We start from the raw sequence: 213,605 nt of genomic DNA on the forward strand, positions 1-213,605 counted from the left end.
GAAGACGTCGAACGGCGGCGGGTTCTCGCGTTCCAGTACGACCTTGCGCCGCATCCGGAACTCGGTGCGCGTCTCGACCTCTTCCGGCGGCAGCTCCGTGACGTTGCCGCGGAAGAGGGCACGCGCGTAGTCCTCGATCTGAAGGAGGCCGGGTACGGTCACGGTCTGCATGATCTGCATGCCGACGAGGTGGTGCTCCAGCTCGGCGACGTTCAACGGGCCCGGGGCAACCATGCCACGATACTCGTCCCACCAGAACTGTCCGCGATGCTCACGGGCGATCTCGCAGAGGGCATCGAGAAGGGCGTGGTCCGCACACGAGTAAAAGGTCGCCAGCTTTCTGATGCGCTCCTCGCTGACGCCGATGCGGCCGGACTCTATGTGGCTGATCTTGCCCTGGTCGGTGCCGAGCATGCCCGCGGCTTCCCGGGCCGTCCGGCCCGCCCGCTCGCGCAGCTTCCTCAACTCCGCACCCAGGCGCGCCTGTCGGGCGGTCGGATTCTCCCTCGGCGGCATCGTGTCTTCGGTCCTTCCTTCGGCTGGCTGCTGAGTCTGCCGCCCCCTCACCCCCCGAGTCCACTCGCCTACACACTCACCCGAACGCACGATTGCCACGGTGCAATGTTGCCCCTGAAGGGCTTCCCGTCGTCGCGCGGTCGTCGCGAGGTCGTCGCGAGTCGTGGTGAGGAGTTCAGCGCGCCGTACCGCGGCGTCCCGTGCGCGGCACACACTCCTGCCGCTACCGTTGGTCGGATGACCGCCACCAGCCCCCGCACCCTCGCCGACGAGCTGCGATCCCGCTCCGACGCGGAGCTGGCCGGGCTGCTGCGCGCCAGGGCCGACCTGCTGTCCCCGCTGCCCGGCGACCTGTCCCAGCTGGCCACCCGCGCGGGCACCCGCGCCTCCGTGCTGCGCGCCCTCGAACGGCTCGACACGTTCACCCTCCAGACCGCGGAGGCGCTGGCCGCTGCCCCGCAGCCCTGCCAGTACCCCGTTCTCGCCGCCCTGCTGCCCGGCGGTGAGGAGCAACTGCCCGGCGCACTCGCCACCTTGCGCGCCCGGGCGCTGCTCTGGGGCAGACCGGAGGGCCTGCGCCTGGTCCGCACCGCGCAGGAGCTGCTCGCCCCGAGTGCCGCCCGGCCCAGCGGCACGGGCCTGGGCCCGACGCTCGCCGAGACCGCCTCGGGGATCTCGCCCAGCCGCATGCAGGACCTGCTCGCCCGCACCGGACTGCCGCCCACGCACGACCCGGTCAGCGCCCTGACCGCGCTGGCCGCGCTGTTCACCGACCCGGCGCGGCTGGGCGACCTGCTCGCCGGGGCGCCGGAGCAGTCCCTCTCCGTCCTCGACCGGCTGGCCTGGGGCCCGCCCTACGGCGAGATCACCGCCCGGCCGGGGCCGCACCTGCGCTGGCTCCTCGACCGCGCCCTGCTGATGCCCACCTCGCCCGGCACCGTCGTCCTGCCGCGCGAGGTCGCGCTGCACCTGCGCGGCGGCCGGGCGCACCGCGAGCTGCACCCGATGCCGCCGGAGCCGACGGCCCGCGCCGCCTACGAGCCGGCCGCCGTGGACATCGCCGCGGCGGGCGCCGCCGGCGCGGCGCTCGCGGTGGTGGAGGAGCTGCTCGGCGCGTGGGAACGGGAGACCCCCGCCGTGCTGCGCTCGGGCGGGCTCGGGGTGCGGGACCTCAAGCGCCTCGCGGTCACCCTGGACGTATCGGAGCCGGACGCCGCGTTCTGGCTCGAACTCGCTTACAGCGCAGGGCTGGTGGCCGCGGACGGCGAGGCCGACGAACGGTTCGCGCCGACGCCCGACTACGACGTCTGGCGCGAGCAGCCGCCCGAGCGGCGCTGGGTGCGCCTGGCGACCGCCTGGCTGGCCGCGACCCGCGTGCCGGGCCTGGTGGGCTCGCGCGACGCGAAGGGGCGGCTGCTCGCCGCGCTCGGCCCTGGCCTCGACCGCGGCCCGGCCGCGGAGCTGCGCCTGGCGACGCTGCGGCTGCTGGCCGGCACCGAGCCGGGGCACGCGCCCGATCCCGAAGCGGTTGCGCGGCGCATCCGCTGGGAGCTGCCGCGCCGCCTCCCCGAGGAGCCGCGGGCCCGGATGTGTGCGGCGACGCTGGCCGAGGCGGAGCTGCTGGGGTTCACCGGCCGCGGGGCGCTGGCCTCCTTCGTCCGCCCGCTGCTCGACGGCGGGGCGCAGGACAGGGACACGGACAGAGACAGGGACAGGGACAGGGATGGGGAGGCCGCGGAGGCCGCGGAGGCCGCGGCGCGGCTCGCGCCCCTGCTCCCCCGGCCGGTGGATCACGTACTCGTGCAGGCCGATCTGACGGCCGTCGCGCCGGGGCCGCTGCTGCCGGAGCTGCGGCAGGCGATGGCGCTGGCCGCGGAGGTCGAGTCCAAGGGCGCGGCCACCGTCTACCGGTTCACGCCCGCCTCGGTCCGCCGCGCGCTGGACGCCGGGTGGACGGCGGCCGAACTGCACGCCTTCCTCGCCGCCCGCTCCCGCACGCCCGTGCCGCAGCCGCTGACGTACCTCGTCGACGACGTGGCCAGACGGTACGGCCGGCTGCGCGTCGGCGCCGCGGGCAGCTATCTGCGCTGCGAGGACGAGGCGCTGCTCGACGAGGTGCTCGCCGACCGCCGCACCGACGGGCTGCGCCTGCGCCGCATCGCGCCGACCATCGTGGTCTCCGCCTCCCCGCCCGACACGCTGCTGGCGCGGCTGCGCGAGTTCGGCCTCGCGCCCGCGGCCGAGTCCACCGAGGGCGCGGTACTCACCCTGCACGCGGAGCCGCACCGCACGCCCCCGCGCACGGCTCCCGAGCCGGCGCCCGACGCCCCGCCCGGCGCGGACGAGACGCTGCTGAGCGCCGCCGTACGCGCGATTCGCGCCGGCGACCACGCGGCGCTGGACACGCCCCGCGCGCCCGGCGGGCGCACACCCGGCGGGCGCGTGCCCGACGCGGCCGGCCCGCCGCCGCGCACGCCGGCCGCCACGACGTTGCGGACGCTCCAGGCGGCGGCCCGTTCCGGCGCCCTCGTGCGGATCGGCTACGTGGGGGCCGACGGCCTCGCGGCCCACCGGGTCGTGTCCCCGGTGCGCGTCGAGGGCGGCTTCGTGACCGCGTTCGACCACACCGCGGACGAGGTGCGGACGTACCCACTGCACCGGATCACCGGCAGCGCCGACGCCGGCCAGTGAACCAGGACCTCTCCCCTGGGGGACAGCGACAGATGATCACCGTTCCGGACGGACTCGCCGGGTACCACGCCAAGTCCAACGGCGACGCCGGCCGGGCCTGGACGGCCGCGCTGCCCGGCCTCGCCGCCCGCATGCTCGACCACTGGCGGCTGCGCCCCACCGGGCCCGCCCGGCACGGCATGCTCGCGCTCGTCCTGCCCGTCGAGCGGGCCGACGGCTCCCCCGCCGCCCTCAAGATCCGCCCGCGAACGCCGGAGAACGCGGGCGAGGCCCCCGCCCTGCGGGCCTGGGACGGCAACGGCGCGGTGCGGCTGCTCGCGCACGACGAGGACACCGGATCGCTGCTGCTGGAAGCGCTCGACCCGGCCCGTTCCCTGAACGAGGTACCAGGCAGCCGCACCGCCTGCCGCCTGCTGACCGGGCTCCTCGGCCGCCTCACCGCCGTCCCGCCGCCGCCCGGCACCCGCCACCTGCGCGACATCGCCGGCGCCATGGCCGCCGAGGCCCCCGCGGCGCTCCCCCGCCTCACCCGCGACGACGACCGGCGCCTGCTGGCCGACTGCGCCGCGGCCACGCGCGAGCTCCTCGACGAGCCGGGCGGCGCGCTGCTGCACTGGGACCTGCACTACGAGAACGTCCTCGCCCCCCGCCCGGACGCGGACCGCGGCGAGCCCTGGCTCGCGATCGACCCGGAGCCGCTGGTCGGCGACGTCGGCTTCGACCTGCTGCCCGCCCTCGACAACCGCTTCGACCCGGACGAGATCCTGCCGCGCTTCGACCTCATGACCGAGGCCCTGTCGCTGGACCGCGACCGCGCGAAGGGCTGGACACTGGCCCGCGTCCTCCAGAACGGCCTGTGGTCGATCGAGGACGGCGACCCCACCCTGCCCCCCGACCAGACCACCATCGCCACCACCCTCCTGACCCACCGCTGAGCTGGGCTCCGCTGTGGCGGCTCAGTCGAGCTGGAGCACGTCACGGACCCGCAGCTCGACAGCGCGCAGCTCGGCCTGAGCCAGCAGGCCCAGCGGACGGCGCAGCCTCGGCTTGCCCACCGTGTGCAGCTCGGTGCAGTCGACGTACGACTCGGCGTACTTCTTCAGTCCGCTCTCCGGTCCCACCGGCACGTGGGTCCCCCGCGGCCCCGGTGTCCCCCTGATCAGGACGACGGTGACTCCCGCGAGCCGCCGCGAGATCGCGTTCGCGGTGAGGATCACGGCAGGGTGCGGACCGATCTGCGCGGGGAACGCACAGACCCACACCTGGCCCCGCAGCGGTGGCAGGCTGATGGGCGGCCTCACCACTCGGCCCGGTCGGCTGCCGCCAGGTCGGCCTCCGTCACCAGCGCGTCCGTCACCGGGAGCGGCGGCTCGGCGTCCGCGTAGAACTCCGCGATGCTCTGCGCGGCCTGGACCTGACGGGCCTCCCGGTGCAGGAGCCGGATCGCCTCGCGCAACGCCTCCGAGGTGGTGCCGAGGCCGAGTATCCGCATGGTCTCCCGCAGATCAGCCCAGTCCTGAGCGGACAACCTGACCTGTGCCGGTGCGCTGGTGGCCGTCTCCGCCGGATCTCCCATGGCTTGCCTCCCGCGACGCCGTCTTACATCTGCAATACAGCATAGCCCGGCCGGGAAGGCGAGCGAGCCACCCAAGCTGGCGGCAAGTGCCACACTGGAGGCTTGGCCGCGACCCGACGCCGCGGAGCCGAGACCTTGAGGAGGGCAGATGGAGGCAGCAGGGCCACTCATCGTGCAGAGCGACAAGACGCTGCTGCTCGAAGTCGACCACGAGAGGGCCGATGACTGCCGGCGGGCCATCGCGCCGTTCGCCGAGCTGGAGCGGGCGCCCGAGCACATCCACACCTACCGGGTGACCCCGCTCGGCCTGTGGAACGCGCGGGCCGCGGGCCACGACGCCGAGCAGGTCGTCGACGCGCTCGTGACGTTCTCGCGCTACCCGGTGCCGCAGGCGCTGCTCGTCGACGTCGCCGAGACGATGGCCAGGTACGGGCGGCTCAGCCTGCTCAAGCACCCCGCGCACGGCCTGGTCCTCCAGACCACCGACCGGCCGGTGCTTGAGGAGGTGCTGCGCTCCAAGCGCATCCAGCCGCTGGTCGGCGCCCGCATCGACCCGGACAACGTGATCGTCCACCCCTCCGAGCGCGGCCAGATCAAGCAGGCGCTGCTCAAGCTCGGCTGGCCCGCGGAAGACCTCGCCGGGTACGTCGACGGCGAGGCCCACCCCATCGAGCTGCACCAGGAGGGCTGGCACCTGCGCCCCTATCAGGAGCACGCCATCGACGGCTTCTGGCACGGCGGCTCCGGCGTCGTCGTGCTGCCCTGCGGCGCGGGCAAGACACTGGTCGGCGCCGGCGCCATGGCCAAGGCGCGGTCGACCACGCTGATCCTCGTCACGAACACCGTCTCGGCCCGCCAGTGGAAGGCCGAGCTGATGCGCCGCACCTCGCTGTCCGAGCACGAGATCGGCGAGTACAGCGGCACCCGCAAGGAGATCAGGCCGGTCACCATCGCCACGTACCAGGTGCTGACCACGCGGCGGAAGGGCGTGTACCCGCACCTGGAGCTGTTCGACTCCCGCGACTGGGGCCTGATCGTCTACGACGAGGTGCACCTGCTGCCCGCGCCGGTCTTCAAGTTCACCGCCGACCTCCAGGCCCGCCGCCGGCTCGGCCTGACGGCGACGCTGGTCAGGGAGGACGGCCGCGAGTCCGACGTGTTCTCGCTGATCGGGCCCAAGCGGTTCGACGCGCCGTGGAAGGAGATCGAGGCCCAGGGCTACATCGCGCCCGCCGACTGCGTGGAGGTACGCGTCGACCTCACCGATTCCGAACGGCTCGCGTACGCCATGGCCGAGCCGGAGGAGCGCTACCGCTTCTGCGCGACCACCGACTCCAAGCGCCGCATCACCGAATCCCTGGTGCACCGGCACGCGGGCGAACAGACGCTGATCATCGGCCAGTACATCGACCAGCTGGACGAGCTGGGCGAGCAGCTCGGCGCGCCCGTCATCAAGGGCGAGACCAGCAACGCGCAGCGGGAGAGGCTGTTCGAAGCGTTCCGCGCCGGGGAGCTGTCCGTTCTGGTGGTGTCCAAGGTGGCCAACTTCTCGATCGACCTCCCCGAGGCGACCGTCGCCATCCAGGTGTCCGGCACGTTCGGCTCCCGGCAGGAGGAGGCGCAGCGGCTCGGCCGGGTGCTGCGCCCCAAGGCGGACGGGCACGAGGCGCGCTTCTACTCCGTCGTCGCGCGGGACACCATCGACCAGGAGTTCGCCGCGCACCGGCAGCGCTTCCTGGCCGAACAGGGCTACGCCTACCGGATCATGGACGCGGGCGATGTGCTCGCCGCGGGCGGCGAGGAGGAGCTGGGCGGCGTGTAACGCAGCGCCTCCTCCGCCACCCGCCCGAGGACGACCACCTCGAACGCGGCACCCGCCACCACGCCGACGGCGCGCAGCGCGGTGCCCAGCAGGCGCGGGGCACGGACCAGAGGGGTGGCGGCGGCGGGCCGCACAGTCGCGGTACTCATGCCCTCCACCCTGCCGCCGACCGCCCCCGCCCCGCATCGCCCCCCGGTCGGAACGCCTCCCCCGCTCCCCTCCCCCTCGCGGGCGAGCGCCCCCTAGGGACCCGGGCACCACCCCTCAGGGTCGGCGGCCGGGGGCCCGGAACTGGAAGGTGCTGTAGATCAGCACCGGGCACCCGAGGCCGAAGAGCCACGCGCCCGGGCCCAGTCGGTCGACCTCCCCGTCCACGACGTGCCAGTACAGGAAGTACGCGAACAGGCCGGTGGTGAAAACGCTCATGAGCGTGTGCGGGATGCGGGCCCAGAGCGGAACGGGAGCGGCGGGGGCGCGGTACAGCACGGCGAGCACCAGGCCGCAGGTCGCCGCGTTGAGCGCGGCGACGAGGACGAACGGCCACGGCCCGGTGCCCTCAGTGATGCCGGTCAGGGCGGCGTGCCCGTTGCGGGATGGCAGGACCACGGCGAGCACGAGCACCGCGATGGCACACCAGTAGGCGAACGTCCGGCGCAACACCAGGCCGCCCGGTGCGGCGGACGCGCCCGGCGGGGTCGCGGAACGGGCAGGTGCTGGGGTCGCGGAACGGGCAGGCGCGGGGGGCGCGGCCACCGGGGCAGGCGCGGGGGGCGCGGCGGGCGCGGCCACCGGGGCAGGCGCGGTAATGGTGCCGGGCAGCGCCTGGGCGACCGGCCCCGGCAGCCAATCCGCAGTCGCCGTCACAGCCGCCGGAACGATCTCGGTCGGCGGGTGGTCGCCGGCCGGAACGACGGCGAGTTCCTCGACGAGCGCGGGCACCGCCGGGCGCCGGGCGGGGTCCTTGGCCAGGCAGTCGGCGACGATCTCCAGGCCCGACGGGGGCAGGCCGCCGAGGTCCGGTTCCTCGTACGCGATACGGAAGTTGAGCGCCTGCGCCGAGCCCGTGCCGAACGGTCCCGTGCCCGTGGCCGCGTACGTCAGCACCGCGCCCAGCGCGAACACGTCGGTGGCCGGGGTGACGGGCGCCCCGGTGAGCTGCTCGGGGGCCATGAACCCCGGCGTTCCCACGACCATGCCGGTGCGGGTCAGCGCGGTGGCCTCGGCCGCCACGGAGATCCCGAAGTCGACGACGCGCGGGCCGTCCGGGGCGATCAGCACGTTCGAGGGCTTCAGGTCGCGGTGGACGAGACCGGCCTCGTGGATCGCCTCCAGCGCCTCGGCCAGGCCCGCGCCCAGCGCCCGCACCGAACGCACCGGCCAGGGCCCGTGGGCGGCGACGGCCTCGTCCAGGGGCAGGCCGGGTACGTAGGCGGTGGCCAGCCACGGGGACGGGCCGTCGGGGTCGGCGTCGACCACGGCGGCGGTGAAGAAACCGGTGACCCGCCGGGCCGCCGCCACCTCCCGCGCGAACCGGACCCTGAAGCCCGGGTCCCCGGCCAGCTCCGGCCGTACCAGCTTCACCGCCACCAGCCGCCCGCTGGGTGAACGCCCCAGATACACCCGGCCCATTCCGCCGGCCCCAAGTCGCCCGGCGAGTCGATACCGCCCCACCTGCCGCGGATCGGTCGGATGCAGTCCGTCCACCAAGGTTCTCCCCCTCGCGCTCGCCCCCCACGGGATTACACACCACGGCATCCGCCCTGCCCAGCCGTTCACCCAACCTCAGGCGCGGCGCCGGGGGATGATCCGGCGGCTGGCCCACAGCACCGTGTGGGCGCGCAGTGTCAACGTCTCGCCCGAGACGAACTCCAGCCGCTTGCCGCCCGGCACCGTCACCATGTCGCTGACCGTGAACGCCTGGCCCCCGACCATGACCTGATCCCCGCGCAGCACCGAACGCGCGTCGATCTCCACGGCCACCAGCACCCCGACCACCATCACCTCACCGCCCTTCCAGGTGCAGCCGCACCCGCTCGGACAGTTCGGCCAGCCGCACCCGCAGCGCCTCCGTCGTGTCGTCGAACGGCACCGCCTCCTCCGGCTCCCGTTCCGCCGCCTCCTGCGGCTCCTTCTCCTCCTTCTCCTCCTTCACCGCCCGCACCTCCGCAGCGCGGCAGCCAGCCGCAGCGCGGTCTCCGCGTTGCAACGCCCCAGCTCCACCAGCGGGTACAGCGGGTCGATGCCGAGCGAGGGCAACGTGATCCCGCTGCCCGCCAGCGCCTCCCGCAGTTCGTGCGCGGCGCTCTCGGCGTCCGTGCGTCCATGGAGGATCGACACTGCCTCACACCCCTCTTCCGTGCCTATCTGTGATGACTTGCTCACAGCGTGGCGCGGGAGGCGCTACCGTGGACAGCCTTTGAACAGCGCACCTGCGCTGGCGCACGACCGAAAGCACCAGGCCCCACCAGCAAGGACGTACCGCTTCGAGCCGGGGGGTGCAAAAATCACACACATGGATGCCGCGCGGAGCTGGGCGAGCGAATCGCCGAAGCACGTCTCGCCGCCGGCTTGAGCCAGGGCTACCTGGCAGCACAGGTTGACTTGGAGCGCACCGTCGTCGTGCGCATAGAGGCCGGCGAGCGGCGCATTACGGCGCTCGAACTGTTCCGGCTGGCCGAGGCACTCGGTGTCCCCTTGGGGCATCTCGTCACCCGCCCGCCGGAAGCACTGGTCTCACGCCGCAGCGGACTGGCGGAGGAGGACGCGGACACGGCGTCTCGCGCGCGGTACCGCTTGGACGCCCGACTCGAAGAGCATGCCCGCCATGCCCAGTGGCTGACCGGTCACGGCTTTCTGATCCCGCCACACCCCGACGGATCGCCTCCAGCGGGCTACGGGCACGCAATGGCGTCGGGCCGCGCTTGCCGCATGGTCGCAGGGGGCCATCACCGCTCCCCGGGCGGTAGAGCTGCTCTATGGAGCCATCACGGAGAAGGACCTTCCCGGTCGGAACCTGGAGGACTGCCTGCCGTGAGACCGGCGACCCCATCGGGTCCATCGACACAGATTTTCGTCTGGGACGCCTCGCCGCTTCATACGGCGCGCAGGTCATTGAGAGCGTGGCCGGCAATGGCCTGACATGCTCCCAGGGTTGCTGAGCCGCTACGCGTTGTGCCACGGTGCCCGCATGGACCCCGCACAGTTCGATGCCTGCCAGGGGCCGGTACCCGCCCTGCCCATCGGGGACGCAGCCCGGCGACTGGATGCCATCGCCCGCTACGTGGCCCGGACGCGTGAGGAACTCGACCAGCGCGAACAGGACGGCGACCCCCCGGCCCTCGACGCGGAAAAAGCGCTGGCCTTCGCCCACGAGGCCAAGACGCTGTCGCTGACCGACGCCACCGGCGAGACCGTCGCGGTCGTCGTCTCGCCGGCCGTCCTCGAAGTCCTCGAAGACGCCCTCGGGCTGCTCCAGGGAGAACTGGACCGGCAGCGCGGCACCGCCGCACCCGTGACCACGCAGGAGTTGGAGGACCAGCTCCAGGGCCGGATGACGTCCTGAGCCAGGTCGTATGGGAGCGGGCCGCCAGGAACGCGCTGACCCGGTACCGCAAGGACGACCGGGACGGTGTCGACCAAGTACTCGACAGTGTCAACACGCTGCCGCGTAACCCCCGTCCCGATGGTGCGCTGGACTGCGGCGGCGGCAAGTACCGCATCCACGTCGGGCGCTACCGGGTCTGGTACACGATCAAGCAGCGCCAACCGGTCGTGATCGCCGTCGACCTGGTCGGCCGTGTCCGCTGAGGCGGCTGCCTCGCACACCGGCTCACATCCCTCTTTCGTGCCCTTGTGTGACTACTTGCTTACAGTGTGACGCGGGAGGCGCTACCGTGGACAGCCTTTGAACAGCGCACCTGCGCTGGCGCACGGAGGGGCAGTGAGGCCGTGGTCAACAAAAAGCCACTGAATCCCGGCGAGTCACCGGCCGCGTTCTGCGGCGCGCACATGCGCGCCAAGCGCGAGGAAGCCGGGCTGAGCCTTGAGCAGTTGGGGACACGGGTGTTCACGGGCGCCGGGTACCTGGCGCAGATCGAACGGGCGGAGCGGAAACTCCAGCCGGACCTGGCGCAGTTGCTCGACCGCGAGTTCGGCACGGACAGCTTCTTCAAGGACCTGGCCACGGCCATCAAGAAGGCGTCGCGGCTTGCCGAATACTTCGCCGACACGGCGGAGTTGGAGCAGATCGCCACCGCCATCCTCGAATACGCGCCGACACTCATCCCGGGGCTGCTGCAGACCGAGGCCTACGCACGGGCACTTATGGAGGCGGCCGACCCGCTCCGCCCACCTGAGAAGGTGGAGGAGATGGTCGCCGCCCGGCTGGAGCGTTCCCGGCGGTTCTTCGAGAAGGACCAGCCGCGCTTCTGGGTCGTGCTGCACGAGACGCTGATTCGCGCGGGCACCGGAGGGCCCGCGGCAGCGCACGCACAACTGTTGCACCTCGCCACCGCGGTGCGGGAGAAGAAGGTGGTCATCCAGATCTTCCCGCTGGCCTCCGCCATGCCGCCCCCGCTGAACCACATGATCACGTTTTTGACCTTCGAGGACGCCCCACCGATGGTGTACATCGAGAACGAATTCTCGGGTCGCCTGATCGACGATCCGGAGGTGCACGCCCGTTACCGCCGGTCCTACGATTGGCTCCGGGCGGCCGCCCTCTCCCCCGAGGCGTCCCTCACCCTGATCGAATCGCTAATCAAGGAGTACGAGGACCGATGAGCAAGCCCGAACTGCGGACCGCCGGTTGGCGCACCTCCAGCTACAGCAACGGTGACGGCGGCTCCTGCGTCGAGGTCGCGGACGGCATCCTCGACAGCGTCCCGGTCCGGGACACGAAGGACCGCACCGGCCCGGCGCTCTTCGTGCCCGCCACCGCCTGGCAGCCGTTCATCGACAGCCTGAAGGAGACCAACCCATCATGAACTGGCGTACCTCCAGCTACAGCAACGGTGACGGCGGCAACTGCGTCGAGGTCGCGGACGGCGTCCCCCACACCATCCCCGTCCGCGACACCAAGAACGCAAGCGGCCCGGCGCTGTTCATCCCCGCCACCGCCTGGCACCCCTTCATCAAGGCCGCCAAGTCCGGTCGGCTGAACGCCCGCTGACCTTCGGAACGTTTGCGAACGACCGCGCGCCGTTCACTGAGGTTGCACATGCCCGAGGATGACAAGAAGGGCTCCTCCGCCGCCCCACCGCAAGCCGGGCTCGTGAACTGGGAAGCGGCGGCGTTCACTCCGGAGGGCATCGCTCCGGAGTGGGTCGAGGCGGTCCGGGCCGTACCGCGTGCACGGTTCCTGCCGTCGCGGATATGGCCGTTCGACACAGCCTCCGGGCGGCACGTGTTCGTCGACCGTGATGTCGACCCGGTGCGCTGGCAGCGGGCGGCGGAGGCGAATGTGCCGGTCACGGTGCAGTGGGACGACGGCCGGCACGACGGCGAGGACGGCGGCGTGGTGCCGTCCTCCTCCGCCTCCATGCCGAGCCTGGTGCTGGAGATGCTGGCCGACCTCGGCGTCCGGCCGGGCATGACCGCGCTGGAGATCGGCACCGGGACCGGGTGGAACGCCGGGCTGCTGGCCCACCGGCTCGGCAGTGTCGCCGTCACGACCGTGGAGGTTGACGCGGGCGTCGCCGAACGGGCGCGGCGGGCGCTGAAAGACACCGGCCTCACCCCGCGCGTCGTCACGGGGGATGGTTCGGCGGGCTGGCGGTGGTGGGACCGGCGGGGCAGGCCGGGAGTCGGGCGTTTCGGGCTGACCGTCACCCGCGAACGCACCACGCCCTGGCTGGATTCCCCCGACCGGCCCGTTCCCGTCACGGCCGTGTAGTTCGGGCATGCGGCGAACTCCACGCTGCGGCACCGGAGTCCGGCCCACCCCATCCGGGTCACCTCAGCCGGAGGTGACCCCGCCGGGCCAGAGGTACTCGTCCGCGGGCACCGTTCCGTCGCGGAACCACGCCTGGAAGAAGCCGGTGAGGTCCTGTCCGGTGACCGTCTCGGCGAACGCCTCGAACTCGGGCCAGTCGGCGTAGTCGCCGCGCCGTTCCTGCGGCCACTGCCTGATCAGCTGGTGGAACGCCTCGTCGCCGACCTGCGCGCGGAGCGCGTGCAGGGCGAGCGGGCCCTTGGTGTACATGCCCATGCCCGGCGTTTCGCCGGGGCGGTAAAGCTCCGCCCAGAAGCCGGCGTTGTCCTGGTTGGCGATGACCTGCTCGCGGTAGCGGGCGTCGAGGTCGGCGCCGTCCTTGGTCTCGTCCCACAGCCAGGTGGCGTAGGAGGCGAAGCACTCGGCCAGACAGTTGTCCGCGGACCCGCGAGCCGCGACCGCGTTCCCGTACCACTGGTGGGCCTGCTCGTGGACGACGGTGCCGAGGTTCATGAACTGCTCGTTCCCGGCGCCGAGATACACCGGCCGGGTCTGCGGCGCGGTCGCCGGCGCGTCGTCGTTCACGTGCACGAAGACGTTGCCTGCCGCCTGCTGCGGATACGGGCCGAACGTGCCGGAGAGGAAGTCGAGGATCTCCGGCAGCCGGTCCGCCAGCGGTTTGGTGGTCTCCATCAGCTCCGGCGCGTACGCGTTGACGACCGGGGTCCCGTCGGCGAGCGCCGCACGTTCGATGGTGAACCGGTCGATCGACACGGCGATGCGGGCGGGGTCGACCGCGGGCTCCGTCCACTGGAACGTGGCCGTGCCGGACTCGCGGCGCACCGGTCCCTCCCGGCCGATCGAAACGACGCTCCAGCCGTCCGGCACGGTTGCCGTCAGGTGGAAGGCGGCCTTGTCGTGGGCGTCCTCGTGGGCCGTGAACCACGCGCTGGAACTTCCCAGGAACGCGGTGGCCCCGCCCGACGTGGTGGGGTGCCACCCGGCCCCTGGCGTCCCGTCGTACTCGACCCGCACCTGGAACTCGGCGCCGCGCCCGATCGCCGTCGCCGGCACGATGACGAGATCCTTCGCGCCGTCCTGGGCGAAGGACGTCACCGCCTCCCCGTCGACCGTGACCGAACGGACCGTCAACTCGCTGAGGTGCAGCGTGAAACGGTCCAGCTCCGCGGTCGCCGTGGCGGTGACCACCGTGACGCCCCGGAGCAGTTGGGTGTCCGGCTGATAGTCCACCGTGACGTCGTAGTCGGTGACATCGAGGCTCCCACTGCTTGCCGCCGCCCCGGAAACACCGACACCGGTACCGGCGCTCGTGCCGACCAGCACGGCCGCGAGCAGCAGGCACCGGCGGAATCGTCTGCCTTGAATGAGATCCATGCCCGGAATTCTCGACGGAGAAGGCCCAACCGAATGTGCGCATCGCATGACAGACCCCGCAGCCGCGCGCTCTGCCACGCGCCCCCGCACCACCATTACCGTGATGGCCCGGCTCGCACGGAGAGAACGGAGAGAGGGCACATGGCTGGTCAGCATGGTGGCGGCGACGACGAGAAGAAGAAGTAGCGGGGTGGGTCCGGTGGGGCCGGGCTGGACCGCGGCGGTGCGACGCGACAGCGTCGGCCCGGACGTCGTCGTGCGGCGGGCCGGGCGGCGGCGGTTGTGGGACGAGTTGGTCGCCGCCCACGCCTGGTGGCGCGCGGAAGGTGAGCCGGGCATCGAGGACTTCGGCCTGACGGTCACGGCCCGGGGGCGGACGACGGCGTGGCCGCGCTCGCCGGACCGGCCGGTGCCCGTGCGGTGGAGCCCTGAAAGGAGGGCAGCGGGAACGTTGAGCCGAAAAGCGGACATAGACCAGCGGACATAGCCAAGCGGACATAGCCAAACGGACATAGACCAGCGGGCATAACCCTGCCCAAGAAACTCCGTTGTCGGGTCGTGAGGCGGGCTGATACGAAGGTGCAGTGACGTCACTGGATGCACTCGTCAGGCCTGATAAGTACCCGCGTGCGGCGACGTACGACCCGCAGTGGATGGTCGACAACTGTATGGGGCCAAACCCACTATGGCTGCTCGAAGACCTCAGCCGGGACTGCACCTTCCGGCCCGGAATGAAGGTTCTCGATCTCGGGTGCGGACTGGGTATGACCTCGGTCTTCCTGGCGCGCGAGTACGGTGTCGAAGTGTGGGCCTCGGAGTTGTGGGTCCCGGCCGAGGAAAACGCCGCGCGATTCGATCAGGCAGGCGTCGGCGACCAGGTCCACGCCGTGCGTGCCGAAGCGCATGACTTGCCGTTCGAATCGGAACAATTCGATGCGATCCTGGCGGTGGGCAGCTATCACTACTTCGGTACTGACGATCTCTACGTCGGCTACATCGGCAAGTTCCTCAAGACAGGCGGTCAGCTGTCGATCGCCGTGCCGTCACTGCACCGCGAATTGCGCGAGCTCGGTGGTGCCCCGGCGCATCTGCGATCCGGGGCGGGGTGGGAGGTCCTGTCCTTTCACACGCCCGAGTGGTGGCGCTTCCAGTGGGAACAGACCGGACTGTTCCAGGTCACCGCAAGCCGGGCGCAACCCGATGGTTGGCTCGACTGGAAGCTGTGGTGCGAGGCCTGCGCCGAACATTCCCCCAACGAGGTCGTCAGACAAGGATCTCGTGCCACGATCCCCATGCTCGACACCGACGGTGGCGAACTTCTGACTTTCGCGCTCGTCACTGGTCAGAAAAACGGACCTTCGGCGTGATTCCTCGCGTCAGTGACCGGTGTCCTTGCCGTCCGGGACGGACGCCGGCTGATGGACGACCTGCGCGGCAACAAGCCGGCGCTCGGTGACAAGCCGCGGGCCATCCCGGACGGGCGGCCTTCGAGACCTACGAAGCACTACCGTCACGTCACCCGGATGTGCACGGTCGAGCACCTGCCCAGCGGCTACGGCCCAACCGCGCACCGATCCCAGGAGCGCGTCAGCGGCACGACCGGCGCGGACACGACCTCGCAGGCCAGGGGTCAGCCGGGCTCCGACTCCGGCACCGCGGCGCCCGCGGACAGCCGCCCGGCGACGAACCCGGCCGCGGTGAGCCCGGCGATGGCCAGCAGGCTGCTGACGAGGAACGGGTCGACGCCGCCCCAACCGGGCGTGAACCCGATGCCGACGTAGATCGTGACTCCGGTGGCACCGCCCAGCTGGTCGGCGGCTCGCTGGACGCCGGAGGCGATGCCGGCGTCGTCTTCCGTCACGCCGGACACGGCGGCGTACTGGAGCCCGACGATCCCGAAGCCCATCCCCGCGGCGGTGAGAATCATCGCGGGGATCATCGCAGGACCGGCCGCGCCGAGGGCGGCGACCAGCGCGATGGCGGCCATCGCCAGCACGGTGAAGCCGATGCCGATCAGGACACAGACCCGCGCTCCCCACCGGCCGAGCAGCCGGGGCACCAGCACGGAGGCCGCCACCAGGGACACCGCCAGCGGCAGCATCGTCAGGCCCGCTTCGAGCGGGCCTGCGCCCCGCCGGTCCTGGAGGTAGTAGGTGAACAGCAGGAACGAGGTGGACAGTGCCGCGCTCAGCAGAGCGGTGGCAAGGTTGGCCAGGACGCGCGGCCGGTTGCGGAAGAACCGCAGCGGCACGAGCGGGTTCCGCGAACGGCGCTCGGCCCCGATGAACAGGGCCGCGGCCGCTATCGCGCCGACCAGCGCCACCGGCGGGAGCCACGGCAGCGTGCTGTCCTTCTCCCCCGCCTCGACGACCCCGAGGGTGAACAGCAGCGGAGCCGCGGTCAGCAGGAACGAACCGGGCAGATCAAGCGGCGTTCGCTCGGCGGGCCGAACGCTCGGCACGAGGAAGACCACCGCCGCCAGCACGGCCAGGATGAAAGGCACGGACACCAGGAAGATCCACCGCCATCCGAACAGCTCGGTGATGATCCCGGAGAACACGAACCCGAGAACGAGGCCGCAACTCGCGACGGCCGCCCACACGCTGAGCGCCCGCGACCTGCGCGGCCCCTCGGGGAACATGAGCACGATCACCGCCATCGCCGCCGGCAGCGCGATCGCCTCACCGGCACCTTGCAGCAGCCGCGCCGCCACCAGCAGGGGGAACGACGGCGCCAGCCCGGCCAGCAGCGACGCGGCGCCGAAGAGGGCCGTGCCGAGCAGCAGGATGCGGCGCCTGCCGAGCACGTCGCCCAGCCGGCCGCCGAGCATCAGCAGCCCGCCACCGGTGATCGTGTAGCCGACCACGACCCAGGTCAGCGCGTGACCGCCGACGCCGAAGTCGGCGCCGATCGAGGGCAGCGCGATATTGACCACGGTCACGTCGACCGCGATGAAAAATTGCAGCATGGCCATGCTGCACAGCACCAGCCACGCACGCACCGGGGACGATTCCTCCCGGCGCGCAGAAACAATGCCTGAAAACACCAAGTGCTCCGTTGCTCAGAACGAGTTCCGAGCAGCACGAACGTGCCGCTCCGGTTCAACCGGGAAGCGACGAAACGTTCAACAAAGGTGAGACGAACGCCCCGCCGCTAGCGGAGCGTCCTCGTCACCGCGGCAGCAGCGGCCGCGCACGAAGCAGCAGACATGCCACCGATGCTATCGGAGCAGGAACAGGCCGCCGTCCGGGTCCCCCGGGGTGCTACGGGCGCGACAGCAGAGTGCCGGGGTCGACCTCGACCGCGGCCACACCAGAGGAGAACCGCACCATGAACGACCCCATCACCGCATCGGCCGCCGGTACCTGGCGGCTCGGTGAGCTGACCGTGAACCGGATCGGGCTCGGGGCGATGCGCCTCACCGGCAGCGCCGCGTTCGACCTGGGCGCGCCGAGCGACCGGGACGTGTCCCGCCGGGTGCTGCGCCGCGCGCTCGAACTCGGCGTCAACCACATCGACACCGCGTCGTTCTACTTCTCCCGGCTGCGCTCGGCCAACGAGCTGATCAACTCGGCGCTGTCCCCGTACCCGGCGGATCTGGTGATCGTCACCAAGGTCGGGCCCGGCAGGGACCCGTCGGGGCAGTGGTACACGGCCCGGCCGGAGCAGCTGCGCGGCCAGGTGGAGGAGAACCTGCGCCAGCTCGGCCGTGACCACCTCGACGTCGTCAACCTGCGCAGGATGCCGTCCCAGTCGTCGATCGCCGAACACTTCGGTGCCCTCGCCGAGCTGCGCGACGCCGGGCTGATCCGGCACCTGGGGGTTTCCAACGTCACGGCCGCGCAGCTGGCGGAGGCACGGGCCGTCGCCCCCGTGGTGTGCGTGCAGAACCAGTTCCACGTCGACGCCGACGCCGGGGCCGGGTCCGGCGACGACGTGCTGGAGCGCTGCCGCGAACACGGCATCGCGTTCGTGCCCTACTTCGCCATCGCCGGCACGGGCCGTGAGCAGGGCGCCGCCGCCAGGACGGCGGAGAACGCCCAGGTACTGGCCGTCGCCGCCGCGCACGGCGCGTCCGCGGCCCAGGTGCGACTGGCGTGGACGCTGCGACTGGGCCCGCACGTGCTGGCGATCCCGGGCACGGGCGACCCCGCCCACCTTGAGGACAACGTCGCCGCCGGTGCCCTGCGCCTGACCGGCGCGGACATGGACCTGCTCACCGCGCGGGCCTGACCGGCGTCAGGCGGCGCGGCGCGGGCGTGGGCGGCGGCGGCGCGGGGCGCCGCCGCCCGGCGAGCGGTGGGCCGCGCGCCCGGTGGCGCGCGGCTGCGCCGCGGCGGGCCGCGGCGCTTCGGGGGTGACCGGCACGCCGGACGGGGCGCGGGCCCCGGTGATGCGGGCCAGCTCGGCGTCCTCGGGCCCGCGCACCTTGCTGCTGTGCGGGGTGACGCCCGCGTCCCGCATCAGCCGTGCCGTGTCGCCGCGCTGGCTGGGCACGACGAGGGTGACGACGCGCCCCGAGGCCCCGGCGCGCGCGGTCCGGCCGCCGCGGTGCAGGTAGTCCTTGGGGTCGGTGGGCGGGTCGACGTTGACGACGAGGTCGACGTCGTCGACGTGGATGCCGCGGGCGGCGACGTTGGTGGCCACCAGCACGGTGAGGTCACCCGCCTTGAACGCGTCCAGCGAACGGGTGCGCTGCGCCTGCGACTTGCCGCCGTGCAGGGCCGCCGCGCGGACCCCGCCCGCGAGCAGGTTCTTGGCGAGGCGGTTGGCGGCGTGCTTGGTGCGGAGGAACATGATGACCCGGCCGCGGCGTGCGGCGATCCGCAGCACGAGGGCGGCCTTGTCGCCCTCCGCGATGTGCAGCAGGTGGTGTTCCAGCGTGGTGACGGCCGCCGCGGGCGGGTCGACGGAGTGCAGGACCGGATCGTCGAGGAACTGGCGCGTCAGCCGTTCCACGTTGCGGTCGAGGGTCGCGGAGAACAGCATGCGCTGACCGTCGCCGGGCACCTGCCGCAGCAGCCGGGTGACCTGCGGCAGGAAGCCCATGTCGGACATCTGGTCCGCCTCGTCGAGCACGGTGATGCGCACCCGGTCGAGCGCGCAGTCCCCGCGTTCGATCAGGTCGTTGAGCCGCCCCGGGGTGGCGACGAGCACGTCGGCGCCGTCGCGCAGCGCCTTGGCCTGCCGGCCGATCGCCAGACCGCCGACGACGGTGGCCATCCGCAGGTGCACGGCGCGGGCGTAGGGCCGCAGCGCCTCGGTGACCTGCTGGGCCAGCTCCCGGGTGGGAACGAGGACGAGGGCGAGCGGCCGGCGGGCCTCCGCCTTGCTGCCTGCCGTGTTGGCCAGGAGGGGAAGGCCGAAGGCGAGGGTCTTGCCGGAGCCGGTCCTGCCGCGGCCGAGTATGTCGCGCCCGGCCAGCGCGTCGGGAACGGCGGCGGCCTGGACGGGGAACGGAACGGTGATGCGCTGGTGCGCCAGCTCGGCGCACAGGACCGCCGGAAGGCCGATGGCCTCGAACGACGGCGCGGCGGCGGGGGGCTGGGCTGCGGCTGCGGCTGCGGTTGTGGGGGCGGGAGCGCTGCGGTGTGCGGCGGTGGGCCGACGGCGCGAGCGCGCTTGTGCGTGAGCGACCACGGGGGGTGCCTTCCTCGGGGGTACCGGCGGACATTCCGCCGGCCGGTGGTGAGGAACGGTGCACGGTCCCGCGGGCTCCGAGCTGTGCTGTCGTTCCCTGCCGGGGCGGCGCGGGCCCGGCTCCGCACCGGGCGGGTGCGGGGCCGGGCCGAGCGCTGCCCGGTGATCAGGCGGGAACGATGTTCTCGGCCTGGGGGCCCTTCTGACCCTGGGTGACGTCGAAGGTCACCCGCTGGCCTTCCTGAAGCTCACGGAAGCCCTGCGTGGCAATGTTCGAGTAGTGGGCGAAGACGTCGGCGCCGCCACCATCCTGCTGGATGAAGCCGAAGCCCTTCTCCGCGTTGAACCACTTCACGGTGCCACTGGCCATGTCGATCTCCTTCGATGGGACGAGAGAAACGGAATCCACACGGTGCGGACTCCGTGGTTACGGAAATGAGCCCATCCGGAAAAGACCGGTAAAAAATACAAAAGCGCCCGTCGGTCACTACCGCCAGGCGCACATAAGAATTTCATGGGTACCAAAACTGCAACTGCACCCAGCCTAACACACCCCGGGACGCGGAAGCCGCGGGGTGTGTCGCGGGGTGTGTCGCGGGCGGCGGCGGGCCGGTCAGCGGGCGTGGGCCCGCAGGTGGAGACCGTTCGGCGCCATCACGATGCGCGGCCGGGGCCGCGCCCCGCTGCCCGGCACCGGCCGCAGGTCCCAGCGGCCGGCGAGCGCGGAGACGGCGATGACGGCCTCCTGCACGGCGAAGCGCGCGCCGATACAGATGCGGGCCCCGGCGCCGAACGGCACGTAGCCGGGGTAGGGCACGAGAGCCGAGCGCTCGCTCCAGCGGTCGGGGTCGAACCGTTCCGGCTCGGGGAAGACCGCCGGATCGTGGTGGAGCTGGTAGGGGCTGACGTAGAACTCCGTCCCCGCCGGGAAGCGGTGGCCGCCGAGGTCCACCTCCCGGGTGGCGCTCCTGGCGATGATCCAGGTCGGCGAGTGGTGACGCAGCGTCTCGGCGAACATCGCCTGGGTGAACGGGAGCCGCGGCACATCCTGGGCGGTGGCGGTCCTGCCGCCCAGGACGGCGTCCAGCTCCTCGTGCAGACGTCTTCGCAGCGCGGGCTCCTCGGCCACGCGGTGGAAGAACCACGCCAGCACGCTGGCCGTGGTCTCCGTGCCGGCGGCGAGGAAGGTGACCACCTGGTGGCGGAGCTCCTCGTCGGTGAACGGCGCCTCCCCGCTGTCGCCGCCCGCCATCAGCGCGTTCAGCAGCCCGCCGCCGCCGGGGTCGGCGCGGGCCGCCGCCACGGCGTGCGCGCAGGTGGCGTCCGCCGCCGCCACCGCGGCGGCGAAGCGGCGGGCCGAGGGGAGCGGGAGGTTACGCGCCCACTCGGGCAGCACCATGTGCCGGAACACCTCGCCGTCCAGCAGGCCGTTGAACACGCTGATCATCTCGTCGACGCTGGCGAGGTCGAAGCTGGTCAGCAGGGAGCGGATGGTCACGCGCTGGGTCAGCTCGTTCATCGCGGGGACGAAGTCCACCGTCTCGCCGTCGTGCCAGGACCGCGTCAGCCGTTCGGCCTCCTCGGCCATCACCCGGTCGGCCTCGCCGATCCGCTCCCGCGTGAACGCGGACTGCATCAGCCGGCGCTGCCTGCGGTGCTCGGAGACGGGGCAGGTGAGCAGCCCGTTCCCCAGCACCGCGCGGGCCTGCTCGGCCACCTGGCCGCCCTTGTCGAAGTCCTGGACGTTGGTCAGGACGGAGTGCGCCAGCTTCGGATCGGCGACCAGATAGCCGCGGCGGCCCCGCAGCTTGAGTTCCAGCACGCCCGCGCGCTCGGTGCACTGCCGCAGGAAGCCGAGCGGGTCCCGCCAGAGTGCGGCGGTGTGGCCCAGCACGGGTACGGCGCCGGGCGCCACGGGTACGGTCGAAGGCTCGGACACAGGCATGGTTCCCCCGTACGGTTGGCCGGGCGTACGCGGGGCGCCGGCGGCGCTCCGCGGCTCACGGGTCGGTCGGGCATCGCTCGGGTCGGTCGGGCATCGCTCAGGAACCCCGCGGTCACCGGGGCTCGCACACCTGAGCGATGAGGCGTCATGCTATGCGGGCACCGTTCGGTCAACCAGGGACGCGTTCAAGGGCGTTGGGCTCCGCCGCGGTCGGCGGCCAGGGCCGGGCGGCCCGGCCGCGCCCGTTCGCGGTGCGGGGTGCGCACGGGCCGGTGACGGCGGCGCACTGCTGGTCGGGGGCCCCTTTCCGCGCCGGAGGCGCACACCGGAACGCACGCCGGAACGCGCGGTGCGGCGGGGGCGCGAGCGGCGTCGCACGCACCGGCCGCGGGGGCGCGGCGAACGCGGCGGAAGCGGCAGCAGTTGAACGGGGCGCCGTTCCGTGAGGTCCGTTAATGATTTGCCCCGGCCGCCGGGACCGGCCTAGGCTCCCGTGCTTCCCCTCCCACCGAGCCAGGGCCCGGTGGGAGCCGGCCGGACGGCAACCGGCCGGCGAGACCTCTCCGCCGACTCGCACCACCACCGGAGGCTTCGCCGTGCCCGCCCGTTCCCCGCTGGATACCGAACGTGATCACCTCGCCGCCTCGCGTGCCGCGCTGAGCGCCATGCGGGCCGACGCCGAGTCGCTCGACCTGACCGGCGTCGCCCCGAACTGGGTCAGCGCCGAAGTGCTGCGCGGCGACATCGCGGTGCGCATCAAGTCCCTGGCCGACCTGGCGCACACGCCGCTGTTCTTCGGTCGGCTCGACTACCTGCACGCGCTCGACGAGGACGACGAGAGCGGCAACCGCTTCTACATCGGGCGCCGCCACGTGCACGACGCGGACGGCGACCCCATGGTCATCGACTGGCGGGCACCGGTGTCGCAGCCGTTCTACCGCGCGACGAAACGGGACCCGCAGGACATCGCGCTGCGGCGCCGGTTCGGCTACGACGGCGGGGAGCTGACCGCCTACGAGGACGAGCACCTGTCCGACCTGGAGGAGGCCGAGAAGAGCAGCGCACTGCTCCAGCGCGAGATCGAACGGCCGCGCGTCGGACCGATGCGGGACATCGTCGCGACCATCCAGCCGGAGCAGGACGAGATCGTCCGCGCCCCGCTGTCCGGGTCCGTCTGCGTGCAGGGCGCGCCCGGCACCGGGAAGACGGCCGTCGGGCTGCACCGGGTGGCGTACCTCCTGTACAGCCACCGGGAACGGCTCGCGCGCAGCGGCACGCTCGTGGTCGGTCCGAACCGGTCGTTCCTGCGCTACATCGAGCAGGTGCTGCCCGCGCTCGGCGAGATGGAGGTGAAGCAGGCCACCGTGGACGAGCTGGTCGCGCACGTGGAGGTGCGCGGCACCGACCCGGCGACGGCGGCGGGCATCAAGGGCGACGCGCGGATGGCCGAGGTGCTGCGGCGGGCCGTTCGGTCCGGGCTGCGGATGCCGTCCGAGCCGGTCGTCGTGGTGCGCGGCTCGCGGCGCTGGCGCGTTCCGGTGTACGAACTGGAGGAGATCGTCCGCGAGTTGCAGTCCCGCGACATGCGGTACGGCTCGGCCCGCGAGGCGCTGCCGCAGCGCATCGCGCACGCGGTGCTGGTGCAGATGGAACGGGCGGGCGAGGCGCCGGACGACCGGGTGCAGAACGCGGTGGCCCGCACCCCCGCGGTCAAGGCGGCCGTGAAGGAGTGCTGGCCGCAGGTCGACCCGGCCAAGCTGGTGCTGCGGCTCCTCTCGGACGCGGACTTCCTCGCCGAGCAGGCCGACGGAATCCTCGACCCGGAGGAGCAGAAGGCCGTGCTGTGGGCGAAGCCGCCGCGCGGCGTTAAGTCGGCGCGCTGGTCCCCGGCCGACGCCGTGCTGATCGACGAGGCGCGGGACCTGGTGGAGCGCACCGGCTCGCTCGGGCACGTCGTACTCGACGAGGCGCAGGACCTCTCGCCGATGCAGTACCGGGCGGTCGGCCGCCGGTGCAGCACCGGTTCCGTGACGATCCTGGGCGACATCGCGCAGGGCACCACCCCGTGGGCCACGCCGAGCTGGGCGGCGGCGCTCGCGCACCTCGGCAAGCCGGAGGCGGCGGTGGAGGAGCTGACGCAGGGCTTCCGCGTGCCGCGGAAGGTCATCGCGTACGCCTCGCGGCTGCTGCCCGCCATCGCGCCGGAACTGTCCGAGGCCACCTCGATCCGCGACTCCCCCGGCTCGCTCGACGTGCGGACCGTTCCGGCCGGGGAGCTGGCCGGCGCGGTGGCCGCGGCCTGCGCGCGGGCCCTGGAGCACGAGGGCTCGGTCGGCCTGATCGCGGCCGACGCCCGCGTTCCCGTGCTGGCGCGGGCCCTGGCCGACGCCGGCCTCGCCCACCTGACGCCCGGCGAGGAGACCTCCGCCGAGGCCCGGCTGACGCTGGTGCCCGCCTCGCTCGCCAAGGGCCTCGAATACGACTACGTGGTGCTGGACGAACCGGCGGCCGTGGTGGACGGCGAGCCGGACGAACGCACCGGCCTGCGCCGCCTGTACGTGGCCCTGACCAGGGCGGTCTCCGGCCTGGCGATCGTGCACGCGACCGAGCTGCCCGAGCCGCTGCGCGCACCGCCGCGCTCCTGGTGACAATGCTGGTGACAATGGCGGCATGGCATCGGAACCGACCGGGCGCGAGCCGCTGCTCGCGCCGCGGGTGCAGGAGGAACTGCTGGCGCGCTGGGACGAGCCGCACCGGCACTACCACACGACGGCACACCTGCGGGACGTGCTGGAACGGCTGACGCCGCTGCGGGAGTACGCGGACGATCCGGCGGCCGTGGTGCTCGCGGCCTGGTTCCACGACGCGGTGTACGACCCGCGGGCGGCGGACAACGAGGAGCAGTCGGCACGCCTCGCGGAACGGCTGCTGGCCGGCGACCCGCGCGGCGGCGAGGTGGCCAGGCTGGTGCGGCTGACCGCGGACCACGATCCGGCGGACGGCGACGCGAACGGCGCCGCGCTGTGCGACGCCGACCTCGGCGTCCTGGCCGGCGCGCCGGCCGCGTACGCGGCGTACGCCGCGGCCGTGCGGCAGGAGTACGGCTTCGTGGCCGACGACGCGTTCCGCGCGGGCCGCGCCGACGTGCTGCGCCGCCTGCTGGCGCTGCCCCGCCTGTTCCGCACCCCGCACGGCCGGGCGCACTGGGAGGCCACGGCCAGATTCAACCTGCACACCGAACTCGACCTGCTGACCGCCTACGGTGTGTAGGCGGTGCTCGGTGCCGCGGCGCGCCGTTCGCCGGTCGCGATCACGCGGGCGGGGCGCGTGCCGCGCGACTGGAGCCAGGCGCCGGCCAGCGCCCCGAGCACGAGCAGCGCGCCGAGCCACGCGGTCCAGGCGTAGCCGAGCCCGCCGCTGATGACCAGGCCGCCAGCCCAAGGACCCACGGTGTTCCCGGTGTTGAACGAGGAGGTGGCGGTGGCCCCGGCCAGGGTCGGGGCGCCGGACGCGACGTCGAAGATGCGGGCGTTCAGGCCGGGCGCGCACAGGAACGCGGCCACGCCGAGCAGCGCCGACAGCAGGACGACGGCGACCGCGTGCTGCGCGGTCATGGCGACCAGCGCGAGCACCACGACCGCCGCGGTGAGCCCGCTGTAGAGCGTGCCGAACATGTGCGCGTCGGCGAGCCGGCCGCCGAGTGCCGTTCCGATGAGCGCGCCGACGCCGTAGAGCACCAGCACCACGGGCACCCAGCCCTCGCCGAGGCCGGTGACGTCGGTCAGGAGCGGCGCGAGGTAGGAGAAGAAGCAGAACGTGCCGGCCGCGAACAGCGCGGTCGTGGCCATCGCGAGCCACACCTGCGGATTGCGGTAGACGCGCAGCTCGGTGCGCAGGGCGGGCCGTTCGGCGGCGTCGTCCCTGGGCGAGGTGCGGGGCACGAAGAGCAGGACGCCGACCAGGCCGACGACGGTCATCAGCGCCACCGCCCAGAACGCGGACCGCCAGCCGAGGCTCTGCCCCAGCGCCGCGCCGCCGGGCACGCCCGCGATGTTCGCGATGCTCAGCCCGCCGATCATCACCGCCATGGTGCGCGCGCGGGCGTGCGCAGGCACCAGGGAGATCGCGACGGCAGCGCCCACGGCCCAGAATCCGGCGCACGCCAGCGCGCTCACCACCCGGCAGACGAAGAGCACCGCGTATCCGGGCGCGAGCGCCCCCACCACGTGCCCCACGGCGAAGACGGCGAGCAGCCCGACGAGCGTCGTGCGCCGCGGCAGCCGCTGCGTCGCCGCGGCCAGCACCGGGGCGCCGACGACCATGCCGATGGCGAAGGCCGATATCAGTAGCCCCGCGCTGGGTATGGAGACGTCCAGATCGTCGGCGACCTCGGGCAGCAGCCCGGACAGCATGAATTCCGAGGTGCCAAGTGCGAAAATCGCCGCGCCGATGACGTACACGGCGAGGGGCAGGCGGGCGGGCGGTGCGGTCGACCCGGTCGGGGTCGTGGGATGAGCGGACACGCGTCGGACAACGGACACGGCGCCCGGCCTCATTCCCCGGTGCTCCTGCCGGCCCGTGCCCACATCCGTTCCTCGAAGGCGCGGACGGCCACGGACGACCACCGACGGCCACGGTGCGGGACGCGGTGCGGGACGCGGGCGAAGGCGTGGCCGGTCAGGGGAGGAGCTGGACGTACCCGTCGGTTCCGTGCACGCGGATTCGCTGTCCGTCCCGGATCAGCCGGGTGGCCTGATCCACGCCCACGACGGCGGGCAGGCCGTACTCCCGGGCGATCACCGCGCCATGGGTCATCAGGCCGCCCACCTCCGTCACCAGGCCGGCGACTCCGACGAAAAGCGGCGACCAGCCCGGGTCGGTGAAGGCTGTGACCAGGATGTCGCCCGCTTCGAGGTCGGCGTCCGCCATATCGAGGACGACCCGGGCCCTGCCCTCCACGGTCCCGGCGGAAACCGGCAGGCCGATCAGGGCGCCGGCCGGCACGTCGTCACGCCGGTACGCCCCCGTGATGGCCTCGCCATCCGATGTGAGCACCCGGGGCGGCGTGAGCGCGTGGTACGACCGGAACGCTTCCTTGCGCTGCCGGATGAGCTGGGCGTCCGCCTGGTTCGAGCGGGCGACGTCGTGGAGTTCGTGGAAGGTGAGGTAGAAGATGTCCTCCTTCTCGTGAAGCACGCCCGCCCGCACCAGGCGCCCGGCCTCATCGAGCAGGGCCCGCTTGTAGACGGAATAACGGCTGACGATGCCGTACTTCGGGTACTCCCGGTAGCCGATGAACGCTCTGACCTGGTCGATCATCCGCTTGGCCGCGTCGGCCTTCCAGTCTCCGTCCGGCAGGGCACGCAAGCGGGAGCGCACGTCCCGTTCCTTCTCCCGCGCCTTCTGCCGCCCTTGTTCGAAACGCCGCTCGGCGGCGCCCGGCTCGGAGTTCCTGACATGGTCGAGAATCACGGGCACGAGGGTGGTGGGGCGCTCGTGCCAGCGCGGCCTCGTGATGTCGATCTCGCCGACGCAGCGCATGCCGTACCGGTCGAGGTAGTCCTCGATGGCGTCGCGCGCTTCGGTCCCACCGGGGAGCTTCGCCAGCTCGTCCAGGAAGTCGTCGTTCCCGACGCCCGCCAGGAACGCCACCACCTCCGGCTTCGAGCGGATCACGTCCGCGACGTCGAGCAGCGCGAGACCCATCTCCGACGTGACGTTGCCCGGGGCGGACAGGGTGAGGGTGTCGGCCGCGTTCTTCTCGCCCAGCCACTCGTACAGCTTGTCGTTGAGCCACCACGTGGCCTCCATCCCCGCCATGATCGCCCGAAAGCTCAGCGGATCACCGAGGACCCGCTTGTGCTCCTCGAAGGCCCCCAGCAGGAAGTCGAAAAGCGCCGGTCCGCTCTTCGTCCGGATGTCGCGCTCCAGGGCCGCGACGGAAGCCCGGCTGCGCTCGATCAGCTCGGCGACGATGGCCGGATCGGGCTCGCCCGGGGCGGACGCACCGCCGGCCCGCGGCCCACCGGGACCCGGGTCGGGTTCCGGGAGCAGCGGAACGAAATCCTCGCGGTCGAGAACGGTTTCCAGCGCGTCCCTGATCCGCGGGTCTTCTCGTCCCGTGATGCCGAGAAGGGCGGCGCGGCCCGCGGGCGAGGCCAGGTTCGAGGTGGCGTCGACGAACAGCCTCCCGCCGGCCTCGTGCATCGGCACCATGGCCGTCAGCTGCCACATGGAGAACCCCAGGGGCTTCATGGGGTCGGTCATCATCTGCTGATGGCCGACGGAGACGAAGACGTGATTCTCCCGGTCGCCGGTCGCCGGAATGGGGAACAGCGTCGTGATCGGCCGGCTCTGGACGATCCGGAAGTCGTCGTCGGCCAGGCACCATTCGATGTCCTGCGGGCAGCCGAAGTGCGCTTCGATCCGCCGCCCGAGCCGCACGAGACGAACGGCCTGCGCGTCCGTCAGCGCCGGCTCTTCCTGCCGCCGCGGGGGGATCGCCACTTCCCGCGTACCGCCACCGGGCCCGGAGGGCTGAACGGCACGCTGTTTCGCGGCGATGGTCCTGGCGACGACTTCGCCGTGCCGCACCTTGAAGCTGTCCGGGTTCACCAGTCCCGACACCAGTGCCTCCCCGAGGCCGAAGCCGGCGTCCACGACCGCGACCTTCCGGTTGCCCGTGACGGGGTCGGCCGTGAACAGGACACCGGCCGCATGCGGGAAGACCATCTGCTGCACGACCACGGCCATGTGGACCGCACGGTGGTCGATGCCCTGCTGCCGGCGGTAGGTCACGGCCCGCTCGGTGAACAGCGAGGCCCAGCACCGGCTGACGTGCCGGAGGACGGCCGCGGGGCCAACGACGTTCAGGTACGTGTCCTGCTGTCCGGCGAAGGAGGCCGTGGGCAGGTCCTCCGCCGTCGCGCTGGATCGGACGGCGCAGGCGGCTTGCTCGCCGAGCGGGGCGAGTGCGCGGGTGATCGCCGCCGCGAGATCGCCCGGGATGGCAATCTCTTCGATGGTCAGGCGAAGCTGCGCGCTGAGCGTGCGGATCGCCTCCCGGTCGTCCGGGTCCACGCGAGACAGCTGGTCGAGCCGGTCGTCGACCGACGGCGCTCCGGCCATGATCCGGCGGAAGGCGTCCGTCGTCACGCAGAAGCCACCGGGCACGCGGATGCCTTCGATCCGCGACAGCCCGCCCAGGTGCGCGCCCTTGCCCCCGACGAGCGCGACCTGCTTCTCGTCGACCTCTTGGAGATCCAGCACGTACTGCTCACTCATGGCGATACCTCCGGGGCAGCCGTGCCGCCGAACAACGACACACGCACGTCATGCCCTCTGTTTCCGCAGGTTGTGGCTTTGGGCGACGATTCTGCGCGGTAACGGGGGCCTTGCGGCAAGTCCCCCGGTGCGCTATACGTTGAGAGAGGCAAGGAGAGAGACGTTCTCCTTGCCTTTGTCTTTTGGCGTTGTTCCGACGCGCCCGGTGCTCTCGTTACTCCCGGTCCCCCGTCGTCCGCGGCCGGAACAGGTGCCGGTGGGCCAGCGTCCAGGCGACCCGGTCGTCCAGTTCCCGCAGGTGCCCCTCCGCCGCCCACGTGGCCTGCGGCTCGTGGCCGGCCGCCGCGAGGCGCCGCACCACCTCGGTCGTCTCCCGCTGGGCACGCGCGACCGCGTCCACCATGCCGTCGGCCGAGGGCAGGCCGTAGGCGGCGCAGAAGTGCGCGATGCGGCGCGGCCGGTCGGGCGGGCCCGGGTGGGCGAGCCACCGCACGGCCTCGGCGTCGTCGCGGAACGGGGCGGCGTACTCCAGGGCGTACGCCACGTCGTGGCGCGCCGGCGCGGGGCGGGCGTGGTCCCAGTCGATGAGCCCGACGGGACGCCCTTCGCGCCAGACCACGTTCCAGGGACCGAAGTCGCCGTGGCAGACGATGTCACCGGCACCGGGCTCGAAGGGCCGCGGCCCCGCGGACCACACCGCGCCGGGCGGCGGTGTGAAATCCGCCACCGCCTCGTGGTAGTCGCGCAGCAGCCGGGCGAACGCGGCCAGGCCCGCGTCGTCGACGATCCTCGCCCACCCGGCCGGCCCCGCCTCGCCCTCGATATGGGTGAGGACCTCGCGGCCCCGCTCGTCGAAACCGAGCGGCCGCGGGGCGTACGGGAAGCCGGCCGCGGCCAGGTGGGCCAGCAGCGCGTGCACGGTCGGCGTCCACGGCGCGGCGGGCCTGCGGACGGTGTCCCCGATCCGCACGACCCGCCGGTGCGGGCCGTTCTGCAGTACCTCGCCCCCGCCGTCGCCCCCGCTGTCGTCCGTCGTCCCGGTCATCCGCGCATGCTGGCAGCCGCCGTCTCCGGCCGCCAACCGGTTATCGGCTCGCCGGAACGACGCGGTAGTCGAGGCGGAAGACGAGGTTGTGCAGGTCGGCCGCGAGGATGGCGCGCAGGGTCGGGAGTTCGGCGGCGGCCTGCTCCGCGGTGAACACGTTGAGCGGCCACTCGCCGACCGTGACGCCCCGCAGGTGCGGGTGGTGGAACGCGGTGCCGTAGTGCGCGAGCAGCGCGAGCGGCGGCACGTCGGCCTCGCGCTGCTCGGGCCAGGTGAGCGTCCAGCGCGCCTCGACACCGTCCGGGGTGTGCCGCACACCGGTCGCGACGAGGTCGCCGGTGCCGAGCAGCAGGTGGGCGTCGATCTCGCCGAGTGCCTGCCGCGCGGGCGGATCGAGCAGCGCCGCGGCCTCGGCGAACAGTTCCTCCTTCGCCTCCCGCGTCGTCGCCGCGCCGCCGTGCGTTCCCTCCCGGAGGTCGGCGAAGTGGCGCAGCAGGGCGGCGGCATGGTGCGGGGGCAGCGGCGAGGCGGGCGGCGGTGCAGTCATGCCCCCAGCATGCCGCGCGCGCCCCGGCGAACGCGGCAACCGGTACCGGACGGGCGCGGGCGTCAGCCGTGTTTGCGGCGGCGGAGACCGGCTTCGTGGAGGCGGCGGACCAGCTCCTTGCTGCCGACTTCCACCGCGCCGAGCGCCACCGCCGCGCGGTACCGCTCCGCCGGTACGTCGTAGTGGTCACGTTCGAACGCACGGGGCGGCGAGCCGAGCCGTGCGGCGAAGGCGTGCAGCTCGGCGAAGGACTCGTCGCTGACCAGGTGCGACCACATCCGGCCGTGTCCCGGCCAGCTCGGCGGATCGATGAGAACGGTCATTGCCGCGCCCCCGCGAGGGAGCCCACCGCCGCCACCGGCCGGCCGGTCACCCCGCACACCCAGTGCGGGTGCTCGCCCAGCTCAGGCTCCACGTCCAGCGCGTGCGGCTCCAGCTCCACGCACAGCGGGCACAGCGGCCACCGGCCGTGCCGCTCAAGCAACTCGTCCTGAATGTCCTGTGCCAGCAGCCCGGTGACGAAAACTGCCCCCGCCGGCCACTGGTCGCACCACCAGCGGCGGTGGGAAACTGCCTTCTCCAGCATGGAAACTTCCGCCGGCCCGGCTACCCCGTCCGCCGCCAGATCGGCCAGCACCAGGGCCCTGCCCCGGTGCAGGGCCTCCTCCGAAGTCGGCTGTTCCATACCGACCATTGCACCAGAGTCCCGGCCATTTTCCGACCCGTCCCGTGACCCGGAGGGCTTGACGGACCGTCTCTGCCGAAAATACGTTTCACCTGTGAGGAACGCGATGAAGGAAAATTTCGCCCGCCGGGCCGGAAGACCCCGTCCCGTCGCCGTCGCTCCCCGCCCCGCACCCCCGGAGCCGGGGGCGCTCGCCGCCAAGGTGCGGACCATGGCACCCTCCATGACCCGTTCCATGCAGCGCGTCGCCGAAACCGTCGCCGGGGACCCGGCCGGCTGCGCCGCGCTCACCGTGACCGGCCTCGCCGAGCGCACCGGCACCAGCGAGGCCACCGTCGTCCGCACCGCGCGCCTCCTCGGCTACCCCGGGTACCGCGACCTGCGGCTCGCCCTGGCCGGGCTCGCCGCGCAGCAGGCGTCGGGCGCCGCGCCCGCCGTCACGGCGGACATCTCCGTGGACGACCCGATGAGCGAGGTGGTCGCCAAGCTCACGGCGGACGAGCGGCAGACCCTCACCGACACCGCGGGGGCCCTCGACCTGGCCCAGCTGGAGGCGTCCGTCGGCGCCCTGGCCTCGGCCCGCCGCATCGACGTGTACGGCATCGGCGCGTCCTCGCTCGTCGCGCAGGACCTGGCCCAGAAACTGCTGCGCATCGGCCTGGTCGCGCACGCCCACGCCGACCCGCACCTCGCGGTCACCAACGCCGTGCAGCTGCGCACCGGCGACGTCGCCATCGCCATCACCCACTCCGGCAGAACCGTGGACGTGATCGAGCCGCTCCAGGCCGCGTTCGACCACGGCGCGACGACGATAGCCGTCACGGGCCGCCCGGACGGGGAGGTCACCCAGTACGCGGACCACGTGCTGACCACCTCCACCGCGCGGGAGAGCGAGCTGCGCCCGGCCGCCATGTCCAGCAGGACCAGCCAGCTGCTCGTCGTCGACTGCCTGTTCATCGGGGTGGCGCAGCGCACCTACGAGTCGGCGGCGCCCGCGCTGCACGCCAGTTACGAGGCGCTGGCCCACCGCCATTCGCCACGCGATCGCTGATACCACCAGACCGGAGAGAGCCGCTCCCGATGGCCACCGAGTTCGACGCGCTGACGACCGAGGCGTACCGCCCCGAGCTTGCCGAGATCGACCAACGCCCCACGCTGGAGATCGCCCGCCTCATGAACGCCGAGGACGCGGGCGTTCCCGGCGCCGTGGCCGCCGAGCTGCCGCGCATCGCCGCCGCCATCGACGCGGCGGCGGCGCGCATGGCGCGCGGCGGGCGGCTGCTGTACCTGGGTGCCGGGACCGCGGGGCGGCTCGGCGTGCTGGACGCGAGCGAGTGCCCGCCCACGTTCAACACCGGGCCGAACGAGGTGATCGGCCTCATCGCCGGCGGCCCCGACGCGCTGGTGTCGGCCGTGGAGGGCGCCGAGGACAGCAGACAGCTGGCCGCGGCCGACCTCGACGGGCGGCACGTCACCGCCGACGACGTGGTCGTCGGCATCTCGGCCTCCGGCCGCACCCCGTACGCGGTCGGCGCCGTCGAGCACGCCCGCGCCAGGGGGGCGCTCACCATCGGGGTGTCCTGCAACGCGGGCTCGCCGCTCGCGGCGGCGGCCGAGCACGGCATCGAGGTGGTCGTGGGCCCGGAGCTGATCACGGGCTCCACGCGGCTGAAGGCGGGCACGGCGCAGAAGCTGGTGCTCAACATGATCTCGACCATCAGCATGATCCGGCTCGGCAAGACCTACGGAAACCTGATGGTCGACGTCCGGGCCTCCAACGACAAGCTCCGCGCCAGGTCGCGGCGCATCGTCCACCTCGCCACCGGCGCGCCCGCCGAGGTCATCGAGAGCGCGCTGACGGCGACCGGCGGCGAGGTGAAGCACGCGATCCTCACGATCCTCGGCGGCGTGGACGCGCCCACGGCCGGCCGGCTGCTGAGCCAGTCGCACGGCCACCTGCGCGCGGCCCTGACCGCGGCCCGCGGATGACGGCCGCGGCCACGGTCACGCCGTTCCTCGAAGCGGCCGGGATACCGGCCGCCGAGCTGGCCGGGTGCGAGCCGCTGACCGGCGGCACGTACAACACGCTGCTGCGCGTCCGGCTGCGGGCGGGCACCCGCCTGGTGCTCAAGCTGCCGCCGCCCCGCGAGGTGCCCGCCCTCGCCTACGAACGGGACCTGCTGCGCGGCGAGGTGATGTTCTACCGCGCGGCGGCGGGCGTCGGCGTGCCGGTGCCCGAGGTGGTGGCCGCGGGCGACGGCTTCGTGCTGATGACGGAGTGCGCGGGCACCGGTTGGCATCAGGCACCGCCGCCCGCGGCGGACCGCGACCGGCTGCGCCGGGCACTGGGCGAGCTGGCCGGGCGCCTGCACACGGTCACGGGCCCGCGCTTCGGCTACCCGAGCGGGGCGATCCCGGCCGCGGACGGGTGGCGCGGCACGTTCCTGGCGATGCTGTCGGCCCTGCTGGACGACGCCGAACGGTACGCCGTCCGCCTGCCCGTGCCGGCCGAACGGATACGCGCGCTGGCTTCGGCCGCGGCACCCGCCCTTGATGAGGTCACGGTCCCCGTGCTGGTGCACTTCGACCTGTGGGACGGCAACGTGCTGATCGACGGCGGGGAGATCAGCGCGCTGATCGACGGCGAACGCATGATGTGGGGCGACCCCCTGGCCGAGCTGACCTCGCTGAACCTGCTGGGCGGGCCCGAGGACGACGCGGCCCTGCTCGCCGGCTACGCGGTGGGCGGCGGCAGGACCGCGTTCGACGAGGCGGCGCACCTGCGTATGGCGCTCTACCGCTGCTACCTGTACCTGATCATGCTGATCGAGGCGGCCCCCCGCGGCTACGGCGCCGACCGGCACGCGATGCTCGACGCCCGGGTGAAACCGGCCCTGCGCGCCGCCCTGGACCGCCTCGCGCCCTGACTCCGCGCCCTGACTCCGCGCCCTGACTCCCGCGGGCCCGGGGCCCGGGGTCAGGCCCGCCGCAGGGCGCGGTGGACCGTTGCCGTCGTGGCGCCGTAGACCAGGTGCGGAATCACGTCGGAGACCCAGTCCCCCGCACGCCACGTGCCCGGCTTCGTCACGCCGAGCGCGGTGGCGGGCACGTCGCTGCCCGCCATGGCCGCCGCGCCGAGCGCCGGTCCCGACAGCCAGCCGGGAAACCGGCCGCCGGCCGAGCGGAACAGCGCGTAGGCCGCGCCCACACCGAGGCCCGTCACATACCCCAGCAGGGCGCCCGCAGCCTGCTCGCGCGCCGGTGCATGCTCCTCGTCGCCCGGGTTCACCCCGGTCCGCACGGCCAGTTCATCGGCGACCTGATCCGGCGTGCTGCTCGCGGGCCGCCCGCGGATCAGCATGTCGCCGTACGTCGCGACGTTCAGCGCGGCCGTGCCGGCCGTCCCGGCCAGCAGCCCCTTGGTGAGTGCGTGCATCGGTGCTCCTCCCGCGTCCATCCGCCCGCGTTCCGCTTCCGCTCCCCGGAGTACCCGCGACGGACCGTGCCACGCGCACGCACGGCGAAGGGCGGCACCCCGGGGGGTGCCGCCCTGTGCGCCGTGCGTGGTGCGCCCGGCAGTGGCTTCGGAGCGCTCGGCTCAGAAGTCCATGCCACCGCCCATGCCACCGGCCGCGTCGCCGGCGCCGGCGGCGGCCTTCTCCGGCTTGTCGGCGATGACGGCCTCGGTGGTGAGGAACAGCGCCGCGATGGACGCCGCGTTCTGCAGGGCGGAGCGGGTGACCTTGGTCGGGTCGGGGATGCCCGCGGCCAGCAGGTCGACGTACTCGCCGGTCGCCGCGTTCAGCCCGTGGCCCTGGGGAAGGTTGCGCACCTTCTCCACCACGACGCCGCCCTCAAGGCCGGCGTTCACCGCGATCTGCTTCAGCGGGGCCTCAAGGGCGAGACGGACCGCGGCCGCGCCGGTGGCCTCGTCACCCTCCAGGTCCAGCTTCTCCAGCGCCGAGCCGGCCTGGAGCAGGGCCACGCCACCACCGGCGACGATGCCCTCCTCGACGGCGGCCTTGGCGTTGCGCACCGCGTCCTCGATGCGGTGCTTGCGCTCCTTCAGCTCCACCTCGGTGGCGGCACCGGCCTTGATGACGGCCACGCCGCCGGCCAGCTTCGCCAGGCGCTCCTGGAGCTTCTCGCGGTCGTAGTCCGAGTCCGAGGCGTCGATCTCGGCACGGATCTGGTTGACCCGGCCCTGGACCTGGTCGCTGTCGCCCGCACCGTCGACGATGGTCGTCTCGTCCTTGGTGATGACGACCTTGCGGGCGCGGCCCAGCAGGTCGAGGGTCGCGTTCTCCAGCTTGAGGCCGACCTCCTCGGAGATGACCTGGCCGCCGGTGAGGATCGCGATGTCGCCCAGCATGGCCTTGCGGCGGTCACCGAAGCCCGGGGCCTTGACGGCGACGGACTTGAAGGTGCCGCGGATCTTGTTGACGACGAGGGTGGACAGCGCCTCGCCCTCCACGTCCTCGGCGATGATCAGCAGCGGCTTGCCGGACTGCATGACCTTCTCCAGCAGCGGAAGGAGGTCCTTCACGTTGCTGATCTTGGAGTTGACGATGAGGATGTAGGGGTCCTCGAGCTCCGCCTCCATGCGCTCCATGTCGGTGGCGAAGTAGGCGGAGATGTAGCCCTTGTCGAAGCGCATGCCCTCGGTCAGCTCAAGCTCGAGCCCGAAGGTCTGCGACTCCTCGACGGTGATGACGCCTTCCTTGCCGACCTTGTCCATGGCCTCGGCGATCAGCTCGCCGATCTGGGTGTCCCCGGCCGAGATGGAGGCGGTGGAGGCGATCTGCTCCTTGGTCTCGACCTCCTTGGCCTGGTTCAGCAGGGCCTCGGAGACCTTCTCGACGGCCGCCTCGATGCCCCGCTTCAGGGCCATCGGGTTGGCGCCGGCGGCCACGTTGCGCAGCCCCTCGCGCACGAGCGCCTGGGCCAGCACGGTCGCCGTGGTCGTGCCGTCACCGGCCACGTCGTCCGTCTTCTTGGCTACTTCCTTGACGAGCTCGGCGCCGATCTTCTCGTAGGAGTCCTCGAGCTCGATCTCCTTGGCGATCGACACACCGTCGTTGGTGATCGTGGGGGCGCCCCACTTCTTCTCCAGCACGACGTTCCGGCCCTTGGGGCCGAGCGTGACCTTGACGGCGTCGGCGAGCTGGTTCATCCCGCGCTCAAGGCCGCGCCGCGCCTCCTCGTTGAACGCGATGATCTTGGCCATGTGAAGTGGTCCTCCCAGGACTGGGGTGGATTGCTCCGGACCGCGCTGGCGCCCGCGACGGACGGCCTCGGAACCGGCGGCTCCTTGCGCCGCCCGACCCGTGGACCTCACCGAACCGGTCCTTGCTTGTCACTCTCACCTTCAGAGTGCTAACGCCATGATTAGCACTCTGGCCATGAGAGTGCAAGCAGACAGGGGAGCGAACCAGGTCAGCGCCGCGCCCGCGGCGGCGCGCCACAGAGGCGCACAGGAGCCGCGCGGAGCGCCGGGGCGGGCAACGGGGCGCGGCACGCCCGAAACGGGCGCGAGACGGGCGCAGAGCGCCGCGGAAACGGACACGGAGACGGTCACGGACCGGGCGGGGGAACGGGCGGGGGAACGGGCGGACGGAGCGGGGAAGCGGGCACGAGTAAGGGCCCGCACCCGGATCGGGTGCGGGCCCTTGCGCCAGGCCGCGGTACGGTCGGCTGTTCAGGCGGACACTCGGACCATGTCGGCTTGTGGACCTTTCTGTCCCTGCGAGATCTCGAACTCGACCCGCTGTCCCTCTTCCAGAGTGCGGTAGCCGTCCATTTGGATCGCGCTGTAGTGGACGAACACGTCCGCACCACCGTCTACCGCGATGAAGCCGTAGCCCTTCTCCGCGTTGAACCACTTGACGGTGCCCTGAGCCATTCCTAACTCCCCATTTTGCCGGCCCATTCACGAGACCGCACTTCACGGACCCGGGTCAGACCTCTCAGACCCCACCCCCGGGCGGTCGGGGGGTGTGCGCCGGAACGCGTCGACCGCCGCTGAATGTATCTGGACGGACGCCCAGTGCAACAGGCCATTGGGCAGAGATTTCTCGGCAACCCAGAACGGGCAAATACCGCATACCGCTTGAAAGTTGAACGTTTCATCCGTCGCCAAAAGCGCCAACCCGACAATTGGTGCACCGATTTTTCGCACATTGTTTGCGCGAAGTGTCGTGAATTCACATGCGAGTGGCATGGACGACCGGGGGGACACCGCCACTTTAGCGTCCTCGGACACACGCGACCGCCCCGAACCCGTAGGGCGCGGGGCGGTCGCGGCGGACGGACCTCGGAGGTGCGCCGTCAGCCGCCGGCCACGGCCGGAATGATCGAGATACCCGCGCCGTCGGGAGTCGCCGTGCCCAGGCCATCGGCGAAACGGACGTCGTCGTCGTTCACGTAGACGTTCACGAAACGGCGCAGCTTTCCGTCGTCGTCGAGCACCCGGGCGGCTATGCCCTGGTGGTTGCGCTCAAGGTCGTCCAGGACCTCCCGGAGCGTTCCGCCCTCGGCGGCGACCTCGGCCTGACCGCCGGTGTACGTACGCAGGATGGTCGGGATTCGGACAGTAACGCTCATGATGCGAGGCCAGCCTCTCGGAACGAGTCCAGGTTGGGACGGATGATCGCGGACGGACCGGTGGTCGGCGCCACCGCGTCCAAGGTCTTCAGGCCGTCGCCCGTGTTAAGGACGACCGTCGTCAGCGACGGGTCGAGGAGGCCCGCCTCGATCAGCTTCCCGGTCACGCCCACGGTGACCCCGCCCGCGGTCTCGGCGAAGATCCCTTCCGTGCGGGCCAGCAGCTTGATCGCGTCGACGACCTGCTCGTCGGAGACGTCCTCCACCGCCCCGCCGGTGCGCCGCGCGATGTCCAGCACGTACGGGCCGTCCGCCGGGTTTCCGATGGCCAGCGATTTGGCGATGGTGTCCGGGCGCACCGGCCTGACCACGTCGTGGCCCGCCTTGTACGCCTGCGAGACCGGCGAGCAGCCGGTGGCCTGGGCGCCGAAGATCCGGTAGGGCCGGTCCTCGACCAGGCCGGTCGCGATCAGCTCCTTCAGCCCCTTGTCGATCTTGGTGAGCTGGGAGCCGGAGGCGATCGGGACGACGAGCTGGTCCGGCAGCCGCCAGCCGAGTTGCTCACAGATCTCGTAGGCCAGGGTCTTGGAGCCCTCCGCGTAGTACGGGCGGAGGTTCACGTTCACAAATCCCCAGCCCTCGCCCGCCGGGTCGCCGATCAGCTCGCTGCAGAAACGGTTCACGTCGTCGTAGGTGCCCTCGATGCCGACGACGTCGCCGCCGTAGACGGAGGCCATGACGACCTTGCCCTGCTCCAGGTCGTGCGGGATGAAGACACAGGAACGCAGCCCGGCGCGCGCGGCGGCGGCGCCGACGGCGCCGGCCAGATTGCCGGTGGAGGAGCAGGAGAGCGTGGTGAAGCCGAAGGCGCGCGCGGCCTCGACGGCGTTCGCGACGACCCGGTCCTTGAACGAGTGGGTCGGGTTGCCCGAGTCGTCCTTCACGTACAGGTCGCCGGTGACGCCCAGTTCGGCGGCGAGCCGGTCGGCCCTGACGAGCGGGGTCCAGCCCGGATTCAGATTCGGCTTGTCCGCCACGTCGGCGGGCACGGGGAGCAGCGGGGCGTAACGCCAGATGCTCGCGGGCCCCGAGGCGATCCGGCGGCGCAGCCCTTCGGGGTCGCCGAGCGGCAGATCGTAGGCGATCTCCAGGGGACCGAAACAGGATGCACAAGCGAACGCCGGGGTGAGCGGGAAACGCTCTCCGCACTCCCGGCAGGAGAGCGCGGCGGCGGGGCCGAGATCGGCGGTCGTGGTGACGTGGTGCGCGGAGCCGGTTGCGGTCGGCACAGACATGGGTACGAGGCCCTCCTCCTCATCTTCCCTGCGGCGCCTCTCGCCACAGGCCGGAATTGGCACCTTCCCCACCGGGTCCTCGCATCGTCGCGAGACCGGCGGAAGGGTTGCCGGGGCTTCTACGGGCCGTTCCCTCTGCCCCTCTGGATGAGCGGTATGCAGTTGTGGGCAACAGGCTCCCGATATGCGGAGGACACCTGCGCTGTTCGAGACTGTAACGGACGGCCCCGACAATGGCCCGGGCCGTCCGATCCGCGAGACACGACGGGAGACCGGGAGAATCTCCCAAGAAACCTGTTCCGGCGGGTTCGGACCCCGCCAGGAAGGGGCAGATACGGCCATACAGGTTAAATGTGGCCGAACGCGACAGGAGCGACATTCGTGCTGGAAGAGGCAGAGGAGTGGCTGGCCCGCCGGTCCTGGGACGCCGCTGACCGCCCGCTGGCGCAGCTGTTGCACGCGAAGCGGGCAGCAGGGGCGGCAGGCAGTATCAGCGTGGTACTCCCCGCGCTGAACGAGGAGGCGACCGTCGGGGCCATCGTGGAGGCGCTCCGGCGCGACCTGATGGAGGACGCGCCGCTGATCGACGAGCTGATGGTGGTGGACTCCGGGTCCACCGACCGCACCTCGGAGGTCGCCGCGGCGGCCGGGGCGAAGGTCGTGCACCGCGACGAGATACTGCCGCGGGTCCCGACCGTTCCCGGCAAGGGCGAGGTGCTGTGGCGGTCCCTGCTGGCCGCCAGCGGCGAGATCATCTGTTTCGTCGATGCCGACCTGCGGGACTTCGACTCCCGGTTCGTCTCCGGCATTCTCGGCCCCCTGCTCACCGAGCCGGACGTCCAGCTGGTCAAGGCCATGTACGACCGCCCGCTCGGCGACAACCCGTCCGGCGCCCGCCAGGGCGGCCGGGTGACCGAGCTGGTCGCCCGCCCCCTGCTCAACCTGCACTGGCCCCTGCTGGCCGGCGTGGTCCAGCCGCTCGGCGGCGAGTACGCGGCGCGCCGTTCCCTGCTCGAACAGCTGCCGTTCCCCGTCGGGTACGGCGTGGAGCTGGGCATGCTCATCGACACGCTGAACCTGGCGGGCCTCGACGCACTCGGCCAGGTCGATGTGGGCGTGCGCAAGCACCGGCACCAGGACGGGCAGGCGCTCGGCCGCATGGCGACCGCGATCATGCGGACGGCGCAGAGCCGTCTGCCGGGCTCCGTCATGCCGATCCGTCTCGGCCTGACCCAGTTCGAACGCACCGACGACGGCGGCTTCACGCCGCTGACGCACCCGATCAACGCGGAGGAACGCCCTCCGATGGCCACCATCCCCGAGTACGCCGCCCGCCAGGCCGCATAGCCTCCGGACTCCTGTGGCAGGGCACACGTTTGGGAAGTGATCCGAATGGCTAGTTACCGCGCGTGACTCACGACGAGCACCGAGCACAGTCCCCCGGCCGGCCGGGGCAGGTCCTGGTCGCGTCCAACCGCGGCCCGGTGAGCTTCAGCCTCGGCGCCGACGGCTCCCTGACCGCGAAGCGCGGCGGCGGCGGCCTGGTGTCCGGGCTCAGCACGCTCACCCCGGGCACCGGCACCTGGGTGTGCGCCGCGCTCGGCGAGGGCGACCGCGCCGCCGTGGCGCGCTCCGGCGCACGCCTCGACCCGGCGGACACCGGCGGCCAGGCGGTGCGGATGCTGGACATTCCGGACGGCACGTTCGACGCCGCGTACAACGGCATCGCCAACTCCGTGCTGTGGTTCGTCCATCACCTGCTGTACCAGACGCCGTTCGAGCCCGTCTTCGACGCCGCCTTCGAGGCGCAGTGGGCCGACTACGAGACGTACAACGCGGCCTTCGCCGAGGCGCTGGCCGCCGAGGCGGCGCCGGGCGCGGCCGTCCTCGTGCAGGACTACCACCTGTCGCTGGTCCCCGCGCTGCTGCGGGACCGGCGGCCCGACCTGCGCATCGGGCACTTCACGCACACCCCGTGGGCGCCGCCCGACCTGTTCCGCGTGCTCCCCGACGCCGTCGCCCGCCGCCTGCTGCTCGGCATCCTGGGCGCCGACCGGGCCGCGTTCCACACCCCGCGCTGGGCGCGCGCGTTCGCCGACTGCTGCGCCGACCTGCTGGGCGCCCGGATCGACGGGCAGGACATCCACCACGAGGGCCGCATCACCCGACTGGGCGTACACGGCCTCGGCGCCGATGCCGAGTTCCTGCGCGAGCGGGCGTCGCGTCCCGACGTCGACGAGCGGCTCGCGGCGCTGCGCGCGCAGGTCGGGGACGCGCGGACGATCGTGCGGGTGGACCGCACGGAGCTGTCGAAGAACATCGTGCGCGGCCTGTTCGCCTTCCGCCGCCTGCTGACCGACCGGCCGCAGTGGCGTGGGCAGGTCACGCACGTGGCGTTCGCCTACCCCTCCCGGCAGGACCTGGCCGTCTACCGCGACTACACCGCCGAGGTCTCCCGGGTCGCCGAGGAGATCAACGCGGCGTTCGCGACGGACGGCTGGACGCCCGTGGTACTGCACGTCAAGGACGACTTCGCGCGTTCACTCGCCGCCTACCGGATGGCGGACGTGGCCCTGGTGAACCCGATCAAGGACGGGATGAATCTGGTGGCCAAGGAGATCCCGGTGGTCTCCGAGCGGGGCTGTGCCCTGGTGCTGTCCACGGAGGCGGGCGCCGCCGCCGAGCTGGGCGAGGACGCCCTGCTGGTCAACCCGTACGACATCGCGGGCACCGCCGAGGCCCTGCACCTGGCCCTGTCGATGGACGCGGACGAACGGGACCGGCGCACCAAGCGCCTGTCCGCGGCGGCCACCGCGCTGCCGCCGCAGACCTGGTTCCTCGAACAGCTGGCGGCGCTCGACCCGGCCTGAGCCGCCGGGCCCCGCGCCGTCGTGCGCCCGGTCAGGAGGCGGCGGGCAGGCGGGCGGCCAGCTCAGCGAACAGGGCCGCGACGCCGTGCGGCCCGTCGACCGTGAGGTCCGTGGCCGCGGTCAGCTCGGTGACCTCCGCACTGCCGCTGCACACCCGCAGCCCCGCGACGCCCGAGTCGCGCAGCTCCGCGACGGCCCCGAACGCGGCCAGGTCGCCGAGGTCGTCCCCCGCGTACAGCACGGACGCGGCGGCCGTCTCGCGGGCCAGCGCGGTCAGCGCGGCGCCCTTGTCCATACCGGGCGGGCGCATCTCCAGCACCAGGCGGCCCGGCTCCAGGGCAAGACCGTGCCGCGCGGCCAGCTCCCCGACCGGCCCGCGCAGCGCGGCGAACGCGCCGGCCGGGTCGGCGGCGCGGCGGGTGTGGACGGCCAGCGCGTTGCCCTTGTCCTCGATGAACGCGCCGCTCTCCGCGACAAGACCCGGCAGCTCGGCGCGCGCGGCGGCGACGCCCGCGTGCGGGGGCGGGGCGGTCAGGCGGCCGGTGGCGGCCTCCCAGCGCTCCGCGCCGTACGCGCCGAGAACGACCATCCCGGCGAGTCCGGGGTGGTCGGCGAAGCCGCCGAGGCGGACGGCCACGTCCGCGGGGCGGCCGGTGATGATGGCGAGGACCGCGACCCGCCCGGCGAGCGCGGCGAGCGCGGGCAGGGCGTCGGGGTGCGGCCTCGCCTGCTCGGGGTCGGGGACGATGGGGGCCAGGGTGCCGTCGAAGTCGGCGGCGATCAGGGCCCGGTCGGGGCGGTCGAGGAGGGTGGCGAGGCCGGCGCGGCCGGCGTCCGTCGTGGGTACGGGAAGGCTGCCCATGTACATGACTTTACCGGCGCCCGCGGCGCGCCTCGCGCAGCCTCCTGAGGCGGTTGACGGTCACCGGGTCGTGGGCGAGGGCCCGCGGGTCGTCCAGCAGGGCGTTCAGCAGCTGGTAGTAGCGGGTGGGGGACATGCCGAGGCGCTCGCGGATCGCGCGCTCCTTGGCGCCGGGCCCCGGCCACGACCGGCGCTCGACGGCGAGGACCGCGCGGTCGCGGTCGGAGAGACCGGCCCGCCCGGGAACGCCCGGCTCCCCGCTCGCTTCGTCCGCCCGCCCCCGCTCACCGCTCGCCCCGTTCATCCGGACATTTTATTCGCCGGCTCGGACAGCCTTCGGTGAGTATCGATCCGAGCACCGCCCCCTTTCGCCGAGCGAGGAGTCGCCCCCATGTCTCCCGAATCCACCGAATCCCTCGAAAACCTCGAAAACCTCGAAACCTCCCGCACCGCGCGGGAGATCGCCACGCAGCCCGCGTGCTGGCGGCGCGCCGCGCAGGACGTGGCCCGCACGCGCCCGGCCGGCTTCGCGGGCGCGCTGCCGCGGCCGGGCGAGCGGGTCGCCGTGACCGGCTGCGGCACGTCGTGGTTCATGGCGCAGGCGTACGCGGCGCTGCGCGAGGCGGCGGGGCAGGGCGAGACGGACGCGTTCGCCGCCTCCGAGTTCCCCGCCGGGCGGCGCTACGACCGGGTCGTGGCGCTCACCAGGTCGGGAACGACGACGGAAGTCCTGGATCTGCTGGGCGCGTTGCGGGCGGGCCGCGGGGACGTGCCGGTGCTCGCGGTCACCGCGGACCCGGCGGCGCCTGTGCTCCGGGTCGCGGCGCACGTGGCGGTGCTCGACTACGCGGACGAGGAGTCGGTCGTGCAGACGCGGTTCGCGACCAGCGCGCTGGCGTTCCTGCGGGCCGGGCTCGAAGCCGCGGGGCCGCTGCCCGCGGGCGTGCGGACGGTGGCCGAGGCGGCCCGCGACGCCGAGGCGGCGGTGGCGGACCCGCTGCCCGCGGAGGTGACGGGGGCCGGCCAGTGGACGTTCCTCGGCCGGGGCTGGACCTGCGGTCTGGCGCTCGAAGCGGCGCTGAAGCTGCGGGAGTCGGCCGGTGCCTGGACGGAGGGCTACCCGGCGATGGAGTACCGGCACGGGCCGGTGTCCATCGCGGAACCGGGGCGCGCGGTATGGGTGTTCGGCGCGCCGCCGGATGGCCTGCGGGCGGACGTGGCGGCGGCGGGCGGGCTGCTGGTGGCGACCCCGGAGGGCGAGGACCCGATGGCGGATCTGGTGCGGGCGCAGCGCCTCGCGGTGGCGGTCGCGCGGGCCCGCGGCCTCGACCCGGACCGGCCGCGGAACCTCACTCGCTCGGTCATCCTTTCACAGTGACCCCAGTAGTGGACTAGACCTCTTCCCCCGTCTCGGGCGAGACTTGCGCCTGTGAGTCTCCAGGAGAACTACGTGCTCGCCCTCGACGTGGGCGGCACCGTGCTGAAAGCCGCACTGACGGGGCGGGACAACGAGCCGCTGCACCAGGCACGCCGGCCCACCGCGGGCACCGGCGGACCCGATGCCGTGGTGGCCGGAATCCTGGACTTCGCCGAGGAGTTGCGGGCCACCGGCATCGACCGCTTCGGCGGCCCGCCCGCCGCCGCGGGCGTCGTCGTGCCCGGCATCGTGGACGAACGGACGGGCACGGCCGTCTGGTCGGCCAACCTCGGCTGGCGCGACGTTCCGCTGCGGCGGCTGCTGAGCGAACGGCTCGGCGGCGTCCCCGTCGGCGTCAGCCACGACGTGCGCGCCGGCGGCCTGGCCGAGGGGCTCGTCGGGGCCGGAGCGGGACACGGCCGGTTCCTCTTCGTCGCGCTCGGCACCGGCATCGCCGGGGCCATCGGCATCGACGGGCGCATGGAGCCAGGCGCGCACGGCGGCGCGGGGGAGATCGGCCACATCGTCGTGCGCCCCGGCGGTGCCCGGTGCGGCTGCGGGCAGTACGGCTGTCTTGAGACGGTCGCCTCGGCCGCCGCCGTCGGCCGTGCCTGGGCCACCGCGGCCGGCCTGCCGGGCGCGACCGCCGCCGACGCCGCCAGGGCCGTGGCCGCGGGCGACCCGCGGGCCGAATCGCTGTGGCGGGACGCGGTGGACGGCCTGGCCGACGGCCTGCTCACCGGCGTCTGCCTGCTCGACCCGGCCGTCGTCATCGTCGGCGGCGGCCTGGCCGAGGCGGGCGAGACGCTGCTCGTTCCGCTGCGCGCCGCCCTCGCGGCGAAGGCCACCTTCCAGCGCATCCCACCGATCCTTCCGGCGGCGCTCGGAGACGCCGCCGGCTGCCTGGGCGCGGGCCTGCTCGCCTGGGACCACTGCCAGCTCCCCACGTCTGCGGAGGTTTCCCGATCATGAAGTGCACCGTGCTCACCGGAGCAAAGGTGGTACGGCCCGCCGGGGTCGTCGACAGCGGCCGGGTCACGGTCGAGGGCACGCGGTTCGCCGCGGGCCGCAGGGGCGAGACGGAAGGGGCGGTGGTGACCGACCTGCCGGGGCACTGGATTCTGCCCGGCTTCGTGGACCTCCACCTGCACGGCGGCGGCGGGGCATCGTTCTCCGCCGGCACCGCCGAGGAGGCGCTGACCGTCATCGCCACCCACCGTGCCCGCGGCACCACCACCATGGTCGCCTCCACCGTCACCGGCGACCTGGGCGACCTGGCCAGGCAGGCGGGGGCGCTGTCGGAGCTGGTGGAACAGGGCGACCTGGCCGGCATCCACTTCGAGGGCCCGTTCATCGCCGAGAACCGCTGCGGCGCGCACGACCCGACCCTGCTGCGCGACCCGGACCCGGCGGACGTGCGCAAGCTGATCGACGCGGCCCGCGGCACCGCGCGGATGCTGACCCTCGCGCCGGAACGCCCCGGCGGCATCGACGCGGTGCGGCTGCTGTGCGACAGCGGGGTCATCGCGGCGGTCGGGCACACCGACGCGACGTACGAGACGACGCGCCGCGCCATCGACGCGGGCGCGACCGTCGCCACCCACCTGTTCAACGCGATGCCGCCGCTCGCGCACCGCTCGCCCGGGCCGATCGCGGCGCTGCTCGAAGACGAACGGATCGCCGTCGAGCTGGTCAACGACGGCCACCACCTGCACCCCTCGGTGCTCAGGCTCGCCTTCCGCACGGCGGGCCCCGACCGGGTGGCGTTCATCACCGACGCGATGGGCGCGGCGGGCATGGGCGACGGGCGCTACCCGCTCGGCCCGCTGGAGGTCGAGGTGACGGGCGGCGTCGCGCGGCTGGCCGAGGGCGGCGCCATCGCCGGTTCCACGCTGACCCAGGACCGCGCCCTGCGGCGCGCGGTCACGGTGGACGGGCTGCCGGTCGCCGACGCGGCGCGGGCGCTGTCCTCGACCCCGGCGCGGCTGCTGGGCATCGACGACCGCGTCGGGTCCATCGAGGAGGGCAAGGACGCGGATCTGGTCGTGCTCGACAGCGACTTCGAGGTCAGGGGCGTCATGCGCAAGGGCGACTGGCTGGTGCACCCGTGACCCTGGTGCGCTGTGCCGACCTGCTGGCCGACGCGCACGGCGGCGGCCGGGCGGTCGCCGCGTTCAACGTGATCACCCTGGAGCACGCCCAGGCGGTCGCCGCCGGGGCCGCCGCGGCCGGCGCGCCCGCCGTGCTCCAGGTGTCGCAGAACGCGGTGGCCCACCACGGCCGGCTCGAACCGCTGGCCGCCGCGCTGACCGCGCTGGCGCGCGGCAGCGGGGCGGCGCTCGCGCTGCACCTGGACCACGTGACGGACGAAGCGCTGCTGCGGGCGGCGCCCGCGGCGGGTTTCGGCTCGGTGATGTTCGACGGCTCGCGGCTGCCCTACGCCGGGAACGTGGCGGCCACGGCGGCGGCCGTGCGCTTCGCGCACCGGCACGGGCTGCTGGTCGAGGCGGAGCTGGGCCGCATCGGCGGCAAGCCGGGCGACGCGCACACCCCGGGGGTGCGGACCGACCCGGCCGAGGCGGCGGAGTACGTGCGGGACACGGGCGTGGACGCGCTGGCCGTCGCCGTGGGCAGCAGCCACGCCATGACGCGGCGGACGGCGGCGCTCGACCACGCGCTGATAGCGCGGCTGCGCGCGGCGCTGGGCGTGCCGCTGGTGCTGCACGGCTCCTCCGGGGTGCCGGATGCGGAGCTGCGGCGCGGCGTGGCCGCGGGCCTGACCAAGATCAACGTGGGGACCGCGCTCAACGTGTCGCTGACCGGCGCGGTCCGCGACCGCCTGGCGGCGGACCCCGAGGGGGTGGACCCCCGCCGCTGGCTCGCGGCGGGGCGGGCGGCGATGACGGAGACGGTGGAGCGGCTGCTGCGCGTGCTCGACGGCACGCGCGGCGGGCTCACTGGTCCGTGTTCTCCGTGATGCTCAGCTGGTCGATGACGACGTCGCAGGGGCCGGAGCAGGTCATCTGCACCGTGTTCTGGCCCTCGTTCAGCTCGACCAGGTTGTAGGTGCTCACCCAGCTGGTGTCCCACTCGTCGCTCGCGGTCGCGTAGTCCTGCATGTCGACCGGGTCGTTGCGCGGTGTGCCGTTCACCGAGAACGCCATGCTCTGGCCGTCCGTGATGGTCGCGTAGCCGGTGTAGAAGCGGTACGTGCCGGGCTCGCCGGTGAAGTCGAAGGTCCAGGTGACGGACGAGTTGGGCTTCCCCTGTATGGAGATGTACTGACCGTCCGCGGAGCGCGCCCCCGGGATGTCGGAGGCCAGCGCGGCGCCGTTGCCGAGCTGGACGTCCGCCAGCTCGGCGGCCGGCAGCCCTTCGGGCTCGGTCTCCTCGTCGGTGGGCTCGTCCGTGGGCTCGTCGTCCCCGCCGCCGCCGTCCTCCTCCTCCGGCCCGGTCGGCGTGGCGCCGCCGTCCGCGCCGGGCGACTCGTCGTCGTCCCCGCTGAGCAGGATGGCCGCGCCGATGCCGAGCACGACGGCGACGACCACGGCGATGGCGCCGATCAGCAGCCCGTTGCGGCGCGGCTCCTGGTCGGTGCGGCGCCGTCCCGGCGGGCCGCCCTGCGGCGGCACGCCGCCCGCCTGGGTCTCGGGGGCCGCGTAGTAGGCGTCGGGACGGTGCTGCGGCTGCTGTGCCGGAGGCTGGCGGTAGCCTTGCTGGCCACCGAAGGTACGCTCCCCCACCGGGCGGACCTGGTTGTAGGACGGCTGCCGCGGGGCCGGGCGGGGCTGCCCCTGCGCCTGGCCGCCTTCGGGTCGATAGAGGTAGGCGAACGGGTCGTCGTCGCCCTCATCGGGCGTGCCCCTGCCGTTGTGCCCCGCACTCATCGACTGCTGCTCCTTCGTTACCGCGCTTCCCCCACCTGGCTACGGGCGCGAGCCTACCCCGTTCGGATGAACGGACCGACCGCTTGCGGCCGCGCCCGTTCAGCCCGCGCGCCGCCTGCCCTGTGACCTGGAGCGCTTCTCCACGTACATGCGCTGGTCGGCCGATTCCAGTACCTCTTCGGTCGTCATCCCGCACGCCGCCCAGCCGATGCCGAAGCTCGCCCCGACCCGCACGCCCCTGCCCTCGACGCGGATGGGCGGGATGATGGCGTTGCGCAGGCGGACGGCCAGGTCGGACGCCTCGGCCTGGCCCAGGCCCTCGGCCAGCACCACGAACTCGTCGCCGCCGAGCCGCGCGACGGTGTCCTTGTCGCGCACCCCCTGTTCGAGGCGCCGGGCGACCTCGACCAGCACCGCGTCACCGCAGACATGGCCGAAACGGTCATTTATGGACTTGAAACCGTCGAGATCACAGAAGAGAACGGCCAGACCCTTGCCATCCCCGCCGGGCAGTTCGGGGGTGTACACGTGCTCGTGGTAGTCGTACGGGCGCGGCGGCGGCGTGCCGATCCCCGCGAACGCGTCCGTGGCGCGGCCCGTGACGGGAGTCACGTCCCACCGGTCCGGCGCGGTGGCGCATATCCGGCTGCCGAGCCGGGCGCGCAGCTCCGCGCTGTTCGGCAGGCCGGTGAGCGAGTCGTGGCTGGCCCGGTGGGCGAGCGCCAGCTCGTGGCGCTTGCGCTCCTCTATGTCCTCGACGTGCGTCAGCTGCACCTGCGGGCCGTCCGCGGCGTCCGCGACCACCGAGTTCCGCAGGGAGACCCACACGTACGAGCCGTCGCGGCGGGCGAGCCGCAGCTCGGCGCGGCCACCCTCGGCCGCCGTCCGCAGCAGCACACCGGTGTCCTCGGGGTGGACGAGGTCGGAGAAGCTGTACCGGCGCAGCACGGGGCCCGAGCGGCCGAGCAGCCGGCACAGCGCGTCGTTGACCTTGATCAGCCGCCCGTGGTTCTCGCCGCCCACCTCGGCGATGGCCATGCCGCTCGGCGCGTACTCGAACGCCTGCCGGAAGCTCTCCTCGCTGGCCCGCAGCGCCTGCTGCTCCCGTTCGAGACGGATGAGGGCGCGCTGCATGTTGCCGCGCAGACGGGCGTTGCTGATGGCTATCGCGGCCTGCGAGGCGTACAGCTGGAGCGCCTCGCAGCCCCAGGTCCCCGGGCGGCGGCCGTTGCGCGGGCGGTCGACCTCCAGGACCGCGAGCAGCTCCCCGTCCGATGCGTACATGGGTGCGAAGAGTCGGTCCATCGGGTGCCACTCTTCGGGATAACGGGGCGCAGGACCCGTGGTGTGCCACTGTGGCACGTCGTCGTGGTCGAGGACCCAGCCCTCGGTGTACGGAATGAAGCGGAGCTCGCCCCAGCGCTCCCCCATGGCAAGCCGCCGCTCCCAGGACTCGCGTGAGCCGGTCCGGCCGGCGATCGCGGCCTCCGCCTTGTCACTCCCGGCGACGGCGGCGACGAGGAGGTCGCCGTCGGTTCTGACGAGGTTGACGGCGGCCAGCTCGAATCCGAGTGCGGCGACGGCGCCGTCCGCGATGGTCTGCAAGGTATCCGCCATGCTGCGGGCGGTGTTCAGCTGAGCGACGACCTGGTGCAGCTCCCGCAGCGAGGCGAGGCGCACATATGGCTCCGTCTCCGTTTCCATCACTCCCCCGGCGCGAAATGCACGTGCAGATACACAGGCCACTGAATCACAGGGAGCTGCCCACTAGGTACACAGGGTCAGCAATTAGTTGCCTACTGTGATTCATGTCACACTGCGAAAGTGCTCGGTCGCGGGACGTAGGACGACGTGGGGCCCAACTCTGGTTCCCTGGGCCGATGCACGTGCGCCCCGCCGGACCGTACCGTTTCGTTCGTGTCCCTATCTGCGCAACAGACCGAGTCCGTTCCGCGTCCCGAAGGGCATCCTGTGGGGGTGAGCGAGGAGGAGTTCCGCGGCGCCCTTGCGCGGCTCGCCGCCGGCGTGGTGCTGGTGACGGCCCACGACGAGGAGGAGGGGCCGCGCGGCGCGCCCGCCGGGATGACCGCGACGGCCTTCATGTCCGTGTCCCTCGACCCCCCGCTCGTGCTGGTGAGCGTGCGCACCGGCTCCCGCATGGACGAGGTGCTGGAACGTCAGCCGCTGTGGGCCGCCTCCCTGCTGTCCGAGGAACACAGAAGCCTGGCGGGCCGGTTCGCGATGAAGGGGCGGCTGAGCGACCGGCTGCTGTTCCAGGAGGTCCCGCACGTCCTCGGCGAGAAAACCGGTGCGCCGTTGCTCAAGGGGGCGCTCGCGACCATCGAGTGCGCCACCGAGCAGCGGGTGGCCGCCGGTGATCACACGCTCGTGATCGCCCGGGTCCTCGACGCCGCCGTCCCCGCCGCCCCCGGCGGCCCGCTGCTCTACTACCGAGCCGGCTACCGGCACCTGGCCTGAACTTTCGCGAACGACACCACTTGAACAGGGCCTAATCCCAGCCCTGGTTCCGCGAGCGCCCGCGCTTCAGATCGGCGCGGCGCCGCTTGTCCGCGAGCCGCCGCTCGGTCACGCCGCGCGGCACGCGCCGCGCCCTGCGGGCGGCCGGCGGCGGCGCCGACGCCTCGGCGAGCAGCCCGGCCAGGCGCCTGGCCGCGGTCTCGCGGTTGCGCCACTGGGAACGGTGCTCGGTGGCCCGGACGCTCAGCACCCCGCCGGTCAGCCGCCCGGCGAGCCGGTCGAGCGCCCGCTCCTTCCACACCTCGGGGAGCGCCCGGGTGGCGGCGAGGTCGAACAGCACCTCGACCTGGGTGTCACTGGTGTTGACGTGCTGCCCGCCCGGCCCCGAGGAGCGCGAGAAACGCCAGCGGAGCTCGGACTCCGGCAGGGAGACCGAGCCGCGGATGACATACGGACCGGACATGCGTTCCATGTTCCCCCGGTCGGCCGCGCACCGCACGCCGGTTTTTCCGGCGGATGTGCATGGAACCGGGCCACCCCCTCACATCGTTGGGGGCAGTGAGAGTAACGTCATCGCAAAGGCGACCCTGCGCGAAACGAATAAGGGGATCTACATGGGTGTGAGCCTGTCCAAGGGTGGCAACGTCTCGCTGAGCAAGGAGGCGCCCGGCCTGACCGCCGTCACGGTTGGCCTCGGCTGGGACGTGCGCACCACCACGGGTGCCGACTTCGACCTGGACGCGAGCGCCCTCGGAGTCGACGCGTCCGGCAAGATCGTGTCGGACCAGCACTTCATCTTCTACAACAACCTGGCCACGCCCGACGGGACGATCCAGCACACCGGGGACAACCTGACGGGTGAGGGCGAGGGCGACGACGAGCAGATCAACGTCAACCTCGCGGGTCTGCCCGCGGAGCTGGACAAGATCGTGTTCCCGGTGTCGATCCACGACGCCGACAACCGCGGTCAGAACTTCGGCCAGGTGCGGAACGCGTTCATCCGCGTGATGAACCAGGCGGGCGGCACCGAGATCGCCCGCTACGACCTGACCGAGGACGCCTCCACCGAGACCGCCATGGTCTTCGGCGAGCTGTACCGCAGCGGCGCGGAGTGGAAGTTCCGCGCGGTCGGCCAGGGCTACGCCTCCGGCCTGGCGGGCATCGCGCAGGACTTCGGCGTCAACATCTGAGGACGCCTCCGGGATCGGTGAGCGGCCGGCGGCCCCACGGGGGCGCCGGCCGCTTCGCGTGCGCGGGCCGTCGGGCCCCGCCGCGGTCAGCTCTCCACGCGCAGGCCCAGCTCGGCCGCGAGCCGGGGGGCCAGGTCGAACAGCTGGGCGGGGCTGATCACCGCGCCGGACAGCCGGTCCACGCCCCGGGCCAGCTCCAGGTGCACCGCGCCGCGCAAATCCACATCGCGCAGCGTCGCCGCGTGGAAGTCGGCTCCGCGCAGCTCGCAGTCCTCGAACGACACCCGCTCGCACCGCGCCCCGCCGAAGTCCGGCTCGACCAGCACACAGCCCACGAAGGCGACGTCGGTCAGCCTGGCCTGCCGAAGGTTCAGATAGTCGATCTTCCCGCCGCGCACCAGCACCCGGTCGAGCTTGGCGCCGCCGAGCTGCACCCCGCCCAGCCGGCCGTCCTGTATCTCCACGTCCCGCAGCTGCGCCTCGGAAAGCACCGTGCCCACGCCGCGGACGCCCGCCAGGAGGCTGTCGACGATCCTGGCGCGCTTCAGCCCGGCCTCGTCCAGCACACAGTCCCGCAGCGCGCAGTCCAGGAAGTGCGCCCCCGGCGCGTCCGCGCCGCTCAGGTCGAGGCCGGTGAACTCCATACCGTCGTAGTCGCCCTCGGGCGCCAGGCCGTCCGCACCGAAGGGGTGCAGCTCAGGCAGGGAGTAGACCGGCGGCTTCGGCCGCTTCACCGCGTTTCGTCGCGCCATGGGCCCATCCTCGCCCCTGCCACTGACAGCCGCCCCACCCCTTGACTTCAAGAGAGCTTGAAGTCGGAGGCTGGGGCGTGCCCGCACCGAACGAGGAGTACGCCCATGCGCGCGATCCACCTGCACGCCTTCGGCCCGCCCGAGAACCTGCGCTACGAGGAAATACCCGACCCGGAACCCGCCCCCCGGGCAGGTCCGCGTCGCCGTGGCCGCGGCAGGGGTGCACGTCGTGGACACCCGCCTGCGGTCCGGGCCGGTGAACGGCAGGTTCCCGGCGCCAGAACTGCCCACCGTGCCGGGCCGCGAGGTGGCCGGAACGGTCGACGCCGTCGGCGAAGGCGTACCGGCGTCCTGGCTCGGGCGGCGCGTCGTCGCCCACCTCGGCATGGTGCCGGGCGGCTACGCGGAACGCGCCGTCACCACCCCCGACCGCCTCCACCCGCTGCCGGACTCCCTCCCCGCCGACCGCGCCGTCGCCATGGTCGGGACCGGCCGCATGACCATGGGCATTCTGCGCTTCGCCGACCCGGGGCCCGGCGACACCGTGCTGGTCCTGGCCGCGGCCGGCGGCATCGGCGCCCTGCTGGTGCAGCACGCCAAGCGGCGCGGCGCCGCGGTCATCGGCGCCGCGGGCGGCAAGGCCAAAACGGGCGCGGTGCGGGACCTGGGCGCCGACCTGGCCGTCGACTACACCGCGGCGGGCTGGACCGACCGCATCCGCGCCACGTTCGGCGACCGTGCCGTCACCCACGTCTTCGAGGGCGTCGGCGGCGAACTGGGCCGGTCCGCGCTCCGCCTCCTCGGCCCAGGCGGCCGGCACGTCGCCTACGGCTGGTTCGCCACGAACGGGGACGCGGACGACGGAGACGCGGACGACGGCCTGGCCGGGCTGCCGGAACGCGAACGGGCCGAGCGCGGGATCGACTCGACGCTCGTGGTCGGGCCGCGGCTGTTCGAGAAGATCGGCGGCGAGGAGAACCTGCGCGTTCTGGAGGAGGAGGCCATGGCGCACGCCGCGGCGGGCACCCTCGTGCCGCTCGTGCACCATTTCCCCCTTGCCGAGGCGGCCGCGGCCCACCGTGCGCTGGAGTCCCGGGCCACCATCGGCAAGGTCGTGCTCATCCCCTGAGCCACCGGGCTCAGGGCGCGGCGCAGGACGGGTCGTGCGCCTCGTACAGCTTGGTCATCAGGCCGTTCAGCAGTCGCTGCTCCTCGCCGGTGAGAGGGGTGAGGAAGCCGGCCTCCTCACCGGCCAGGAGGAGGGTCAGCTCGTCGAGGAGGCCCGTGCCCCGGCCGGTGAGGGTGACCACCTGCTTGCGGCGGTCGGCGGCGCTGCGCTCGCGCCTGACGAGGCCGAGACCTTCCAGCTTGTCGACGACCGCCACCATCGTCGTGCGGTCGAGCGAGGCGAGGCGGCTCAGGTCGCGCTGAGACAGCGCCCGCCCCTGGGCGAAGCTCATCACCCGCATGTCCCGACCGGTGATGCCGAAGCGGCTGAGCACCCTGTCGATCCGGTCGCGGGCGACGTCACCGAGACGCAGCACCATGTAGGCGGTCGAGGAATGGATCAGCTCTGCCGCCGCGGGCCGTGTCGTCATGCCGTCCACGCTACGGGGTGGCCCGCGCAAAATCAGTCAGCTACGCTGAACGTCAGCATTGCTGACGATCTGGAGGCCGACCCATGTCCGCAGCTCGCCGCGGCGACACCGCCCTCCGCGCGACCCTCGTCGTGATGGGCCTGATCACCGCCACTCCCGCACTCGCTCTCGTCGACGGCCACGCCCTGGAGTGGACCTACGGCGTGGCCGACCCCGAGCCCATGACCGAGGCACTGCTGCGGCACCGCGGCATGCTCCAACTGCTGCTCGGCGCCGCGCTGGTCTGGGCCGCGTTCTTCCGCCCCGCCCGCCCGGCCGCCGCGCTCGCCGCCGTCGTCGGCAAGGGGGCGTTCCTGCTCCTGCTGCTCCCCGACCCGGCGCTGCGGGCCGATCTGGCGCCGTTCAGCACCGTGTTCGACCTCGCGTGCATCGCGCTGCTCACCGCGCTCGGGGCGCACCGGCTGCACCGGTCCCACCGGGCGCGTGCGACACCCCCGGTGGAGGTCGCGTGAGCCGCTGCCGCCGCATCGTGGCGGACCGCTACGGCGGCTGACCGCGCCTCGCCCCCGTCCGCACCTCCGCCCGGTCCCCGGGCGTTCACATACCGCCGGAGAACCGCATGAACCTCGTCACCGCCAGCCGGATCGTGGCCCTGCTGGTCAGCGTGCCCACCTTCCTCTACCTCTTCCCGAACGACGGGTTCCGCGGCGACAACCTCTTCCTCGCCCCCGACCTGATCCTGTGCGCGCTGCTCACCCTGGGCGCCGCGCTGCCCGCCCGGCACGCAGTTCCGCTGCTGACCTTCGCCTTCGGCCTTTCGGCCGGAGTCATCACCACGGCGGTCTCCTCGTACGCGGTCGGGGGCGAGTTCGCGTTCCTCACCTTCGCCGCCGCGCTGGCCTCCGTGGTGATGGCCTGGCTACTGGCACGGCGCGGCGCCGCCGCCACGGCGGCGGCACGGCGCCCGCTCGACATCCCGCCGGTGCCCGTCCCCTGACGGGCCGGGCTCTCAGTACCGGGCCACCGGTACCGGGCCACCGGCACTGAGCCTCAGACTCGCACCGCCTCCACGAGCACGAGGCGCTCGGGGAACTGCACGGGCGCCCGCACCCCGACCGCGTCCAGGGCCCGTCCCGGCAGCGTCACGCCCTCGCCCCACCAGGCCAGCGCGGTCGAGGCCGGACCCCGCCTGCGGTCGCCCGGCGCCAGCGGCGCCACCCGGTAGTCGGCGGCCGGGTCGAGGCCGGGCAGCCGCACGCGCCCGGGCGGGGACACGACACTCGTCGCCACCTGCACCAGCGCGTACACGGCGCGCGAACGGTCCTGCGCCACCACACCGTGCACCCACAGCGCCGGGTCGGGGTGGTCGCCGCGCACCACCTCGCCGCTGTGCAGCAGCCCGCGCAGCTCCTTGTAGAGGTCGATCCACTCGCGCAGCGCCGCGCGGTCCTCCTCGCCGGCGCGCGTCAGATCCCACTCCATCCCGAAGTGGCCGAACAGCGCGGTCCCGGCTCGGAACGCGAGCCCGTGCGTGCGCCCCGTGGTGTGCGCCTCCGGCGCGCCCACGTGCGAGCCCATCAGCTCCGGCGGCAGCAGCAGGCCGGTCCAGCGCTGGATCTGCTGCCGTTCGAGCGCGTCGATGCAGTCGCTGGTCCACACCCGGTCGGTCCGCTCCAGGATGCCCAGGTCCACCCGGCCGCCGCCGGAGGAGCAGGACTCGATCTCAAGTCCGGGGTGGCGGGCCCGCAGTTCGTCGAGCAGCCGGTACACGGCCGTGGTCTGCGCGTGCACGCCCGCCTGGCCGGTGGGGCTGTGCCCGGCCTCGACCAGGTCCCGGTTGTGGTCCCACTTCAGGTAGGTGAGGGAGTACTCGGAGACGATCGCGTCCAGCCGTTCCAGGATGTAGGCGTACGCCTCCGGGTGCCCGAGGTCGAGAACCTGCTGGTGCCTAGACTCCGGGGGCAGCCGGTCGCCCGTCGCCAGAATCCAATCGGGGTGGCTGCGGGCCAGGTCGGAGTTCGGGTTGACCATCTCCGGCTCAACCCACAGGCCGAACTCCAGGCCCAGGCCGCGGACGTGCTCGGCCAGCGGGTGCAGCCCCTCCGGCCACACCCCCTCGTCCACGTACCAGTCGCCGAGCCCCGCGTGGTCGTCCCGCCGGCCGCGGAACCAGCCGTCGTCCAGCACGAAGCGCTCGGCGCCGACCTCGGCCGCGATGTCCGCAAGCTCCTTGAGCTTGCCCAGGTCGTGGTTGAAGTAGACGGCCTCCCACACGTTCAGCGTGACCGGGCGCGGTGTGTGCGGGTGGCCAGCGCGGGCCCGCAGGTGGCCGTGGAAACGGCCCGCCAGCTCGTCGAGACCGCGGCCATAACTGCCGTACACCCACGGCGTGGTGTACGACTCGCCGGAGCCGAGCGCGATCTCGCCGGCCAGCAGCAGTTCGCCGCCGCCCAGCAGCGCCTCACCGGCGTGGGTGCGCTCGGCCAGCGAGCGGTGGTTGCCGCTCCATGCCACGTGCAGGCCCCATACCTCGCCCGCGCGGAAGCCGAAGCCGGGCTCGCCCGCGACGTGCACGGTGGCGGCGTCGGTGCCGGTGCGGCCCTTGCGGTTCTCGCGCAGGTGGGTGCCGATGGTGAACGTGTGCCGCTGCGGGGTCCGCTCGCGCAGGTGGCGGCCGGTCATGTCGAGCAGCTCCGTGGCCCGTTCCGGCACGGGCAGGGTCAGCAGGACCCCGGAGAGCGTGAACGGGGCGGCCTCGGCGGCGGCCCTGCTGGTGACGGTGGCCCGCTGCCTGACCAGTCCGGAGTCGGTCAGCTCGACCTCCAGGCGCAGTTCCAGCTCGGCCGTCACGTCCTCGGCGACAGCGGTCACCGTGCGGCCCGCCACGTGGAAGGAGGTGACCGTGAACGCCGTGGAGAAGTCGGCGCCCGCCCGGTGCCCGGTGAGGCCGGGGGTGCCCAGCCAGCCGGCCGAGTGCTCGGGCAGCAGGCCGACCGGCACCACGACGTCGACGTTGTTGGAGGCGATCTGCGGCACCGTGGCCAGGGCGAGGGCCGCGAGGGCGTCCTGGGACAGCTCGCCCAGGTCCTCCCCCCAGTGCACGACCCGGGGCAGTCCGCTCCCGGAACGGTCCAGCACCAGGCTGGTACCCGCGGAGCGGAGGTGGAGGAAGGGCTCGTCGCGCATCTGAGATCCCCTGATCGATCCTGTTCGGTCTTGTGCGATATTTGTATGATCGCAGGCGCGCGCAGTCAACGCCAGGGGGTGGGGGGTCGGAGCCGCCTGTCGGATTCGAACCGACGACCTGCTGTTTACAAGACAGCTGCTCTGGCCAACTGAGCTAAGGCGGCGCGCTCGCAACGACCGCGACCGGCCGTAACGGCCGCTCCAGGGTACACGGGGCCGTCTCGCCAGTCGGCAGGACGACCCCCGCTCCGGGCCCCGCCGACCCCGCCGACCCCGCCGACCCCGCCGACCCCGCCGCGGGCAAACGATCTTGTGATGAGTTTTTTTGCCCATCAGCTACTGACTTTCGTGCTTGTTTCGAGTTAGGTTCACTCCGCGTCCATTTACATGGCCGTCACACCTTCCTACTCGGATCGTCCGGCACGTTCCTGCCGGTAGAAGGAGACACAACAGCATGGCAACGGTCACGTACGACAAGGCCACCCGGGTCTACCCCGGCCAGGAGTCCCCCGCCGTCGACCAGCTCGACATCCAGATCGAGGACGGCGAATTCCTCGTCCTGGTCGGCCCCTCCGGCTGCGGAAAGTCCACCTCCCTGCGCATGCTCGCCGGGCTTGAGGACGTCAACGGAGGCTCCATCCACATCGGTGACCGCGACGTCACCCACCTGCCGCCGAAGGACCGGGACATCGCCATGGTGTTCCAGAACTACGCGCTCTACCCGCACATGACCGTCGCGCAGAACATGGGCTTCGCGCTCAAGATCGCCGGCGTGAACAAGGCGGACATCCGCAAGAAGGTCGAAGAGGCCGCCAAGATCCTCGACCTCACCGAGTACCTGGACCGCAAGCCGAAGGCGCTCTCCGGCGGTCAGCGGCAGCGTGTCGCGATGGGCCGCGCGATCGTCCGTGAGCCGCAGGTCTTCCTCATGGACGAGCCGCTGTCCAACCTGGACGCCAAGCTCCGCGTCCAGACCCGTACCCAAATCGCCGGCCTCCAGCGCCGCCTGGGCGTCACCACCGTCTACGTCACCCACGACCAGGTCGAGGCCATGACGATGGGCGACCGGGTCGCGGTCCTCAAGGACGGCCTGCTCCAGCAGATCGACACCCCGCGGAACATGTACGACAAGCCCGCCAACCTCTTCGTCGCGGGCTTCATCGGCTCCCCCGCGATGAACCTGGTGGAGGTCCCGATCACCGACGGCGGCGTGAAGTTCGGCAACAGCGTGGTCGCCGTGGAGCGCGCCGCCCTCACCGAGGCGCAGGGCAAGGGCGACACCAACGTGGTCGTCGGCTGCCGCCCCGAGCACTTCGCCGTGGTCAATGGCAACGGCGAGGGCGCCGGTCTCGCCAAGGCCGAGGAGGGGAAGGAAGCCGGCCTCGCCGTCACGGTCAACGTGGTCGAGGAGACCGGCGCCGACGCCTACATCTACGGCACCGCCGAGTTCGGCGGCGACACCAAGGACCTCGTCATCCGCGTCGACAGCCGCGACGTCCCCGACAAGGGCGCCACGCTGAACGTGGTGCCGAAGCCCGGCGAGACCCACGTCTTCGCCGCCGGCTCCGGTGAGCGCCTGAGCGACTGACACGACTGAAACGGCTGAACGGCTGACCGTTCCGACGCCGGAAGGGCCGGGTTTCCGCACACGCGGTGGAAACCCGGCCCTTTGCGCGTCAACGGCCCATTCGAATTTTTCTGGACCTGTCACCCATGAGGGTGGCGAAATGTCACCAAATCACTACTCCTCGCTACGATTCGACAAGCCCGTCCACCGTCTCGCGAGGAAGACCTTCAGTGAATCAGGCACTTCGACACATCGGCAGAAGTCTCGCCATCGCCCTCCCGGTCGTCCTGGTGCTCTCCGGGACACTCGCCGTGACCCGCGTTCCGTGGGTGTCCGCGCCGTCCGACACACAAATGCTGACCGCCGCCGCGGAAAAGGCCAGCCAGACGCCGCAGGAGGTACTCAAGGAGCGGCTGATCACCACACTGCGCCGCCAGGACCCCTCCGCCGCACTGACCGGCCTCCAGGAAGCCGTGACGCGCGACCCGGCCCTCGCGCCGCACTGCGCCGAGATCGCGCAGGCCCTCGGCGAGGCGGCGGTGGAGAAGTACGGCAGCACGAAGCGCGCCCAGGCCCATGCCCGCCCGGTGTGCGACACCGCCTACGCGGCGGGCGTGGCCACCGCGGAGTAGCCCGCCGGACCATGAGGTTCCGCGGGCCCGGCAAGATCGGCAGGACAGGGCCTAGGCTGCCGGTATGACCGAAGCCTCGCTCGATGTCCCGCAGCCGACGCAGGCCGTGGTCCTGGCCGGTGGCCAGGGCTCACGGCTGCGGCCGTACACCGACGACCGGCCCAAGCCGATGGTCGAGATCCCCGGCACCGGCGTCCCGATCATCGGCCACCAGCTCAACTGGCTTGCCGCCGAGGGCATCACGGACGCCGTCATCTCCTGCGGCCACCTCGCCGAGGTGCTCCAGGAGTGGCTGGCCTCCGTCGAGCTGCCGCTGCACGTGACGACCGTCGTCGAGAGCGAGCCGCTCGGCCGCGGCGGCGGCCTGAAGCACGCCGCCGCGGCCCTGCCGCGGCCCGCCGAGCCGTGGTTCGCCACCAACGGCGACATCTGGACCCGCTTCTCGCTGCACGAGATGGCCGCCTTCCACGCCGAACGGGACGCGCTGGCCACGCTGGCGCTGGCCCGCCCGCGCATCCCGTGGGGCGCCGTGGACACCGACGAGTTCGGCCACGTCCTCGACTTCATCGAGGCGCCGCCCTCGCCCTACCTGATCAACGCCGGCGTCTACGTCTTCGCCGCCGAGTTCACGAAGCTGCTGCCGGACCGCGGCGATCACGAGCGCACCACGTTCCCCCGGCTCGCGCGCGAACGCAGGCTCGCGGGCTTCCCGTTGCCGCAGCGGGCCTACTGGCGGGCCATCGACACGGCCAAGGACCTGGCCCAGGCGGCGCGCGACCTGGCCGGCTGACCCGGCCCTGTTCCGGCCCTGTTCCGGCCGCGGAAAGGGGCGGGCCCGGTCGGCCCGCCCCGCAGAAACAAAACCGCGGCTTTCGCCGGACCGACGGTGACACATTCGGCTTTCCCGGCGCTTTCCCCGCACTTTCTTGGCGACGACTCGGTAACCGTTGCCGGATTTCCCCGGGCCCGAGTGGCATTTCCCCGGGCGCTTTCACTATCGTTCGACCCCGATCACGCACTCAACTCACAGCGATGACGGGGGAATTACCTGTGCGCGCACGTATGCGACCAATCGCCTCGGCGGCCGCTCTCTCGGCCGCCCTGCTGCTCGCCGGCTGCGGCGACGACGACGAGGCCGGCGGCCCGGGGCTCGGCGGTTTCGCCTCCGGCGGCAACGGCGAGGAGAACGGGAGCGGCGGCCTGCCGGACCTGGAGCTCGACGACGAACTCCAGCTCGAAACAACGGGCGGCTTCGGCGGGGACGACGGCGGCTCCGGCAGCCCCGTCGAGGGCGGCGAGGACTGGTACGCCCACTGGGAGTCCGCGGGCATCACCCTCTACACCACCACGGACGGCGTCCTGTACGGGAACCCCGGGACGGGCGACGTCTGTACGCAGGAGGCCGGAATCGCGGGCGGCCTCGACTGGGAGCCGGTCCTGTTCACCTGCCAGGGGTCCAGTCTGAAGAACGCCAACCTGCGGCTCAGCGGTGACACCTTGGCGATCGAATGGGATGACCGCACGGAAGAGGTGAGCAGGGTCGAAAGTCTCACGGGCAGGACCGTGGATCTCGACGCCCTTGAAGCCACCATCCTCAACTGATCGGTCCCACCTCGGAAAACCCACACCGCGGGTGCCGGACGGTGACCCCGCCCGGCACCCGCGGCACCTTTCTTCTGCACATCTCCATTCCGCATTCCGCATTCCCGTTCCGCGTTCCCGTTCCGCGTTCTTCCTTTCCGGAAGGGGAAACGGAATGCATGGGCCCTACTGCTCCGGCCGCGCCTCGGACAGCTCGTCGACGACGCCCCGGTCGGCGACGCTCCAGTCGGTGAGCGCGGAGTCCTCGAAAACGGTTCCCACCGGGTGGAAGTGCCCGGCGTCGACCTGCTCGATACGCGCGCCCAGGTAGCCGCCCGTCTCCTCGTCGAAGAGGAACGTCGTCTCCTCGCCCAGGTGCGTGCCGTGCCGGGTGACGGCCACGCCCTCACGGCCCGCCGCGTCCGTGCCCACGCCGACCGTGACCCCCGGGATCTCCTCGAACGCCAGCAGCGCGGCCTCCGCCACCTCGGGCGGCAGCGGCGCGTGCTCGAAGAACCTTCCGACGGTGTGGAACGCCCACTGGTCGGCCTGGTCACCGGAGTCGGCCGAGCCGTTCTCCCGGTAGATCTTCTCCACCAGCTCCTCCGGGTCGGTGGTCAGCTCCTGGAAGTAGTCGTAGGAGGGCTGGTGGAGGTTCGCCGGGTCGTCGAGGTCCGCCGGGTCCAGACAGTCCTCCTCGGTGACCGTGGCCTCCGTCATATACGGGTCGCTCTCGACGACGTCCGGACGTTCCACCAGGCAGCTCACGCCCGTGTCCTGCTCCGCCGCGTCCAGCGACTGGTTCCAGTCCGGGCGGCCGTCGATCAGCCGGGCGCCGTGAGGGAACTGCGCGGAGTCCACGTACCAGCCGTCGTTCCCGTCCGGCGTGACCCAGGTCTCGGCCTCGTACGGCCCCGACTCCTCCCGCTCCACGTTGTCGCCGTTGTTCGGCTCCCCGCCCTTGTACCGGGCGTAGTACTGCTCGGTGTAGGCGACCTGGTCGGGCGCCACCTCGGTCTCCGGCTGCTGAGCCGCCGCCGCGGCCAGCCGCTGGAGCGTCGAGCCGCCCGAAGCCGCGTCGGTGCCCTCACCTTCGCCGCCGGTGAACGTGACGGCGGCGACGATGACGGCGGCGGTCGCCACCGGCACCGCGGCCAGAACGAGGCGGCGCCGACCGGGCGACGCCGCGGGTTGCTCGGTTTCGCGCATCAGATGCTCCTCAAGCAGCAGACGGCGGTCCGCGGGAAGCTCAGGATCGCCCGGGGCGGGCAGCAACCGGGCCAGCTCCGCACGGCTCGGGTCCTCGCCCCGGTGCCGATGGGTACGGATCATGGGTGCCTCTCCACATGTGACCGGACCGCCGGCATCCGGCAGTCATCCCGTACTTGTCCGCGCGGCAACGGCGGTTCCCTGCGCAATTCCTCGTCCGTGAGCCGCCGCAGCCTGGCCCTGGCCCGGAACAGGCGGGAGCGGACCGTTCCGACGCGCACGCCGAGCGCCGCCGCGGCCTCCTCGTAGCCGAAGCCGGACCAGACGCAGAGCATGAACACCTCGCGCTCCCCGTCGCGCAGCCGCCCCAGCGCCGTCTTCACCGCGGCCAATTGTTCGGCGTCGGCGAGCCGGCCGACCAGTTCGTCGGCGAAGTCGGGCAGGGGTTCGCGGGCCGGCAGCCTGGCCATGGCGCGCTCGTGACGGCGCTTGGCGCGTGCGGTGTTCCGCAGCACGTTGACGGCGATGCCCATGAGCCACGGCCGCGGGCTCTCCCCCTCGTCCCGCAGCCGGGCGCGCAGCCGCCACGCCTCAAGGAAGGTCAGGGACACGACGTCCTCGGCCAGGCCGGGATCGCCCGTCGCGCGCGCCGCGTACCCGTAGACCAGCTGCGCGTACGAGGTGAACAGCTCGCGGAACGCGTCCGGATCGCCGGCGCGCACGCGGGCGTGCATGGAATAGCTCACCCCCCGACTTGTCCGGCCGCCGCACGGAGTTCCCGTGACGTCGGCCACACGTTAACCGCCGGTTGGTGAAGCCCGTCTACTCGCCGAGGATGCCACCTAACCGAGCAGCCCGCCGATGGGGTCGAGGCTGCCCTGCTCACCCCCGTCGTCCGAAGGTGCGGGGCTCTCCGGCGGCTCCCCCGCATCGCCCGCCTCGGGCGCGGACGGCGGCGCGTACGACTCCTCCGGCACGTACGGGTCCGGCGCGGGCGGCTGCTGCGGGGCGGGCACGGTCTGCTCGCTGCGCGGGAACGACTCGTCCGAAGGACCGTCCGGCGCCGCGCCGTCCGCCGGCTCGCCGGCCGAGCCCGGCTGCTCCGCCTCGTCCGCCTCGCCCGCCTCGCGTTCGTCGGCCGAGGCGCCCTCGGAGGACTCGGCCGCGTCCTCCTCGCGCCGCCGCTCCCGCTCCTCCTCGTCCTTCTCCTCGGCCTCGTCCGGCAGCGGCTCGCCCGGCAGGTGGTTGCGCGGCGGCTCGCCCGGCGCGGGCGTCGTCGGGAACTGCGCGGAGCGCACCGCGCTGCCGAGCAGCGAACCGATGAGGAGCGCGAGGCCGATCAGCAGCGCCGCCAGCGCCGCCCCCCGGCGCAGCACCCGGTGCCGCAGGTCCGACAGCGGGGCGCGCGGGCCGAGCCTGCGCCACGCCTCCCCGGCCAGCCGCGCGTCCAGCGAGTACACGGGCGCGCCCGCGATCAGCAGCGGCGACCAGGCGGCACACAGGACGATGTCGGGGGCGTCGAACGCCGGGCCCTGCCGCCAGCTGACCGTGACCAGCAGCGCCAGCGAGAGCAGCGCGCCGAGCCCGGCCGCGACCCGCTGCCAGAGGCCGAAGATGGTGAGCACGCCGACGATGATCTGGGTGAACGCGACGGTGAGCCCGGCGCCCACCGGGTGGGACAGGGCCCAGTCGTGCAGCGGGGCGGCCACGGTCCACGGCTCGAGCGCGCTGAGCCACGCGTACAGCGAGCCGCGGACGCCGCCGTCGAAGTAGACCGGGTTGGTGAGCTTGCCCATCCCGGCGTAGATGGCCATGAAGCCGAGCAGGAGCCGCAGCGGCAGCAGCACGACGCCGAGGCTCAGATTCCTGCCGGTATGGAACGCCTGCCGGCCGACGGGAGCGCCGGAACGCTGCCTGGCCGCGCCCGCCCGCGCCGGGCCCCTGCCGCCCCCGCCCTCGCCCGTTCCGCCGTGGCCGTCCGTTCTGTCGGGGCCGCCGTGGCCGCCGTGGCCGCCGAACCCGCCGGTCCTGCCACGGTCCGCGCCGACCGCGGGCAGTACCCGGGTGTGCTCGGCCGGCTGCGGGTGGCGCGGGCCGACCACGGCCGCGGCGCGGGGGGCGCCCTGCACGCGTGGGAGCACCTGGGTGGCGGTGCCCTCCGCGGCGCGCGCGTGCCCGGCCTCGCGCACCGCCCGGATCAGGGTGCCGGCCCCCGCGTCCCCCGGCGCGCTGCGGCCCGACCATACGACCGGCGGCCTGCGGCGCCCGGCGGCGGGCACCCGCGGCAGCGGACCGGTCTGCGGGACCGCGATGCCCGCCGGGGGCGGGGTGGCGAGCTGAACCCGGAAGCTGGCGTGGTTCACGACGACTTGTGCGGGGTCGCACGGCACTTTCACCATGCTCAGCACCGGCTCGTCCGCCGAGAGGCCGCGGGGTGTTCTGGTGTCCACACTCATCTAACCGAGTGACACAGCCTTTGGACACTGCCTTGACCGAAGTCTGTCCGCGACCCGTCAAGGGCCGGTCAGCGGCGGCCCCTTGACGCCTCGTACAGAACGATGCCGGCCGCCACGCCCGCGTTCAGGCTCTCGGCGCCGCCCGGCATCGGAATCCGCACGCGGACGTCGCAGGTCTCGCCGACCAGCCGGGACAGCCCCCGGCCCTCGCTGCCCACCACGATGACCACGGGACCGCCGAGCGCCGCCACGTCCGCGAGGTCCGCCTCGCCGTCCGCCGCGAGGCCGACGACCGTGAGACCGGCCTTCTGGTACGCCTGGAGCGCGCGGGTCAGATTGGTGGCGCGGGCGACCGGCGTGCGCGCCGCCGTACCGGCGGAGGTCTTCCACGCGCCCGCGGTCATGCCGGCCGCGCGCCGCTCAGGCACGACGACGCCGTGCCCGCCGAACGCGGCCGCGGACCGGACCACCGCCCCGAGGTTGCGCGGGTCGGTGACGCCGTCGAGGGCCACGATCAGCGGGTCCTCGTCGGCGTCGAAGGCCGCGTCGACCAGGTCGTCGGGGTGGGCGTACTCGTAGGGCGGGACCTGGAGGACCAGGCCCTGGTGGTTCAGCCCGCCGGTGATCCGGTCCAGCTCGGCCCGCGGCGCTTCGAGCAGGTGCACGTCGCCACGTTCCATCGCCAGCTTGACGGCGTCGGTGACGCGGTCGTCGCTGTCCAGGAACTGCTGGACGTACAGCGTCCCCGCGGGCACGCCGCCGCGCAGCGCCTCGACCACCGGGTTGCGGCCGACGACGAGCTCGGCGGGGGACCGGCCGCCGCGCCGCGCCGCGGTCTGCCGGCGCGTCTTGGCCTGTGCCGCACGCTGCTTGGCGTGCCCCTTGCGCATCTCGGCGGGCGGGGTGGGCCCCTTGCCCTTCAGACCGCGGCGGCGCTGGCCGCCGCTGCCGATCTGCGGGCCCTTCTTCTGGCTGGTGCGGCGGTTCGGCCGCTCGCTGTTGCCTGGCATGGTGCCACCGGTTCCTTCTCAGCTCGTCAGCTGGTCAGCTCAGTTCCCAACGGGGCCCGTTGGGCGTGTCCTCGATCACCAGGCCGGCCGACTGGAGTTCGTCCCTGATGGCGTCCGCGGTGCCGTAGTCCTTGCGTTCCCGCGCGGCCTGCCGCTGCGTCAGGACCAGCCGCACGAGCGTGTCCACGACGCCGGTCAGCTCCTCGCCGCGCGCGCCCGCGTCCGCGTCCGCCCAGGGGGCGGCCAGCGGGTCGAGCCCGAGCACGGCGAGCATGGCGCGCACCTGGGCGGCGAGCGCGACGACGGACTCCTTGTCGCCCTCGGCCAGCGCGGCGTTGCCCTGCCTGACCGTGGTGTGGACGGCGGCGAGTGCCTGGGGAACGCCCAGGTCCTCGTCCATGGCGGCGGCGAAGTCGTCGGGCACGGCGGCGGCCGGGGCCACCTCGCCGGTCTGCTCGGCGGCGCGGTGGAGGAACCCCTCGATGCGGCCGAACGCCGACTCCGCCTCGGCCAGGGCCTCCTGACTGTACTCGATGGTCGAACGGTAGTGCGGGGTGCCGAGGTAGTAACGCAGCACGACGGGCCGCCAGCGCTTGACCATCTCACCGACGAGCACCGAGTTCCCCAGGGACTTGCTCATCTTCTCGCCGCTCATGGTGACCCACGCGTTGTGCACCCAGTAGCGCGCGAACGCGTCGCCCGTGGCACACGACTGGGCCAGCTCGTTCTCGTGGTGCGGGAAGATCAGGTCGATGCCGCCGCCGTGGATGTCGAACGCCGGGCCGAGGTACTTGCGGACCATCGCCGAGCACTCCAGGTGCCAGCCGGGCCGGCCGCGGCCCCAGGGCGTCTCCCAGCTCGGCTCGCCCGGCTTGGCGGCCTTCCACAGGGCGAAGTCCCTGGGGTCGCGCTTGCCGGTCTCGCCCTCGCCCGAGGGCTGGAGCAGATGTCCGAGGTCCTGGTTGGACAGCGAGAGATAGCCGGGGAAGCTGCGCACGTCGAAGTAGACATTGCCGTCGGCCGGATAGGCGTGGCCGCGGTCGATCAGGGTACGCATCATCTCGATCATCTCCGGCACGTGGCCGGTCGCCCGCGGCTGGTAGGTGGGCGGGAGGCAACCGAGCGCGTCGTAGGCGTCGTCGAACGCCAGCTCGTTCTCGTAGCCGATCGACCACCAGGGGCGGCCCTGGGCCGCGCTCTTGGCGATGATCTTGTCGTCGATGTCCGTGACGTTCCGCACGAAGACCACGTCGTAGCCGCGGTAGGCGAACCAGCGCCGCATGATGTCGAAGTCGACGCCGGAACGGATGTGCCCGATGTGGGGGGCCGCCTGGACGGTCGCGCCACAGAGGTAGATCGAGACGCAGCCCGGCACGAGCGGGTTGAAGTCACGGATCTTCCGGGCGCTGGTGTCATACAGGCGAAGGGTCACGCGTCAAGAGTAGTCGGCGAGGTGGGCCCCCCGCGCCGGTCGGCACAAGGGCGAAAGGCCGCCCGTCGGCTGTCACGGACCATGGCTCGCGCCTCCAGGACGGGGCAGCACCACCGCGGTCGCCACCGCGGCGAGTCCCTCGCCGCGGCCGGTCAGGCCGAGGCCGTCCGTCGTGGTCCCGGAGACGGAGACGTGCGCGCCGAGCGCGGCGGACAGCACGCGCTGGGCCTCGGCGCGACGGCTGCCGATCCGCGGCCGGACGCCGATGACCTGGATCGCCACGTTGCCGATGCCGAAACCCGCGGCGCGCACGATCCTGGCGGCCTCGGCGAGCAGCGCGACCCCGGAGGCACCGGACCACTCCGGGCGGTCGGTGCCGAAGTGCTCGCCGAGGTCGCCGGTGCCCGAGGCCGAGAACAGCGCGTCACAGGCCGCATGCGCCGCGACATCGCCGTCCGAGTGGCCCGCGAGGCCGAACGCGGCGTCCGGCCAGTGCAGGCCGGCGCACCACAGGGCACGGCCCCGTTCGAAGGCGTGGACGTCGGTCCCGATGCCGACGCGCGGCAGCGCCGCGGCGGCGGGGTCCGTGGGTTCCGTGGGGTCGATCGTGGGGTCGATCGTGGGGTCAGAAGCCATCGTTCAGCCTCCTGCGGGCGAGCACGGCCTCGGCGAGCACCAGGTCGAGCGGGCGGGTGATCTTGAACGCCTCCTCGTGCCCCGGCACCAGGACCACGGGCAGGCCGAGCCGTTCCACCAGGCCGGCGTCGTCGGTCGCGGCATCGGCGGCGAGCTTGTCGTGGGCCTCGACCAGCGTGTCCCGGTCGAAACCCTGCGGCGTCTGGACCGCGCGCAGCAGCGAGCGGTCCGGGGTGGCCACGACCGGCTCCGTCTCCCCGCCGCCGGCGTCGACCTGTTTGACGGTGTCGGTCACCGGCAGGGCGGGCACCACGGCGGGCGCGCCCGCCCGGACCGCGGCGACCACCGCGTCGACGGTGTCGACCGGGACCAGTGGGCGGGCCGCGTCGTGGACGAGGACGATCTCGATGTCGCGCGGCAGGACGGCGAGGCCGAGGCGGACGGACTCCTGACGCGTCGCGCCGCCCGCTACCACGACCTGCTCCACCGCGTGCGGCGGCGGGTGCTCGTCGAGAAGTGAACGGACGGCCGCCGCCTCGGCGGGCGGGGCCACGACGACGACCAGGGCGACGGCTCTGGCGCGGGCCATGGCCCGCACGGCGTGGACGAGCATCGGCGTGCCGCCCAGGGGGCGCAGTGCCTTGGGCGCGCCGGGGCCGAGCCGGACGCCGGAGCCGGCGGCCGGGATGACGGCCGCGGTTCTGGGGAGCCGCGTAGGGGGCTCGAGTGTGGTGTCTGTCATTTGGTGGCGGGTGCAGGTTTGTTTGCAGGGTGGTGTTGGGTATGGCCTGAGCGTGCCGGGCCCACACGATCGGACCCTTCCGTGACAGGCCGATCGAGCTAGCTTCACGGTCCCGGCACACTTTCCGGAAATGATCCGTGTTCCGTGATCCGTACAGACAGCAGCGCCCGTACGGCATCGGGGAATGCCTCCGGGCGCTGCGGCACGCTGTCGCACGCTGGTGGGTTCAGTGTTCGAGAGTGAGTGGCCGCCCTCGCCGGCAATGACCGACCGGTGTCAGCAGGGACCGATAGCGCAGATCGATCAACGGCAGATCGACCAACGATCAATCATCGCAGTAATGATCAAATGCCCACGGTAATCAAAGCCATGACCGATCAAAAACGGCGAGGATCAGCTCCGTCCGTAATCCATCCGGCCTGCTGCCCGGGCGGCAGGTCAGGAGGCGAGAACCTCGTCAAGCAGCGATTCGGCCTTGTCCTCATTGGTCGCCTCGGCGAGAGCCAGCTCGCTGACGAGAATCTGCCGCGCCTTCGCGAGCATGCGCTTCTCACCTGCGGACAGCCCGCGCTCGCGCTCACGGCGCCACAGGTCGCGGACCACTTCGGCGACCTTGATGACGTCGCCGGACGCCAGCTTCTCCAGGTTTGCCTTGTAACGGCGGGACCAGTTGGTCGGCTCCTCGGCATACGGGGCGCGCAGCACCTCGAAGACCCGGTCCAGCCCGTCCTGCCCGACCACATCGCGCACGCCGACCAGCTCGGCATTTTCCGCCGGCACACGCACTTCGAGGTCGCCCTGGGCAACCTTCAGTACCAAGTAGGTCTTGTCCACGCCTTTAATCTGGCGAGTTTCGATGGCCTCGATCAGCGCGGCCCCGTGATGGGGATAGACCACGGTGTCGCCAACCTTGAACGTCATGTGACAGGTACCCCTTCCGTGGCTCTCCATGCTAACACGTGAAGACGGCCCTTTGAATGACGTTTCCGCAGGTCAGGACACCTCTCGGGGGTTGACAAGGGCGCCGGTGACGTGCTTCGAGGGGGCCGTGGCGGCAGGTATCCGCAGGTGGGGGCACGGTTCGACGGGCGGGGCAGTTCGTGGATCTACGCCCGGAAGAAGGCAAGAAAGTTCCGTTGACCACAGAAAGCTGTCCGTTTTGTCACGATTGCAAGAAAGCCGTCCGGGCACCCGTCCGACCCCGGGAAAATGGATCAGCGGAAAGTCCCTTGATCGCCAATTCACTCCACCGGACCGCGGACCCGGGCCCGGCGGAACGTGCCGGAAGGGCCTTCTGTACCCTGAGGCCCGATAGATCAACAGGACTGTCCGAGGAGATGCCGCCGCCGTGAGCAGCAGCCTTCGACGCGGCGTGGCCGCCGCCTTCTTCGCGTTTTCGATCGCCGGCGTGACGACGGCGTGCGGTGCCGGCAACGACGCCCAAACCGACCGGAACAGGCCCGACAACGCGTCCGCCACGGTCGACGACATCAAGGTGCAGAACGTCAACGTCGTGCTGCCCGACGGCGCCGACGGGCCGGGCGGCATCTCCGCCCGGCTGTTCAACGGGGGCACCGAGGACCAGATCCTCGACGCCGTCGTGCTGGCCGGTGCCGACCGGCCGGTCGAGCTGATCCCCGCCGAGGGCGAGAGCAGCATCGTCGTGCCCGCGCGCGGTTCCGTCGCGCTCGGCGGCGAGGGCAACCCGGCGGCCTACATCGACGACCCGGCCGCGGTCGACGTGGCACTGGGGAACGCCCAGCAGCTGGTGTTCGTGCTGAGCGATACCGGGGAGATCCCGCTGTCGGCCCGCGTCGTCGGCGGCACCGAGGACTGGGCGCACTACGACGACTGGGGCCCGACGCCCACCGCGCCCGCGGACCCCACCGCCCCGGAAGAAGGCCAGGAGGGCCAGGAGGGCGAGCCGGGCGGCCAGGACGGCGAGGAGCCAGGGGACGGCACGGAAGGCGGCGAGGGCGCCGACGGGGGCACCGGAGAGACCCCGGGCGACACGCCGGGCGACACGCCGGGCGGCACCCCGGACGAGGGCGCGACCGGCGAGACGCCGGAGGCCCCGGCCGGCGGCGGAGCGGACGGGACGACGGACGGAGCGGACGGCGGCGGGCTCGTCGAGGGCTGACGCACCCGCACGCACGACGCGCGAGGGCCGGGGGCATGCCCCCGGCCCTCGCGCGTTGTTTGTTACGGCTCGAACTTGTAGCCGAGGCCGCGCACGGTGACCAGGTAGCGCGGCGCGCCCGGGTCCGGCTCGATCTTGGCGCGCAACCGCTTCACGTGAACGTCCAGGGTCTTGGTGTCGCCGACGTAGTCGGCGCCCCAGACCCGGTCGATCAGCTGCATGCGGGTGAGCACCCGGCCGGCGTTCCGCAGCAGCATCGCGAGCAGGTCGAACTCCTTGAGCGGCAGGTCGACCTTGCGTCCTGAGACGGTGACCACGTGCCGGTCCACGTCCATCCGGACCGGACCCGCCTCCAGGGCGGCCGGGGTCTCCTCCTCCGACTCCCCGCGGCGGCGCAGCACCGCACGGATGCGGGCCACGAGCTCCCGCGAGGAGAACGGCTTGGTCACGTAGTCGTCGGCCCCTATTTCCAGGCCGACGACCTTGTCGATTTCACTGTCCTTGGCGGTCACCATGATGACCGGGACGTTGGAGCGGCCTCGCAGCTGCCGGCAGACCTCGGTGCCGGGCAGCCCCGGCAGCATGAGGTCGAGCAGGACCAGGTCGGCGCCGTTGCGCTCGAACTCGTCCAGCCCGTCCGGACCCGTGGCCGCGGTGGCGACCTCGAAGCCTTCCTTGCGGAGCATGTACGACAAGACGTCGCTGAACGACTCCTCGTCCTCGACGACGAGCACTCGGGTCACGGGAGGACCTCCCGGGCGGGATCGTTGGTGCGGGTGGGGTGGTGCGGCTCAGGTCCTGCTTCGGCGTCGGCATCGGCGCTGTCGGGGAACTCGGCCGGTTCGTGCAGGGTGCCACCGAGGCGGTCGCGCTTCCTGCGCGCGGCCAGATGGCGCTCCCGCGCACTGCCGGGTTCCGGCAGCCGCAGGGTGAACGTGGAGCCCTGTCCCTCAGCGCTCCACACCTGGACCTCCCCGCCGTGCGAGGCGGCCACGTGTTTGACGATCGCGAGACCGAGGCCCGTTCCGCCGGTGGCGCGGGAGCGGGCGGGGTCGACGCGGTAGAACCGTTCGAAGACGCGTTCCCTGTCGGTCTCGGGGATACCGACACCCTGATCGGTCACGGCGATCTCCACCAGATCGCCGCTGGTGGCGGGCACGCGGGTGCCCGCGATGGCGACGCGGGTGTGGGGCGGGCTGTAGTTCACCGCGTTCTCCACGAGGTTGCCGAGCGCGGCGGCGAGCTGCGCCCGGTTGCCCCAGACGGACAGGTCGTCGATGCCGCCGGAGGCGATGGTGATGTGCTTGCTGCCGGCCTGCTGGCGGCAGCGGTCCAGGGCCTCGCCGATCAGCTCGTCGACCCGCACCAGCTCGGCGCCCGCGAGCATGTCGTTGTCCTGTACCCGGGAGAGGTCTATCAGCTCCTGGATCAGGTTGGTGAGGCGGGTGGCCTCGTTCTGCATGCGGCCGGCGAAGCGGGTGACGGCCTCCGGATCGTCGGCGGCGTCGAGCACCGCCTCGGAGAGCAGCGACAGGGCGCCGGCCGGCGTCTTCAGCTCGTGGCTGACATTCGCCACGAAGTCGCGGCGGACGGCCTCGATCCTGCGGGACTCGGTCAGGTCCTCCACGAGCAGCAGCACCAGGCGGGACCCCAGCGGCGCCGAGCGGGCCGAGACCGCCAGCACATCGGCGCGGCCGAGGCCACGGCCGCGGCGCGGCAGGTCGATCTCCGTCTCGCGGATCTCGCCGTCGCGCCGGGTGTCGCGGGCCATCTTCAGCATCGGCTCGACGGCCAGCCGCCCGCCGCGGACGAGGCCGAGGGCGTAGGCGGCGGAGCTGGCCTTCACCACGCCGTCACTGTCGTCGAGCACGACGGCCGAGGAGCGCAGCACCGACAGCACGGTGTCGACCCCGGGCGGCAAAGTGGCCTCCGCGGGCTGCGGGGCGCCGGAGGGACGCGTACGTTCGCGCTCGCTGAGGCGGAATGCCAGCATGGCAATGACGCCGGTGCACAGACCGGCAATCGCTGCCACTGCGGCGACCGCCGCGTTCACGTCCATATCCTCAGGTTATGCGGGGCTTGCCCGTAGGCCACAGATGTGACCGAAGATGCTCGTCCGGCCGCCCGCGAGAGTTCACCTTGCCGACAGCGATGATTCACTTGACGGGGCGGAAGCGGCCGCTTTCCGGGCACAGCTTGGGACGGCAGAGATCGGCGCCGGCAGGTGAGGAAGGACAGTCATGCGTGACGCATACCACGAGGAACTGGACGCGATCAGCGACAGCCTGGTCGAAATGGCCCGTTTCGTCGGGTCGGCCATCGGACGGGCCACGACGGCCATGCTGGATGCCGACCTGAAGCTCGCCGAGGCCGTGATAGCCGCGGACGACAAGGTCGACGAGACACAGCGCGAGCTGGAGAACGCGGCGATAGCCCTGCTGGCGCGCCAGCAGCCGGTCGCCACGGATCTGCGGATCGTGGTGACGTCGCTGCGGATGAGCGCGGATCTGGAGCGGTGCGGCGACCTGGCGCAGCACGTCGCCAAGGTGGCCAGGCTGCGTTACCCCGACTCGGCGGTGCCGCGCGACCTTTCGGCCACCATCCTGGAGATGGGCCAGCTCGCCCAGCGGCTGATGGCGAAGGCCACCGAAGTGCTGATCACCAAGGACGTCGACCTGGCGATGCAGCTGGAGCACGACGACGACGAGATGGACTCGCTGCACCGGACGCTGTTCAGCCACCTGCTGGACGACCGGTGGCGGCACGGCATCGAGACGGCGGTGGACGTCACGCTGCTCGGCCGGTACTACGAACGGTTCGCCGATCACGCCGTGTCGATCGCGCGGCGCGTGGTCTACCTCGTCACCGGTGAGCACGCCGACGAGTTCCTGCCGGAGCCGGAGGCCACCGCCTGAGCGCGAGTGCTCCCGCGCGCCGGTTCTGCGCGGTTTCGCGCCGGGGTGGTGCGGGCGTCCAATGTGAGCGGAGAACATCCGCTGCCGAGGAGGGACCCATGGCTGCCTCACCCGCCGCACCCCCGCCCCCCGTGCCCGCCCCCGTGACCCCGCTCCAACGCCGCCCGTTGCCCCTGCTGGCCGGCTGCGGCTGCGGCTCCGGCTGCGGCTGCGGCTGCCAGTCGGGGTCCGCCTGCCAGTGCGGAGGCAACTGCGGCTGACCGCGGCCCTGCCCGCCCGTTCCGCCGGCCCTGCCCGCGCGTTCAGTCCGCGGGGCCGGGCGCGGCGGGCGGCCAGGGCAGCTCGGCGACCAGCTCGAACGCCGTGGGCCCCGCGCCGTGCCTGAGGGTGCCGCCGTCCAGGACGACCCGTTCCTCAAGACCGGCCAGGCCCGCCCCCGCGCCCGGGATCGGCCCCGCGTCCACGCCGCCCCGCCCGTGCCCGCCGCGGGCGGGCAGCGTGTTGCGCACCGCGATCGACAGCCCCTCGCCAGGACCGCCTGCGACGACCACGGTGACCTCGGCCTCGGGCGCGTGCTTGCGGGCGTTGGTCAGTCCCTCCTGCACCACGCGGTAGGCGGTCCGCTGCACCTGGCCGCGCAGACCGGACGCCGCCCGCTCGTAGGCGCCGGTCCACCGGACCCGCTGCCCCGCGCGCCGCGCCTCGGCGACCAGGTCCTCCACGTCCCCGAGGCCGGGCTGCGGGGCGCCTTCCGTCGCGCCGCTGCCGCGCAGCACGGTCAGCACTTCCCGCAGCTCCTCAAGCGCCTGGTGCGCGGTGTCCCTGATCAGCTGCGCCGTGTCGCCGATCTCGGCGTCCGACAGCGGCTCCGCGCCGCGCGCCGACGCGCCGGTGCGGTAGGCGAGCGCGCCGGCGTGCACCGAGAGCAGCGAGATGCGGTGGGCCAGCACGTCGTGCATCTCGCGGGCGATGGCCTCCCGTTCCGCCCGCCGCGCGTCGGCGAGCCGCCGGGCGTGCTCGGCCCGCTCCCGCCGGGCGTCCGCGCGCAGCCTGGCGACCAGCTCGCGGCGCACGCGCACCGCGGTGCCCCAGGTCAGGAGGAAGAGAACGAACGCGACGACGAACGCGACGCCCGTCCAGCCGCCCTCGTCGGGAATCGTGTACACGATCAGGTACGGCGTCGTGACGGCCAGGTGCGCGAGCACGACCAGCGAGGCGGTGCGCCACGGGACGCGCACGGCGAGATTGAAGATGGCGACGCTGAGCGCGCCCACGAACGTCGAGGAGAACACGCTGAGCGGCAGCATCGCAACCGCGAGCAGCAGCGGGAAACGGCGGCGCCACCACAGCGCGAGGCAGGCGAGCGCCCCGGCCGGCGCGTCGGCGACCACGATCCACCGCGGAAGGTAGTCGGCGTCCTCGACGATGCCGAGGGACGCCGCCCACAGCAGCACCGCGAAGCCGAACATCAAGGTGTCGACCAGCCAGTCCCGGCCGGTGCGGCGGGCAGGGGTCCGCCCGCCGCCGAACCTCAGCTCACCGGGCAGGAGCAGACGATGCTCCCACGTCTCCCGGGCCCCCGTGTCGTCCATGCCCACGACCCTATGCCGCGCGGCCGGGGTCCTATGCCGCGCGGCCGGGACCCGGTGCGCCCCCGGCCGGGGGCGCACTCACGTGCGGCGGCTACTTCTTGCCCTGGTTCTTCACGGCCTCGATGGCGGCCTTGGCGGCCTCCGGGTCGAGGTAGGTGCCGTGCGGGACGACCGGGTGGAAGTCGGCGTCCAGCTCGTAGAGCAGCGGGATGCCGGTCGGGATGTTGAGGCCCACGATGTCGGCGTCGGAGATGCCGTCGAGGTGCTTGACGAGGGCGCGCAGGCTGTTGCCGTGGGCGGCGACCAGGACGGTGCGGCCCGCGTTCAGGTCGGGCACGATGCCGTCGTACCAGTAGGGCAGCATCCGGACGACGACGTCCTTCAGGCATTCGGTGCGCGGACGGACCTCGCTGGGGATCGCGGCGTAGCGCGGGTCGTCGCTCTGCGACCACTCGGCGCCGTCGGCCAGCTCGGGCGGCGGGACGTCGTAGGAGCGGCGCCACTTCATGAACTGCTCCTCGCCGAACTCGGCGAGGGTGGCGGCCTTGTCCTTGCCCTGGAGGGCCCCGTAGTGCCGCTCGTTCAGCCGCCAGGTGCGGCGCACCGGAATCCAGGCCCGGTCGGCCGCGTCGAGCGCGAGGTTGGCCGTGCGGATGGCGCGCTTGAGGGTGGAGGTGTGCAGCACGTCGGGCAGCAGCCCGGCGTCCTTGAGCAGCTCGCCGCCGCGCACGGCCTCCTTCTCGCCCTTCTCCGTCAGGTTGACGTCCACCCAGCCGGTGAACAGATTCTTCGCGTTCCAATCGCTCTCGCCGTGGCGGAGCAGAATCAGCTTGTACGGTGCGTCGGCCATGCCCCGAGCGTAGACGAGCCCGGTGACGCGGCCGGATGCGGCCCGGAGCCGCCCCGGGTACAAAGTGGAAGAATGACGACGATTCTGCGGCGCTGGCGGAAGCACCGGCATTCGGTGCTCAGCGTCCGCAGCGTCGTGGGCCAGATGTTCATCCTCCTGGTCGGTCTCGTTCTGCTGCTGGTCGCCGCCGCCGTGGTGAGCCTCCTGCTCCACTCCAGGCACGACGAGAAGTCCCGCGCGGCCGCGCGCTCCCGCGCCGCCGCCGAAAGCTTCGCCAACTCCCCCGGCCTGGTGGCGGCCCTCCGGTCGGCCGACCCGAGCGCCGTGCTCCAGCCGCGCGCCGAGGCGGTCCGCAAGCGCGCCGACGTCGACTTCGTCGTCGTGATGAACCGCGAGGGCATCCGTTACACGCATCCCAACCCCGAACGCATCGGTGAGCGGTTCGTCGGCACCTTCGTGCCGGCCAGGGAGGGCGAGGTGGTGCGGGAGACCACCGAGGGCACGCTCGGCCCCTCGGTGCGGAGGGTGGTGCCGGTCCATGACGAGGACGGCGACGTCGTCGGCATGGTGGCGGCCGGGGTCACCCTCGGCCGCATCAATCTCGCCGTCGTCGACGAACTGCCGCTGCTCCTCGGCACGGGCGTCGGCGTCATCGCCCTCGCCACCGGCGGCGCCGCGCTGGTCAGCCGCCGTCTGCTGCGGCAGACGCGGGGCCTGGGGCCCGGCGAGATCACCCGCATGTACGAGCACCACGACACCGTGCTGCACTCGGTGCGCGAGGGCGTCGTCATCCTCGACGAGAACAGCCGGCTGCTGCTGGCGAACGACGAGGCCAGGCGGCTGCTCGAACTGCCGGACGACGCACCGGGCCGGCCCGTCACCGACCTGGGCCTCGCCCCTTCGACGGTGGCCCTGCTGACCTCGGAGGCGGAGGTCACGGACGAGGTGCACCTGTCCGGCGGCCGGCTGCTCACCGTCAACCACCGGCTGGTGGCCAGGCCGGGCGGCGGGCCGCCGACCAGTGTGACGACCATCAGGGACACCACCGAGATGCGGGCGCTGTCCGGGCGGGCCGAGACCGCGCAGAAGCGGCTGTCGCTGCTGTACGAGGCGAGCGTGCACATCGGTACCACGCTGGAGATCGGCCGCACCGCGGAGGAGCTGACCGAGGTCGCCGTGCCGGACTTCGCGGACTTCGTCACCGTCGACCTGGTCGACGAGGTGCTGCGGGGCGAAGCGGCGGATGGCGCCCCCTCCGCCATGCGGCGGGCCGCGACCGGCGGCGTCAGTGAGGAGCACCCGCTGTGGCCCGCGCGGCGCCGGCTCGCCCTCGGTCCCGACTCGCCGCAGATCAGGAGCCTGGCCGACGGCCAGGCCGTCGCGGAGAGCGATCTGGAGGGCGCCGACTGGTGGCGCGCGGGCGACGAGGAGCACGCCAGGCGCCTCCTCGACTACGGCATCCACTCGCTGATCAGCGCCCCGCTGCACGCCCGCGGCACGGTGCTCGGCGTCGCCTCCTTCTGGCGCGGGCAGAACCCGGCGCCGTTCGAGGCCGAGGACCTGTCGCTCGCCGAGGAGCTGGCCGCCCGCACCGCCGTCTGCGTGGACAACGCCCGCCGCTACACGCGCGAGCACACCATGGCGGCCACCCTCCAGCGCAGCCTGCTGCCGCGCGCGCTGCCCGACCAGAGCGCCGTCGAGGCGGCCTACCGCTACCGGCCCGCGCAGGCGGTCGGCGGCGACTTCTTCGACGTCATCCCGCTGTCGGGGGCACGCGTCGCGCTGGTCGTGGGGGACGTGGTGGGGCACGGGCTGCGCGCCGCCGCCACCATGGGCCGGCTGCGTACCGCGGTGCACAACTTCGCGGCCCTCGACCTGCCGCCGGACGAACTGCTCGGCCGCCTCGACGAGCTGGCGGACCGCACCGACCGGGACGAGACCAACGGCGAGGAGGTGGGCGCCGTCACCGGCGCGACCTGCCTGTACGCCATCTACGACCCGGTCGAAGGGCTGTGTACGCTCGCCAGGGCCGGGCACCTGCCGCCCGCGCTGCTGCACCCGGACGGCACGGTGGAGTTCCCCGAGCTGCCCGTCCAGCCGCCGCTCGGCGTCGGCGGCATGCCGTTCGAAACGGCCGAGCTGCGGCTGGCCGAGGGCAGCGGGCTGCTGCTGTACACCGACGGCCTGGTGGAGTCCAGGGGCCGCGACATCGACGCCGGTCTCGGCCTGCTGCGCGGCGCGCTCGAACGGGCGCCCCGCGACCCGGAGGCGGCTTGCGACGCGGTGCTCGACGCGATGCTTCCGGAGCCGCCGAGCGACGACGTCGCCCTGCTGCTGGCCCGCACCCGGGTGCTGCCGCCCGGTCAGGTCGCGACCTGGGACGTGCCGTTCGACCCGGCCGCGGTGGGGGCCGTGCGCACCGACGCGACGCGCCGGCTCGCGGAGTGGGGGCTCGCGGACGTCGCGTTCATCACCGAGCTGCTCCTGACCGAGCTGATCACCAACGCCATCCGGCACGCGGCCGGGCCCATCCGGGTCAGGCTGCTGCGGGACCGCACGCTGATCTGCGAGGTCTCCGACGGCAGCAGCACCTCCCCGCACCTGCGGAACGCCGCCGCCACGGACGAGGGCGGGCGCGGGCTGTACCTGGTGACGCAGTACGCCGACCGGTGGGGTACCAGGTACACGCCGGACGGAAAGATCATCTGGGCGGAACAGCGGCTCCCCCGCCGCCGCGCCCGGCCTTAGTGCTCGTCGCGGGGGCGGGTCAGGTGGGTGAACGCGTCCAGGTTGCGCGTCGACTCGCCGCGCGCTCGCCGCCAGGCGTACTCCTTCCTGATGGCTCCGGCGAAGCCCAGTTCGAGCAGCGTGTTGAACGAGCCGTCGGCGTGTTCGAGCACCGTGCCGAGGATGCGGTCCACCTCCTCGGGGGTGACCGCGGCCAGCGGCAGCCGGCCCGCGAGGTAGACGTCGCCGAGGCGGTCGACGGCGAAGGCCACGCCGTAGAGCCGCGTGTTGCGCTCCAGCAGCCAGCGGTGCACCCCGGCCGCGTTCTCCTCGGGGTGGCGGATCACGAAGGCGTTGACCGACAGCGCGTGCCGGCCCACCACGAGCGAGCACGTCGTGGACAGCTTCCGCGTCCCCGGCAGGGTCACCACGAAGTGCCCCGGGCGCGGCGCCTCCCAGTCGGCGCCCGAGTCGCGCAGGAAGTCCTCGATGACCTGTGCCGGATCAGCCATGGGCGGATCGTAGCCCCCGGCGCGCGAACCGGTGCGCCTCGACGGCCCCGCGGTAGACCGCGAACGTGTCCGCGGCCGTGGCGTCCCAGCCGAAGGCGCGCGCGTGCCGTGCCGCGGCCCCGCCCAGTTGCTCGGACAGCGCCGGCCGGTCGGCGAACCGGCGCAGCGCGCGGGCGTAGTCCGCCGGATCGTGCCCCGCGATGAGGAAGCCGGTCTTCCGGTCCCGCACCACGACCGGCAGGCCGCCGACCGCCGCGGCGATCACCGGCGTTCCGCACGCCTGTGCCTCGGCGGCGACCAGGCCGAACGACTCGCTGTAGGACGGCATGACCAGCACGCTCGCCGCCCGGTACCAGTCCGCGAGCCGGTCCTGGGAGACCGGCGGGTGGAAGTGCACCAGGTCGGCGAGGCCGAGCCGGGCGGCCAGCTTCTGCATCCGCTCCGGGCGCGCGAGGCCGCTGCCGCTCGGCCCGCCCACGACCGGCACCCACAGCCGCGACCGCAGCGAGGGGTCGGCGTCCAGCAGCTCCCGTACGGCGTGCAGCAGGATGTCGGGCGCCTTCAGCGGCTGGATACGCCCCGCGAACAGCGGGATCAGCGCGTCCTGCGGCAGCCCGAGCCGCGCCCGCGCGGCGGCCCTGCCGTCCGCGGGGCGGAACGTCCGCAGGTTGACGCCCGGGTGCACGATCGCCGTGCGCACCGGGTCGGCGTCGTAGAAGCGGACCAGCTCGGACGCCTCCTCCGTGGTGTTCGCGACCAGCCGGTCGGCGGCCTGCACGATCTGCGTCTCGCCGATGACGCGCGCGGCCGGTTCCGGATTGTCGCCGACGGCGAGCGCCGCGTTCTTGACCTTCGCCATGGTGTGCATCGCGTGCACCAGCGGAACGCCCCACCGTTCCGCGGCCAGCCAGCCGACGTGCCCGGAGAGCCAGTAGTGGGAGTGCACCAGGTCGAAGTACCCGGGCGGCTGCCCCGCCCAGATCTGCATGACGCCGTGCGTGAACGCGCACAGCTGGGCGGGCAGCTCCTCCTTGTTCAGGCCCTCGTACGGGCCCGCGTCGACGTGCCGCACCCGCACGCCGGGCGCCAGCTCCGCGGTGGGGGAAAGGCCGCCCGAGGTGGCGCGGGTGAAGATCTCGATCTCGACGCCGAGCGCGGCGAGCTGCCGGGACAGCTCGACGATGTACACGTTCATCCCGCCCGCGTCACCCGTACCCGGCTGGTCGAGCGGTGAGGTGTGCACACTGAGCATCGCGACCCGGCGGATGTGTGGCACCGTGCCTCCTGAAGACTGCGGCTCGCTCCTCGTCCTGCGTGCAGGTGCAACCATGCCGCGGCCGATCCTCTTCCCGCGGCGGCGCACGGCTTCCCGCGGCGGCCATTACGCTCGTCCGCATGGCGGAGGGGATGGCGACCAGGGGCACCACCCACCCCAACCGGCTGCGGCGCATGGACCGCTGGATCGCGGCCACGCGGGCCGCGGCCCTGCGGCGCGCCACCGCGCCGCCGCTCGCCGTGGACCTGGGCTACGGCGCCGCGCCGTGGACCGCGGTCGAGCTGCTGCACCGGCTGCGCCGGGTACGCCCCGACGCCCGGGTGACGGGGGTCGAGATCGACGCCGCACGGGTGACCGCGGCCGGGCCGTACAAACGTCCCGGGATCGACTTCGTGCGCGGCGGGTTCGAGCTGCCGCTGCCGGGCGGCGAACGTCCGCTGCTGATCAGGGCGGCGAACGTGCTGCGCCAGTACGACGAGGCCGAGGTCGCGGGCGCGTGGGAGCGGCTGTGCGCCCGGCTCGCGCCGGGTGGGCTGCTGGTGGAGGGCACCTGTGACGAGATCGGCCGCCGCCACGCGTGGGTGGCGCTCGGCCCCGAGGGGCCGGTGACGCTCACGTTCGCCGCACGACTCGCCGGTCTCGGCACCCCGTCCGAGCTGGCGGAACGGCTGCCGAAGGCGCTGATCCACCGGAACGTGCCGGGCGAGCCGGTGCACGCCTTCCTGCGTGACTTCGACCGCGCCTGGGCCGCCGCCGCGCCCTACGGGCCGCTCGGCGCCCGCCAGCGGTGGGTGCGCGCCGTCCGCGCCCTGTCGGGCGCCTGGCCGCTGGCCGACGGCCCGCACCGCTGGCGCCAGGGCGAGGTCACGGTGCACTGGCCGGCGGTGGCTCCCCGTTCCGTCCGTCCGCCGCGGCCCCCTGCCACTCGGCCCTGATGGCGGCCATCGCCTCGTCGAGCGCGGTCTGGTTCGCGGGGTGGGTCAGCATGCGGCGCGCCTCGGGCGGCGGCAGCCACAGCAGCCGGTCGACCTCCGCGTTCGGCTCGAACCGCCCGCCGACCGCCTCGGCCACCCAGTAGTCGACCACCTTCGGCCGCCCCTGCGCCGGGTAGCGGTGGGTGCTCAACCGCTGCCCGAGCCGGATCTCGGCGCCGGTCTCCTCCAGCACCTCGCGGCGGGCCGCGTCCGCCGGCGGCTCCCCGGCGTACAGCTTGCCCTTCGGGTGCGACCAGTCGTCGTACTTGGGCCGGTGGACCAGGGCGACCTCGATGCCCTCGCCCCCGGGCGCCGCCCGGCGCCACAGCACGCAGCCGGCCGCCCGCACCGGCACGACGTCAGGCACCACGCCGCTTCCTCCTGGCCTCGATCAGCGTCTCCTGAACGTTCCGCAGCGGTCTGCCCTCGGCGTCCGTCGCGTGCCGCGTCCAGCTGCCGTCGGGGCCGAGGTGCCAGGAGGCGGTGGTGTCCGCGGTGCCCGTGGCCAGCAGGCGGGTGAGGGTGGAACGGTGCCCCGGGTCGGTCACGCGGACCAGCACCTCGATGCGGCGGTCCAGGTTGCGGTGCATCAGGTCCGCGCTGCCCAGCCACACCTCGCTCTCGCCGCCGCCGCCGAAGGCGAAGAAACGCGAGTGTTCGAGGAAGCGGCCCAGCACGCTGCGCACCCGGATGTTCTCCGAGAGGCCGGGTACGCCGGGACGCAGCGCGCAGATGCCGCGCACCCAGATGTCCACCGGCACCCCGGCCTGCGAGGCCCGGTACAGCTCGTCGATCAGGGCCTCGTCGACGATGGAGTTGGCCTTGATGCGGACCGAGGCGGGACGGCCCGCCCGGTGGTGCTCGACCTCGCGGCGGATGCGGGCGATCAGGCCCTCCCGCAGGTTCCGCGGGGCGACGAGCAGCCGCCGGTAGTTGTCCCGCCGCGAGTAGCCGGACAGCCGGTTGAACAGGTCGGACAGGTCGGCCCCGACCTCGCCGTCGGCGGTCAGCAGCCCCAGGTCCTCGTAGACGCGCGCCGTCTTCGGGTGGTAGTTCCCCGTGCCGACGTGCGCGTAGCGGCGCAGGTCCTCGCCCTCCTGGCGCACCACGAGGGACAGCTTGCAGTGGGTCTTCAGCCCGACGAGGCCGTAGACGACGTGGCAGCCGGCCTCCTCCAGCTTGCGCGCCCACTTGATGTTCGCGTGCTCGTCGAACCTGGCCTTGATCTCGACGAGCACCAGCACCTGCTTGCCCGACTCGGCGGCGTCGATGAGGGCGTCGACGATCGGGGAGTCGCCCGAGGTGCGGTAGAGGGTCTGCTTGATGGCCAGCACGTCCGGGTCGGCCGCGGCCTGCTCAAGGAACGTCTGGACGGAGGTGGAGAACGAGTCGTAGGGGTGGTGCAGCAGCACGTCGCGCTCGCGCAGCGCCGCGAAGATGTCGGGCGCGGAGGCGGACTCCACCTCGGCCAGGTCCCGGTGGGTGCCGGCGACGAACTTCGGGTACTTCAGCTCCGGCCGGTCGAGCGCGGCGATCGCGCGCAGCCCGGTGAGGTCGAGCGGGCCCGGCACGGCGAAGACCTCCTCGCGCCGGATCTTCAGCTCGCGCACGAGCAGGTCGAGGACCTCCTCGTCGATCGACTCCTCGACCTCAAGGCGCACCGGCGGCCCGAAGCGGCGGCGCAGCAGCTCCTTCTCCAGGGCCTGGAGCAGATTCTCCGCGTCGTCCTCCTCGACCTCCAGGTCTTCGTTGCGCGTGACGCGGAAGACGTGGTGGGCGAGCACCTCCATGCCCCGGAACAGCTCCTCCAGGTGCGCGGCGATGACGTCCTCGACCGGGACGTACCGCTGCGGCGCGGCTTCGAGGAAACGGGACAGCAGCGGCGGCACCTTCACCCGGGCGAAGTGCTTGTGCCCGCTGGCCGGATTGCGCACGACGACGGCCAGGTTGAGCGAGAGGCCCGATATGTACGGGAACGGGTGCGCCGGGTCGACGGCCAGCGGCGTCAGCACCGGGAAGATCTTCTTCCGGAAGAGCGAGAACAGCCGGATCTGCTCCTGCTCGGTCAGGTCGGGCCAGCGCAGCAGGTGGATGCCCTGCTCGGCGACCTGCGGCGCGATGGTCCGCTGGTAGCAGGCGGCGCTCCTGGTCATCTGCTCGCGCGCCTGGCCCCAGATGCTTTCCAGCACCTCACGCGGCGCCTGCCCGGTGAGGGAGCGGGTGGCGACGCCGGTGGCGATGCGGCGCTTCAGCCCGGCGACGCGCACCATGAAGAACTCGTCGAGGTTGCTCGCGAAGATCGACAGGAAGTTGGCCCGTTCGAGCAGCGGGGTGTCCGGGTCCTCGGCCAGCTCCAGCACGCGCTCGTTGAACGCGAGCCAGCTCCGTTCACGGTCGAGGAAGCGGTGGGCGGGCAGCTCGGCGTCGGCGGGCGCGGCCGGCCCCCGGCCCTCACCCGGCTCGACGGCGGTCTCCGGCACCGACTCCGGCTCGCCGCGCTCACTGGGCTCGGCCGGCTGCGGAACGGGCCGCGAACGACTCCGCCGGATACGCGTTTCCTGGGTCATATCTCCATTCTCCCGCCATCCGGACGAACGCGGCACATCAGCGAGGTGAACGGAGCCGGCCGATCCGGCGCCCGCCGCGCCTTCGCCGCGGGAGCCTTCGCCGCGGTACCGGTCGGCCCACCGCTTCGCCGTGCGGGCGGACACCCCGAAGCGGGCGGCGGCCTCGCGCAGCGACCAGCCGTCCTGGAGGACGTGCCGGGCCAGGTCGCGGCGAGCGGCCTCGGTCAGCGGGCGGCGGGGCGGCTTGCCTGCGGTCATGCTCAAGGACAGTACCGGCAGGCCGCGGCGCCCGCGTGGGCGTCAACCCGGCGCCCAGCACTCGGCGCCGGGACCCGGCGCCGGGACTCCGCCTCAGGACTCCGTGCGGTACATGAGGTCCGTCTCGAAGGTGCGGAAGCCGAGGCTCTCGTAGACGCGGACCGCGGGGGCGTTGTCCGCGTCGACGTACAGCATGGCCGTGTCCAGATCGGGCCCGCGGCCGGGGTCGGCCAGGTGGCGCAGCCCGATCGTGGTCAGGGCCCGGCCGAGCCCCGAGCCCTGCGCCTCGGGGGCGACCCCGAGGACGTACACCTCGCCCAGGCCCTCGGCGGCGTGCGCCTTCGTCCAGTGGAAGCCGAGCAGCCGCCCGTCGGCCTCCCGCACCGCGAGGAAGAAGCCGGCCGGGTCGAACCACGGCTCCGCCTGCCGCGCGTCCAGGTCCTCCTGGGTCAGCGAGCCCTGTTCCGGGTGGTGGGCGAACGCGGCGGCGTTGACGGCGAGCCACGCCGCGTCGTCCTTGCCCGGCTGGTACGTCCGCACCCGCACGCCCTCGGGCAGCACAGGGTCCGGCAGTTGCAGCCCGCCCAGCGGGCGGCGCAGCTGGCGCAGTTCGCGGAAGAGGGTCAGGCCGAGCATCTGCGCCAGGTGGCGCGCGGCGGGGTGGCCGCCGTGCGCCCACAGGCGCAGCCGGCGCCCGGACTCGGCGAGCAGCGCCTCGCCGAGGATGCGGCCGTACCTGCGGCCGCGGAAGTCGGGGTGAATGACCAGTTCGCCCGAGGGCGCCTCCACCGGGTCCGCGCCGTCCAGTTGGGCGTAGCCGACGAGCGCCCCCTCCCGGCGCATCAGCAGATGCCGCACGCCCGCGCGTGCGCCGCCGCGCAGCAGCAGCCGCCCCTGCTCGGACACGGCGCTCTGCCCGTCCTCCCGGGCCGCCGCCCCGATCAGCCGCAGCACCGCCTGCCGTTCGTCCTCCGTCACCAGGTCCCGCACCAAGACGTCGTTCATGGCTGCGACTCTAGGGCCTGTCCTGGATCGCGCCGGGGCGCCGGCGGTGCAGCCCGCGTTTCATCTGCCCGTTACGCGGAGCCTCCTGACGGCTACGCGCGTAGCCATTAAGGTGCGGGCGGACTGAAGGGGAGAACCGCTCATGCACGCATGGAAGTACAGGCTGACCGCGGCGGCGGCCGTCGTGGCCGCCGCCGCGGGGGTGTTCGCCGCCGGGCCCGCCGCCCAGGCGGCGCGCGGCGGGGACGAGGGGAACGGCGGCTGGGAGCCGATCGGCGGCAGGACGGTCGACCTCCAGGTACTGGCCCTCAACGACCTGCACGGCGCCCTCGAACCGCCCACGGGGTCGAACGGCGAGGTCATACACGAGCACGAGGACGGCACCACCGAGACGATCACGGCGGGTGGCGTCGAGTACCTGGCCACCGGGCTGCGCGAGGCCAGGCAGGGGCAGGAGCGCTCGGTGACGGTCGCGGCCGGCGACCTGGTCGGGGCGACGCCGCTGCTGTCAGGACTCTTCCACGACGAGCCGACCGTCGAGGCGCTGAACGCGCTGGAGATGGACGTCGCCGGGGTGGGCAACCACGAGTTCGACGAGGGCTGGGAGGAGTTGGTCCGGCTCCAGGAGGGCGGCTGCCACCCGGAGGACGGTTGCTACGCGGAAGGGCGCGAGTTCACCGGCGCCGGGTTCCCTTACCTCGCGGCCAACGTGGTGCACGAGGACACCGGCGAGCCCGTTCTCGCGCCCTACTCGGTGCAGCGGCTGAACGGCATCAGGGTCGGCTTCATCGGCGTCACCCTGGAGGGCACCGCGGACATCGTCACCCAGGAGGGCATCGAGGGCCTGGAATTCCTCGACGAGGTCGAGACGATCAACCGCTACACCGCCGAGCTGCGCGAGCAGGGCGTGAACGCGGTCATCGCGCTGGTCCACGAGGGCGGCTACCCGGCGTCCGAGGCGTACAACGCCGACTGCGACGCGGACGGCGGCGGCCTGTCGGGGCCGATCACGCGGATCGCGGCGGAGACGGACGCCGGCGTGGACGCGCTGGTCACCGGCCACACCCACCAGCCGTACGTGTGCACGGTCCCCGACCCGTCGGGCCGGGACCGGCTGGTCACCTCGGCCGCGTCGAACGGCAGGCTGTTCACCGAGCTGAACATGGAGTACGACCGCCTGCGGCGCGACATCGTGCGGACCTCCGTGGAGGGCACCAACCGCGTCGTGGACCGGGAGCAGGAGCGGGCGCCCGACCTGACCGAGCTGATCGGGTACTGGAACGAACTGGCCGCCCCCGTCGCCAACGCGCCCATCGGGTGGATCACCGAGGACATCGCGGGACGCGGCGCGGGCAGCCCCGAGTTCCCGCTGGGCGACCTGATCGCGGACGCACAGCTGGCCCACGCGCGAGAGATCGACCAGGAGACCGACCTGGCCTTGATGAACCCCGGCGGGGTGCGGGCCGATCTGACGTACGCCGCGTCGGGCGAGGAGGGCGACGGGGTCGTCACCTACGGCGAGGGCTTCACCGTCCAGCCGTTCTCCAACACGGTGAACCTGCTCGACCTGTCCGGCGAACAACTGCTCGCCGTGCTCAGGGAGCAGGTCAGCGGCGCGAACGAGGCGTCGCCGAAGATCCTCCAGCCGTCGGAGGGCCTGGCGTACACGCTGGACCTGACGCGGTCGGGCGCGGACCGGATCGTGGCCGACTCCGTGACGGTCGGCGGCGAGCCGCTCGACCCGGCGGCCACGTACCGGGTGGCGGTCAACTCCTTCCTGGCGGGCGGCGGCGACGGCTTCGCCACGCTGGCCGAGGGCGGCGACCCGGTGGTCGGCAACGACGATATGGCGGTCCTCGCCGACTACCTGACGGCCAACTCGACGGCCGAGGCCCCGCTCGCGCCCCCGGCCGCCGACCGCATCACCGTCGTCGGATGACGCACCGCGCCTGCCGCCCCCGTGGGGGCGGCAGGCGCGGGCGGCCGCCACGCGTGGCGACACTCACGGCTTCACGGCTTCACGGCTTCAGGGCTGTGCGGGCTGGGGGACGCCGTCCTGGGCTTCCGGGGGCGGCGCCGCCGCGGGGTCGCGGGTCAGGCCGATGGCCGTGCCGACCAGGCCGTCGCGTACGGCCCAGCGGCCGGCGAAGCCGGTCAGCCGGGTGCCCGCGACCACCGGGCCGGGAACGAGCAGGCGGGCCGTGAACGTGCCGGCGTCCGGGTCCGGCTCGATCACCGCCTCCTCGAAGTCGAGCCACTTGTGCGTCAGCGGGAACCAGACCTTGTACACGCTCTCCTTGGCGCTGAAGATCAGCCGCTCCCAGGAGACGTCCGGTCGCCGCGCCACAAGGCCGGGCAGCGCCGCGCGCTCCTCCGGCAGCGCGATCAGCTTGAGGACGCCGGGGTCGCGCAGCGGCTCGTTCGGCTCGGCGTCGATGCCGATGCCCGTCATCTCCGTGGCCCGCGCCACCGCCGCCGCGCGGTAGCCGAGGCAGTGCGTCATCGCGCCGATGAAGCCCTCGGGCCACTGCGGCGCGCCCCGCTCGCCCGGCAGCAGCGGCACCCGCGGGCCGCCGAGGCCCGCCAGGGCCGCGCGGGCGCAGTAGCGGACCGTGCCGAACTCGCGGCGCCGCTCGTCCACGGCCGCGGCGACGCGCTCGGCCTCTTCGGGGAACAGGCCGGGCTCGGCCACGTCGCCCGCCGTCTCGACGACGGCCACCCGCTCGGGCAGCAGGTCCCGGAACAGCCCGCTCATCGTTCGGCCACCGCCTCGGAGGGCATGATCTGCACCAGGCGGCCGGGCGACTGCTGGCGCTGCTGCCACTCCCTGGGGTAGCCGAGCGACACCTCCTGGTGCGGTACGCCGTCGTGCCAGATCAGCCGCGGGATGTGCAGGTGGCCGTAGACGACGGAGGCGGCGTTGAAGCGGCGCGGCCAGTCGGCCGTGGCCTCGGTGCCGCACCACAGCGCGAACTCCGGGTACCGCAGAACCCTGGTGGGCTCGCGGACGATCGGGAAGTGGTTGACCAGCACGGTGGGCAGGCCCTCGGGCAGCTCCGCCGTGAGCCTGGCCTCGGTGAGCGCCAGCCGGGCGCGGCACCACGCCTCGGCGCCCGCGTACGGCTCCGGCTTCAGCAGGAACTCGTCGGTGCAGACGACGCCGGCCTCCTCCGCCACGTCCAGCGCCTGACGCTTGGAGAACGTCCCACGCGGGCGGAAGGTGTAGTCGTACAGCAGGAACAGCGGCACGATCACGACGGGCCCGCCCGTTCCGTGGAAGACCGGGTACGGGTCCTCCGGTGTGACGACGCCGAGGCCGCGGCACATCTCCACCAGGTGGCGGTAGCGCCGTTCACCCTTCAGCTTCAGCGGGTCGTCCGGCGGTGTCCACAACTCGTGGTTGCCCGGGACCCACACCACCTTGGCGAACCTGCTGCTGAGCAGCGTCAGGGCCCATTCGATGTCCGTCGACAACTCGCCGACGTCCCCGGCCACGAGCAGCCAGTCGTCGTCCTGGTCGGGACGCAGACGTTCCACGATGTGCCGGTTCTCCTCGTACCGCACATGCAGATCGCTGATGGCCACCAGCTTGCCCATGTACAACTCCCCTCCACTGCGCACGATTTCCCACGCTACCTCACGCCCCTCAAGAAACCTTCAGGTTTCGTTAGGATGGAGAGATGGCACCACAGATTGTGAAGGAACTCACCATCGGCCAGCTTGCCGATCGCAGCGGCGTCGCCACCTCGGCCCTCAGGTTCTACGAGGAGCAGGGGCTCATCAGCAGCCGCCGCACCTCGGGCAACCAGCGGCGCTACACGCGCGACATGCTCCGGCGGGTGGCGTTCATCCGGGTGTCGCAGAACGTGGGCATGCCGCTGAACGCGATCCGCACCGCGCTCGCCCGGCTCCCGGAGGGCCGCACGCCCAACAAGGGGGACTGGGCGGAGGTCTCCGCGTACTGGCGGACCGACCTGGACACCCGCATCCGGCAGCTGTCGCGGCTGCGGGACAGCCTGACCGAATGCATCGGCTGCGGGTGCCTGTCGCTGGAGAGCTGCATGCTGGCCAACCCCTACGACATCTGCGGGGAGCAGGGCTGCGGCCCGCGCCGCCTGCTGGACGAGCCCGGCGCCGCGGACGACGGCCTGGCGGCGGCCGGGGGCGGCAACTGCCGCCCCTGCTGACCGCCGGTCAGGCCGCGGCGGGCGGCGGCACGGGCGCGCCCGGCAGGGAGAGCAGGGCCTCGGTCCCGCCGCCCGCCGCCGGGCGCAGCACGACGGTGCCGCCGCATTCGCGCACGGTCCTGGCCACGATCGACAGGCCGAGGCCGGAGCCGGGCAGCCCGCGGGCGTCCGGCGCGCGCCAGAAGCGTTCGAAGACGTGCGGCAGTTCCTCGGGCGGGATGCCGGGCCCGTGATCGCGGATGACGAGCACCCCGTCGCGCAGCACCACCGCCACCCCGGTCTCCCGGCCGGCCCCGCCGAGCGCGTGGAACTTGACCGCGTTGTCGAGCAGATTGACCACCGCCCGCTCCAGCGCGGCCGGCTCGGCGCGCACGTACCAGGGGTCGAGTTCGCTGCCGATGGGCAGCCCGCCGGCGCGCAGCCGGGCGCGCGCCACGGCCCGGGCCGCGATCTCGTGCAGGGCGACGACGGCCGGCTGGGTGCCGCCCGCGGCGGCCTCCGGCCGCGACAGCTCCTGGAGGTCGCCGATGAGCGCGGCCAGCTCGGCCAGCTGCGCGGTCACGGAGGCGAGCAGCTCGCGCCGGTCCTCCTCGGGCAGCGGGCGGCCGGTCTCCTCGCTGCGCACCAGCAGGTCGATATTGGTGCGCAGCGAGGTCAGCGGGGTGCGCAGCTCGTGCCCCGCGTCCGCGATCAGCTGCTGCTGGAGGTCGCGCGAGGAGGCGAGGGCGGCGGTCATCGAGTTGAACGAGCGGGACAGGCGGGCGATCTCGTCGTCGCCCGACACGGGGATGCGGACGCTCAGGTCCTCGGTGCGGGCGATGTGCTCGGCGGCGTGCGTGAGCCGGTCGACCGGGCGAAGACCGGCCCTGGCCAGGGCCACCCCGACCCCGGCGGCGCCGACGGCCCCGGCCGCGGCGACCGCGGCCAGGACGAAGGCGAGCGCCTGGAGCGGCTCGGATACCTGGGTCAGCGGCCTCGCCACGGACACCGCGCCGACGGACTCGCCGAGCAGGCCGTCCAGCGGCCGGGTGATGACGCGGTAGTCGGTGCCGTCGGAGCCCTCGGCGTCGTGCAGCGCCTCGGGCACCTGGTTGCGGGCCACGGCGATGTCGGCCTCGGTGACGTCGAGGGTGGCGTGCCCCGCGACGAGGCACGGCTCGCCTGAGCCGTCGACGACCTGGATGCTGTAGTCGAGCAGCCGCCCCTCCTGCGTCTGCTCGGCGCCGCAGGCCCGCTGGCCGAGGACCCGGGCCACGCCCGCCGGGTCGGCGCGGGTGTCGCGGAGCGCGTCGTCGAGCGAGGAACGCAGCTGGCCGCGGACGAGGAACCAGGCGGCCAGGGCGCACACGGCCACGGCGAGGGCGACGGCGACGGCGGTCAGCAGGGCGAGTCTGGAGCGCAGCGGCAGCCGCGCGTACCGGCTACGCACGCCGTTCGCGCGCGCCGGGCTCGCGCAGCACGTAGCCGACACCGCGGACGGTGTGCACCAGGCGCGGCTCGCCGCCCGCCTCGGTCTTGCGGCGCAGATACATGACGTAGACGTCCAGGGAGTTGGAGGAGGGCTCGTGGTCGAAGCCCCACACGGCGCGGAGGATCTGTTCGCGGGTGAGGACCTGGCGCGGGTGGGCGAGGAGGAGTTCGAGCAGCGTGAACTCGGTCCTGGTCAGCTCCATGCGCCGCGCCCCGCGGTGCACCTCCCGGGTGGCGGGGTCCATCCGCAGGTCGGCGAACGTCATGGCCGCCTCGCCGCCCGGCTCGTCCCCGCCGGGCCCCGCGGTGTACGCGCCGCGGCGCAGCAGGGCGCGCAGCCGGGCGAGCAGTTCGTCCAGCTCGAACGGCTTGACGAGGTAGTCGTCGGCGCCGGCGTCGAGGCCGCTGACCCGGTCGCCGACGGTGTCACGGGCCGTGAGCATGAGGATCGGCACCCGGTCCCCGAGGGCGCGCAGCCGCCTGGCCGCGGTGAGGCCGTCCATGCGCGGCATCAGCACGTCGAGGACGATGGCGTCGGGCGCCCAGCTCTCCCGTTTGGCAAGCGCCTCGATCCCGTCCGCCGCGGTCTCGGTGCGATAGCCCTCGAACGTCAGGCTGCGGCGCAGCGCCTCCCGCACGGCGGGCTCGTCGTCGGCGATCAGGATGCGGGAACCGGGGGTGCTGCCAGCCATGGCGCAAGTCTGGCATCAGACGCTGGTCCCCATGCTGCCGAGCACGTCCCTGACCGTGTCGACGGGGATGGCGAAGCCGAGCCCCGAACTGCCCGCGCCCTGCGAGGTGCCGTACATGGCGGAGTTGATGCCGATGATCTCGCCCGCCATGTTGACGAGGGCGCCGCCCGAGTTGCCGTGGTTGAGGGCCGCGTCGGTCTGGATGGCGCGGTAGGTGGTGGTCCCGGCGCCCACCTGCTGCCCGCCCGGGCCGCCCGGCCCGCCACCCGGCCCGTTCTCCTCGCTGACGGTGACCTCGCGGTCGAGGGCGGAGACGATGCCGCTGGTGACGGTGCCGGTCAGGCCCTCGGGGGAGCCGATGGCCACCACCTCGTCGCCGACGGCGACCTCCGAGGAGTCGCCGAGCACGGCCGGCTTCAGGTCGTCGACGCCCTCCACCTCGATGACGGCCAGATCGGAGTCCGGATCGGTGCCGGTGACGGTGGCCGTGGCGGTGCTGCCGTCGTGGAACGTGACCTCCGCGGTGCCGGAGCCCGCGACGACGTGGTTGTTGGTGAGGATCGTGCCGTCCGCGGAGAGGATCACGCCCGAGCCGCCGCTGCTCCCGGCGGAGATCTCCACGACGCTGGGGGCGACGGCCTCGGCGACGGAGGCGACGGTGCCGTCCGTCTCCACGGACACGCTGGTGCCGGTGCCCTGGGCGGCGGACCCGGCGGTCTGCTCCGTTCCCTGGGGGCGGTCGAGCAGCGCGGCGGTGCCGCCGCCCACCGCCGCGGCGGCGATGGCGACGGCGGCCAGCAGGGCCACCGGCGTGCGCGCCCGGCGCGCGGCGGCGTGGCGCGTGGGGGGCTCGGGCGGTACGGGGGGTACGGGGGGCGCTGACGGGGCGGGCTGTGCGCTCATGTCTGCCATGTCTGCGACTGTGCGCCCGCAAGATGAGAGGACTCTGAGCGCAGACTCAGAATCTCCTGCGACTGAGCTGCGACTGAGGCGGCCCGCCGGCGGCGTCAGTTGTCCGGGCAGCCGCAGGAGCCGCGGATCTTCAGGGTGACGGGGAACTGCCGCAGCCGGTCGCCGGGCCCGCTCTCGCCCGCGGTGCCGTTGCCGTTGCCGTTGCCGGATCTCTGGTCCCCGATCGCCAGGTCGACCGCGGCCCTGGCCATCGCCTCCCGGTCCGAGCCGACCGTGGTCAGCGGCGGATCGGTCAGCGCCGCCTCCTTCACGTCGTCGAACCCGGCCACCGCCAGCTCGCCCGGCACGTCGATGCGCAGCTCGCGCGCCGCCCGCAGGACGCCGATCGCCTGGTCGTCCGTCGCGCACACCAGCGCCGGCGGCCGGTCGGGGCCGGCCAGCAGGTCGAGCGCCACCCGGTAGGCGTCGTACCGGTTGTACGGAGCCTTGAACAGCCGCCCCTCGGTGGGGAGCCCCGCCTCGTGCATCGCCTCGCGCCAGCCGGTGACGTGGTCGGTGACCGGGTCGCCCGACTCGGGCGTGGAGTCCACGCCGCCCAGGCACGCCACGTAGGCGTGGCCGTGGTCCAGCAGGTGACGGGTGAGGCGCCGCGCGCCGCCCACGTCGTCGAGCACGACCGCCACGTCGTCGATCGCGTCCGGCCTGCGGTGCAGCAGCACCACCCGGGCGTCCCAGGCGTCGATCTCGGTGGCCGCGTGCTCGCTCGGCCCCTGGCTGATGAGGATGAGCCCCGACACGCGCATGCCGAGGAACGCCCGCAGGTAGTGGACCTCGCGCTCGTCCAGATAGTCGGAATTGCCGACCAGGACCATCTTGCCGCGCTCGGCCGCCGCCTGTTCGACGGCGTGGGCCATCTCCGCGAAGAACGGCTGCCGCGCGTCCGGGACGATGAGACCTATCAGGTCCGTCCGCTGGGAGGCCATCGCCTGCGCGACCCGGTCGGGGCGGTAACCCAGCTCCTTGATCGCGGCGAGCACCCGCTCCCGCGTGGCCGGCGCCACCGGCCGCGGGCCATTGTTGATGACATAGCTCACGACCGCGGTCGACGTTCCCGCAAGTCGTGCCACATCGTCCCGCGTCACCTTGGCCACGGCGCGTAGTCTACGCGCGGAACTGCCCCGAGGGACACGGGGCCCGCGCCCTCAGGGACGGCCAGGACGGTCAATTCCGGCGCGCGGCGGCTTCCTTGACGACCTGCTCCGCCTCGCGCGTGACCGCCCGCACGTGCTGGTCCTCGGACTTCTCCTTCTCCGGGACGACGAAGCGGTAGCCAACATTCCGCACGGTGCCGATCAGCGACTCGTGCTCGGGACCGAGCTTGGCCCGCAGCCGCCTGACGTGCACGTCGACCGTGCGCGTGCCGCCGAAGTAGTCGTAGCCCCAGACCTCCTGGAGCAGCTGCGCCCTGGTGAACACCCGGCCGGGGTGCTGCGCCAGGTACTTCAGCAGCTCGAACTCCTTGAACGTGAGGTCGAGCACGCGCCCCTTCAGCTTCGCGCTGTACGTGGCCTCGTCCACGGACAGGTCGCCGTTGCGGATCTCCATGGGGCTGTCGTCGGTGGACAGCTGCTGGCGGCCGGTGGCCAGCCGCAGCCTGGCCTCGACCTCCGCGGGGCCCGCCGTGTCCAGGACCACGTCGTCGACGCCCCAGTCCGCGGTGACCGCGGCAAGACCGCCCTCGGTGACGATGAGCACCAGCGGGCAGCCGGGGCCCGTGGAGCGCAGGAGCTGGCACAGCGAACGGACCTGCGGCAGGTCCTTCCTGCCGTCGACGAGGATGACGTCCGAGCTGGGCGCGTCCACGAGGGCCGGGCCCTCGGCGGGCGCGACGCGGACGTTGTGCAGGAGCAGTTCCAGGGCGGGGAGCACTTGCGAGGACGGCTGAAGGGCGTTGGTCAGGAGTAGCAGCGAACTCATACGGGGGCGTTCCTTCCTCAGTCCTGGCGAGGGGACGATGCGAGCGGCTCTGCCCAGAAAGCGCAAAAGGACCCGAGGTGGCATCAGTGCCCGGGTCCTTCCAACGGAAGCAGCATAGCCGAAACAATTCACCTGGCGCATCGGCATCTATCACACTCGACCCCGTGCTCGTGCCCATCCTCCTGCCGGGGTGGGCGTGCGCCGCGGGCGCGCGGGGGCATCATGGGGCGGCAGGATCGGAACGAGAGCGGAGTCGCGATGGCGAGGGGCACGATCCGTTACTGGGCCGCGGCAAAGGCCGCGGCCGGGACGGCGGAGGAGGCGTACGAGGCGGGCACGCTGGCCGCGGCGCTCGCCGACGCCCGCGACCGGCACGCCGACCGGCCCGACTTCGCGCGGGTGCTGGTGCGCTGCTCCTTTCTGGTGAACGGCGCGCAGGTCGGCCCGCGGCCCCACGAGAGTGTGACGCTGCCCGAGGGCGGCACGGTCGAGGTGCTCCCGCCGTTCGCGGGAGGTGCGCGATGACCGCCCCGGCCGACGCCCCCCGGCTCGCGGCGGGGCCGCGGCACCGCGCCAGGTCACCGATCGTGCCGCCCGGCGCGCGACCCGCCGTGCTGACCGCGCTGCTCGCCGCCCTGCTCGCCGCGACCGCCCCGATCGGCCAGGCCGCGGCGCTGCCCGCGGTGGTGCTGCTCCAGGCGGTGACGGCGGCCGGCTGGTTCCGGCTGAACGGGATGTGGCCGGCCAGGCAGGGCATCGCGCTGGCCTTCGCGGGCGGCCTGACGGCCGATGCCGCGGTGCTGGCCGCTCCCGCGGACCGGGCGCCCGAGGCGGTGGTCGGGGTGCTCGGGGTGTGGTTCCTGCTGGTGCTGGTGCTCCAGCTGCGGCACCGCGGTTCCGCGGACGAGCGCCTCGACTCGCTGACGGCGACGTCCGCGGCCACGCTGCTGACCGTGGCCGCCACCGGCCATCTGGCCGCGGTGGACGTCTCGGGCCGGGCGGTCGCGGTGACCGCGGCCGCGGTCGCGGCGGCGGTTCTGCTGCGTGCGGTGCCGGGTCCGGCGTTCCTCTCCTTCCTGCTCGGCCTGCTCGCGGCGGTGGGGACGGGGGCCTTCGCGGCGAGCCGGGTGGACGGGTTCGGCGCGGACGCGGTGGCGCTGGCCGCCGCGGGCGGGGTGTGCGCGCTGATCGGGCACCGGGTGGCGAGCTACGACTTCCCATCGCGCTTCGTGCACTTCACGGCCGGCGTCGCGCTGCCGCTCACGGCCGCGGCGCCCGCGGTATATCCGCTGGCCCGGGCGCTGATGTGACGTGCCGGGCGTGTAACGGGCCTGCTGCAACGGCCGCCCCCTCCCCCGGGCGCCCGGACCGGCGGGTTAGGCTCGCTCGACTTCTCGGAGACCACAGGGGGATTCGGCCCGATGCGCGCACTGCGAATAAGTCTGATCATCTTTGGCGTGCTGATCGTGCTCGCCATCGTTGCCGACCGCGTGGCGCTGTGGATCGCCGAGGGAGAGGTCGCCTCCCGGGCCCGTGACACCCTCGGTCTGACGGAGGAGCCGAGCGTGTCCGTGCAGGGCTTCCCCTTCCTGACGCAGGTCGCCGGCGGCAGTCTGGACCGGGTCGACCTCGGGCTCGACGAGTACACGGCGCAGGTGGACGACCAGGAGCTGGTCGTGTCGCAGCTGGACGTGCGGCTGAACGACGTGGAGCTGACCGACGGCTATTCCAGTGCGGTGGCCGGGCGCGCGGAGGGCGAGGGCCTGATCGACTACGAGGAGCTGACCCGCGCCTACGGGGAGCTGCTGGCGATCAGCGGCAACGGCTTCGGCGTCGAGTTCGGCTACGCGGAGGAGGGCAGGCTGCTGCTGACGCTGCAGGCCACCGTGCTGGGGCAGAGCCTGGACGTCGGCGAGGTGCCGGGCGAGATCGTGCTGGACGGCGACACCATCCGGCTCGAAGTCGACGACGCGGCCATCCCGGACACCGGCGGCGAGGAGGTGCAGGCGGCGATCCGCGAGCAGCTGGACCAGGAGCGCACGCTCAGCGGCCTCCCGGACGGACTCACGCTGGACGAGGTCGAGCCGACGCAGGACGGCCTGTCCCTGGGGATCACCGGCAGCGACGTCGAGATCGGCTGACCCGGGCCCCGTCGGCGATCCCCGGCGATCCCCGGCCATCCCGGAATACAGACACAGACGTCTCATTATCCGGAACAGCGGTGACATGAGCGCCGCCACGTCCGTACGATCGCGGTCATGATGCGACAGGCTGCGGGCACCCCCGCCGGGGGGCTGACGAAGCGACGGGCGGTCGACCTGTGCCGCGTCGCGGCCATGCTCTGTCGCCGCGACGGCTGACGACCGCGCCTCGCCTCCACGAGCCTGCGGCGTCGTTCCGCGCGCCTTCCGCCACGCCGGCGCAGCGCCCCCCGGTACCCCCGATCGCCGAAGGAGAACACGCATGAGCCGCAGTGACGTCCTCGTGGACGCCGACTGGGTCACCGCCCACCTCGACGACCCGGAGGTCGTCCTCGTCGAGGTCGACGAGGACACCTCCGCCTACGACAAGAACCACATCAGGAACGCGGTGCGGATCGACTGGAAGCGGGAGCTCCAGGACCCGGTCCGCCGCGACTTCGTGGACCAGGCCGGCTTCGAGGCGCTGCTGTCCGCCAAGGGCATCGGGGTCGACGACACGGTCGTGCTGTACGGCGGGAACAACAACTGGTTCGCGGCCTACGCCTACTGGTACTTCAAGCTGTACGGCCACCAGGACGTGCGCCTGCTCGACGGCGGCCGCAAGAAGTGGGAGCTGGACGCCCGCGAGCTGGTCGAGGAGGTGCCCGAGCGCGCCGCCACCCAGTACACCGCGTCGCCGCAGGACGTCTCGATCCGCGCCTTCCGCGACGAGGTCGTGGCGGCCATCGGCACGCAGAACCTGGTGGACGTGCGCTCCCCCGACGAGTTCAGCGGCAAGCTGCTGGCCCCCGCCCACCTGCCGCAGGAGCAGTCGCAGGTCGGCGGCCACATCCCGTCCGCGCGCAACATCCCCTGGTCGAAGTCGGCCAACGACGACGGCACCTTCCGTTCCGACGAGGAGCTGACGGAGCTGTACCAGGACGAGGGCGTGGACCTGGCCAAGGACACCATCGCCTACTGCCGGATCGGCGAGCGCTCGGCGCACACCTGGTTCGTGCTGCACGAGCTGCTCGGCGTGCCGAACGTCAAGAACTACGACGGTTCGTGGACCGAGTACGGCTCGCTCGTCGGAGTGCCGGTCGAGACCGGCCCGGCCAAGTAACGCGGCCAGCGGCCGGACGAAAGGGAGGACGCGCGATGTGCGGAGCGAAGCCAGGCGGCCCCGACGCCGCCACGGCGACCGCGGGCCGGACCACGATCCAGGGCTCGGTGACCAGGGACGGCGAGCCGGTGAACGGATATGTCCGCCTGCTGGACAGCACCGGTGAGTTCACGGCGGAGGTGCCGACCTCGGCGAGCGGCCAGTTCCGCTTCTACGCGGCCGGCGGGACCTGGACCCTGCGGGCGCTGGTCCCCGGCGCCTCGGCGGACCGCAAGGTCGTGGCCGCCGAGGGCGGGCTGACCGAGGTCAGTATCGCCGTCTGACGCGCGCTGCCGCGCGCGGGCCCCGGCCCAGGACACATGCGGAAGGCCGCGCTCCCCTGGTGGGGGGCGCGGCCTGATTGCCCCGTTGGTGTGCTTCGACTCGTGGGCGTACGTCGGGTCTGTGCCGTGTTTCTTCGTGTTGTAGGCGGCTCTCAGTAGACGAGCGCCCGGACGCCGTCGGGCATGATCTCACTCAGGAATACCTGTGCCCCGGCGATGCGGACGCCGTCGATCACGTCCTCCTCCTCGATCCCCCTCCGGGCGGCGCACTGCGTGCACAGAGTGATCCGCCCCCCGGCCTGGATACCGTCGATCAGGTCCGGCAGCGGCGCCGCGTGCGGCAGCCGGAACTCCGCCGCCCGGCCGGGAACGGCGAACCACGCCGCCTCCCCGGTCAGCCACAGCGAGACCTCCACGCCGCTGGCGGCGGCCAGCGCCGCCACCGTGAACGCCTGCGAGCACCGCTCAGGGGCGTCCGCCCCTGCCGTCACCTTGATCACCAGCTTCTGAGCCATGGCGCCACCGTAGCCCGGAGGGCCTTCGGCCCTACCGGGTCGTGCCGCAGGTGCCGCAGACCCAGTCGCCTCGCGGACCCTGATGCATAGCTCCACCACAGTTCGGACAACTCATGATCACACCCTTTCCACGCGCTTAGACGCAAGAACGTCCGAACGCGTTCAGTCGCAGTGATCACAAAACGGTCAAGGCGCCCAAGCGACGGGCCCGGGCGGCCCACCTCACTGAGATTCCCCGGCAGCCAAGGACTAGACTCGGCCGCGGACGGATTTCACATTCCCAGCGGCACCACGAGGAGCATCTGTGCTAGAGGCTTTCTTCATCACCCTGGTGGCGCTGGTCGTGGTCGCCGGCGGGGCCTTCACGGCCCTCGTTGTGATGAAGCTCTACCAGGGACAGCGCTGATACCGATGATCGAGATTCCGTCCGACCTGCACCCCTCGCTGGTACCGCTCGCCTTCCTCCTCGGCACCTGGCAGGGCGCCGGGGTCGCCGACTTCCCCGGCAACGAGGCGTGCAACTTCGGCCAGGAGGCGACCTTTTCGCACGACGGCCGCGACTTCCTCGAGTACCACTCACGCTCCTGGCGGCTCGACGCCGAGGGCAAGCGGCTCGACCCGCTGGAGGCCGAGCACGGCTACTGGCGGATCAAGGAGCGCCAGATCGAGGCCGTCATGATCCGCGACCAGGGCGTCGCCGAGGTCTGGTACGGCGAGCTGGCCGAGGGCAAGCCGCAGATCGACCTGGCCACCGACGCGGTGGCCCGCACCGGCGCTTCGCCCGCGTACACCGGCGGCAAGCGGCTCTACGGCTACGTGAACAGCGATCTGATGTGGGTCGGTGAGAAGGCCACCCCCGAGGTGCCGCTGCGCCCCTACATGTCGGCGCACCTGAAGCGGGCGGTCGACCCGCGGGAGTTCGTGGCGGATATCAAGGACCTGCCGGACGACGGCATCGCGTTCTTCCGCTAGGCCCCAAGGCCCCGGCGCGGCCGCGGGATGTGGTGCGTCCGGTAAACGAACCGGCGCGCAGCGCCGCGCACTTGCTATCGTGGGCGCACGGCCCGGCGGCACGCGGCGGCCCGCATTCGGGGGCGCGGGGGGCCCAAGCACTGTGCCCCTGGCCACGGTCACGGCGGCCAGGGGCACTACGCCTTGCCTCGGGTGGCATGCGTGCAGAGGCGGACCAGAGGCTTACGTGTCCGACCGTACCACGGCCGCCAACCCCTGTCCTGGGAGCCAGCGATGACCGACCAGGTGCCCGCCTGGATGTCCCGCGCCTTCTCCTCCTCCCGGCTCGGGCCCTACCTGCGGGCCACGGGCGGCGAGGCGGGGGCGGCCGTCCGGCTCTACTGGTGGAACGTGGAGGCGTCCGCCGCGCTCTACGGCCCGCTGCACTGCCTGGAGATATCCCTGCGGAACGCGCTGCACCGGGAGTTGAGCACCGCGTTCGGCCGGTCCGACTGGTGGATGGCGGCCCCGCTGAACGACGCCTCGATGCGGCTGGTGACCGCCGCGCGCCGCAAGTGCGGGAACGAGCTGGGGTACGGCCCCGGCAGGCGGCCGGTTCCGCACGACAGCGTGGTCGCCGGGCTCAACCTGGGGTTCTGGGTGGCGCTGCTGAGCAAGGGCGGCCGGGGCGGCGCCTACGACCGGCGGCTGTGGGTGCCGACGCTGCACAAGGCGTTCCCGCACTACTCGGGGCGCAGGGACGATCTGCACGCCGTGCTCGACTCGCTGCGCAGGCTGCGCAACCGGATCATGCACCACGAGTCGATACACCGGCGCGACCTGGTCGGCGACCACACGGCGATCTACCGCGTGCTCGGCCACATCGACCCGGTGGCCGCGAAGGAGGTCCAGGCGCTGGACCGTTTCCCCACCGTGCTCGGGCACCGGAAGGCCGCGCGCGAGGGCGGCCGCACGCCCCGCTTCTGAGGCCGCGGCGGGCCGGCCGCGGCCACTCAGGGAATCTTGAGCTTGGCGGCGTGGACATCGTCCGGTGACCACCTCACCGGCCGCCACCCTGCTCGTCGTCGACGAGCCCAACATCCGTGACCTGCTGGCCCAGACGTTCCGCCTCACCGGTTTCACCGTGCGCTGCGCGGACAGCGGCGTGGCGGCGCTGAACGCCGTGCGCGCGCGGGAGCCGGACCTGATCGTGCTGGACGTGATGCTGCCCGACCTCGACGGTTTCGACGTCGCCCGCACGCTGCGCCGCGGCGCCTGTCAGGTGCCGGTCCTGTTCCTCACCGCGCGGGACGACGTCACCGACCGCGTGGCCGGGCTCAGCGCGGGCGCGGACGACTACGTCACCAAGCCGTTCAGCCTTGAGGAGGTGGTCCTGCGCGTCCGCGCCATCCTGCGCCGGGGCGCGCCCGCCCCCGCGCAGGCGCCGGCCACCGTGCTGCGCTACGCCGACCTCGAACTGGACGAGGACGCCCACCGCGTGCACCGCGGCGGCCGGCGCGTCGATCTGTCGCCGACCGAGTTCCGGCTGCTCGGCTACCTGCTCAGGAACGCGGGCCGGGTGCTCAGCAAGGAGCAGATCCTGGACCGGGTGTGGTCCTACGGCTTCGGCGGCGACGCCAGGATCGTGGAGAGCTACGTGTACTACCTGCGGAAGAAGATCGACGCCGACCGCCCGCCGCTGATCCACACCGTGCGCGGCGTCGGCTACGTGCTGCGCGGCACACCGTGACGCTGCGCACCCGCCTCGTGCTGATCACCGCGGCGCTCAGCGCGCTGGCACTGCTGGCCGCGAACGCGGCGGGCATCGTGCTGCTGCGGACCTACCTGACGGACCGGGTGGACGAGCGGTTCGCCGCGGCCGGGGAGGCGGCCGGGGAGGCGGCCGGCGGCGTGACCGCCGACCGGCTCGCGTCCCTGGTGAACGCCGACCGGGAGAGCCGCGAACTGCTGGGCGACCGGTTCGGCGACGACAGCCGGATCTACGTGTTCGGCGCGGACGGCGCCCCGCTGGCCGCCGTACCGGCCGCGGAGGCGCCCGGGGGCCCGCGGCTGCCGCCCGCCGGGGAGCTGCGGGCGCGGGCGGGCGGGCCTTTCACCGTGCCGGGCCGCGGGGGCGGCGCCTCCTGGCGGGTCGACGCCGGGACCGCGGAGGACGGCGCGCTGGTGGTCACCGCGTTCTCGCTGGCGCAGGTCGACGCGACCGTCAACCGGCTGCTGATCATCGACGCGGCCGTCCTCTGCGTCGTGCTGCTGCTGCTCGCCGCCGCGGCCTGGGTGATCAGGCTCGGACTGCGCCCGCTGACCAGGATCGAGGCGACGGCCGGCCGCATCACCGGCGGCGACCTGGCCCGGCGGGTCCGCGGGGCGCACCCGGGGACCGAGCCGGGGCGGCTCGGCCTGGCCATGAACGCGATGCTCGACCGCGTCGAGTCCGAGATCACCGCCCGCCGGGCGTCGGAGCAGCGGCTGCGCCGCTTCCTCTCCGACGCCTCGCACGAACTGCGCACCCCTCTGACGTCGATCCGCGGCTTCGCCGAACTGGCCCGCAGGGGCGGGGACACGGGCCAGGCGCTGGCCAGGATCGAGGCGGAGGCGACGCGGATGGGCGTGCTGGTGGCGGATCTGCTGCTGGCCAGGCTGGACGAGCAGCCGCGGCTCGGGCGGGCCCCCGTCGACCTGCTCGCCCTGGCCGCGGACCTGGTCGGCGTGGCGCGCGTCCAGGCTCCGGAACGGGCGATCTCACTGACCGGCCACGGCTTGGGCGGGGACCGGCCGGAGCCGGTCACGGTGGCGGGCGACGCGCTGCGCCTGCGGCAGATCGTCGGCAATCTGCTGACGAACGCGCTCCGGCACACCCCGCCCGGCGCCGCGGTCACCCTGCGGGTCGGCCGGGCCGGGGACGCGGCGGTGGTGGAGGTCGCCGACACCGGGCCCGGCATTCCGCCGGAGCACGTGCCGCGGATCTTCGACCGCCTGTACCGGGTGCGCGCCGGCGCGGACGGCGGCGCGGGCCTCGGACTGCCCATCGCCGCGGCGCTCGCGCAGGCCCACGGCGGGCGGGTCGACGTCGAGACCGCCGTCGGCCAGGGCACGACGTTCCGCCTGACCCTGCCCCTGACCGGCCGGGACGGAGCGGGCGCGCCTCACACCGTCCGCAGCGCGCCGCCGTCGACGGGGACCACCGCCCCGGTGACGTAGCCCGCGGCCGGGGACAGCAGGAACGCGGCGACGCGGCCGAACTCCTCGGGCTCGCCGTAACGGTTCAGCGGGATCGACGAACGGGTACGGGCGCGCGCGTCCTCGTCGGCCGCCGCGTCGAGCTCCCGCATCCTGTCGGTCGAGATCCGGCCCGGCAACAGCCCGAACACCCGCACACCGCGCGGCCCGTGCTCGTCCGCCAGGTCCTTGGCCGCCATGGCGAGGCCGGGGCGCAGGCCGTTGGAGATGCCGAGGCCAGGGATCGGCGACCGCGCCGAGGTCGACAGGACCAGGCCGACCGCGCCGCCCTCGCCGAGGTGGCCGACGACCGTGCGGGCGGCCCGCACCGCGCCGAGGAACACCGACTCGAACGCCGCCCGCCACTGCTCGTCCGTGGCCGCGCCCGCGGTGCCGGGCGGCGGACCGCCCACCGAGATCAGCGCGCCGTCGAGCCGCCCGAACCCGTTCACCGCCGCCTCCACCAGCCGCCCGGGGGCCGCCGGGTCGGCCAGGTCGGCGGCCAGGCCGACGGCGCGGCCCGCGCCGCCGAGGCGTTCGACGGCGGCCGTGACGTGCGCCGGGTCGCGGGAGGACACCACCACCCGGGCGCCGTCCGCCACCAGCGCGGCGGCCGTCGCGTACCCCAGGCCCTTGCTGCCGCCGGTCACCACGTACACGCGGTCGGCCAGTCCCAGATCCATCGCCTTTTCCTTCCCTCGCCTGTGCCTCGTCCGCGGGCGTTCCGGCCCCGCCCCGCGTTCCCAGCGTTCTCCCAGCCGGCGCGCAGGGGCCGCCCACCCGCGGCGTACAGCATCCTCGCCATGAAACAGAACAGGAAACCCCTGACCCGCACCCGGCGCGCCCTGACCGCCGCGGCCTTCGCCGCCGCCCTGCTCACCGCCTGCGGCGGCGGCGAAGGCGGTGACGGCGGCCAGGTCCCCGCCGCGGACGGCGGCGCGTCGCCGGACGCCGCCGCGGGCGACGCGGGCGGCGCGGCCCCGGTCGAGCAGGGCCGGAAGTTCGCCGAGTGCCTGCGCGAGAACGGCCTTGAGGTGCCCGACCCCGACCCCGAATCCGGGGAACTGGACCTGACGGACGCCGCCGGGGAGGGCGAGGGCCGCGACGCGCTGATGGCCGCGTTCGAAGCCTGCCGCGACCTGGCGCCGGAACAGTACGCGGAGCAGCCCGAGCCCAGTGGCGAACAGCTCGACGCCATGCGGGAGTTCGCCGCGTGCATGCGGGAGAACGGCATCGACGTGCCCGATCCCGACCCGGCCGCGGGCCTGGAGCCCGGCGCCGTCGACCCGGCCGCCCCCGGCTACGACGCGGCGCTCGAAGCCTGCCAGGAGTACCTGGACGGCATGGGGAGGGGCTGAGCGATGAAGCTCCGCACCGCCCTGATCACGCTGGGCGCGGTGGCCGCGGGCTTCGACGGGCACGCGACCACCGTGTACGCCCGCGCCGCGGAGGGCACCGTTCCGGATGTGCAGGCGGTGCTCGCGGCGACGGCCAACCCGGCCGCGCCGAACGAGGTGGAGGTGTCCCGCCCCTCGGACGCGCTCGCCGCGCGGGAGGCGGCCGACGACGCGCTCGGCGGGCTGCTGCTCGGCCTGGGTGCGGTCGCGCTGCTCGCCGGCGGGGTCGGGGTGGCGAACACCATGGTGATCTCGGTACTGGAACGGCGTTCCGAGATCGGGCTGCGGCGTTCCCTCGGCGCGACGCGCGGGCAGATCCGCGGCCAGTTCCTCGTCGAGTCGCTGCTGCTGTCCGCGCTGGGCGGCGCCGGCGGCGTGGTGGCGGGGATCGCCGTCACCGGCGGCTACGCGGCGCTGCGCGGCTGGCCCGCGCTCGTTCCCGCCTGGGCGACCGGCGGCGGTCTCGCGGCCACGCTGGCGATCGGAGCGGTGGCGGGCTTCTATCCGGCGCTGCGCGCGGCGCGGCTCTCGCCGACCGAGGCACTTACGGCGGTTTGACGCCGGGTCCCGCAGGATGGGACACGCCTCCTCGCACGGACCCCGTCCCGTCCCCTCGGGCGGGGTCCGTGTGCTTTTTCTCCTTCTACACTGGGCAACGTGGTGAGCACCGACTGGCAGACCGACCTGCGCAACCGCGGCTACCGGCTGACCCCGCAGCGGCAGCTGGTCCTGGAGGCTGTCGAGAAGCTGGAGCACTCCACGCCGGAGGACATCCTCACCGAGGTGCGCCGCACCGCGGGCGGGGTCAACATCTCGACCGTGTACCGCACGCTTGAGCTGCTTGAGGAGCTGGGCCTGGTCTCGCACGCCCACCTGGGGCACGGGGCGCCGACGTACCACCTGGCCGAGCGGCACGACCACCTGCACCTGATGTGCCGGGACTGCGAGCAGGTGCTGGAGACGGATCTGGAGGTGGCCGAGCCGTTCGCGGAGCGGCTGCGGCAGAGCTTCGGCTTCGAGACCGACCTGCGGCACTTCGCGATCTTCGGCCGCTGCGGCGACTGTTCGGCGCGCAGGGCCGCGGGGTCCGGGCCCGCCACGCCGTAGGCTGGAGACATGCCGTCCTACTCCAGTCCCCTGCTGTCCCTGCCGGGTGCGGTCGCCGCCGACGAGCCGGACGCGGGGGTCGCCGCACACTACGGGGATCTCTTCCGGGAGCAGCGCGCGCTGGCCGCGGGCGAGGGATTCGTCGACCTGTCGCACCGGGACGTGGTCACCGTCTCCGGCGCCGACCGGCTGAGCTGGCTGCATCTGCTGCTGACGCAGGCCGTCGCCGAGCTGGCCCCGGGGCACGCGACGGAGGCACTGATCCTGTCCGCGAAGGGGCACATCGAGCACGCGCTGTACCTCGTGGACGACGGCGGCACGACATGGCTGCACACCGAGCCGGGCGCGGCCGGACCGCTGATCGCGTACCTGGAGAGCATGAAGTTCTTCTACCGGGTGGAGGTCGCGGACCGGACCGGGGAGTTCGCGGTGGTGCACCTGCCCGCGGGGTCGATCGCGGCCGATCCGGCCGGTGCGGTGGTGCGGCAGACCGCGTACGGGCGGGACGTGTTCCTGCCGCGCGGCGAGCTGCCCGCGTTCGCCGCCGCGCACGGGCCCGCCGCGGGCGTGCTCGCGTTCGAGGCGCTGCGGGTGGAGGGGCACCGGCCGCGGCTCGGCCGCGAGACCGACCACCGCACCATCCCGCACGAGCTGGGCTGGCTGGAGACGGCGGTGCACCTGCACAAGGGCTGCTACCGGGGCCAGGAGACGGTCGCCCGCGTGCAGAATCTGGGCCGGCCGCCGCGCCGCCTGGTCTTCCTGCACCTGGACGGCAGCGAGGTGCGGCTGCCGGAGCACGGCGCCCCGGTGCGGCTGGCCGCGGACGGCGCCGAGGGCCGGGCGCTCGGTGTCGTCACCACCTCGGCGCGGCACCACGAGCTGGGCCCGATCGCACTCGCCGTGATCAAGCGGAACGTGCCGGCCGACGCGGAGCTGCTCGCCGGGGACACCCCGGCCGCCCAGGAGACGGTCGTCGACGCGTAGGTCCTGTCCTGAGGTCGCGCCGGGCGTGTGGCGGCCGTCACACGTCGAGCAGCACGGTGAACGGGCCGTCGTTCGTCAGCGACACCCGCATCTTCGCGCCGAAGCTGCCCGTTTCCACGCGCGCCCCCAGCGCGCGCAGGTGCGCGCACACCGATGCGACCAGTGGCTCGGCCTGCGCGCCGGGGGCCGCGGCGCTCCAGGTGGGGCGCCGCCCCTTGGCGGCGTCACCGTAGAGAGTGAACTGGGAGACGACGAGCAGCGGGGCGCCGACGTCGGAGCAGGACTTCTCGCCGTCGAGGACCCGCAGGGTCCACAGCTTGCGCGCCAGCCTGGCCGCCGTTTCCTCGGTGTCCGTGTGCGTGGCGCCCACCAGCACACACAGGCCCTGGCCCACGATCTCACCGACAGTCTCGCCGTCGACCACGACGGCCGCGCCGTCCACGCGCTGCACCACTGCTCGCATGACCGCCATCATGCCGGAACGTTCCTCTCTGACCGAACGCCAACCGGATGGGTGCCACATCGCTGCGCCCGCTGGGTACACAGTGACACGATGCGTGCCACGGGGTACGTACCGCGCCACCACGCCGAAACAGGGACGAGGGGACTAAAACCGCATGATCACACCGGGTCCCGGCACGCGCAGTGCCCTGCGGGACGCCACGCAGCCCGAGCTGCGTCGGCTCAGCCTGCGGGAGCTGCGGGAGCTGCGCCGCACCGCGCAGCTCGAAGAGGCCGATCTGAGCTTTGTGCGGCGGCTGTTGCAAGGGCGGATCGACATCCTGGAGGCGGAGCGGCGCCGGCGCGTGGCGCAGGAGCCGGCGCTGCTCGACCAGCTGCCGCGCATCCTGGCCGACGGGCCGTCGCGGCAGCGTTCCTCCGCCCGGCATGTGACGCTGGGCACGCCGGCGAGCGAGGAGTACCGGCTGCTCGCCGAGGAGATGCTGGGCGAGGTCGCCCTGTCCGACCTGACCTCGCTCGACGACGAGGTGCTGCGCGACGCGCTGGGCCGCCTGGCCCGCTGGGAGGCCCAGGTCTCGCGGCGGCGCCAGGACCTGCACCGGACGGCCGACGGGTGCGGCGCCGAGATCGCGCGCCGGTACCGTGAGGGGGAGGCGCAGGTGGACGACCTGCTGGCCTAGAGGTGGCCTGGGAGTTCTCACAGCAAGAGGGGTGCGCATGTCCTCGATACCGCCGGTGGCTCCGGTGCTCGCGGAGGTCGTCAGGTCGGGATTCGTCGAGGGCAGGCACCGCGGCGCCCTGGTGGTGCTCGCGGCGGACGGCTCGGTGGAACGGGCGCTCGGCGACGTGACCGGGCCCGTCTTCCCCCGTTCGAGCAACAAGCCGCTGCAGGCCGCGGCCGTGCTGCGGTCCGGGCTCGGCCTCGCCGGGGAGCGGCTGGCGCTCGCGGCGGCGAGCCACGCGGGCGAGGACGCCCACCGCCGGCTCGCGGTGCGGCTGCTCGCGGAGGCGGGGCTCGGCGAGGAGTCGCTGCACTGCCCGCCGGACCGGCCCCTGGGCGGCGGGGAGCCCTCGCGGCCCGCCATGAACTGCTCGGGCAAGCACGCCGCGATGCTGGCCGCGAGCGCCGCGAACGGCTGGCCGGTGGAGACGTACACGGACCAGGACCACCCCTTGCAGCTGCTGGTGCGGGAGACGATCGAGGCGGCGACGGGCGAGACGGTGGCGCACGTCGGGGTCGACGGCTGCGGCGCGCCGCTGTTCGCCTTCTCGCTGACCGGCCTGGCGCGGGCGTTCCGCGGCTGCGTGCTGGCCGCACCGGACAGCCCGGAACGGCGGGTGGCTGACGCGATGCGCGCGCACCCGTGGTGCGTGGCGGGGACGGGGCGGCCGGACACGCTGCTGATGGCGGCGGTGCCGGGGCTGCTGGCGAAGGGGGGCGCCGAGGGGGTGCAGGCGGTGGCGCTGCCGGACGGCCGGGCGCTGGCGTTCAAGATCGAGGACGGTGCGGCCAGGGCGCTCGGGCCGGTGCTTGCCGCGCTGCTCACGGCGCTCGGCGTCGACGCCTCCGCGGTGGCGCCCGAGCCGGTGACGGGCGGCGGCCGGCCGGTGGGCGAGGTGCGGGCGACCGTCTGAGGCCCGCGGGAAATGCCTGGCCGGGGCGGACATCCGGCGCATAGCCTCGCCTCATGGCTCTGCACACCCGACTCGTCACGGATGATCCCGCGGACGGCACCGCCTGGGTCCGTGCCGTTTCCACCGGCTTTCTGACTCCCCCCGACGCCGACCCGGACAGTATCGAACGGCGCCGCACGCACCTCGGTCCCGGCCGCAACCGCGGCGCCTTCGAAGGCGATCGCTGCGTCGCCACGTTCCGCAGTTTCGACCAGCAGCTCACGGTGCCCGGCGGCCGTGCCGTCCTCGCCAACGCGATAAGCGGGGTGACGGTCCTGGCGACGCACCGCAGGCGGGGGCTGCTGAGCCGGCTGATGGCGGATGACCTGGCCGACGCGAAGGAGCGGGGCGACGCGGCCGCGACGCTCATAGCCGCCGAGTACCTGATCTACGGCCGCTTCGGCTTCGGACCCGCGACCACGTTCACCTCATGGCGGGTGAACGGGCAGCGAACGGGCCTCGATCCGCGGTGGTCGCTGCCGGAGAGCGAGGGGTCCCTTTCGTTCGCGGACGGCGCCGAGGTGCGCAAGACCGGTCCCGAACTGCATGAGCGGTTCCGGCTCGGCCAGCCGGGCGCGATCGACCGCAAGGCGCAGTTCTGGCGGGTGTGCACCGGTGACCTGCGCTTCGGGCCCGCGCCGTGGGTGGAGCCGTTCCACGTGCTGTACCGGGACGCGGCGGGGGTGCCGCAGGGGCTCGTGACCTTCGCCATCGAGGACCGGTGGGAGGCGGGGATGCCGGTCGGCACCGCCACGGTGCGGTCGCTGGTGGCCACCGGCCCGGCGGCCGAGGCGGTGCTGTGGCGCTTCCTGCTGTCCATGGACCGGGTGACCTCGGTCGTTTCCGGTCCCGTCGCGCCGGATTCCGTGCTGCCGCTGATCCTGCCCAATCCGCGGGCGGCCGAAGTGGCCGAGCGGGCGGACTTCCTGTGGCTGCGCCCGCTCGACCTGCCCGCGCTGCTCGGCGCGCGGACGTACGGCGCCGAGGGCGAACTCGTCCTGGACGTGCGGGACCCGATGGGCCTGGCGGAGGGCCGTTACCTGCTGACCGCCGCCCCGGAGGGCGGCCGGGCGGTGCCGACCACGCGCCGGCCGGACCTGGTCTTGAGCACGGGGGCGCTGGCGCAGCTCTACCTGGGGGACGAGTCCGCGGAGCGGCTGGTGGCCGCGGGTCTCGCGGACGCGGAGACGACGAGGGCGGCGGCCCGTGCGGACCTGCTGTTCCGCACGGGACGCCGCCCCTGGTGCCCCGACATCTTCTGAAAGTCTTCCGATTTTCAGATCTAATCTGACGCCTTCCGAGTCGGCAGCCTCTGACCGGTTTTCCGCTCAGAGACTGCCGACCAGCAGTGTGGCCAACACTGCCGTACCCACACAGGCGCAGGTGAAGTTGCGCCTGCGCACCCCCGTCCGCAGGATCAGCAGGCCGATTAGGCCCGGCAGACCGAACTGGATCTCGACCGCCCGCTCCACCGCGATGCCGAAGGCAGCCACAGCGATAGTGGAAACAAGCATGACTCCTCCTCACATCACGTCAACTTCGTCGAAGTTTCGACTAGTTGGCTAAGTTGTCAACCAACTATACGCTTGTTTTGCCCAGTTGGCGGCACCTTGGAAACGTCCTGGTATCAACCTTCCACAAGTGGCCGAAAGTTGTATGGTGTTGAGCCGTGAGTCAGGAGACCGCCCCGGACAGCGAAACGTCGGAGCCGGCCGATGACCTGGTCTCCCCGGACCACGTCGCCGATGTGCTGCGCGACCGCATACGTTCGGGAGAGCTGCCACGGCACGCCCGGCTGCCCACCCAACGCGCTCTCGTCGAGGAGTTCGGCGTCAACAGGACCACGGTCCGGCAGGCGCTGGCCGTCTTGGAGCGCGAGGGCTACCTGAGCGCCCGTGGGCGCGGCGCCCCCGCCGTCGTCAGCTCTCCCGCCGAGGACGCCCCCCGCCCGGCCGGCGTCGAAGTCGCCGACCGCATCGCGCTGGCCTTCCAGGCCGACACCATCACCATCGACGCGTTCTGCCTCACCACCGAGACGCTGAACGCCGCCCTCGCCGCCCCGCTCATCGCCATCTCGACGGGCGAACTGGCTCCCGAGTCCATCTCCATTCGGGTGATGCTGCCCAATCCGGACGCCCCGCTGGCCTATCCGCGGCTGGTCTCCGACCCGGCGGACCCGCGCCCGCTGCTGCGCCTGCGGCGCCTCACCCGCACCTTCTCCACCTCGGTCCGTCACCAGCTCACCTCGCTCGCCGAGATGGGCCTGGTGCCCAAGGTCAACGTCGAGATCCGCGCCGTGCCCATCACACCGGTGCAGAAGGTCTACCTCCTCAACGGCTCCGAGGTGCTGACCGCGTACTACCAGGTGGTGCCGCGGGTCGTGGAGTACGAGCAGGAGCAGCTGGAGATCTACGACGTCCTCGGGCTCAACTCGAAGGTCTTCCGCTCCTCCTCGGACACCGCATTTGTAGAGGAGTCACACCAGTGGTTCGAGTCCCTCTGGTCAACGCTGGCCCAACCACTCACACTCGGTTAAATGAGGGAACTCATCAGTAATGCCCGCTGTGTTCTCTTCGACTTCGACGGGCCGGTGTGCCGACTCTTCGCCGTGCGCACCGCCGAGTCCATCGCGCACCGGCTGCGCGACCTGGCCGCGGACCTGTCGGTGTCGGCGCTGCTCTCGGCCGAGTTACGGGCCTCGACCGACCCGCACCAGGTGCTGCGCGGCATCGCGCGCCGCCGGCCGGCCCCGGGCGTCGTGTCCCGGCTCGAAGCCGCACTGACGCGCGAGGAGATCTCAGCCGCCGCGACGGCACCCCCGACTCCCTACGCCGCCGCGCTCATCGCGGCCCTGTCCACGCGCGGCCGCCAGGTCGCCATCGCCACGAACAACTCCCCACTGGCCGCGGAGCACTACCTCAACCGGCACGAGCTGGCCGGCTACGTCGCCGGCCGGGTGCACGGCCGCACCCAGGACATGACGCGGCTCAAGCCGCACCCCGACTCGCTGCACCGCGCCCTGGCCTCGACCAGAACGGAGCCACGGCACGCACTCATGATCGGCGACAGCGTCGCGGACTACGCGGCGGCCCGGTCGGCCGAAGTCCCCTTCCTCGGCTACGCGTTCGACGAAAGTGGCGCGGAACGACTGCTCGCGGCGGGCGCACGCGACGTCGTGCGCTCTCTTGAGCACGTCCTCACCGCGCTCATCGCGCCCGCCTCCGGGTGAGATGCACCCTTTTGAGCCATCGGAAACAAGCGGTCGGCGGCGTACGGTTCTGCTACTCGTAACCAACTCGCTGCCGGAAGGCCACCATCATGAGCCAGCCGCTGCCCCTGACCACCCTGCGCGGTCACCACCGCACCTGGCAGGTCCTGCACGCGGAGGGCGAACTGGCGCCCCTCGGACGGCTGAAAGCCGGACTGCCGCGGCCCGGGGTGCCCCGCTTCGACCCCCGCTGTTTCACCCACGAGGAGGACATCCTCACCGAACTGGCCGCACTCGGCGTACGGCGCATCGCCCCGGTCTACCGGCTCGGCCCGGATGAACGGCGCGTGCACGGCTTCATCGAGGGCGAGCCCCTGTCCGCCATCCGCCCCCCGGGCGCCGCCCTGGCACCCGGGGAACTGGCCCAGCTGAGCGGCCTGTTCGGCCGCCTGGCCCGCGTCTCCCCCGCCGCCCTGGCCCGGGTGCACAGCTGCCCGGCCGCGCTCCGCCCGCGCACCAGCCGGGACTTCATGCGCGGCCTGGTGCGGTTCACCCGGCGGCGCGTCTTCGCCGTGCACAGGACCGCCCTGCACGGGCTGTTCGCGGCGCTGCGCGTCGACCCGGTGGTGCTCTCGCCCACCGGGCCGCTGGCGCGGGACGCCGCACTGCTGACCGACCGGCCGTTCTGCCTGCTGCACGGCGACCTGCACCGCGACAACCTCATCGTCGCCGAGGCCGACGGCATGCTGTGGACGATCGACTGGGAGCTCGCGCTCATAGGCGATCCGCTCTACGACGTCGCCACGCACCTGCACCTCATGCGCTACCCCCCCTCGCAGGAGCACGCACTGCTGACCCAGTGGGCGCGGGCCGTGGACGAACGGCTGCCGGGAGCGGCGGCCGGCCTGACCCGCGACCTGCCGCGCTATCTGGCGTACAAGCGCGTCCAGTCGGTCTTCACGGACGTGATCAGGCAGGCCCAACGGGTGGCCGCCGCGCCCCCTGAGCAGCGGGACATGGCGCTCGCCACCGCGGGCGAGATGGTCAGCACGGCGCTGAGGAAAGCCGCCCGCACGCTGGGGCTCGGCCGGGTGCCGAGCCCCAGGGCGGTGGAAACGGTCTACGCCGCGTTCAGTGCCGCTCCAGCTCCACCTTCGGCAAAATCCGCGCCAGCGGTGCCGGCAGCCACCAGGCGCGCCGGCCGAGGAGTTGCATGGCGGCGGGGACGATCAGGCACCGGATGATCACGGCGTCCACGAAGATCGCCACCGCCATGCCGAAGCCCATCTGCTGGAGCATCCGTTCCGGGCTCAGCATGAACGCCCCGAACACGACGATCATGATGGCCCCGGCGGCGGTGATCACGGACCCGGTGTGCGCCAGCCCTTCGCGGACGGCGTGCTCCGGGTCCTTGGTGCGTTCCCACTCCTCGTGGATGCGGGAGACCAGGAAGATCTCGTAGTCCATCGAGAGACCGAAGACGACCGCGAACACCATGACCGGCAGATACGCCTCGATCGGGCCGCCCTCGACGCCGAACATGCCCTCCTGGAACACCAGCGTCATCGCGCCCAGCGCCGCGCCGATGCTCAGCAGGTTCAGCACCGCGGCCTTGAGCGGGATCAGTACGGAACGGAACACGACCATCAGCAGGATCAGGGAGAGGCCCACCACGATCGCGATGAACAACGGCATCCGCTCGGCGACCTTGATCGAGTAGTCCTCGGTGGCCGCGGTCGCCCCGGTGACCATGTAGTCGGCACCCGAGCCCTGGGACACCGCGGGCAGCACCGTGTCCCGCAGCTCGGACACCAGCTCCGACGTCGCCTCGTCCTGCGGCGCGGACTCGGGGAACACGAACAGGGTGGCGATCGCCCCGTCCTCGGTCGGCACCGGCGGGGTCACCGCCTGGATGCCCGCCGTGCCGCCCAGCTCGTCGGCCGCCGCCTGCGCCGCGGCCGCCGCGCCCCCGTCGCCGCCCTCGGCCACGATGATCAGCGGACCGTTGAACCCGGGTCCGAAACCCGTCGACAGCAGGTCGTACGCCTGCCTGCTGGTCGAGTCCGGCGCGTCGTTGCCCGCGTCGTTGAAGCCGAGGCGCAGGTTCATCGCGGGCAGGGCCAGCGCGACGATCGCGCCCACGGCCAGCACGAGCGCGATCACCGGATGCCGCTGCACGCCCCCGGCCAGCCGCCGCCAGGACGTGCCCGCCGGCGCCTTGCCCTTCGCCGCCCGCTTCTCGGCCCGCGCGGTGAACTGGCGCGCGAACCGTTCGCCGAACACGCCGAGCAGCGCGGGCAGCAGCGTCAGCGAGGCGAGCATCGTCACCAGCACCGTCAGCGCCACGGAGAGCGCCAGGCCCTGGAGCGAACCGAGGCCGAGCACGACCAGGCCGAGCAGCGCGAGGATGACGGTGCAGCCGGCGAAGAACACCGTCCGCCCGGCCGCGTCCATCGCCCGCGTCGTGGCCTCCTCCGGCCGCGCCCCGTCCACGAGTTCCTGACGGTAGCGGGCGAAGCTCAGCAGCGCGTAGTCGATGCCCACGCCGAGACCGACCAGCATCATCACGTACGGCGTGTAGTCCGCGATGGTGAACGCGTGCGAGACCACGACGATCAGGCCCATCGTCGAGCCCACCGCGAACAGCGCGGTGATGACCGGCAGTCCGGCCGCGATGACCGTGCCGAACATGAAGACCAGGATGACCAGCGCGGCCATGATGCCCGCGCCCTCGGCCGCGCCGCCCTCGCCCTCGGCCAGGGCCCTGGCCGCGTCGCCGCCCAGCTCGACCCGCAGCCCGTCGCCCTCGGCCTCCTGCGCGGCCTCGAAGATCCGTTCCGTATCGGGCACCGGCATCTGCTCGGACGGGGTGTCGAGCACCACCGTCGCGTAACCGATGGTGCCCTCGGGCGAGATGGCGGACGCGTCGTCGTACGGGCTGCGCACCTGGGTGACGCGCGGCAGCTCCGCCACCTCGGCGAGCATCTCCCCGACGCGCTGCTCGATCACCGGGTCGGCGAGCCCCGCATCGTGCTGGAGCACGATGTCCAGCGTGTCGCCCGCCTGTCCCGACCCGTGCTCCGCCAGCAGGTCACCGGCCTCCTGGGACTCGGTGCCCGGCAGCGAGTAGTCCTCCCGGTAGTCGCTCCCGGTGGCCGAGGCGACGCCCCAGACCCCGATGAGAACAGCCAGCCAGAGGCCGAGTGCGAGCCATCGGCGCCGGTGCGCGAATCCGGCCACGCGTGCGAACACGCTGGCCCTGCCCGGTGATTGAGTGGCGGTCATGATCTTTCTCTCCCGTCGGAAACACGAAAATCGACAAGCTCGGAACGTTCGGAACGCTCGAAGGACTCGGTGGACCGGGCGCGTTCAGAAGTAGGCACGGTCCGTCGGCTCGGCCCTCCCCCCGAACGTGCGCCACAGCCACGCCTGCGCGGCGATCAGCAACGGCAGGACCGCGATCAGCACCGGCACGAGCAGCCGCAGCGACCGCTCGTCCGCCGCGTGCTCGGTCAGCGGCAGCCCGGCCCCCGCGAGCACCGGCATCGCGGCCATCACGACCGAGGTGAGGGCGAACGAGTTGCCGCCCGCCCGGCGCCCGGCCATCATCCGGGCCCGCTGGAACGGCCGCCCGGTCAGCCGCAGGGCCGCGTACCCCATCCCGTGGGTCATGAACAGCAGGGCCACCGCCGCCGCGGTCGGCGCGCCCACCGCGAACGGCGCCGGTGCGTCGTGGTGCTCCGAGAGCAGCGAGGCCACGGCCCAGCCCCAGCCGAGCGCGAGCAGCCAACTGCCCACGACGATCAGCACGTCACCGGCCGCCGGCAGCTGCCTGCGCCACCAGATACCGGCGTCACGGATCATCCAGCCCGCGAGCACCGGCACGAGCACCAGCAGCAGCCCGCTGAACAACTCGCCCTCCAGATGCGGGAAACAGCCGATGAACACCCCGGCGGCGGCGACCAGCCACACCTCGTTGGCCAGGAACATCGGCCAGAAACCGGCGGCGACCAGATCCCGTTCGGCCCGGTCGCGGCCCAGGTAGGGCAGCAGCATGCCCAGGCCGATGTCCGCCCCGCCGAGCAGGAAGTACCCCGCGAAGAACAGGCCGAGCAGCAGCGCGGCGGTCAACTCCACGACGGTTCCCTCCGCTCCGGCCCGGTGAGCGCGATACGGTCCTCGGCGCCCGGCACGTGCGGACCGCGGCGCGCCCAGCGCAGCAGCAGCCACCAGTTGACGACGACGAGCAGCGCGAACAGCGGCACGAACACCCCGAAGGACACCCACATCTGCGCCGTCGGCACGTCCGACACCGCGTCCTCGGTGCGCAGCAGCCCGTAGATCACCCACGGCTGGCGGCCGGCCTCGCGGAAGACCCAGCCCGCGATCATCGCCACGTACGGCAGCGGCACCAGCGCCATCAGCAGCACGTGCCAGGCCCGGAGGCCATGGACGGCCCGGCGGAACGCGGCCAGCACCACACTCACCAGCAGGGGGAACATGATCAGTGCGAACACCGTCATCATCAGCAGCCCGGCGCCCCGCGTCAGCGCCTCGGGCGGCACGTAGTCGCCGGGCCCGAAGCGTTCCGTCAACTCGGCCTGGAGACGGGCGATCTCCGCGGTGTCGTTCTCGAGCACGGCGAGCTTCATCGGCTGCCACTCCCCGAGGCGCCCCTGCTGCACGCCGCCGAAGGAGACCGTGGCGAAGAGGGCGGGCAGCGCGGTGTACACCCCGAGCCGCAGGGAACGCCGGTGGAAGCCGTCCTCGTCGGGACCCGCGCGGCGGAAGAGGTGATAGGCGCTGACCCCCGCCATGAACAGCGCCGCCGTCAGCAGCGCGCCCGCCACCACGTGCCCGAACGCGAGCAGCGTGCTCGGATTGGTCATCAGCGCGCCGGGGTCGGCGAGTTCGAGCGTGCCGTCGGATGCCGTGGCGTGGCCGGCCGGGTGGTTGAGGAAGCCGTTGGTGACCAGAATCCAGTACGCGGACAGGTAGGCGGTCAGCGTGACCACCCACAGCACGCCCAGGTGCACCCACTTGTTGAAGCGGTCCCAGCCGAGCAGCCACAGCGCGAGGAACGTCGACTCCACGAAGAACGCCAGCACCGTCTCAAGCGCGAGCGAGGCGCCGAACACGTCGCCGCCGAACTCCCCGAGCCCGGCCCAGGCCATTCCGAACTGGAACTCCATGACCAGCCCGGTGACGATGCCGATGGCGTAGTTGATGACGTACAACTGCCCCCAGAACCTGACCATCCGCAGATGGACGGGCCGCGCGCCGCGCAGCGTCGCGCGCGTCTGGAGCACGGCCAGGATCGTGGCGAGACCGATGGTCAGCGACACGAACAGGAAGTGCCCCCCGGCGGTCAGGGCGAACTGCCAGCGCGCGAGGTCGAGGGTTTCCGCTTGCACGCCTCCACGGTCGGCCCACGGCTCGCCCCGCCACGTCCCCCGCCGGGGTGCACCCCGCATACCTCGGAAGTTGCGCCCGCCCCCGGCGGCGTACCCCCCGGGTTGTCACCCCGCCGCGGCCCCGCGCCAGACCATCGCCCCGGTCAGGCCGAGCCGGCCGGCGTCAGCTCATCCAGCCCGGTGTGATCATGCCCGACTCGTAGGCCAGGATGACCAGTTGCGCCCGGTCCCGCACGTCCAGCTTCGTCATGATGCGGCTGACGTGCGTCTTCGCCGTGGCCGGGCTGAGCACGAGGTGCCGCGCGATCTCGTCGTTCGTCAGACCGGCGCCGACCAGGCCCATCACCTCGCGCTCGCGATCGGTCAGCGCGTTCAGCCGGGGGCTCGGATCGGGCTGCCGGGCCCGCCCGGCGAACTCGGCGATCAGCCGCCGCGTCGCCGTCGGCGCGATCAGCGCGTCACCGCGGGCGCACACCCGGATGCCGTGCAGCAGCTCCATCGGCTCGGTGTCCTTGACGAGAAACCCCGATGCCCCGGCGCGCAGCGCCCCGTACACGTAGTCGTCCACGTCGAAGGTGGTGAGGATGACCACCCGCACGTCCTCAAGGCCGGGATCGGCGACGATCTCCCCGGTGGCGGCGAGCCCGTCCTGCTCCGGCATCCGGATGTCCATGAGCACGATGTCGGGCCGCAGCCCCCTCGCCAGCCGCACCGCCTCGCCCCCGGTCGACGCCTCGCCGACGACCTCGATGTCGTCCTCGTCCTCCAGGATGGACCTGAACCCGGCACGGACGAGCTTCTGATCGTCGGCAAGCAGAACCCTGATGCGCGCGCTCATGAGCCACAGCCTAGGCCCTGCCCCGCCCGGCACGGCCGCGCGGGATTCGCGATCAGCGCCCCCGGGCATGTCCCCTTCGGGGCGTGCACCCGAAGGGATACGGCATGGCGGGGCAAGGGGAGCCGTCGCTGACGGCGGACGGGTTCGAACGGTTCTCACTTTCCGAGAAGTTCGAGCCGGAGTTGATCGACACCTGGTACGAGGGCCTGAAAGCGGAGTTCGCCGACCTGCCGGCGGACCCGTACGGAGATCCGGAGTTGCGCCGCTATCGCAGACACTCCTCGGCGGTGCTGCTGCCGTGGGAAAGGCGGCTGCACTGGGTTCCCAAGATCGACCACCCGGAGTACGGCGAGGTCGCGCACTATTTCCAGGGCGGCTACAACCCGGAGCACCAGGACGAGGACCGGTACTTCCCGGCGATCGCTGCCCGGGCGGAGAACAATCCGCTGCTCGAACGCATCGTTCTCTTCGACTTCGCGCAAACGTGGTGGGGCAGACAGGAACGCAGCCTGCCGCTGCACGTGGGGGTCCACTTCATCAAACTTGCCGTCGCGGACGGTGAAGGGGCGGCGGTCTCGTCGCCCAATTTCCTGCACCAGGACGGCGAACCGTTCCATTTCGCCCACCTGGTCTACAAGCAGAACGCGGTCGGCGGCACCAACTACGTGGCGGACGTGCAGTGCGCGGGCGCCCAGCCGGCCGACATATCCCCCGAACTGCTGGTCGCGACCTTCGATCTGGAGCAGCCGCTGGATTCGTACGGCATCCACGACGAGCGGGTCAGCCACCACGTCGATCCGATACGCCGCGGCGACGAGCCCTGTCCGGGTGAACGTGCCGTGATCCTGGTGGACATCACGCCCCTGGTAAAGGCAGTGTGAGGCGCCGAAGTGGCCGGAATCAGCGCTCTGGGACCGCCAGCAGGACCGCTACAATCGCCTTCGCCGCCGCTGCCGCGCGGCAGCGGGGTGCCGTGGTGCACGCGCCCCGCACGGGGGCCAGCTGAATGAAGGAGCCATGTCCGTCTCATACCTGTTCAGCACCTATCACGCACCACCCGACGACTTTGTCGACCGGACACGCGAAGTCGGCAAGCTCCTCGGCTTCATCGAATCAGGCTGCCGGGTGTGCACCGTATACGGACTCGGCGGCGTGGGAAAGAGCGCGCTGGCCCACCAGATCGCGCACGTGGGCACCAAATCCCACCGGCGCACCATCTGGGTCTCCCTGACCAACGCGCCGCCCGTCGCCGAGTTACTGCACGGCATCCTCTCCCTTTTTCCCGACCGCGACGCGCAGGCGGCGGGCACACCCACCGAGCAGCTCGGCGCCTGCCTGACGGACGAAGCCTGCTTCATCGTCTTCGACAACCTTGAGGTGCTGCTCGACTCGGAGCGTTTCTCCAGTGAATTCCGCCCGGAGTACGAGGAGTACGGCACGCTCCTGCGCTATCTCGCCTCCGAGCCGCACCGCTCGACAATTCTGATCACCTCGCGAGAAAACCCGTCGTTTCTTCGCGAGACGAATACGACCGTGCGGTCCCTGCACCTCCAGGGACTGCCGAAGGCCCCCGCCAGGACCCTCCTCGCCCGCCGCGGGCTGCGCGGGGACGTGCGGCTGCGCGGGGACCTCGTCAGCAAATACGACGGCAACCCGTTGGCGATTCAGCTCGCCTCCGACCTCATTCTCGATATACACGACGGCAACATCGCCAGATTCGTCGAATCCGGCGAGTACGTGTTCGGCGAGCTGCGCGGGCTCTTCCACCAGCACTTCGAACGGCTGACGCGCGTCGAACGCCTGGTCCTCTTCCAGCTCGCCGCCGCCCGCAGGCCCCTGACGGCCCGCGAGATCTCCGCGGAGGCACGCTTCGGCGAGGAGTCGACGGCGACCCTGCTGCAACGCCTGCGGCGCCGGTCGCTCATTCAGGAGAGCGACGGAAGCTTCGGACTCCAGTACATGATCCAGGAGTTCGTGACCGCGCGGCTGAACGCGGACTGCGTCGACGAGATCCACTCCCGCCGGCCCGACGTCCTGCCCCACTTCGCCCTGGTGGACGCCGGGGCGCCGGAGCATGTGCGCGAGGCACAGCGCCGTTTCCTCACCCAGCCGATGATGGACATGCTCCGGGACCGCCTCGGCTCCGACTCCCAGGTCACCCCGCACATCCTGTCGCTGCTGGACGCCTCCCGGGTCGGCCGCCCGTTCTACGGCACGTATCTGGCCGCGAACGCGCTGTCCGTCCACCAGGCGTGCACCAGCGACCTGTCGGGACTCGACCTGTCCGAGCTGGTCCTGCACCGCCTCGACCTGTCGGGCTTCCGGCTCTCGGACGCCAGCGCGCGCTTCACGGAATTCTCCGGCTGCCGCTTCCCCGGGGTCTACCACTACGTCTTCGCGCTGGACTTCTCGCCCGAGGGGAAGGTCGCGGCCATCGGGCAGAGCGGCGGCTCGGTCGTCCTGGTGAACGTGCCGGACGGCACCATGCTGAACACCCTGCACTGGGAGGCCGACTGGGTCAGGACGCTCGCCTTCTCACCCGACGGGCGGCGGCTGGCCTGCACGGACGAGCGCGGCCGGCTGCGCGTGTGGGACCTCACGACCCACCTGCCCACCGACTTCGCGGGACACGACCGGCAGATCCGCAGCGTGGTCTTCTCCGCCGACGGGAAGACGCTGTTCAGCGCCGGCGAGGACCGGCGCGTCCTCGCCTGGCCGATGGACTCGGACGAGCGGGAGCCGCGCCTGCTGTGCGCGCTCGACGCGGAAGTCTGGCAGCTGCACAGCGCCCCCACCTCGCCCCTGATCGCCGCGGCCTGCGACAGCACCTGCCTGCGCATCTGGGACACGGCCACCGGCGAAGAGGTGGCGCTGGCGGGTGCCGGGACGGTGGCCGGCAGGTCCCTGCGCTTCTCCCTCGACGGCAGGCACGTCTTCGTCGGCTGCGACGACGGCACGATCCGGGTGTGGAGCCTGGAGAGCCGGGCCCTCGTCGCCGAGTTGCCCGGCCACACCTCGTCGGTCTGGGCCCTGGCCACGACCAGATCCGCCTCTGGCGAGGTGCTCATCACCGGCAGCCACGACGAGACCATCCGTGTCTGGAGTGCCGCCGAGCCCGGGACCGCCCGCTGCGAGCGGGTGATCACCAGCCTCGACGGCCCCGTGTGGCCGGTGGCCGCGGACGGCGAGGGCCACTACTTCGCCACCGTGGGGCGCAACTCCACGATCCGGTTCTGGGACACCGCCGACGCCGAATGCGTCGAAGTACTGTCCGGCAGCTCAGGAACGGTACTCGCGGTGGCCGCGTCACCTGACGGCCGCCTGCTCGCCACCGGCGGGCACGACCGGCTCGTTCGCGTGTGGGACGCGGAGAGCGGCACGTGCCTGACGGAGCTGCAAGGCCACACCGCGGGCGTCCGCGCGGTCGCGTTCCATCCCGCGGGCACCCTGCTGGCGACCGCCGGGGAGGACTGGGACGTCCGCCTGTGGGACCTGCGGACCCGTCGGCTGACCGCCGTGCTGACCGGGTCGCGCAACTGGCTGTGGACGGTCGCCTTCGAGCCGAACGGCCACAGCGTCGCCGCCGCGGGGGCGGACGCGGTCATCAGGATCTGGGACATCCAGGGCCGCGGCGGGGCGCACGCCCTCACCGGGCACGAGGCCCGGGTGCGCGCCATCCAGTACACGGCCGACGGGCAGCGCATGGTCTCCGTCGGCGAGGACGGACAGACGAGGCTCTGGCAGGTCGCCGACGGCACGTCCGACCTGCTCGACACGGTGGACCGGCACGTCACCAGCCTGTGCCTGCTCGACGACAACCGCTGTGTGACCGGGGACAGTTCCGGGCAGCTGCGACTGTGGGACCTCGACTCCGGGACCTCGATCGGGCAGGCGCGCGGCCACGAAGGACCGATCCTCTCCCTGCTGGCCGCCCCCGGCGAGAACACGTTCCTCAGCGCCGGCCGGGACGGGCGGCTGCGCACCTGGGCCGCGGACGGGCCGCGGCTGCTGGGCGTGACGCCCACCTCCAACGGGACGATCCGTTCGACCGCTTGGAGCGCCGACGGTACGCGCGCCGCCGCGGTCGGGGTCGACGAGGCCATCCGCCGCTACGCCTTCCCCGAGCTGAACGAGACGGACGCGCTGCGGGTGGCCCGGCAGTTCGAAGGACTCGACATCACGGGCTGCCGGGGCATCACCGCGGCCGAACTGACCACACTGCTGGCCCTGGGCGCGGTCGAGACGCCCTCGACGAGCCGGCCCGCCGTCCCGCCCCCGCGGCCGACCCGCGCCCTCACCCCGCCCGGGGCCCGGCCGACGGACCTGCCCAGCTCCGCCAGGCCCGCCAAGATGTTCATCTCCTACTCGCACCGCGACGACGAGCTGCGCTCGCAGCTGGAGAAACACCTGAGCCTGCTGCGCTGGCGCGGGCTGCTCGACTCGTGGTCGGACCGGCAGATCCGGCCGGGCGACGAGTGGAACGGGGCGATCGACGACGGTCTGGAGTCCGCCGACATCATCCTGCTGCTCGTCAGCGCCGACTTCCTCGCCTCCGACTACTGCCGGGACATCGAGATGCTCCGGGCCATGGAGCGCCACGGCGAGGGAACGGCACGCGTGGTCCCGGTCGTGCTCCGGGCCTGCGACTGGCGGGCGTTCCCGTTCGGGACCTTGCAGGCGCTGCCGCAGGACGGCAGGCCGGTCACGGCCTGGCCGAACCCGGACGCCGCGTTCACCGACATCGCCGTATGGCTGCGCATCACCCTCGAAGACATCGCGCAATCCGCCCGCGCAGACGGGCCTACCACGGAATGGGGCCCGTCTTGACCCTCGCCTTCGCCAACAACCGGACGGCACCGGGCACTCTGCTGCTGATCAGCCAGGACGAGGTGCCCGGGGACCTGCTCTCACGCCTCGACTCCCTGGTGCGTCCCGTCTGGCGACCGGACGGCGACGACCTCACGGGCGACGGCATCGAGATCCTGGTCACCGCCAACCGCGACCTCGGCGGAACGGAGCTGGCGAAGCTGCCGGACCTGCGCCTCGTCGTCACCACGGGCACCGCCTACGACTACGTCGACACCGCCTACTGCGAGGCCAACGGCATCGCCGTGTGCAACACGCCCGGCTACACCGGCTCTTCCGTCGCCGAGCACGCCATCGCGCTGTACCTGGCGGCCAACCGTCACCTCACGGCCCTCGACGGCGCGCTGCGGACCGGCGCCGAGGCGCCGGGGCGCACGGCCCTTGAGCTGGCGGGCCGGACCGCGGGAGTGGTCGGCGCCGGCGACATCGGCGCGCGGATCTGCGCCATGGCGCAGGGGCTCGGCATGCGGGCCCGGTTCGCCAACCGGAGCCCGAGGACGGTGCCCGGCGCGGTGCAGGTCGACCTGGAGGAGCTGCTCGCCACGTCGGACGTCGTCTTCCTCTGCCTGCCGCTGACGGCGGAGAGCCACCACCTGCTGAACCACCGGACGTTCTCCCTCATGCGGCCGTCCGCCTTCGTCGTCAACATCTCCTCGGACGAGCTGATCGACCCCAAGGCGCTGGCCGCGGCCCTGGAGAACGGGAGCATCGCGGGGGCCGGCCTCGACGTCATCGGCTCCGCGGAGCCGTACCTGGGCCTGCCGAACGTGGTACTGACGCCGGCCCGCGGCTGGTACACGGCCGAGGGGGTGCACCGGCGGGCGGCGACCTGGCTGGGCACGATCGAGAGCGCCCTGGCCGGCCGGCCGGCGCACCGGGTCGTCTGACGGGAGTTGACGGTGGACACCTCTCCGGCGGAAATACTGCGGCTGCACCGCTGGCTGGACGGCACCTCGCGCACCGGAGCCGCGGACCGGTTCCTGTCGGGCTGGCAGACCACCCACCCCTACGTGGGCCGCTACCTGGGCGCGGACCGCGAGGTGCCGAGGAGTCCGCGGGCGCTGGAGAGTTACAGCTTCCTCTCCGACTCCGGCGCCCTGACCGACGCCATCACCCGGTTCCACGCCAAGGCCGACGGCGTCGTGTACGAGCCGAACGGCGTCTACGTGTCCTGCGGTTCGAGCCCGCTGCTGCTGGGCTTCTTCCTCGCGCTGCGGGAGCTGGAGGTCGAAGAGATCTGCTACGCGCCCCCCGTTTACTACTCGTGCTACTACTTCGCCAGATCCCTGGGCATCCCGATGCACCGGGCCGGAACGGACCTGCTGCACGACGAGACGGCCGAACTCCACCTGCCGGAAGCCAAGTCGGCGCTCATCCTGTGCGACCCCATCTGGGTCTTCGGCACCACCGTGCACGAGCGGCAGCTCGAACGGATCGCCCGGTGGCAGCGCCGCACGGGCTCGTTCGTGCTCGTCGACGGCACGTTCCAGTACGCCCGCTGGGACCGTTCCTCGCGCGAGGAGCCGACGTCCCGGCTGGAGCAGGACCTGACGTTCCGCATCGTGTGCCCGACGAAGAGCCTCGCCGTGCACGGCACCCGTTTCGCCTATCTGCTGCTGCCGCCCGCGTTCCGGGAGCCGGTCCGCTACGCGTGCGCCAACATCACGGGCGCCACGGGCACGGCGAACGAGCACTTCGCCCTGCGGATCATGGACGTACTGGACTCCGACGAGTCGAACGACCTGCTCGTGCGGCACATCAGGACGCAGCGCACCGAGCTGATCAGCCGCGGCATCATCCGCTCCGAGGCCGCACCACCGGAGGCGGGCTACTACACCTTCGCACGGCTCGACGAGGCGTCGATGCGGGACGCCATCGTGATGGACCAGCGCTTCTTCGGTCTCCAGGGCTTCCAGGACCACGTCCGGGTCAATCTCCTCCACCCCGGCTGGTCACAGGGCGCCGACGCACGCGCCTGAGAAACGAGCCCTTCTCGTTCGGGTGAACTGGGCCGCCGGGCGGGATCAGCCGGGGGCCGGCGGCGCAGAATTCCCGCGCACGCATGCCGACGACAGCGTCGGCTCCACACCGACCCGAACACCGAGGTGAACGGTGACCACGCAGTTTCTGAACGACCCCACCAGTCCTGAGGGCCTGGCCGAGGGCGAGAAGTTGATCGTCAGCGCGCACACCGGAGGCGTGCTGGTACCGGATTCCTTCACCGACAAGCGGCAGCACCTGAAGGCACTGCGCGAGGATCACACCCGGCTGAACGGCCACCACACCTACCGCTTCTCGCCCGTCGGCGACGGGGGCTTCACCATTCGGCACACGGTCACCGGCCGGTTCGTTGAACCGCTGCGCAAGACCGAAGAGGCCGCCGTGTACGAGAACATCAGGTTCCAGGGCCCCATCCTGCTGGAGACCGGCCCCCTCTCCGACGCCCGCAACGTCTGGGACATCCGGCCGACCGGACACCACTACCAACTCGGGCTGCGCGGCTCCCACCTGGTCATCGGCCTGACGCACCCCGACCACATGGACAGCTGGGTCACGCTCGTCGACCCGTGGTGGAGCACGGACCGCCTGTGGCTCATCCACGACGCCGAGTGAACGACCGGGGACCTCGGGCCCCCTCCCCGGTGAGGCGGGGCCGGGGCTGCCGTCCCCGCCGGACGCGCGAGGTGAGCCCCGCCCGCCGGCCGCGCCACGGGTGGCCGGGCCCTGGCGGGGCCGGTACACGGTGACCGGCACCCACTTCACGGCGGCCGGCGGCCGGCGGACATGCCGACGGCCACGGGAATCGGGCCCCGACTACGCGTTGCAGATCGGGCACTTCTCCGATCGGCGCATGCCGTCGTAGTTCACCATGACCCACCCCGATCCACCACAGGTATTGCAGTCCGGGTCCACCCTGGTCCGCTCATTCATGCGGCTTTCTCCTCTCCGTGCCGAATGCCCGGGCGACTGGCGTCGCCGGATCGTCCAGCCACACGTACTGCCGTTCCCGTGCCACGGTGAAGCCGATACGGTCCAACCCCGGACTGCCGTGCGCTTTCCACGCCAGGTGGATCTTCTCCGCTTCGTCCCACAGATTGCGCGGCCCTGCTTGTGTCACCCGTCCGTCTTCCACCGTTGCGTGTGACGGTCCGGAGCTGAGAATCCCCGCATTTCCGGCCAGAAACGGGATATTGCCGACCACGTCACTGAGCAGCACCTGAAGTCCCGGCTCGGCGTGCAGCAACGGCGTGGGATCGTGCTCCAGTCCCCGGATACGCGGCGACGTTCTCTCAATCCGGCTCACCGGCTGCCGCTGGGCACGCATGAGCATGAAGGAACACACATCGCCGAAGTGCCCGGTGGCCGTACCGTCGTCAAGGACCGTGAGACGCAGCAGCCGCGTGATCGCCGCGTGCGGGAGGACGATAACGCCGCCGGGGCGGGTCTGCCGAATCCAGGGGTGCGGAATGTCCCGCACCCCGCACGTGACGTGCACGCGGTCGAACGGGGCGCGATCGGGAAATCCTGCTGCCCCGTCGCCGACCACGAGCCGGGGCGCAAGTCCGACCCTGCGGAGGCTGGCCCCCGCGGTGGCCGAAAGACCGGAATCGACCTCAATCGTCGTGACCCGCTCCTGGTTTCCGGTGAGATGTGACAGCAGCCCCGCCGTCCACCCCGTTCCGGTACCTACCTCAAGCACCCGGTCCCCCGGCCGGGTGCCGAGGTGCCGCAGAAATGCCGCGATGAGAATCGGGCTCGACGCGGAACACGTCGGCGCGAACGTTTTCGCGGCGTTCTCGGGCGTCAGCGGTGTTTCCCCGTCATCGAGCTGCGTGAACACGACGCTGTCCGAATACACCGCCGTCCACCACGCATCGGGATCGGCATTCCGGTCGATCCACTGCCCACGGCCCGCACCGGAGCCCACGGCCCAGGCCCGGTCGGGAATGAAGACATGGCGCGGAACGCGGATGAGCGCATCCGCGATGTGCGTACGTGTTTCCGCTGTCTCCACCTGACTCCTTCAAAGTCGGCGCACACTTTCGTTCGAAGTGTCATCGACCTCCCCGACGAGCCGACTGTTCACTAGTCTTACCGCCCCGGAAGGCGGGCATGCACGAGCACAGTGCCCCATTCCGGGCCGGACACACGGATGGGGCAGGAGGGTCGTTGAGTGGAACCGCACGAGAATGACGAGGCGACGCCGAGCACTATGCTGGGCGAACTCATGCGGTACGCACGGGAGGAATCAGGACTTTCACTGCGCACGCTCGGCGAGGAGATCCACTTCCCCTACGGCTTCCTCGACCGCGTGGAACGCGGGGAACAGGAAGCCACGGAAAACCTGGTCAAGCAACTGGACAGCCACTTCAGAACCGGCGGCCTGTTCACCGGCCTCTTCAATATGGCGCAGGACGCACTCATCGGCGACGCCGATATCGAGGCGTGGGCTGCTGCGCGGATCAAGCGCCAGCGCATCTTCGAACGTGAGGAACCGCCGCTCTACGAAGCGGCACTGAAGCGCCCGCCCCTCAGCAAGCAGGTCATGTCCGGCCAACTCGCGCATCTGACGCAGATGACCCATAAGGCACACATCGCGATTCAGGTGCTTCCTTTCAGTGAGGGCCTGCACCCCATGCCGGCGGCAGCCTGACACTCCTCTCACTGAAGCACAGAGCGCGGTTGGACTTGTCGAGAGTGCCGAGGGAGGTCGTCGAGTACGTCCAACTGTTCGAGATGGCCTGCTCGAAGGCGCTGCCCAAGGACAGTCCCCGGAAGTGATCCGCGGCTACGCGAAGGAGTACGACGATGAGGGCTGACATCTCCCGTTTCTCCGGCGCCGTTTGGCGCACCTCCACCTACAGCGGCTCCGAGAACCAGAACTGCGTCCAGGTGACCGACGGCGTCCCGGGCATCCTCCCCGTACACGACAGCAAGCAGCCGGAAGGCCCCGTACTGGTCTTCGGCACGGACGCCTGGGGCTCGTTCATCTCCACCCTCGCCTGACCGCGCGGCGGCCGGCCGCGCCCCCTCGTCGACCACGGTCCCCGCCCGTTCCGGCACGCTGCCGGCCCGGGGCCGGGTGGCTCTACAGGCCGTCGGGCAGTAGCCGGAAGGCGTGGTTACCGGTGAGTGGGGTGACGGCTCTGAAGTCCAGGCGGTCGAGGGTCAGGATGATCTCGGTGTCGAACGCCTCGGCCAGGACGACGTTCACGGCGTCGGTCAGGTCCAGTCGCAGGGCCGCGTAGCGGTTCTGGACCACGCGGGCCCTACGCAGCGTCTCGGCGGACAACTCGGGGATGGCCACGCGCCCCGTGCGTTCCTGGGCCAGCAGCCAGTCGTTCACCGTGTACGCGGCCCTGCGGTCGACGTTGCGTGTGGTGATGTGCTCGATCTCAAGGATCACCAGCGGTGACACCACGGTGAGCGCCGCCTCCCGCATCGCGGTGCGGGCGGCTTTGTGCTCGGGGTCGGAGGTGTTCAGAGCGGCGACCAGGCCGGAGGTGTCCCCGACGACGATCACTCGGCGTCCGCCACGCCGTCCGAGACCGCTCGGTCGACCTCCTCGGCCGTGACGGGCCCGCCGAAGTCCAGGAGCGGAATGTCCCACTCCTCGCCCCAACGCCGGGTACGGAGGGCCGCGAGATGGAACGCCTCCCGGAAATACTCCGACTCCGGCCGCCCCTCCCGCGCCGCCGCCTCCTTGATCAGCGCGAGGTCCTCCTCGTCGACCATGACGGTCGTCTTCTTCAAAGCCATATGGTTATGGCACCTCAGCCATAACCAGCCCTTTTTAGACAGATGCCCAGATCTCGCCCCGTTCGCCCCATGCGCCGGTAGGCACCCTCGACGATCCGCTCGGAGCGCTGGCCGAGGTCCGTGATGTCCAGCGCGCGCACGGCCGGGGAGCGGTCCTCCGGGTCGATGTGTTCGATATTCCGCCGCAGTTGTCAGCGGCGTCGCGCCACGTACGCGGTGTTTTGCGTAACGTGCGTTTGGCGCCCGAACAGGTCGACCTGGTGCTGGACGCAGGCCACGTCTCCGGGGATGCCGCGTTGGCTGGCGCGGTGCCGCCGATGCTCGACGCGTTGTACTGGGCCCGGAAGGCCGCGTGGCGCAATGTGGTGGTGGCGGCAGGGGCTTTTCCTCGTTTTCTGCGGAAGCTGATGCGAGGGATTCCCAATCGGGTGCATCGCTGGGATGCCGCCTTGTGGCGCAAGGTGGCGAGTGAGACCGACGGCAGGCCACCGCACTTCGGCGACTACGGTGTCAGCCACGCGGCCATACCCCGGCGTGGTCGCGGCAGTATCCCCAACATCCGGTACACGGTTGGCGAGGACTGGCAGGTCTACGTGGCCCGTCAGACGCTTCCGGGAACGACGACCTCTTCACCATCGCGCGGGAGCTCCTCCGGTCGGAGCACTGGCCCGCGAGTGGGGAGGCCACTTCGTGGGGAGACGCCGAGCTGGCGAAGTGTGCGCGCGGAGAGCGGCCGAAGGCGGGCAGCGGAGCGGAATGGCGAGCCTGGGCCACCTCGCACCACCTGGCGGTCACCGCGGAGGCACTGCGAACCATGGGTCAGCCATAACGCGTTGCGGTGTGCAGGGCCTGAGCTGTCGCGGCCGAGCCGCTGGCGCCGGCCGGCCTCTCCCCGGCCGGCCACCGAGGCCGCCCCACCAGGCACCGGGCAAGGGGACTACGGGGAAGCCGCCAGGTCCTGGGGTGCCGGGCCGGCTGTGCTGGCGCGGATTTTCAGGGCGGTGCGCAGGACCACCGTGCGCAAGGGGGTGTTGGTGCCGCCGATGCGTTCCTGGAGGAGGGTGGCGGCGGTGAAGCCGAGGTCGTAGGACGGTTGCTGCACGGTCGTCAGGCTCGGGTGCACCAGCGCGGCCCACGGCACGTCGCCGAACGACAGCACGCCGAACCCGGGCGGCGTCTGGCCCGCTTCGCGCAGCGCGGTCAGGGCGCCCACGGTCATCAGGTTGTTGGCGACGAACACCGCGTCCGGCGGGGTCTCCATCGCGAGCAGATCGGCCATGGCCGCCCGGCCGCCCTCCACCTTGAAGTCGGCGTGCCGCACCCAGGCGGTCAGCGGGTCTCCGGTGGGCGGTGCGGGCACGCGGCCGTCGTGCAGGGCGGTGCGCAGCACGTCGCGGTAGCCGGCGAGGCGTTCCTCCGAGGTGGAGGTGGCGGCGGGGCCGGTGATGCAGGCGATGCGGCGGTAGCCGCCGGCCAGCAGGTGTTCGGTGGCGGCCTCGCCGCCGTGCTGGTTGTCCACCAGAACGGCGTCGACCGGCGCGTTCCTGGGGCGGCGGTCCACCGCGACGACCGGCATGCCGCGGGCGGCGAGCGCGGACAGGTCGGTGCGGTCGCGGGACGCGGCGGCGACGATGACGCCCGCCATCTGCTCGGCCAACGCGATGCCGAGGTAGCGGCGTTCCTTCTCGATGTCCTCGTCCGTGTTGCACAGCACCACCGACAGGTTGGTCTGCTGCGCCGCGTCCTCGACGCCGCGGGCGAGGGCGGTGAAGAACGGGTTCTCGATGTCCGGGATCAGCAGCCCGATGACGCTGCCGCGCTGCTTGCGCAGCGACTGGGCGACGCGGTTGGGCGAGAAGCCGAGATCGGCCGCCGCGCGCCGCACGCGCTCCGCGCGCTCCGGGGTCACCCGGCCGCCGTTGAAGACGCGCGAGACGGTGGCGGGCGAAACGCCCGCCGCCCGGGCCACGTCGGTGATGGTCGCCATGAACTGTCCGAAACCTTCCGCATCTCATCCGGGGAAGCCCGCTGCGTGACCCTTGACACGCTCCGGGGCCGAGCCTAAGTTCACGTGAAAAGGATTTCAAGCGAGTTATGCGCCACCCTGGGTGGGATGGCCTACTTGCACCCCCCTGATGACTCACCTGGTGAAGGCAGTGCAGAGCCATGCGTGAAATCGATTCCAAGACTGGCGAGGTGACGGCCCGATGACGTTCACCGGACTCGACGGCCTGGCGCGCCGCAGCCGTGCGGTGACCCGGTCCATCAGCGCCGAGAACCCGACCGGCGCCAAGGGCGCGGGCGGGATGGCCACCGAGGGCACCGGCGCCCGGGCGGCGAGCCTGCTCGGCCAGGGCTGGAAGGTGTCCCCCAGCATCGAGATCCCGGCCGGTGAGACGGCCACCCTCGCCGACATCAGCGGCCCGGGAACCATCCGGCACCTGTGGTGCACCACCGCCCCGCACCGGGCCTGGCGGAGCACGCTGCTGCGGATGTACTGGGAGGACGCGGCGGAGCCCGCGGTCGAGGTGCCGCTCGGCGACTTCTTCTGCAACGGGTGGAACGCCTTCAGCCAGGTGTCGTCCGTACCGGTGGCCGTGAACCCCAACGGCGGGTTCAACGCGTACTGGCCGATGCCGTTCCGCCGCGCCGCACGCATCACCCTGGAGAACCTTTCGGCCGAAACGGTCACTCTCTACTACCAGATCGATTACGAACTGCCGGAAGACGGCGGCGACCTGCCGGAACCGAGCTGGTTCCACGCCCAGTGGCGCCGCAGCCATCCGGTGCCCGAGGGGCGGACACACACCATCCTGGACCGGGTCCACGGCGCGGGTCACTACGTCGGCACGTACCTCGCGTGGGGCGTCAACAGCCCCGGCTGGTGGGGCGAGGGCGAGCTGAAGTTCTTCCTCGACGGCGACGACGAGTTTCCCACGATCTGCGGTACCGGCACCGAGGATTATTTCGGCGGCGCCTGGAACTTCGACGTGCCGGGCCAGGGCTACACCGCCTACACCACGCCCTACCTGGGCCTGAACCAGATCCTGCGGCCCGACGGCCTCTACGCGAGCCAGCAGCGGTTCGGGATGTACCGCTGGCACATCCCCGACCCCGTCCGCTTCGCGGCGGACCTGCGCGTCACCGTGCAGAGCCTGGGCATCGGCCCGGGACACGGCAACGGCCTGCCGCACCGGTACCGGCCGACGAGCGACGACATCGCGTCCACCGCCCTGTTCTACCTGGACGCGCCGGAGGAGCCCGCCTCCCGCCCGCCCGCGCCTGACCTGCTCGCCCTCGAAGTGGACTGACCGAGGAGACCGGACGAGCCCCGACGACACCTGACGCCCCCCGACACCCGACGAAGGACAGGAGCACGGGACATGCTCCAGGACGACAACGACGTCGCGCCCACGCCCTCGCCCGCGCCCTCCCGCCGCCGCTTCCTCACCGGCGCGGCGGGGGCCGCCGCCGGGCTCGCCGCGGCCCCCGCCCTGCTCACGGGCTGCGGCTCGGCCGGCGCGAGCGGCGACACCCTGCAATTCTGGAACTTCTACGCGCCCTCCAACTCGCCCGACCCCGCGGCCAATCGCCAGTCGCAGTGGTTCGTCGAGCTGATCGACACGTGGAACGCCACCCACTCCGTGCAGATCGAGCTGGTATTCGTGCCGCAGGGCACCTACCGCGGCGGGGCCAAGCTGCCGTCCGCGTTCGCCGCGGGTGACGGGCCCGACATCTTCCTGCTGAGCCCGGGCGACTTCCTGCGGTACTACAACGGCGGCGTGCTCGCCGACCTCACCCCGCACATGGCGGCCGAGGCCATCGCGGACTACGGCTCCGCGCTGGAGAGCCGCACCGTCGACGGCAAGGTGTACGCCCTGCCGATGGAGATCGAGCCGCTGGCGATGTTCTACGACGTCGCCGCCTGGGAGTCCGCGGGCCTTTCCGAGGGCGATATCCCCACCACCTGGGACGAGATGCTGGACGCCGGCGACAAGCTGCGCACCGGCACCAGGGCCGGGCTCGTCTTCGACACGCCGCCCGGCTACTACCAGAACTTCACCTGGTACCCGTGGATGTGGCAGGGCGGCGGCGAAGTGCTCGCCGCGGACGGGAGCGTGGCCTTCGACTCCGCCGCGACCCGCCAGGCGCTCCGGCTCTGGCAGCAGGCCGTCGAGTCCGGCATCGCGCCGCGCACGCTGCCCGCCGCGGGCGACGCGGTCAGCGCGTTCGCCGCGGGGAACGTGGCGATGTGGCAGCAGGGCATCTGGCAGGTGGCCAGCTTCGGGGCCTACGCGCCGGACTTCCGCTACGGCATCTTCAAGCTGCCGGTGCCGCCGGGCGGCGAGTACACCACCGCGCTCGGCGGCTGGTCGTTCTGCGCGAACGCCCAGGGCCGCAACGCCGAGGCGGCCGCCGAGTTCTGCGTGTGGGCGCTGGGCTCGACGAAGGAGGACTCCATCGAACGCATGGTCACGTGGTGCACCGACGTCAAGACCGACATCGCGCCGCGCGCGTCCGCGCTGGAGCTGGGCGCGGCCCGCGGCGGCTATGACTTCTGGGCGATGAAGGCGTTCCGGGACGACATCGCGCCCGGCGGCCGGGCCGAGCCGCGTTACCCGCCGGTCGTCTACAAGGCGGTCTCGGACGCCATCCAGGGCACCATGCTCGCCGGCCGCGACCCCGCCGACGAGGCCGAACGCGCCGCGCGCGCCATCGACGCGTACACGCGCAGTTACGAGGGGGCGAGCATGATATGAGCAGGACCACCGCCCCGGCCCGCACGCCGGAATCCGCCGCCGCTCCCCCGCCCGCGCCGCCGCCCGGCCGGCGGCGGCTGGGCCGCAAGCACCGCGAATGGCTCGCCGCCGGACTCTTCCTCGCGCCCGACGCGATCGGCCTGCTGATCTTCGTGGGCCTGCCGATGGTGCTGTCCATCGTCCTGGCCTTCTACCAGGTCAGCGGCTTCGGCTCCTACACGTGGGTGGGTCTTGGCAACTACGAGCGGATGATGAACGATCCGCTGTTCTGGGACTCGCTGAAGATCACCGGAATCTACGTCGTGGTCCTCGTCCCCGTGCTGTTCTGCGTGAGCCTGGGCCTCGGCCTGCTGGTGAAGCAGAAACTGCCGGGCATGTCCGTGTACCGCACGGCCCTCTTCCTGCCGTACGTCGTCAGCCTGGTGGTCGTCGGCCTGCTGTGGAAGTTCATGCTCGACGAGCAGGTGGGCGTGGTGAACCGCGCCATCCGGAGCCTCGGCTTCGAGGGCAGGTCCTGGCTCGGCGAACCGTCGCTCGCCCTGGCCGCGCTCATCGCCGTCATGGTGTGGGTGTCCATGGGCTACTACATGATCATTTTTCTCGCGGGCCTCCAGGACATCCCCCGCGAGTACTACGAGGCGGCGCGGATCGACGGCGCGGGCGGCTGGACCACCTTCCGCACCATCACCTGGCCGCTGCTGCGGCCCACCAGCTTCTTCGTTCTGCTCATGTCCACCGTCGCCGCCATCACCGGCGGCCTCGACCTGATCTTCGTGCTGACGAACGGCGGGCCGGCCAACGGCACTTCGCTAGCCATCTTCTACATCTACCAACAGGCTTTCGTCTTCGGCGAGTACGGGTACGCCGCGGCGATGGGCTCGGTGCTCGTGCTGATCATGCTCGTCTTCTCCGCCGTGATCTTCGCAGCGACCAGGGGCGGGAGGTTCGACGATGACCGCTAAGGCCACAGCCAAGAAGCCCGTCAGCAGCCGGACCGCGTTCACCGCGCTCGCCGTCCTCGTCTCACTGGTATCAGTCTTCCCCGTCTTCTGGATGGTGACGTCCGCCTTCAAGACCCGGGCCACGGTCAACGACGGCAACCCGCTGCCCACCGACTTCACGATCCAGAACTTCGTCTACGTCTTCACCGAGGTGCCGTTCGTCCGGTACCTGTGGAACAGCTTCTTCGTCGCCGCCGTCATCACGGTCGTCGCGCTGCTGTTCCACTCGATGGCCGCCTACGCGCTCGCCCGGCTGCGCTTCCCGGGGCGCGAGGTGGTCTTCACGCTGATCTTCTCCACGCTGCTGATCACCGCACCCGTGGTGCTGATCCCGCTCTTCCTCGTCGCCCGCGAGCTGAACCTGCTCAACAGCTACGCGGGACTCATCATCCCGGCCATCTTCAACGCCTTCGGCATCTTCCTGCTGCGCCAGTTCTACCTGGGCTTCCCGCGCGAGATCGAGGAAGCGGCGATCGTCGACGGCTGCGGACACTGGCGGGTCTACTGGAACATCGTCCTGCCCATGTCCAAGCCGGTGCTCTCCGCCCTGGCGGTCTTCTTCTTCCTCGCCAACTGGAACGCGTTCATCTGGCCGCTGGTCGCCGTCAACGACCCCGACCTCACCCTCGTCCAGCTCGGCATCTCCTCGTTCATGACGGAGTACAACTCCAACTGGAACTACATCCTGGCCGCGGCCACCATCGCCGCGCTGCCCATGCTCGCGCTCTTCTTCGCCTTCCAGCGCCAGATCGTCGAATCCATCAAGACCTCAGGGATCAAGTAACCCGCCCGTACCACCCGCCAGGGAGGAAACGTTCCATGGCACGCATCGGCCTGCTCTCCATCTCCGACGGCCGTGACTTCGTCCACCGCGACGTCACCGACCACATCGCCCGCGCCGGCGCCGATCTGGCGGCCGTGCTCCGCGCGGCGGGGCACGAGGTGATCACCGCCCCGGAACAGGTCAGCAGCAGCGAACTCGCCACCAGCCAGGCGCGATGGCTCGCCGACCAGCACGTCGACGTGACCGTCTTCCACCATTCGGTGTGGACGTTCCCGCACTTCACCATGCTCGCCGCCGACGCGACGCCGGGGCCGCTGCTGCTGGTCGCCAACATAGACCCGCAGTTCCCCGGCATGGTCGGCATGCTGGCCGGCGGCGGCGGCCTCGACCAGATCGGCCGCGTCCACGCCCGCGCCTGGGGCGACCTCGCCGACCCCGGCGTGCGCGACCGCATCCTCGGCCACGTGCGCGCCGGAGCGGCCGTGTCCGCGCTGCGCGGCGCCACCTTCGGGCGCATCGGCGGCCGTCCCATGGGCATGTACACCGCGGTGGCCAACGCCGACCAGTGGATGCGCCAGTTCGGCGTGGACGTCGAGGAGATCGACCAGTGGGAGATCGTCCGCCGCAGTGAGAACGCCGACCCGGCCCGCGTCACCGCCGCCCGTACCTGGCTCGAACGCCACGCCGCCGGCGTGCACTACGACGGCGACCGCCTCACGCCCGAGCTGCTGGAACGGCAGATCCGCAGCTACTACGCGATGCGCGAGCTGATCGACGAGTGGAACCTGGACTTCTCCGGGATCAAGGGCCAGCCAGAACTGACCACCCACTTCTGCACCATGGACGTCGCCGAGGCGTTCCTGAACGACCCCTACGACTGGGAGGGCCCCAAGGAGACCCACGTCACCGCCACCGAGGCCGACATGGACGGCGCGCTCACCATGCAGCTGCTGAAGCTGCTGAGCGGCGACCCCGTGCTGTTCGCCGACGTGCGGCACTACCACGCCGACCGGGACGTGTGGGACCTGTGCAACTCCGGCCAGCACGCCACCTGGTACGCCGCCCGCTCGGCCGACCCGGCCGAGAACCTCTCCCGCGTCAACTTCCACCCCGAGGTCTTCTACTTCCCGGCCGGCGGCGCCTCCGTCCAGCACCTCGCCGCGCCAGGCGACCTCACGTTCGCCCGGCTCACCCGGGAGGACGGCGCGTACCGTATGCACGTGATGCGCGGCGCGTTCGAGACGTACGACGAGGAGACGAACGAACGGCTGATGCGGGCCTCGACCTACGAGTGGCCGCACGCGTTCGCCCGCCTCGACGCCCCGGCCGAGGACTTCCTCGGCCGTTTCGGCTCCAACCACATCCACGCCGTTCCCGGCGACTACACCGGTGAACTGCGCGCGGTGTGCCGTCTGCTCGGCATCCGTTACGACGGCTTCGGCGCCGCGGCATGACGCTGCTGCTCGGTATCGACATCGGCACCTCCGGCTCCAAGGGCGTACTGGTGCGCGACGACGGCGCGCTGGTCGCGCAGGCGGCGCGCGAGCACCCGACCGCGACCCCGGCGCCCGGCCGGTTCGAGCACGACGCGCAGGCGGTGTGGTGGGCCGACTTCGCCGCCCTGACCGCGGAGTTGCTGGCCGCGGCGCCCGCGGGGGAACGGGTCGCCGCCGTCGGCGTCAGCGGCATCGGCCCCTGCCTGCTGCCCGTCGGCGCGGACGGCACGCCGCTGCGGCCCGCGATCCTCTACGGCGTGGACACCAGAGCCGGCCGGCAGATCGCGGACCAGCGGGACCGTTACGGCGAACGGGAGGTGCTGCGGCGCTGCGGCTCGCCGCTGACCAGCCAGGCCATCGGGCCCAAACTGGCGTGGGTGCGCGAGGCGGAGCCCGCGGTGTGGGCGCGCACCCGCCGCTGGCACATGGCCAGTTCATACCTCGTGCACCGGCTCACCGGCGCCTACGTGCTCGACCACCACTCCGCCAGCCAGAGCACCCCGCTGTACGACCTGCGGGGCGGCGGCTGGATCGAGGAGTGGTGCGAGGAGATCGCCCCCGGCGTCGAGTTCCCGCGCCTGGCCTGGCCCGCCGACGTCGTCGGCGAGGTGACGCGGGAGGCCGCGGCGGCCACCGGCCTGCCCGCGGGCACGCCGGTGGTCGCGGGCACGGTCGACGCGTGGGCGGAGGCCACGGCGGCGGGCGTCACCGCGCCGGGCGACCTGATGCTGATGTACGGCACCACCATGTTCCTGGTCGACGTCGTCACCTCGCCCGTGCCGGGACCGCACCTGTGGTCGACGCGCGGCACGTTCCCCGGCACGTTCTGCCTCGCGGGCGGCATGGCCACCTCGGGCGCCGTCACCGGCTGGCTGCGCGAGCTGACCGGCGCGGACTTCGGAACGCTGGTGACCGAGGCGGCGGCCACGGGGCCCGGCGCGGAAGGGCTCGTGATGCTGCCGTACTTCGCGGGCGAACGGACGCCCCTGTTCGACCCGGACGCGCGCGGCCTCGTTCTCGGCCTCACGCTGCGGCACGGGCGCGGGCACCTGTACCGGGCGGCGCTGGAGGGGACGGCGTTCGGCGTGCGGCACCACCTGGAGGCGATGGCCGCGGCCGGCGGCGACGTGCGCCGCCAGGTCGCGGTGGGCGGCGGGGCCAGGGAACTGTGGACGCAGATCGTCTCGGACGTCACCGGGCAGCCCCAGGACGTGCCGCGGCACACGGTGGGCGCGGCGTACGGGGACGCGTTCCTCGCCGCGGTCGGCACCGGACGGGCGGCGCCCGGCGACATCGCCGCCTGGAACCCGGTGGAGCAGACCGTGCACCCCGACCCGGCCACCGCGGAGGTCTACGACGAGCTGTACGCGATCTACCGCGGCCTGTACCCCGCGACCCGGAACGCCGCACACGCCCTGGCGGCGCGGCAGTTGAACGACGCGGGCGGCTGTCCGAGCCAGGACCGGAGCTGACCCGCGTCGGCACGCCGGACGTGACGGACGTGACGGACGTGACCGACGTGACCGACGCGCCGGACGTGACGGACGCGGCGGACGCGGTGGTCGGCATGTGGGCCGCGGTCGGGCTGAAGACGTCCCCGGCCGCGTAACGCCCGTCAGAACCCCGGCACCTCCCGCGCCGAGGCCGACGGCCCCGCCGCGCCGGACAGAGCCGGAGCGCCCGGAGCGCCCGGGGCGGCGGGCAGCGGGAGGCGGGCGGCGACGCGGAAGCCGGGACCGGCATTGGCCGCGGTCAGCTCGCCGCCCAGCGCCCTGGCCCGTTCGCGCATACCGGCGATGCCGCTGCCCTGCGCGTCCGGGGCCGGGTCCGCGCCCCTGCCGTCGTCCGTGACCTCCACCCGCAGCTCGCCCGGCGCGAAGGCCACCCGGATGGCGGCGCTGGTGGCCTGCGCGTGGCGGGTGATGTTGGTCAGGGACTCCTGGATGATCCGGTAGGCCGCGAGCGAGATCTGCGGCGGCACGACCGGCGGCTCGCCGGTGCTCTCGAACGCGACGTCGAGGCCGGTCGCGGCGGCGCGGTCGGCCAGCTCCCCGATACGTTCGAGCCCGGCGGGCGCGGGAACGGTCGGGACGCCCTCGTCGACCGCGCGCAGCACGCCGAGCGTCGCGCGCAGCTCGCGCAGCGCCTCCTTGCTGGTCTCGCGGACGAACTCCAGCGCGCCGAGCAGCTCCTCCGTCTGTCCCGGCCGCTTGGCGCTGCGGTGCACCGCGGCGGCGGCCTGGACGTTGATCAGGGAAATGCTGTGACCCAGCACGTCGTGCAGCTCGCGGGCGATCCGCAGCCGCTCCTCGGTGGCCGACTGCCGTGCGCGGACGTCCCGTTCGCGCTCGGCCGCGAGCACCCGCTGCTCCGTCTCGTGCAGGTACGCCGCCCTGACCCGCATGGCGTGCCCGAACGCGATCACGCTCAGGAACCAGCCGCTCATCAGCGCGATGCCCATGTTGTTGACCTCGCGGCGGCCGTCGTCGGTCGCCATGACGAACTCGCCGTAGCCGATGAACAGCATGGCGACGACCACCAGGGCCGCCACGGCCGTCATGTACCCGGCCCGCGCGGCCGAGTACAGCGCGATGACGAAGCAGACGATCGGCGTGAGGCCGTCCACCTCGGAGAGGGGAAAGAAGACCATGCTGACCAGCAGGATCGCCGCGGCCACCGGCACCGGCCAGCGGTGGCGCAGGGCCAGCGAGAGCCAGGTGAGGGAAATCAGCACCCGGCTGCCGACCGCCGCGCCCCACCCGCTCTCCGCGACGAAGAACAGCACGCCGATGTCGCCGAGCATGATCAGCGCGGCCAGCTGCACAGCCCGATCCCGCCGGAACACCTGCGCGAATGAGGCAAACATGGCTACCAGAGTACGTAGGCTGGTGCGATACAGCGCTACTCAGGAGGACGTCCCCATGACCGGCCCGGCACCGGAGAGCAACGAGCCCGCACACGACCCCGAGGTGCTTCAGCTCGCGGCGAAGATCTTCGATCTGGCCCGCCAGGGGGACACCGCCACGGTCGCCGCCTACGTCGACGCGGGCGTCCCGCCGAACCTGAGCAACGACAAGGGCGACACGCTCCTGATGCTCGCGGCGTACCACGGGCACGCGGACACCGTCCGGGTACTGCTGGAACGCGGCGCGGACCCGGGCCGGGGGAACGACAAGGGCCAGACCCCGATCGCCGGCGCGGTGTTCAAGGGCGAGACGGACGTGGTCCGCACCCTGCTCGGCGCGGGCGCCGACCCGGCGGCAGGCCAGCCATCCGCGGTCGACACGGCCCGGATGTTCGGCAGGACCGAGCTACTCGACCTGTTCGGCGAACCGTCCTAGCCACCACGCCCACCCACCGCCTCGCCGTAAGCCCCGCCGAGCACGCGGGCCCGGCGATGGACGCGGGCGATGCCCTCGGGGGTGTGGAACGCGGCGAAGGGCGGCCACAGGAACAGCAGCACACCGAGTTCCTCCGCGACCAGGGCGCGCGTGAAGGCGCGGCGGTCACAGGGGCGGGCGGTCAGGTAGGCGTCGGCCAGCGCCCGCGGCACGACCGTTCCGGACGGGGTCGCACGCACGCTGAGGAACGCCAGGTCGGCGACCGGTCGGCCGACGCCGGCGGCCTGCCAGTCGAGATACGTCCGCGTGCCCGCGGTGTACAGGATGTTGTCCGCGTGGCAGTCGCCGTGGATCAGGCCCCGCGGGAGCGCGGTGATCCGCTCGCGCAGCTCCGCGCGGCCGTCGAGCAGGCCGGGCAGGCCGGGCAGCGCGGCGCCCCAGAAGGCGGTGATCCCGGCCAGGTCGGGGGCGTCGAGCGCGTCGAGCAGCGGGTCGGGCCCGGCCCAGTCCCCGGCGGGCAGCGGGGTGCGGTGCAGGGCGGCCAGGTCCCTGCCCAGGCCCGCCCACATGCCGTCGGTCCAGGACGCGGCAGCCTTCGGCTCGCCCGCCGCCGCGAGCAGCAGGGCCACCCCCGCCGCGGTGTCGAGGAAGTCGAGGAGGCGCGGTGTGCGCAGCGGGACGAGCGGCGCGAGAACCCGGTAGAAGCGCAGTTCGCGGCGGGCCGCGGCCAGCGCCCGCGGGCCCAGTGCGGTGGGGGTGGCCTTGAGGTAGGCGGCGCGGCCTTCGGCTGTGCGCACGGCGTGCACGCCGGCGCCCGACCGGGACTCGGCCGGGGCGGAACGTTCGGCGACCACGCGGAACGCGCCCGCCGCCTGCGCCGTCAACTCCGTCAGCCCTGTCAGTTCCTCAGGCACGTATGACACGGTACGACGGCGGCGTGGACGTTCGGCGTGTCGCTCGTTTCGGTGATGCGTCCGCGTTCGGCGGGGCTCAGTTGCCGGGGCCGTAGAGGCGGCGGGCGTTGCCCGCGGCGATCAGGGCGGCGACGCGGTCTGCGTCGGACCGTGACCACGAGCCCTCTCCGGTGAAACGGGCGCACAACCGGGCCACGGCCTGCCGGAAGTTCTGGGCGCCCACCAGGTACAGCTCGGGCAGCCCGTAGGCGTCGGTGGAGAACAGCAGCTTGCCGAACGGCGTCAGCTCCAGCATCTCGGCGAGCACCGCCTCGGCGCGGGCCCCGGTGTGCCCGAGGGACAGGCCGACGTCGGCGTACACGTGCGGATAGGCGGCGGCGAGGTAGCCCGCGTTGCGGTGGAACGGGTAGCAGTGCAGCAGCACCACGCGGCAGCCGGTCGGCCGCACGGCGCGGATGAAGTCGGTGAGCAGCAGCGGGTCGGCGCGGTGCAGGCGCAGGTCCGGGTCGCCGAAGCCGGTGTGCACCTGGAGCGGCAGGCCGGTCCGTGCGGCCGACCACATGAGGTGGCGCAGGAGCACCGGATCGGTCAGCCGGTCGGTGCGGCGCGAGTCGAGCCACCGGGCCGCCGCGTCCCGCAGCTCGGCGGCGGACGGCGGCGCCGGGTCCAGGTCGAGGCCGTACCGGTAGGCGGCGACGGTCTTGAACCCGGCGGCCGTTTTGGCGGCGGCGGCGATGGCCTCGGCCAGGTGCGCCAGGAACGCCGCCGCGCCGGGCGCGGCGGCCGCGGCCCGTTCGGCGAGCCGCTCGACGCGGACGATCTCCCGGGCCGTTCCGCCCCCGGCGGCGGCCAGCTCGCCCGGGTCCGTCAGATCGCCCGGCAGCCCGGTGTCCACGAGGAACGTGCCGATGCGCGCGGCGCGCAGCAGGCGGCGGGTGGCCTCCCGCGCGCCCAACTGCCGCCTGCGGCCGAGGTAGTCGTCGGGGGCGCAGTGCGGTTCGAGGCCGAGGACGGGGGCGCACCACCGGCGCACGGCGAAGCCGAGCTGGGTGTCGAAGTGGCGGGTGCCGGGCGCGGGGGGCGCGTCGGACTCGGTGAGCAGGGCCTCGAACGCGGCGGCCTCGTCCGGCCCTTCACGCAGGACCCCGTGGCAGTGCTGGTCCACCAGCGGCAGCGGTTCCACGGCGGCGCTCAGTACCGGTCGCGGGTCGCGGCGGCGATCTCGTCCGGGGTGGCCGCCGCGAACAGCGTGACCTCCGCCTGCCGGACGGCGAGGATCGAGCCGTGCAGCTCCTCGCCCAGCGCTTCGCGCAGCACGGCGGAACGCTCGAAGTGGTCGAGCGCCGCGGGCAGCGAGTCCGGCAGCCGGGAGGGCCGTTCCGCCTCGGGCGCGAGCGCGGGGTCGCCGGCGACGGGCGGCGGCAGGGTGCGGCCCGCGGCGAGACCGGCCAGGCCCGCGGCGATGACCGCGCCGGTCACCAGGTACGGGTTGGCGGCCCCGTCGAAGCACTTGACCTCGGCGTTCGCGCCGCTGATGTCGTCGGGCGCGCCGGTGACGAAGCGCAGCGCGGCCTCGCGGTTCTCCAGGCCCCAGCACTGGTAGGCGCCCGCCCAGCGGGAGGGCCGCAGCCGCAGGTAGCCGGCGGGCGAGGGGGCGCCGATGGCGAGCAGCGCGGGCAGCTCGTGCAGGACCCCGGCGAGGAACGCCTCGCAGACGCGGGACATGCCGAACGGGCCGTCGCCGTCCCGGCAGGCGTTCTTGCCGTTCCGCCACAGGCTGAGGTGCAGGTGGCGGCCGTTGCCGAGCCCTTCGGGGTCGACCACCGGCGCGAAGGAGGCGTCGAGGCCGTGCCGCGCGGAGACCGCGCGCACCGTCTCGCGGACGAGGACGGCGAGGTCGGCGGCGGTGACGGGCGCGGCGGGCGCGACGGACACCTCGTACTGCCCCGGCGCGTACTCCGGGTGCAGTTGGAGGAGTTGCACGCCCTGTTCGGCCAGGGCGTGCACGATCCCGTCGAGGTAGGCGGAGACCTCGACGAGCCGGGCCATGCCGTAGGCGGGCCCGGTGCCCGCGGGTTCACCCGCCCGTGTGACGACCCACTCGGTCTCGAAGCCCATCCGGACCTCGATGCCGTGCTCGGCGAGCGCGCGTTCCGCCTGGCGGCGGGCGAACTGCCGCTGGCAGGCCGGGTAGGGCGCGCGGCTCTGCTCGAACCGGTCGGCGGGCGCCCAGGCCCAGCCGGGCTGGGCGGCCAGCGCCGTCAGCCGGCCGAGGTCGGGCACCAGCCGCAGGTCACCGTCGGGGCCGCCGATGTGCGGGCTCGTCGTCATGGAGTCGTCGACCAGGTACACGTCGAAGACGGGGGACATGCCGACGCCGTCCTCGGCCGCGCGGGCCAGGCGGGCGAGGGGCACGGTCTTGACGCGGGTGATGCCCGCGTTGTCCACCCAGGTGAGGGCGACGCCGTGAACGCCGGCCGCGGTGAGCCGCGCCACGGCCTGCTGAGTCGAATCCATCCCCGCAGCCTGCCCGGCACCCCCGGTCCGGGCAAATACGCCTAGTCAACGGTTGCTTGACGCTACGTCAACACCGTCGCGCCACCACCACCCCCACGGAAGCGGTGCGCCGGGCGGCCCCGCCGCTCCCCGGCCCGGGGCCTTCTTGACGCGGAGACCATCAAGTCTGATGATTCCATCACATCGCTCGCCGATCGTTGTGACCGTCGTTACCCGCGGAGCGTCCAGTGACGAACGACCTCGATGTGCCCGTTCTCATCGCCGGCGGCGGCGCCGCCGGCCTCACCGCTTCCCTCCTCCTCAGCCGGCTGGGCGTCACCTCCCTGCTGGTCACCACCCTCCCGACGACATCGGCGCTGCCGAAGGCCCACGTGCTGAACCAGCGCACCATGGAGATCATGCGCGACGTCGGCCTGGCCGACGCCGTGTACGCGGCCGGGACCCCGGCCGGGCAGATGGCCTACTCGGGCTGGTACGTCGGCCTGTCCGGCGACGACCCCGACCACGGCCGCCGCGTCGCGCGCATCGAGTCCTGGGGCGCGGGCGGCAGTTCGCCCGAGTGGCAGGCGGCGAGCGCGGAGCGGCAGGCCAACCTGCCGCAGCACCGCCTCGAACCCCGGCTGCGCGCCCGCGCCGAGGAGCTGGCACCCGGCATGGTCCGCTTCCACCACGAGCTGACCGCGTTCACCCAGGACGCCGACGGCGTGACGGCCGAGGTCACCGACCACGGCAGCGGCACCGCCCTGCGCGTCCGCGCCCGCTACCTGCTGGGCTGCGACGGCGGGCACACCGTCGGTCCCGCGCTCGGCATCGCCCACGAGGGCGTGCGCGACATGGCGCGCATGGTCACGTTCCACTTCTCCGGCGACCTGTCGCGCTGGGCCCGCGACCCCGAGGTCCTGATCCGCTGGCTGTGGCTGCCCCAGCTCGGCACCGGCGGCGTGCTGGTGCCGCTCGGGCCCGAACGGTGGGGCCCCGACTCCGAGGAGTGGGCCTGCCACCTCCACTACCCCGCGGCCGAGCCGCGCGCGCTGGACGAGGCGGCGGTACTGGCCGACCTGCGCACCGCGCTCGGTCCCGCGGCCGAGGGCGTGACGGTGCACGGTATCTCGCGCTGGACGCTCCAGGGCGTCGTCGCCGACCGGTTCCGCGCGGGCCGGGTCTTCCTCCTCGGCGACGCCGCGCACCGCCACCCGCCCACCGGCGGCCTCGGGATGACCTCGGCGATCGACGACGCGCAGAACCTCACCTGGAAGCTCGCCGCCGTGCTCGGCGGCCACGCGGGCGAGGGGCTGCTCGACACGTACGCGGCCGAGCGCCGCCCGGTCGCCGCCGCCGGGGTGCGGCGCGCGCTGGAGAGCACCCGCAACCACCTCGCGATCACCGCCCACTTCGGCGGCGGGCCGCAGGCGGGACCCGCGGAGAACTGGCGGCTGGCCCGCCGCCTGTGGAGCGGCGACCCGGCCGACCGCGCGGCGCGCCGGGCGTTCCTGCGCACCGTCGCGGCGCAGTCCATGGAATTCGGCGAGCTGGGCGTGGAGTTCGGCTACACCTACCCGCAGGGCGCGCTCGTGCCGGACGGCACGCCCGTGCCGCAGAACCCGGACCCGGTGCGCATACATCTGCCCGCCGCGCGCCCAGGACACCCGCTGCCGCACGCCTGGCTGGCCGACCCGGACGGCGAACCGCTGCCGGTGGCCCGGCTGGTGACGCCCGGCCGTTTCCTGCTCATCGCGGGCGAGGAGGGCCACGACTGGTGCCGGGCGGCGGAGAAGGCCGCGGCGCGGACCGGGCTGCCGCTCGACGCGGTGCGGGTCGGCCACCTCGACGGCGACTACCTCGACGGCGACTACCTCGACCCGCGTTCGACGTGGACGCGCTGGCGCGGGCACGGACCGGCCGGGGCCGTTCTGGTGCGCCCGGACCGGTTCATCGGCTGGCGTGCCGCCGGCGCGGACCAGGACCCGGAGGCGCGGTTGACGGCGGCGCTCGACGTGTCGCTGGCGCGGCGGCGGATGTGATGATGAGGCCATGCCCGAACAGCGGTCCGCACCCAACCGGTTCGCCCGGCGGCGGGCCGCGACCCGGCGGGCCCTGATCGACGCGGCACAGCGCATCCTCGCCGAACGGGGCGCGGGCGACGTCAGCATCCAGCGGATCGCGGACCGTGCGGACGTCGGGTTCGGCTCGTTCTACAACCACTTCTCCTCCAAGGCCGAGCTGTTCGACGCGGCGGTCGCCGAGGCCCTGGAGGACTACGGGCGGCGGCTCGACGCGGCGACGGGCGGGATCGCCGACCCGGCCGAGAAGTTCGGCGCCGGGGTCCGGCTGACCGTCGCGATGGTCGAGTCGCACCCGCAGCTGATGCGGGTGCTGCGCACCAGCGGCCTGGGCCAGATCGGCGCGGACCGCGGCCTCGCACCGCGCGTCCTGCGCGACATCGAACGGGGCGCGGCACGCGGCCGGTTCGCCGTGGCGGACCCGGCCGTCGCGCTGGCCGCGGCGTGCGGCGCGGTCCTCGGCCTGGTCGACCTGCGGCTGCGCCGGCCGGGCACCGCGGGCCGGGACGACGGCGAGCGCATGGCGGAGCTGCTGCTGCGGATGCTCGGCCTCCCGGTCACCGAAGCCCACGAAATCGCCACCCGCCCACTGCCACCCCTACCCTGAGCCTTCGGGCCACCGCCGGATCGAGCACCGCCACGTCCTACGGCGTCCGTTCCAGCGTCGGAACGCCTCCCTCCCTTCGTCTTCCGGAGCGCCCATGTCCGAACGCGACTCAGCACCCGGCCCCGGCTTCGACCTCGACCTCGACCTCATCGCCGAGGCGGCGCGGGTCGTGGACCCGGTGTTCCTCCACAGTCCGCAGTACGTCGACGAGCAGTTGTGCGCGCGCCTCGGCCGCCGCGTCCTGGTCAAGGTCGAGACGCTGAACCCGCTGCGCAGCTTCAAGGGGCGCGGCGCGGACTTCCTCGTCCGCGGCCTCGCCCCGGGCAGCACCGTGGTGTGCGGGTCGAGCGGCGGCAACTTCGGACAGGCCGTCGCCTACGCGGCGGCCCGGCACGGGATGCGCGCCGAGGTGTTCGTGCCCTCCGGCGCCTCCGCCGTGAAGACCGACCGGATGGCCGCGCTCGGCGCCCGGGTGCACCGGGTCGGCGGCGCGCCGAAGGCGCACGCCCAGGCGCACGCCGCCGCCGGTCCTGACCGGGTGTTCGTGGTGGACGGCCGGGACGCCGCGGTCGCGGAGGGCGCGGGCACCATCGGCGTCGAACTGCTGCGGACCGGCGGCTACGACACGGTCGTCCTGCCGGTCGGCGACGGCGCGCTGATCACCGGCGTCGCCCGGTGGCTGAAGGCGCACGCGCCCGGCGTGCGCATCGTGGGGGCCGCCGCCGCGGCGGCGCCCGCGCTGGTGCGGAGCTGGCGCGAGGGCCGGGTGGTGGCGGTGGAGCGGCGGAACGCGTTCGCCGCGGGCATCAGCATCGACGCGCCCGAGCCGGAAGCGGTGGCGCGCACCAGGGCGCTGGTGGACGACATGGTGCTGGTCGAGGACGCGGAGCTGCTGTCCGCCATGCGCCTGGCCGCGGAGACCCTGGGCATTCTCCCCGAACCGGCCGGCGTGGCGGGACTCGCCGCCCTGGCGGGCGGCGGCGTGCCCGGCGATGTGGCGGCCACCGTCATCACCGGCGCGAACGCCGACCTCGGCCTGTACGCCTCCGCCTTTTCCTGACCCCCGGCCGTGAACGGCGGTCGGTGGGGGTGGGGTTGTCCCCACCGCCGGTTCTGGTGTGTGCCGGATCGTGCATGGGCCCCTGTGCACAGGAGCCTGTGCACATGCCGTTCACACCTTCCCTCAGCGGGCTGAAAGCCCTCGCGCACCCCAGGCGCCTGCAGATCATGGAGCAGTTGGCCCACCATGGCCCGGCCACCTCCGCGAGGCTCGCCCGCGCGCTCGGCCTCAACACCGGCGCCACCAGCTACCACCTCCGCGCTCTGGCCGGGCACGGCTTCGTCGAGGAGACGGCGGGCACGGGACACGGCAGGGAACGCTGGTGGCGCGCCGTCTCCCAGGACCTGCGCCTGCCGCCGCGCAGCCGCCAGGACGCGGAGACCAGGGCCGTGGTGGACGAGATGAACCGGCTCGCCTACGCCTCCGACCTGCGGCTGTTCGAGGAACGGCAGCGCACCGGCGCCGTCGGCGACCCCGAGGACGCCGACTGGCAGGACGCCGCGTTCCCCTACTCCCGCGGCACCATCCGCGTCACCCCGGCCGAACTCCGCGGCTTCTTCGAGGAGTACATCGCGCTGGTCAACCGCTACAAGCGCGCCCACGAGGACGCCCCGTCCGACTCGCGCACGGTCCTCACCCGCTTCCTCGCCTTCCCCGCGTCCTGACCGTGTTTTGACCGCGTCCTGACCGCGTCCCGACCGCGTCCTGACCGCGTCCCGACCAGGAAAGAGACCACCGTGACCGTTCGCACCGCAGTCCGGCTCGACGCCGTGACCAAGATCTACGGCCGCCGCGGCCGCGGGGGCGTCGTGGCCCTCGATGCCGTGACCGCCGCCCTGCCGCGCGGCTCGTTCACGGCCGTCATGGGCCCGTCCGGCTCGGGCAAGACCACGTTCCTGCACTGCGCCGCCGGCCTCGACCACGTCACCTCCGGCACCTCCTGGATCGGCGACACCGAGCTGAGCGGCCTGAACGAAACGCAGTTGACGCGGCTGCGCCGCCGCCGCGTCGGGTTCGTCTTCCAGTCCTTCAACCTGGTGCCCGCCCTCACCGTCCGGCACAACATCGCCCTCCCGCTGCGCCTCGCCGGCGAACGCACCGACCGGCGCCGGCTGGACGGCATCCTGGAACGCGTCGGGCTCGCCGGCAAGGCGTCCGCGCGGCCCGCGGAGCTGTCCGGCGGACAGCAGCAGCGCGTCGCCATCGCCCGCGCCCTGATCACGCGCCCCGACGTCGTGTTCGGCGACGAGCCGACCGGCGCCCTGGACACCGTGACCGCCCGGGAGATCCTGGCCCTGCTGCGCGACTGCGTCGACACCGGCGGCCAGACCGTCGTCATGGTCACCCACGACCCGGTCGCCGCCGCGCACGCCGACACGGTGCTGTTCCTGGCCGACGGCCGCCTCACCGACCGCATGGAGGCGCCCACCGCCGACCGGGTCGCGGACCGCATGACGCACCTGGGGGCGTGGGCCTGATGCTCGGCTACGCGTTCCAGACTCTCCGCGCCCGCAAGGCCGCGTTCGCCGGCGCCTTCGTCGCGCTGCTGTGCGCCGCCGCCCTGGTGACCGCCTGCGGCGCCCTACTGGAGACCGGGCTGCGCGGCGAGATCCGCACCGAACGTTACGCCGCGACCCCCGTTCTGGTCGCAGGCGATCAGAACGTGCATCACGAGGAGCGCAAGGGCGACAAGACCAAGCACAAGGCCAAGCCGCTCGCCGAACGGGTCTGGCTGCCCGAGGGCACCGCACAACTGGTCGCGGACGTTCCCGGCGTCGGGGCCGTCGTTCCCGAACTCACCTTCCCCGCCGCCCTGGTGGGCCATGACCCGGAGAACTCACTCGGCCACGCCTGGTCCTCCGCCGCGCTCACCCCGTTCCGCGTCGAGGAGGGCGGCGCGCCGCGGGCCGACGGAGACGTCGTCATCGACCGCGGGCTGGCCGGGCGCGCCGGCCTCGCCCCTGGCGACCGCGTGACCGTGCAGTCCACCGGCGACCCCGCCGTCTACACCGTCACCGGCATCGCCACCACCCCGCGCGGCGCGCCCGCCGAGCAGTCCGCCGTCTTCTTCACCGACGCCGAGGCCCGCCGCCTCGCCGGGCACCCGGGGCAGGACACGGTCCTCGGGGTCTTCCCCGCCGACGGCGTCGGCGCCGGACAGCTCGCCGACCGCGTCGCCGAGGCCCTGGCGGGCACCCCCGTCCGCGTGCACACGGGCGACGGGCGCGGTCCCGTCGAGTTCCTCGCCGCCGAACAGGCGCGCGTGCGACTCATCAGCATGGGCGGCGCGATCGGCGGCACCGGGCTGCTCGTCGCCGTGCTCGTCGTCGCCGGCACCTTCGCGCTGACCGCGCAGCAGCGCGGGCGCGAACTCGCGCTGCTGCGCGCCGTCGCCGCCACCCCGCGCCAGGTGCGGCGGCTGATCGGCCGCGAGGCGCTGCTCGTCGGCCTCGCCGCCGGGCTGCTCGGCGCACTCGCCGGACTGCCGCTCGCGGACCTGCTGCACGACAGGTTCACCGCACTCGGCGCCGTTCCGGAGACGCTGGCCCCCGTGCGCAGCCCGTTCCCCCCGGCCGCCGCGCTGCCGGCCACCCTGCTCGCCGCATGGGCCGCGGCCCGCGTCTCCGCCCGCCGCTACGCCCGCATCCGGCCCGCGGGCGCGCTCACCGGGGCCGCCGGGATACCCCGCGGCGTTCCCCTCGGGCGCCTGATCGCGGGGCTGGCGGCCCTGGCGGGCGGCGCCGTGCTGCTCGCCGTGCTCTCCGGCCTGCGCACCGAGCCCGCCGCCACCCCCGTCACCTATCTGACGGTGCTGCTGCTCTGCGTCGCGGTCGCGCTCCTCGGCCCGCTGCTCGCCCGCGCCGCGTTCGCCGTCCTCGGCGCGCCGCTGCGCCTGTCGCGCGTGCCGGGCCACCTGGCCGCCCACAACGCCCGCGCGCACTCCCGCCGGCTGGCCGCCGTCATCACCCCGCTGACGCTGCTGGTCGCCCTGACCGGCACCGTCGTCTTCAGCCAGACCACGCTGGGCGACGCGGCGGAACGGCAGGCGGCGGACGGGGTGCTCGCCGACTGGACCGTCACGTCGGAGGGGCCGGGCGTGCCGCCGGGGGCGGCGCGGCGGTTGCGGGAGGTGCCAGGCGTGGCCGCGGTCACCGAGGTCGTGCACGGCACGGTCCGCACCCCGGGGCTCGACAAGTACACGGTGCAGGGCGTCACGCCGGACGGCATCGGCGCCACCCTCGATCCGGGCGTCACCGCGGGCTCGCTGAGCCGGCTCACCGCGGACGGCGTCGCCGTCAGCGAACAGGTCGCCGACAGCCGGGGCCTGGCTCCCGGCGACGAGCTGGCACTCGTGCTCGGCGACGGCACCCCGGCCACCCTCACGGTCGTCGCCGTCTACGAACGCGGCCTGGGCTTCGGCGACCTGACTCTCGCCCACGAACGGCTCGCCGCCCACCTCGACAACCCGCTGGCGGACTCCGTCCTGGTGGCCGGCGCGGAGGCGGACCGCCTGACCGACGCCCTCGCGGACCTGCCGGGCCTCGCCGTGCGGGACGGCGGGCACACCGCCGAGGTGCGCGCCACGCGGCAGGCGGCGAACGCCGAGGTGGCGTTCCTCGGCATGGGTCTTGTCCTCGCGTTCACCGCCATCGCGTCCGTCAACACCCTGGCCATGTCGACCGCCGACCGGGCGGCCGAGTTCGCCCTGCTGCGCCGCGTCGGCACCACCAGGCGGCAGGTGCTGCGCATGCTGCGGCTCGAATCGCTGACCGTCGCGGCGACCGCGGCCGTGTTCGGCACCGCCATCTGCCTGGCCACGCTCACGGCGTTCAGCAGCGGCATGACGGGCGAGGCGGCGCCTTCGCTGGTGCCCGGCACCCACCTCGCCATCCTGGCCGCGGCCGCCGCACTCGCCATGGCGGCCACCGCCGTCCCCGGCCGCCTCGCGCTGCGCGCCGCTCCGGCTAGCTAGTGCCCCCGCGGTCGGCGAAGGCGCCGCCCGCGGCGAAGGCCAGCTCGGCGAAACGTTCGCCCATGCGGTGGTGGGTGGCGGCGTCCGGGTGCAGCTCGTCGGGCAGCGGCAGTTCGGCGGCGTCGGCCTCGCCGTAGAGGGCGCGGCCGTCGAGGTAGTGCAGCCGCGGGTCGTCGCCGGCCCGCTGTGCCACGATGCGGGCCAGCTCCGCCCGGATGACGCCCAGGGTCAGCTTCCCGTTCGCGCGTTCCGCGGGGTCGCCCGCGGCCGCGAAGCGGATCTGTCCTTCAGCGAGACGGCTGAAGTCCGGATAGCCCGGCCCGGGCGTGTCCTCGTGGATGGGGCACAGGATGGGCGAGACGAGCAGCAGCGGGGTGGTCGGGTGGCCTTCGCGGATGGTGTCGAGGAAACCGTGCACGGCGGGGGTGAAGGCGCGCAGGCGCATCAGATCGGCGTTGACCACGTTGATGCCGATCTTGAGACTGATCAGATCGGCCGGCGTGTCCCGCAGCGCGCGGGCGGTGAACGGGTCGAGCAGGGCGCCGCCGCCCAGGCCCAGGTTGATCAGGTCCACCCCGCCGAGGGCCGCGGCGCGGGCGGGCCAGGTGCCGGTGGGGCCCGCGGCGTCGGAACCCTGGCTGATCGAACTGCCGTGGTGCAGCCACACCCTGCGGCCCCGGTCCGCCGCCGGCTCGACGGGGGCGTCGGTGCGCAGGGCCACCAGCTCCGTCGTCTCGTTGTGGGGCAGCCAGATCTCGATGTCCTTGTCCGCCGTGCCGCCGGGCAGGCCGGTGAAGCGGAGGGTGCCGGGAGGTCCCGGCTCGGTCTCGAAGGTGCCGGCGAGCATGTCGATGGTCAGGGTGTTGCCGCCCGTCACGGACCCCCGAGCCGTCAGACGGCCGTCGACGAGCAGCTCGTAGACGCCGTCCGGGCGGGGCGGGGCCCCGACGTAGACCCGCTTGGTGGGGAACGTGTCCAGCTCGATGGCGGTGGCCCGGGTGCGGAAGGCCAGCCGGACGCCCGAGGGCTGGGCCTCGGCCATGGCCAGTTGCGGGTCGGCGCACTGGGCGCGGGCGCGGGCGGGCAGCCGGTGCGGCAGCACACCGCGTTCGGTGCGCTCCACCTCCAGGGCGCCGCGCAGGAGCTCCGCGGTGACGGGCGTGGTGATCCAGCGGTACTCGGTGTGCATGTCCTCAACCTGTTGATCGACGTGGTCGGCCGGTGTGGCCCGGTCAGGGCGCGGGCCAGTTCCGCAGGAGGGCGTCGAGCGCGTCCACGATGCGCGACCAGGTTTCCTGCGTGTCGGGGGCGCTGTGGCTGAACCCGCCGCCCAGCTCCAGGCTCACGTAGCCGTGGAAGACGCTGCCCAGCAGCCGGACCGCATGCGTCTGGTCCGGCTCCGCCAGGTCGTAGCCGCGCAGGATGGCCCGCGTCATCTGGGCATGCCTGCCGCCCGCGCTGGCCGCGGCCGTCGCCGGGTCGAGCCGCAGCTGTGCCGCGGCGTAGCGGCCGGGGTGCTCGGTGGCGTAGTCGCGGTAGACGTTCGCCAGGGCGGCGAGGGCGTCCTTGCCCGCCCGCCCGGCCAGCGCGGCGGAGCCCCGGTCGGCCAGCTCCGCCAGGGCGAGCAGGGCGATCCCGGTCTTGAGGTCGTGGGAACTCTTCACGTGCGAGTACAGACTCGCGACCTTGACCTCGAACCGCCTGGCGAGCGCCGAGACGGTCACCTCCGCGAACCCGACCTCGTCGGCCAGCTCGGCCCCCGCCCGGACCAGACGCTCCCGGGTCAGCCCCGCGCGTACCATAACGCTCCTCCCATTCGACGAAGCCGATTATGCATTCACCTAAACCCTTTAGGCAAATGCCGATGCGTCGTCTGCCCGGGACGGGACGGGGCGGGACGGGACGGGGCGGCGCGCATGGCGACGGCGGGACCGAGCCCCGTCGAACCGCGACCTCCCGCGCCTTCCGGGCCACGGTTCGGCGCGGAAACCGCTGGGCTACATCAAGCGGCCGAGTCTTCCCCCCGCGCCCAGCCGTTGCAGTGGAACTACCGCCGCCCACGGACGAACGGACGAGATGCCGAGGATGGGCACGCCGGAAACAGAGTCAGCATCCGGGGCCGACCGGCGGAGACGATGCGAGGGCGAGGGCGGCGTTCCGCAGCTGGGCCGCCCACGCCTGCTGGTCGAGCCCCAGCGTGTACTCGATGCAGCAATCGCAATGCGGGATCAGCGCCACGAACGATTGCTCCGCCGCGGTCTCGACCTCCGTCTCCCACCAGTCGTCCGTCGCCAGGTCCGCGGGAGTTATGTCGCCATCGATGAGTCTCGCCGCCATCCGGCGCAGCGCGTGGCGTCGCGCCAGACCCCGATCCGGCAACTCGATCCCGGACTCGGCAAGTGCTTGCTCGAACGCGTCGCGGATATCGCGGGCATCCGCATGGCGAGGCCAGCCGGCGAGTTCGCCCAATGCTGGGGTGTCCAGTCCGGCTGCGAGCGCCTCGGCGGCGATCATCGGCAGATCCTCCGGGCGTATCTCATCCGCCTGGTAACGGCACGCCACCTCGCCCAGAGATGAGAGCCCACTCCGCACCGAGGTTTCCGGTTCTGGTGTCGTTCCTTCTGCTCGCATGACTTCTACGGTGTCAGCACCGTTCACGGGGAAGGCGCCCAGGCGGCGCTGCGCCGCTGGTGGCCCGGGTGGGCTGGAGGTCTCGCCGCAGACAACGCCCTACCGTCTGCGGCTTCGCCGTGCGCGACCCGCGGGGACCGTCGCCGAGCCGTACGTGAAGCGGCCCCTGCTGTCCGCGGCAAGGGGCGAACCCGGTCCGCGACCACGGGGTCGGGGCGGGCAACACCGCCGAACGGCTCGGGGAGGCCCGCCCGCTCGGGTCGGTCGCGGGCCCGGCCGGCCACGCGGCGGTGCCGGAGAGGCCGGCCGGGCTGCGTCAGCTCTTCCTCGGCGCCCGAACGCTCAACGCGCGAGTGGCGGCGCCTGCCCGGAGAGCCCGCGGCCCTCCTGCGACTGCCCGGTCACCTGGCAGCCCAACGGCAGGCGTCGCCGGCGTGATTCTCGGAAACTCCGAGGCTGACCAGATTCACTATGCAATACGTCCTGCCGGGCAGGGACCCCGAAGCCCCCGTCGTGCATGCACTCCTCACCCCGGGCCCCACGGTGTACCCCTGGTCCGAGAGGTACAGGATGCAGTCAGACGCGTTTGTGATCCCCACGTCCGTCGCGGGGGATGCTGCCGCGTCGGCGCCGGGGGCGGGCTTCTGCTTGTCGGCCAGGGAGGGAGTGGCGAGGGCGCCCAGGAGACCAAGTGCGAGGCAGAACGCCGCGATGAACCTCTTCGTGCGTGTCACGGTAGCTCCCAACTCGATGGGGATGTGTTCTTCTCGGCATCACGACGAGGCAGCACCTCGGCTCATGACACGATGTGACCCAGATCACATCCCGCGACGGGCCCGGCCCCAGGGCGGAGCATGCAGGCCACGGCCGTGGCGCGAGGGTGGGGAGCCCCCCACCCCCCACCCACACGTCAGGCCCGCGATGCCGACCGGATCGGCCGAGAACGCCCCGAGGTACCGCGCGCCCGCCGTCCGGACCGCGAAGCCCGACCGCTCAGCGGCGGGCCATCACCTCGCTGACCCGCAGGAACCCGTCGGCTCCGTGGCCGAGGCCGATGGCGCGGCGGGCCAACCCCTCGGCGGCGCGCATGACGCCCGCGTCGATGCCGTGCGCCTCCGAGGCGTGCACGATGTGCGCCATGGACGACACCGTCGAGGTCATCGGATTGACCTCGCCCGAGAACGTTCCGCTGTCCACGTCCTCCGCGCCCTCCGAGAAGAACGGCGGCAGGAGCGCGCCGATGCCCCGGGCGAACGGCGCGAGTTCGCGCGCCGTGACCCCCTCCGCCTTCGCCAGCGCCACCGCGTGCGCGTACCCCGCCATCGCGGTCCAGAAGATGTCGAGCAGCGCGAGATCGTAGGCCGCGGCCCGGCCGATGTCCTCACCGAGGTGGGTGTGGGTGCCGCCCAGCGCCTCCAGCACCGCCTGGTGCTCCCGGTACAACTCCTGCGGGCCGCTGTGGATGAACACCGCGTCCGGCGTTCCGATGGTCGTGGTCGGCGTCATGATCGAGCCGTCCAGGTAACGGATACCCTGCCCGGCCGCCCAGGCCGCCAGATCCCTGGCCCGGTCCGGGATGTCGGCGGTCAGGTTGACGACCGTCCGGCCGGCCAGCGCCCCGGCGACCGCCGGGCTCCGCAGCACGGCGTCGGCGGCGTCGTAGTTCACGACGCAGACCACCGTCAACGGGCTCGCGGCCACCGCTGCCTCGGCCGAGGCGGCGCCGGACGCGCCCCGCCCGACCAGCTCCGCGTCGCGCCCCGGCGTCCGGTTCCAGACGGTGGTGCGCAGCCCCGCGCCGAGGAACGCCCCGGCCAGGGCCCGGCCCATCGGGCCGAGACCGAGCACGGTGACGGCAGACTGGTGGGTGTACGAGGACATGAGACAACTCCCTGCTGCAAGTGGACCTTTGTGATGAAAGGGACGGACGGAGATGACGCGCAGCCGCGCCATGGACACGAACGTCTGCGGAGTGACCGCCGCGATCGCCGTGATCGACGGCAAGTGGAAGACCGCCCTCCTGTGGCGGCTCGAATCCGGCCCGCACCGGCCCGGCGCGCTGCGTCGGCAACTGCCGGGCCTCACCGAGAAGGTGCTGACTCAGGCGCTCCGCGAGATGGAGGCCGACGGTCTCGTGCACCGTGAGGTGCACGCCGTGCTGCCGTTGAGGACCGAGTACTCCCTGACCGATTTCGGCCGGGAACTGTCCGAGGCGCTGGCCCCCTTGTCCGACTGGGGCCACCGCCGGCTCGAAAAGCTGACCGAGGCCCAGCCGGCCTCCTGACGCATGGCGGACCTCCGCGTCCCCGTCCGGTGCGGGCGCCCGTCCGGCCACCCGCGTTCAGCCTCACCCGGCCCCTGCCCGCCCACAAGTACCCACAAAAAAGTGGCCATGTCCGGCCGGTGACCGGTCAGCCGGTGGCGAGGAGTTCGAGCGTGTCGATCACGCGGTGCGAGAAGCCCCATTCGTTGTCGTACCAGGCGACGACCTTGACGTGGCGGCCGTCGACGCGGGTGAGGGCCGAGTCGAAGATCGACGAAGCCGGATTGCCCGTGATGTCGGACGAGACGAGCGGGTCCTCCGAGTACTCGAGCACGCCGGCCAGGGGCCCCTCCGCCGCGGCGCGGTACGCGGCCAGCACGTCGTCGCGCGTCACCTCGCGGGCCACGGTCGTGTTGAGTTCCACGAGCGAGCCCACCGGAACGGGCACGCGGATCGAGTCGCCCGACAGCTTGCCGTCGAGGCCCGGCAGCACGAGGCCGATCGCCTTCGCCGCGCCCGTCGTGGTCGGCACGATGTTGACCGCGGCGGCGCGGGCGCGGCGGGCGTCACGGTGCGGGCTGTCCTGGAGGTTCTGCTCCTGCGTATAGGCGTGCACCGTCGTCATGAAGCCGTGCTCGATGCCGGCGAGTTCGTCCAGTACCGCGGCCAGCGGCGCGAGCGCGTTGGTCGTGCACGAGGCGTTCGATACGACCGTGTGCGCGGCCGGGTCGTAGGCGCCGGTGTTGACGCCGAACGCGAGCGTGACGTCGGCGCCGTCCGACGGCGCGCTGACGAGCACCTTCCTCGCGCCCGCCCGCAGGTGGGCGCGGGCGGCCGGGGCCGAGGTGAAGCGGCCGGTCGCCTCCAGCGCGATGTCGACGCCGAGATCGGCCCACGGCAGCCGCGCCGGTTCGCGCTCGGCGAGCACCGAGACGCGGCGGCCGTCGACGACGAGGACGTTCCCTTCAACGGTCACCGGGCGGCCGAGCCGGCCGGCCGTGGTGTCGTAGGCGAGCAGCCGCGCGAGGGCGGCGGGCTCCGTCAGGTCGTTGACGGCGACGACCTCAAGGTCGCTTTCACGTTCGAGCAGCGCGCGCAGCACGTTGCGTCCGATGCGGCCGAATCCGTTGATGGCGATGCGCGTCATGAGCGGTGTCCCTTCGGTTTTCCTGCCGGTTCGCCAGTTCGCCACCAATGTCGCGCGCCGCGTCCGGCCGCGACAGCGGCGTGATCGCCACGGTGCCCAAGGATCTCGCCACGGGTGCGGCGGTGCGGCGGGTCACTCGCTCCGGGTGAAGGTGCGCCGGTACTCGCTCGGCGTCGTGCCGAGGACCCGCTGGAAGTGCCACCGCAGATTGGCGCCGGTGCCGAGACCGACATCCGCGGCGATCTGCTCGACGCTGCGCTCCGAACGCTCCAGCAGCTCGCGGGCCAGGTCGATGCGGGCGCGCATGACCCACTGCATCGGCGTGTACCCGGTGTCCTCCACGAAGCGCCGCGAGAACGTGCGCGGCGACACCGCCGCGTGCCGCGCCAGCGTTTCCAGGGTGAGGGGCCCGCCGAGCCGGTGCAGCGCCCACTCGCGGGTGGCGGCGAACCGTTCACCGAGTGGCTCGGGCACGCTGCGCGGCACGTACTGCGCCTGGCCCCCGCTGCGGTAGGGGGCCGCGACGAGGCGCCGGGCGGCGTGGTTCGACGCGGCCACCCCGATGTCGCCGCGCAGAATGTGCAGGCACAGGTCGATGCCCGAGGCGGCACCGGCCGACGTCAGCACGTTCCCCTCGTCGACGAACAGCACGTTCTCGTCCACGTGCACGAGCGGATGCCGTGCCGCGAGCGCCCGCGTGTAGTGCCAGTGCGTCGTGGCACGCTTGCCGTCGAGCAGGCCCGTGGCGGCGAGCGCGAAGGCGCCCGTCGAGATGGCGGCGAGCCGCGCGCCGCGATCGTGCGCGGCGATCAGGGCGTCGACGACGGCCCGCGGCGGGTCGTCCCGGTCCGGGAACCGGTAGCCGGGTACGAAGACGACGTCGGCCCACGCAAGCGCGCCGAGACCGTGGGCGACGTCGTACGACAGCCCGTCGCCGCCGGTCACGAGGCCGGGCGCCGCACCACACACCCGGACCTCGTACGGCATGCTCGCGCGGGTCGTGAAAACCTGCGCCGGAATCCCCACATCGAGCGGCTTCGCACCCTCGAGCACGAGAACGGCGACACGATGCAGGCGGGAGGCTGGCACGGTGGAGAGGGTACGGGGCCGGATCGCCCCGCACCCCGCGGCCACCGGTCGTGGACGACCACGACGGGTTCCCTGACCTTCGCGCGGCGGGTTGCAACGGCGACGGTCTCGTTCGGCGCTTCCTATGGGCCGTCCAGTCGCCTGGTGACCGTGTCGAGTGTCGGCCAAGGAGGACCGTCGTGCAGCACGCGCAGAAGCTCTTCCCCGAACAGCCTCCCGTTCGGAAACTCGTCGCCGAGCTCCCAACGCCACGCTGCGACCATCGCGAGGACGAGCTGCCGGCACTCGTCCAGCAGCCCTTGGTCGATGTCCGGGTAGTGCTCGCAGACCGCCTCTGCGACATGGGCGAGGTCGAACTCGACGGGCCCACGGCAGCACGTCTCAAGGTCGATGAACAACGGGCCGTCTTCCGTGCTGAGCACATTGCCCGGATGGGGCTCGCCGTGGAGCAGCTGCTCCGCGGCGCCGCGCTCCTCGATCGCTCGTCGCAGGCTTGCCAGTCTGCCGCCGAGGAAGACGCGTTCCGCGTCGGCGAGCTCCGGCGAGCGAGCCGGGTCGGCAACGACTGCCTCCGCCTCCGTGATCCGGTCCGTGAACCGTGGGCTCGGCATATCGACCTTGCGCATGCCGGCGTGCAGCCGTTCCAGCGCCTTGGCGCAGTCGACCGGTGAGACGTGCGGTGTCACCGGCTCGTAGTAGGTCCACAGCGTCACCGCGAAGCCGTCGCGCGTATACACACGCGGGTCCGCCCGGGGCTCCAGCGGGCACACCGGGCATCCGACCTCGGCGAGCCGCTGGGCGAGCTCGACTTCGAACTGTGCGACCTCTTGTCCCACGAAGGCGACCCGGGCGAAGACGTCGCACGGCGTCAGCCGCAGTGCCAGCTTGTTCGAGTTGTGGAGCACGGTCGCGCCGCTGACCGGCAGGCCGAGCGATGCGGCGGCCGACGTCGCAGCCGCGATCGCGCGCGTGATGTCGGTCATCTCCATCTCCGAATCCTGGCACAGACGAGCGAGGGCGATGCCAGCCGGCCTGGCCCGATGCCAACCGTCGCGGCCCGGCACACAGCCGGTCGCTTCGGGGCCGTGCTCGCGCTGGTAAGCGGTCGCTTGCAATAGTTAGCGGAATGTCGCACGCTGGAGACATGGCTTCGCTCGGTGTCGGTGATCTCGGCGCGTTCCTGCGGGAGCAGCGCCGTCAGGCGCAGCTGTCGCTGCGGCAGCTCGCGGAGGCCGCCGGCGTGTCGAATCCCTATCTCAGCCAGATCGAGCGCGGGCTGCGCAAGCCGAGCGCGGAGATCCTCCAGCAGATCGCCAAGGGGCTCCGGATCTCCGCCGAGACGCTGTACGTGCAGGCCGGCATCCTCGACGAACGGGGGCAGGAGGACGGCGCCGGGCAGCCGCCCGGGGTGCGCGAGGCGGTGCTCGCCGACCCGGGGCTCACCGAGCAGCAGCAGCAGGCGCTGCTCCAGATCTACGACTCGTTCCGCAAGGAGAACCCCTGACATGGCCATCACGGACGACCTTCGCAAAACCCTGACCAGCACCACGCCCGTCTACTTCGCCGCCGGCACGGCCGATCTCGCCGCGCAGAAGCTGCGCGAGCTGCCCGCCACCTTCGACCGGCTGCGCGCCGAGGCGCCCGAGCGGCTGCCGAAGCTGCGCGAGCAGGCACAGAGCGCGGCGCTCCAGGGCGTCGGGATAGCGCTCGAGTACGCGGTGAAGGCGCGCGAGGCGTACGACGGGCTCGCGGAGCGCGGCAAGAGCGTCGTCGAGCGCCGGCGCGAGACCGCCGAGCCCGAGACGCGGGTCACCGTCAAGCGCGCCGAGCCGGTGACCGAGCCCGTTACGGAGCCCGTCACCGAGCCCGTTACGGAGCCGGTGACCGAGCCCGGCGCGGCGGAGGCGGCCGACGAGTCGCCGAAGCCGCGGGCCAGGAAGACCGCGCCCCGCAAGACTCCGCCGAAGAAGATGCCCCCGCGGGCGTGACCGCGCGGGCGGCGCAGCCGGCCGGGAGGCAGCAGACATTACGCACCCGGCATCCCGGCCGGTAGCGTGGGTAGGGACGTCAGCGTACCGACATGGTGGTGACAGGATGCTGTTGCAAGGATTCAGCTCGATCGTGAGCTTCATCTTCCTGGGGCTGCTGATCCTCAGCGTCTACGCCCTGGTGAACGCGGCTCTCCAGCGCGAGGACGCCTATCGCGCGGCCGACAAGCAGACCAAGCCGTTCTGGCTGGTCATCCTGGGCGTCACGGTTGCGGTGCAGCTGCTGATCCCGTGGCTGCTGCTGGTGCTCGCGGGCGCCATCGCGACCATCGTCTACCTCGTGGACGTCCGCCCGGCCCTCCAGTCGGTGTCCGGCGGCAGGCGTGGCGGCCGGAGCAGCAGCAGCGACGGTCCGTACGGGCCGTACAACGGCGGGCGGTAGCGCACCGGCCACGGAGCGCGTCCTGGCCGCACGGCGGGGGTTAGCCGTGGCTTGATTCTGCCCTAGCATCGACGGGGACACCCGCTGATGAACGCTTGAGGAACTGCCGTGCGCTTTCGCCTGACGCCCCGGGAGACAAGCTTCTACGAACTGTTCGCCACCGCCGCCGACAATGTTCTCAGTGGCTCGAAACTGCTGATGGAGCTGCTCGGGGCCGATCCCGCTACGCGCGTGGAGATCGCGGACCGGATGCGGGCGGCCGAGCACGCGGGGGACGACGCGACGCACGCCATCTTCCACCAGCTGAACTCGTCGTTCATCACCCCGTTCGACCGGGAGGACATCTACCGCCTCGCCTCGCGGCTCGACGACATCATGGACTTCATGGAGGAGGCCGTCGACCTCGTCGTCCTGTACGAGATCGACGAGCTGCCCAAGGGTGTCGAGCAGCAGATCGAGGTCCTCGGCCGCGCCGCGGAGCTGACCGCGGAAGCCATGCCGCACCTGCGCACCATGCGCAATCTGAACGAGTACTGGATCGAGGTGAACCGCCTGGAGAACCAGGCGGACCAGATCCACCGAAGACTTCTGGCACATCTGTTCAACGGCAGCTACGAGGCCATCGAGGTCATGAAGCTGAAGCAGATCGTCGATGTGCTTGAGGAGGCGGCCGACGCCTTCGAGTCCGTGGCCAACACGGTGGAGACGATCGTGGTCAAGGAGTCCTGAGCACGCCGTGGAGACTCTTTCCCTGGTCGTCGTCATCGGCGCGGCGCTGTTCTTCACCTACACGAACGGCTTCCACGACTCCGCCAACGCCATCGCGACGTCGATCTCCACCCGCGCCCTGACCCCGCGGGTCGCGGTGGGGATGGCCGCCTGTCTGAATCTGGCCGGCGCGTTCCTCGGCCAGGAGGTCGCCGAGACCGTCAGCGAAGGGCTGATCGACGCGCCCACCGGCGACGAGGGCATGATCATCCTCTTCGCCGCGCTGGTCGGGGCCATCGTGTGGAACCTGGTCTCCTGGTACCTGGGCCTGCCGTCGTCCTCCTCACACGCCCTCTTCGGCGGCCTGGTGGGCGCCGCGCTCGCCGGGACCTCCACGGTGTACTGGGACGGGGTGCTGACGAAGGTCATCCTGCCGATGTTCCTGTCCCCCGTCATCGGCCTGATCGTCGGCTACCTGCTGATGGTCGCCATCCTGTGGACGTTCCGGCGGGCCAATCCGCACCGCGCGCAGCGCGGCTTCCGCATGGCGCAGACCGTCTCGGCCGCGGGCATGGCCCTCGGGCACGGGCTCCAGGACGCGCAGAAGACGATGGGCGTGGTGGTGATGGCCCTGGTCATCGCGGACGTCGAGGAGGAGGGCGGCGGCATCCCCGTCTGGGTGAAGATCACCTGTGCCGGGGTGCTGTCGCTCGGTACCTACGTGGGCGGCTGGCGCATCATGCGAACGCTGGGCCGCCGCATCATCGAGCTTGACCCGCCGCGCGGCTTCGCCGCGGAGACCACGGCCGCGTCCGTGCTGTACGCGGCCTCGTACATCTTCCACGCGCCGGTCTCCACGACGCACGTCATCACCGCCGCGATCATGGGCTCGGGCGCGACCAGGCGGCTCAGCGCGGTGCGCTGGCAGGTGGCCAAGAACATCGTGCTCGGCTGGTTCATCACCATGCCCGCCGCGGCCGGAGTGGCCGCCGTCAGCTACGTGCTGGTCCACTTCGCTTTCGCCTGAACCCTTCGCCTGAACCCTTCGCCTGAGCCGCACCCCACTGGTTCACAAACCCCTCACCCATCCCCCCGCCCACCGCGCGGATCCGCGGCCGGTCCCCCGGACAGGATTCGGGAGGGGGTGGACGACTCCCCCCTCCCCACACCACTTTCCAGGGGGAAAGTTGACGAAGAAACCGAGAAGAACGCGCATATCGCGTGCCACGACAGCCGCAGCCGGGGCCGTCGTGGCGGCGGCGCTGGCGGCGGGGGCCACCGGCCCGGCCGCCGCGGACCCCGGCCCCGCGGCCACCGGCCCCGCGGCCGCGGCCGCGGCCGAAGCGGCCGACCGCGCCGGAGCCGGTGCCGTGTCCGTCACGCTGATCACCGGCGACCGGGTCGTGCTCGACGCGAACGGCGAGGTCACCGGCCTCGTCCGCGCCCCGGGCCGCGAGTCCGTACCGGTCCGGGTGCTGAACAGCGGCGAGTTCACCCACGTCCTGCCGGCGGACGTGCTGCCGCTACTGGAGAACGGGACGCTGGACCGCCGCCTGTTCAACGTCACCGAGCTGAGCCGCGAGGAGTACCGTTCCGCCGACGGGCTCCCGCTCATCGTCACCTACGACGAGGAGCGCCCCCGGGCGCTGAACGACACCGGCGGTACCGCGCTCGACGCCATCAACGGCGAGGCGTTCGCCGTCGCCGACGAGCGGGTCGCGGCCATGTGGGAGACGCTCACACAGCCCGCCGAGGGCGACCAGCCGCTGGCCGCCGCCCCCGGCATCGCCGCCATCGCCCTGGACGGCATCGCGACGAAGACCCTGACCGAGAGCGTTCCGCAGATCGGCGCGCCCGAGGCGTGGGAGGCCGGGTACGACGGCGAGGGCACCACCATCGCCGTCCTCGACACCGGCGTCAGCGGCGAGCACGCCGACCTGGCCGGTCAGGTCGTCGCCGAACAGAACTTCTCCGAGTCCGCGGACGCGGGCGACCGCGACGGCCACGGCACGCACGTCGCCTCCACCGCCGCGGGCACCGGCGCCCACTCGGACGGCGCCTACCGCGGCGTCGCACCCGGCGCCGCGCTGCTGAACGGCAAGGTCCTCGACGACAGCGGCTCGGGCTTCGAGTCGGACATCATCGAGGGCATGGAGTGGGCCGTCGAGCAGGGCGCCGACGTCGTCAGCATGAGCCTCGGCGGCTTCGCCACCGCGGAGATCGACCCGATGGAAGAGGCCGTCAACAACCTCTCCGCCGAGTCCGACGCCCTCTTCGTGATCGCCGCGGGCAACAGCGGCCCCGGCGCCGGAACGATCGGCTCGCCGGGCACCGCGGACGCCGCCCTGACCCTGGGCGCGGTCGACAAGTCCGACGTGCTGGCCGACTTCTCCTCCGTGGGCCCGCGCACCCGCGACGGCGCCGTCAAGCCGGACGTCACCGCGCCCGGCGTCGACATCGGCGCCGCCGGGGCCGAGGGCGCCGCCATCTGGGAGTACGGGGAGCCCGTCGCCGACGGCTACGTCGCGATCTCCGGCACCTCCATGGCCACCCCGCACGCCTCGGGTGCCGCCGCGCTCCTCGCGCAGGCGCACCCGGAGTGGACCGGCGAGCAGATCAAGGCCGCGCTGACCTCGTCGGCGCAGCCGGGCGACGGCTACAGCGCGTTCCAGCAGGGCTCGGGCCGCATCGACGTGCCGGCCGCGCTCGGCCAGACGGTCACCGCCGACCCGGTGTCCCTCAGCTTCGGCACCGTTCCGTGGCCGCACGAGGACGCCGAGCCCGTGGCGCGGGACCTGACGTACACCAACCACGGTGACACGGACGTCACCCTCCAGCTGTCCGCCACCGGCACCGACCCCGAGGGGAACGCGGCGCCCGAGGGCATGTTCGAGCTGAGCGCCACCGAGGTCACCGTGCCCGCCCACGGCACCGCCACGGTGCAGGCCACCGCCGACACCACGCCGGGCGGTGAGCTGTACGGCGCGTACAGCACGTACATCACCGCGACCGGCGACGCCGGGCAGACCGTCCGCACGGCGGGGGCGGTGGACCGCGAGGAGCAGAAGTTCGAGCTGTCCATCGAGGCCACGGACCGCTCGGGCGCGCCCGCCACCGACTGGTGGGCCACGGTGATCGACCTGGAGACGCAGGAGTTCCACGACGTGTCCGGCACGGGCGGCACCGGCACGGTGCGGCTGCCCGCCGGGGACTACCAGGTGGACGCCAGCGTCTTCGTCAGCGACGAGGCGGGCGAGATGGCCGGCGTCGACTGGCTGGTGCAGCCCGGCCTGACGCTGACCGAGGACACGGCCATCGCCGTGGACGCCTCGACGGCCGAGGAGGTCGTGATGACCGTTCCGGACGAGGAGGCCGTGCAGAGCGACCTGACCGTCGGCTACCAGCTGGGGCAGAACGGCGAAATTTCGTTCGACTCGGCGTGGAACGCCACAGGGCTGCCGGAGGGCTTCCGCACCGCGCAGCTCGGCGAGCCGGGCGCCGGCTGGTCGGTCTCCGGCTACGCGGGCGCCGCCTGGGAACGCGAGGGCGTCGAGTACCACGCCGCCGACCTGCGGGAAGGCTCGTTCTACACCGGCCTGACGGACCACACCGAGGCGGCGGACCTGGCGTCCATCACCACGCACGAGGGCGCCTCGCTGCCGGAGCGGACCGGGGTGCTGTTCACCGCCTCCTCGCAGATCGGGTGGGCCTCGGCCACCGAGCACGCGCTGCCGCGCACCACCGAGGTGTTCGTGGACACCGCGGGCGGGGAGTGGCTCCAGGACTTCATGCAGACCGACCCGGAGGCGTTCAGCGTCGCGGGCGGCACGTCCGACTTCACGGCGTACGAGGCGGGCGGCACCTACGAGGCGACGTTCAACGTGGGCGTCTTCGGCCCGGCGCTCGGCCCGGACGACGGCCTGTACCGGCTGGGCGACACCCTCTACGGCACGATCCGCCCGTTCTCCGACGGCGCGGGGCACCTGGGCTACAGCGCGTACGACAGCGCGAGCACCACGCTGTACCGCAACGGCGAGGAGTTCGCGACCGCGGACGACCTGCTGGACGTCGTGGAGTTCGAACTGCCCGCGGAGGAAGCCGAGTACGAGCTGGTGACGACGGTCTCCCGGGACCCGGCCGGCCCCCTGCCGGTCGCGTCGGTGAGCACGGAGATCACCGTCTCGCACACGTTCACCTCCGCGGCGGGCCCCGAGGACGGGCCGGTGCCGGTCCCGGCGACCGTGGTCCGCTTCACCCCGGAGCTGGCGCTGGACAGCACCTCGCCCGCGGGTGAGACGGTGACCGTTCCCGTCACCGTGCAGGGCGCGGGCGCGGACGGCGAACTGGCCTCGCTGACCGTCTCCTGGTCGGCCGACGGCGGCGAGACGTGGACCGAGGCGCCCGTCGAGGGCGACGCGGTGCAGATCGCCAACCCCGAGGCCGGCGGCTCGGTTTCGCTGCGCGCGGCGGCCGAGGACGCGGCGGGCAACACGGTGACGCAGGAGATCATCGACGCCTACCGCACGGCCTGATCCACCGGCGGATGCCCGCCCCCGCTCACCGGAGGGGGCGGGCATCCGCGCGTTCCGGCCGGCCGGCCGGCTCAGCCGAAGCGGCCCGAGATGTAGTCCTCGGTGGCCTGCACCGAGGGGTTGGAGAAGATCTTCTCGGTGCCGTCGACCTCGATCAGCCGCCCTGGCTCGCCGATCGCCGACAGGTTGAAGAACGCGGTGCGGTCGGACACGCGGGCCGCCTGCTGCATGTTGTGGGTGACGATGACGATGGTGAACTGCGCCTTCATCTTGTCGATCAGGTCCTCGATCGCGAGGGTGGAGATCGGGTCCAGCGCGGAGCACGGCTCGTCCATCAGCAGCACCTCGGGCTCGACGGCCGTGGCGCGGGCGATGCACAGCCGCTGCTGCTGGCCGCCGGACAGGCCGGAGCCGGGCTTGTTCAGCCGGTCCTTGACCTCGTTCCACAGGTTGGCGCCGCGCAGGTTCTTCTCGACGATGTCGTCGAGCTCGGACTTGCGGTACTTGATCCCGTTCAGCTTCAGCCCGGCCGCCACATTGTCGTAGATCGACATGGTGGGGAACGGGTTGGGCCGCTGGAAGACCATGCCGACCGTGCGGCGCACGGACACCGGGTCGACGCCGGGGCCGTACAGGTCCTCCTCGTCGAGCAGCACCCTGCCCTCGACGCGCCCGCCCGGCGTGACCTCGTGCATGCGGTTGAGCGTGCGCAGGAAGGTGGACTTGCCGCAGCCGGACGGGCCGATGAACGCGGTCACGGACCGGGGCTCCACCTGAAGGGTGATGCCCTCGATCGCCTTGTGGGAGCCGTAGTACGCGGTGAGTCCCTGGACGTCGATGCGCTTGGCCATGGTGGGGGCTTCTCTTTCTTCCGCTCTCGTCGGCGCTCGTCAGCGGCCGGTCTTCGGGGCCTTCCAGCGGGCGATGCCGCGGGCCGCCAGGTTGAGGATCATCACGAACGCGATCAGCACCAGCGCCGCCGCCCAGGCCCGGTCGTACGCCGCTTCCGTTCCGTAGCCCCACTGCTCGTAGACGTACAGCGGCAGGGAGGACTGGGCGCCTTCGAACGCGTTCCCGTTGATCATGTTGTTCCCGAAGACCAGCAGGATGATCGGGGCGGTCTCGCCGGCGATGCGGGCCAGGGCCAGCATGACGCCGGTGGTGATGCCGCCGATCGCGGTCGGCAGCACCACCTTCAGGATCGTGCGCCACTTCGGCACGCCCATGGCGAGCGAGGCTTCCCGCAGCTCGTTGGGCACCAGCTTGAGCATCTCCTCCGTGGAACGGACGACGATCGGCATCATCAGGATGGCCAGCGCCATGGCGCCGGCGAAGCCCGAGTACCCGAAGTCGAGCATCATGATCCACAGGCTGAGGATGAACAGGCCGGCGACGATGGACGGGATGCCGGTCATCACGTCCACGAAGAAGGTGATGGCCTTGGCCAGCCGGCCGCGCCCGTACTCCACCAGGTAGACGGCCGTCAGCAGGCCGAGCGGCAGCGCGATGAGGGAGGCGAGCAGCACCTGTTGCACCGTGCCCAGGATGGCGTGGTAGATCCCGCCGCCGTCCTGCCAGCTCAGCACGCCGTTCATCGAATGGGTCAGGAAGTACCAGTCGACGCCCGGCAGGCCGCGGGCGACCGTCTCCCACATGAGGGACGCCAGCGGCAGCACGGCCACGATGAAGCAGGCCCACACGAGGATGGCCGCCATCCGGTCCGTCGCGAAGCGGCGGCCCTCGATCGCGGCGGACAGCCAGAACGTGGCAACCACGAAAACCACGGCCGCGATGAGGCCCCACTGCACGCGGCTCTCGAAGCCGCCGATCAGGCCGATCGCGATGCCGAACGCGAGCGAGCCGACGGCCAGGGCGGCCACGGACCAGCTGGGCAGCCGAGGCGGCCGGAGCGTGACGCGCTCGACGGCGGGGGCTCTGGTGGCGGTGTGTGCTTCGGGCCGGCTCATGCGTTGGCTCCCGAGTACTCCTTGCGGCGGGCGATGATCAGCCGCGCCGCGCCGTTGACCAGCAGGGTGAGCAGGAACAGCACGAGCCCGGAGGCGATCAGCGCGTCCCGGCCCATGGAACCCGCCTCCTTGAACTGGCTGGCGATGTTCTGCGCGAACGTGCCGCCGCCGGACTCCAGCAGGCTCGCGTTGATCAGGAAGCTCGGCGACAGCACGGTCGCGACCGCCATCGTCTCGCCGAGCGCCCGGCCGAGGCCGAGCATGGAGGCGCTGATCACGCCGGAGCGGCCGAACGGCAGCACCGTCATCCGGACGACCTCCCAGCGGGTGGCACCGAGCGCCAGGGCCGCCTCCTGGTTGGCCTTCGGGGTCTGGAGGAACACCTCGCGGGTGACGCTCGTGATGATCGGCAGGATCATGATGGCCAGCAGGATGCCGACGGTCATGAGCGAACGGGCCGGGGTGCCGTCGTAGGCGAAGACCCCGGTCCAGCCGAAGAACTGGTCCAGCCACTCGTACAGACCGGTCAGTTGCGGCACCAGGTAGAGGGCGCCCCACAGGCCGTAGATGATGCTCGGCACGGCGGCCAGCAGATCGACGACGTAGCCGATCCCGGCGGCCAGCCGGCGCGGCGCGTAGTGCGAGATGAACAGCGCGATGCCCACCGCGACCGGCACGGCGAGCACCATCGCGATGACGGAGCTGACGACCGTGCCGAACAGCAGCACGGCGATGCCGAAGTACGGGGGGTCCGCGTTGGCGTCCCAGGCGAAGGTGGTGAGGAAGTTGCCCTCGTTGGCCCGGATCGCGACCACCGCGCGGATCGCGAGGAAGACCGCGATGGCGGCCATGATCGCCAGCAGGGCGATCCCGGAGCCCTTGGACAGGTTGCTGAACACCCGGTCGCCGAGGCGGGCGGTGCTCTTGGTGTGAGACGGCATGAGTGGTCCCGGTCCTCGTCCTCGATCCTCAGTCCATCGCGTCGATGCGCTGGCGCACCTGCTGGATGATGTCGTCGGAGATCGGCGCGTAGTCGATCTCGCCGAGCGCCCGCTGGCCGTCCTCCCCGGCCGTGTAGGTGAGGAACGCCTTGACCAGGTCGAGGGTCGCCGGGTCGTTCCCGCGGTCGCAGACGATCTCATACGTGACCAGCACGATCGGGTACACGCCCGTCTCGCGCGTCGCGTAGTCGAGTTCGAGGGCGAGGTCGCCGTCCTCGCCGGTCACGTCGGCCTGGGCGACGGCGTTCGAGGAGTTCTCCACGGTGGCCTCGACCGGCTCGTCCGCCCCGGTGTCGAGCCGCACGGTGTCCAGATCGTTCTGGTGGGCGTAGGACAGCTCGAAGTAGGAGATGGCCCCCGGGTTCTGCTGCACCATGCCGACCAGGCCCGAGGAGCCGTCCGCGGACTGCCCGCCGCGGCCCCGCCAGCTCTTGTCCGGCTCGTAGGGCCACGCCTCGGGGGCGGAGGCGTTCAGGTAGGAGGTGAAGTTGTCGGTGGTGCCCGACCCGTCGGAGCGGTGGAAGGGCGTGATCGGGATGTCCGGCAGCCGGGCGTCCGGGTTCAGCTCGGCGATGGCCGGATCGTTCCAGCGGCGGATGTCGGAGTCGAAGATCCGCGCCAGCGTCTCCGCGTCGAGGACCAGGTCGTCCACGCCCGGCAGCTGGTAGGCGACGGCGATGGGCCCGGCCACCATCGGCAGGTGAACGGCCCGGCCGCCGTCCCGGCACACCCGCCGGGACTCCTCGACCTCGGACTCGGTCAGCTGCGAGTCCGAGCCCGCGAAGGCCGTGGTGCCCTGGAGGAACTCCTGCACCCCGGCGCCGGAACCGGTCGCCTTGTAGTTGATCTGGCTGTCTTCACAGTTGGCCTGGTAAGTGTTCACCCAGACCTCCATCGCGTTCGCCTGTGCGCTGGAGCCCGAGGCGAGCAGCGTGCCGCTGGGCGCACAGCGAAGATTCTCCACGGAGAAGTCGACCGCGCCGGGAAGGCCCGAGTTGTCGTCTGTTCCACAGGCAGTGAGGAGGACCAGAGCGCCGGAGACCAGCACCGCGCCGAGCCTTAGCTTCACTGTCGTCAGTCCTTCCCGTCGCCGTTCGCCCCCGAAAGTAGGTTGATCAGGTGAAGTGAGTGACGGTCATAAGTGAATAGAAAATGAACCCAATCAGGCAGACAGGTGGCCTGGAGGCTGCACGATACTGCGTGCCCCATTGTCCATTCGTTACGCTATACCCATCAGGGGTATAAGAGTCCCAGGAGGGCATCAATGGCCACAATTGAGACGGTAACGCCGGAATCGGGCAGTGCGCCCAGCGGTCCGCACGGCTACAGCAAGGACAAGGACGCGCACCTGAAGCGCCTGCGCCGCATCGAGGGCCAGGTCCGCGGCCTCCAGCGCATGGTCGAGGAGGACACCTACTGCATCGACATACTGACGCAGGTCTCCGCCTCCACCAAGGCGCTCCAGTCCTTCGCGCTCCAGCTCCTCGAAGAGCACCTGCGGCACTGCGTGGCCCACGCCGCCGAGGAGGGCGGGCCCGAGATCGACGCCAAGGTCGAGGAGGCCACCGCCGCCATCGCCCGCCTGCTGCGCACCTGACCGGGCCACCGCCGGCGCCTGCCCCGCGGTCAGCCGACGGCACCCGCGAACACGTCACCTGCCCCCGGCAGCACGACCTCCACCGGCACCCCGAAGTCGTACAGCACCACGGTCGACGTGACGTCCACGCCCCGCCCCGCCCCATCGGCGAACGTGAAGTCGTGGCGCACCTTCCGCAGCCGCCCCTGATCGTCGAGATAGACGTCGAACGGCACCTCCGTCCGCGCGAAACCGCCCACCGCCGCCGCCAGCTGCTTCCTCGACTCCCCGGCCGCCGCCGAGGCCGCCGCCGCGATATCGGTCACCCCGCGGTAGTGCCGCAGCGTCTCCCCGTCCATCCGGATGTCGCCCAGGTCCGTGACGGACCGCGCCCCGCGCAGCAGCTCGGCCGCCGCGATCGGATCGGTGGCGCCGCCGGTCACCAGATTCCCGTCGGGGAGCCCGGTGACGTCCACCCGCACCCACTTGTCCGCGGGCACGCCCGCGCCCCGGTTCTTCATGAACAGCCGCCCCGGCACGAATACCTCGGTCACCCGCCTGCCCTCCGGCAGGCTGACCCGCAGCTCGCCCGTGCCCGCCGCGTAGTCGAACCCGCCGCGGCCACTCAGCGTGATACGCGTCCCACCCGACGCCATCTCCATCGCGGTGCGCGCCCGCGAGGTGCCCGCCTCGGCCAGCACGTCCGCCGCCTGCCGGACGGCCGCCCGCGGATCGCCCTCCGCCGCGGCGCCCGTCCCCGAGCAGCCGGCCACCGCCGCCAGGGCCACGAGCAGCCCGGCACAGCCGGCCCCGCCCGGGGCCGCCCCGATTCTCCGCTCGCGCCGCCGCACCGTCATGGTCTGCGACACCCCCAGCACCGTCGTCCGTCCTCGCACCGCCTAACGAGACCTGACGGCGGCCGTTACGGTAGGGGGGTGTACGACCAGGGTGAACAGCAGGGGCCTGCCGCGCCGGAGCACCACGTCGTCCTCGCGGAGCGCGGACCGTTCATCGCCCCGCGGTGCAGCTGCGGCTGGTCGGGCCCCGCCCGCCGCTCCCGCCCCCTGGCCAGAGCCGAAGCCGCGGCCCACATCGCCCACCCCGGCTGACCCCGTCAGGTCGCCAGCCGGCCCCGCGGTGCCGCCTGGGGCTGCTCCGGCTCCGGCTCCCGTTCCGGCTCCCGCTCGCCGCCGCCGGGCGCGTCGTCCGCCGCGGGGGGCGGCTCCGCGGCCGCCGGCCGGGGGTTCGCGACCCAGCCGAGCCGTCTCGTTCCCGCGCACGCGCGGAACAGCGGCGTGAGCGCCGCCATCGCCGGCGGCGCCAGGAGCAGGGCCACCGCGGTGCCCAGCGCGAACCCGCCGACGATGTCGGTCGGGTAGTGCACGCCGACCAGCACCCGGGCGAAGCCCTGGGTCAGCGCGAGGCAGAAGGCCACGACCCCGAGCAGCCGGTGGACGAGGAAGAGAGCCACCGCGATGGCCATGGCCACGCCCGCGTGGTCGCTGACGAACGAGTACCCGCCCTTGCCCTCCACCAGCACGTTGATCCCCTCGTGGTCCTCGAAGGGCCGCGGCCTGGCCACGAACTCGCGGATCGGCGCGTTCGCCGCGTAGGCGGCGGCACCGGCGATCCCCGCCCAGGCGGCCCCCGCCACCGCCTGCGGAGCGTCGGGACGGCGGCGCACCAGGGCCCACGCGGCGACGACGAGCAGCACCAGCGTTACCGGAATGCCGTACTCACCGAGGAAGGTGACGAGGCGTTCGCCCCAGCCGGGGAGCCCGTCGGCGAGGCCGTTGATGTCGTAGAGGAGGTCCCGGTCGACTTCGGGGTTGTCGATGTTGTCGAGTCCAGCCATGTGCCGTTGCGGCCCCTTCATGCTGTGGGGGACCTTGCCGAGGCGGGCAAGGCGGAGGAGCCCCTGTACCGGTACAGGTAACGCCACGAACATCCCCTGGTGTGCCGACGTCCATCGAATGACAGCCGCAGCGTTATCGAACAGCAACGCGTCACCGCAGTTCAGCGGGGAAGCATTGGGCACGGCTTCACCTGATGTGACGCAGACGTCACCCTGCCACGGGACGCGTGGCCCCGAAGTAATCCGGGGAGTCGATCGGGTCGAAACGGATCGTCGCCCCGGTGTACGGCGCGTCGATCATGTACCCCCCGCCGACATAGATGCCGACGTGGTGGATGCTCCGTGGATCTTCCAGATCATACGCGAAGAAGACCAGGTCACCGGGCAGCAGCTGGTCCCGCTCGGGATGCGGGCCCGCGTTCCACTGGTCGTTGGCGACGCGCGGCAGCTCGATGCCGGCCTCCGCGTAGGCGGCCTTGGTCAGCCCCGAGCAGTCGAACCGCCCGCCGTCCTCCGGCGTGCCATCACCTCCCCACTTGTACGGAGTGCCCAGGTGCTCCTGCGCGAAGTGCACGGCCGTGGCCGCCTGTTCGAGCGGCGGCAGCACGGTGTCCTCGGGCGGGGCCGCGAAACTCGCCTCCGCGCCGCGGATGATGCGCACGTAGTTCTGCGTCTCCTCGTACGGCGGCACGCCGTTGTACTGGATCACCGCGTAGGGACCGGCGTTGTAGGCGGCCAGCATGTTGTCGACCGGGTCGCCCGGCACGTCCTCGACGTAGCCGGCGAGCGAGCAGTCGTAGGAGGCCGCGGACGGGATCGCGTCGCCCGGGTCCCACACGTTGGCCTCGCCGTCGCCGTTCGCGTCGATGCCGTGCGTGGCCCAGGTGCTCGGGATGAACTGGGCGATGCCCTGCGCGTTGGCATGGCTCTCCACATGCGTCTGCCAGCCGCTCTCCTGGCCGAGCTGCGCCGCGAGTATCGCCGGTGACAGGGTCTCGCACAGGTTGCCCCAGTGCTGGACCAGCTCCTCGTACTCCGGCGGCACGGTGTCCCTGGCCAGCTGGCCGCCGCCGCGTCCCGAGCCGGTCACCGGGGCCGTCCCCGCGGTGTAGACGCCGATGACGAGGAAGGCGACGAAGAGGCCGAGGACGCCGAACCCGCCGCCCGCCACCCACACAACCCGCCGCATCGGCCCGCCCTCCCCGGCAACTACGGTCGTCCATCAGCACTATGACACGGCATGGGGGCCGCGCACGACGGTGCGCACCGGACCGCGGGCGACTGGACGGACCGGCGCGCGCCGGCCGCGGGGCTCGCCAAAAAAGTTCCAGAGAAAGTCCGGCACCGTGTCGAGGACGCGGCCGCCGCTCCGACGTTCCCTGTGAGAGGCGCCCGAGAGGGGCGCCGGACGGACCCGCCCGGGAGTGAGCGCAATGAAGTACCTGGTCATGATCTACGCCAGCGAGGCCGACTACAACGCGATGAGCGGCAAGCCGTCCGAGGGCTACCCGGCGTGGAGCGAGCAGGACCTCCAGGCGATGTTCGCGCACATGGAGGCCCTCAACAACGACCTGGCCGAGTCCGGCGAAGTCCTCGACGGAGCTGGCCTGTCCGCCCCCAGCCAGGCGCGCGTCGTCAGCGGCGGCACGGACGGCACGCAGGTCGTCTCGGACGGCCCGTTCGGCGAGACCAAGGAACTCCTCGCCGGATACTGGGTCCTGGAGTGCGAGAGCCTGGACCGCGTCACCGAGATCGCCAAGCGCGTCCACGCGTGTCCCGCCCCCGCCGGGGCCCCCGTCACAGACGTGGTCATCCGCCAGATCATGGACACCCCGTCCGAGGCATGAGCGGCCCGCACCCCGCCGAGGACCTGCTGCGCCGCCTGGCGCCGCAGGTCCTCGGCGCGCTCGTCCGCAGGCACGGCCACTTCGACGCGGCCGAGGAGGCCGTTCAGGACGCGCTGCTCGCCGCCGCGCAGCAGTGGCCGCGGGACGGCACGCCCGACAACCCGCGCGGCTGGCTGATCCGCGTCGCGGCCCGCCGGCTGACCGACCAGTTGCGCGCCGAGGAGGCACGCCGCCGCCGGGAGGAACGGGCCGCGGCGCTCACCCCGCGGCACGAGTTCAGCGCGCCGCCGCCCGGCGAGGCCAGGTACCCCTCGGCCGACGACACCCTCACCCTGCTGTTCCTGTGCTGCCACCCGCGGTTGAGTCAGGGCTCCCGCGTCGCACTGACACTGCGCGCGGTCGGCGGCCTCACCACCGCGGAGATCGCCCGCGCGTTCCTCGTGCCCGAGCCGACGATGGCGCAGCGCATCAGCCGCGCCAAGCGGACGCTCGCCGACTCGGGCGCGCGCTTCGGCCGCCTGGCGGGCGAGGAGGCGGGGCACCGCCTCACCGGCGTGCTCCAGGTGCTGTACCTGGTCTTCAACGAGGGCCACACGGCGACATCGGGTCCCACGCTGCGCCGGGCGGACCTCGCCGCCGAGGCGATCCGTCTGGTCCGCGCGGTGAACGGCCTGCTGCCGGGGAACGGCGAGGTGGAGGGCCTGCTCGCGCTGATGCTCCTGACGGATGCCCGCCGCGCGGCGCGGACCGGACCGGGCGGCGCACTGGTGCCGCTGGACGAGCAGGACAGGACGCGCTGGGACCGGCGGGCGATCGAGGAGGGCGTGAGTCTCGTCACCGCGGCCCTTTCGCGCCGCAGGCCCGGCCCGTATCAGGTGCAGGCCGCCATCGCCGCCGTCCACGGCGAGGCGGAACGTGCCGAGGACACCGACTGGCCGCAGATCCTGGGGCTTTACGAGCTGCTGGAGAAGCTTTCGCCAGGACCGGTGGTGAGCCTCAACCGGGCGGTCGCGGTGGCGATGGTGCACGGCCCGGAAACGGGCCTCGACCTGCTGGAGCGGCTGGCGGAGGATCAGCGGCTGGCCACAGGCCACCGGCTGGCGGCGGTCCGCGGCCACCTGCTGGAGCGGGCCGGCCGCCCGGCCGCGGCCGCGGAGGCGTACCGCCTGGCGGCCGAACGCACGCTGAGCGTGCCGGAGCGGCGCTACTTGCAGCTGCGGGCGGCCCGCTGCGCGACCTGATGCGGCCCGGGGCCGGACAACGGCCCGAAAGGCACTCACTCGCGGTCCTCGTCTGTCTGCGCGGCGTGGCACAATCCGGAGTGAGCACCGTTGGCAGCCAGTTGGGTGGTGAGTTCGGTGGAAGACGAAGAACAGCCAGATGACATCAACAACATCATTGGCGGCATCGCCCCTGATTGGGGCCCGTTCGGTGCGGTGGGCGACTCGGCCCGGACGATGATTCAGGTGATCATGGCGCTGGCCATTCTCATCTGCCTGGGCATCGCGATCTGGGGCGCGGCCAAGCAGCGCATCGGGTCGACGGCCATGCGCGACTCGTTCAGCGCCGAGCAGGGCAAGGGGCTGATCGTGGCCGGTCTGACCGGGGTGTTCATCATCGGGTCGCTCGGCACGCTGTTCACCATCATCTACGGCATGTCCATTTAGGCAGTTGCGCATGCGGGGATGGCGCATGGGGCGCCGCGTGGCGGTCGTCGCGGTGACCGGGGCGCTGGCCGCGGGGTGCAGCATCGGCCCCGCCGCCGACCGGGCGGAGCGGGAAAGCTCGTCGGCCCGGCCCACGCCGACCGGAGATCCGTCCGTGCCGGAGCCGGGCGGTGACGCGACCGAGGACGCCAGGCCGGGGCCGAGCCCCGCGCCCGCGACGGGCACCGCCACCGCGACGGACACCGAGGCCACGGGCCTCACCGGTGCGTGCTGCGTGGCGGGCCTGCCGGACAGCGAGGATCTGCTGGTCGGCTCCGGCGACACCGTTCTGCTGCACCGGGCGGACGGCGACGGTGAGTTGGCGGAGATCGGCACGGTGCCGGGCGAGCTGCTGGCCCTCGCGGTGCCGTCGCAGGCCACCGGCAACCAGGTGAGAGTCGTCGCCTTCTATGCCGGGCCCGAGGGCGGCGAGATCGTGAGCTACCTGTACTACCCCGATAAGGACTCGGACCCCTGGGGCCAGAGTGGCTCCACGCTGCTCCGCGAGCCGATCCCGCTCGGCGGGGATGCGGGGCGTGGCGGTGCGGTGCTGGCGTTCGGGCCGGACGGCGAGCTGTACGCGGGCACGGGTGACGCCGGGGACCCGGAGCTGGCGGCCGACGAGACGTCCCTGGCCGGGAAGATCCTCCAGATCGATCCGAACCAGAGCAGGCAGCAGCCCACCGTTCACTCCCCCGGCCCTTACACCGACGTGCGCGGCCTCGCCTGGGACGGCGACCGGATGTGGGCCGTCGACGCGGGCGAGGACGGCGGGACGCGGCTCTTGTCCGTGGTGCCCGGGGGCGAGCCGGTGGAGAAGTGGGAGACCGCGGACGAGGCACCGGCCGGGCTGGCCGCCTCCCGCGGGTCTCTGTGGATGCCGGGCTCCGACGGCGGGCAGCTGTGGCGCATCCCGTTGAACGGGGGCACCGGTCTGGTGTCTGACCCGCAGGAGGTGCTCGACGTTACGGAGCCGCGCGGTATCTTCCCCGTCGCGGGGAGCGATGAGCTGCGGCTGCTGTCGGGCGACGACCTGGTGCGGCTCGACGTCACCTAGGGCCCGGGGCGGCGCCGTGTCGTTCCTGGGCAGCTCCGCGCCTCTTCCGAATGCACGTCGTAGCGTCGGCGGCCGTCCGGTGCCGGGCGGGCGGCTGACGAGGGGTTTTCCGGCGGCGGCGGGGAACGGGCGCGCGGCTGCCCGGCGTTCGGGCGGGGTCGTGCGGCCGGTGTGCCACACGGTGTCCACACCGTGTCAACACAACTGCCCCATGATCGGGTGGTCGCCATCGCCGCGCCTGCCGCCCAGGGGGTCCCGTTGTCCGCCACTCGTCGTCAGTTCCTGGCCGGTTCGGCCCTGACCGCCGCCGCGGGCGGTGTGACCGCCGCGCTGCCCAGCACCCGTGCGGAAGGCGCGGACAGCGCGGAGCGCGCGGAGCGCGGTGCCGAACGCCACGGCCGCCCGCCCAACTTCGTGGTCGTCCTCGCCGACGACCTCGGCTGGGGCGGTCCCGGCGCGTACGGGCAGCGCCTGGTCAGCACCCCGCGCCTGGACCGGCTGGCCGCCGAGGGGCTGCGCTTCACGCAGGCGTACTCGACCGCCGCCGTCTGCGCGCCGTCCCGCTGCTCGCTGCTGACGGGCCTGCACAGCGGGCATGCCGCGGTCCGCGAGAATCCGTTCAACGGGCCGCAGGGCTCGCTCGGTGACGACGACACCACGTTCGCCGAGGTGCTGCGGGCCCGCGGCTACCGCACCGCGTGCATCGGGAAGTGGGGATTCGGCCCGGAGGAGGCCGCGCAGCCGAGCCACCCCAACGCCCGTGGCTTCGAGGAGTTCTTCGGCTACCTCACGCACGGGCACGCGCACGAGTACTTTCCCACCCACCTGTGGCACAACGGGGAGCGCGTCGAAGTGCCCGAGGGCGCGTACGCCGTCGACCTGATCGAGGAACGCGCGCTGGCGTTCCTCGACACGCACGCCGGCGCGCACGCCGACGCGCCGTTCCTGCTGTTCCTGGCGCCCAACGTGCCGCACGCGCCCAGCGAGATCCCGGATCTCGGCGAGTACGCCGACCGGCCCTGGAGCGAGGCCGACAAGGGCCACGCCGCGCAGATCACCCGCCTCGACACGCTGGTGGGCGCGGTGCTGGACCGGCTGCGGCGCCTCGGTCTCGACCGGCGCACCCTCACGCTCGTCACCAGCGACAACGGGCCGCACGAGGAGGGCGGTACCGACCCGGACCTGTTCGATCTGAACGGCCCGCTGCGCGGCTACAAGCGCAACCTGTACGAGGGCGGGGTCCGCGTTCCGCTGCTGGCGTGGCAGCCGGGCACGGTCGAGGCGGGCGCGGTCAGCGAACGGCCCACACAGCTGACGGATCTGCTGCCGACGCTGGCCGACCTGGGCGGCGCCCCCGCGCCGCGCGACATCGACGGCCTGTCCGTCGCCGGGCTGCTGGGCCGCGGCGGGCGGCCCGCGCGGCACGGGCACCTGTACTGGTACCGCAACGACCCCGGCTCGACGCGCCGGGCCAACGCGGAGGACGGCGGCCGGATTCTCAGACTTGGCGAGGCGGTGCGGCGGGAGGACTGGAAGGCCGTCAGGTTCGCGCCCGCCCGCGACCGCACGGCGCCGGACGAGGAGTGGCAGCTGGAGTTGTACGATCTGGCCGCCGATCCGGGCGAGACGACCGACCTCGCCGCGGCCCATCCGGCGCGGGTCGCCGAACTGACGGCGCTGCTGCGCGAGTCGTGGGTGGCGGACTACCGGCGGGAGGGCTTCGGCATCCGGGTCGGCGCGCCCGGTCTTGCCCTGCCTGGCGAGGCGTTCGACGTGACGGTGACCCTCACCAACGCGACGGCCGCGGCCTGGACCGACGCCCGGCTGCGGCTGACCGTTCCCGAGGGCTGGCGGCTGCGGCCGCTGTCGCCGGTGGCCGCGCGCCGTCTTGCGCCCGGGGCGGCGCTGACCGCGGTCTGGCGGGTCTTCCCCGGCGCGCGGCCGGCCGCGGGTTCGTGGCAGGTGCGCGCCGAGGGCGCGGCGCGGAACGGCCGCACGCCGGTGCGCTACACCGGCGCCCGTACCGTTCGCACGCCGCCGCCCGCGCCGGTCGCGGACGCGTATCTGTCCGATCTGGACTGGGTGTCGGCGGCGAACGGCTGGGGTCCGGTGGAGATCGACACGAGCAACGGCCGCAAGGAGGCGGGGGACGGCACCCCGATCAGCTTCGGTGGCATCGTGCACGCCAAGGGCCTGGGCGTGCACGCGCCGTCGGAGCTGGTCTACTACCTCGGCGGCCGGGCCGCCCGCCTGACGGCCGTGGTCGGCATCGACGACTTCTCCGCGCGCCAAAGCCCGGCGGGCGCCACGGTCGCCGAGGTGTGGGGTGACGGGACGCTGCGCTGGGCGAGCGGCACGCTGACGGCGGCCGGCGGGCCGCGCGCCGTCGAGGTGGACGTGACGGGGGTTTCACTGCTGCGGCTCGTGGTACGCGACGCGAACGGCGACAACTCCTACGACCATACGTCGTGGGCCGCCGCCCACCTCCGGGTCGCACACGCGGCCGAGTAGCGTAGTGCCGTTCGAACGGGCTGGCGGGTCGCGGACCCAGGGACGGGAGGACGGCGGGCATGCCGCAGATCAACGCCGATCGGCTGGAGTGGGTCAGGGCCGAGGTCGAGGACGGCAGCGACGAGCACTGCTTAGAGGTGGCCGCGGGCGACGGGGACCTCATCCACATCAGGCAGACGGACGAGCCGGACCGGATCGTCACCACGACGCGGGCGAAGTGGGACGTCTTCGTACTCGGCGTACGGGACGACGAGTTCGACCACTTCGCCGAACCCTGACGAGCGCGACCGGGCGACCGGGCGACAGCGAGTCAGAACCTCAGAACGACAGGCCGCGCACGGCCAGGTCGAGCAGCGCGAACGCGAACAGGCTGATGGAGACGAAGCCGTTGACGGTGAAGAACGCCCGGTTCACGCGGCTGAGATCGTCCGGACGGACAATCGCGTGCTCGTAGGCGAACGCCGCGGCGACCACCGCGAGCCCCGCCCACAGCAGCGGCCCGCCGTCCGTCGCGACCGCGTACCAGACCAGCAGGCCGAGCGTGACGACGTGGCAGGCGCGCGCGCCGTACAGCGCGCCCGCGATGCCGAAACGCGCCGGGACGGAACGGACCCCGTGCGCGCGGTCGGCGGCCACGTCCTGGCAGGCGTAGATCAGGTCGAAGCCGCCGATCCACAGGCCCACCGCGAGGCCGAGCAGCGCGGCCTCCCAGGACCAGGCGCCGGTCACCGCGAGCCAGCCGCCGATGGGGCCCATGCCCTGGGCGAGGCCGAGGATCGCGTGCGGGAAGTCCGTGAAGCGCTTGCCGTACGGGTAGACCACCATCGGCACGACCGCGAGCGGCGCCAGGGCCAGACACAGCGGGTTGAGCAGCGCGGCCGCGCCGAGGAACACGGCGAGCGCGATCAGCGCGCCCGTCCACGCCGTCCGCACGGACACGGCGCCGGTGACCAGCTCACGGCCCGCGGTGCGCGGGTTGCGCGCGTCGATCTCGCGGTCGATGATCCGGTTGGCCGCCATCGCGAACGTGCGCAGGCCCACCATGGCGATGGTCACCAGGAGCAGCGTGAGCCACCGCACGCCCCCGTCGTCCCCTTCGCCTCCGCCGCTTTCGTCATCGAGCCACATCGCGGTGAGCGAGGCGATGTAGGCGAACGGCAGCGCGAAGACGGAGTGCTCGATCATCACCAGGCGCAGGAACGCCCGCACGCGCCCCGTTCCCTGCCCCGAGCTGCCGGTGACGGGCGACGCCTCGGCCGTCACAGCCCGTATTCCTTCCAGCGGCGGGTGACGCGTTCGGCGATGTCCGGATCGGAAACGATCTCCCGCGGCCAGCCGCCGTCGCGCGTGTAGCCCTCCTCGGGCCATTTGGCGGTGGCGTCGATCCCCGCCTTGCCGCCCCAGAACTGCTGGTACGAGGCGTGGTCGAGGTGGTCGACCGGGCCCTCGGTGAGCAGCACGTCACGGGCGTAGTCCACGTTCCCCAGGGCCCGCCAGGCGACCTCCTGGAGGTCGTGGACGTCGCAGTCGGAGTCCACGATGATGACCAGCTTCGTCAGGGACATCATGTGGGCGCCCCAGACCGCCGACATCACCTTTTGCGCGTGCTTGGGGTACTTCTTGTCGATCGACAGGATCGCGCAGTTGTGGAAACCGCCGGCCTCCGGCAGGTGGTAGTCCACCACGTCCGGAATGATGATCTTGAGGAGCGGCAGGAAGAACCGTTCCGTGGCGCGGCCGAGCGGCCCGTCCTCGGTCGGCGGGCGGCCGACGACGATCGACTGGAACACCGGCCGCTTGCGCATCGTGACGCAGTCGATCGTCAGCGCGGGGAACGCCTCCTGCGGCGTGTAGAAGCCCGTGTGGTCGCCGAACGGGCCCTCCGGCAGCATCCGGCCCGGCTCCAGCCAGCCCTCCAGCACGACCTCGGCGTGCGCCGGGACCTGGAGCGGCACGGTCACGCAGTCCACCAGCTCGACGCGCTTGCCCTGCACGAAGCCCGCGAACAGGTACTCGTCGATATCGCCCGGCAGCGGCGCGGACGAGGCGTAGGTCACAGCGGGCGGGCAGCCGAAGGCGATGGCGACGGGCAGCTTCTCGCCGCGCCGCGCCGCGACCTGGTAGTGGTTGCGGCTGTCCTTGTGGATCTGCCAGTGCATGCCGATGGTGCGCCGGTCGTGCCGCTGGAGCCGGTACAGGCCCAGGTTGCGCACCCCGGACTCCGGGTCCTTGGTGTGCGTCAGCCCGAGGTTGAAGAACGAGCCGCCGTCCTCGGGCCACGTGAACAGGGCCGGCAGCCGGTCGAGGTCCACGTCCTCGCCCTTGACGACGATCTCCTGCACCGGCGCGTTCTTCACCTTCTTCGGCGGCACGTGCGACACCGAGCCGAGTTTTCCGAAGGCTTCGCGGAAACCCACGAAGCCCTGCGGCATCTCCGGTTTCAGCAGGCCGCCGATCTTTTCCGCGATGTCGTCGTAGGAGGCCAGGCCCAGCGCCTTCAGCAGGCGGCGGTCGGTGCCGTAGACGTTCATGGCCAGCGGCAGGTCCGAGCCCCTGACGTTCTCGAAGAGGAGCGCGGGACCGCCCGTCTTGTTGACGCGGTCGGTGATTTCCCCCACTTCCAGGTGCGGATCGACCTCGGCCTTGACCCGTTTGAGGTCGCCGTCCCGCTCCAGGGCCTTCAGCAGGGCACGGAGGTCGTCGTATGCCATGCCGCTCAGTATTGCGGACGCATTACCCTGGCTTTAGTCAGGGGGCCTCACCTTCCGGCCCGGCTCACTTCGTCCAGGGGGACTACCATGCTGAGGGTGCTGCTGTTTCTGGTACCGCTAGCGCTGGCCATCTACGCCCTGGTGGACTGCATCAGCTCCAAGGATGAGGACGTCAAGCATCTGCCGAAGCTGGTGTGGATCCTGCTCATCGTGCTGGCCTGGGTCATCGGGCCGCTCGCCTGGATCTTCGTGGGGCGCAAGCGCGGTGTGCCCGGCCGGGGCGGCGTGGGCCGCCGCGGCGGCGGAGGATGGGTCGCCCCCGACGACAATCCCGAGTTCCTGCGTTCGCTGAACGACGAGCCCGGGCCGCCGCGTCCGGAGACCGCGCAGGAGCGGGAGCTGCTGGAGAGCTGGGAGGAGGACCTCCGCCGCCGCGAGGAGGATCTGCGGAAGGGCGAAGGCGGCGACGAGGACAATCCGCCCGGCGGCAAGGGCTGACCAGGCTGACCACCCCTTCCGACCGCGAGAAGGCCCCCGCCGACCGGCGGGGGCCTTCCGCTTCCTTGACCGTGCTGCCGTGCGGGCCGCGCTGCCTTCCTGACCGCGCTGCCGTGCGGGCCGCTCAGACGCCGCCGTAGGAGTGCAGGCTGTCGAAGAAGATGTTCACGCCGTAGTAGTTGATCAGGAACGCGACGAAGCCGGCGATCGCCAGGTAGGCGGCCTTGCGGCCCTTCCAGCCCGCGGTGGCCCTGGCGTGCAGGTAGGCGGCGTACGCGACCCAGGTGATGAACGACCAGACCTCCTTGGGGTCCCAGCCCCAGTAACGGCCCCACGCGCTCTCCGCCCAGATCGCGCCCGCGATGATCGTGAACGTCCACACCGGGAAGACCGCCGCGTTGATGCGGTAGGCGAACTTGTCCAGCGAGACGGACGAGGGCAGCCGTTCCAGCACCGAGGTGGTCAGCGGCCGGGGGGTGCCGCCCGCGGCGATCTTCGCCTCGTACCGGTCGCGCACCAGGAACAGCACGCTGCCGACCGCGCCCACGTAGAAGAGGCCGCCGCACAGGATCGCGAGCGGCACGTGAATCCACATCCACACGGAGTCCAGCGCGGGCACCAGTTGCGCGCTCTCCGTGTACAGCACGGTGGTCGCGAGCCCGAGGTCGAGCAGGACGGTGGTGACCAGCGGCAGGCCGAGCCAGCGGACGTTGCGCCGCGCGGCGAGCAGCGCCAGGAACACGCCGACGACCACCATCGAGAACGCGGTGGAGAACTCGTACATGTTGCCCCAGGGCCCGCGTTCCACCGAGATGGCGCGGACGACCACCGCGGTCAGGTGCATCAGGAACGCGAGGACCGTCAGGGAGATGGCGATCCGGCCGTACATGTCGCCCTGCTCGTCGCCGCCCGCGGCCCCCGGGCCGTCCGGCACCGCGTCGCGGGCCGGCGTGGCGGAACGGGTGACGACCTTCGGCGGGTCGAGCACGCCGGTGGCACCCGCCTTGCGGACGGTGACCACCGGCCGCTGTGCCGGGACCGCGGCCTCCGCGGTGTCCCGTTCCGCGGTCAGCGCGGCGGCCGTGCGGGCCACCTTGCTGCGGCTGCCGAAGATCCACTCGGTGGTGAAGGCGAGGAACGCCAGGACGTAGACGGCCATCGACGAGTAGACCAGCAGATTGCTGAGATCGGCGAGGCCCTCGTCTGCGGCGGCGAGAATCATGAGCGTGCTCCTTCCGCGGCTGCGGACTCGGCGGGTTCATCGGGGCCGCCGTCCGGCAGGACGGGGGCGCTGTGCGTCAGCGCCGCGGCCAGGGCGGCCAGCTCGGCGGGGATCTTGGCGGATTCGGTGCGCCCGAGCGAGGCCATCTCGACGACCGTGCGGCCGTCCGCGTCCGTTCTGGCGCGCACCCACAGCCGGCGGCGCTGGAGCAGCAGCGACGCGGCGAGCCCCGCGACGGCGGCCAGTGCGCCGCCGAGCGCCCACTCGTTGCCGGCCTTGGTGGTGATCTGGAAGCTGGCCCACTGGTCGAAGCGCTCGAAGGTGAGCGTGCCCCGCCCCTCGGGCAGGTCGATGGACTCGCCGGGCAGCAGGTCGAAGCGGAACAGGTCGCCGGTGCCGTCCTGCAGCTGCTCCATGTTGGTGGTGTCGAGCTGGTACACGTTCTGCGGCAGCCCGGAGTTGATGCCCAGGTCGCCGTGGAACGCGTTGAGGGTGAGCACCGGCAGGTCGGGCTCGGGGAACGTGGAGTGCGGGCCGCGCACCTCGTCGATGGCGTAGGTGGGGTTGAAGAAGCCCTGGAAGCCGAGCTGGTCGCGCTCGCCGTCCGGGCCCACGTAGTCGCTGACCTTGATCACGCCGGTGGAGGTCAGCGCGTTGTCCTGCGGGATGAACGGCACCGGGCCGCTGAACGCCACGTTCCCCTCGGCGTCGGTGACGGTGACGACAGGGGCGTAGCCGTGGCCGAGCAGCCGTACCCGGGAATCGCCGACGTGCAGCGGGTCGTTGACCTCGACCTCGGCGGGCGTCTCGTTGCCCTCCGCGTCCCAGTAGGTGATGTCGGCGCGGAACTCGGTGGGCGTGCCCAGGTCGACGCGCTCGCGGGAGAAGTCGGCGTGGAAGGCGTCGAGGCGGAAGCCGAAGGGCTCCAGGTCGTTCACGTCGAAGAGGGTGCCGGACTCGTAGTCGTCGTACTGCGGCAGGACGTTGGAGAAGCCCTGGTCCTGCACGACCAGCTTGCCGCCCTCCGAGTAGTAGAGCCGCCCGACGGCGAACGCGACCAGCATGACGATCAGCGCCAGGTGGAAGGCCAGGTTCCCCGCCTCGCGCAGGTAGCCCTTCTCCGCGGCCACGTGGACGGCGCCCGCGGCGTCCTCCCCGCGGTCGGTACGGAACCGCTTGCGCTTCAGCAGCTTCCCCGCCGCCCCGACGACGTCCTCCGGCGCGGTGTCGGTGCGCCACGTCGTGTAGGCGGGCATGCGGGTCAGCCGCCGCGGCGCGCGCGGCGGCCTGCCGCGCAACTGCCCGACGAACTGCCAGGTGCGCGGGACGATGCAGCCGATCAGCGAGATGAACAGCAGCAGGTAGATGGCGGAGAACCACACGGACGAGTAGACGTCGAACAGCTGGAGCCGCTCGTAGACGTCGGAGAGGCCGGGGTTGTTCGCGCGGAAGTCGTCGGCGAGCAGCGAGTCGACGTCGTCCTGCGGGATCAGCGAGCCGGGGATCGAGGCGAGGGCCAGCAGGAACAGCAGGATCAGCGCGACGCGCATCGACGTCAGCTGCCGCCAGAACCACCGCGCCCAGCCGGTGAGTTCGCGGCCGAACCAGGCCGCCGCGCCGCGGGCCCCCGGCTCGCGGGCGCCACCGAACGAGCCGCCGCCCGCGGCCGGCTCCTCGGCGCCCTCGACGGGCGCGGTGGACAGGCCGGCCGCCGCGTCGGCCTCGTCGGCCGCCTGCCCGGCGGTGGCGGTGGCCGGCCCGGTCCGGGGGCCGGCCTGTCGGTCGTCGTCGCTCATCGCTGTCAGATCCAAACTTGGAAGTTGGCGGACCACACCTGCATCTCGTAGACGAGATCCCCCCAGATTCCGGTGACGAGCAGCAGCCCGGTGACGACGAGCATCCCGCCACCCAGGCGCATCACCCACACATAGTGCCGCTTGACCCAGCCGAACGTGCCGAGGGTCCGCCGGAAGGCGAGCGCGGCCACGATGAACGGCAGCCCGAGGCCGAGGCAGTAGGCCAGCGAGAGCAGCGCGCCGCGGCCCGCGGTGGCCTCCGTGAACGCCAGGGTCTGCACGGCGGCCAGCGTCGGCCCGATGCACGGCGTCCAGCCGATGCCGAAGACGAGCCCGAGCATCGGCGCCCCGGCGAGCCCGATCGCCGGTTTGATGTGGAAGCGGAACTCCCGCCGCGCCAGCCGCGGCACCAGGCCGGTGAACAGCAGGCCGAGGACGATCGTGAGCACCCCGGCGATCTGGGTGAGGCCCTTCTGGTGCTCCAGCAGCTCGTTGCCGACGTTCCCGAAAAGGGCGCCCATGGAGATGAAGACGGCGGAGAAGCCGAGCACGAACAGCAGCGCCCCGGTGAACATCCGGCCGCGCCGCGCCTCCTTGAGGTCGGCGCCGCCCACGCCGGTGACATAGCTGAGGTATCCGGGCACCAGCGGCAGCACGCACGGGGAGAAGAACGACACGAGGCCGCCGAAGAGGGCCACGGGCAGCGCGAGGAGCAGCGCGCCGCTGAGGATCGTCTCGTTGCCGTTCACACCCGGGTCACCCCTCCGCCAGCACCGGGGCGAGCGCCTCGGTGAGCGCCTCCTCGCTGAGCGCGGTCAGGGCCCTGGCGGCGATGCGGCCCTCCGGGTCGATGATGAGCGTGGAGGGGATGGTCTGCGGATTGAGGCTGCCGCGGGGGAACTCCAGCAGCAGCCTGCCGTCCGGGTCGTAGAGGCTGGGGTAGGTCACTCCGTGGTTGTCCTCGAAGGCCACCGCGTTGGCCCTGGAGGGGTCGCGGGCGTTGATCCCGACGAACTGCACGCCCTGGTCCGCCGTGGCCTCGGCCACCCGCACCAGGTCGTCGGCCTCCGCGATGCACGGCGCGCACCACGAGCCCCAGACGTTCAGCACGACGACCTGGCCCCGGTAGTCGGACAGGGCCAGTTGGTCCCCGTCGACGGTCTCACCGCTCAGATCGGGAACGTCCTGCCGCTCCTCGGGGGGCACGTGCGTGATCTCACCCGTGCCCTGGACGATGTTGGTGTCGCCGCCCGAGGGCCCGGCCCCGTCACCGGTGCAGGCCGTGAGCGTCAGCACCCCGGTCACCGCCCCGGCCAGGGCCACCTTGACAGCCCGGAACTGGATCATGTGAAAAGTTTCCCATGCGCCCACGGACGATCTTCTCCGCCCCCCTTGTCCGGATTGGCACGCTGGTCAGGCGCCGTATCCGCGGGCGCCCTTCACGGGCCGCGCACCGGCCCGCAGGTGCACGGGCACCAGGTCGAGTGCGGGTTCCGTGTAGGTGACGGCCACGAGATCGTCGGCCACGAAGGTGAAGCTGGTCAGCGAGGCGAGTGTGCACTGCCGCTTACGCGGGTCGTGCCACAGGCGGCGGCGCTCCACCGAGCCGCGCAGCGTCCAGATCGGCAACTGGTGGCTGACGGCGACCGCCTCGTGCCCGCGGGCCGCGTCCCGCGCCCCGGCCAGCGCCTCGCGCATCCGCACCGCCTGCTCGGCGTACGGCTCGCCCCAGGACGGGCGGAACGGGTTGCGCAGCAGCGGCCAGTTCGCCGGGCGGCGCAGGGCGCCGTCGCCGACGCCGAACTCCTTGCCCTGGAACGCGTTCCCGGCCTCGATCAGCCGCGCGTCGGTCGCCACCTCAAGGCCGTGGGCCTCGGCGACCGGCTCCGCCGTCTCCTGGGCCCGCTCCAGCGGCGAGGCCACCACGTGGCGGATGTCACGCCCGGCCAGGTGCTCGGCGACCCGGTCGGCCATCCGCCGCCCGAGATCGGAGAGGTGGTAGCCGGGCAGCCGGCCGTAGAGGACGCCCTCCGGGTTCGCCACCTCGCCGTGCCGCATCACGTGGACGACGGTCCGCTCGCCGCTGCTGCTGCTCATGTTCCCGTTCCCGCCCGTGTCCGTTATCGCGTCGCCGCTCATGACGCGCCGGCCTCGGCCGCCGCCCTGGCCGCGGCCGGCAGCGCGGCGGCGATGCGTTCCATGGCCCGCGCGTCGTGGGCGGTGGAGACGAACCACGCCTCGAACGCGGACGGCGGCAGGTGCACGCCGCCCGCGAGCATCGCGTGGAAGAAGGCCGTGAAGCGGTGCGTCTCCTGCGCCTTCGCGGAGGCGAAGTCCGTGACGGCGCCCTCCCGGAAGAACACGGAGAACATGTTGCCCGCGGCCGACACCGTGTGCGCGACGCCCGCCCCGGCCAGCGCCTGCCCGACCAGCGCGCGCAGTTCGGCGGAGACCGCGTCCAGCCGCGCGTACGCCGCGTCGTCGAGCAGCCGCAGCTGCGCGAGGCCGGCCGCGACGGCCACCGGGTTCCCCGAGAGCGTCCCCGCCTGGTAGACCGGCCCGGCCGGGGCCAGCTGCGCCATCACCTCGGCGCGCCCGCCGAAGGCCGCGGCGGGGAAGCCGCCGCCCATCACCTTGCCGAAGGTGATCAGGTCGGGCACGACGCCCTCGATGCCGTACCAGCCCTGCCGGCCGACGCGGAAGCCCGTCATCACCTCGTCGGAGATCAGCAGCGCGCCGTGCTCGCGGCACAGGTCGGCAAGCCCCTGGTTGAAGCCCTCGCGCGGCGGCACGACCCCCATGTTGCCCGGCACCGCCTCGGTGATCACGCAGGCGATCTCGCCCGGGTGCGCCGCGAAGGCGGCGCGCACGGCCGGCAGGTCGTTGTAGGGCAGCACGACCGTCTCGCCTGCCTGGGCGCCGGTGACGCCGGGCGTGTCGGGCAGGCCGAACGTGGCGACGCCCGACCCCGCGGCGGCGAGCAGCGCGTCGACGTGCCCGTGGTAGCAGCCCGCGAACTTGATGACCTTGGCGCGGCCCGTGAAACCGCGGGCCAGCCGGATCGCGGACATGGTCGCCTCGGTGCCGGAGGAGACCAGGCGCACCCGGTCCACCGGCGTCACGCGGGCGACGATCTCCTCGGCCAGCTCGACCTCGCCCGGCGTGGGCGTGCCGAAGGAGGTGCCGCGCGCGACGGCGGCGAGCGCCGCCTCGGTGACGGCGGGATGGGCGTGGCCCAGGATCATCGGCCCCCACGAGCACACCAGATCCACGTATTCCCGGCCATCCGCATCGGTGAGGTACGGACCGGAGCCGGAGACCATGAACCGGGGCGTACCGCCCACGGCGCCGTAGGCGCGGACCGGAGAGTTCACGCCACCGGGGGTGACGCGGGCGGCACGGGCGAAGAGCGTCTGGGAGACTGTGGCTTCATAGGATTGAGTCACGCGGTCCATGGTGACATTCAGCCCCTTACAGCTCGGTGTCAGGGCGTTTCGCAGCCGTCTGGCGGGGGAGGTGTCTGAAACGATGATCGGGTTGCGCGGCGGGGGTCGCGAACAGTCAGGTGGTGACATGCAGCGCGGAGGCGACGTCGGCGAGGGAACCGGGGGCGTCGGTCCTGAGCCCACGCCGCGCGCACGGTCCCGACGCGGACGGCACCGCCGGAAGGCGGAGAACGGCGATTTCGAGTTCCGTGGCCGAGGCGGCCGAATGGCCGTGACCTACAAGTACTTCGGCGCCCCGGACGGGGCCACCGCGGCCCGCGTGCCGCTGTCGATGCGGCCGGAGGAGCTGGGCGGGGACGAGCTGGGGCAGGGCATGTTCACGCGCATCAAGCCGGAGACGATGGCGGCGATGGTGCTCACCGGCATCGAGGGCATACCGCTGCACCGCGTGCCCCCGCTGGAGCTGGTCGTGCTGCACCCCGACTACGCCGTGGTGAAATTGCCCACAACCGTGGTGGACCCCCTGCGCGGCATCGGCGACGAGACCGTCGGCGCCGCCGCGTTCATCTGGTCGACGGTCCCCGACCGCAGCGGCCCGAGCGACGCGTTCGGCGTCTACAAGCTGCTCAACGAGTGGCAGGACTTCTCCCGCCGCCTCCACGAGGCCGGCCACCAGCCGTACTGCCTGGTCTGGCCCTGACCCACCGGGGAGATTCCCGGCATAGCCCCCGTACCGCGGTCCTTGGGCGGACGGGCGGCTGATCTCTGCGGTAGACATGGTCCTGTGCCGCGAGTGATGCCGAGGAAACCTGGGAGGCGACGCGTGCAGCGCACGATGGCCGTGAGGTGGGCCGGGCTCGCCCTGGCCGCCGTATGCGGGTTCGCCGCCTGTACCGCCGACGGCGATGCCGACGACACGGCGGACTCCGGCACCCCCGGGGGCTCGCAGGGCTCCGCCCAGCCCGGCAGGTACTCGGGCCTGCCCGAGCCGTGCGGCGCGGTCAACGGCGACACGCTGCGCGATCTGCTGCCCGGGGCCGAGGCCGAGGTGTACGCGGGCGAGCCGATGGTGACCTACGACACCGGCCGTCGCGTCGGCTGCGAGTGGAACAACACCGCGGACTCCGGCACCCAGCGGCTGGCCGTGGACTTCCAGCGCGTCATCTCCTACGACCCGGACGTCAGCGACGACGACCAGGCCGCACTCGACTTCGAGGAACGCGCCTCCGACGCCGGCCTCCCCGCCGCCACGCCCCCGGCCGAGGACACCGGCGCCCCCAGGACCCTCGACGGCATCGGCCAGGCCGCGTTCATCGACGACCGGCAGACCGGCACCGACCCGGGCGAACGCCGGGAGATCACCCTGGCGTTCCGCAACGCGAACGTGATCGTCACCGTCACCTACACCGTGTCGACCCCCATGACCGACCTCCCGCTGGACAGCACTCAGCTACAGCAGCGAACGCAGACCGTGGCACAGCAGCTCGCGGAGGGCCTCGACGGCTGAGCGCGCGCCTGCCCCGGCCGCACCCGCGGCCGGGCGTACCGTGGCCTGGCAACGTAACCGGTAACTGGAGCGAAGAAAACATGGACCGTAAAGCCTCGCGGCCCACCTCGCGATTCGCCGTGCGCGCGCTCGCGTGGGCGGCCCTGCCCGTCATGCTCGTCGCCGGCTGCTCATCCGACTCGGGCGACGACACCACGGACGACGAACCGGCCCCGTCCGCTTCGCCGACCCCCGACCCGGTCCGGTTCGCCACCCTGCCCGAGCCCTGCTCGACGGTCGGCGAGGAGACCGTCGGGGAGACGGTCCCCGAAGCCGACCCCGCGGCCGGCGAGACGCTCAGCTCCAGCGACACCTCCGCCTCTGGCGCCTGCCTGTGGAGCGGCCTGGACGACTACCAGTTCCGTTCGCTGACCGTTGCGCTGCGCCGTTTCGACTCCGACCTCTCCATCGGCAGCGGCGACGAGCGCGCCGGGGAGTACCTCCAGCAGATGGCCGAGGAGGTCTCAGGCGACGACGCCAACCGGGACGTGGAGTCGGCCGAGCTGGCCGAGACCGGCGACGCGGCCGTCACCATGGGCTACTCGGTGACGAAGGAGTCGGAGGACGGCGAGCAGGACTACCGGCAGCACCGGGTCGTCGCCCGCACCGGCAACGTCGTCGTCACCGTGGACTACTCCGGCGCCGGCTTCGAGGGCGACGACATGCCCGGCGCCGACAGCGTGCGCGAGGCCGCCGAGACCGCGGCCCGCGAGGCGGTCGCCGCGGTCGACGCCACCGAGGGCGCGGCGAACGACGAGGGCGGCGAGGAGCAGCAGGAGCAGGAGGAGCAGCAGGAGGCCGACGGCGGGCAGGGCGACGAGCCACCGAGCAACGACGACCTCTGACGGGCACCGCGGCGGCCCGCCCCGACGCCCCGTCAACGCCCCGCCCATTCCCGGACGATAAGGGCGGGGCGCGGCCATGTCCGCACAGGTGTGCCAGTCTTGGGCCGCGAAAGCATTCCCAGTCGAGTCCGGGAGGGACCGCGCGTGGCCGCGATCAAGCTGACACGCTCACACCGCATACTCGTCGGCGTCGTCCTGGCCGGAGCCGTGGTGATCGCCGCCATCGGCTTCGCCGGTTCCTACGCCGCGGTGCGCGACCTCGCGGAGCGCAAGGACTTCGGCGCGTTCGCGCCCTTCTTCCCCATCGGCATCGACGCGGGCATCGTCGTCCTCCTCGCCCTCGACCTGCTGCTGACCTGGCTGCGCATCCCGTTCCCGCTGCTGCGGCAGAGCGCCTGGCTGCTGACCGCCGCCACCATCGCGTTCAACGCCGCCTCCGCCTGGGGCGACCCGCTGGCGGTCTGCATGCACGGGATCATCCCGGTGCTGTTCGTCATCACCGTCGAGGCCGCGCGGCACGCGATCGGCCGGGTCGCCGACATCACCGCCGACAAGCACATGGAGGGCGTGCGGATCTGGCGCTGGTTCCTCTCGCCCGTCCCCACCTTCCGGCTCTGGCGGCGGATGAAGCTGTGGGAGCTGCGCTCCTACGAGGAGGTCATCCGCATGGAACGCGACCGCCTCGTCTACCAGGCGCAGCTGCGCGCCTCCTACGGGCGGGCCTGGCGGCGCCGGGCTCCCGTCGAGGCGCGCATGCCGCTGAAGCTCGCCCGCTACGGCGTTCCGCTGCGCGAGACCGCCCCGGCCGGGCTCGCCGCCGCGGGCGCCCCGGCCGCCCTGGCCGGCCCGGCGCCGCAGGCGCTGCCGGCCGAGGCGGCGGGCCCGCGGGACGAGGAGCCCGCGCGGCCGGGCGGCCTGCCCGCCGAGCCGCGGCAGGACACGGCCGTCCCGGCCTGGTTCACCACGCCGCACCTGACCCAGCCGGCCGCGAACGGCACCACCCCGCACGCCTGGCCGGCCACCCAGGCCACCCAGGCCACCCAGCCCGCGCCGGAACCGGAACCGGCCGCCGCGCCGCACCTCGCCCAGCAGCCCGCAGGGAACGGCACCCCCCACGCCTGGCCCGCCGCCGAACCGGCCGCCGAAGCGGCCGCCGTGCCGGACGCCGCGCAGGTCACCGTGCCGGTGAGCCCGGGGCGGCGGCGGAACCTGGGCAGCACCCCCGGCTACCCCGTGGGTCAGCGCACCGCCGAGGAGCCGCAGCTCCGGCCCGAAGCGGAACCCGCGCCGGAGCCGGCCCCCGAACCCCCGCCGCGCGCCCGGCCCGAGGAGCCGACCGCGAACGGCGCCGGCGCCTCGCCGGGCGACGCGTTCTACACCGCCTACCGCGAGTACATACTGGAGCAGGGCGCCCACCCCAACGCCCGCCAGCTCTCCCGCTTCCTGCACCAGCGCCACGGCACCACAGACGCCGACGGCTCACTGCTCAGCGAGGCGTACCTGCGCGAGTTCACCCGCGGCTTCCGCGAGCGCTACAACGCCGAGATGGGCACCGGCGGTTAGCCCTCCGCACCGGCCCCGGACCCGGAACCGGGCCCGCCCAGCAGCGTCCGCACCCGGTCGGCCCCGACCGCGAGCAGCAGCGTCGGCAGCCGCGGGCCGGTCTCCCGCCCCACCAGCAGCCGGTACAGCAGCGCGAAGAACTCCCGCTGCGCCGCCTTCAGTTCCGGCGTCGGCTTCGCGTCCTGCGCGAGCCCCGCCTGCGCCTTCGGCACGCCGTAGACCAGCGTCGTCAGGCCGTCGAGCGACCAGTGGTCGTCAAGCCCCTCCCGCAGCAGCCGCAGCGACTCCTGCTGCCGCTCGCCGAGCGACGCGAGCAGCTCGCCGTCCGGCTCGCCGCGCACCTGCGTGCGCTGCTCCGCGGGCAGCTGCGTCGCCACCCAGTGCGCCGCCCGGTCGAGGCGCGGCCGGGTCTGGTCCAGCGAGCTGATCGGGTGCGCGGGGTCCAGGTCGCTCAGGATGCGCAGCGTCTGCTCCTCGTCCCCGGTGGTGATGTCCACCACGGAGGCGAGCATGCGGTACGGCAGCGGACGCGGCGTCGCGGGCAGCGCGCCCGCCGCCGTGCCCACGGCCCTGCGGTGCGCGGCGGCGTCGGCCGGCTGCGCCGTGCCCTCGGCGACCCGGCGGCCCAGCGCGTCCCACTCGTCGTAGGTCCGCTGGATCTCGCCGTCGAACGCGATCTTGAACGACTGGCTCGGCTTGCGGCGCGCGTAGAGCCAGCGCAGCACCGGCGCCTCCAGGATCTTCAGCGCGTCGGCCGCGGTGGGCACCCGGCCCTTCGAACTCGACATCTTGGCCATGCCGCTGATCCCGACGAACGCGTACATCGGGCCGATCGGCCGCGTGCCGCCGAAGATCTCCGACACGAGCTGTCCGCCCACGACCCAGGAGGAGCCCGGTGAGTGGTGGTCGACGCCCGAGGGCTCGAAGATCACGCCCTCGTAGGCCCAGCGCATCGGCCAGTCGACCTTCCACACCAGCTTGCCGCGCCGGTGCTCCGACAGCTTCACCGTCTCGCCGTGCCCGCAGGCGCAGGTGTAGCTCAGCTCGGTCGTCTCGTCGTCGTACGCGGTCACCGTCGTGGTGTCGCGTTCGCACACGGAGCAGTACGGCTTGTACGGGTAGTACCCGGCGCTGCCCGCGCTGCCGTCGTCCTCGACCGCGGCGCCCGAGCCCTCGACCGCCGCCCGCTCGGCCTCGTCGGCCACGTCCGCCGGGTCGGTGTCCTGACCGGCCTGCTTGGTGCGGTACCGCGCGAGCACGGCGTCGATCCGGCGCCGTTCCCGCATCGCGAACAGGATCTGGTCCCGGTAGGCGCCCGCGCCGTACTGCGCGGTCTGGCTGACCGCCCGCACCTCGATGCCCAGTTCGGCGAGGGCGGCGACCAGCGGCGCCTTGAAGTGCTCGGCCCAGTTGGGGTGGGTGCTGCCGGGCGGGGCGGGCACCGAGGTCAGCGGCTTGCCGATGTGCTCCTGCCACGCCGGGTCGATGTCCGCCGGAACCTTGCGGAACCGGTCGTAGTCGTCCCAGGACAGCAGGTGCTCGCAGGGAATGCCGCGCCGCTTGATCTCGTCGGCGACGAGGTGGGGCACCATGAGCTCGCGCAGGTTGCCCAGGTGAATCGGCCCGGACGGGCTGATCCCCGAGGCGCACACGACGGGTTTGCCGGGCGCGCGGCGCTCCGCCTCGGCGATGACCTCGTCCGCGAGTCGGGAGACCCAGTCGGCCTCCGGGCTGATTGGAGCCACTGTTCGGCACTTCCTTCAGGTGATGACTGACGCGCCCATTGTCCCACCCGGAAAGCGGCTCGCGGCACCGCGGGACGGTCACCGACGCGGCCCCGCCCGGCCCCGGCGACGGCGCCGTCGCGTACGCCGATCCGTCGGCCTCGCGTACGCGGATTACGTGCGCGATGTCGACCGGATGGTGTCCTCCGGCGGCAACACCGGCGTCCATCTCCCGTACGGCCATGCCCACATCCGTTCTGTCGCGCACCGGGCCCGGCCTGTCCCGCCCGGCGCGGCCGCTCGCGCCCGCCGAACGGGCCCCCGCCGCACGCGTCCGGACGCGTGCGGCGGGCGGTCGCCGATACGGCCAGGACCGGCGGGCGGCACCGGCGCGCCGCGTATCCGTGCGCGCTGGCCTCGTACTTCGCCGCGTTCCGCGAGCGGTTCTGGGGGCGGACGGCGGGGACGGGGCCGCCGACCGGCCGTTCCCGCCAGGACCGAAGGCGCGCGCCCGGCGCCGCGGCCGGTTCCCGCCCGGCACCGCCGTGCCCGAGCGCCTGTGACGGGCATGTTTCCCGCACGCTCCCCGGCGTGACATTCGCATGACAAACAAATGTCATGCGGGGATGCGCCCTTGCCGGATTCCTCTGCCTGGGCGAATCTTTCGTGCTGACGGCCCCGAGCTGTCATGTTCAGAACCACCCAGCTCCACCCAGCTCCACTCAGCGCAGTCGCGCGCCAACTCCCGCGCACCACCGATGAGGAGGACCCCTCGATGACAGTGATGCGTACCACCCGTTCGGCCGCCCTGGCCACCACCGCGGCACTCGCCCTCGGTGTCGGCCTCGCCCTGCCCGCCGCGGCCGACGCGGATGGCACCACCACCGACGCCCGCGCGCTCATAGCCAACGCTGACGCGCCCGGCACGATCGACGACAGCTACATCGTTCTGCTCAAGGAGTCGGCACTCGACGCCGGCTCGGCCCGCGCCGAGAGACTGGCGGATCGTTACGGCGCCGAGGTCACCGACACCTTCGAACAGACCCTCAACGGCTACGCCGTGACGGCCACCGAGGCGGAGGCCCTGTCCCTCGCCGCCGACCCGGCCGTCGCCGAGGTCGTGCAGAACGAGACCGTGCGGGTCGCCGCCACCCAGACCGACCCGCCGTCCTGGGGCCTGGACCGCATCGACCAGGCCAACCTGCCCCTGGACGACTCCTACACCTACCCGGACCACGGCGGCGACGGCGTGACCGTCTACGTCGTCGACACCGGAATCCGCTACTCGCACGTCGACTTCGAGGGCCGGGCCTCCTTCGGCTTCGACGCCTTCGGCGGCAACGGCAGCGACGGCCACGGCCACGGCACCCACGTCGCCGGCACCGCGGCCGGCGCCTCCTACGGCGTCGCCAAGGACGCCGACCTCGTCTCCGTCAGGGTCCTGAACAACTCCGGCTCCGGCACCACCGCGTCCGTCGCCGGCGGCGTCGAGTGGATCACCGCCAACGCCGAAGGACCCTCCGTCGCCAACCTCAGCCTCGGCGGCGGCGCCAACAGCACCATCGACGCCGCGGTCCGCGCCTCCATCGCCTCCGGCGTGACCTTCGCCGTGGCCGCGGGCAACAACTACGGCGCCAACGCGAGCGGTTACTCCCCGGCCCGCGTGGCGGAAGCCATCACCGTCGCATCAAGCACCAGCACCGACGCCAGGTCCAGCTTCTCCAACATCGGCTCCGTCGTGGACATCTACGCCCCCGGCACCAGCATCACGTCCGCCTGGAGCACCGGCGACACCGCCAGGAACACCATTTCCGGCACCTCCATGGCCTCTCCGCACGTCGCCGGGGCCGCCGCCCTCCACCTCGCCGAGAACCCCGGCGCCTCACCGGCCGCCGTCCGCAACGCGCTGGTCGCGGACGCGGCGGGCACCATCAGCAACCCGGGCAGCAGCACCACGAGCAACCTGCTCCAGGTCGGCTGACGTTCCACCGCACCTCCCCGCTCCACCGGCGGGTCCACGGCGCTCCCGCCGCCGTGGGCCCGCCACGGCGCGTTCAGCCGGAACGGCCATCCGAACGGCCATCCGAACGGCCGCCCCGCAGCGCGCGCGCAAGCTCGCGCGCCGGTGCGCGCCGCAGCGCGTTGCCGGTGCCGCGCTCCCGCGTCGGGTGCACCCGGTTCGCCAGCAGCACCAGAAGCGCCCCGTTCGCCGGGTCCGCGACCAGGCTGGTACCCGTGAAGCCGGCGTGCCCGAACGCCGTCGGGGAGGCCAACTCCCCCATCCAGTCCGGCTGGTTCAGCTGCCAGCCCAGGCCGCGCGCCGTGCCGGGGCCCAGGCCCGCGTTGTGGTCGGACAGCATCCGCCGCACCAGGTCCGCGCCCAGCAGCCGCGCCGGGCCGTAACGGCCGCCGTTCAGCATCGCCTGCCCCAGCACCGCCAGATCCCGCGCGGTGGAGAACACCCCGGCGTGCCCGGCGACGCCACCCAGGTGGTACGCGTTCTCGTCATGAACGGTGCCGCGCACCACGCCGCGCCCCGTCCACGGCTGGTACTCGGTGGCGGCGACGCGCGGCCACACCGCGCGCGGCGGCCGGTACCCGGTGTCGTGCATCTCCAGCGGCCCGGTGACCAGTTCGGCGACCAGCCGGTCCAGCGGCCGGTCCGCCGCCGCCTCGGCCGCGGCCCCCGCCGCGATCAGGCCCAGATCCGAGTACCGGTAGCCGGGCGGGCCCGGCGGACGCGCGGCGATCGCCGCCAGCCGCTCGGCGCGCCCCGCGAACGGCCCCAGGTCCATCTCCGGCTCGAACCGCCCGGTGTGCGTCAGCAGATCCCGCAGCGGAACGGCCGGGAAGCCCGCGAGCCAGCGGGACACCGGCGCGTCCAGGCCGAGCGGCCCGAGCAGGCCGCGCTCGGCCAGCGCGACCACCACCACCGCCGTGAACACCTTCGACAGCGACGCCACGTCGAACACCGTGTCCCGCGCCATCGGGACCCGCTCCGCCGCGGGCAGCGGCACCGTCCGCCCGTCCCGTTCCCCGAAGGCCACCGCCCAGCCGCGCGCCGCGTGCTCGACGATCACGCCGCCGCGCGCCGCGAGCAGCACGAAACCCGCCGCGGACGGCTCGGGGCCCGCGAGGAACGGCTCGGCCGCCGGCACCAGGCGCGCGACCCGCCCGGCGTCCAGGCCCGCCTCGGCCGCCTCCCCGTACCGCAGACCGGCCGCCGCCCCGCTCATGCCTCCCGGTGCACCTTCGTGTTGGACGCCTGGGCCCGCGGGCGCAGGACGAGCAGGTCGACGTTCACGTGCGGCGGCCTCGTCACCGCCCACGCGATCGTGTCCGCGACATCCTCCGCCGTCAGCGGCTCGGCGACCCCCTCGTACACCTTCGCCGCCTTCGCCTCGTCCCCGCGGTACCGCACGAGCGAGAACTCGTCGGTGCGGACCATGCCGGGCGCGATCTCGATGACGCGGACCGGCCGGCCGACGATCTCCAGGCGCAGCGTCTCCGCCAGCGCGTGCGCGCCGTGCTTCGCGGCCACGTACCCGCCGCCGCCCTCGTACGCGCCGAGCGCCGCCGTGGAGGACACCACCAGCACGGTGCCCGCGCCCGAGGACTCCAGCGCGGGCAGCAGCGCCTGCGTCATGTGCAGCACGCCCAGCACGTTCACCTCGTACATGGCCCGCCAGTCCGCCGGATCGCCCCCGGCCACCGAGTCCATGCCGAACGCGCCGCCCGCGTTGTTGACCAGCACGTCGCAGCGGTCGAGGCCCGCCGCGAACGCGTCCACGGCCGCGCGGTCCGTCACGTCCAGCGGCCGCGCCTCGGCCGCGTGCCCGGCCGCCCGCAGCTCGGCGGCGAGCGCCTCGATCCGGTCCGTCCTGCGGGCGGCCAGCACCACCCGGTGCCCGGCGGCGGCCAGCCGCCGCGCGGTGGCGGCCCCGATGCCGCTGCCGGCCCCGGTGATGACGGCGGTGGGGGTGGACACGTGCGCCTCCTGACGTCGGTGTGCTGCGGTCAGCCCTCGCGTGGCACGTCCATGATGACGGCCGCCACCACCGGACGGCTCAGCGCCCCGGCGCCGGCGGCCGGACGGGCGTCACGCCCCGGCCGCGCCCAGCCGCTGCGCGTACTCGGTCGCCCAGTAGGTGAGCACCAGATCGGCGCCCGCCCGCTTGAACGAGGTCAGCGTCTCCTCGATCGCCCGCTCCCGGTCGATCCAGCCGCGCTCGGCGGCGGCCTCGACCATCGCGTACTCGCCGGAGATCTGGTACGCGGCCACCGGCACGGGCGACGCGTCCGCGACCGTGCGCAGGATGTCGAGATACGGCAGGCCCGGCTTCACCATCACCAGGTCCGCGCCCTCCGCGAGGTCCAGCTCCAGCTCGCGCAGCGCCTCGCGGGCGTTCGGCGCGTCCTGCTGGTACGTCTTGCGGTCGCCCCTCAGCGAGGAGTTGACCGCCTCGCGGAACGGGCCGTAGAACGCCGAGGCGTACTTCGCCGTGTACGCGAGCAGCGCCACGTCCTGGTGGCCCGCCGCGTCCAGCGCCCGCCGCACGTGCCCGACCTGACCGTCCATCATGCCGCTCGGGCCCAGCACCTGGGCCCCGGCCTCGGCCTGCACGACGGCCATCTCCGCGTACCGCTCCAGCGTCGCGTCGTTGTCCACGCGGCCCCGCTCGTCCAGCACCCCGCAGTGGCCGTGGTCGGTGACCTCGTCCAGGCACAGGTCGGACATCACCACCAGCGCGTCACCGACCTCGGCGCGCACCGCGCGCAGCCCGGCCTGGAGGATGCCGTCCGGGTCCGTGCCGGGCGAGCCGACCGCGTCCTTCTTGCCGTCCACCGGCACCCCGAACAGCATGATGCCGCTGACGCCCGCCTCGGCCGCCTCGGCCGCGGCCTTCCGCAGTGACGCGACCGAGTGCTGCACGACGCCGGGCATCGAACCGATCGGCACCGGCTCGTCGATGCCCTCCCGCACGAACGCCGGCAGGACCAGATCGGCCGGATGCAGCCGGTGCTCCGCCACCATCCGCCGCATCGCCGGTGTCGTGCGCAGCCGCCTCGGCCGCGTCTCGGGAAAACTCATGGCGTCCGCGCCCTCCTGCGCTGCGGCCGCTTCTCGCTCGGCCGCTTCAGTACCTCACCGGCCTCAAGGGCCGTCGTCCGCCGGTCCGCGCCGAACTCCGCGAGCGCCTCCGCCAGCTTGTGCACCGACGGCTCGGGCGCCATCACGTCCACCCGCAGACCGTGCTCCTCCGCGGTCCGCGCGGTGGCCGGGCCGATACACGCGATGACCGTGACGTTGTGCGGCTTGCCCGCGATGCCCACCAGATTCCGCACGGTGCTCGACGAGGTGAACAGCACGGCGTCGAACCCGCCGCCCTTGATCGCCTCCCGCGTCGCCGCCGGCGGCGGCGAGGCGCGCACCGTCCGGTACGCGGTCACGTCGTCGACCTCCCAGCCCAGCTCGACCAGGCCCGCCACCAGCGTCTCGGTGGCGATGTCGGCGCGCGGCAGGAAAACCCGGTCGATCGGGTCGAAGACCGGGTCGTAGGGCGGCCAGTCCTCCAGCAGGCCCGCCGCGGACTGCTCGCCGCTCGGCACCAGATCCGGCCGCACCCCGAACCTCAGCAGGGCACGCGCGGTCTGCTCGCCGACGGCCGCGACCTTTATCCCCGCGAACGCCCGCGCGTCAAGGCCGTACTCCTCGAACTTCTCCCGGATGGCACGCACCGCGTTGACCGAGGTGAACGCGATCCACTCGTACCGCCCGGTGACCAGGCCCTTGACCGCGCGGTCCATCTGCTGCGGAGTACGCGGCGGCTCCACCGCGATCGTCGGCACCTCGCTCGGCACCGCACCGTAGGAACGCAGCTGGTCGGAAAGCGACGCGGCCTGCTCCTTGGTACGCGGCACCAGCACCTTCCAGCCGAACAGCGGCTTGGACTCGAACCACGCCAGCTGCTCCCGCTGCGCAGGCGCGCTGCGTTCGCCCACCACGGCTATCACCGGCCGGTCCCCGTCCGCCGAGGGCAGCACCTTCGCGGACTTCAGGGCGCGCTCGACGGTGTCGAGCGTCGCGGACCACGTCCGCTGCCTCGTGGTGGTACCGGCGACGGTGACGGACACCGGGGTGTCGGGCTTGCGGCCCGCGGCGATCAGCCGGGTCGCGGTGACCGCGACGGACTCCAGCGTGGTGCTGACCACGGCCGTCGCGTCGCTCGCGCCGACCTCCGTCCAGCAACGGTCGTCGGCGGTCAGCCCGTTGACGAACCGCACGTCACCGCCCTCGGGATCACGCAGCGGCACCCCGGCGTAGGCGGCCACCCCGACGGCCTGCGCGATGCCGGGCACGACCTCGAACGTGATGCCCTCCGCGGCCAGCGCCAGCATGTCGGCGGTCGCGTCGGTGTCCATGCCGGGGTCGCCCGCGACCGCACGGACCACCCGCTTGCCGCCCCGCGCGGCCCGCATGACAAGATCGGCGACATCGCCGGTTCCGCAGGGCTCCGCGCCCTTCCCGCCTGCGGGGGAGCCGGACGCGTCGGCGTCGTCCGCGCTCTGGAGCGGGGTGTGGGTGCCCGGCCTGACGTGCCCGCGCACCACTTCGTAGGCCTCTGTGTCGGCGACCAGGACGTCGGCCTGCGCCAGCACGTCGACGGCGCGCAACGTCAGCAGACCCGGGTCGCCGGGTCCGGCACCGAGGAAGGTGACGTGCCCGTGAACGGTGCCGGACGGCTGCGCGCGTGCGGCGTGCGTGGTACGTGCGGTGGTGGGGCTCAATGTGCTCGCTCCCCCATAAGACCGGCCGCGCCCTTGGCGAGCATCTCCTCGGCGAGCTCGCGGCCGATGGCCGCCGCCTCGTCGGCGGACCCCGGTACGGGGCCGGTGGTGGACAGCTGCACCAGCGTGGAGCCGTCGGGGGTGCCGACGGCGCCGCGCAGGCGCATTTCGGTGATGTCCCGCCCGTCGGCCGAGAGGTCGGCGAAGGCGCCCACCGGGGCGCTGCAACCGGCCTCCAGGGCGGCGAGCAGGGCGCGCTCCGCGGTCACGGCGACCCGGGTGTGGGGGTCGTCGAGAGCGCTGAGCGCTGCGGTGAGGTCCGCGTTCGACGCGACGCACTCGACCGCGAGTGCCCCCTGGCCGGGGGCGGGCAGGACGAGGTCGGGCGCGAGGAGGTCGGTGATCTCCCCCTCCCTCCCGAGACGGTGCAGCCCGGCGGAGGCGAGCACGACCGCGTCGAGCCCGCCGTCGCGCACGTACCCGATCCGGGTGTCGACATTCCCCCGGATCGCAACCGTTTCGATCTCGCAACCGAGCGCGCGCGCCCAGGCGTTCAGCTGCGCCATGCGGCGCGGCGAGCCGGTGCCGACGCGGGCCCTGCCGCGGGCCACGGCCAGCTTTTCGAACGTAAGCCGGTCGCGGGCGACCAGCGCGTCCCTGGGGTCGGCGCGCCGCGGCACGGCGGCGAGCGCCAGGCTGTCGGGCTGCGCGGTCGGCAGGTCCTTCAGGGAGTGGACGGCGAAGTCGATCTCGTCGGCGAGCAGCGCGTCGCGCAGCGCCGAGACGAAGACCCCGGTGCCGCCGATCTGCGCCAGCGCTTCACGGGAGACGTCCCCGTAGGTGGTGATCTCGACCAGCTCGACCGGTCGCCCGGTCAGCCGCGTCACCTGCTCGGCCACGCCCCTGGACTGCGCCATGGCGAGCTGGCTGCGCCGCGTTCCGAGCCGCAGGGCACTCATGACCGCTCCTGTTCCGGGTTGCGGACGGCGGCCACCGTCCGGGGTTCGAGGTCGAAAAGCTGCCGGAGGGCGGCGGCGTACTGATCGCCGCCCGGCTCCCCGGCCAGCTCCTTCACGCGCACGGTCGGGGCGTGCAGCAGCTTGTCGACGACACGCCGCACGGTCCTGGTGATCTCGCCGCGTTCCTTCTCGTCGAGGTCGGGCAGCCGCCCGTGCAGGCGGGCCAGCTCGGCGGACACCACATCGGAGGCCATGGCCCGCAGCGCGACCACGGTCGGGGTGATGTGCGCGGCGCGGCGAGTGGCGGCCAGCGCCGCGGCCTCGTCCGCGACGAGCTGCCGGACGGTGTCCACGTCGGCGGCCATCGGCGCGTCCGCCGAGGCGGCGGCGAGCGACTCGATGTCGACCAGCCGGACCCCCGGCAGCCGGTGCACCCCGGCGTCCACGTCCCGCGGCATCGCCAGGTCGAGCACGGCGAGGTCCTCGCCCTTGCGCGCCCAGGGCGCGTGCGCCGACGCGTCCGCGACCGCGTCGGCCGTCAGCACGAGACCGGCGGCGCCGGTGCAGGAGACGACGAGGTCGGCGAGGGCCAGTTCGGCCGCCACCGAGATCGCGTTGATCGGCACGGCCCGCGCCTTCAGGCCCTCCTGCCCGAGCGCGGCGGCCAGCCGCTCCGCACGGTCCAGCGTCCGGTTGGCGATCACCAGTTCGGCCACACCGGTACGGGCCAGCGTCGCCGCGGCCAGCGAGGACATCGAGCCCGCGCCGATGACGAGCGCGCGCTTGCCGCGCAGCCAATCCGGCACATCGCGGCCCGCCGCCAGCTGCTGGAGCCCGAACGTGACCAGCGACTGCCCGGCCCGGTCGATGCCCGTCTCGCTGTGCGCCCGCTTGCCGACCCGCAGCGCCTGCTGGAACAGCTCGTTCAGCAGGCGGCCCGCGGTGTGCTCGTCCTGCGCGTGCGCCAGCGCCGACTTGATCTGCCCGAGGATCTGGCCCTCGCCCACCACCATCGAGTCCAGGCCGCAGGCCACGGTGAACAGGTGGGCGACGGCCCGGTCCTCGAAGTGCACGTACAGGTACGGCTGGAGCTCGTCCAGGGGAACGCCGCTGTGCCGGGCGAGCAGCGCGGACAGCTGCGAGACCCCGGCGTGGAAGCGGTCCACCTCGGCGTACAGCTCGATCCTGTTGCACGTGGAGAGCACCGCGGCCTCGGCGACGGCCGCGCCCTCCACGACGGCGCTCACCGCGCCCACCGCGTCCCGCAGCAGCTTGCCGCGGGTGTCCTCCTGGAGCGCGGCGCGCTCCAGGAGGCTGACGGGCGCGCTGCGGTGGCTGAGTCCGACCACGAGCAGGGTCATGCGGGCATCACCGCCGGGATGTCCCCGTCCGGGCCCTGGTCGCCGCGGCGGCCCTCGGACGCGGCCGGCAGCCCGGCCGCGGACGGCGGCTCCTGCGCCAGCTCCTCGGCGGCCTTGCGCTGCTCGTGGAACGCGAGGATCTGGAGCTCGATGGACAGGTCCACCTTGCGGACGTCGACGCCCTCGGGAACGGTCAGCACCGTCGGCGCGAAGTTGAGGATGGAGGTCACGCCCGCGGCGACGAGCCGGTCGCACACCTGCTGCGCGGCCCCGCCCGGGGTGGTGATGACGCCGATCGAGACGCCGTTGGTGTCGATGATGGTCTCCAGGTCGTCGACGTGCTGCACGGCGATGCCGGCGACCTGCTTGCCGGTCATGGACGAGTCGGCGTCGATCAGGGCCGCGACGCGGAAGCCGCGGGACGCGAAGCCCCCGTAGTTGGCCAGCGCGGCCCCGAGGTTACCGATGCCGACGATGACCACGGGCCAGTCCTGCGTGAGACCCAGCTCGCGGGAGATCTGGTAGACGAGGTACTCCACGTCGTAGCCCACGCCCCTGGTGCCGTAGCTGCCCAGGTACGAGAAGTCCTTGCGGAGCTTCGCCGAGTTGACGCCGGCGGCCGTGGCCAGCTCCTCGGAGGAGACCGTGGGCACCGAGCGCTCGGAAAGCGCCGTCAGCGCCCGGAGATACAGCGGAAGCCGGGCGACTGTCGCCTCGGGAATTCCCCGGCTGCGGGTCGCCGGTCGGTGGTTTCGGCCAGTTGCCACGGTGCTCCTGCCGGTCGGGCCAAGCGGAAGGCGGCTGTGCGCGGCGCGTACGCCGGGACCGCTCCGTCGCGCCCAGGCTATGTCTTTGTGAACGCGTGCACAAAGATGGTGTCCGTTTTGCCCGCCCAAAGTGACCGGTGCCACATACAACAACAGGGACACCGGGCCACGCTCCTCACGTATGCACCCTCGGGCGGAAAGTCAGGGGGAAACCCGGGCGGAAGCCCGGGGCAAACGACCTCGCATCGTAATCCAAACCGGGTCAAGCCCCCAAGGCCCGGCGCAACCGCTCCGCGTCGACCCGCCAGAAGTCGTGCTGTTCACCGTCCACCAGGACGACGGGGATCTGCTCCCAGTACCTGCGGTGCAGCTCCGCGTCCCGCGTGATGTCCTTCTCCTCCCAGGCCGCCCCGGTCCGCCCGCACACCTCGGCGACGATCCGGCGCGCGTCGTCGCACAGGTGGCAGCCGGGCTTGCCGATCAGCGTGACCAGACGTTCCTCAGGCGGTCGGCGGCGGCCGGACGCCTGAGCCTTGCGGGACATGCGGGGCAACGGTGTCATGCCGCCCATTGTGCCGCCCGCGGCCACTCCCGCGTCATTCCCGCGCAACCGGAAGCACCGCGGGCACTGGCTATGCTCGGAGCATGGCCAGGCCACGCCCCTCCGCGCCCGACTCCGCACCGGCCGGCGCCCGCCGGGCCTGGTTCACCGCCCGCAAGCAGGTGCCCACGGAACGCAGCGAGCTGGCCGGCCAGGCGTCCGCCCAGGCCGCCCGTGAGGCCGCGGCGGAGCCGGAGTTCCCGGCTCCCGGCGACCCGAAGGCGGCGGCGTTCTTCGACCTGGACAACACCGTGATGCAGGGCGCGGCGATCTTCCACCTGGGCCGCGGTCTGTACAAGCGGAAGTTCTTCCGCAAGCGCGAGCTGGCGAAGTTCGCCTGGCAGCAGGCGTACTTCCGGCTGGCCGGCGCGGAGAACGCGGGGCACATGGCGGACGCGCGGGACAGTGCGCTGTCGATCGTCGCGGGGCACCGCGTCGCCGAACTCATGGCGATCGGCGAGGAGATCTACGACGAGTACATGGCCGGCCGCATCTGGCCCGGCACCCGCGCGCTCGCCCAGGCCCACCTGGACGCGGGCCAGCGCGTGTGGCTCGTCACGGCCGCCCCGGTGGAGACGGCCACCATCATCGCGCGGCGGCTCGGGCTGACCGGGGCGCTCGGCACGGTCGCCGAGTCGGTCGGCGGCGTGTACACCGGCCGGCTCGTGGGCGAGCCGCTGCACGGCCCGGCCAAGGCGGCGGCCGTCGAGGCCCTCGCCGCGGCGGAGGATCTCGATCTGGAACGCTGCGCCGCCTACAGCGACTCGGCCAACGACATCCCGCTGCTGTCGCTCGTCGGATATCCATACGCGATCAATCCCGACCGCGCACTGCGCGCCCATGCCCGCGAAATGGGCTGGCGCCTGCGGGACTACCGGACGGGCCGCAAAGCGGTGCGCGTCGGGGTGCCGGCGGCGGCGGGCGCGGGCGCCGTTGCCGGTGGGGCCGTGGCCGCACTGGCGATCCAGCGCCGCCGCAGGTAGCCGCGGCAGCCGGGGCGTCCGCCTCCGCGAAACAGTGCGATCGATCAAACTCGGTCAGCACGTTGGCAAATCACATCATTATGCGATCAACCTTGCCATGGCGTTTGCGTGGCGCGGCGGACACAACCGGTAACACTCCAAACCGAATCGGCGATTTTCGCAACTGGGCGTAGCACTCTCAGTACGAAGGGTTATTCTCCTCAGACGCATGTGACGGAACCGCCACTGCACGTGTTGAAGCTCTGCCTCTGGGAGTCCCGTGTACCCACACGTCGGGGTTGACGCCTCGGGCCTGGCTACGCTGCGCACGTCGGTCATCGACTGGCTGCGCACCCTCGTCCCCACCGCGTACGCCGTCCCCGCCCTCGCCGCACCTGTCCCCGCAGGCCCCGCCTACACCCTGGCCAACAGCGGCGCCGCCGGCGCCGCCACCATGGGCAGACGCGCCCGCTCCGGCGCCGCCGGCGCCTCCGCGGCCCGCCCCACGGCCCCCAGCGACAGCCGCCGCATGATGGACCTCGTGGAGCGCGCCCAGGCCGGAGAGGCCGAAGCGTTCGGCTGCCTCTACGACCACTACTCCGACACCGTCTACCGGTACATCTACTACCGCGTGGGCGGCCGGGCGACCGCCGAGGACCTCACCAGCGAGACCTTCCTGCGCGCGCTGCGCCGCATCGGCACGTTCACCTGGCAGGGCCGCGACTTCGGGGCATGGCTGGTCACCATCGCCAGGAACCTGGTGGCAGATCACTTCAAGTCCAGCCGCTTCAGGCTCGAAGTGACCACGGGCGAAATGCTCGACGCCAACGAAGTGGAGCGCAGCCCCGAGGAGTCCGTTCTCGAATCCCTGGCCAACTCAGCCCTCCTCGACGCCGTTCGCAAGCTCAACCCTCAGCAGCAGGAATGCGTCACGCTCCGATTTCTCCAGGGCCTCTCGGTGGCGGAGACGGCGCGTGTCATGGGAAAGAACGAGGGGGCGATCAAGACGTTGCAGTACCGGGCGGTCCGCACCCTCGCCCGGCTGCTGCCGGACGACGCCAGGTAAGTGCACCCTTAGTGAGCGACCTCTTCCAATCAGTCACATAATCTGCCAGCCGTAACCCGAGTGCGTGTCCGCTCGTTGTCGGGTTCGCAGGCTCCCTACGGCCAGGTTCAGCCCAGGTCTCCCGCCACTCGATCGGGTGCACTTGGGCAGCGCCAGAAACTTCTATCCGTAGTGGGGAGTCCTTCGTGTGACGAGAGCGAGAGGAGGTGCCGCCCGTGATCGGTTCCGCATCGGCAAGCCGCCGGGCCAACGCCTTCGCCCATCTCCTCGACGAGTCGCGGCCCGGTCGGCCGCGGCCCGCCGACGGGGACACGGCGGTGGCCCCGGCCGGGGACGGGGGCGAGCACGCCGCCCTGCTGTCGGTGGTGGACCGGCTCGCGGCCGTGCCACGGCCCGAGCTGTCGGCCGAGACGAGATCGACCCAGCGGGCGCTGCTCGTCGCCGCGATGGCCGCGGCGGGCACGGCAGGCGCGGCCGCCCCGGCGGACGACACCGGAGCACAGGGCGCGCACGGGAGCGGAGGGAGCGAGGGGGCGGCCCCCGCCCGCACCCGCGCGCCCTCCGGCCCCGGCGCACGGGGCGCCGAGCGCGTGCCGGAGCAGCGCCGCGCCCGCAGCAGCAGGGGCACCCACCGCGCCGCCCCGGGCAGCGGCCTCGGTCGGCTGCGCCCGAGGACCCGGCTGACCAAGGGCCTCGCCGCGGGCGGCCTGACCATGGGCGTGGCCGCCGGCGCCTTCGGCGGCGTCGCGGCGGCCAGCACCGACGCACTGCCCGGCGACACCCTGTACGGCCTGAAGCGCGGCATGGAGGACCTGCGGCTCGACTTCACCAGCGGCGACGCGGACCGCGGCCGGGTCTACCTCGACCACGCCTCCACCCGGCTGAGCGAGACACGTCGGCTGCTGGAGCGCGGCCGTTCCGGCGACCTGGACCACGAGGACCTCGACGCCATCCGCAGGGCGCTCTCCAGCATGCGGGACGACGCCGCGGAGGGACACCGGCTGCTCTCCCTGGCCTACCAGGCCGACGGCTCCATCGACCCGATGCGGTCCCTCTCCGCCTTCTCCGAGAGTCACCGCGCCACCTGGGCCGATGTGCGCGAGCGGCTGCCCGTTCAGCTGCACGACGTCAGCGAGGAGGTCACCGGGGTCTTCGACGCGATGGACGAGGAGATCGCGCCGCTCCAGCCACTCCTCCCGGAGGACCGGGACAGCGCCTCGTCCGCCGAGGCCCCGCCCAGCTCCGCCGCCCACCCGCGGCAGGGACCCGAGGACCGGGCCCCGGCCCCCGCCGCCTCCGACCGCGACACCGACGACGGCCAGGAGGAGCCCGACGAGGACGCCTCCCCGCCCGAGGAGACCCCCGAGGAGCGCCGCGGCCTGCTGGACGGCGGCCGGGGACTGCTCGACCCGGCGCTCCCCGGTCAGTCCCCCGAGGAGCGCGACTCCCCGCCGCCCGCCTCCCCCGAAGCCCCGCTGCCCGAGCCCGACATCACCATCCCGCCCCTCGTGGAGGACCTGCTCCCCGGCCTCGGCCTGGACGTGGACGAGGAGCGCTGAGTCCGGGTCGGTGTTCTTCCACGACCCCAGGCGGCCGGTATGGCCCGTACGGCCCCTAGAAGAACACCGACCGGCGGGCCACCAGCAGCTTGTACAGCGTGTGCTGGATCGTCTCCCGCACCTGATCCGTCAACTGGAACATCAGCATCGGGTCATCCGCCGCCTCCGGCGGGTGGTCCTTCGTCTCGATCGGCTCACCGAGCTGGATCGTCCACTTCGTCGGCAGCGGCACCGCGCCGAGCGGCCCGAGCCACGGGAACGTGGGGGTGATCGGGAAGTACGGCAGGTTCAGCAGGCGGGCGGCGACCCGCGAGTTGCCGAGCATCGGATAGATCTCCTCGGCGCCGACGATCGAGCAGGGCACGATCGGCACCCCCGCCCGCAGGGCCGTCGCCACGAACCCGCCCCGCCCGAAGCGCTGAAGCTTGTACCGGTCGGCAAACGGCTTGCCGATGCCCTTGAAGCCCTCCGGCATCACCCCGACCAGCTCACCGCGCTCCAGCAGCTCCTGGGCGTCCTCGGCACACGCCAGCGTGTGCCCCGCCTTGCGGGCCAGCTCGTTCACGACGGGCAGCTGAAACACCAGATCCGCCGCGAGCAGCCGCAGATGCCGGTCGGCCGGGTGGTGGTCGCGCACGGCGACCTGGAGCATGAGCCCGTCCCACGGCAGCGTGCCCGAGTGGTTGGACACCAGCAGCGCCCCGCCCTCGGCCGGCACGTTCTCCATGCCGCGCACCTCGACGCGGAAATACCTCTCGAACACCGGCCGCAGCACGGTCATCAGGACCTCGTCGGTCAGGTCCCGGTCGTAGCCGAAGTCGTCTATCTCGTACGCGCCGCTGAGCCGGCGCCTCAGGAACGCGAACCCGCGCGCCAGCGCCCTGTCCAGGCCGCCGCCGGCTTCCCCGGCCGCCCCGGGCCCCTCGTCCTCGTGCCCGGCCTCCTCGTGCCCGGCCGGCGGCGGCACGGGCGGCTCCTCCCGGCTCCGGGCCCGCCGGCCGCCCTCGCCGATCGGAATGACCTTCGCGTCAGCCATGGCGCACCACTTCCTCGATCCGGTCGACGGCCCGCGCCACGTGCTCGGGCGGCAGCGCACCGGGACCGTGCAGCGCGGCGAACTCCGCGAACGTCTCGCCCGTCGTGTACGCCAGCGGCCCGCCCATGGCCTGCCGCAGCCGCGTCGTGCGCGCCACGCGGCCGTGGACCAGGGACCGCAGCTGCTCCGCGGAGGCCCCACCGAGCCCGAGCGTGCCGAGCGCCGAGCCGAGCCAGGGCGCCAGCGCCCGCACCACCGGCACCGTGGGCCGCCCGATGCGCCGCGCGGCCTGCGACAGCAGCAGCACGCCCTCGCCCGCCACGTTGTACGTGTCCGGGGCCAGCGCATCCGGCGCCCCCGGCTCGCGCGCGGCGCGCGCCAGCACCTCGAGCACGTCGTCCTCGTGCACGAACTGCAACCGCGGGTCGTAGCCCAGCACCGTCGGCAGCACCGGCAGCCGGAAGTACGCGGCCAGCCGCGAATCCGCGGCCGGGCCCAGCACATGCGCGCAGCGCAGCACCGTCACCCGCACGTCGGGACAGCGGCGGGCGAAGCCCCGCACGTAGCCCTCGATCTCGATGACGTCCCGCACGAAGCCGCCGCCGGTCGGCGCGCCCACGCGGGTCGTCTCGTGGAAGACCGCGGGATCGCGGGCCGCGGTGCCGTAGATCTGGGTGCTGGACTTGACGACGACGCCGCGCAGCCCCGGCACCTTCTGGCAGGCACCGAGCAGTTGCAGCGTGCCGAGCACGTTGACTTCCTTCACCGCGGAACGGCCGCCGCCCGCGGGCCCCGGCGTGCCGTGCACGTCGAGGTGGACCACCGTGTCCACGGCATGCTCGGCGAGCACCGTGACGATCGACGGCTGCCGGATGTCCGCCCGGACGAACTCGGCGCCGCCCAGCGGATGTGCGGGCGGCCGGCTGTCGACGCCGATGACCCGGTCGACGCGGGGGTCGCGCCGCAAGTGCCGGACGAACCGCCCGCTGAGCTGCCGGGCGGCACCGGTCACAAGCACGGTCTTGCCCACGACCCTCCCTGGCGACGCGCAGGCCCTCCCGTCGACATACACGACGGGAGGGCCGATCAGCGGCGCTCGCTCACTTCTTGTTGCGGCGCTGGACGCGGGTGCGCTTCAGCAACTTGCGGTGCTTCTTCTTCGCCATCCGCTTGCGCCGCTTTTTGATCACAGAGCCCACGACTACCCTCGCTCACTTCGCTTACTCGGTGCGGGGCGTCCGAGCCCACACGACCTACATGCGGGTCAGCCTACCGGTCACCGGGTGATACGGGTTAATCGAGGGTCGAACCGGGAGCTCTTCCAGCCGTTACGCGCTTTCGACGCCCACGAACGACTCTCGGAGGTACTCATGGACGGCCTGCTCGGGTACCCGGAAGGACCTTCCCACCCGGATCGCGGGCAGATGACCGGCGTGCACCAGGCGGTACACAGTCATCTTGGAGACTCGCATCACCGCGGCGACCTCCGCCACGGTCAGGAACTTGGCCTCGCTCAGAAGCCTTTCACCAGCAGCCATGTCACACCTGACCTTCCGCACATGTCGGACACCGGCTTCCCCTCCGGTGACTCCCTCTCGCATGTGCGCTCCTCCCCAGATTAGGGGCGGGTGATGCGAGTGGGGAAGAGGTGCCTCAACCGGCCTTTTTCAGCGACCATGCTCTTACCGTGACAGAGAAGCCCGATTGAGCACATAGCGCGTGAGCGGCCGGGGGCACCCCGCCGGCCCGGCACCCCGCCCGGCCGCCGCCGTCGCAGCCGCACCGCACGGCTCGCCCGGCGGGCGGGCGGAGCATCGCCCGCTCCGACCGGCCCGATGGCCTCCCTACCCAGTTGACCTACCCAGTTGACCTGCACCCCTAAGCGTCCCGACGGCGGCGGCGGCCTGCGCGGATCACACCGGACGATCACCCGGCGCCGCCTCAACGGCCGCCCCACGCCGGGCAGCTGACACCGTGTGGAGACCCGGCGGAACGAGGTGAAGAAGCAGTGACCGGATCATGGGCGACCCGCCCTCCTGAGCCGCGAGGAGAACGGCAGAGGCGTAGGCGGAATCGGGTCGTTATGTCGATAGATCGGCGCGCAGCCTGAGGGAGGCAGGCCCGGTCCGCCGCCGAAGGTCACCCCGCAATGTGGCGTAGAGGACCAGCAGTTGCCGGTGGTCACGCGGCCAGGCGAACGGCGCCCGACTACCGGAACCGCGCCTGGACCGCTCAGGGCAGCAGCCCGTGCAGCGGGTAGACGGCCCGCCGGGTCGCGAGGACGGCCTGGTCGACGGCGTTCGCCGGATCGTAACCGTCCTGCCAGCTCTGCCACCGCGGGACGCGCCCGTCCGTCATCCGCCGCGGCCCCTGCTGCCGGGTCAGCGCGTACACGGTCTGCCGCCACGTCTCCGGCACGGGCGCCTGCGGTTCGACGGGGGCGTGCGCCGCGGTGGCGACGAGGTGCGCCCAGATCCGCGGCACGACGTCCACGACGGCGTAGCCGCCGCCGCCGAGGGCGAGCCAGCGCCCCTCCGCGTGCTCGTGCGCCCAGGAGTGACAGGACTCCACGGCGGCGCGCTGGGCGTCGAGGCTGAGCGTGAGGTGCGCCAGGGGGTCCTCGAAGTGGGTGTCCGCGCCGTGCTGCGTCACCAGCACCTGGGGCCGGAACGCGGCCAGCAGCTCGGGAACGACGGCATGCAGCGCGCGCAGCCACGCACCGTCCGAAGTACCGGCAGGCAGCGCGACGTTGACGGCGCCCCCGGGCGCGCCCCGGCCGCCGGTCTCCTCGGGCCACCCGGTGCCGGGGAAGAGGGTGCGCGGGTGCTCGTGGAGGGAAATGGTGAGAACACGCGGGTCGTTCCAGAACGTGTCCTGGACGCCGTCCCCGTGGTGCACGTCCGTATCGAGGTAGACGACGCGCTCGGCTCCGCGTTCGAGAAGGCGGGCGATGGCGAGGGCGGCGTCGTTGTAGACGCAGAAGCCCGACGCCCGGTCCGGCATGGCGTGGTGGAGGCCGCCGGAGAAGTTCACGGCGTGCCCGGTGACGCCGCGCCAGACGTCGTCGGCACCGGCGACGGACTGGCCCGCGATCAACGCGGACACCTCGTGCATGCCCGCGAAGGCGGGGGTGTCGCCGGCGCCGATGCCGAACCGTTCGTCGGCCTCGGTGGGACGGCCCGAGGCGTGTCGCACGGACGCGAGATAGTCGGGGCGGTGCACGAGCCCGAGCGTGCCGTCCCCGGCCGCCAGCGCGGCGACGACATCGATGTGCTTGTCGAGGCCAAGCGCCTCCACCAGCCGCATCGTCAGGGTCAGTCGCACCGGGTCCATGGGGTGCCCGGGCCCGAAGTCGTACCGCGTGACGCCCTCGTCCCACATCAGCCGTGCCTCAGCGCTCATGAAGAACACGGTAGCGGAACGGCAGTGGGCCCGGGGGAAGGTAAAATCCTTTCCCCGGGGCCCACTTACCAATAATTGTCCGGCGGTGTCCTACTCTCCCACACGGTCCCCCATGCAGTACCATCGGCGCTGGAGGGCTTAGCTTCCGGGTTCGGAATGTAACCGGGCGTTTCCCCTCCGCCATGACCACCGGAACACTTTACAAGTGTTACAGCCGCCGGCTAAGAATTCACAGTGGACGCGAGCATCTGCGGACAAGCCCTCGGCCTATTAGTACCGGTCAACTCCACCCGTCACCAGGCTTCCATCTCCGGCCTATCAACCCCGTCGTCTACAGGGAGCCTT

General features: G+C 72.7%; 212 protein-coding genes, 1 tRNA gene, 2 rRNA genes, 3 pseudogenes and 1 riboswitch (1 of these 219 running past the window's edge). Of the genes and pseudogenes, 106 read left to right on the forward strand and 112 right to left on the reverse strand.

Translation table 11 applies throughout. The features are described 5' to 3' along the window. On the reverse strand, window positions 1–516 hold the 5' portion of the coding sequence (locus RM779_RS04885; RefSeq protein WP_311616148.1) for a helix-turn-helix domain-containing protein. 339 nt of this gene lie to the left of the window's left edge; only the first 516 of its 855 coding nucleotides appear in the window; its start codon is at window positions 514–516; the stop codon falls past the left edge of the window. Between the two features lie 237 nt (window positions 517–753). On the opposite strand from RM779_RS04885, the gene RM779_RS04890 reads away from it, so the two are divergent. Both RM779_RS04890 and RM779_RS04895 read left to right on the forward strand, forming a co-directional pair. After that, on the forward strand, window positions 754–3,207 hold the full coding sequence (locus tag RM779_RS04890; RefSeq protein WP_311616150.1) for a helicase-associated domain-containing protein: 2,454 nt from the start codon (window positions 754–756) through the stop codon (window positions 3,205–3,207). Between the two features lie 32 nt (window positions 3,208–3,239). Next, entirely contained in the window at window positions 3,240–4,142 is a 903-nt protein-coding gene (locus RM779_RS04895) for an aminoglycoside phosphotransferase family protein (RefSeq protein WP_311616152.1), read from the forward strand. A gap of 21 nt (window positions 4,143–4,163) precedes the next feature. Here RM779_RS04895 and RM779_RS04900 read toward each other — a convergent pair whose 3' ends face one another. After that, window positions 4,164–4,511, reverse strand: coding sequence for a type II toxin-antitoxin system PemK/MazF family toxin (locus tag RM779_RS04900; protein WP_311616154.1), 348 nt, complete (start codon window positions 4,509–4,511; stop codon window positions 4,164–4,166). Further along, the gene (locus tag RM779_RS04905) at window positions 4,505–4,783 is read right to left on the reverse strand and encodes a hypothetical protein (protein WP_311616156.1); all 279 of its coding nucleotides are present in this window, start codon (window positions 4,781–4,783) and stop codon (window positions 4,505–4,507) included. The genes RM779_RS04900 and RM779_RS04905 overlap by 7 nt, the downstream gene beginning before the upstream one ends. A gap of 148 nt (window positions 4,784–4,931) precedes the next feature. Between RM779_RS04905 and RM779_RS04910 the strand changes: the two genes are divergently transcribed. After that, window positions 4,932–6,605: a DNA repair helicase XPB gene (locus RM779_RS04910; RefSeq protein WP_311616158.1), complete on the forward strand. Its 1,674-nt coding sequence runs from the start codon at window positions 4,932–4,934 to the stop codon at window positions 6,603–6,605. Here RM779_RS04910 and RM779_RS04915 read toward each other — a convergent pair. The 5 genes from RM779_RS04915 to RM779_RS04935 all read right to left on the reverse strand — a co-directional run bounded on the left by RM779_RS04915 (window position 6,539) and on the right by RM779_RS04935 (window position 8,942). Further along, window positions 6,539–6,754, reverse strand: coding sequence for a hypothetical protein (locus RM779_RS04915; RefSeq protein WP_143659543.1), 216 nt, complete (start codon window positions 6,752–6,754; stop codon window positions 6,539–6,541). The two genes, RM779_RS04910 and RM779_RS04915, sit on opposite strands and share 67 nt — an antisense overlap. Before the next feature lie 115 nt (window positions 6,755–6,869). Next, window positions 6,870–8,309, reverse strand: a complete 1,440-nt coding sequence (locus tag RM779_RS04920; RefSeq protein WP_311616159.1) for a serine/threonine-protein kinase — start codon at window positions 8,307–8,309, stop codon at window positions 6,870–6,872. A 78-nt stretch (window positions 8,310–8,387) separates the two neighbouring features. Further along, window positions 8,388–8,603: a hypothetical protein gene (locus RM779_RS04925; RefSeq protein ID WP_311616160.1), complete on the reverse strand. Its 216-nt coding sequence runs from the start codon at window positions 8,601–8,603 to the stop codon at window positions 8,388–8,390. Window positions 8,604–8,607: 4 nt separating this feature from the next. Further along, complete coding sequence (locus tag RM779_RS04930) at window positions 8,608–8,757, reverse strand: hypothetical protein (RefSeq protein WP_311616161.1); 150 nt, start codon at window positions 8,755–8,757, stop codon at window positions 8,608–8,610. Next, complete coding sequence (locus tag RM779_RS04935; protein WP_311616162.1) at window positions 8,754–8,942, reverse strand: hypothetical protein; 189 nt, start codon at window positions 8,940–8,942, stop codon at window positions 8,754–8,756. The genes RM779_RS04930 and RM779_RS04935 overlap by 4 nt, the downstream gene beginning before the upstream one ends. 48 nt (window positions 8,943–8,990) lie before the next feature. On the opposite strand from RM779_RS04935, the gene RM779_RS04940 reads away from it, so the two are divergent. The 7 genes from RM779_RS04940 (at window position 8,991) to RM779_RS04970 (ending at window position 12,498) form a co-directional block, all read left to right on the forward strand. Next, window positions 8,991–9,743 carry a helix-turn-helix domain-containing protein gene (locus RM779_RS04940; protein WP_311616163.1) on the forward strand — a complete coding sequence of 251 codons (753 nt, stop codon included), beginning with the start codon at window positions 8,991–8,993 and terminating at the stop codon, window positions 9,741–9,743. Between the two features lie 49 nt (window positions 9,744–9,792). Further along, window positions 9,793–10,167 (forward strand): hypothetical protein, encoded by a 375-nt coding sequence (locus RM779_RS04945; RefSeq protein WP_311616164.1) that lies wholly within the window; start codon window positions 9,793–9,795, stop codon window positions 10,165–10,167. Then, on the forward strand, window positions 10,164–10,412 hold the full coding sequence (locus RM779_RS04950) for a type II toxin-antitoxin system RelE family toxin (RefSeq protein WP_311616522.1): 249 nt from the start codon (window positions 10,164–10,166) through the stop codon (window positions 10,410–10,412). Before RM779_RS04945 ends, RM779_RS04950 begins: the two co-directional genes overlap by 4 nt. Before the next feature lie 141 nt (window positions 10,413–10,553). Next, window positions 10,554–11,387, forward strand: a complete 834-nt coding sequence (locus RM779_RS04955; RefSeq protein WP_311616165.1) for a helix-turn-helix domain-containing protein — start codon at window positions 10,554–10,556, stop codon at window positions 11,385–11,387. After that, window positions 11,384–11,590, forward strand: a complete 207-nt coding sequence (locus RM779_RS04960) for a DUF397 domain-containing protein (protein WP_311616166.1) — start codon at window positions 11,384–11,386, stop codon at window positions 11,588–11,590. The genes RM779_RS04955 and RM779_RS04960 overlap by 4 nt, the downstream gene beginning before the upstream one ends. Beyond that, entirely contained in the window at window positions 11,587–11,775 is a 189-nt protein-coding gene (locus RM779_RS04965; protein ID WP_311616167.1) for a DUF397 domain-containing protein, read from the forward strand. Before RM779_RS04960 ends, RM779_RS04965 begins: the two co-directional genes overlap by 4 nt. Window positions 11,776–11,823: 48 nt before the next feature. Continuing rightward, complete coding sequence (locus RM779_RS04970; protein ID WP_311616168.1) at window positions 11,824–12,498, forward strand: methyltransferase domain-containing protein; 675 nt, start codon at window positions 11,824–11,826, stop codon at window positions 12,496–12,498. A 63-nt stretch (window positions 12,499–12,561) separates the two neighbouring features. Here RM779_RS04970 and RM779_RS04975 read toward each other — a convergent pair whose 3' ends face one another. Beyond that, window positions 12,562–13,932, reverse strand: coding sequence for a M1 family aminopeptidase (locus RM779_RS04975; protein ID WP_311616169.1), 1,371 nt, complete (start codon window positions 13,930–13,932; stop codon window positions 12,562–12,564). Window positions 13,933–14,155: 223 nt separating this feature from the next. On the opposite strand from RM779_RS04975, the gene RM779_RS04980 reads away from it, so the two are divergent. After that, entirely contained in the window at window positions 14,156–14,419 is a 264-nt protein-coding gene (locus RM779_RS04980) for a hypothetical protein (RefSeq protein WP_311616170.1), read from the forward strand. A gap of 97 nt (window positions 14,420–14,516) precedes the next feature. Further along, window positions 14,517–15,299: an SAM-dependent methyltransferase gene (locus RM779_RS04985; protein WP_311616171.1), complete on the forward strand. Its 783-nt coding sequence runs from the start codon at window positions 14,517–14,519 to the stop codon at window positions 15,297–15,299. Window positions 15,300–15,562: 263 nt separating this feature from the next. Here the strand turns inward: RM779_RS04985 and RM779_RS04990 are convergent, their stop codons facing one another. Continuing rightward, complete coding sequence (locus RM779_RS04990; protein WP_311616524.1) at window positions 15,563–16,906, reverse strand: MFS transporter; 1,344 nt, start codon at window positions 16,904–16,906, stop codon at window positions 15,563–15,565. A 356-nt stretch (window positions 16,907–17,262) separates the two neighbouring features. Between RM779_RS04990 and RM779_RS04995 the strand changes: the two genes are divergently transcribed. Further along, window positions 17,263–18,165, forward strand: coding sequence for an aldo/keto reductase (locus RM779_RS04995; RefSeq protein ID WP_311616172.1), 903 nt, complete (start codon window positions 17,263–17,265; stop codon window positions 18,163–18,165). Between the two features lie 6 nt (window positions 18,166–18,171). On the opposite strand, the gene RM779_RS05000 is transcribed toward RM779_RS04995, so the two are convergent. From RM779_RS05000 to RM779_RS05010, 3 genes are all read right to left on the reverse strand, one after another. Further along, complete coding sequence (locus RM779_RS05000; RefSeq protein ID WP_394813221.1) at window positions 18,172–19,572, reverse strand: DEAD/DEAH box helicase; 1,401 nt, start codon at window positions 19,570–19,572, stop codon at window positions 18,172–18,174. Between the two features lie 166 nt (window positions 19,573–19,738). Further along, window positions 19,739–19,942 carry a cold-shock protein gene (locus tag RM779_RS05005; protein ID WP_077060780.1) on the reverse strand — a complete coding sequence of 68 codons (204 nt, stop codon included), beginning with the start codon at window positions 19,940–19,942 and terminating at the stop codon, window positions 19,739–19,741. A gap of 243 nt (window positions 19,943–20,185) precedes the next feature. Continuing rightward, window positions 20,186–21,511, reverse strand: a complete 1,326-nt coding sequence (locus tag RM779_RS05010) for a cytochrome P450 (protein ID WP_311616173.1) — start codon at window positions 21,509–21,511, stop codon at window positions 20,186–20,188. A 461-nt stretch (window positions 21,512–21,972) separates the two neighbouring features. On the opposite strand from RM779_RS05010, the gene RM779_RS05015 reads away from it, so the two are divergent. Together RM779_RS05015 and RM779_RS05020 are read left to right on the forward strand one after the other, a co-directional pair. Beyond that, entirely contained in the window at window positions 21,973–24,165 is a 2,193-nt protein-coding gene (locus RM779_RS05015; protein WP_394813222.1) for a HelD family protein, read from the forward strand. 22 nt (window positions 24,166–24,187) lie between these two features. Further along, complete coding sequence (locus tag RM779_RS05020) at window positions 24,188–24,787, forward strand: HD domain-containing protein (RefSeq protein WP_311616175.1); 600 nt, start codon at window positions 24,188–24,190, stop codon at window positions 24,785–24,787. Here the strand turns inward: RM779_RS05020 and RM779_RS05025 are convergent. The 6 genes from RM779_RS05025 to RM779_RS05050 form a co-directional block, all read right to left on the reverse strand. Next, on the reverse strand, window positions 24,775–25,989 hold the full coding sequence (locus RM779_RS05025) for a Cmx/CmrA family chloramphenicol efflux MFS transporter (RefSeq protein WP_311616528.1): 1,215 nt from the start codon (window positions 25,987–25,989) through the stop codon (window positions 24,775–24,777). The two genes, RM779_RS05020 and RM779_RS05025, sit on opposite strands and share 13 nt — an antisense overlap. Window positions 25,990–26,194: 205 nt before the next feature. Beyond that, the gene (gene rph / locus RM779_RS05030) at window positions 26,195–28,801 is read right to left on the reverse strand and encodes a rifamycin-inactivating phosphotransferase (RefSeq protein ID WP_311616177.1); all 2,607 of its coding nucleotides are present in this window, start codon (window positions 28,799–28,801) and stop codon (window positions 26,195–26,197) included. Between the two features lie 214 nt (window positions 28,802–29,015). Next, a complete protein-coding gene (locus RM779_RS05035; RefSeq protein ID WP_311616179.1) occupies window positions 29,016–29,846 on the reverse strand; it encodes an aminoglycoside phosphotransferase family protein in 831 nt (276 codons plus the stop codon). Window positions 29,847–29,886: 40 nt separating this feature from the next. Further along, window positions 29,887–30,393, reverse strand: coding sequence for a hypothetical protein (locus RM779_RS05040; RefSeq protein ID WP_311616181.1), 507 nt, complete (start codon window positions 30,391–30,393; stop codon window positions 29,887–29,889). Between the two features lie 62 nt (window positions 30,394–30,455). Continuing rightward, the gene (locus tag RM779_RS05045; protein ID WP_311616183.1) at window positions 30,456–30,716 is read right to left on the reverse strand and encodes a DUF4031 domain-containing protein; all 261 of its coding nucleotides are present in this window, start codon (window positions 30,714–30,716) and stop codon (window positions 30,456–30,458) included. Then, complete coding sequence (locus RM779_RS05050) at window positions 30,713–31,087, reverse strand: hypothetical protein (RefSeq protein ID WP_077060773.1); 375 nt, start codon at window positions 31,085–31,087, stop codon at window positions 30,713–30,715. The genes RM779_RS05045 and RM779_RS05050 overlap by 4 nt, the downstream gene beginning before the upstream one ends. A 97-nt stretch (window positions 31,088–31,184) precedes the next feature. Between RM779_RS05050 and RM779_RS05055 the strand changes: the two genes are divergently transcribed. From RM779_RS05055 to RM779_RS05065, 3 genes are read left to right on the forward strand one after another with little or no spacing between them, the layout of a single operon-like run. Then, window positions 31,185–32,129: a MurR/RpiR family transcriptional regulator gene (locus RM779_RS05055; RefSeq protein WP_171987750.1), complete on the forward strand. Its 945-nt coding sequence runs from the start codon at window positions 31,185–31,187 to the stop codon at window positions 32,127–32,129. Between the two features lie 29 nt (window positions 32,130–32,158). After that, window positions 32,159–33,067 carry an N-acetylmuramic acid 6-phosphate etherase gene (murQ, locus tag RM779_RS05060; protein ID WP_311616186.1) on the forward strand — a complete coding sequence of 303 codons (909 nt, stop codon included), beginning with the start codon at window positions 32,159–32,161 and terminating at the stop codon, window positions 33,065–33,067. Further along, complete coding sequence (locus RM779_RS05065) at window positions 33,064–34,005, forward strand: phosphotransferase family protein (RefSeq protein ID WP_311616188.1); 942 nt, start codon at window positions 33,064–33,066, stop codon at window positions 34,003–34,005. Before murQ ends, RM779_RS05065 begins: the two co-directional genes overlap by 4 nt. A 50-nt stretch (window positions 34,006–34,055) precedes the next feature. Here RM779_RS05065 and RM779_RS05070 read toward each other — a convergent pair whose 3' ends face one another. From RM779_RS05070 to thrC, 5 genes are all read right to left on the reverse strand, one after another. Next, on the reverse strand, window positions 34,056–34,514 hold the full coding sequence (locus RM779_RS05070; RefSeq protein ID WP_311616189.1) for a hypothetical protein: 459 nt from the start codon (window positions 34,512–34,514) through the stop codon (window positions 34,056–34,058). Window positions 34,515–34,676: 162 nt separating this feature from the next. Then, entirely contained in the window at window positions 34,677–36,305 is a 1,629-nt protein-coding gene (gene groL, locus RM779_RS05075) for a chaperonin GroEL (protein ID WP_311616190.1), read from the reverse strand. 471 nt (window positions 36,306–36,776) lie between these two features. Beyond that, window positions 36,777–36,980 (reverse strand): cold-shock protein, encoded by a 204-nt coding sequence (locus RM779_RS05080; RefSeq protein ID WP_010035953.1) that lies wholly within the window; start codon window positions 36,978–36,980, stop codon window positions 36,777–36,779. Window positions 36,981–37,405: 425 nt separating this feature from the next. After that, window positions 37,406–37,681 (reverse strand): MoaD/ThiS family protein, encoded by a 276-nt coding sequence (locus RM779_RS05085; RefSeq protein WP_311616195.1) that lies wholly within the window; start codon window positions 37,679–37,681, stop codon window positions 37,406–37,408. Further along, the gene (thrC, locus tag RM779_RS05090) at window positions 37,678–38,976 is read right to left on the reverse strand and encodes a threonine synthase (protein ID WP_311616196.1); all 1,299 of its coding nucleotides are present in this window, start codon (window positions 38,974–38,976) and stop codon (window positions 37,678–37,680) included. Before thrC ends, RM779_RS05085 begins: the two co-directional genes overlap by 4 nt. A 16-nt stretch (window positions 38,977–38,992) precedes the next feature. Then, a riboswitch (SAM riboswitch) is annotated at window positions 38,993–39,130 on the reverse strand. A gap of 227 nt (window positions 39,131–39,357) precedes the next feature. Between thrC and RM779_RS05095 the strand changes: the two genes are divergently transcribed. Together RM779_RS05095 and RM779_RS05100 are read left to right on the forward strand one after the other, a co-directional pair. Beyond that, window positions 39,358–40,323: a glucosyl-3-phosphoglycerate synthase gene (locus RM779_RS05095; RefSeq protein WP_311616197.1), complete on the forward strand. Its 966-nt coding sequence runs from the start codon at window positions 39,358–39,360 to the stop codon at window positions 40,321–40,323. Window positions 40,324–40,385: 62 nt separating this feature from the next. Further along, complete coding sequence (locus RM779_RS05100) at window positions 40,386–41,846, forward strand: alpha,alpha-trehalose-phosphate synthase (UDP-forming) (RefSeq protein WP_311616198.1); 1,461 nt, start codon at window positions 40,386–40,388, stop codon at window positions 41,844–41,846. 31 nt (window positions 41,847–41,877) lie between these two features. On the opposite strand, the gene otsB is transcribed toward RM779_RS05100, so the two are convergent. Together otsB and RM779_RS05110 are read right to left on the reverse strand one after the other, a co-directional pair. Further along, window positions 41,878–42,708, reverse strand: coding sequence for a trehalose-phosphatase (gene otsB / locus RM779_RS05105; RefSeq protein ID WP_311616200.1), 831 nt, complete (start codon window positions 42,706–42,708; stop codon window positions 41,878–41,880). Window positions 42,709–42,718: 10 nt separating this feature from the next. After that, window positions 42,719–43,012, reverse strand: coding sequence for a DUF3263 domain-containing protein (locus RM779_RS05110; protein WP_311616202.1), 294 nt, complete (start codon window positions 43,010–43,012; stop codon window positions 42,719–42,721). An 87-nt stretch (window positions 43,013–43,099) separates the two neighbouring features. On the opposite strand from RM779_RS05110, the gene RM779_RS05115 reads away from it, so the two are divergent. The 4 genes from RM779_RS05115 to RM779_RS05130 are packed head-to-tail and all read left to right on the forward strand — an operon-like array spanning window position 43,100 to window position 47,102. Then, window positions 43,100–44,086: an SIS domain-containing protein gene (locus RM779_RS05115; RefSeq protein WP_311616203.1), complete on the forward strand. Its 987-nt coding sequence runs from the start codon at window positions 43,100–43,102 to the stop codon at window positions 44,084–44,086. Between the two features lie 51 nt (window positions 44,087–44,137). Next, a complete protein-coding gene (locus tag RM779_RS05120) occupies window positions 44,138–45,097 on the forward strand; it encodes an ROK family protein (RefSeq protein WP_311616205.1) in 960 nt (319 codons plus the stop codon). Further along, window positions 45,094–46,236, forward strand: a complete 1,143-nt coding sequence (nagA, locus tag RM779_RS05125) for an N-acetylglucosamine-6-phosphate deacetylase (protein WP_311616206.1) — start codon at window positions 45,094–45,096, stop codon at window positions 46,234–46,236. The genes RM779_RS05120 and nagA overlap by 4 nt, the downstream gene beginning before the upstream one ends. Further along, on the forward strand, window positions 46,233–47,102 hold the full coding sequence (locus RM779_RS05130; RefSeq protein ID WP_311616208.1) for a class II fructose-bisphosphate aldolase: 870 nt from the start codon (window positions 46,233–46,235) through the stop codon (window positions 47,100–47,102). Before nagA ends, RM779_RS05130 begins: the two co-directional genes overlap by 4 nt. Here the strand turns inward: RM779_RS05130 and RM779_RS05135 are convergent. Together RM779_RS05135 and cdgB are read right to left on the reverse strand one after the other, a co-directional pair. After that, a complete protein-coding gene (locus RM779_RS05135) occupies window positions 47,080–48,012 on the reverse strand; it encodes a carbohydrate-binding protein (protein WP_311616209.1) in 933 nt (310 codons plus the stop codon). The genes RM779_RS05130 and RM779_RS05135 overlap by 23 nt on opposite strands. Window positions 48,013–48,111: 99 nt before the next feature. Beyond that, entirely contained in the window at window positions 48,112–49,716 is a 1,605-nt protein-coding gene (cdgB, locus tag RM779_RS05140; protein ID WP_311616210.1) for a diguanylate cyclase CdgB, read from the reverse strand. Between the two features lie 273 nt (window positions 49,717–49,989). Between cdgB and RM779_RS05145 the strand changes: the two genes are divergently transcribed. Then, window positions 49,990–50,490 carry a flavin reductase family protein gene (locus RM779_RS05145; RefSeq protein WP_394813223.1) on the forward strand — a complete coding sequence of 167 codons (501 nt, stop codon included), beginning with the start codon at window positions 49,990–49,992 and terminating at the stop codon, window positions 50,488–50,490. A gap of 31 nt (window positions 50,491–50,521) precedes the next feature. Here RM779_RS05145 and arfB read toward each other — a convergent pair whose 3' ends face one another. Continuing rightward, a complete protein-coding gene (arfB, locus tag RM779_RS05150; RefSeq protein WP_394813224.1) occupies window positions 50,522–50,953 on the reverse strand; it encodes an alternative ribosome rescue aminoacyl-tRNA hydrolase ArfB in 432 nt (143 codons plus the stop codon). 151 nt (window positions 50,954–51,104) lie between these two features. Between arfB and RM779_RS05155 the strand changes: the two genes are divergently transcribed. After that, complete coding sequence (locus tag RM779_RS05155; protein ID WP_311616216.1) at window positions 51,105–51,680, forward strand: TerD family protein; 576 nt, start codon at window positions 51,105–51,107, stop codon at window positions 51,678–51,680. A gap of 86 nt (window positions 51,681–51,766) precedes the next feature. Here RM779_RS05155 and RM779_RS05160 read toward each other — a convergent pair whose 3' ends face one another. Next, on the reverse strand, window positions 51,767–52,432 hold the full coding sequence (locus RM779_RS05160) for a pentapeptide repeat-containing protein (RefSeq protein ID WP_311616218.1): 666 nt from the start codon (window positions 52,430–52,432) through the stop codon (window positions 51,767–51,769). A gap of 205 nt (window positions 52,433–52,637) precedes the next feature. Between RM779_RS05160 and RM779_RS05165 the strand changes: the two genes are divergently transcribed. Further along, on the forward strand, window positions 52,638–53,561 hold the full coding sequence (locus RM779_RS05165; RefSeq protein WP_311616220.1) for a zinc-binding dehydrogenase: 924 nt from the start codon (window positions 52,638–52,640) through the stop codon (window positions 53,559–53,561). A 10-nt stretch (window positions 53,562–53,571) separates the two neighbouring features. On the opposite strand, the gene RM779_RS05170 is transcribed toward RM779_RS05165, so the two are convergent. Next, complete coding sequence (locus RM779_RS05170; RefSeq protein WP_311616221.1) at window positions 53,572–54,030, reverse strand: MarR family winged helix-turn-helix transcriptional regulator; 459 nt, start codon at window positions 54,028–54,030, stop codon at window positions 53,572–53,574. 83 nt (window positions 54,031–54,113) lie between these two features. Here RM779_RS05170 and RM779_RS05175 point away from each other — a divergent pair, with 83 nt between their 5' ends. Further along, window positions 54,114–54,542 (forward strand): hypothetical protein, encoded by a 429-nt coding sequence (locus RM779_RS05175; RefSeq protein WP_311616222.1) that lies wholly within the window; start codon window positions 54,114–54,116, stop codon window positions 54,540–54,542. Between the two features lie 107 nt (window positions 54,543–54,649). Next, on the forward strand, window positions 54,650–55,027 hold the full coding sequence (locus tag RM779_RS05180) for a hypothetical protein (RefSeq protein WP_311616224.1): 378 nt from the start codon (window positions 54,650–54,652) through the stop codon (window positions 55,025–55,027). A gap of 53 nt (window positions 55,028–55,080) precedes the next feature. Here RM779_RS05180 and RM779_RS05185 read toward each other — a convergent pair whose 3' ends face one another. Continuing rightward, window positions 55,081–57,216: an alpha-galactosidase gene (locus RM779_RS05185; RefSeq protein WP_311616226.1), complete on the reverse strand. Its 2,136-nt coding sequence runs from the start codon at window positions 57,214–57,216 to the stop codon at window positions 55,081–55,083. A 90-nt stretch (window positions 57,217–57,306) separates the two neighbouring features. Continuing rightward, a tRNA-Thr gene (locus tag RM779_RS05190) sits at window positions 57,307–57,380 on the reverse strand. Window positions 57,381–57,670: 290 nt separating this feature from the next. Between RM779_RS05190 and RM779_RS05195 the strand changes: the two genes are divergently transcribed. The 4 genes from RM779_RS05195 to RM779_RS05210 all read left to right on the forward strand — a co-directional run bounded on the left by RM779_RS05195 (window position 57,671) and on the right by RM779_RS05210 (window position 61,017). After that, on the forward strand, window positions 57,671–58,804 hold the full coding sequence (locus tag RM779_RS05195) for an ABC transporter ATP-binding protein (protein ID WP_311616228.1): 1,134 nt from the start codon (window positions 57,671–57,673) through the stop codon (window positions 58,802–58,804). 209 nt (window positions 58,805–59,013) lie between these two features. Then, entirely contained in the window at window positions 59,014–59,415 is a 402-nt protein-coding gene (locus RM779_RS05200; RefSeq protein ID WP_311616230.1) for a hypothetical protein, read from the forward strand. A gap of 64 nt (window positions 59,416–59,479) precedes the next feature. After that, window positions 59,480–60,205, forward strand: coding sequence for a nucleotidyltransferase family protein (locus RM779_RS05205; protein WP_077060748.1), 726 nt, complete (start codon window positions 59,480–59,482; stop codon window positions 60,203–60,205). Between the two features lie 272 nt (window positions 60,206–60,477). Then, a complete protein-coding gene (locus RM779_RS05210; protein ID WP_311616232.1) occupies window positions 60,478–61,017 on the forward strand; it encodes a hypothetical protein in 540 nt (179 codons plus the stop codon). Between the two features lie 165 nt (window positions 61,018–61,182). Here the strand turns inward: RM779_RS05210 and RM779_RS05215 are convergent, their stop codons facing one another. From RM779_RS05215 to RM779_RS05250, 8 genes are all read right to left on the reverse strand, one after another. Next, entirely contained in the window at window positions 61,183–62,328 is a 1,146-nt protein-coding gene (locus RM779_RS05215) for a CU044_5270 family protein (protein WP_311616233.1), read from the reverse strand. Continuing rightward, window positions 62,325–62,939 (reverse strand): RNA polymerase sigma factor, encoded by a 615-nt coding sequence (locus RM779_RS05220; protein ID WP_311616530.1) that lies wholly within the window; start codon window positions 62,937–62,939, stop codon window positions 62,325–62,327. Before RM779_RS05220 ends, RM779_RS05215 begins: the two co-directional genes overlap by 4 nt. A gap of 108 nt (window positions 62,940–63,047) precedes the next feature. Next, window positions 63,048–64,661, reverse strand: a complete 1,614-nt coding sequence (locus RM779_RS05225; RefSeq protein WP_311616234.1) for a DoxX family membrane protein — start codon at window positions 64,659–64,661, stop codon at window positions 63,048–63,050. A 68-nt stretch (window positions 64,662–64,729) separates the two neighbouring features. Beyond that, the gene (rlmB, locus tag RM779_RS05230) at window positions 64,730–65,671 is read right to left on the reverse strand and encodes a 23S rRNA (guanosine(2251)-2'-O)-methyltransferase RlmB (protein ID WP_311616236.1); all 942 of its coding nucleotides are present in this window, start codon (window positions 65,669–65,671) and stop codon (window positions 64,730–64,732) included. 34 nt (window positions 65,672–65,705) lie between these two features. Beyond that, the gene (gene cysS / locus RM779_RS05235; protein WP_311616238.1) at window positions 65,706–67,103 is read right to left on the reverse strand and encodes a cysteine--tRNA ligase; all 1,398 of its coding nucleotides are present in this window, start codon (window positions 67,101–67,103) and stop codon (window positions 65,706–65,708) included. 72 nt (window positions 67,104–67,175) lie between these two features. Next, a complete protein-coding gene (gene ispF / locus RM779_RS05240) occupies window positions 67,176–67,739 on the reverse strand; it encodes a 2-C-methyl-D-erythritol 2,4-cyclodiphosphate synthase (RefSeq protein WP_311616240.1) in 564 nt (187 codons plus the stop codon). Next, the gene (gene ispD / locus RM779_RS05245; RefSeq protein ID WP_311616242.1) at window positions 67,729–68,481 is read right to left on the reverse strand and encodes a 2-C-methyl-D-erythritol 4-phosphate cytidylyltransferase; all 753 of its coding nucleotides are present in this window, start codon (window positions 68,479–68,481) and stop codon (window positions 67,729–67,731) included. Before ispD ends, ispF begins: the two co-directional genes overlap by 11 nt. Window positions 68,482–68,919: 438 nt before the next feature. Next, window positions 68,920–69,402 (reverse strand): CarD family transcriptional regulator, encoded by a 483-nt coding sequence (locus tag RM779_RS05250; protein WP_049563928.1) that lies wholly within the window; start codon window positions 69,400–69,402, stop codon window positions 68,920–68,922. A gap of 427 nt (window positions 69,403–69,829) precedes the next feature. Here RM779_RS05250 and RM779_RS05255 point away from each other — a divergent pair, with 427 nt between their 5' ends. Continuing rightward, a complete protein-coding gene (locus RM779_RS05255) occupies window positions 69,830–70,621 on the forward strand; it encodes a hypothetical protein (RefSeq protein WP_311616244.1) in 792 nt (263 codons plus the stop codon). A 62-nt stretch (window positions 70,622–70,683) separates the two neighbouring features. Here the strand turns inward: RM779_RS05255 and RM779_RS05260 are convergent, their stop codons facing one another. Both RM779_RS05260 and RM779_RS05265 read right to left on the reverse strand, forming a co-directional pair. Beyond that, window positions 70,684–71,364, reverse strand: coding sequence for a response regulator transcription factor (locus RM779_RS05260; RefSeq protein ID WP_311616246.1), 681 nt, complete (start codon window positions 71,362–71,364; stop codon window positions 70,684–70,686). Next, window positions 71,361–72,680 (reverse strand): sensor histidine kinase, encoded by a 1,320-nt coding sequence (locus RM779_RS05265; RefSeq protein WP_311616248.1) that lies wholly within the window; start codon window positions 72,678–72,680, stop codon window positions 71,361–71,363. Before RM779_RS05265 ends, RM779_RS05260 begins: the two co-directional genes overlap by 4 nt. Window positions 72,681–72,861: 181 nt before the next feature. Between RM779_RS05265 and phoU the strand changes: the two genes are divergently transcribed. Beyond that, entirely contained in the window at window positions 72,862–73,536 is a 675-nt protein-coding gene (phoU, locus tag RM779_RS05270; protein WP_311616250.1) for a phosphate signaling complex protein PhoU, read from the forward strand. 98 nt (window positions 73,537–73,634) lie between these two features. Further along, complete coding sequence (locus RM779_RS05275; RefSeq protein WP_311616252.1) at window positions 73,635–73,796, forward strand: hypothetical protein; 162 nt, start codon at window positions 73,635–73,637, stop codon at window positions 73,794–73,796. 42 nt (window positions 73,797–73,838) lie between these two features. Here RM779_RS05275 and RM779_RS05280 read toward each other — a convergent pair whose 3' ends face one another. Together RM779_RS05280 and RM779_RS05285 are read right to left on the reverse strand one after the other, a co-directional pair. Next, window positions 73,839–75,128, reverse strand: coding sequence for a sensor histidine kinase (locus tag RM779_RS05280; RefSeq protein ID WP_311616254.1), 1,290 nt, complete (start codon window positions 75,126–75,128; stop codon window positions 73,839–73,841). Between the two features lie 91 nt (window positions 75,129–75,219). Beyond that, complete coding sequence (locus RM779_RS05285) at window positions 75,220–75,978, reverse strand: phosphoglyceromutase (RefSeq protein ID WP_311616256.1); 759 nt, start codon at window positions 75,976–75,978, stop codon at window positions 75,220–75,222. A gap of 72 nt (window positions 75,979–76,050) precedes the next feature. On the opposite strand from RM779_RS05285, the gene RM779_RS05290 reads away from it, so the two are divergent. Further along, complete coding sequence (locus tag RM779_RS05290; protein ID WP_311616259.1) at window positions 76,051–78,726, forward strand: SpoIIE family protein phosphatase; 2,676 nt, start codon at window positions 76,051–76,053, stop codon at window positions 78,724–78,726. On the opposite strand, the gene RM779_RS05295 is transcribed toward RM779_RS05290, so the two are convergent. Beyond that, window positions 78,723–79,217 (reverse strand): type III secretion system chaperone family protein, encoded by a 495-nt coding sequence (locus tag RM779_RS05295; RefSeq protein WP_311616261.1) that lies wholly within the window; start codon window positions 79,215–79,217, stop codon window positions 78,723–78,725. The genes RM779_RS05290 and RM779_RS05295 overlap by 4 nt on opposite strands. Next, window positions 79,210–80,469, reverse strand: coding sequence for a D-inositol-3-phosphate glycosyltransferase (gene mshA / locus RM779_RS05300; RefSeq protein ID WP_311616532.1), 1,260 nt, complete (start codon window positions 80,467–80,469; stop codon window positions 79,210–79,212). The genes RM779_RS05295 and mshA overlap by 8 nt, the downstream gene beginning before the upstream one ends. A gap of 143 nt (window positions 80,470–80,612) precedes the next feature. Between mshA and RM779_RS05305 the strand changes: the two genes are divergently transcribed. After that, window positions 80,613–81,428: a class I SAM-dependent methyltransferase gene (locus RM779_RS05305; RefSeq protein ID WP_311616264.1), complete on the forward strand. Its 816-nt coding sequence runs from the start codon at window positions 80,613–80,615 to the stop codon at window positions 81,426–81,428. Here RM779_RS05305 and RM779_RS05310 read toward each other — a convergent pair. The 4 genes and pseudogenes from RM779_RS05310 to mshD form a co-directional block, all read right to left on the reverse strand. Continuing rightward, complete coding sequence (locus RM779_RS05310; protein ID WP_311616266.1) at window positions 81,358–81,837, reverse strand: NUDIX hydrolase; 480 nt, start codon at window positions 81,835–81,837, stop codon at window positions 81,358–81,360. The two genes, RM779_RS05305 and RM779_RS05310, sit on opposite strands and share 71 nt — an antisense overlap. Then, window positions 81,827–84,034 (reverse strand): RNA degradosome polyphosphate kinase, encoded by a 2,208-nt coding sequence (locus tag RM779_RS05315; protein WP_311616534.1) that lies wholly within the window; start codon window positions 84,032–84,034, stop codon window positions 81,827–81,829. Before RM779_RS05315 ends, RM779_RS05310 begins: the two co-directional genes overlap by 11 nt. Before the next feature lie 96 nt (window positions 84,035–84,130). Beyond that, a pseudogene (locus tag RM779_RS05320) lies at window positions 84,131–84,292 on the reverse strand (helix-turn-helix domain-containing protein); the annotation flags it as partial. Window positions 84,293–84,385: 93 nt separating this feature from the next. Then, complete coding sequence (gene mshD, locus RM779_RS05325) at window positions 84,386–85,297, reverse strand: mycothiol synthase (RefSeq protein ID WP_311616268.1); 912 nt, start codon at window positions 85,295–85,297, stop codon at window positions 84,386–84,388. Window positions 85,298–85,439: 142 nt separating this feature from the next. Here mshD and RM779_RS05330 point away from each other — a divergent pair, with 142 nt between their 5' ends. Continuing rightward, on the forward strand, window positions 85,440–87,236 hold the full coding sequence (locus tag RM779_RS05330) for a bifunctional metallophosphatase/5'-nucleotidase (RefSeq protein ID WP_311616270.1): 1,797 nt from the start codon (window positions 85,440–85,442) through the stop codon (window positions 87,234–87,236). Between the two features lie 87 nt (window positions 87,237–87,323). On the opposite strand, the gene RM779_RS05335 is transcribed toward RM779_RS05330, so the two are convergent. Together RM779_RS05335 and RM779_RS05340 are read right to left on the reverse strand one after the other, a co-directional pair. Continuing rightward, window positions 87,324–88,043 (reverse strand): 4'-phosphopantetheinyl transferase family protein, encoded by a 720-nt coding sequence (locus RM779_RS05335; RefSeq protein WP_311616536.1) that lies wholly within the window; start codon window positions 88,041–88,043, stop codon window positions 87,324–87,326. A gap of 5 nt (window positions 88,044–88,048) precedes the next feature. Next, window positions 88,049–88,894, reverse strand: a complete 846-nt coding sequence (locus RM779_RS05340) for a metallophosphoesterase family protein (protein ID WP_311616272.1) — start codon at window positions 88,892–88,894, stop codon at window positions 88,049–88,051. A gap of 83 nt (window positions 88,895–88,977) precedes the next feature. Between RM779_RS05340 and soxR the strand changes: the two genes are divergently transcribed. Further along, window positions 88,978–89,484 (forward strand): redox-sensitive transcriptional activator SoxR, encoded by a 507-nt coding sequence (gene soxR, locus RM779_RS05345; protein WP_311616274.1) that lies wholly within the window; start codon window positions 88,978–88,980, stop codon window positions 89,482–89,484. Window positions 89,485–89,491: 7 nt separating this feature from the next. On the opposite strand, the gene RM779_RS05350 is transcribed toward soxR, so the two are convergent. The 5 genes from RM779_RS05350 to RM779_RS05370 form a co-directional block, all read right to left on the reverse strand. Further along, complete coding sequence (locus tag RM779_RS05350; RefSeq protein WP_311616276.1) at window positions 89,492–90,913, reverse strand: sensor histidine kinase; 1,422 nt, start codon at window positions 90,911–90,913, stop codon at window positions 89,492–89,494. After that, window positions 90,906–91,646 carry a response regulator transcription factor gene (locus RM779_RS05355; protein ID WP_311616278.1) on the reverse strand — a complete coding sequence of 247 codons (741 nt, stop codon included), beginning with the start codon at window positions 91,644–91,646 and terminating at the stop codon, window positions 90,906–90,908. The genes RM779_RS05350 and RM779_RS05355 overlap by 8 nt, the downstream gene beginning before the upstream one ends. 15 nt (window positions 91,647–91,661) lie before the next feature. Then, window positions 91,662–92,558: a S1C family serine protease gene (locus RM779_RS05360; protein WP_311616280.1), complete on the reverse strand. Its 897-nt coding sequence runs from the start codon at window positions 92,556–92,558 to the stop codon at window positions 91,662–91,664. A gap of 95 nt (window positions 92,559–92,653) precedes the next feature. Continuing rightward, window positions 92,654–93,709, reverse strand: coding sequence for a LacI family DNA-binding transcriptional regulator (locus RM779_RS05365; protein ID WP_311616282.1), 1,056 nt, complete (start codon window positions 93,707–93,709; stop codon window positions 92,654–92,656). 70 nt (window positions 93,710–93,779) lie between these two features. Beyond that, window positions 93,780–94,535, reverse strand: coding sequence for a winged helix-turn-helix transcriptional regulator (locus tag RM779_RS05370; RefSeq protein ID WP_077060720.1), 756 nt, complete (start codon window positions 94,533–94,535; stop codon window positions 93,780–93,782). 258 nt (window positions 94,536–94,793) lie between these two features. Between RM779_RS05370 and RM779_RS05375 the strand changes: the two genes are divergently transcribed. The 6 genes from RM779_RS05375 to RM779_RS05400 all read left to right on the forward strand — a co-directional run bounded on the left by RM779_RS05375 (window position 94,794) and on the right by RM779_RS05400 (window position 98,161). Beyond that, window positions 94,794–95,060: a MoaD/ThiS family protein gene (locus RM779_RS05375; RefSeq protein WP_077060719.1), complete on the forward strand. Its 267-nt coding sequence runs from the start codon at window positions 94,794–94,796 to the stop codon at window positions 95,058–95,060. Next, complete coding sequence (locus RM779_RS05380) at window positions 95,057–95,845, forward strand: hypothetical protein (RefSeq protein WP_394813225.1); 789 nt, start codon at window positions 95,057–95,059, stop codon at window positions 95,843–95,845. Before RM779_RS05375 ends, RM779_RS05380 begins: the two co-directional genes overlap by 4 nt. Before the next feature lie 111 nt (window positions 95,846–95,956). After that, window positions 95,957–96,676 (forward strand): LmeA family phospholipid-binding protein, encoded by a 720-nt coding sequence (locus RM779_RS05385; protein WP_311616285.1) that lies wholly within the window; start codon window positions 95,957–95,959, stop codon window positions 96,674–96,676. A gap of 117 nt (window positions 96,677–96,793) precedes the next feature. Next, a complete protein-coding gene (locus RM779_RS05390) occupies window positions 96,794–96,895 on the forward strand; it encodes a putative leader peptide (RefSeq protein ID WP_311616287.1) in 102 nt (33 codons plus the stop codon). A 103-nt stretch (window positions 96,896–96,998) separates the two neighbouring features. Beyond that, entirely contained in the window at window positions 96,999–97,838 is an 840-nt protein-coding gene (locus RM779_RS05395) for a sulfurtransferase (protein WP_077060716.1), read from the forward strand. Between the two features lie 35 nt (window positions 97,839–97,873). After that, window positions 97,874–98,161, forward strand: a complete 288-nt coding sequence (locus RM779_RS05400; RefSeq protein ID WP_077060715.1) for a DUF1416 domain-containing protein — start codon at window positions 97,874–97,876, stop codon at window positions 98,159–98,161. 152 nt (window positions 98,162–98,313) lie between these two features. Here the strand turns inward: RM779_RS05400 and RM779_RS05405 are convergent, their stop codons facing one another. After that, window positions 98,314–98,676: a DsrE family protein gene (locus RM779_RS05405; RefSeq protein ID WP_311616291.1), complete on the reverse strand. Its 363-nt coding sequence runs from the start codon at window positions 98,674–98,676 to the stop codon at window positions 98,314–98,316. A gap of 411 nt (window positions 98,677–99,087) precedes the next feature. On the opposite strand from RM779_RS05405, the gene RM779_RS05410 reads away from it, so the two are divergent. The 4 genes from RM779_RS05410 (at window position 99,088) to RM779_RS05425 (ending at window position 102,846) form a co-directional block, all read left to right on the forward strand. Continuing rightward, on the forward strand, window positions 99,088–99,648 hold the full coding sequence (locus RM779_RS05410; RefSeq protein ID WP_311616292.1) for an FABP family protein: 561 nt from the start codon (window positions 99,088–99,090) through the stop codon (window positions 99,646–99,648). Window positions 99,649–99,921: 273 nt separating this feature from the next. Then, window positions 99,922–100,614, forward strand: a complete 693-nt coding sequence (locus RM779_RS05415; protein WP_311616294.1) for a hypothetical protein — start codon at window positions 99,922–99,924, stop codon at window positions 100,612–100,614. 64 nt (window positions 100,615–100,678) lie between these two features. Then, entirely contained in the window at window positions 100,679–101,377 is a 699-nt protein-coding gene (locus RM779_RS05420) for a response regulator transcription factor (RefSeq protein ID WP_311616296.1), read from the forward strand. Next, window positions 101,374–102,846, forward strand: coding sequence for a sensor histidine kinase (locus RM779_RS05425; RefSeq protein ID WP_311616298.1), 1,473 nt, complete (start codon window positions 101,374–101,376; stop codon window positions 102,844–102,846). Before RM779_RS05420 ends, RM779_RS05425 begins: the two co-directional genes overlap by 4 nt. On the opposite strand, the gene RM779_RS05430 is transcribed toward RM779_RS05425, so the two are convergent. Further along, window positions 102,792–103,547, reverse strand: coding sequence for an SDR family oxidoreductase (locus tag RM779_RS05430; protein WP_311616300.1), 756 nt, complete (start codon window positions 103,545–103,547; stop codon window positions 102,792–102,794). The genes RM779_RS05425 and RM779_RS05430 overlap by 55 nt on opposite strands. Before the next feature lie 120 nt (window positions 103,548–103,667). Here RM779_RS05430 and RM779_RS05435 point away from each other — a divergent pair, with 120 nt between their 5' ends. The 4 genes and pseudogenes from RM779_RS05435 (at window position 103,668) to ygfZ (ending at window position 106,352) form a co-directional block, all read left to right on the forward strand. Next, window positions 103,668–104,222 (forward strand): hypothetical protein, encoded by a 555-nt coding sequence (locus RM779_RS05435; RefSeq protein WP_311616302.1) that lies wholly within the window; start codon window positions 103,668–103,670, stop codon window positions 104,220–104,222. Between the two features lie 48 nt (window positions 104,223–104,270). Next, a pseudogene (locus tag RM779_RS05440) lies at window positions 104,271–104,819 on the forward strand (ABC transporter permease); the annotation flags it as partial. Between the two features lie 99 nt (window positions 104,820–104,918). Next, a complete protein-coding gene (locus tag RM779_RS05445; protein ID WP_311616303.1) occupies window positions 104,919–105,368 on the forward strand; it encodes a Fur family transcriptional regulator in 450 nt (149 codons plus the stop codon). A gap of 9 nt (window positions 105,369–105,377) precedes the next feature. Beyond that, complete coding sequence (gene ygfZ / locus RM779_RS05450; RefSeq protein ID WP_311616304.1) at window positions 105,378–106,352, forward strand: CAF17-like 4Fe-4S cluster assembly/insertion protein YgfZ; 975 nt, start codon at window positions 105,378–105,380, stop codon at window positions 106,350–106,352. Between the two features lie 37 nt (window positions 106,353–106,389). Here the strand turns inward: ygfZ and dtd are convergent, their stop codons facing one another. After that, window positions 106,390–106,815 carry a D-aminoacyl-tRNA deacylase gene (gene dtd, locus RM779_RS05455; protein ID WP_077063467.1) on the reverse strand — a complete coding sequence of 142 codons (426 nt, stop codon included), beginning with the start codon at window positions 106,813–106,815 and terminating at the stop codon, window positions 106,390–106,392. Between the two features lie 154 nt (window positions 106,816–106,969). On the opposite strand from dtd, the gene RM779_RS05460 reads away from it, so the two are divergent. From RM779_RS05460 to RM779_RS05470, 3 genes are read left to right on the forward strand one after another with little or no spacing between them, the layout of a single operon-like run. After that, window positions 106,970–107,494 carry an RsiG family protein gene (locus RM779_RS05460; protein ID WP_077060704.1) on the forward strand — a complete coding sequence of 175 codons (525 nt, stop codon included), beginning with the start codon at window positions 106,970–106,972 and terminating at the stop codon, window positions 107,492–107,494. Between the two features lie 37 nt (window positions 107,495–107,531). Then, window positions 107,532–108,449: an asparaginase gene (locus RM779_RS05465; protein WP_311616308.1), complete on the forward strand. Its 918-nt coding sequence runs from the start codon at window positions 107,532–107,534 to the stop codon at window positions 108,447–108,449. Between the two features lie 53 nt (window positions 108,450–108,502). After that, entirely contained in the window at window positions 108,503–109,750 is a 1,248-nt protein-coding gene (locus RM779_RS05470) for a GNAT family N-acetyltransferase (protein ID WP_311616310.1), read from the forward strand. A gap of 66 nt (window positions 109,751–109,816) precedes the next feature. On the opposite strand, the gene RM779_RS05475 is transcribed toward RM779_RS05470, so the two are convergent. Further along, window positions 109,817–110,002, reverse strand: a complete 186-nt coding sequence (locus tag RM779_RS05475; RefSeq protein WP_077060701.1) for a hypothetical protein — start codon at window positions 110,000–110,002, stop codon at window positions 109,817–109,819. A gap of 155 nt (window positions 110,003–110,157) precedes the next feature. Here RM779_RS05475 and RM779_RS05480 point away from each other — a divergent pair, with 155 nt between their 5' ends. From RM779_RS05480 to RM779_RS05490, 3 genes are all read left to right on the forward strand, one after another. Then, window positions 110,158–111,024, forward strand: a complete 867-nt coding sequence (locus tag RM779_RS05480; RefSeq protein WP_311616313.1) for a winged helix-turn-helix domain-containing protein — start codon at window positions 110,158–110,160, stop codon at window positions 111,022–111,024. Next, complete coding sequence (locus RM779_RS05485; protein ID WP_311616315.1) at window positions 111,025–111,717, forward strand: HAD family hydrolase; 693 nt, start codon at window positions 111,025–111,027, stop codon at window positions 111,715–111,717. 89 nt (window positions 111,718–111,806) lie between these two features. Next, window positions 111,807–112,940, forward strand: coding sequence for an aminoglycoside phosphotransferase family protein (locus tag RM779_RS05490; RefSeq protein WP_311616317.1), 1,134 nt, complete (start codon window positions 111,807–111,809; stop codon window positions 112,938–112,940). Here the strand turns inward: RM779_RS05490 and RM779_RS05495 are convergent. The 4 genes from RM779_RS05495 to RM779_RS05510 all read right to left on the reverse strand — a co-directional run bounded on the left by RM779_RS05495 (window position 112,828) and on the right by RM779_RS05510 (window position 117,948). After that, window positions 112,828–114,981 (reverse strand): MMPL family transporter, encoded by a 2,154-nt coding sequence (locus RM779_RS05495; protein ID WP_311616319.1) that lies wholly within the window; start codon window positions 114,979–114,981, stop codon window positions 112,828–112,830. The two genes, RM779_RS05490 and RM779_RS05495, sit on opposite strands and share 113 nt — an antisense overlap. Before the next feature lie 84 nt (window positions 114,982–115,065). Further along, window positions 115,066–115,833, reverse strand: coding sequence for a cytochrome d ubiquinol oxidase subunit II (locus tag RM779_RS05500; protein ID WP_311616321.1), 768 nt, complete (start codon window positions 115,831–115,833; stop codon window positions 115,066–115,068). After that, the gene (locus tag RM779_RS05505; protein WP_311616323.1) at window positions 115,824–117,110 is read right to left on the reverse strand and encodes a cytochrome ubiquinol oxidase subunit I; all 1,287 of its coding nucleotides are present in this window, start codon (window positions 117,108–117,110) and stop codon (window positions 115,824–115,826) included. Before RM779_RS05505 ends, RM779_RS05500 begins: the two co-directional genes overlap by 10 nt. Before the next feature lie 163 nt (window positions 117,111–117,273). Next, complete coding sequence (locus RM779_RS05510; protein ID WP_311616325.1) at window positions 117,274–117,948, reverse strand: response regulator transcription factor; 675 nt, start codon at window positions 117,946–117,948, stop codon at window positions 117,274–117,276. A gap of 104 nt (window positions 117,949–118,052) precedes the next feature. On the opposite strand from RM779_RS05510, the gene RM779_RS05515 reads away from it, so the two are divergent. The 5 genes from RM779_RS05515 to RM779_RS05535 all read left to right on the forward strand — a co-directional run bounded on the left by RM779_RS05515 (window position 118,053) and on the right by RM779_RS05535 (window position 125,427). Further along, window positions 118,053–118,829 (forward strand): 2OG-Fe dioxygenase family protein, encoded by a 777-nt coding sequence (locus RM779_RS05515; RefSeq protein ID WP_311616327.1) that lies wholly within the window; start codon window positions 118,053–118,055, stop codon window positions 118,827–118,829. 136 nt (window positions 118,830–118,965) lie between these two features. Then, entirely contained in the window at window positions 118,966–122,775 is a 3,810-nt protein-coding gene (locus RM779_RS05520; protein WP_311616329.1) for a TIR domain-containing protein, read from the forward strand. Beyond that, the gene (locus tag RM779_RS05525) at window positions 122,760–123,701 is read left to right on the forward strand and encodes a 2-hydroxyacid dehydrogenase (protein WP_311616331.1); all 942 of its coding nucleotides are present in this window, start codon (window positions 122,760–122,762) and stop codon (window positions 123,699–123,701) included. Before RM779_RS05520 ends, RM779_RS05525 begins: the two co-directional genes overlap by 16 nt. Window positions 123,702–123,713: 12 nt before the next feature. Then, on the forward strand, window positions 123,714–124,793 hold the full coding sequence (locus RM779_RS05530) for a pyridoxal phosphate-dependent aminotransferase (RefSeq protein WP_311616333.1): 1,080 nt from the start codon (window positions 123,714–123,716) through the stop codon (window positions 124,791–124,793). 133 nt (window positions 124,794–124,926) lie between these two features. Then, the gene (locus tag RM779_RS05535) at window positions 124,927–125,427 is read left to right on the forward strand and encodes a hypothetical protein (protein WP_311616335.1); all 501 of its coding nucleotides are present in this window, start codon (window positions 124,927–124,929) and stop codon (window positions 125,425–125,427) included. Between the two features lie 310 nt (window positions 125,428–125,737). Here the strand turns inward: RM779_RS05535 and RM779_RS05540 are convergent, their stop codons facing one another. Next, window positions 125,738–126,829, reverse strand: coding sequence for a methyltransferase domain-containing protein (locus RM779_RS05540; protein WP_311616338.1), 1,092 nt, complete (start codon window positions 126,827–126,829; stop codon window positions 125,738–125,740). Between the two features lie 159 nt (window positions 126,830–126,988). Between RM779_RS05540 and RM779_RS05545 the strand changes: the two genes are divergently transcribed. Together RM779_RS05545 and RM779_RS05550 are read left to right on the forward strand one after the other, a co-directional pair. Further along, entirely contained in the window at window positions 126,989–127,468 is a 480-nt protein-coding gene (locus RM779_RS05545) for a helix-turn-helix domain-containing protein (RefSeq protein WP_311616340.1), read from the forward strand. 155 nt (window positions 127,469–127,623) lie between these two features. Next, window positions 127,624–127,821 (forward strand): DUF397 domain-containing protein, encoded by a 198-nt coding sequence (locus tag RM779_RS05550; protein ID WP_311616342.1) that lies wholly within the window; start codon window positions 127,624–127,626, stop codon window positions 127,819–127,821. Window positions 127,822–127,903: 82 nt separating this feature from the next. Here RM779_RS05550 and RM779_RS05555 read toward each other — a convergent pair whose 3' ends face one another. After that, entirely contained in the window at window positions 127,904–128,338 is a 435-nt protein-coding gene (locus RM779_RS05555) for a PIN domain-containing protein (RefSeq protein ID WP_311616344.1), read from the reverse strand. After that, complete coding sequence (locus RM779_RS05560; protein ID WP_311616346.1) at window positions 128,335–128,574, reverse strand: ribbon-helix-helix protein, CopG family; 240 nt, start codon at window positions 128,572–128,574, stop codon at window positions 128,335–128,337. The genes RM779_RS05555 and RM779_RS05560 overlap by 4 nt, the downstream gene beginning before the upstream one ends. A 50-nt stretch (window positions 128,575–128,624) precedes the next feature. Between RM779_RS05560 and RM779_RS33645 the strand changes: the two are divergent. Next, window positions 128,625–129,161 (forward strand): annotated as a pseudogene (locus RM779_RS33645) (beta family protein); the annotation flags it as partial. Next, complete coding sequence (locus tag RM779_RS33650) at window positions 129,155–129,403, forward strand: beta family protein (protein WP_394813230.1); 249 nt, start codon at window positions 129,155–129,157, stop codon at window positions 129,401–129,403. The pseudogene RM779_RS33645 and the gene RM779_RS33650, both read left to right, overlap by 7 nt. Window positions 129,404–129,511: 108 nt before the next feature. On the opposite strand, the gene RM779_RS05565 is transcribed toward RM779_RS33650, so the two are convergent. Further along, window positions 129,512–130,561 (reverse strand): LacI family DNA-binding transcriptional regulator, encoded by a 1,050-nt coding sequence (locus RM779_RS05565; RefSeq protein ID WP_311616348.1) that lies wholly within the window; start codon window positions 130,559–130,561, stop codon window positions 129,512–129,514. Window positions 130,562–130,781: 220 nt separating this feature from the next. Between RM779_RS05565 and RM779_RS05570 the strand changes: the two genes are divergently transcribed. From RM779_RS05570 to RM779_RS05595, 6 genes are all read left to right on the forward strand, one after another. Further along, window positions 130,782–131,885 carry a glycoside hydrolase family 172 protein gene (locus RM779_RS05570; RefSeq protein WP_311616350.1) on the forward strand — a complete coding sequence of 368 codons (1,104 nt, stop codon included), beginning with the start codon at window positions 130,782–130,784 and terminating at the stop codon, window positions 131,883–131,885. A 72-nt stretch (window positions 131,886–131,957) separates the two neighbouring features. Beyond that, window positions 131,958–133,334 (forward strand): ABC transporter substrate-binding protein, encoded by a 1,377-nt coding sequence (locus tag RM779_RS05575; protein WP_311616352.1) that lies wholly within the window; start codon window positions 131,958–131,960, stop codon window positions 133,332–133,334. Continuing rightward, complete coding sequence (locus RM779_RS05580; RefSeq protein WP_311616354.1) at window positions 133,331–134,296, forward strand: carbohydrate ABC transporter permease; 966 nt, start codon at window positions 133,331–133,333, stop codon at window positions 134,294–134,296. Before RM779_RS05575 ends, RM779_RS05580 begins: the two co-directional genes overlap by 4 nt. Beyond that, window positions 134,286–135,119, forward strand: coding sequence for a carbohydrate ABC transporter permease (locus tag RM779_RS05585; RefSeq protein WP_311616356.1), 834 nt, complete (start codon window positions 134,286–134,288; stop codon window positions 135,117–135,119). Before RM779_RS05580 ends, RM779_RS05585 begins: the two co-directional genes overlap by 11 nt. A 35-nt stretch (window positions 135,120–135,154) precedes the next feature. Then, window positions 135,155–136,573 carry an L-fucose/L-arabinose isomerase family protein gene (locus RM779_RS05590; protein ID WP_311616358.1) on the forward strand — a complete coding sequence of 473 codons (1,419 nt, stop codon included), beginning with the start codon at window positions 135,155–135,157 and terminating at the stop codon, window positions 136,571–136,573. Continuing rightward, window positions 136,570–138,087, forward strand: coding sequence for an FGGY-family carbohydrate kinase (locus tag RM779_RS05595; protein WP_311616360.1), 1,518 nt, complete (start codon window positions 136,570–136,572; stop codon window positions 138,085–138,087). Before RM779_RS05590 ends, RM779_RS05595 begins: the two co-directional genes overlap by 4 nt. A gap of 143 nt (window positions 138,088–138,230) precedes the next feature. Here the strand turns inward: RM779_RS05595 and RM779_RS05600 are convergent, their stop codons facing one another. After that, window positions 138,231–139,481 carry a sensor histidine kinase gene (locus tag RM779_RS05600; protein WP_311616362.1) on the reverse strand — a complete coding sequence of 417 codons (1,251 nt, stop codon included), beginning with the start codon at window positions 139,479–139,481 and terminating at the stop codon, window positions 138,231–138,233. Between the two features lie 55 nt (window positions 139,482–139,536). Between RM779_RS05600 and RM779_RS05605 the strand changes: the two genes are divergently transcribed. Then, window positions 139,537–139,956, forward strand: a complete 420-nt coding sequence (locus tag RM779_RS05605) for an ankyrin repeat domain-containing protein (RefSeq protein ID WP_311616364.1) — start codon at window positions 139,537–139,539, stop codon at window positions 139,954–139,956. On the opposite strand, the gene RM779_RS05610 is transcribed toward RM779_RS05605, so the two are convergent. From RM779_RS05610 to RM779_RS05620, 3 genes are all read right to left on the reverse strand, one after another. Next, window positions 139,953–140,870, reverse strand: a complete 918-nt coding sequence (locus RM779_RS05610; RefSeq protein WP_311616366.1) for a phosphotransferase family protein — start codon at window positions 140,868–140,870, stop codon at window positions 139,953–139,955. The two genes, RM779_RS05605 and RM779_RS05610, sit on opposite strands and share 4 nt — an antisense overlap. 76 nt (window positions 140,871–140,946) lie before the next feature. Beyond that, window positions 140,947–142,053 (reverse strand): amidohydrolase family protein, encoded by a 1,107-nt coding sequence (locus RM779_RS05615; protein ID WP_311616368.1) that lies wholly within the window; start codon window positions 142,051–142,053, stop codon window positions 140,947–140,949. A gap of 8 nt (window positions 142,054–142,061) precedes the next feature. Then, on the reverse strand, window positions 142,062–143,387 hold the full coding sequence (locus RM779_RS05620) for a glutamine synthetase family protein (RefSeq protein WP_311616370.1): 1,326 nt from the start codon (window positions 143,385–143,387) through the stop codon (window positions 142,062–142,064). A 227-nt stretch (window positions 143,388–143,614) separates the two neighbouring features. On the opposite strand from RM779_RS05620, the gene RM779_RS05625 reads away from it, so the two are divergent. The 6 genes from RM779_RS05625 (at window position 143,615) to RM779_RS05650 (ending at window position 151,087) form a co-directional block, all read left to right on the forward strand. After that, window positions 143,615–145,408 carry an FAD-dependent monooxygenase gene (locus RM779_RS05625; protein WP_311616372.1) on the forward strand — a complete coding sequence of 598 codons (1,794 nt, stop codon included), beginning with the start codon at window positions 143,615–143,617 and terminating at the stop codon, window positions 145,406–145,408. A 10-nt stretch (window positions 145,409–145,418) separates the two neighbouring features. Beyond that, complete coding sequence (locus tag RM779_RS05630) at window positions 145,419–146,054, forward strand: TetR/AcrR family transcriptional regulator (RefSeq protein WP_311616374.1); 636 nt, start codon at window positions 145,419–145,421, stop codon at window positions 146,052–146,054. 94 nt (window positions 146,055–146,148) lie between these two features. Beyond that, window positions 146,149–147,114, forward strand: a complete 966-nt coding sequence (locus RM779_RS05635) for a threonine ammonia-lyase (RefSeq protein WP_311616376.1) — start codon at window positions 146,149–146,151, stop codon at window positions 147,112–147,114. A gap of 104 nt (window positions 147,115–147,218) precedes the next feature. Then, window positions 147,219–147,779, forward strand: a complete 561-nt coding sequence (locus tag RM779_RS05640; protein ID WP_311616378.1) for an ArsR/SmtB family transcription factor — start codon at window positions 147,219–147,221, stop codon at window positions 147,777–147,779. Between the two features lie 72 nt (window positions 147,780–147,851). Then, on the forward strand, window positions 147,852–148,592 hold the full coding sequence (locus RM779_RS05645) for an ABC transporter ATP-binding protein (RefSeq protein ID WP_311616380.1): 741 nt from the start codon (window positions 147,852–147,854) through the stop codon (window positions 148,590–148,592). Next, window positions 148,592–151,087 (forward strand): FtsX-like permease family protein, encoded by a 2,496-nt coding sequence (locus tag RM779_RS05650; RefSeq protein WP_311616538.1) that lies wholly within the window; start codon window positions 148,592–148,594, stop codon window positions 151,085–151,087. The genes RM779_RS05645 and RM779_RS05650 overlap by 1 nt, the downstream gene beginning before the upstream one ends. On the opposite strand, the gene RM779_RS05655 is transcribed toward RM779_RS05650, so the two are convergent. From RM779_RS05655 to RM779_RS05670, 4 genes are all read right to left on the reverse strand, one after another. Beyond that, window positions 151,080–152,276 (reverse strand): GDSL-type esterase/lipase family protein, encoded by a 1,197-nt coding sequence (locus RM779_RS05655; RefSeq protein WP_311616382.1) that lies wholly within the window; start codon window positions 152,274–152,276, stop codon window positions 151,080–151,082. The genes RM779_RS05650 and RM779_RS05655 overlap by 8 nt on opposite strands. A 43-nt stretch (window positions 152,277–152,319) precedes the next feature. Beyond that, window positions 152,320–152,889 (reverse strand): TetR/AcrR family transcriptional regulator, encoded by a 570-nt coding sequence (locus RM779_RS05660; protein ID WP_311616384.1) that lies wholly within the window; start codon window positions 152,887–152,889, stop codon window positions 152,320–152,322. Window positions 152,890–153,193: 304 nt separating this feature from the next. After that, window positions 153,194–153,601: a hypothetical protein gene (locus RM779_RS05665; protein ID WP_311616386.1), complete on the reverse strand. Its 408-nt coding sequence runs from the start codon at window positions 153,599–153,601 to the stop codon at window positions 153,194–153,196. Between the two features lie 1,110 nt (window positions 153,602–154,711). Continuing rightward, window positions 154,712–155,599 carry an NAD(P)-dependent oxidoreductase gene (locus RM779_RS05670; protein ID WP_311616388.1) on the reverse strand — a complete coding sequence of 296 codons (888 nt, stop codon included), beginning with the start codon at window positions 155,597–155,599 and terminating at the stop codon, window positions 154,712–154,714. Window positions 155,600–155,651: 52 nt separating this feature from the next. Between RM779_RS05670 and RM779_RS05675 the strand changes: the two genes are divergently transcribed. Then, on the forward strand, window positions 155,652–156,002 hold the full coding sequence (locus tag RM779_RS05675) for a winged helix-turn-helix transcriptional regulator (protein WP_311616390.1): 351 nt from the start codon (window positions 155,652–155,654) through the stop codon (window positions 156,000–156,002). 127 nt (window positions 156,003–156,129) lie between these two features. Here RM779_RS05675 and gap read toward each other — a convergent pair whose 3' ends face one another. The 3 genes from gap to RM779_RS05690 form a co-directional block, all read right to left on the reverse strand. Beyond that, window positions 156,130–157,128 carry a type I glyceraldehyde-3-phosphate dehydrogenase gene (gene gap, locus RM779_RS05680; protein WP_311616392.1) on the reverse strand — a complete coding sequence of 333 codons (999 nt, stop codon included), beginning with the start codon at window positions 157,126–157,128 and terminating at the stop codon, window positions 156,130–156,132. Between the two features lie 132 nt (window positions 157,129–157,260). Beyond that, complete coding sequence (locus tag RM779_RS05685; RefSeq protein ID WP_311616394.1) at window positions 157,261–158,217, reverse strand: GlxA family transcriptional regulator; 957 nt, start codon at window positions 158,215–158,217, stop codon at window positions 157,261–157,263. Between the two features lie 122 nt (window positions 158,218–158,339). Further along, window positions 158,340–159,206, reverse strand: a complete 867-nt coding sequence (locus RM779_RS05690; RefSeq protein WP_311616396.1) for a phosphotransferase enzyme family protein — start codon at window positions 159,204–159,206, stop codon at window positions 158,340–158,342. Between the two features lie 155 nt (window positions 159,207–159,361). Here RM779_RS05690 and RM779_RS05695 point away from each other — a divergent pair, with 155 nt between their 5' ends. The 6 genes from RM779_RS05695 (at window position 159,362) to RM779_RS05720 (ending at window position 165,887) form a co-directional block, all read left to right on the forward strand. Further along, window positions 159,362–159,721, forward strand: a complete 360-nt coding sequence (locus RM779_RS05695; RefSeq protein WP_077060664.1) for a helix-turn-helix domain-containing protein — start codon at window positions 159,362–159,364, stop codon at window positions 159,719–159,721. Between the two features lies 1 nt (window position 159,722). After that, window positions 159,723–160,205, forward strand: a complete 483-nt coding sequence (locus tag RM779_RS05700; protein WP_311616399.1) for a hypothetical protein — start codon at window positions 159,723–159,725, stop codon at window positions 160,203–160,205. A gap of 106 nt (window positions 160,206–160,311) precedes the next feature. Beyond that, on the forward strand, window positions 160,312–160,647 hold the full coding sequence (locus tag RM779_RS05705; protein WP_311616401.1) for a DUF2516 family protein: 336 nt from the start codon (window positions 160,312–160,314) through the stop codon (window positions 160,645–160,647). 108 nt (window positions 160,648–160,755) lie between these two features. Further along, the gene (locus RM779_RS05710; RefSeq protein WP_311616403.1) at window positions 160,756–161,376 is read left to right on the forward strand and encodes a DUF47 domain-containing protein; all 621 of its coding nucleotides are present in this window, start codon (window positions 160,756–160,758) and stop codon (window positions 161,374–161,376) included. Window positions 161,377–161,383: 7 nt separating this feature from the next. Beyond that, complete coding sequence (locus RM779_RS05715) at window positions 161,384–162,382, forward strand: inorganic phosphate transporter (protein WP_311616405.1); 999 nt, start codon at window positions 161,384–161,386, stop codon at window positions 162,380–162,382. 223 nt (window positions 162,383–162,605) lie between these two features. Continuing rightward, a complete protein-coding gene (locus RM779_RS05720; protein ID WP_311616407.1) occupies window positions 162,606–165,887 on the forward strand; it encodes a S8 family serine peptidase in 3,282 nt (1,093 codons plus the stop codon). Between the two features lie 71 nt (window positions 165,888–165,958). Here RM779_RS05720 and pstB read toward each other — a convergent pair whose 3' ends face one another. Genes pstB through pstS form a run of 4 tightly spaced genes read right to left on the reverse strand, consistent with a single transcriptional unit; the run spans window position 165,959 to window position 169,924 of the window. Beyond that, window positions 165,959–166,738 carry a phosphate ABC transporter ATP-binding protein PstB gene (gene pstB / locus RM779_RS05725; protein ID WP_077060660.1) on the reverse strand — a complete coding sequence of 260 codons (780 nt, stop codon included), beginning with the start codon at window positions 166,736–166,738 and terminating at the stop codon, window positions 165,959–165,961. A 39-nt stretch (window positions 166,739–166,777) separates the two neighbouring features. After that, on the reverse strand, window positions 166,778–167,854 hold the full coding sequence (gene pstA, locus RM779_RS05730) for a phosphate ABC transporter permease PstA (protein WP_311616410.1): 1,077 nt from the start codon (window positions 167,852–167,854) through the stop codon (window positions 166,778–166,780). Further along, window positions 167,851–168,795, reverse strand: coding sequence for a phosphate ABC transporter permease subunit PstC (gene pstC / locus RM779_RS05735; RefSeq protein WP_077060658.1), 945 nt, complete (start codon window positions 168,793–168,795; stop codon window positions 167,851–167,853). The genes pstA and pstC overlap by 4 nt, the downstream gene beginning before the upstream one ends. A gap of 28 nt (window positions 168,796–168,823) precedes the next feature. After that, window positions 168,824–169,924: a phosphate ABC transporter substrate-binding protein PstS gene (gene pstS, locus RM779_RS05740; protein WP_311616412.1), complete on the reverse strand. Its 1,101-nt coding sequence runs from the start codon at window positions 169,922–169,924 to the stop codon at window positions 168,824–168,826. Window positions 169,925–170,119: 195 nt separating this feature from the next. Here pstS and RM779_RS05745 point away from each other — a divergent pair, with 195 nt between their 5' ends. Then, window positions 170,120–170,452 (forward strand): metal-sensitive transcriptional regulator, encoded by a 333-nt coding sequence (locus tag RM779_RS05745; protein ID WP_311616414.1) that lies wholly within the window; start codon window positions 170,120–170,122, stop codon window positions 170,450–170,452. 29 nt (window positions 170,453–170,481) lie between these two features. Here RM779_RS05745 and RM779_RS05750 read toward each other — a convergent pair whose 3' ends face one another. After that, complete coding sequence (locus RM779_RS05750; RefSeq protein ID WP_311616417.1) at window positions 170,482–171,300, reverse strand: hypothetical protein; 819 nt, start codon at window positions 171,298–171,300, stop codon at window positions 170,482–170,484. Between the two features lie 66 nt (window positions 171,301–171,366). Between RM779_RS05750 and RM779_RS05755 the strand changes: the two genes are divergently transcribed. Then, complete coding sequence (locus RM779_RS05755) at window positions 171,367–171,540, forward strand: hypothetical protein (RefSeq protein WP_311616419.1); 174 nt, start codon at window positions 171,367–171,369, stop codon at window positions 171,538–171,540. A 5-nt stretch (window positions 171,541–171,545) separates the two neighbouring features. Here RM779_RS05755 and RM779_RS05760 read toward each other — a convergent pair whose 3' ends face one another. Together RM779_RS05760 and RM779_RS05765 are read right to left on the reverse strand one after the other, a co-directional pair. Further along, on the reverse strand, window positions 171,546–172,286 hold the full coding sequence (locus tag RM779_RS05760) for a phosphatase PAP2 family protein (RefSeq protein ID WP_311616421.1): 741 nt from the start codon (window positions 172,284–172,286) through the stop codon (window positions 171,546–171,548). A 208-nt stretch (window positions 172,287–172,494) separates the two neighbouring features. After that, complete coding sequence (locus tag RM779_RS05765) at window positions 172,495–173,475, reverse strand: bifunctional lytic transglycosylase/C40 family peptidase (protein WP_311616423.1); 981 nt, start codon at window positions 173,473–173,475, stop codon at window positions 172,495–172,497. 244 nt (window positions 173,476–173,719) lie between these two features. Between RM779_RS05765 and RM779_RS05770 the strand changes: the two genes are divergently transcribed. From RM779_RS05770 to RM779_RS05795, 6 genes are all read left to right on the forward strand, one after another. Then, complete coding sequence (locus RM779_RS05770) at window positions 173,720–174,133, forward strand: YciI family protein (protein ID WP_311616425.1); 414 nt, start codon at window positions 173,720–173,722, stop codon at window positions 174,131–174,133. Then, on the forward strand, window positions 174,130–175,374 hold the full coding sequence (locus tag RM779_RS05775; protein WP_311616427.1) for an RNA polymerase sigma factor: 1,245 nt from the start codon (window positions 174,130–174,132) through the stop codon (window positions 175,372–175,374). Before RM779_RS05770 ends, RM779_RS05775 begins: the two co-directional genes overlap by 4 nt. Before the next feature lie 117 nt (window positions 175,375–175,491). Beyond that, window positions 175,492–175,800, forward strand: a complete 309-nt coding sequence (locus tag RM779_RS05780; protein ID WP_077060651.1) for a hypothetical protein — start codon at window positions 175,492–175,494, stop codon at window positions 175,798–175,800. 25 nt (window positions 175,801–175,825) lie between these two features. After that, the gene (locus RM779_RS05785; protein WP_311616429.1) at window positions 175,826–176,896 is read left to right on the forward strand and encodes a PQQ-dependent sugar dehydrogenase; all 1,071 of its coding nucleotides are present in this window, start codon (window positions 175,826–175,828) and stop codon (window positions 176,894–176,896) included. A gap of 258 nt (window positions 176,897–177,154) precedes the next feature. Then, the gene (locus tag RM779_RS05790; RefSeq protein WP_394813231.1) at window positions 177,155–179,407 is read left to right on the forward strand and encodes a sulfatase-like hydrolase/transferase; all 2,253 of its coding nucleotides are present in this window, start codon (window positions 177,155–177,157) and stop codon (window positions 179,405–179,407) included. A 59-nt stretch (window positions 179,408–179,466) separates the two neighbouring features. Beyond that, window positions 179,467–179,685, forward strand: a complete 219-nt coding sequence (locus RM779_RS05795; protein ID WP_311616432.1) for a DUF397 domain-containing protein — start codon at window positions 179,467–179,469, stop codon at window positions 179,683–179,685. A 40-nt stretch (window positions 179,686–179,725) separates the two neighbouring features. Here the strand turns inward: RM779_RS05795 and mqnP are convergent, their stop codons facing one another. Both mqnP and RM779_RS05805 read right to left on the reverse strand, forming a co-directional pair. After that, window positions 179,726–180,670, reverse strand: a complete 945-nt coding sequence (gene mqnP / locus RM779_RS05800) for a menaquinone biosynthesis prenyltransferase MqnP (protein WP_311616435.1) — start codon at window positions 180,668–180,670, stop codon at window positions 179,726–179,728. Next, complete coding sequence (locus RM779_RS05805; RefSeq protein WP_311616436.1) at window positions 180,667–182,118, reverse strand: menaquinone biosynthesis decarboxylase; 1,452 nt, start codon at window positions 182,116–182,118, stop codon at window positions 180,667–180,669. The genes mqnP and RM779_RS05805 overlap by 4 nt, the downstream gene beginning before the upstream one ends. 87 nt (window positions 182,119–182,205) lie before the next feature. Between RM779_RS05805 and RM779_RS05810 the strand changes: the two genes are divergently transcribed. Then, window positions 182,206–182,616, forward strand: coding sequence for a PLD nuclease N-terminal domain-containing protein (locus tag RM779_RS05810; RefSeq protein WP_311616437.1), 411 nt, complete (start codon window positions 182,206–182,208; stop codon window positions 182,614–182,616). Window positions 182,617–182,740: 124 nt separating this feature from the next. On the opposite strand, the gene ccsB is transcribed toward RM779_RS05810, so the two are convergent. The 6 genes from ccsB to hemL form a co-directional block, all read right to left on the reverse strand. Continuing rightward, the gene (gene ccsB, locus RM779_RS05815) at window positions 182,741–183,838 is read right to left on the reverse strand and encodes a c-type cytochrome biogenesis protein CcsB (RefSeq protein WP_311616438.1); all 1,098 of its coding nucleotides are present in this window, start codon (window positions 183,836–183,838) and stop codon (window positions 182,741–182,743) included. After that, window positions 183,835–185,634, reverse strand: coding sequence for a cytochrome c biogenesis protein ResB (resB, locus tag RM779_RS05820; protein WP_311616439.1), 1,800 nt, complete (start codon window positions 185,632–185,634; stop codon window positions 183,835–183,837). Before resB ends, ccsB begins: the two co-directional genes overlap by 4 nt. 5 nt (window positions 185,635–185,639) lie before the next feature. Next, window positions 185,640–186,383, reverse strand: a complete 744-nt coding sequence (locus RM779_RS05825) for a cytochrome c biogenesis CcdA family protein (protein ID WP_311616440.1) — start codon at window positions 186,381–186,383, stop codon at window positions 185,640–185,642. Between the two features lie 7 nt (window positions 186,384–186,390). After that, a complete protein-coding gene (locus RM779_RS05830; RefSeq protein WP_311616441.1) occupies window positions 186,391–186,981 on the reverse strand; it encodes a TlpA family protein disulfide reductase in 591 nt (196 codons plus the stop codon). 66 nt (window positions 186,982–187,047) lie between these two features. Beyond that, window positions 187,048–187,731 (reverse strand): histidine phosphatase family protein, encoded by a 684-nt coding sequence (locus RM779_RS05835; RefSeq protein WP_311616443.1) that lies wholly within the window; start codon window positions 187,729–187,731, stop codon window positions 187,048–187,050. A gap of 38 nt (window positions 187,732–187,769) precedes the next feature. Further along, complete coding sequence (hemL, locus tag RM779_RS05840) at window positions 187,770–189,089, reverse strand: glutamate-1-semialdehyde 2,1-aminomutase (protein ID WP_077060640.1); 1,320 nt, start codon at window positions 189,087–189,089, stop codon at window positions 187,770–187,772. A gap of 118 nt (window positions 189,090–189,207) precedes the next feature. Here hemL and RM779_RS05845 point away from each other — a divergent pair, with 118 nt between their 5' ends. From RM779_RS05845 to RM779_RS05860, 4 genes are all read left to right on the forward strand, one after another. After that, window positions 189,208–189,780, forward strand: coding sequence for a hypothetical protein (locus tag RM779_RS05845; RefSeq protein WP_077060639.1), 573 nt, complete (start codon window positions 189,208–189,210; stop codon window positions 189,778–189,780). A gap of 123 nt (window positions 189,781–189,903) precedes the next feature. After that, window positions 189,904–190,587, forward strand: coding sequence for a hypothetical protein (locus tag RM779_RS05850; RefSeq protein WP_311616446.1), 684 nt, complete (start codon window positions 189,904–189,906; stop codon window positions 190,585–190,587). A gap of 80 nt (window positions 190,588–190,667) precedes the next feature. Then, window positions 190,668–191,471, forward strand: a complete 804-nt coding sequence (locus RM779_RS05855) for a DUF3558 domain-containing protein (protein ID WP_311616448.1) — start codon at window positions 190,668–190,670, stop codon at window positions 191,469–191,471. Window positions 191,472–191,615: 144 nt separating this feature from the next. Further along, window positions 191,616–193,034 (forward strand): DUF2637 domain-containing protein, encoded by a 1,419-nt coding sequence (locus RM779_RS05860; RefSeq protein WP_311616450.1) that lies wholly within the window; start codon window positions 191,616–191,618, stop codon window positions 193,032–193,034. Here RM779_RS05860 and lysS read toward each other — a convergent pair. After that, window positions 193,031–194,779 (reverse strand): lysine--tRNA ligase, encoded by a 1,749-nt coding sequence (gene lysS / locus RM779_RS05865; protein ID WP_311616452.1) that lies wholly within the window; start codon window positions 194,777–194,779, stop codon window positions 193,031–193,033. The two genes, RM779_RS05860 and lysS, sit on opposite strands and share 4 nt — an antisense overlap. Window positions 194,780–195,533: 754 nt before the next feature. Between lysS and RM779_RS05870 the strand changes: the two genes are divergently transcribed. Next, window positions 195,534–196,739 (forward strand): S8 family peptidase, encoded by a 1,206-nt coding sequence (locus RM779_RS05870; protein ID WP_394813226.1) that lies wholly within the window; start codon window positions 195,534–195,536, stop codon window positions 196,737–196,739. A 73-nt stretch (window positions 196,740–196,812) separates the two neighbouring features. Here RM779_RS05870 and RM779_RS05875 read toward each other — a convergent pair whose 3' ends face one another. The 8 genes from RM779_RS05875 to RM779_RS05910 all read right to left on the reverse strand — a co-directional run bounded on the left by RM779_RS05875 (window position 196,813) and on the right by RM779_RS05910 (window position 205,205). Then, window positions 196,813–197,994: a serine hydrolase domain-containing protein gene (locus tag RM779_RS05875; RefSeq protein ID WP_311616454.1), complete on the reverse strand. Its 1,182-nt coding sequence runs from the start codon at window positions 197,992–197,994 to the stop codon at window positions 196,813–196,815. Further along, window positions 197,991–198,746 (reverse strand): SDR family NAD(P)-dependent oxidoreductase, encoded by a 756-nt coding sequence (locus tag RM779_RS05880; RefSeq protein ID WP_311616456.1) that lies wholly within the window; start codon window positions 198,744–198,746, stop codon window positions 197,991–197,993. Before RM779_RS05880 ends, RM779_RS05875 begins: the two co-directional genes overlap by 4 nt. 111 nt (window positions 198,747–198,857) lie before the next feature. Next, a complete protein-coding gene (gene hemB, locus RM779_RS05885) occupies window positions 198,858–199,850 on the reverse strand; it encodes a porphobilinogen synthase (protein ID WP_311616458.1) in 993 nt (330 codons plus the stop codon). Further along, window positions 199,847–201,547, reverse strand: coding sequence for a bifunctional uroporphyrinogen-III C-methyltransferase/uroporphyrinogen-III synthase (locus tag RM779_RS05890; protein WP_311616460.1), 1,701 nt, complete (start codon window positions 201,545–201,547; stop codon window positions 199,847–199,849). The genes hemB and RM779_RS05890 overlap by 4 nt, the downstream gene beginning before the upstream one ends. Continuing rightward, entirely contained in the window at window positions 201,544–202,506 is a 963-nt protein-coding gene (gene hemC / locus RM779_RS05895; RefSeq protein WP_311616462.1) for a hydroxymethylbilane synthase, read from the reverse strand. Before hemC ends, RM779_RS05890 begins: the two co-directional genes overlap by 4 nt. After that, complete coding sequence (locus RM779_RS05900; protein ID WP_311616464.1) at window positions 202,503–203,867, reverse strand: glutamyl-tRNA reductase; 1,365 nt, start codon at window positions 203,865–203,867, stop codon at window positions 202,503–202,505. The genes hemC and RM779_RS05900 overlap by 4 nt, the downstream gene beginning before the upstream one ends. Beyond that, window positions 203,864–204,634 carry a redox-sensing transcriptional repressor Rex gene (locus tag RM779_RS05905; RefSeq protein WP_077060628.1) on the reverse strand — a complete coding sequence of 257 codons (771 nt, stop codon included), beginning with the start codon at window positions 204,632–204,634 and terminating at the stop codon, window positions 203,864–203,866. Before RM779_RS05905 ends, RM779_RS05900 begins: the two co-directional genes overlap by 4 nt. A 262-nt stretch (window positions 204,635–204,896) precedes the next feature. Then, complete coding sequence (locus RM779_RS05910; RefSeq protein WP_394813227.1) at window positions 204,897–205,205, reverse strand: glutaredoxin family protein; 309 nt, start codon at window positions 205,203–205,205, stop codon at window positions 204,897–204,899. A gap of 74 nt (window positions 205,206–205,279) precedes the next feature. Between RM779_RS05910 and RM779_RS05915 the strand changes: the two genes are divergently transcribed. From RM779_RS05915 to RM779_RS05925, 3 genes are all read left to right on the forward strand, one after another. Then, window positions 205,280–206,218, forward strand: a complete 939-nt coding sequence (locus RM779_RS05915; RefSeq protein ID WP_311616469.1) for an HAD family hydrolase — start codon at window positions 205,280–205,282, stop codon at window positions 206,216–206,218. 259 nt (window positions 206,219–206,477) lie between these two features. Beyond that, window positions 206,478–207,263 carry an ECF subfamily RNA polymerase sigma factor, BldN family gene (locus tag RM779_RS05920; RefSeq protein ID WP_311616471.1) on the forward strand — a complete coding sequence of 262 codons (786 nt, stop codon included), beginning with the start codon at window positions 206,478–206,480 and terminating at the stop codon, window positions 207,261–207,263. Window positions 207,264–207,478: 215 nt separating this feature from the next. After that, window positions 207,479–208,822 (forward strand): DUF5667 domain-containing protein, encoded by a 1,344-nt coding sequence (locus tag RM779_RS05925; RefSeq protein ID WP_311616473.1) that lies wholly within the window; start codon window positions 207,479–207,481, stop codon window positions 208,820–208,822. 55 nt (window positions 208,823–208,877) lie between these two features. On the opposite strand, the gene RM779_RS05930 is transcribed toward RM779_RS05925, so the two are convergent. The 7 genes from RM779_RS05930 to RM779_RS05960 form a co-directional block, all read right to left on the reverse strand. Further along, window positions 208,878–209,858, reverse strand: coding sequence for a lysophospholipid acyltransferase family protein (locus tag RM779_RS05930; RefSeq protein WP_311616475.1), 981 nt, complete (start codon window positions 209,856–209,858; stop codon window positions 208,878–208,880). Beyond that, on the reverse strand, window positions 209,851–210,888 hold the full coding sequence (locus RM779_RS05935; RefSeq protein WP_311616477.1) for an NAD-dependent epimerase/dehydratase family protein: 1,038 nt from the start codon (window positions 210,886–210,888) through the stop codon (window positions 209,851–209,853). The genes RM779_RS05930 and RM779_RS05935 overlap by 8 nt, the downstream gene beginning before the upstream one ends. A 70-nt stretch (window positions 210,889–210,958) precedes the next feature. Next, window positions 210,959–211,048 (reverse strand): 30S ribosomal protein bS22, encoded by a 90-nt coding sequence (locus tag RM779_RS05940; RefSeq protein WP_438363660.1) that lies wholly within the window; start codon window positions 211,046–211,048, stop codon window positions 210,959–210,961. A gap of 138 nt (window positions 211,049–211,186) precedes the next feature. Beyond that, window positions 211,187–211,396: a helix-turn-helix domain-containing protein gene (locus RM779_RS05945; RefSeq protein WP_019431885.1), complete on the reverse strand. Its 210-nt coding sequence runs from the start codon at window positions 211,394–211,396 to the stop codon at window positions 211,187–211,189. A gap of 694 nt (window positions 211,397–212,090) precedes the next feature. Further along, a complete protein-coding gene (locus tag RM779_RS05950) occupies window positions 212,091–213,260 on the reverse strand; it encodes an acetoin utilization protein AcuC (protein WP_311616482.1) in 1,170 nt (389 codons plus the stop codon). A gap of 77 nt (window positions 213,261–213,337) precedes the next feature. Then, a 5S ribosomal RNA gene (gene rrf / locus RM779_RS05955) occupies window positions 213,338–213,454 on the reverse strand. Window positions 213,455–213,510: 56 nt separating this feature from the next. Then, window positions 213,511–213,605 (reverse strand): 23S ribosomal RNA (locus tag RM779_RS05960); the annotation flags it as partial.

The sequence above is a fragment of the Streptomyces johnsoniae genome (assembly GCF_031845565.1).
Lineage (GTDB): Bacteria > Actinomycetota > Actinomycetes > Streptomycetales > Streptomycetaceae > Streptomyces > Streptomyces johnsoniae.

Excerpts from the sequence above, each read along its gene's own strand:
- groL (WP_311616190.1), bottom strand. The coding sequence starts at position 36,305 with ATGGCCAAGATCATCGCGTTCAACGAGGAGGCGCGGCGCGGCCTTGAG.
- hemL (WP_077060640.1), bottom strand. The coding sequence starts at position 189,089 with ATGGACCGCGTGACTCAATCCTATGAAGCCACAGTCTCCCAGACGCTC.
- RM779_RS05900 (WP_311616464.1), bottom strand. The coding sequence starts at position 203,867 with ATGACCCTGCTCGTGGTCGGACTCAGCCACCGCAGCGCGCCCGTCAGC.
- RM779_RS05510 (WP_311616325.1), bottom strand. The coding sequence starts at position 117,948 with ATGAGCGCGCGCATCAGGGTTCTGCTTGCCGACGATCAGAAGCTCGTC.
- RM779_RS05470 (WP_311616310.1), top strand. The coding sequence starts at position 108,503 with ATGGCTCTGCACACCCGACTCGTCACGGATGATCCCGCGGACGGCACC.
- RM779_RS04995 (WP_311616172.1), top strand. The coding sequence starts at position 17,263 with ATGAACGACCCCATCACCGCATCGGCCGCCGGTACCTGGCGGCTCGGT.
- RM779_RS05390 (WP_311616287.1), top strand. The coding sequence starts at position 96,794 with ATGATGCGACAGGCTGCGGGCACCCCCGCCGGGGGGCTGACGAAGCGA.
- RM779_RS05305 (WP_311616264.1), top strand. The coding sequence starts at position 80,613 with ATGGCGGAGGGGATGGCGACCAGGGGCACCACCCACCCCAACCGGCTG.
- RM779_RS05565 (WP_311616348.1), bottom strand. The coding sequence starts at position 130,561 with ATGGCGACCATCACCGACGTGGCCCGGGCGGCGGGCGTTTCGCCCGCC.
- soxR (WP_311616274.1), top strand. The coding sequence starts at position 88,978 with ATGGCACCACAGATTGTGAAGGAACTCACCATCGGCCAGCTTGCCGAT.
- RM779_RS05050 (WP_077060773.1), bottom strand. The coding sequence starts at position 31,087 with ATGGTCGGTATGGAACAGCCGACTTCGGAGGAGGCCCTGCACCGGGGC.
- RM779_RS05650 (WP_311616538.1), top strand. The coding sequence starts at position 148,592 with ATGCTCGGCTACGCGTTCCAGACTCTCCGCGCCCGCAAGGCCGCGTTC.
- RM779_RS05380 (WP_394813225.1), top strand. The coding sequence starts at position 95,057 with ATGACCGCCCCGGCCGACGCCCCCCGGCTCGCGGCGGGGCCGCGGCAC.
- phoU (WP_311616250.1), top strand. The coding sequence starts at position 72,862 with ATGCGTGACGCATACCACGAGGAACTGGACGCGATCAGCGACAGCCTG.
- RM779_RS05485 (WP_311616315.1), top strand. The coding sequence starts at position 111,025 with ATGAGGGAACTCATCAGTAATGCCCGCTGTGTTCTCTTCGACTTCGAC.
- RM779_RS05430 (WP_311616300.1), bottom strand. The coding sequence starts at position 103,547 with ATGGATCTGGGACTGGCCGACCGCGTGTACGTGGTGACCGGCGGCAGC.
- RM779_RS05945 (WP_019431885.1), bottom strand. The coding sequence starts at position 211,396 with ATGGCTGCTGGTGAAAGGCTTCTGAGCGAGGCCAAGTTCCTGACCGTG.
- RM779_RS05585 (WP_311616356.1), top strand. The coding sequence starts at position 134,286 with ATGACCGCTAAGGCCACAGCCAAGAAGCCCGTCAGCAGCCGGACCGCG.
- RM779_RS05110 (WP_311616202.1), bottom strand. The coding sequence starts at position 43,012 with ATGAACGGGGCGAGCGGTGAGCGGGGGCGGGCGGACGAAGCGAGCGGG.
- RM779_RS04890 (WP_311616150.1), top strand. The coding sequence starts at position 754 with ATGACCGCCACCAGCCCCCGCACCCTCGCCGACGAGCTGCGATCCCGC.
- RM779_RS05830 (WP_311616441.1), bottom strand. The coding sequence starts at position 186,981 with ATGATCCAGTTCCGGGCTGTCAAGGTGGCCCTGGCCGGGGCGGTGACC.
- rph (WP_311616177.1), bottom strand. The coding sequence starts at position 28,801 with ATGAGTGAGCAGTACGTGCTGGATCTCCAAGAGGTCGACGAGAAGCAG.
- RM779_RS05070 (WP_311616189.1), bottom strand. The coding sequence starts at position 34,514 with ATGCACGCACTCACCAAGGGGCTGCTGGCCGGGACGGCCGGCACGGCC.
- RM779_RS05525 (WP_311616331.1), top strand. The coding sequence starts at position 122,760 with ATGGGGCCCGTCTTGACCCTCGCCTTCGCCAACAACCGGACGGCACCG.
- RM779_RS05575 (WP_311616352.1), top strand. The coding sequence starts at position 131,958 with ATGCTCCAGGACGACAACGACGTCGCGCCCACGCCCTCGCCCGCGCCC.
- ispD (WP_311616242.1), bottom strand. The coding sequence starts at position 68,481 with ATGACAGACACCACACTCGAGCCCCCTACGCGGCTCCCCAGAACCGCG.
- RM779_RS05630 (WP_311616374.1), top strand. The coding sequence starts at position 145,419 with ATGCCCGAACAGCGGTCCGCACCCAACCGGTTCGCCCGGCGGCGGGCC.
- RM779_RS05170 (WP_311616221.1), bottom strand. The coding sequence starts at position 54,030 with ATGACGACACGGCCCGCGGCGGCAGAGCTGATCCATTCCTCGACCGCC.
- cdgB (WP_311616210.1), bottom strand. The coding sequence starts at position 49,716 with ATGGAAACGGAGACGGAGCCATATGTGCGCCTCGCCTCGCTGCGGGAG.
- RM779_RS05915 (WP_311616469.1), top strand. The coding sequence starts at position 205,280 with ATGGCCAGGCCACGCCCCTCCGCGCCCGACTCCGCACCGGCCGGCGCC.
- RM779_RS05670 (WP_311616388.1), bottom strand. The coding sequence starts at position 155,599 with ATGTCCTCGTACACCCACCAGTCTGCCGTCACCGTGCTCGGTCTCGGC.
- RM779_RS05315 (WP_311616534.1), bottom strand. The coding sequence starts at position 84,034 with ATGACCCAGGAAACGCGTATCCGGCGGAGTCGTTCGCGGCCCGTTCCG.
- RM779_RS05845 (WP_077060639.1), top strand. The coding sequence starts at position 189,208 with ATGCAGCGCGGAGGCGACGTCGGCGAGGGAACCGGGGGCGTCGGTCCT.
- RM779_RS05550 (WP_311616342.1), top strand. The coding sequence starts at position 127,624 with ATGAGGGCTGACATCTCCCGTTTCTCCGGCGCCGTTTGGCGCACCTCC.
- RM779_RS05225 (WP_311616234.1), bottom strand. The coding sequence starts at position 64,661 with ATGAGTGTGGACACCAGAACACCCCGCGGCCTCTCGGCGGACGAGCCG.
- RM779_RS05515 (WP_311616327.1), top strand. The coding sequence starts at position 118,053 with ATGGCGGGGCAAGGGGAGCCGTCGCTGACGGCGGACGGGTTCGAACGG.
- RM779_RS05280 (WP_311616254.1), bottom strand. The coding sequence starts at position 75,128 with ATGGACGACACGGGGGCCCGGGAGACGTGGGAGCATCGTCTGCTCCTG.
- RM779_RS05910 (WP_394813227.1), bottom strand. The coding sequence starts at position 205,205 with ATGGGCGGCATGACACCGTTGCCCCGCATGTCCCGCAAGGCTCAGGCG.
- RM779_RS05395 (WP_077060716.1), top strand. The coding sequence starts at position 96,999 with ATGAGCCGCAGTGACGTCCTCGTGGACGCCGACTGGGTCACCGCCCAC.
- RM779_RS04970 (WP_311616168.1), top strand. The coding sequence starts at position 11,824 with ATGCCCGAGGATGACAAGAAGGGCTCCTCCGCCGCCCCACCGCAAGCC.
- RM779_RS05805 (WP_311616436.1), bottom strand. The coding sequence starts at position 182,118 with ATGGCATACGACGACCTCCGTGCCCTGCTGAAGGCCCTGGAGCGGGAC.
- RM779_RS05460 (WP_077060704.1), top strand. The coding sequence starts at position 106,970 with ATGATCACACCGGGTCCCGGCACGCGCAGTGCCCTGCGGGACGCCACG.
- RM779_RS05180 (WP_311616224.1), top strand. The coding sequence starts at position 54,650 with ATGAACCTCGTCACCGCCAGCCGGATCGTGGCCCTGCTGGTCAGCGTG.
- hemC (WP_311616462.1), bottom strand. The coding sequence starts at position 202,506 with ATGAGTGCCCTGCGGCTCGGAACGCGGCGCAGCCAGCTCGCCATGGCG.
- RM779_RS05700 (WP_311616399.1), top strand. The coding sequence starts at position 159,723 with ATGGCCATCACGGACGACCTTCGCAAAACCCTGACCAGCACCACGCCC.
- RM779_RS05690 (WP_311616396.1), bottom strand. The coding sequence starts at position 159,206 with ATGGAGATGACCGACATCACGCGCGCGATCGCGGCTGCGACGTCGGCC.
- pstC (WP_077060658.1), bottom strand. The coding sequence starts at position 168,795 with ATGCCGTCTCACACCAAGAGCACCGCCCGCCTCGGCGACCGGGTGTTC.
- RM779_RS04895 (WP_311616152.1), top strand. The coding sequence starts at position 3,240 with ATGATCACCGTTCCGGACGGACTCGCCGGGTACCACGCCAAGTCCAAC.
- RM779_RS05020 (WP_311616175.1), top strand. The coding sequence starts at position 24,188 with ATGGCATCGGAACCGACCGGGCGCGAGCCGCTGCTCGCGCCGCGGGTG.
- RM779_RS05055 (WP_171987750.1), top strand. The coding sequence starts at position 31,185 with ATGAAGGAAAATTTCGCCCGCCGGGCCGGAAGACCCCGTCCCGTCGCC.
- otsB (WP_311616200.1), bottom strand. The coding sequence starts at position 42,708 with ATGGGCAGCCTTCCCGTACCCACGACGGACGCCGGCCGCGCCGGCCTC.
- RM779_RS05950 (WP_311616482.1), bottom strand. The coding sequence starts at position 213,260 with ATGAGCGCTGAGGCACGGCTGATGTGGGACGAGGGCGTCACGCGGTAC.
- RM779_RS05205 (WP_077060748.1), top strand. The coding sequence starts at position 59,480 with ATGACCGAAGCCTCGCTCGATGTCCCGCAGCCGACGCAGGCCGTGGTC.
- RM779_RS05705 (WP_311616401.1), top strand. The coding sequence starts at position 160,312 with ATGCTGTTGCAAGGATTCAGCTCGATCGTGAGCTTCATCTTCCTGGGG.
- dtd (WP_077063467.1), bottom strand. The coding sequence starts at position 106,815 with ATGCGAGCAGTGGTGCAGCGCGTGGACGGCGCGGCCGTCGTGGTCGAC.
- RM779_RS05160 (WP_311616218.1), bottom strand. The coding sequence starts at position 52,432 with ATGGCGCGACGAAACGCGGTGAAGCGGCCGAAGCCGCCGGTCTACTCC.
- pstB (WP_077060660.1), bottom strand. The coding sequence starts at position 166,738 with ATGGCCAAGCGCATCGACGTCCAGGGACTCACCGCGTACTACGGCTCC.
- RM779_RS05215 (WP_311616233.1), bottom strand. The coding sequence starts at position 62,328 with ATGATCCGTACCCATCGGCACCGGGGCGAGGACCCGAGCCGTGCGGAG.
- RM779_RS05285 (WP_311616256.1), bottom strand. The coding sequence starts at position 75,978 with ATGGCCGACGCACCGTACAAGCTGATTCTGCTCCGCCACGGCGAGAGC.
- RM779_RS05675 (WP_311616390.1), top strand. The coding sequence starts at position 155,652 with ATGACGCGCAGCCGCGCCATGGACACGAACGTCTGCGGAGTGACCGCC.
- RM779_RS05005 (WP_077060780.1), bottom strand. The coding sequence starts at position 19,942 with ATGGCCAGTGGCACCGTGAAGTGGTTCAACGCGGAGAAGGGCTTCGGC.
- RM779_RS05115 (WP_311616203.1), top strand. The coding sequence starts at position 43,100 with ATGTCTCCCGAATCCACCGAATCCCTCGAAAACCTCGAAAACCTCGAA.
- RM779_RS05635 (WP_311616376.1), top strand. The coding sequence starts at position 146,149 with ATGTCCGAACGCGACTCAGCACCCGGCCCCGGCTTCGACCTCGACCTC.
- RM779_RS05265 (WP_311616248.1), bottom strand. The coding sequence starts at position 72,680 with ATGGACGTGAACGCGGCGGTCGCCGCAGTGGCAGCGATTGCCGGTCTG.
- RM779_RS05695 (WP_077060664.1), top strand. The coding sequence starts at position 159,362 with ATGGCTTCGCTCGGTGTCGGTGATCTCGGCGCGTTCCTGCGGGAGCAG.
- RM779_RS05080 (WP_010035953.1), bottom strand. The coding sequence starts at position 36,980 with ATGGCTCAGGGCACCGTCAAGTGGTTCAACGCGGAGAAGGGCTACGGC.
- RM779_RS05045 (WP_311616183.1), bottom strand. The coding sequence starts at position 30,716 with ATGACCGTTCTCATCGATCCGCCGAGCTGGCCGGGACACGGCCGGATG.
- pstA (WP_311616410.1), bottom strand. The coding sequence starts at position 167,854 with ATGAGCCGGCCCGAAGCACACACCGCCACCAGAGCCCCCGCCGTCGAG.
- nagA (WP_311616206.1), top strand. The coding sequence starts at position 45,094 with ATGAAGTGCACCGTGCTCACCGGAGCAAAGGTGGTACGGCCCGCCGGG.
- ispF (WP_311616240.1), bottom strand. The coding sequence starts at position 67,739 with ATGGCTTCTGACCCCACGATCGACCCCACGATCGACCCCACGGAACCC.
- RM779_RS05220 (WP_311616530.1), bottom strand. The coding sequence starts at position 62,939 with ATGCACGCCCGCGTGCGCGCCGGCGATCCGGACGCGTTCCGCGAGCTG.
- RM779_RS04945 (WP_311616164.1), top strand. The coding sequence starts at position 9,793 with ATGGACCCCGCACAGTTCGATGCCTGCCAGGGGCCGGTACCCGCCCTG.
- RM779_RS05210 (WP_311616232.1), top strand. The coding sequence starts at position 60,478 with ATGCGACCAATCGCCTCGGCGGCCGCTCTCTCGGCCGCCCTGCTGCTC.
- RM779_RS05355 (WP_311616278.1), bottom strand. The coding sequence starts at position 91,646 with ATGGCTGGCAGCACCCCCGGTTCCCGCATCCTGATCGCCGACGACGAG.
- RM779_RS05620 (WP_311616370.1), bottom strand. The coding sequence starts at position 143,387 with ATGGATTCGACTCAGCAGGCCGTGGCGCGGCTCACCGCGGCCGGCGTT.
- RM779_RS04960 (WP_311616166.1), top strand. The coding sequence starts at position 11,384 with ATGAGCAAGCCCGAACTGCGGACCGCCGGTTGGCGCACCTCCAGCTAC.
- rlmB (WP_311616236.1), bottom strand. The coding sequence starts at position 65,671 with ATGCCAGGCAACAGCGAGCGGCCGAACCGCCGCACCAGCCAGAAGAAG.
- RM779_RS05605 (WP_311616364.1), top strand. The coding sequence starts at position 139,537 with ATGACCGGCCCGGCACCGGAGAGCAACGAGCCCGCACACGACCCCGAG.
- RM779_RS05085 (WP_311616195.1), bottom strand. The coding sequence starts at position 37,681 with ATGAGCGTTACTGTCCGAATCCCGACCATCCTGCGTACGTACACCGGC.
- RM779_RS05770 (WP_311616425.1), top strand. The coding sequence starts at position 173,720 with ATGAAGTACCTGGTCATGATCTACGCCAGCGAGGCCGACTACAACGCG.
- RM779_RS05855 (WP_311616448.1), top strand. The coding sequence starts at position 190,668 with ATGGACCGTAAAGCCTCGCGGCCCACCTCGCGATTCGCCGTGCGCGCG.
- ccsB (WP_311616438.1), bottom strand. The coding sequence starts at position 183,838 with ATGATTCTCGCCGCCGCAGACGAGGGCCTCGCCGATCTCAGCAATCTG.
- RM779_RS05465 (WP_311616308.1), top strand. The coding sequence starts at position 107,532 with ATGTCCTCGATACCGCCGGTGGCTCCGGTGCTCGCGGAGGTCGTCAGG.
- RM779_RS04990 (WP_311616524.1), bottom strand. The coding sequence starts at position 16,906 with ATGGCCATGCTGCAATTTTTCATCGCGGTCGACGTGACCGTGGTCAAT.
- RM779_RS05520 (WP_311616329.1), top strand. The coding sequence starts at position 118,966 with ATGTCCGTCTCATACCTGTTCAGCACCTATCACGCACCACCCGACGAC.
- RM779_RS05015 (WP_394813222.1), top strand. The coding sequence starts at position 21,973 with ATGATTTGCCCCGGCCGCCGGGACCGGCCTAGGCTCCCGTGCTTCCCC.
- RM779_RS05195 (WP_311616228.1), top strand. The coding sequence starts at position 57,671 with ATGGCAACGGTCACGTACGACAAGGCCACCCGGGTCTACCCCGGCCAG.
- RM779_RS05760 (WP_311616421.1), bottom strand. The coding sequence starts at position 172,286 with ATGGCTGGACTCGACAACATCGACAACCCCGAAGTCGACCGGGACCTC.
- mshD (WP_311616268.1), bottom strand. The coding sequence starts at position 85,297 with ATGAACGACGTCTTGGTGCGGGACCTGGTGACGGAGGACGAACGGCAG.
- RM779_RS05490 (WP_311616317.1), top strand. The coding sequence starts at position 111,807 with ATGAGCCAGCCGCTGCCCCTGACCACCCTGCGCGGTCACCACCGCACC.
- RM779_RS05590 (WP_311616358.1), top strand. The coding sequence starts at position 135,155 with ATGGCACGCATCGGCCTGCTCTCCATCTCCGACGGCCGTGACTTCGTC.
- RM779_RS05275 (WP_311616252.1), top strand. The coding sequence starts at position 73,635 with ATGGCTGCCTCACCCGCCGCACCCCCGCCCCCCGTGCCCGCCCCCGTG.
- RM779_RS05810 (WP_311616437.1), top strand. The coding sequence starts at position 182,206 with ATGCTGAGGGTGCTGCTGTTTCTGGTACCGCTAGCGCTGGCCATCTAC.
- RM779_RS05765 (WP_311616423.1), bottom strand. The coding sequence starts at position 173,475 with ATGCGGCGGGTTGTGTGGGTGGCGGGCGGCGGGTTCGGCGTCCTCGGC.
- RM779_RS05930 (WP_311616475.1), bottom strand. The coding sequence starts at position 209,858 with ATGGCTGACGCGAAGGTCATTCCGATCGGCGAGGGCGGCCGGCGGGCC.
- RM779_RS05375 (WP_077060719.1), top strand. The coding sequence starts at position 94,794 with ATGGCGAGGGGCACGATCCGTTACTGGGCCGCGGCAAAGGCCGCGGCC.
- RM779_RS05340 (WP_311616272.1), bottom strand. The coding sequence starts at position 88,894 with ATGGGCAAGCTGGTGGCCATCAGCGATCTGCATGTGCGGTACGAGGAG.
- RM779_RS05870 (WP_394813226.1), top strand. The coding sequence starts at position 195,534 with ATGACAGTGATGCGTACCACCCGTTCGGCCGCCCTGGCCACCACCGCG.
- RM779_RS05250 (WP_049563928.1), bottom strand. The coding sequence starts at position 69,402 with ATGACGTTCAAGGTTGGCGACACCGTGGTCTATCCCCATCACGGGGCC.
- murQ (WP_311616186.1), top strand. The coding sequence starts at position 32,159 with ATGGCCACCGAGTTCGACGCGCTGACGACCGAGGCGTACCGCCCCGAG.
- RM779_RS04905 (WP_311616156.1), bottom strand. The coding sequence starts at position 4,783 with ATGGGAGATCCGGCGGAGACGGCCACCAGCGCACCGGCACAGGTCAGG.
- RM779_RS05775 (WP_311616427.1), top strand. The coding sequence starts at position 174,130 with ATGAGCGGCCCGCACCCCGCCGAGGACCTGCTGCGCCGCCTGGCGCCG.
- RM779_RS05785 (WP_311616429.1), top strand. The coding sequence starts at position 175,826 with ATGGGGCGCCGCGTGGCGGTCGTCGCGGTGACCGGGGCGCTGGCCGCG.
- RM779_RS05295 (WP_311616261.1), bottom strand. The coding sequence starts at position 79,217 with ATGGCTGATCCGGCACAGGTCATCGAGGACTTCCTGCGCGACTCGGGC.
- RM779_RS05495 (WP_311616319.1), bottom strand. The coding sequence starts at position 114,981 with ATGACCGCCACTCAATCACCGGGCAGGGCCAGCGTGTTCGCACGCGTG.
- thrC (WP_311616196.1), bottom strand. The coding sequence starts at position 38,976 with ATGTCTGTGCCGACCGCAACCGGCTCCGCGCACCACGTCACCACGACC.
- RM779_RS05040 (WP_311616181.1), bottom strand. The coding sequence starts at position 30,393 with ATGACTGCACCGCCGCCCGCCTCGCCGCTGCCCCCGCACCATGCCGCC.
- RM779_RS05405 (WP_311616291.1), bottom strand. The coding sequence starts at position 98,676 with ATGGCTCAGAAGCTGGTGATCAAGGTGACGGCAGGGGCGGACGCCCCT.
- RM779_RS05875 (WP_311616454.1), bottom strand. The coding sequence starts at position 197,994 with ATGAGCGGGGCGGCGGCCGGTCTGCGGTACGGGGAGGCGGCCGAGGCG.
- hemB (WP_311616458.1), bottom strand. The coding sequence starts at position 199,850 with ATGAGTTTTCCCGAGACGCGGCCGAGGCGGCTGCGCACGACACCGGCG.
- RM779_RS05400 (WP_077060715.1), top strand. The coding sequence starts at position 97,874 with ATGTGCGGAGCGAAGCCAGGCGGCCCCGACGCCGCCACGGCGACCGCG.
- resB (WP_311616439.1), bottom strand. The coding sequence starts at position 185,634 with ATGAGCGACGACGACCGACAGGCCGGCCCCCGGACCGGGCCGGCCACC.
- RM779_RS05665 (WP_311616386.1), bottom strand. The coding sequence starts at position 153,601 with ATGATCGCCGCCGAGGCGCTCGCAGCCGGACTGGACACCCCAGCATTG.
- RM779_RS04975 (WP_311616169.1), bottom strand. The coding sequence starts at position 13,932 with ATGGATCTCATTCAAGGCAGACGATTCCGCCGGTGCCTGCTGCTCGCG.
- RM779_RS05185 (WP_311616226.1), bottom strand. The coding sequence starts at position 57,216 with ATGCGCGACGAGCCCTTCCTCCACCTCCGCTCCGCGGGTACCAGCCTG.
- RM779_RS05415 (WP_311616294.1), top strand. The coding sequence starts at position 99,922 with ATGACCGACCAGGTGCCCGCCTGGATGTCCCGCGCCTTCTCCTCCTCC.
- RM779_RS05795 (WP_311616432.1), top strand. The coding sequence starts at position 179,467 with ATGCCGCAGATCAACGCCGATCGGCTGGAGTGGGTCAGGGCCGAGGTC.
- RM779_RS05660 (WP_311616384.1), bottom strand. The coding sequence starts at position 152,889 with ATGGTACGCGCGGGGCTGACCCGGGAGCGTCTGGTCCGGGCGGGGGCC.
- RM779_RS05035 (WP_311616179.1), bottom strand. The coding sequence starts at position 29,846 with ATGACCGGGACGACGGACGACAGCGGGGGCGACGGCGGGGGCGAGGTA.
- ygfZ (WP_311616304.1), top strand. The coding sequence starts at position 105,378 with ATGCCGTCCTACTCCAGTCCCCTGCTGTCCCTGCCGGGTGCGGTCGCC.
- gap (WP_311616392.1), bottom strand. The coding sequence starts at position 157,128 with ATGACGCGCATCGCCATCAACGGATTCGGCCGCATCGGACGCAACGTG.
- RM779_RS05385 (WP_311616285.1), top strand. The coding sequence starts at position 95,957 with ATGCGCGCACTGCGAATAAGTCTGATCATCTTTGGCGTGCTGATCGTG.
- RM779_RS04915 (WP_143659543.1), bottom strand. The coding sequence starts at position 6,754 with ATGAGTACCGCGACTGTGCGGCCCGCCGCCGCCACCCCTCTGGTCCGT.
- RM779_RS05330 (WP_311616270.1), top strand. The coding sequence starts at position 85,440 with ATGCACGCATGGAAGTACAGGCTGACCGCGGCGGCGGCCGTCGTGGCC.
- RM779_RS05155 (WP_311616216.1), top strand. The coding sequence starts at position 51,105 with ATGGGTGTGAGCCTGTCCAAGGGTGGCAACGTCTCGCTGAGCAAGGAG.
- RM779_RS04910 (WP_311616158.1), top strand. The coding sequence starts at position 4,932 with ATGGAGGCAGCAGGGCCACTCATCGTGCAGAGCGACAAGACGCTGCTG.
- RM779_RS05410 (WP_311616292.1), top strand. The coding sequence starts at position 99,088 with ATGATCGAGATTCCGTCCGACCTGCACCCCTCGCTGGTACCGCTCGCC.
- RM779_RS05370 (WP_077060720.1), bottom strand. The coding sequence starts at position 94,535 with ATGAGTTCGCTGCTACTCCTGACCAACGCCCTTCAGCCGTCCTCGCAA.
- RM779_RS05745 (WP_311616414.1), top strand. The coding sequence starts at position 170,120 with ATGGCCACAATTGAGACGGTAACGCCGGAATCGGGCAGTGCGCCCAGC.
- RM779_RS05135 (WP_311616209.1), bottom strand. The coding sequence starts at position 48,012 with ATGAGTGCGGGGCACAACGGCAGGGGCACGCCCGATGAGGGCGACGAC.
- mshA (WP_311616532.1), bottom strand. The coding sequence starts at position 80,469 with ATGCTCAGTGTGCACACCTCACCGCTCGACCAGCCGGGTACGGGTGAC.
- RM779_RS05175 (WP_311616222.1), top strand. The coding sequence starts at position 54,114 with ATGTCCGCAGCTCGCCGCGGCGACACCGCCCTCCGCGCGACCCTCGTC.
- RM779_RS05290 (WP_311616259.1), top strand. The coding sequence starts at position 76,051 with ATGACGACGATTCTGCGGCGCTGGCGGAAGCACCGGCATTCGGTGCTC.
- RM779_RS05640 (WP_311616378.1), top strand. The coding sequence starts at position 147,219 with ATGCCGTTCACACCTTCCCTCAGCGGGCTGAAAGCCCTCGCGCACCCC.
- RM779_RS05835 (WP_311616443.1), bottom strand. The coding sequence starts at position 187,731 with ATGAGCAGCAGCAGCGGCGAGCGGACCGTCGTCCACGTGATGCGGCAC.
- RM779_RS05475 (WP_077060701.1), bottom strand. The coding sequence starts at position 110,002 with ATGCTTGTTTCCACTATCGCTGTGGCTGCCTTCGGCATCGCGGTGGAG.
- RM779_RS05655 (WP_311616382.1), bottom strand. The coding sequence starts at position 152,276 with ATGCACACCGAGTACCGCTGGATCACCACGCCCGTCACCGCGGAGCTC.
- arfB (WP_394813224.1), bottom strand. The coding sequence starts at position 50,953 with ATGTCCGGTCCGTATGTCATCCGCGGCTCGGTCTCCCTGCCGGAGTCC.
- RM779_RS04965 (WP_311616167.1), top strand. The coding sequence starts at position 11,587 with ATGAACTGGCGTACCTCCAGCTACAGCAACGGTGACGGCGGCAACTGC.
- RM779_RS05600 (WP_311616362.1), bottom strand. The coding sequence starts at position 139,481 with ATGTTTGCCTCATTCGCGCAGGTGTTCCGGCGGGATCGGGCTGTGCAG.
- RM779_RS05570 (WP_311616350.1), top strand. The coding sequence starts at position 130,782 with ATGACGTTCACCGGACTCGACGGCCTGGCGCGCCGCAGCCGTGCGGTG.
- RM779_RS05065 (WP_311616188.1), top strand. The coding sequence starts at position 33,064 with ATGACGGCCGCGGCCACGGTCACGCCGTTCCTCGAAGCGGCCGGGATA.
- RM779_RS05580 (WP_311616354.1), top strand. The coding sequence starts at position 133,331 with ATGAGCAGGACCACCGCCCCGGCCCGCACGCCGGAATCCGCCGCCGCT.
- RM779_RS05595 (WP_311616360.1), top strand. The coding sequence starts at position 136,570 with ATGACGCTGCTGCTCGGTATCGACATCGGCACCTCCGGCTCCAAGGGC.
- RM779_RS05560 (WP_311616346.1), bottom strand. The coding sequence starts at position 128,574 with ATGGCTTTGAAGAAGACGACCGTCATGGTCGACGAGGAGGACCTCGCG.
- RM779_RS05360 (WP_311616280.1), bottom strand. The coding sequence starts at position 92,558 with ATGGCAGACATGAGCGCACAGCCCGCCCCGTCAGCGCCCCCCGTACCC.
- RM779_RS05435 (WP_311616302.1), top strand. The coding sequence starts at position 103,668 with ATGAAACAGAACAGGAAACCCCTGACCCGCACCCGGCGCGCCCTGACC.
- RM779_RS04925 (WP_311616160.1), bottom strand. The coding sequence starts at position 8,603 with ATGGTGGTCGGGGTGCTGGTGGCCGTGGAGATCGACGCGCGTTCGGTG.